Here is a 230,686-nt window from a genome sequence, read left to right as displayed (position 1 = left end):
ATGGATAGAGCCTCGACCTGATCCGCCGTAAGCCCCGATACGGCAGCGGAATCGATCGCCGCAATCTGGTCGGTGCTGAAGCCTGACAACCCTTCGGCGGTAAACGCACCCATCTGGGTGGCAGAAAGCGCCTCAATCTGGTCGGCGGTCAGCGCCTCGATCTGGCTGGCCGATAGGGCCGCGATATGGGTGGCTTTCAGTGCCGCGACCTGCTTGGTGGTCAACGCTTCGACCTGCTCGCCGGTCAGCGATTGCAGCTGATCGGTGGACATCCCCGCAAGCGATGCGGCCTTGATGGACGAAATTGTCTCAGGCGATAGCGCCGCGAGGCTCTCACCGCTCAAGGCCGCGACCTGCGTGGCGCTGATGGCCGCAAGCTGACTGCTGGTCAGCGCCTTGACCTGCGTCTCGTTCAGCCCCTCGATCTGGTCCGCCGTGAAACCGGCGATCGCCGAGGCGCTGATCGCGGCAATCTGGTCTGCCGAAAGCGCCTGCACCACATCCTCGTCCAGCGCGGCGATCTGACCAGAGGTCAGGGCACCGATCTGGTCTTCCGACAGCGCGGCGATCTGGGCGGTGCTGAGTGCCGCGATCTGGGTGGTTTTCAACCCTTTGATCTGGGTCGTGCTCAGGGCGCCAAGCTGGGTCTCATCAAGGCTCGCGATCGCTTCGGTGGACAGACCCGAAATCCCGGCCGCGCTGATCGACGAGAGCGCATCGGCGCCAAGGGATTGCACTGCCTCTGTCGAGAGAGCCGCGGTCTGGGTCGCAGTCAGCTTCGAGAGCTGCGTCTCGGTAAAGGCCGCCAGCTGGTCGGTAGACAGCGCCTCGATCTGCTCCACGCTAAGCCCAGCAATTCCTTTTGCCGACAAAGCCGCGATCTGGGTTCCGCTCAGCTGGCCGATCATTTCCGCCGAAAGCGCCCCGACCTGCGTGCCGGTCAACGCCGCGACCTGGGTCTCGCCCAGTGCCGCGACCTGATCACCGGTGAGCGCGGCGATCTGGGTCGATTTCATCGCCGCCGTCTGCGCCGCGGTCAACGCGGAGATGTGATCAGTGCTGAGGGCCGCAACCTGATCGGTGCTGAGGCCCGCAATCGCGACATTGGACAGAGCGGCGAAGCTGTCGGTGGACAGCGCTGCAAGGGTGTCCGTCGAGATATTGGCGACCTGCGCCGACGTCAGTTTCTTTAACTGCGAGTTGCTAAGTGATTCGAGTTGATCCGTGCTCACGACCTGCATCTGGGCGCTGGTCAGGCCGCTGATCGCCCCCAGAGCGACGCCGGAGAACTGTTCCGCGCTCAGAGCGGAGACGGCCTCTGTCGAGAGTGCTGCCACCTGCTTTGCCCCCAGCGCCGCGATCTGCGAACTGCCGAGCGCGCCGATCTGCTCGGTCGCGAGGCTCGAGATCTGCGTCGTGTGCAGAGCTGCGATCTGCTTCGAGGTCAGGGACTGGATCTGGTCGGTGGTCAGGGACTGGAGCTGGTCCTCGGAAAGGCTCGTCAGCGAGGTCGATTTGATCGACGCGATGGCGCTCGTGGAGAGCGCGGACAGGGTCTCGGAGGGGATGGCCGCAACCTGAGAGGCGCTCAGCTTCGAGATCTGCGTGATCGTCAGCGACTGGATCTGCTCCGTGCTCATGACCCCGATCTGTGAGGTCTTCAGGCCGGAAATCGAGCCGCTCGCAATGGAGGCGACCTGACTTGTGGACATCACGGCGATGCTGTCTTGCGGCAAAGCGCTGATCTGCTTGCTCGACAGGCTCTTGATGAAGCTCGTGGGCATCGAGGCCACCTGATCGGTGGTGAAGGACGCGACCTGCGTGGTGCTCATGGCCGCGATCTGGGCGGATTTGAAGCTGCCCATCTGCTCGGCGGTCAGCGCCGAGACCGCATCCGTTTTCAACCCCGAGATGGAGGTAGTCTTGATTGCTTTCAGCGCGTTGGTCGACAGCGACGTCGCGTTGACGCCAAGCGCGCCGATCTGTGTACTGCTGAGGGTGGCCACCTGCCCTGCGGTCAGCGCGCCGATCTGGTCGGTCGTCAGATTGGAAAACTGGTCACTGCTCAGGCCGGTGATTGCGCTGGCGGAGATATTGGCGATCTGGTCGGTGCTGAAGCCTGCAAGGATTTCTGTCGAGACGGAGCGCAGCTGTGATGCGGTCAGCGCGCTCATCCGGGCCGGATCCATCGCGGCCCATTGCTCGGCACTGAGGGCCGCGATCTGCGCGGGTTTCATCGCACGGAGTTGGGTCGCGCCGAAAGAGGCGACCTGATCGGTCGACAGGCTCTCGATCGCATCAGTGCTGATCCCGCTGACCGAGGCGTAATTCAGCGCCGCGATATCCTCGGTCGAGAACGAGGCGATGGCCTCTGCGGACATCGCGGAGAGCTGCTTGGCGGTGGCACCCGCCAGCTGCGTGGGTGTCAGGGCCTCGATCTGGTCGGTGGTCATGCCGGCGATCTGGTCGCTCGACATGGCGGCGAATTGCGAGCGGGTGAAACCCGTCATCTGCTCGTCCGAGAGACTCGAGATCTGGGCAAGCGTCATACCCGACATGGCCGTCGAGGAGATATAGGAGAGCTGCTGGGTGCTGAGATTGGACACGACCTCCTCGCTCAACGCCGAGAGCTGGGTCGCCGAGAACGCGCTTAGTTGCGATTTCGTCAGGCTGGAGGCTACCGAACTGTCCCACGTCTTCAGGGTATCACTCGACAGAGAGCGGATCTGCGTTGCGGTCAGGGTGGAAGAATATCCGATAGCGGCCATACTGGTCTCCTCTTTTTCACGGAGACTATCGCGCAACGTACTTAAGGAGTGGTGAACCGCCGCCTTCAAATATCCTTTAGGTTTTAGAGATTTCCGATGTCTTCTTCTGATGGGATTCGCGACGGAAAGAGGCCGGACAAACGATACAAGTCCCTTGGGGCACAACCTTAACGAGATAAATCTTGGTGAACGGGGGTGTCTGTGCGACCCTGACTGCGGGGGTGGACAGCCCGAACGGGAGGTTCTCGCAATGCACACCGCGTTTCTTGCCACGATTGCGCTCTGTCTGACGACACTCTGTCTCGCGAAACCTGCGGGCGCGGGCCCGTGGATGCGCGAGAAAGGCACCGCTTTTCTGTCCTTCGGACATGAATTCGCAGGGCGGGAGGCACAATGGACCAGCCTTTATGCCGAATATGGGCTAAGCGCGCGCAATACGCTCGTGCTCGAGTACGGGCGTGGCGAGAAATCCGAGGAGATCTGGCTGGGATGGCAGATCCCGCTCCTGCCGCCCGAGAGGCATCAGAAGCTGTCTCTTGGCACATGGATCGGCGAGCGAAAGCTCGATGGCGAGGGCGTTCAGATGTATGGGGTCGGGCTCAACTGGGGGATGGGCTTCACCGATCCGCTCTGGCGCAAGAATGGCTGGCTGGCCGCCGAGTTCCGCCATATGCGCGCGCCCGAGACTGTCACCTATGACCCCGCTGCCGAAGGGATCGACCCGATGACGCTCCCCGACCCGAGCCACCTGCACTCGCAGAGCTTCTCCAAGCTTGATCTGACGGTCGGGTGGCATCTACGGCAGGACTGGATGGGGTTCGGGCAACTCCTGCTTTACAAGCCCGATAATGACGATCTCTCGAGCAGCCTTGCCGTGTCTCTGGTGAAAGACTTCCGGCGCGCCCAGTTGCAGATCGGCATGGTGGCGCCGCTGGCTGATGGGCAGGAGCCAAGATTGAAACTTGCGCTCTGGTCCACATTCTAGGTGCTGGACGTTTTGCGTCTGTGTGCCTAGATCCGTCCTATGGGCGATACGGTTATTCTCATTCTCGGTGCCGCGGTCTGGGATGGCGGACAGGCCTCTCCCGCGCTGCGCAGGCGGGTGCTGCACGGACTGGCGCTCTGGCGGGAGGATCCCGCGCGCCGGATCATCTGCTGCGGCGGCCTCGGGCGCCATGCTCCGAGCGAGGCCGATGTCATGGCGCAGATCCTGCGCGCCCATGGCGTGCCGCGCGGGCGCATCACGCTCGAGGCGCGCTCGACCGATACGATCAGCAATATCGGCAACGCGCTGGCGCTCGATCCCGATCTCGCGCAGGCGCGTGTAATCGTGGTGAGCGACCGCTACCACTGCCTGCGGGCGGGGCTGATCGCACGTGGTTACGGGCTGGATGTCACCACCAGCAGCCCCGACCCTTCCGCCATCAGCCGCCGCAGCTATGCGCGGGCCTGGGCGCGCGACCGCTTCGCGCTGCTGAAAACCGGCTGGTGGTTGCTCGGGCGCCTCAGGAAGCGATGCTGAGCTCTTCCAGCAGAGCCGTAATTTCGTCCCATGCAGGGCTACGCTTGACCTCCACCACCGACAGCCCCTGCCCCAGGGTCTCGGCATAGACCACACGGTTGGCCAGCGTCGCGCCCATCAGTTGCGCCTCCAGTTCGGAGGCGGCCTGTGCGACCTCCAGCCCCAGCCGGGTGTTGCTTTTCACGCGGTTGAGCAGGATACGGGGGCTTTTCCCGCAGCGGCGTGCAAGATCAAGCACACCCTCTGTAGCCCAGAGATCGACATGGCTGCCCGCCACCGGCACGAGGATCTCGTCCGCCTCGCGCAACGCCGGACGCAGGTCGCTATCGACCTTGGGCGGCGTGTCGACGATCACCACGTCATATTCGCGTTTCAGCTTCTCGCATTCATAGCTGACACCCCAAGAGGACGAGGTTCCGAACCCCACCTGCGGGTCCTCCAACGCCTCGCGCCGTGTCATGAACCAGCGACCAAGCGAGCCTTGCGGATCGGTATCCAGAAGGGCCACACGATACCCAGCACGCACCAGTCCGATCGCCAGATTGACCGCAACGGTCGTCTTGCCTGCCCCGCCTTTTTGTTGCGCGACCGTAATCACCTTACCCAAAACGAACCTCCCCCTTGGCATCGTTCAGGCCCCATGGCCATGATGCGCCTCACAGCCTCAGGTTAAGTCCGCAGCAATCCCGGTTGCAATCGCGAAAGCAAAGGATGGCCCCTAGAACACTGCGCCAAAATGAAAAACGCCGGAAAGCTGAGCTTTCCGGCGTTTTCCATGAAATCAGTCGAACTGATTAGTCAGCCGCAGCAACTGCGATACCGACCAGCAGCAGAACCGGGATCAGGATCGCGGCGTTGGACGACGAACCTTTTTCAACAACAACCGGCTCCGGCTCAACGACCGGTGCGGTGTAGCCGCCTGCAAAAGCGGTGGAAGCCGAGAGACCGGCGACGAGTGCGAGGGTAGCGATTTTTTTCATAGTAATCTCCGTCATTACCGTAGAGAGCCGCCAAAAATGCAGCATCGTTGGCGACGATTGCACAGGCTCACGAAATTGCAAAGGGGGAATCTCAAGCCCTCCACGCGCGACTGTGATATGTGTTGCACTTTAGCACGGTTTTTTAAGGTTTTCGGCCACACCAGCCTTACCACATTGGGTATAAGGCGCGCAGTATGTTGTTTAGGCTCGAAAAACTGAAGTTTTTCACGAGAATCAGGGAACCCGATCTCTCACGGTGACGTTCATGCGATCACGCCGAGCTCCGACAGGCTGCAAATGTCTGGCATTTACCCGACTCGGCGCGAAAAACGACTCAGTCGCGGCGTCCGAAGAGCAGAATCACCACGAAAAACAGCGCCCCGCTGACTACGATCGAGGGCCCCGCAGGGGTGTCCCAAGTCATCGAGCCCCAGATACCGCCCCCGACAGAAGCCATGCCGATGCCGGTCGCGAAGAGCGCCATCGACTCGGGACTGCGCGAAATCCGCCGCCCGGCGGCGGCCGGAATGATCAGGAGCGCAGCAATCAGGAGTGCCCCTACAATCTTGATCGCCACTGCCACCGTCAGCGCCAGCGCGACCGTCAGGACCAGTTGTTCCTTACGGGCATCGATACCGGTGGATTTGGCCAGAGCCTCGCTGACAGTGGCGGTCAGCAGGTTCTGCCAGCGCCAGACCAGAAGCCCCAGCACCACGAGGCTGCCGCCCCAGATGACCGCCAGATCCATGCGCGAGACGGCGAGGATATCGCCAAAGAGCCATGCCGACAGATCGACGCGCAGCCCGCTGATAAAGGACGCCGCCACCAGACCTATGGCCAGTGCCGCGTGGGCCAGCACGCCCAGAATGGTATCGGCGGCATAGCCACGCCCCGAGAGCCGCGCCACGGTCAGCGCCATCAAGAGCGCCATGCCCAAAGTGCCGGCATAGACCGAAATACCGAAACCCAGACTGATCGCCACACCAAGGATCGCCGCATGCGATGTCGCATCGCCGAAATAGGCCATACGCCGCCAGACGACGAATGCGCCCAGAGGGCCTGTGGCAAGACAGAGCCCCACCCCTGCCAGCACCGAGCGCAGCAGGAAATCATCAAAAATCGCCATCATCTTATGTGCTGCTCTCTGTCAGGTGGTCATGCGCGGGATGGGCCATGCAATGCCCATCCGCATCATGGTCGTGATCGTGATGGTGCTGGTAGAGCGCGAAGGCCCCGCCGGTGCCCAATCCGAACAATGCGCGGTATTCGGGCGCCTCGGAGACAATCGCGGGTGTGCCCTGACAGCAGATATGCCCGTTCAGGCAGATCACCCGATCAGAGGCGGACATCACCACATGCAGATCATGGCTGACGAGCAATACGGCACAGCCGGTCTCTCGGCGCACCTCCTCGATCAGCCTGTAGAAGGCCGCGGTCCCCGGCTGGTCGAGCCCCTGGGTCGGCTCGTCAAGGATCAGCACATCGGGCTTGGCCAGAAGCGCCCGCGCCAGAAGAACGCGCTGCAGCTGCCCGCCCGAGAGCCCCGAAAGCGGGCGCTTGCCGATATCCTCGACACCCACGCGGGCCAGAGCGGCCTGCGCGCGCGCGTTGCTGATCCGTTTGGGCAACGACAGGAAACGGCGCACAGTCAGCGGCAGGGTCGCATCGATATGCAGCTTCTGCGGCACATAGCCGATCACCAGATCCGCGGCCTTTACCACCTGCCCTGTGGCCAGCGGTGCCAGCCCGATCAGCGCTTTCACCAATGTGGATTTTCCCGAGCCGTTCGGCCCGACCACCGTGACGATCTCGCCGCGTTGAATTGTGAAATCAACCGCTTGCAGGACAAACTCATCCCCGTGCCGCACGCCCACATTCTCGGCGCGGATCAGACTGTCAGGCCGCATCGTCGGGCGCTTTCTGGGCACAGCGCGGGCACAGCCCCACCGCCTCGAGAGAGGCGCGCTCGACCTTGAAGCCGATCCCCGCCGCCGCCCTGTCCAGCTCCGCACGCACCGCCATGCCCGGAGCCTCGGCTACGGCATCGCAGCTCTCGCAGATCAGGAACACCGGCGCATGCTCCTCGCCCGCATGCAGGCAGGCGATGAAGGCATTGAGCCTGCGTATCCGGTGCACCAACCCGCTGTCACATAGGAAATCGAGCGCCCGATAGGCCACGGGCGGCTGTTTGCCATAGCCCTCATCCGCCAGACGCTCGAGCACCTCATAGGCGCCCATTGCGCGATGTTCCTCGAGCAGGATCTCCAGAACCCGCCGCCGCACGGGGGTCAGGCGCAGCTTCTGCTCGCTGACCAGCGCCTCGGCGCGCGACATCGCATGGCCGGCGCAATGGTGGTGGTCATGGGCCTCGAAAGCATTGGCGGTCTCGTTGTGCGGATGGGGCATGTTATAGCATCACATTCCTGCTTGACTTGTTAGGCTATTACATAAACAACACGGCCCGTGAAAACAAGTTTGTCCGGAAGGAACCACCCATGACCCGTATGACGCTTCGCTTGGCCGCGACCCTTGGTGCCGTGACGGTCCTGCCCGCATTGGCGCAGGCCGATGTCCCTGCCGTCGTGACCGGCACACCGGTCGTCCAATCGCTTGTGGCGCAGGTCATGGGAGATCTGGGCGCGCCGGATGTGCTGCTCGACAAGGGCGCCGATCCGCATAGCTTCCAGCTGCGCCCGAGTCAGGCCCGCAGCCTGCAGAATGCCGATCTGGTGTTCTGGATCGGGCCGGAGCTGACCCCGTGGCTGGACCGCGCCATCGACACTCTGGGCAGCGCGACCGCAATTTCGCTCCTACATGCCGACGGCACGATCCAGCAGCAATTCGCAACCCCGGAACTGGTGCCGGATGAGGACGCGCATGATCACGACGCGGAGCATGGCGACGAGGCGCACGATCACGAAGACCATGACCACGACCATGATGCGGCCCATGCAGAGCATGAGCATGCGGACGAACACGGGGAAGAGCATCACCATCATTCCGGCCTCGATCCCCATGCGTGGCTGAACCCCGATAATGCCGAGATCTGGCTGGATATCATCGCCAAGGACCTGTCTGAACAGGACCCCGAAAACGCCCAGACCTATGCCGCCAATGCCAAGGCGGCGATCGCAAGGCTCAAAGAGCTTGATGCGGATCTGGCCAACCAGCTTGCGCCCGCCAAAGACAAACCCTTTGTCGTTTTTCATGCCGCTTATGGCTATCTGGCCCAGCATTACGGGCTCGAAATCGCGGGCAGCGTCAATGCGGGTGATGCCGCAACCTCGGGGGCCGCGCATCTGCAGGAGTTGCACGACGCCTTTGCCGCAGGTCATATCACCTGCGCCTTCCCCGAAGCGCAGCATGACCCCAAGCAGATCCAGATCCTGCTTGATGGCACGGATGTGAAGCTTGGTGGTGCGCTCGACCCGTCGGGCAGCTCGCTCAATTACGGTCCGGATCTCTATGCCACCCTGATGTCGGATCTGGCGGATAAGCTGAGCGATTGCCTCGTGGCGGAGTAAGGCCTTGCCCCCGCGTCCTGCCCATGTTTTCTAGGGCAGGATCAAGGAGGACGGTATGACGGCATGGCTGGCGGGCGCATTGGATGGCGCCCGACTACATCTTTGGGACGATCAGGCCCAGACACCGCGGATCAGGGCGCTCGACGGTGCCGATGCGCAAACGGTGATCGCGCAGGAAATGGACCGGCTCGGGGCCGAGCGGGCGGCGCTTGCGGGCGCGGAGGGGGCGGTGCTGCGCATCCCGTGCAAACCCGCGCGGCCCGAGGGACCGGCCCATCAGTTGCGGCTCCTCCCCAAGCTGGTGCAGGACCATCCCGCCTGCGAGGTCACGCCGCGCGAGGTCGCGCTGATTGCTGGCCTTCTGAAAGCGCGTCCGCAATTCGACGGGGTTGTCGCCATCACCGGAGAGACCACGCTCTGGGCGCAGATCTCGGCGGAAGAGGTGGTTTCGATCACCCGCACCGCGACGGGACGGCTTTTCGCGGCGCTTGGCGGGGGCCACCCCCTGCCCCCCGATGCCGCGTTCGAGACCGCACTCTCCGAGACCCGTGCCCGCCCCGAGCGACTGATGCGCGAGCTGGCGCAGCCCATGCCCAAGGCGCAAAGCCTGCTGGGCGCGCTGATCGGCGCCGAGCTGTGCGATACCAAACCATGGTGGCTCGGGCAGCAGGTTCTGGCCTTCGGGCCTTTCGCAACCGCGCTGAGTCATGCATTGTCGCTACAGGGTGTCGCCGCCACCGAAGGAGCCGCCGAACAGGCGGTTCTGGCAGGGCTGCGTAGCTATCTGGAATGAACGGATCCCCGAAATGACAACCTTGCCGCCGCTGGCGCGTATCCTGTCCGAGAATGCCGCCCAGTTGGGGCTCAGCCGTCCTGCGGCGCTCTGTCTGGGCGCAATCTGGCGCGCGGCGCAGAACCCTTCGGCGGAGGATCTGGTGACCATGCTCGGGATCTCGCGCTCCAATGTCTCGACCGCGCTGAAGGAGCTGCGCGAGATCGGGCTGGTTCAGCAGGCCCGTAGCCCCGGTTCGCGCAGGGATTTCTATGTGGCCGATGCTGATCCTTGGGCGCTTCTGCGCAAGATGATGATCGAGCGCCAGCGCAAGACCTTCGAGCCGCTGGCCGAAGCACTGACTGCCGCTTCAGGCGAGGATATGCGCCTGCCGGAACTTGCCGGGGTTGCTGCACAGATGAACGCCTGGCTGCGCAAGCTGACCGCACTCGACCCCGAGATGCTGTCCAAAGTCACAGCAGCCGATCCCGAAAAGGCGCTGAAGAAAAAGAAGAAATCTTGATCGGCTCAGCCATTTAATAGGTGCCGAAATCATTATAGGGAGTGTCAAGCGCGATACAGGCATAAGCCTCGAGAAGCGCCTGACGCGTCTGGTCCGTTTCTTCGACAAAGCGGAAGTCCATTGCCCGTATACGGGCCTTCGCCGCGCTGAAGGCCTCTGCATAATCGGGCCGCAAGATCAGATCCGCACGACCTTCGCCTTTGCGGTAGCTGGCTTTGTGCCCGACCGATTCAGCCATCAATTTCCATGCAAAAGAAGCTTGGTTATGGCGTGCAGCTGGCCCGCAATGAAGACGATATCGATACGATATACGGTTCGAGCGCCCAACATATAGCGGACGATCGGCTTCGCTGAATAGGTAAACACCACTGCGCGGCGTACCCTGATGAGACGGGGCGACACCCCGCAGGGGCTGCATCGCCATCAGTCGTTCAAAAGACGGATGCAGTTCCTCGATAGCAGAAGAAAATCGTGGATGCATCGCTATCTCCTCCGCGCTTTACATAAAGCGACGGGGCCACGCGGGCCCCGTCTTGATCAGCGGTCGGTCTGGATATCGAAGCCCAGATGTTTCGCCACGGCGAAGATGTCCTTATCGCCACGCCCGCACATATTCATCACGATGATATGGTCCTTGGGCAGGGTCGGTGCGAGCTTGATCACATGACCCAAAGCGTGGCTGGGCTCAAGTGCGGGGATGATCCCTTCGGTCCGGCAGGAGAACTGGAACGCCTCGAGCGCCTCCTTGTCGGTGATCGAGACATATTTCGCGCGGCCGATATCATGCAGCCAGGCATGTTCCGGACCGATGCCCGGATAGTCCAGCCCTGCCGAGATCGAATGGCCCTCGAGGATCTGGCCATCATCATCCTGCAAAAGATAGGTGCGGTTGCCATGCAGCACGCCCGGACGTCCGCCGGTGAGCGAGGCGCAATGCTCCATCTTCTCGTCAACGCCATGGCCACCGGCCTCGACGCCGATGATATTGACCGATGCGTCATCAAGGAAGGGGTAGAACAGGCCCATCGCGTTCGAGCCACCGCCAATGGCCGCGATCACGGTATCGGGCAGACGGCCCTCGCCCTCCTGCTCGGGCAGTTGCCAACGCACTTCCTTACCGATGATGGACTGGAAATCGCGTACCATCGCGGGATAGGGATGCGGGCCAGCGACGGTGCCAATGCAATAGAACGTGTCGCGCACATTGGTCACCCAGTCGCGCAGTGCATCGTTCATCGCGTCTTTCAGCGTGCCGCGGCCCGAGGTGACGGGGACCACTTCGGCCCCCAGAAGACGCATACGGAAGACGTTGGGTGCCTGACGCTCGACATCGGTCGCGCCCATGTAAACGACGCATTTCAGGCCGAATTTGGCGCAGACCGTGGCCGTTGCCACACCATGCTGACCGGCACCCGTTTCCGCAATAATACGGGTCTTGCCCATGCGGCGCGCCAGAAGGATCTGGCCCAGCACGTTGTTGATCTTATGCGCGCCGGTATGGTTCAGCTCGTCGCGTTTGAGGTAGATCTTCGCGCCGCCCAGCTCTTCGGTCATGCGGGGCGCGAAATAGAGAGGCGACGGGCGGCCAACGTAATTCTTCCACAGATCGTCCATCTCGGCCCAGAAGGTCGGGTCCACCTTGGCACGCTCGTATTCGGCCTCGAGATCGAGGATCAGCGGCATCAGCGTCTCGGACACGAAGCGCCCGCCGAAAATTCCGAACCGGCCATTGTCATCCGGCACATTCATGAAGCTGTTGATCAGATCGTCGGCCATGGACCTCTCCCTTATGTTTGCTCCCGTTTAGCGCCGGATGGCGCGAAGATAAAGCGCCGCGTGACATGGGCAATAAAAACGGCGCGAGGTTGCCCCCGCGCCGCTTGTTTGTGGATGCTGTCGGATCACTTCTGATCGGGCAGCGCGTAGGCGATCACATAATCCCCGCGGTCAGGCGACTGGCGTGCGCCACCGGCCGAGATGAGGATATATTGCTTGCCGGTCTCGGGCGAGACATAGGAGATCGGGGTTCCCTGGCTGCCAACGGGCATACGGGCTTTCCAGATTTCCTTACCCGTCGCGCTGTCAAATGCGCGCAGATAGTAATCCTGCGTGGCGGCAAAGAACACGAGGCCGCCTTGGGTCGTCAGTGAGCCACCGATGGTCGGCATGCCGATGGGCATGGGCATGCCCATCTTCATCCCGAAGAGCACGGTGTCCTTGACGGTGCCCAGCGGCACTTCCCAGTTCACTTTCTGGGTCTTCATATCGACCGAGGTGAGCGAACCGAAGGGCGGCTCCTGACACGGAATCCCCAGAGGCGAGAGGAAGCGGTTCTTCATCACCGAATAGGGAGTGCCCTTGAGCGGCACGGCACCCATGCCCGCATTCACGGCTTCCGAGCCGTTCGACGCCGCCGCCTGACGTTCCTGCGGCTCCATATGGACCCAGAGACCCAGACGCATGTCGTTGATATACATAGTGTCTGCGGTCGGATCATAGGAGACGCCGCCCCAGTTCATGCCACCCAGCGATCCCGGGAAAGACAGCGAATAATCGGTGCCCGGCGCGGTAAAGAGACCCTCGTAGCGATAGCCCTTAAAGATATAGCGGCACATCAGCTGGTCGAAGGGGGTAGCGCCCCACATATCGGCCTCGGTCAGGGTCTGCGCCCCGATCTGCGGCATGCCCGAAGACACTGGCTGTTCCAGCGCATAGGGCTCGTCGGGGATGCCTGCGCCCTTCACGGTTTTGGTGGTGACATCGGTCAGCGGCTTGCCGGTTGCACGGTCAAGCACCCAGATCTGGCCCGCTTTGGTCCCGAAGGTCAGCGCGGGCGTGCCCTTGAAGTCGATCAGCGTCGGCTGCATCGGCACGTCGAAATCCCACAGGTCGTGATGGACGGTCTGATAGACCCATTTCTCGGCACCGGTGGTCGCATCGAGCGCCAGCATGGAGGCGCCGTATTTCTCGTCTTCCGGCGTGCGTTCCACACCCCAGAGGTCGATTGCGGCATTGCCCACCGGCATAAAGACGGTGTTCGAGGACGCATCATAGGTCATCGGCGCCCAGACGTTGGGGGTCGAACGGGTGAAGGCGGTTTCATCCGTCATCGGCCCTTCGATGGTCTGTCCCTTGGCACCCGGGTCAAAGGCCCAACGCATCGCACCCGTCATGACGTCGAAGCCACGCATCACACCGCCCGGCATGTCGATGGCGACGTTATCGGCCACACGGCCCCCGACCACGATGGTCGTGCCCGCGATCACCGGCGGCGAGGTCAGCGAGTAGAGCGGGCCCTGTGCCGCGCCCAGACCCTGCTTCAGATCGACCTTACCCTCGGTGCCGAAGCCCTCGCAGAGCGCGCCCGTATCGGCATCAAGCGCCACCAGAACCGCGTCGATCGTGTTCATCACGATGCGGCGCTGGCAGTTGGTGGCCCCCTCCGGCAGAACGGCCGGCAGAATCTGCGTCGCGTTCGGTGCGGTCGGCTGCTGGATCGGCGCGGTGGCGTCGAAATAGCCCAGGCCACGGCAGCGCACCCAGGTGCGGGTATCGGTCGGGAATTCGTGGCGCCAGTTTTCCTCACCCGTATCGACATTGACCGAAATCACGGTATTGGAGGCGGTGCACAGATAGATCTGGTCCCCGATCTGCAAGGGCGTGTTCTGGTCTTCCAGACCACCACCATTGGGGCTATTGGGGATTTCACCGGTACGGAAGGTCCACGCAACCTGCAGGTCTTTCACGTTGTCGCGGTTGATCTGGTCGAGTGACGCGAAGCGGTCCTCGTTGCCATCCGAACCATAGCTGGACCAGTCGAGCTGACGGGTAGCATCTGTCACCGGCACCTGACCGGTCGCGGCCACCGAATTATGGATGCCATGCGGCTGGAACATGCCCCAGACCAGACCGATGATCGCGATCAGCGCGACCACGGCCACACCCAGATTGGGCGCGGTCAGCGGTTTGCGGCCCGCGCGTTTCAGCGCCAGCGGTTGCACCAGCATCAGCACGAAGAAGGCGCAGAGGAAGGTGAAGATACGCGCATGCAGCGCCCAGAAATCAACGCCGGCTTCCCAGAAAGCCCAGAGGATGGTCAGGGCGAAGGCGATGGTATAGACCAGTGCGCCTTTCGAGCCGCCACGCGCCAGTTCGATACCGGTAACGAGGACGGCCAGACCCATGAGGAGATAGTACCAGCTGCCGCCGCGCGAGATCAGCATGCCGCCACCGATGGCAAGGCCAAGGCCCGCGACGGCGAATGCAACCCCGAGAACGATCAGTAGGGCCTTGGCCCAAGCCGATACGGAGGTGTTCGAGTCAGTCATTGATCAGGTTTCCCTTAGGAGGAGGTCGGAACCCGCGCGCCCTTCCCGTCTTCCCACCAGCCCCGATGAAAGCTGTGACAAAATGCCATCGTGCAAATCCGCGAAAGATCACGCTGTGTAACAATGGCGCTAGTTAACAGCTTTGTGCATCCGGTCCAGATTTGTTATCCGATGAAACAATTCGGATAATCCGATCAATCTGTCAGCGCCTTGACACCTTCATAGAGCAGATCACTCAGCGCCTTGGCCTCGACGGGCGGGTGGTCGACATTGCCCAGCATCAGATCGAGCCGCACATAGCGGCGGTGATCGACCTCTGTTTCGAGCGCGATCAGGCGCTTGGCCGCCAGTTCCTCTTGCACCTTGTGCAGCGGCAACCAGCCGAAACAGACCCCCTGCCGCACCGCCTCGATCGCACTTTCCACCCCCGAGACATACCAGATCCGGCCTTCGGTCACTGGAGGCTCGGGGCGTTCGTTATCGCGTTCACGCACGATCACCCGCAAATAGCGCACAAGATCGTTGTGGCGCAGGGCACCTTTAGCCTGCGCCAGAGGATGGTCTGGCCGGGCCACGGGTGCCATCAGCACCTCGTAGAGCGGGCGCCCTTCCATGCGGCGCGGATCGGGCAGACAGATCGCCAGATCGAACCTCTGATCCTCGAGCGCCGAGGCATAGGTCCGCTCGACCTCGCGCAGATCGATCCGCGTTTCGGGATAGCGCGCGATCACCTGCGAGATGGCCTGCATCAGGAGCGGCTTTGGGAAAAGGCTATCGACAACGATGCGCAGATCACGCTCCGCTTTGCCCGCGATCTCGGCCGCGCGGGCCTCGATCCGGCGCATATCCTCCAGCACCGGCAGGATCTCGGCCAGCAGCACCTTGCCGGTCTGTGTCAGCACGGCCCGCCTGCCCTGCACCTCCATGATTGTCACGCCCAGATTGTCCTGCAGCTTCGAGATGGCATAGCTGACCGAAGACTGGCTGCGTGACAGGATATGCGCGGCATCGGCAAAATTCCCGCATTTCACAACGGTTTGGAGAACGCTCCATTGCTCGAGCGTTGAACGCGGGATGGAATAGCTCATGCGGGGCCTGCTGGTTGCGCGGTCGACATGCCGCCGGACTGTCGCGACGGCAATCTAGCGTCCTCTGGCCGGATCGCAAGACCGGTTTCAGCACGCATGACGCCCATCAAAAAGCCCCCGCTTTCTGGAAAGCGGGGGCGGGATGACGTGCGGGCGGTTAGCGCAGGATGCGGCCGATCCGCGCGATGCCCTCGTCGATCTGTTCGTCGCTGGCACAGGAATAGCTCAGCCGCAGCGTGTTCTGGCCTGAACCATCGGCATGGAACGCCCCGCCCGGAACAAAGGCCACCTTCTCGTCGCGCACGGCTTTCGCCAGAAGCTCGGCGCCGTTCAGCTTGGGGTCGAATGTCAGCCAGATGAACATACCGCCCTCGGGGCGGGTGAAGCTGACCGAAGCCGGCATCTCGCGCTCGAGCGCGGCAATCATCCGGTCGCGGCGGGAGGCATAGACTGCTTTGATCTTGGCCACATGCTCGTGGAAGATCGCGCGGGCAACATGGTTGGTCACGATCTGGTTGAGGGTCGGCGAATGCAGATCGGCGGCCTGTTTCATCAGCACCAACCGGTCGATCACGGGCTTGGCCGCCACGACCCAGCCCACCCGCAGGCCCGGTGCCAGGGTCTTCGAGAAGGAACCGCAATAGATCGTACGGGTATTCTCGATGCCGCCTTTACGCTCGATATCGAGTGCGAGAATCGGAGGGATCGCCTCGCCATCGAAGCGCAGGTTCTGATAAGCGCCATCCTCGATGATCGCGCAATCGAGCGCCTCGGCCTGATCGAGCACACGCTCGCGGCCCTCGCGCGGGATGGTCTCGCCAGTGGGGTTGGCGAAATCGGCCGAGAGATAGGCGAACTTCACCTCGCCGCCGGCGGCTTTGGCCTCGGCTTTCAGCGTCTCGGGGTCGATATTCGACATCGGATCGAGCGGGATGTAGCGCGGCTCATAGGCATTGAACGCACCCAGAGCACCCAGATAGGTCGGGCGCATCACGGCGGCAGTATCGTTCTCGGTCAGCATCAGCTTGCCAAGATAGTCGAGCGCCTGCTGCGAGCCGGAGGTGATCATGATATTATCGACCGCGCAAGGCACGCCGATCTTTTCCATCTCGCCCACCAGCCATTCGCGTAGCGGACGGTAACCTTCGGAGACCGAATATTGCAGCGCCGCATGGCCGTTATTATCGGCCATCGTCGCGGCAAAGGCGTCGGAATAGGCCGTGCTCGGGAACAGGGTCGGGTCGGGAATGCCGCCCGCGAAGGAAATGATATCGGGCTGGTCGAGAAGTTTCAGCAGCTCCCGGATCTCCGAGGCTTTCATCCGGCCCGCGCGGCGTGCGAGCACTTTCGTCCAGTCCATTTTACGTCTCCTGCGTCTCGTCCGGGCGCGCACTGCCCTTACAGGCCGCCCTTTTTCACTTAATACCCTTCGGGTCCGTGCAGCGTTAGCGCCTAACGTAACCCTTCGCAAGACGGGCAAAGGTGAGATGATGCACAGAAAACCTACGCATCGGTCATAAAAACGAGAGCAATATTACAAACAGGGCGCCACGGACGCAAAATAATTTCCACGTCCGCAGCTTTGGGTTGATCAGGCCTCGCTTGGCTCGGGGATATAGAGCGCCCCGCCCTCGCGGAATTTCTCGGCCATTTTGTCCATGCCCTCCTGCCGCTGCGCCTCGGCGCGGATGTCATGGCTGATCTTCATCGAACAGAATTTCGGCCCGCACATCGAGCAGAAATGCGCGACCTTATGGGCCTCGGCCGGCATGGTCTCGTCATGCATGGACCGCGCGGTATCGGGATCGAGCCCGATATTGAACTGGTCCTCCCAGCGGAACTCGAAGCGCGCACGGCTGATCGCGTCATCGCGCCGCTGCGCACCCGGATGGCCCTTGGCAAGGTCCGCCGCATGAGCGGCCAGCTTATAGGTGATCACGCCCGTTTTCACATCGTCACGGTCGGGCAGGCCCAGATGCTCTTTCGGCGTCACATAGCACAGCATCGCGGTGCCGAACCAACCGATCATCGCCGCACCAATCGCCGAGGTGATATGGTCATATCCCGGCGCGATATCGGTAGTCAGCGGTCCGAGCGTGTAGAAAGGCGCCTCGTGGCAGTGCTTGAGCTGCTCGTCCATATTTGCCTTGATCTTGTGCATGGCCACATGGCCCGGCCCCTCGATCATCACCTGACAGTCCTTGGCCCATGCGATCTTGGTGAGTTCCCCCAGCGTGCGCAGCTCGGCGAATTGCGCCTCGTCATTGGCATCGGCAATCGAGCCTGGGCGCAGGCCGTCCCCCAGCGAGAAACTCACATCATAGCGGCGGCAGATATCGCAGATCTCGTCGAAATGCTCGTAGAGGAAGCTCTCGCGGTGATGGTGCAGACACCATTTCGCCATGATCGAGCCGCCGCGCGAGACGATGCCGGTAACGCGTTTGGCGGTCATCGGGATCATATGCAGACGCACGCCCGCATGGATGGTGAAGTAGTCCACCCCCTGCTCGGCCTGCTCGATCAGCGTGTCGCGGAAGATCTCCCAAGTGAGATCCTCGGCCACGCCGCCCACCTTTTCCAGCGCCTGATAGAGCGGCACCGTGCCGATCGGCACCGGAGAGTTGCGGATGATCCAGTCGCGGATATTGTGGATATTGCGGCCCGTCGAGAGGTCCATCACCGTGTCCCCGCCCCAGCGGATCGCCCAGACCATCTTCTCGACCTCTTCCTCCATCGAGGAGGTCACCGCCGAATTGCCGATATTGGCGTTGATCTTCACCTTGAAGTTACGCCCGATGATCATCGGTTCCAGCTCGCGGTGGTTAATATTGGCGGGGATAATCGCGCGGCCCTCGGCAATCTCGGTCCGCACGAATTCGGGCGTCACCAGATCGGGGAGGGTCGCGCCCATCGGGTCACCGTCGCGCGTATAAGCGGCCATACGGCCCTCGTTCTCGCGGATCGCCACAAACTCCATCTCGGGAGTGATGATCCCTGCGCGCGCATATGCCAGCTGCGTCACCGCGCGGTCACCCACGGCCCGCAGCGGCGGGCGCTGCACGGGGAACGGCGCTACCAGACGGTCGCCCTTGGCGAAACCGTTATCGGCATCGGTAATGGCGCGGCCCTCGTATTCCTCGATCTCGCCGCGTGCCTGCAGCCAGCCGCCACGGGTCTCGGGCAGGCCTTTGGCGATGTCGATCCGGGCGGCCGGATCGGTATAGGGCCCCGAACTGTCATAGACACAGAGCGCCTCTTCATTCGAGATCTCGATCTCGCGCATGGGCACGCGCAGCGCGTGGATATTACCTTCCTTATGCACCTTGCGCGAACCAATCAACGCGCCTGTGGTGATGGTCGGGATGATGTCTTTCATGTCGGTCTCCTCTTACGAAAAGACCCAACCAAAAACTGCGAGGGAATAGGCCACAGCTGACCCGGAAATGGGCCGGAGCGGCCCGAAAGGACCGCCCATGAGACATGGATGCGGAATTGCCCTTCGGTCTTCCTACGCCAGCATCAACTGGGTCAGGTTCAAAGGGTCGCGTCACCGGAATTACTTCCAATCAGCCTCTCAGTCCCTTGGGCGGGACTCCCCTGACGTGGGTGCAGACTTGCCGAAAATCGAGGCGGCGTCAATGGGCCTCTGCGGGGACCTTGCGGGTTTCCCCGCCGCGAAATGGACCAGTGCGGCGGGGAAAGGGGTCAGACCTGTGCCAGAGGGCGCGCGGTCCGCGGACTGTTCTGTCCGAAATGTTCGGCCAGGGCATCGACAACATAATCGGCCATCGCCTGACGGGTCTCCTCGGTGCCCGAGCCCAGATGCGGGGTCAGGATCAGGCGCGGATCATCGATAAAGGCCTGCGGCACCTGCGGCTCGTGCTCGAACACATCAAGTGCGGCCCCCGCCAGCCCGTCGCGGGCCATGGCCTCCAGAAGGGCCGCCTCATCGACCACCGGCCCCCGCGCCACATTGACGAGGAACCCGCGCGGCCCCAGCGCCGCGATCTCCGCGGCCCCGAAAGAATGGCGGGTGGCCTCGGTCAGCGGGCAGGTCAGGATCACCAGATCGCAGGCCTCGGCCAGCGACACCGCGCTTGTGTGATAGGTATACTCCACAGGCTTGCGGTTCGGGCCCTGGTAATGGATCCGTGCGCCCATGGCCTCCAGCCTGCGCGCTAGCGCCTTGCCGATCGTGCCGAGCCCGACAATTCCTACATCCATTTGCGAGATCGAACGTCCGAGTTTGTATTGCGGCTGCTCGGGCCATTTTCCTGTCCGCACGAAGCCATCCGCCTGCACCAGATCACGGGTGACCGCCAGCGCCAGCCCGAGCGCGGCATTGGCCACATCTTCGGCCAGAATATGCGAGGTATTCAGGAGTTTGATGCCACGCGCCTTGACGGCCGGCACATCGACATTGTCGAGCCCCGCGCTATAGCTTGCGATGACCTCCAGATCGGGCAGCGCATCGAGAAGCGCCTGATCTACGATGGTCTTACGCAGCGCAAGCCCCCGCACGCCCTTGCCGTTTTGCGCAAGCCATGCCGCAGGATCACTCTCCGGCAGAATGCGCAGATCGAACAGCTCTTCCAGCTCGGCGCCGGTGGTCTGTGGCAGTTTGGCAGCTTTCAACACAACAGGTTTGGTCATCATAATCTCCATGGACGAAGGGGCCCGCAGCATCCCGCAGGCCCTTTTGTAAATGCTCTCAGCCCTGCGCGCCGCTCTCGACACGTTTGATCGGGCCCATCACGAAGGCAAAGAGGATCGCTGCCACAAGGCAATGCGCGGCCACGAAATAGAGCCCCACGGTATAGCCGCCCGTCACCTGCACGGTGTAACCGAAGACGATGGGGGTGATAATGCCTCCCACATTGCCGATGCAGTTGAAGATCGCACCGGCCAGACCCACAGCCTCACGCGGCGCAGTATCCGAGATCACGGCCCATGTGCCCGAGCCTGCGGCCATGCCCTTGCCGAAGAAGGCAAGCCCCATCAGCGCCACGATCATGATGTTGGAGTTGCTGAACGCCGCCAGAACGATAGAACACCCGATCAGCATACCCAGCACATAGGGCGTCTTGCGGCCCCGCGACACGCTCCAGCCATTGCGGATCAGCGCATCCGATACCGAGCCGCCCGTGATGCCGCCGATAAAGCCCGCGATGGCCGGAAGCATGGTGGCAAAGCCCGCCTCCATGATGTTCATGCCCCGCGCCTGCACCAGATAGATCGGGAACCATGTGATGAAGAAATAGCTCAATGCGATGGTGCAATATTGCCCGATATAGGCGCACCAGAGCATGCGGTTGCTCAGCAGCAGCCCGAACATCTTGGCCGAGGCCTTGGGGCGGTTGGTCAGCTCGCGCTGGCTGTCGATATCGACCATCGCGCCGCCCGCTTCCATCAGCTCCAGCTCGGCGGCATTCACGCCCCGATGCTCGCGCGGCGGCTTCATGAATTTGAACCACACGACCGCGGCCAGAAGACCCACCACACCCAGCGTGAAGAAGGGCACAGGCCAGCCGAAGCTCTGCACCAGCCAGCCCGAGATCGGCGAATAGATCGCGACCGCGAAATAGGAGGCCGAGGCAAAGAGCGAGGTGGCAAGCCCCCGCTCCCCGCGCGGAAACCACATCACCGCGACACGGGCATTCGCCGGAAAACTCGGCGCCTCGATCAATCCCAAGGCGAAGCGCAGCACGAAAAGGAGCCCCAGCGCAACCGATAGTTCGGTGGTCACCTCGCCGACCAACCCCACAAGGAAGGTGGCGATGGACCACAGGACCAGTGCTACGCCATAGATCATCTTGGTGCCGAATTTATCCAGCAGCATCCCGCCCGGGATCTGACCGATCACATAGGCCCAGCTGAAGGCCGATAACACATAACCCAGTTGCATCGGGCTGAGACCGAACTCCGCCTTGATGCCCGAGCCCGCGATCGACAGGATTGAGCGGTCGGCATAGGCGGTCGTCGCCAGAAACAGGATCAACCCCAGCATGTAGTAACGGGTATGCGTCGGGCGCGCGGCGTCTACGGCCACGTGCTCCGTAGAGCTCGAATACGTCATTGATGTCCTCCCGTGCGGCCCCGCAATGTGACCGCTCTCCAAACCGGCCGCAGGGTGTAGCGTAAAAGCTACGGGAAGCAGGCATCCTCATACCTGCGTCCCATCCTGCGGACCATCCTCCGAACCGGGCGTCCCCTCCTGCCCGTTCATTGCAGATAAACTGCGCCCTTGCCAAGCATGGGTCAACATTGATTAATATCGTCAATATGAAAAACTGGATGACACAAGAGGAAGCCAGCAACGCGCTGGGGGTCCGGCGGCAGACGCTTTACGCCTATGTCAGCCGCGGCCAGATCACGGTCCGCCCTGACCCTGAGACATCGGGGCGAAACCTTTATAATGGCGAGGATATTTCGGCTCTTCTCAACCGTCGGAGCCGCGGGCGCGGGCGGGCAAGTATCGCCACAAGTACCATGTCATGGGGCGAACCTATCATCTCGACGATGATCTCGACCACCGCGCAGGGCCGATTGTATTACCGTGGGGTCAATGTCGGAACATTGGCCGAGTCGGCGTCTCTGGAGGAGACGGCGCGGCTCCTCTGGGCGATGGACCGGCTGCCCGAATTCCCCGCAATACCCTCATATCCGGGCAATGCCGGTCGTGCGCGGGTTTTTCAGGCATTGGCGGCAGAGGCGGCCCATGCCATCCCCTCGGGCAGTCTTTCGCGCGATGCGCGGCACCGGACCATGGCACGGATCGTCGGGCTGGTGGCCGGAAACTTCGCCGATCTTCCGCAGGGCCCCGCGCCCCTGCACCTGCGGCTGGCTCAGGCATGGAACTGTGCCGACAAGGCCGACCTGATCCGGCGCACGCTGGTTTCGCTTGCCGATCAGGAGCTGACCAGCTCCGCCTTTGCCGCCCGCGTGACCGCCTCGACAGGGGCCTCCTTCGAGGCAGCGGCACTCTCGGGGCTGGCCGCGCTTTCAGGCCCGTTGCATGGGGATATGACATTGCGGGTGAAAGCCGTGCTCGAAGATGCCCTGCATCTGGGGATCGTCCCTGCCGTGAACCGCTGGATGAGCACCGGCGAGCCGCTGCCCGGGTTTGGTCACAAGCTCTATCCCCAAGGCGATCCGCGTGCGCGCGCCCTTCTGGGCTGTTTCCGTCCCAGCCCCGCGATCACCGGCCTGATCGCTCATGTGCGCGAGCGAACCGGTCAGGAGCCCACAATCGATGTGGCGCTCGCAGCACTTGCCGATCATTGCGCGTTGCCCGGTGATGCGCCTTTTGCGCTATTCGCGATTGCGCGGTCACTGGGCTGGCTCGCCCACGCGCTGGAACAGATCGAGACGGGCAGCCTGATCCGGCCGCGGGCGCATTATACAGGCCCCGCCCTGCCGATAGAAAAAGGCGCGCCGTAGCGCGCCTTTGGAAGGTCAGGCCTTATGCGAGGCCACATCGTCCGGTACAGGCTCCGTTTTGGCGACGATGTCGCTGCCCATCACGCGGGTCGAGGCCAGAGCCAGTGCCCCGAGGAAGCCCACCAGCGCAAAAGCATAGAAGCCCCACGGGTAACCGATCCCCATCGAAACCAGCATCCCGCCCGCCAGCGGTCCGAGGATCGCGCCGATCCGGCCTACACCTGCAGACATACCGATCGCCGTGGCCCGGATGCCCGGCGGGTGATTGGCGGCGGTGAAGGCATAAACCAGCACCTGCGCCGAAAACACGAAACAGCCGGTAACAAAGACAACCGGATAAAGCAGCACACCCGGCATCTTGACCGACAGCAGTGCCAGAAGCACCGCGCCACAGATGAACCATGTGAAGGCCGCGGTTTTCAGGCCAATCCGGTCGCCTACCTGCCCGGCCAGCAACAGCCCGCACACGGCGCCGGCATTCAGCAGCAGCAGCAGCCACAGGCCACCCGTCAGGCTGTAGCCCGCCGAGACCATCAGCTTGGGCAACCATGTATTCAGGCCGTAGACAAGGATCAGCCCCATGAAGGACGTGACCCAGATCGCAATGGAATTGCGCAGGAAGGGCGCGCGGAAAAGCGTGCCGATGGACGCCTTCTCGACCGGCGCCTCTGCTTTGGGAGCCGCAAGCGTCAGCCCATAGCGATCGGCAATCTCGCGCGCCTCGGTCATGCGGCCCTGCGACATCAGATAGGCCGGAGATTCGGGGAGGTTTTTCCACATCAGCGGCAGCAGGATAAGCCCCGGAACGGCGCCCAGCACGAACATCGCATGCCAGCTGAGATAGGGCAGGATCACCAGACCCAGAAGCGCGGTGGAGACCGCGCCCACATGATAGCCGGTCATCACGGTCGTAGAGGCCTTGCCCGCCCGGCCGCGCGAGAATTCGGTGACCATGGCGATGGCAGTGGGCAAACACCCGCCAAGCCCGACCCCCGCGAGAAAGCGGAAGAGCCCCATCTGCCAGTAGCTCCCCGAAACCGCGCAAAGCAGCGTCATCACCGAGAAGCTGCCGACCGCCCAGAGCATCGCCTTGCGCCGACCCAGCGTGTCGGTGACCACCCCGATCAGGAGCGCGCCGATGGTCATGCCGACGAGGCTGATGGTCGAGACGAACGTGGCCTGCTCCGTTGTCATCCACGGGGTCTCGCCGCCCGTCAATGTGGGGATCAACGCCCCCAGTACCACAAGATCGAACCCGTCGAGAATGACGGCGATCCAGCACAGAATGGCCACAGTGCGGATGGATGTTCCCGCAACCTTGTTTGACATGATGTCCTCCCTTATCCCCGCCTTTGGCCGAAGCCAAAGCCGGACAGGACCCTTGCCACCTCACAAGAGCCTGAAATACATGAAATAAGCCCCATGAGGGCAATCTGTTCGAAGCTATGGATGTGATCGACGCGGCAGGCCGCATGGGCCGTTCCTGCGTCGGAGCCTCCCTCTCCTCGGAATGGAGTGTTTCAGAGAAACGGGGAAAAGAAAAATAGTAAACCAGCTTATATCTATAGCTGCAGGGTTATGAATGAGCCGCCGCAGCGACGAAAGCCCGCACGAGGGCATCGTCTTTCTGTCCCGGGGCGGCCTCCACACCCGAGGACACATCCACCTGAGTGGCACCGGTTTTCTCGATGGCCAGCGCGACGTTCTCGGGGGTCAGACCACCCGCAAGCATCCACGGCTTGGACCATTTCCGATCCGCAATCAGCGTCCAGTCGAAGGAAAGCCCATTTCCACCCGGAAGATCGGCACCTTTAGGCGCCTTGGCATCCACGAGGATCTGGTCGGCGACGGCCTCAAAGGCGGCGAGCTGGTCCAGATCAGCAGCGTCGGCCACACCCACGGCCTTCATGACCGGCAGGCCATAGCGCGCGCGGATCTCGGCCACGCGCGCGGGGCTTTCCTTACCGTGGAGCTGGAGCATATCGAGAGGCACTTCGGCCAGAATGGCGTCCAGCTCGTCATTGGTGGCATTCACCACCAACCCGACCTTCGCCACACCCGGCTTGAGAGTAAGCGCCAGATCGCGCGCCTGCGCGATGGAAACGTTGCGGGGCGATTTGGCAAAGAACACGAAACCCGCATAGGCCGCGCCGCTCTCGGCAACGGCCTGCACATGCGCGGGCCGGGTCAGCCCGCAAATTTTAACGCGCGCGGTCATAAGTTCTCAGCGCGACGCGGGAGCGCGTTCCAGAACGGCCAGGACATCATCCTGCGGACCTTCATGGCGGGTCTTCAGATGCCCCAGTTCGCGTTCAAGAGCCTTGGCCTTGCGCGCCTGCTGTGCACCGCGTGCACGGATGCGGTATTCGCGCGTCCATTCCCAGATGAAGCCGATCAGGAGACCCAGCAGAACGAAGGCGATGAGCGCCACAAAGAGCGGCACCTGAATCGACCAGTCAAAACCCAACAGCCCCGCCGTCTCTTGCGGCAACAGTCGCAACGTCACCATCTGGGTGTTCGACAGCGCCAGCACGATCAACACGATCGCGATAATGGCAAGGACGGCATAGCGTAGGGCTCGGATCATTCTTCGGTTCCTTCCAGACCGTTCAACCGGTCGCGTAACAACTTACCGGTTTTGAAGAACGGAACATGTTTCTCGTCCACATCAACGGAATCCCCCGTGCGCGGGTTCCGTCCGGTTCGCGCATCGCGCTTCTTGACGGAGAACGCGCCGAAACCACGTAGCTCGACCCGATCACCGCGGGCCATGGCTTCGATGATTTCCTCGAAGATCGTATTCACGATCTTCTCCACGTCACGCTGGAACAAATGCGGATTTTCTTCGGCAATCTTTGCGATCAGCTCGGACCGGATCATAGGTGAATTCCCCCCTGCGAGAATTGGCGGTGCTGAACCGACTATAGGCAGAAATTCCGGCATGACAAACAGCAAAGCACTGTAATAACTACCGGATTACGATTGACGGGGGGACTTACGCGAAAAATCACCTCTCTCCATACCGTCAAATGCCTCTTCATTGTGCAAAATCACGTTTTATTAAGCCTGCTCAATAGAAAACCCCGCCCGGAGAAACCGGACGGGGCTGATGTTTTCAAAGCGCCTGAGGCGTGACGATTACTCGTCGCCCTTCAGAGCTGCGCTGAGGATGTCGCCCAGCGATGCGCCCGAATCGGACGAACCGTATTGTTCGACAGCTTCTTTTTCTTCTGCGATCTCGCGGGCTTTGATCGAGACGCCCAGACGGCGCGACTTCGAGTCCACATTGGTCACACGCACATCGACGTGGTCACCAACTTGGAAACGCTCGGGGCGCTGGTCTGCGCGGTCGCGTGCGAGGTCCGAACGGCGGATGAAGGACTTCATGCCGTTGTATTCGCACTCGATGCCGCCATCTTCGATCGCGGTGACGGTCACGGTGATGACCGAGCCACGCTTCACGCCGTCAACGGCGTCGGAGAAGGTGTCTGCGTCCAGAGCTTTGATCGAGAGCGAGATACGCTCTTTCTCGATGTCCACTTCGGTGACAACGGCCGAAACCATGTCGCCTTTGCGGTAGTTCTGGATCGCGTCTTCGCCGCGCTGTTCCCAGCTGAGGTCGGAGAGGTGAACCATGCCGTCGATGTCGTTGTCGAGGCCGATGAACAGACCGAATTCGGTGATGTTCTTGACTTCGCCTTCGATCTGGGTGCCGACCGGATGGGTCTCAGCGAAGACTTCCCACGGGTTACGCATGGTTTGCTTGAGGCCAAGCGAAACGCGGCGCTTCTGGGTGTCGATTTCCAGAACCATGACGTCGACTTCCTGGCTCGTCGAAACGATTTTGCCGGGGTGGACGTTTTTCTTGGTCCAGGACATCTCGGAGACGTGGACCAGACCTTCGACGCCTGCTTCCAGCTCGACGAATGCACCGTAATCGGTGATGTTGGTCACGCGGCCAGCATGGACCGAACCCAGCGGGAACTTCGACTCGACCGAATCCCACGGATCGGCTTGAAGCTGCTTCATGCCGAGCGAGATGCGGTGGGTGTCTTTGTTGATCTTGACGACTTGGACCTTAACGGTCTCGCCAATCGTCAGGATCTCCGACGGGTGGTTCACACGGCGCCATGCCATGTCGGTGACGTGCAGCAGGCCGTCAACGCCGCCCAGATCAACGAACGCACCGTATTCGGTGATGTTCTTGACCACGCCTTCGACAACCTGACCTTCGGTGAGGTTCGCGATGACTTCGGCACGCTGTTCAGCACGCGATTCTTCGAGGATCGCACGGCGCGACACAACGATGTTGCCACGACGACGGTCCATTTTCAGGATTTGGAAGGGCTGCTTCAGGCCCATCAGCGGGCCGGCATCGCGCACGGGGCGCACATCGACCTGAGAGCCCGGAAGGAACGCAACTGCGCCGCCCAGATCCACGGTGAAACCGCCTTTGACGCGACCGAAGATAGCGCCTTCGACGCGCTCTTCTTTTGCGTAGGCTGCTTCGAGACGATCCCAAGCTGCTTCGCGGCGAGCCTTGTCGCGCGAGATAACAGCTTCACCACGCGCGTTTTCAACGCGATCGAGGAAGACTTCGACTTCGTCGCCGACTTCGATCTGCGGAGCTTCGCCCGGGTTTGCGAATTCTTTAAGATCAACGCGGCCTTCCATTTTGTAGCCGACGTCGATGATGGCTTGGCCCGCTTCGATTGCGATGACCTTACCTTTAACAACCGAACCTTCGTTCGGGGTGTCGATTTCGAGGCTTTCGTTAAGAAGCGCTTCGAATTCGTCCATGGATGCGTTTTGCGACATGCGTTTAGAGTTTCCTTTACATCTACTATTCAGGCCTGGTGGTTGGCTCCACCGGTCTTGTCGTTGGATAGTCAAAAAGGGGCGCGATAGACTCGCCCCCCATCTCGGACGCGCTCATATAAGCGCATTTTCCCTATTAGACAAGCCTGAATACGCCCGCGCAGCGCCCGGAGGCCTTCCCGCTCAGCCGCGCAACGCCCGTTCGATATCGTGGCGCATAGTATCCGACATTGGCGCATCGGATGACCGGTAGGTATGCAGCACCGCGCCACCGCGGCCCAGAAGCACCTTGTTGAAATTCCAGTCCGGCTCGAAATCATAGCTATCACGGAGCCATGCGTAAAACGGATGCGCGCGCTCGCCGGTCACATCGGTGATCTCGGCCATCGGCATATCCTCGATCCCGAACGCCATCACGCAATAACGCCTCACCTCGGCGTTGGTGGGAAGTTCCTGCCGGAAATTATCCGAAGGGACCGCCAGAACGATCAATCCCTCGTCATAATAGCGGTCAAGCAGGTCCTGCATTTCCTCGAACTGTCCCGCATAGCCGCAAAGCGAGGCCGTGTTGACCACCAGCACGACCTTGTCGGACCAGTCCGCCAGCCGGAACCGCTCGCCCTCGATCCCGTCGAAGGTCACATCCGGCATGGAGCTGCGGCTACTGGCCAGCACTGTCGTGACAAGCCCGACCATGATCATAAGGGCAATCACACCGGAAACAAACTTGCGCATCTAACGATCTCCTTCGACGGTTAACGCAAAAGCTCACGTTTGGTTCACTCTAATGTGATAATATTTTCACTCGCAGATATGTTTGTAACTCTTCAATTTCGGCCATGGGCCGTCATCGGCGGCATTCCGCCTATTTAGGTTGTGATTTATACCCGCCGATCCCCCTGAGGTTGCGCCTGCCCCCGCGAATGGCGGGCGCGGCGCATAGGGCCTGGTTTGCAGCACATAGCTCTGGCAGATCGCCACCGAACGGCTGGTCTCGGGATTGGCCAGATCGACGATCCAGCCTTCCTTTCGGGCATAGCCCTCGACGCTGAATTCCAGCGCGCCGGACAGGTCAGTCTCCGTCGTCTCCTTGCCGAAGAGCTTGTCCTCGCCCTGCCAGTCCTGCCCGCTAAACGCCCGGATATGGTAGGATCCGGGGGGCACCAGAACGCGGAAGGGCTGGCCTGCGCGGGCATAGGCGGTCAGGACCGGATGATCGCCCCCCTCTGCCCAGAGTTCCAGATAGGCATCGCGATCGGCCGCCGTCTTGACGATCAGCGGAAAGGTGCGGGGCAGCGTGCTGTGATACTGCACCAACCCTTCGGGGCGCTGCAGATCCGCGGCCCATGAAGGGCTCACCATCAGTAAGAAAAGAAGGAATGCACGCATGACACAAGGATGGGCCATGACAGCCCATCCGGCAAGGGGGCTCAGCCGCGCTTTGCCGCGATCAGGTCAATGGCCTGCGCGACCGCCTCGTCGATGCTCAGCTCGGACGTGTCCAGAAGATGCGCGTCAGGGGCCGGGCGCAAAGGCGCATCGGCGCGGTTCATGTCGCGCTCGTCGCGCTCGCGGACCTCGGCCAACACCTGCGCCTCGTCCCCGCCCACTTCCAGCCAGCGGCGATGGGCGCGCACCTCGGCTGACGCCGTCACGAACAGCTTCACCTCGGCCTGCGGACAGATCACCGTGCCGATATCGCGCCCATCGAGCACCGCCCCTTCGGGGGCCAGTGCGAAGCGGCGCTGGAAATCGACCAGAGCCACCCGCACGCTCGGCAGAGCCGCTACGCGCGAGGCCGCCTGCCCTGCGCCCAGCGTGCGCAGGTCGGGGCGCAACAGGTCCTCGGGCACCAGCTCCTCGGCGGCGCGGAACGGGTCCTGCCCCTCCGCGACCTTAGCGCCCACGGCACGATAGAGAAGTCCGGTATCCAGATGGGCAAAGCCGAAATGTTTGGACACGGCCTTGGACAACGTGCCTTTGCCGGCGGCGGCGGGGCCATCAATGGCAACGGTAAAGCTCATCTGTCAGTCCCGCGTGATCTTGGCGCCAAGGCCGTTGAGCAGAGGCTCGAAGATCGGGAAAGAGGTCGCAATAGGCGAGCCGTCATCGACCGAGACCGGCTTTTGCGCCGCAAGCCCCATGATCATGAAGCTCATCGCGATCCGGTGGTCGAGATGGGTCGCAGCCACACCGCCCCCCGGCACGCCGTCCTGCCCCATGCCATGCACGATCAGCGTATCTTCATCTTCCTCGATGCTCACGCCATTGGCCTCGAGCCCGCGCGCCATCGCATCGATCCGGTCGCTTTCCTTCACGCGCAGCTCATGCACACCCTTCATCACCGTGGTGCCGGTGGCAAAGGCCGCCACCACCGAGAGCACGGGATATTCGTCGATCATCGAGGCCGCGCGCTCTTCGGGCACCTCGATGCCATGCAGCGCCGAATGGCGCACACGCAGATCGGCCACCGGCTCGCCACCCTCCTCGCGCTCGTTGAGGAACTCGATATCGCCGCCCATCTCCTTGAGCGTGGTGAACAGCCCGTTGCGAGTCGGGTTCTGGCTGACGCCCGGCACCATGATATCGGAGCCCGGCACGATGAGCGCCGCACAGACCGGAAACGCTGCCGAGGACGGATCGCGCGGCACGGCCACGGTCTGCGCCACAAGCTCTGGGCGGCCCTGCAGGGTGATCTTGTGGCCTTCGGGCGTATCCTCGACGGTCACGTCCGCGCCAAAGCCGCGCAGCATGCGCTCGGTATGATCGCGGGTTGCGACCTTCTCGATCACCACGGTCTGGCCGGGCGCATTGAGCCCTGCCAAGAGCACCGCCGATTTCACCTGCGCCGAGGCCATCGGCGTTGTGTAGGTCACAGGGGCCGGATCGGCCGCGCCCACCACCGTCATCGGCAGACGCCCGCCCTGACGGCCATAGGATTGCGCGCCAAACAGCGCGATCGGGTCGGTCACACGGCCCATCGGACGTTTGCGCAAGCTTCCATCGCCCGTGAAGGTCGCCGTGATGTCCGAAGTCGCCATACACCCCATGATGAGGCGCACACCAGTGCCCGAGTTACCGCAATCAATCACTTGCTCGGGCTCGGCAAAACCGCCAACCCCCACGCCCTGCACCGACCATTCACCGGCCCCATGCTGGGTCACGGTCGCGCCGAATGCGCGCATCGCCTTGGCGGTATCCAGAACGTCCTCGCCTTCCAGAAGACCTGTGATCTTCGTCTCGCCGACCGAAAGCGCGCCAAGGATCAGCGCGCGATGGCTGATCGACTTGTCGCCGGGCACCTCGGCCACACCAGAAAGCGGCCCGCATTTCTGCGAGCTCATACGGATCGGATCACCATGGCCGGACATACGGACCTCCCTTATTCTGTCGCCCCTCTGCTAGCGCATGACAGGGCGGCAGGCAACGGGTTTGGCCCCAATGTCCGCAGGCTTATTCGGCGGGCCCTAGGCGGCAGGTTTGCGATAGGTCAGGTAATGCGGCTTGCGGCCCTCGCGCAGCGCCTTCTGCTCGTAGCGCGTCGAGAGCCAGTCCTCCCAGGGCGTATCCCAATCGCCCGAGACTTCCTGCGGATCGTCATAATCGAAGGCCGCAGGCACCTCGAACTCGGCCACGAAGCCCGCTTTCGGGACTTCCTGCACCGCCTGACGGACATAATCGCAGATATCAGTGGCGATACGGAACTCGGAGCCCGGCTTCAGCGCGCGGAAGAGCGGCACCAGATGCTCCTGCGTGACAAAGCGGCGGCGGTGATGGCGGGTCTTGGGCCACGGATCGGGATAGTTGAGGAAGGCTTTCGACAGGCTCGCCTCGGGCAGGATATCCATCAGATCGCGCGCATCGCCCGGATGGACGGCCACGTTTTGCGAGCCCAGGCGGCGGATCTTGCCCAGGAGCATCGCCACGCCGTTGATATAGGGCTCGCAGCCGATGATCTCGACCTGCGGGTAGCGCTCGGCCATATGGATCATATGCTCGCCACCGCCAAAGCCCACCTCGAGCCAGACCGGCTTGCCCTTGAAACGGGCTGCCATATCGATTGGCGTGCGGTCGGGATTGCTGTCCCAATCCACGGCGCCCGGCGACAGCGCGTCGAGATCCTCGTCCAGATAATCCTTCTGGGCCTTGTTCAGCGTGGGACCGTGGCGGCGACCATAAAAGTTGCGCCAGCCGCGTTCGGGGTGATCCGGGGTTTTAATATCATCGCTCATGGGCGTGGCGAATAGCGCCACTTTGCCCGAGCGGTCAAGATGGAATGAGAAAGGGGGCGCAAGCGCCCCCTCTCCGGTTGTCTGCCTGCTCCGATCAAACGGCTTTTTTCAGCGCGTCGACAAGGTCGGTCTTCTCCCAGGAGAAGCCGCCATCGGCCTCCGGCGCACGGCCGAAATGGCCATAGGCGGAGGTGCGGGCATAGATCGGCTTGCACAGATCCAGATGGGTGCGGATGCCCAGAGGCGTCAGATCCATACATTGTGCAACCGCGCGCTCGATGGCCTCGTCATCAACCTGACCGGTGCCGAAAGTATCGACATAGACCGAAAGCGGCTTGGCCACACCGATCGCATAGCTGAGCTGGATCGTGCATTTCCGCGCAAGCCCCGCAGCCACCACGTTTTTCGCCAGATAGCGCGCGGCATAGGCGGCCGAACGGTCCACCTTGGTCGGATCTTTCCCCGAGAAGGCACCGCCGCCATGGGGTGCGGCACCGCCATAGGTATCGACGATGATCTTGCGGCCCGTCAGACCCGCATCCCCGTCGGGACCGCCGATCACGAAGGTGCCGGTCGGGTTGACCCACCATTCGGTCTCGGGCGTGATCCAGCCCGAGGGCAGGACTTCGCGGATATAGGGCTCGACGATGGCGCGGATGTCATCCGAGGTCTGGCTCTCGCTCTCGTGCTGGGTCGAGAGCACGATCGATGTCACGCCCACCGGCTTGCCATTCTCATAGCGCACCGAAAGCTGCGATTTGGCATCGGGACGCAGGGTGGGCTCGGCGCCCGATTTGCGCGCCTCGGCCAGACGGCGCAGGATCGCGTGGCTGTAATGGATCGGCGCGGGCATCAGCTCGGGGGTCTCGTCGACCGCATGGCCGAACATGATCCCCTGATCGCCGGCCCCGTCCTTATCCACGCCCTGCGCGATATGCGCCGATTGCGGATGCAGGAAATTGGCGACTTTCAGAGTGGCCCAGTGGAACTCGTCCTGTTCATAGCCGATGTCTTTCACGCAATCGCGCACGAGACCATCGACCTTTTCCATATAGAGCGCCAGTTTGGCTTTGTCGGTCAGACCGACCTCGCCGCCAACCACGATCTGGTTGGTGGTTGCGAAGGTTTCGCAGGCGACCCGGGCGTTTTTCTCTTCGGAAAGGAAAGCGTCGAGGATGGCATCGGAAATGCGATCGCAGACTTTATCCGGGTGGCCTTCGGAGACCGACTCGGACGTGAAAATATAGTTCTTACGTGTCATGAAAGACGTGCTCCGTTGGTTATATCCCCGTCACGCCAGGAAGCCGTTGTGACGGTTCGATACTTGTTGCCTAGACCTCCACACGAGGCCGGTCAACGGTATTTAGGGCAAAAAGGCTTAAGACCAGTAAAGATATGAGCATAGCTGCTATGACGGGCCAGTCTCCGGTCCGGGCATAAAGGGTTTCCGGCAGGGCCTGCGGCACCGGAAGATCCAGATGGCCTTGCGTGTTCATCCCGATCCTTGCCACCAAACGGCCGTATGGGTCGATTATCCCCGAAATGCCGGTATTGGCGGCGCGGGCCAGTGGCAGGCCGAATTCGATGGCGCGCATCTGCGACAGGCTCAGGTGCTGGCGCGGGCCGGAGAGCTGGCCGAACCAAGCGTCATTGGTCACTTGCATGATCCAGTCGGGGCGCGAGGGCGCGCGGCGGATATCTTGCGGGAAGACCGCCTCGTAGCAGATCAGCGGCTGGACCTTGCCTGCCGTCCCCAGATCGAGCACCGTCTCGGCCTTGCCTGCCGAGTAGCCATTGCCTTGCTGTGCGGCAAAGGCGCCGATCCCAATCTTGCCCAAAGCGTCTCCGAAGGGGATATATTCCCCGAAAGGCACCAGATGGACCTTGTCATAAAGCGCCGTGACCTGCGCGTTTTTATCGAGCACTGCCAGAGAGTTGTAATAGCGATCGCCCTCGCTGCGCTGGATGCCCAGAGCAATCGGCACGCCCTGCCCCGATTGCGCGATCACATTGAGCCCATCGCCCGCCCAGTTGAGCAGGAAAGGCACCGAGGTTTCGGGCCAGATAATGAGATCGAGCGGCGTTTTGACGGGGGCGGAGGACTGGTCCAGCAGGCGTTTGAAGAACATATCGCGATATTGCGGCAGCCATTTCAGCTTCTGCTCGGCATTGGGCTGGACGATGCGGATCTCGACAGGTTTGGCCGGATAGGCCACGGGCGCGGCCAGACGCGTCTGCCCCCAAAGCCAGACCCCCGCGCCCCCTGCCCACAGGACCACCCCCGCCACAAGGGCGCGTTTGCCGGTAAAGGCCAGAGTGACCGCCAGAAGCAGGGTCAGACAGCTGAGCCCGAGCTGGCCGGTGACCGAGGCCAGCTGCGCCACCGGTGTACCGATCCAGATATGACCGAAAAGCACCCAGGGGAAACCGGTAAAGGCATAGCTGCGGATGGCATCGGTCAGAACGAGCCCCAGCGCGATACCGAGCGCACGCGTTACAGGCCCGCGCCCCAGACGCGCGCCAAGCCCCGCCCCCGCGGCCCAGAACGCGCCAAAGCCCGCGCCCATCAGCAGGAGCGCAAAAGGCGCCATCCAGCCGTAGATCTCGGGTTCGACAAAGAACGGCTCGGTGATCCAGTACATCGACACAAAGGTATGCCCCATACCCGCCATGAAGGAGCACCATGAGATATGGGCGGGACGCAGAGCCGAAGTGAAGCGGATGAAGAGCCCCAGCGCGAGGATCGCCACGGGCCAGAGGCTCACTGGCACCTGTCCCAGACCGATTGCGCCCCCCGCCAGAAGCGAGAGGCCCAAAACTTTCCAGACCGGTCGGGTCGGAGATTTCAAGAAACCGGGAATACGCAAGAAATCCTGACCTTACCTGACGCTCTTAACGTAGTCTTACTCTGCCGGAGCGACCCCGGGCAAGCGTACTCGCAGACGTTTGATCCGCCGAGGATCGGCATCGAGCACCTCGAATTCGATCCCGTTCTCGGCCACGATCACCTCGCCGCGCGCGGGGACACGTCCGATCTGCATAAAGACCACCCCCCCCACAGAGTCGATCTCGTGTTCCTCTTCGGGATCTGCGAGCATGTGCCCGATCTCGGCTTCGAAATCGCTCAGCGGTGCACGGGCCAGCACGACCCACTGGCCGGGCTTTTCCTGCCGCCAAAGACCACCCTCGACCTCGTCATGCTCGTCCTCGATCTCGCCGATGACCTGCTCGATGAGGTCTTCCAACGTCAGAAGACCATCGACCCCGCCATATTCATCAATGACGAGAGCCATGTGGATGCGCTGCACCTGCATCTTCTGCAAGAGCACGCCGATCGGCATCGATGGCGGCACATAAAGCAGCGGACGCATGAGATCCTGCATCACGAGCTGGTCCGGCTTGTGGTCGTTGAACCCGTATTGTAGCGCAAGATCCTTGAGGTGGATCAGGCCGAGCGGCTGATCCAGAGTCTCGTGGAAAACCGGCAAACGGGAATATCCGTGTTCACGGAAGACATCGACCAGTTCAGCGGGCGAGATATCGTCCGGAACCGCCACGATTTCCACCTTCGGAATGGAAATCTCGCCCACTCGCATGCGGCGGAGATTGCCCAAGCCCGGTGGGGCGTTCGGCGAGCTCGGCTCGGGGTCTTCGTTGGCCGGGTCTTCCACCCCGCCATTGGTCCCGAATAAGCGTCCAAGAAATCCCCGCGATCGGGGTTCGGAATTGTCTCCCGCTTCCTCTTCGGAAGCCGGGCTCTCGGCGGAGAGAGCTCCGTCAGCAGCCTGTCCCATTTGTCCTTTCCAGCGTTACACCGCGCAAGGCGGCCTCAATAGTCATATGGGTTCGCGATACCCTGCTTTTCAAGGATGCGGATTTCCAACGCCTCCATCAAGCCTGCATCGCCGTCCCTCACGTGATCGTAGCCCAAAAGATGCAAGATCCCGTGAATAATTAAATGGAGAATATGATCCTTGGCGGATTTTTGCTGTTCTGTGGCCTCGCGGATGCAGGTTTCGTAGGCAAGGGCCAGATCGCCAAGCGTGATCGCCCCGAACATATCGGGCTCGGGCAGCGCGGGCACCTCGCCATCTTCCTCCGCGCCACGCTCCTCGGCAGGCCAGCTGAGCACGTTGGTGGCCTTGTCCTTCTCGCGGAATTCGGCGTTCAGTTCCCGGATCCGCGCATCATCACAGCCCAACACCGACAGCTCGCACAGATCGGCCTCCAGTCCCAATGCCTCGCAGACCAGCGCCCCTGCCGTCTCGCACAGCGCCTCAAGCTCCAGGTCCGCCCAGCGGGAATCGTCAATATCAATATCGATCTGCATGTTCGATCGCTACAATGCGGCCTGCCCAGCGGCAAGGGATTTCGGCAGTGACCGCAGTTCCGGCCGATATGGCGGGCGCCAGACAGCCGGGCTCAGGCACTTTCACGCCGCACGATCCGGAATCCCAGATCGTTACAGGGCGCAGCGACCTCCTCGTCGCGTAGCCGCGCCAGAAGCGCATCCGCAGCGACCCGCCCCAATGCAGGCCGATCCACACGCACTGTCGTAAGTGAAGGCACGAGATGTTCTGCGAAATCCTGATCGCCAAAGCCCATCACAGCCAGATCCTCGGGAACTTTCAATCCACGCTTGCGTGCCTCGATCATAACCCCATGCGCCAGCATGTCAGACGAACAGGCGATGAGCCCGCCTTCGAAGCCATGCTCGTCGATCAGCCTGCGCAGGGAATCCCGCCCGCCGGCCAAGGATGCGGTGGCGGCCCATGTGACCGAGGGCACGTCCTGTCCGGTCAACTCGGCATAGCGCTTGGAAAAGGCCGCGCGACGGCGTTGGGCGCGCTCGTCATTGGCAGAGACCGTCGCGACCCTGTCATAGCCTTCCTGCACCGCGAATTCGGCCATAGCCCGTCCGGCCTCGCTATGGCTGAAGCCCACGCAGAGATCGATCGGCGTATCGGTCAGATCCCAGACCTCCACCACCGGAATATCGGCGCTCAGGAGCATTTTGCGGGTCTGGGGGGTATGATGTATGCCGGTCAGATAGATAGCATCGGGACGGCGCGAAAGGTGGGTGGCCACCAGCTTCTCCTCGTCCTGAGCCGAGAAACCGGTCTCGGACAGAAGGATCTCGTATCCCTGTTCGCGCATGATCTGGCTGAAACCCTGCACCATCGCGGCATGCACGACATTGGTGATCGAGGGCACGATGGCCGAGATCAGATGCGATTTTTGCGAGGCCAGCGCACCAGCGACGGCATTGGGCACAAAGCCCGTCATCTCGATCGCCTCGCGGATGCGTGCCATCGTCTCGGGCGACACTTTCGACGGGTCCGAGAGTGCACGCGACACGGTCACTTGCGAGACCCCCGCCAGCTTGCCGATCGTGGTCATGGTCACGCGCGCCCCGGATTTCCGACCCGCGGCGCGCTTTTTTACTGTGTCAGGCTCTTTATCCATACCGGCTATATTCCTACGCGGAGAAGAGCGCTGCAATGGGGATCAGTGATCCTTGTTCTCGAGTTCGGCTTTCTTCTTGGATGCGGAGCGGTTGAGCCACACCGAGCCTGCAATCGAGCCGATAATCATCAACCAGAGCACAACCGCAATCGGGCTTTTGGTGAAGAAGATCGTCACATCGCCAAAGCTCTCGAGCGTCTTGACGAAATAGACCTCTGCCGACGGACCGAGGATGAAGCCGATGATGAACGGAGCCACCTCCAGTTTGAGCCGGGACATCAGCCAGCCGAAGATGCCGAAGATCAGCAGCGTCCAGACGTCGAACATGATGCCGTAATTGATGGTATAGGCGCCCACCACGCACATCATCAGGATGATCGGGAACAGGATATGTTTCGGGATCATCACGACTTTTGCGAAATAGCGGATCGCGAAATACATCATCACGAACATCGCGATATTGGCAATGAGCATTGCCCAGATGATCGCATCCCATGTCTGGGGGTTGTTGCCGATAAAGAGCGGCCCGACCTGAATGCCCTGAAGCGTGAAGGCACCGATCAGCAGCGCGGTCGTGCTGTCACCGGGGATCCCGAGCGACAGGAGCGGCACCAGAGCCCCGCCGGTGAGGCCGTTATTACCCGATTCGGAAGCGATCACGCCCGCAGGCTCGCCCTTGCCGAAACGCTCTGGATGCTTCGAGAAGGTCTTGGCGTTGGAATAACTCAGGATCGAGGCCGCAGATCCGCCGACACCGGGAAGAATGCCAACGAAAGTCCCGATACATCCCGACCGGATCAGATTGACCCACTGACCATTGAACACCTTGAGCGAGAACCGCTCGCGCTTGCCTACATCGACATTGCTGCCCTTGAGGCCCGGCGGCACACCGATCTGCGCCTCCTCGAGGATCGCTGCCAGACCGAACAGCCCGATCAGCACGGGCAGGAGCGAGAAACCGTCCTGAAGCCAGTATTCTGTGCCCGGCGGGATCAGGCGCCAGTGGCCATTGCCACCATTGGTCACGTCATAGGTGCCGATCAACGAGATGAAGATGCCCAGAACGCCCGAGAAAATGCCCATCAGCATATCCGAGCTGAGCGCGGCCATCACGGTCAGCGCGAAGAAGATGATCAGGAACTTCTCGACATAGGAGAATTTAATCGCGAAATTCGCAAGTGTCGGGGCGAAGAAGTTGAGGATCACAAGAGAGACGAGACCGCCCACCAGCGAAGCGCAGATCCCGATCTTCAGCGCTTTTTCCGCATGTCCCTGCTGGGCCATCGGATAACCGTCGAGCGTTGTCGTAATCGAGGAAGGTGTGCCGGGGATGCCAAGTAGGATGGCAGGCACCAGACCGCCCGAAATACCCCCCACATAGAGCCCCAGAAGGAGCGCCATACCGTTATTGAGGCCGAGCGAATAGGTGATCGGCAGGCAGACGGCCACCGCCATGGTTGCCGTCATACCGGGGATGGACCCGAAGATGATCCCCACAAACACGCCGCCCAAGATCAGCAGGACGAAGAGCGGGGTAAGAAACTGGAATATATCCGACATTTATGCCTCCAGAACTCAGGGCAGCGTCAGGAAGAAGAGATTGGTGAAAAGCCACCAGACGATGGTCGGGGCCAGCACGGCCACGATCAGCACGGGGATCATGGGGCGCAGCGAACGGTCATGCATGAACAACAGACCGGTAAGCGCGACATAGGGGATCGAACAGAGCAGGAAGCCAAGCCCCGTATTCGGCCACAGATTTCCCACCGGAACCATGGTCGAAAAATAGATCACCGTCAGGACAATCGTGCCCAAAAAGCGGAACTTGTCCATCGAGCAGGCGATCCGGCGCCAGTAGGTTCCCGACGCCAGAATGGCCTTGTGATCACGGATCACGATCGCCAGCCCCAGAAGGCCGAGAATGATCCCGATGAGCGTCGGAAAGATCAGATGCGATGTTTCGAAGTTGATTTTGACATGTGTCAGGTCGCCCATGAGAACCTCCTAATCCCGATAGCCTGTCGCCTGCGCGACCAGTGCCCAAGCGACACGAAAGGAACCGGACCCCTCCATGAAGGATCCGGTCGATGCAGCACGGAAAGGCTCAGTTCGAGATGTCGTTGATGACTTTACCGTAAAGCTCGCGCTTCTTCTCGAGCTCTTCACGCGCTTGCGCGGAGGGCTTGAAATCGGGGATGAAGAAGGCTTCGGTTTCTTTCTTCTGCAGCTCGCCCTCGTCGTAGATCTCCTTGAGCGCCGCATCGATGGCATCGATCATCGCCGGATCGGTGTCTTTGTTGTAAATGAAGAAGAACTCCTTGTCGAAGATGAAGTCCTCGTTCTCGTTGAGCGGCACATGCGTCTGGGGCGAGGCATATTTGAGCATGTCGTCACGGGTCAGCTTGCCCATCCCTTCTTCGGGCGCCTGCGCCAGCGTGTCGGGCGCGGAGGTCAGCCAGATGAAGCGCATGGCTTTCTGGTCATCGGCGGGCAGCTGGGTGAACTGCTCGTTCGACTGGATCGAGCCATTGATCACATCCGCAAGACCATCCCACATTGCCTGATTCTTGTCCGACTGCGAACCCGTGTTGACCGCGACGATATTATCGCCCGCGCCCGCCTTCATCACATTGGCTGCGTTCTTCATAGCCGAGAAGCCCAGCTCGGATACACCACCCGGCTGGATCGCCACACGGATACGGGTGCCATCGACGGCCGCTTTCAGGATATCATCCATGCTCTGATAGGGCGAATTCTTCGCCACGAGATAGGCGTTGGCGGGGTTGATCGCCACGGTCGGGCCGATAGCGAAGTGGGTGAAGGGATTGACGAACCCCTGACCTTTATAAAGCTCTCCCAGATAGGCGAAGTCGTGGAACATCATGATGGTGGTGCCACGCTTGTCGCGCTCCAGCGCCTTGAAGGCCGCCGTTGCGCCCACGGCGTCAACCTTGACGTTCACACCCAGCTTTTCTGACAGGGCATCCGCGACCATCGCCGAGATCTGATAGGTATCGCCGCCCGTCGATTTCGAGCCGATCACCATGCGGATATTCTTCGGCAGGTTCTGCGCCGATGCGATGATCGGCTGGGTCAGCAGGGCCGTCGCGCTCAGCGCGCCGATCATCAGTCTGCGTGTCAGTTTCATATAATCCTCCCAGACCGCGTCATGGCGGCCCTCTCCGGTTTGATCTTTTCCAGTTGGGCGACCTGCCGGTCTCCTCAGGCGGCAGGTTCGAGCGTATGTATACGCATACATATAGCTTCATCATATTTTCCCCCATCCTGTCAAGCATCAGAATCCAGCAATCTATCTGTGAATAAATTATCGCCCAAATTGATTGACATCGTCAAATGTATGCGCATACATAACCTCAAATAGGAGGATTGGAGGATACTCATGTCGACTCGTAAGAAGTCACCGGATGACCTACGTTCGTCGCGCTGGTTCGGGCCGGACGATCTGCGCAGCTTTGGCCACCGTTCGCGGATGATGCAGCTGGGCTACTCGGAGGAGGAGTTTCGCGGCAAGCCCATCATCGGCATTCTGAACACCTGGTCCGAGCTGAATTCCTGCCACTCGCATTTCAAGGAACGCGTGGTGGATGTGAAACGCGGCGTGCTGCAGGCGGGCGGGTTCCCCGTCGAGATGCCCTCGCTCTCGGTGGACGAATCGTTCAACAAACCGACCTCGATGCTCTATCGCAACCTTCTGGCTATCGAGACCGAGGAGCAGATCCGCGCGCATCCGCTTGATGGCGTCGTGCTGATGGGCGGCTGCGATAAAACCACGCCCGGCCTCGTGATGGGCGCCATCACCGCAGGTGTGCCGATGATCTATCTGCCCGCCGGCCCCATGCTGCGCGGCAATTACGCGGGCAAGATCCTGGGCTCCGGTTCGGATGCATGGAAATACTGGGACGAGCGCCGCGCCGGCAATATCTCGGATCAGGAATGGCTCGGCATTCAGGGTGGCATTGCGCGCTCGGCCGGGACCTGCATGACCATGGGCACCGCCTCGACCATGACGGCGATCACCGATGCGATGGGCCTCACCCTGCCCGGCGCCTCGTCCATTCCGGCGGTCGATTCCAATCACCAGCGCATGGGGGCCGATTGTGGGCGCCGCATCGTGGACATGGTCTGGGAAGACCTGACGCCCGACCAGATCATCACCGAAGGGTCCGTGCGCAACGCAGCCATCATCGCAATGGCCACCGGCTGCTCGACCAATGCCGTGGTGCACCTGATCGCGATGGCGCGCCGCGCGGGCGTCGATCTGACGCTCGACGATCTGGATGCGCTGGGGCGCAACACGCCGCTCATCGCCAATGTCCGCCCCTCGGGCAAGGACTATCTGATGGAAGATTTCTTCTATGCCGGCGGTCTGCGCGCCTTGATGAAACAGATGGAGGACCGTCTCGACTGCTCGGCCATGACCGTCACCGGCAAGACGATGGGCGAGAATCTCGAGGGCGCGCAGGTCTATAATGACGATGTGATCCGTCCGCTGTCGAACCCCGTCTACAAAGAAGGCTCGCTGGCCGTCCTGCGCGGCAATCTCTGCCCGGATGGTGCGGTGATCAAGCCCGCGGCCTGCGATCCGAAATATTATCACCATGAAGGTCCGGCGCTGGTCTTCGACAGCTATCCCGAAATGAAGAAAGCCGTCGATGACGAGAACCTCGAGGTGACCCCCGACACGGTCATGGTGCTGCGCAATGCAGGCCCTCTGGGCGGACCGGGCTTCCCCGAATGGGGCATGCTGCCGATCCCCAAGGCGCTGATCAAACAGGGCCACCGCGATATGCTGCGGATCTCGGATGCGCGGATGTCGGGCACCTCCTATGGCGCCTGCGTGCTGCATGTGGCGCCCGAATCCTATGTCGGCGGTCCATTGGCGCTTCTGAAGACCGGCGATATCGTGCGGATGGACCTGGAGAACCGCCGCCTCGATATGCTGGTGGACGAGGAAGAGATCGCCCGCCGCCGTGCCGAATGGACCCCGCCCGCTCCCCGCTACGAGCGCGGTTATGGCTATATGTTCTCCAAACATGTGACCCAGGCCGATAAGGGCTGCGATTTCGACTATCTGCAACGCGATTTCGGTGCCACCGCGCCCGAGCCGGATATCTTCTGAGGAGTCACCCATGAAACACGATCTGGACAAAGCTCTGGGCGGGATCTCGGGGATTCTCGTGACCCCCTACGATGACAAGGGCGACATCGCGCCCGCCAAACTTGAACCGATACTCGATCGGGCGCTGGAGGCAGGTGTGCACATGCCGGTCGTCAACGGCAATACCGGCGAGTTCTACGCGCTGACCACCGACGAGGCCTGCACCATGGTGGCCGAGGTATCCCAGCTGATCGGCGACCGCGCACCGCTTCTGGCGGGCGTGGGGCGCGGGATCAAGGATGCCTGCCGTCTGGCCGAAGCCTCCGCCAAGGCAGGCGCCTCGGCGCTGATGGTGCACCAGCCGCCAGACCCGTTTGTCTCGCCACGCGGCACGGTGGACTATGTGCGTCAGGTTTCGGAGGCCTCGGGCGGGCTTCCCCTGATGCTCTATCTGCGCAATGATGCGATCGGCACCGATGGCATCAAGGCGCTGTGCGACCTGCCGGGCGTGAAGGGTGTGAAATGGGCCACGCCCAACCCGATGAAGATGGCTGCGGCCATCGAGGCCTGCGATCCGTCGATCACATGGGTCTGCGGTTTGGCCGAAGTCTGGGCACCGCCGCTCTATGCGCTCGGGGCCCGCGGCTTCACCTCCGGGCTCATCAATATCTGGCCCGAGCGCTCGATGGCGATCCATGCCGCTTTGGAGGCAGGCGATTACCCCAAGGCCAATGCGCTGATCAACGAGATGAAGCCCTTCGAGGACATCCGTGCCGAAGAACTGAACGGGACCAATGTCACGGGCGTGAAGGCGGCGCTGCAGGCTCTGGGGCGCGATTGCGGCCCGACCCGCGCGCCCTCCGCATGGCCCCTGACCGAGACACAACAGGCCAAGATGCGTGGCTTCCTCAGCGCCAACGGCCTTCTTTAACTCTAGCCACCAAAGGAGAATTCCAATGGACGGACAAGCAGTCTTCAAACCCCATGGCCGCCACCTGATCGCGGGCGAGTGGGTCGCCACCGAAAACACTTTTACTTCCGAGCCGGCCCACGGCCCCGCGCATGAGTTCAGCACCGGCACCGTCGAGCTGGTCGGTCAGGCCTGCAAAGCCGCCGAAGAGGCGTTCTGGACCTATGCCTATCTGACCCGCGAGGAACGCGCCAAGTTCCTCGACACCATCGCCGACGAGATCAATGCCCGCGGCGATGCGGTCACCGAGATCGGCACGCAGGAAACCGGCCTGCCCGCAGGCCGCCTCGAGGGCGAGCGGGGCCGGACCACTGGCCAGCTGAAGATGTTTGCCGAGCATATCCGCAAGGGCGACTATCTCGATATCCGCCACGATAAGGCCCTGCCCGACCGCCAGCCGCTGCCGCGCCCCGATCTGCGCCTGATCCAGCGTCCGATCGGTCCGGTGGCCGTGTTCGGCGCCTCGAACTTCCCGCTGGCCTTCTCGACCGCAGGCGGGGATACCGCCGCGGCACTGGCCGCAGGCTGCCCCGTCGTGGTCAAGGGCCACTCGGCGCATCCGGGCACCGGCGAGATCATCGCAGAGGCGATCCTAGCCGCCGTCGAGAAATGTGGCCTGCCCAAGGGCGTCTTCAGCCTGATCCAGGGCGGCAACCGTCAGGTGGGCTCGGCGCTGGTGCAGCATCCCGACATCAAGGCCGTGGGCTTCACCGGCTCGCTTGGTGGGGGCCGTGCGCTCTTCGACCTCTGCGCCCAACGTCCCGAGCCGATCCCCTTCTTCGGCGAGCTGGGCTCGGTCAACCCGATGTTCGTCCTGCCCGAGGCCGCAAAAGCCCGTGGCGAGGCGATCGGCACCGGCTGGGCGGGCTCGCTCACCATGGGCGCGGGCCAGTTCTGCACCAATCCCGGTATTGCCGTGGTGGAAAAGGGTGCTGATGGCGATGCGTTTGTCGCCGCTGCCGTCAAGGCGCTGAAGGAAGTCGGCCCGCAGATCATGCTGACCGAAGGCATCGCCAAAGCCTATCGCGATGGCCAGTCGCGCTTCGAGGGCCGCAATGCCGTGCGTCCGCTGGTCGAGAACGAGAATGCGGGCCGCGAAGCCAAGCCCCTTCTCTTCGAGACCGATGCCGAGACCTATCTGCAGGATCACGCGCTTGGCGAAGAGGTCTTCGGGCCGCTGGGTCTGGTGGTGCGCGTGGATAGCGCCGAGGAGATGCTGGGCCTTGCCCGCGGCTTCGAGGGGCAACTGACCGCGACCATGCAGCTTGATGCGGGCGATGCCGCCCTTGGCCGCCGTCTGCTGCCGATCCTCGAGCGCAAGGCGGGCCGTGTCATGGCGAACGGCTTCCCGACCGGCGTCGAGGTCTGCGATGCGATGGTCCATGGCGGCCCCTATCCGGCCTCGACCAATTTCGGCGCAACCTCGGTGGGCACGATGTCGATCCGTCGCTTCCTGCGCCCTGTCTGCTTCCAGAACATCCCCGAGGGCGTCCTGCCCGAAGATCTGGACCTCTGAGATCTCTTGCGGGGCGGCGTAGAGGAGGAGCCACGCCGCCCCGCACCATCATCCGAACCTGAGGAGGAGCAAGGATGACCCACCCTACCCGTAGAACGGCCCTGACCGGAGGCCTGAGCCTTGCGGCAACGCTGATGACAAGCCGCGCATTTGCCGGCGACTGGAGCCCGTCGCTGCGTTATCCGGATCCGGCAGTCGAGATCCTCGACCCCGAATTTTCCAAATACCGTATTTTCAATTCGTCCGTCGAACGTCTGGCGACCGGCTTCGGCTGGATGGAAGGCCCCGTCTGGGTGGCTGACGGGCGCTATCTTCTGGTCAGCGATATTCCCAATAACCGACTGATCCGCTGGGACGAGGTCACCGGGCAGGCCTCGACATTCCGTCAGCCTTCCGGCTGGTCGAATGGCAATGCGCGCGATCTCGAAGGACGGCTGATCACCTGCGAAGGCGGTATGCGTCGCGTGACCCGCACCGAGCATGACGGCACGATCACTGTTCTGGCAGACAGTTACGAGGGCAAGAAACTCAATTCGCCCAATGATCTGGCCGTGAGCGCCGATGGCAGTGTCTGGTTTACCGACCCGCCGTTCCAGATCTCGAATTACTACGAGGGCGAGAAGGCCGAGCAGGAACAACCCCATCACGGCGTCTACCGGATTGCGCCCGACGGCTCCCTCAGCCTCGCACTCTCCGATCTGCAGGGCCCCAACGGCATCACCTTCGCGCCGGGAGGCACGGTTGTCTATATCGTCGAGGGCCGTGCCAAGCCGGATCGTCTTGTCTGGGCCTATGACCTTCAGGACGGAACGCTTGCAAACAAGCGGCTCCATATCACCGCACTCACCGCAGGGGCGCTGGATGGCATCGCCTGTGACGAGGATGGAAACCTGTGGTGCGGCTGGGGCAGCACCGGAGGCGAGGGTGGCAATTCGGAAGCACAGGACGGGGTGATGGTCTTCAACCCCTCAGGCAAGCCCATCGGCCATATCCATCTGCCCGAACGCTGCGCCAATCTCTGTTTCGGCGGCACATACGGCAACCGCCTGTTCATGGCCTCGAGCCATTCGATCTACGCCGTCTACGTGAATACACGGTCGGCCCAACCGCTTTAAGCATCTTCCGGAAAGGAACCCAATCATGAAAGAAGAAACCCGTGAGAAACTGATGGGCGTCTCGGTGGCCACCCTTGCCACGGCGCTTTTCAAGCGCGGCCTGCGCAATCAGGTCATCCAGGGCGTGCATCCGGTCGGCTGGAAGGGCAAGAACATGGTGGGGCCCGCCTTCACCCTGCGCTACATGCCCGCGCGCGAGGACCGCAACCCGATCACCTGCTTCCGCAACGCCGATCACCCGCAGCGCGTCGCCATCGAAAGCTGCCCTCCCGGATCGGTTCTGGTGATGGACAGCCGCAAGCAGGCCGCTGCAGCCTCGGCCGGTGACATCCTGATCACCCGCCTGATGATGCGCGGTGGCGTCGGCGTAGTCACCGATGGCGGCTTCCGTGACGCGGCCACGATCGCGGATCTCGAGATCGCGGCCTATCACACCCGCCCCTCGAGCCCGACCAACCTCACCAATAACGAGGCAATCGGCATCAACGAGCCGATCGGCTGCGGCGATGCGCCGGTCTTCCCGGGCGACATCATCGTGGGTGATGCGGATTGCGTCATCGTGATCCCCGCAGATATCGCCGACGAGATTGCCGATGAGGCCGTCGAGATGACCGCCTATGAGGATTTCGTGGTCGAGCGTGTGAAAGAGGGCGAGACGATCATCGGTCTCTATCCCTGCACCAAGGATCAGCATCAGGCCGATTTCAAGGTCTGGCGCGAGAAGAACGGTCGCTAAAACGCCCCTTACGTTTTAGTGCCTTAGCCCCCCTGCATCTCCTTGGATGTAGGGGGGTGTCTTTGTTTTACAGGGTAAAATCGCGGACATGGTCGGGCAGTTCCACGCCCTCGCAGTTGCGCGGATCGGGGATCGGCGCGCCCACCTGCATATGGACCGGAATGACACCCGCCCAGATCGGCAGATCGTAATCGGCCTCCTCGTCGACCGGAGCGCCGGTGCGGATCTTGGCGCTGGCCTCGGTAATCTCCATCCCCAGAACCATGGTGGCTTTCAGATCCTGCGCATGGTCGGGGCGCAGGATGTCATAGCGTCCGGGGAAGAGGCTGTTGACGAAATTGCCCAGCTTGCGGTGTTTCTCGGCATCATCCTCGACCTTGAAGGCGCGGCCATAAAGCGTGACCGAGCGCGAGTTGACCGAATGGTGCATGCCCGAGCGCGCCATCACGAACCCGTCCAGAATGGCCACATTGAGACAGACCTCCATATCGCGTGAATTTTTCAGCGCCCGCGAAGCCGCAGAGCCGTGCCAATAGATATGGTTGCCCTCGCGCCATTGTAGCGTGGGCGTCACAAACGGCTTGCCGTCGATCACATAGCCCACCGAACACATCGGCTGCGCATCGAGGATGGCATTGACCGTCTCGCGGTCGAAATGCCCGCGGGTATGGCTGCGCCGCAGGCGGGTGCGGTCGGTGACGGGGAGGGTCTCTGACATGGTATCGGTCCAATCTGCTACTTGCACCAGTCCTTCTCGCCGCCTATTGGTTATAGATAAATGACCAATTCAGACAATTCACACCAGTCCAATTTGCAGCGCGACCTGTTCGGGCTGAGCCTTGATGCCGCCGCCCGCGACACGCTTCAGAGCCAGCTTATGGACGGGCTGCGACGCAAGGTGTTGGGCTCTGCGCAATATTGCGGGCTCAGGCTGCCTGCCAGCCGTGTGCTGGCGGCCGAGCTGTCGGTCTCGCGGATGACGGTGCAGATGGTCTATGACCAGCTGGTGGCCGAAGGCTATCTGGTGACACGGCGCGGTGCGGGAACCTTTGTGGCGCAGGATCTGCCGCATCTGGCGCGCGTCGAGGTGCCCGCGCCGCTACAGCCTCCCGCACCCCGTGCATGGCCTCCTTTCCAGACCTCGCTCCCCGATCTGTCGCTGATGCCCCATGCGCAATGGGCGCGCCATCTGGACCAATCCTGGCGCAACCCCGAGCCCGCCCTTCTGGCGCGGCCCGATCCGTTCGGCTGGTATCCCCTGCGCGCGGCGATTGCCGATCATCTGGGCGCATGGCGCCAGCTCGCCTGCCGCCCCGAACAGGTGGTGATCACCTCGGGCGCGCGCGAGGCTTTCGAGATCATCTTCTGCGGGCTCCTGCCCGAGGAAACCTGCGCCGCCATAGAAGACCCCGGTTGGCCGCGGATGCGCCATGCGCTCATCGCCGCCGGCAGCCGCCCCCTGCCCTGCCGCATTGATGCCGAGGGCTTCGACAGCCGCCTGATCCCGCCGCAGGCCCGCGCGGTGATCGTGACCCCCTCGCGCCATTACCCGACGGGGCGCAGCCTCGGGCTGCCGCGCCGGATGGCCCTTCTGGACTGGGCTCAGCGCAGCGGCGGGCTGGTCATTGAGGATGATTACGACAGCGAGTTCCGCTATCGGGGCCAGCCCCTGCCCACGCTGGCGGGGCTGGATGGCAAGAGGGTGGTCTATCTGGGTAGCTTCTCGAAACTCCTCAACGCGCAGATGCGGCTGGGCTATATGGTCCTGCCGGAGGCGCGGGTGCCCGAGGCCCGCGCCCATCTGGGCCGTCTTGGCGCACAGGCCTCGCTCACGCCGCAACCCGCGCTGGCACGGCTGATGCAATCGGGCGAGTTCGGTGCCCATCTGCGGCGGATGCGCAGGGTCTATGCCCGTAGGCAGGCGCATCTTCTGGCCGCGCTGGCTCCGGTGGCTGATCTTGTAGAACTGGCCCCCCATATGGGTGGAATGCATCTATGTGTGCCCCTGAAACCGGCATTGGCCAAGGTCGTAACCGACCGCGCGATCTGCGCCGAGGCCACCGGCCAAGGCCTGGCAATCGGCGCGCTGTCCACGCATTGCCAGCTGCCTGATCCTCTTTCAGGATTGCTTCTGGGCTATGCCGGCTTCGATGAGGACACCCTGTCGGAGGCCGCAATCCGTCTGGGCCATATCCTTCGGGCAGCCTCTCTCAACGGCTTGTGACCTGCACGTCCTTTCCGTGCGCGCCCACACCCTTATCTACTCTCCCGAACATGAAGAAGGGGTTCAGGATGGATCTGCACGGATATACCCGAGGCGCGGAAGTGATCAAGGTCGCAGGCGATAGCCCGAGGATCGAAATGACTTCGGGCATACACTATGCGCAGATCAAACATGCCAGAGGCTTCCGCCAGTTGCGGATGTCGGTCATCCGCGAGGCTGAGGCCCGAAACCGCCCCGCCATTCTCTATTTTCCGGGCGGTGGCTTCACCAGCGCCGATCACGACAAATATTTGCAGATGCGTACGGCGCTGGCGCAGGCTGGCTTCGTGGTGGCAGCGGCAGAATACCGCACTGTGCCCGATGTTTTTCCGGCTCAGGCCGAGGATGCGAAAGCCGCGATCCGCTTCCTGCGCGCCCATGCCGAGACGTTCGGGATCGATCCCTCCCGCATCGGCGTGATGGGCGACAGTGCGGGCGGCTATATGGCGCAGCTGGCCGCGACCGTGACCGGCGCGGAATATGAACGCGGCGACTATCTCGACCAGCCCTCGGACGTGCAGGCTGCCGTCACGCTTTACGGCATTTCGGACCTGTCGGATATCGGCGCCGGACTGCCGCGAGAGGCGGCCGCAAGCCATGCCTCGCCCGCGGTGACGGAGGCGCTGATCGTCAATGGCCCCGCTTTCGGCCCGTCACTCGGTGCCACCGTGCACGACACCCCCGAAAAGACCCGCGCGGCCAGCCCCATCGGTCATGTCGGCCCCCATTCTCCGCCCTTCCTGATCCTGCATGGAAGCGCCGACAGGCTGGTCTCGCCCGAACAGAGCGCCAAGCTCTACCGTGCGCTCGGATCGCACGGGGTCGCGGCACGCTATTTTCTGGTCGAAGGTGCGGGGCATGGCGACAGCCCCTGGTATCAGCCGGACATCATCGCCCGCGTCACGCGGTTCTTCTACGAGACATTGCGGCGCGGCGATTAATCCCTGAGGTGGCTGGTTGGCAGGGCCGTGGTGTATTTCACCTGATCGAGCGCGAAGCTCGACCGGATATTCGCGACACCGGGGATCTGGGTGAGGAAATTCATCACCAGATCCTGATAGCGGAAGAGATCCTCCACCACGACCCGAAGCATGAAATCCTCCGAGCCGGTCATCAGGTAGCACTCCATGATCTCGGGCCGGTCGCGGATCGCATCGGTGAAGGTCTTCAGCGTCTTCTTCTCCTGCTTCTCCAGCGTCACATGCACGAAGACATTGACCATCAGCCCGAGGCTGACCGGATCGACCAGAGCCACCGAGCCACGGATCACGCCTTTCTCGCGCATCTCCGCCACCCGCCGCCAGCAGGGCGAGGCCGATAGATGGGCGCGCTCGGCCAGCTCGGCATTGCTGAGTTCGCTATCTTGCTGCAGCGCATCTAGAATGCGCAGGCTGGCCTGGTCCAGATCGGCGGGTTTTCGGTTCAACTTTTCTCTCACTGGCGCAATTTGGGTCAGATTTACCGATAGCATCGCAAAATCCGAAAACAAAGACGCATTTCACCGCGCGGGTTCCGCAAGAATGGGGGCAGACAGATCCATTCGAGACACAGCATGCTTACCCTCGCCGCTCCCCGGTTTTTCCACACCCATCCGATGGCCCGCACCGGCACCGTTCTGTCGGTGATGGTGCTTTTATGGGGGCTCAGCTGGCCCGCCACCCAGATCGCGCTGATGCAGATTCCGCCGCTCTGGCTGGCCGCGTTCCGGTTCGGCTCGGCGGCATTGTGCCTGTTTGCCTTCGTCGCGCTGAAAGGCGGGCTGAAACTGCCCGCACGCGCCGATCTTCCGATCGTGCTCAGCATGGGGCTCTTACAGATGACCACCTTCACCGGTCTGGGCATGATCGCGATGACGGTCACCGACACAAGCCATGCGGTGCTTCTGGCCTATACAACCCCGCTCTGGACCCTGCTTCTGGGTTGGGCAGCCTTTGGCCAGCGTCCCGACCGCCAACAGATGCTGGCACTTGGACTGGGGCTTTTCGGGATCGCGCTGGTCTGCTCGCCACTCGAGACCGACTGGAGCCAGCCCGGTGCCTTTATGGGCGCGGGCTTCCTGCTGGTCGGAGCCGTCGCATGGTCGGTGGTCATCTTGCATGTGAAACGCCACAGATGGCAGGGCTCTGCCCTGTCGCTCGCGCCATGGCAGATGGCACTTGCCACGCTGTGCCTCGGCGGGGCGGCCCTCATGATCGAAGGTCCTTCCTCCCGCATCCGCTGGAGCGGCGAACTGGCTGCTATGCTGGTCCTCATCGGCCCTGTCGCCACCTCGCTCTGCTTTGTGCTCGCCGCCGAATATGGGCGCCGGATCTCGGCGTTCGCGATGTCGAATTTCACGCTGGGCGTGCCGCTGATCGGGATCGCGGCATCGGTGCTCCTTCTGTCAAACCATCTGTCGGGCATCTTCCTCGCGGGGCTTACGATGGTTTTTTGCGGCATGGCGCTGGCCGCCCGCACCGCAGGACGCAGCGGCCCTTCTCACCCCCCTGTGATGGACCGATGCAAAAGCTAGGTGACAATGTCACCGTCTCCGGTCATGCCTTTGCCTATTGAGGAGAAAACGCCATAGCCGGAGCGAGTTACCCATGTATGACCTATTCCATTATGCGCTTGGAGGGCTGTCGGGCGCGCTGGTCGGACTTGTGCTGGGCCTTGTAGGCGGCGGCGGCTCGATCCTTGCCGTGCCATTGATGGTCTATGTGGTGGGCGTCGCGAACCCGCATGTGGCGATCGGCACCTCGGCATTGGCGGTGGCGGTGAGCTCCGCAGCCAATCTGGCTCTCCATGCCCGTGCCCATACCGTCAAATGGCGCTGCGGTATGATCTATGCAGGCGCGGGGATTCTGGGCGCGTTCGGCGGATCGAGTTTCGGCAAATCCGTCAACGGCCACCAGCTTCTTTTTCTCTTCGCGCTGGTCATGATCGTGGTGGGTGTGTTGATGCTGAAAAACCGCAAGGCCGAGGGCCTGGCCGGTGCCCAATGCGGGCGACACAACGTGGCCAAGGTCGCGGGATACGGTCTGGGCACCGGCGCGTTTTCCGGCATTTTCGGGATCGGCGGCGGCTTTCTGATCGTTCCGGGGCTGATGGCCGCAACCCAGATGCCGGTGATCAATGCGGTCGGCACGAGCCTCGTGGCGGTGACCGCCTTCGGTCTGACCACGGCGCTCAATTACGCGGCATCCGGACTTGTTGCATGGGGGATCGCAGCCACCTTCATCGCGGGCGGCGTCATCGGGGGGCTGGCAGGCACCGGCCTTGCGCGCCGGTTATCGGGCAAGGGCGCGCTGACATCGGTCTTCGCGGCCCTGATTTTCGTGGTGGCAGCCTATATGCTTTACGAAAGCTGGAGCTCGTTCTGAGCCAAAAGCGCAAACAATTTACTGCCGTCCTGAAGCCGCCCCTTAGGCGTTGCCGGGTCCGGTCTTGATGTGGCCGGTATCTGGATCACGATGCAGCGGTGCGCGCCGCCCCCTCAATAAGCGGGACGTTTGGCAACCCAGCCTGCCATCTGCTCATAAGCATGGCCGATCCGCAGGAGCATCGCCTCGTCGAAAGGCCGCCCCACGAATTGGGCCGAAAGCGGCAATCTGTTTGCACCAAAGCCCGCAGGCAGCACAAGCGCGGGATGGCCCGTACCGTTGAAAGCACTGGTCAGCGGAGCCTGTTTGCGCCACGGCAGGTCATCGACCTCCGCGACAAGAGGCGCAGGCCCGCCCATCGGCGAACACAGGATCGCATCCGCGCCGGTGAGCACCTTGGTCACCTCGGCGCTCAGGATCGGGCGCAGCCGCTGGGCGGTGACATAGTGACCGCCGGTGGCAAAGGCGCCCATCATCAACCGCTCGCGGGTGGTGCGGCCATACTCCTCGGGACGCTCGCGCAGATCCTTGCCGTGGATCGACACGCCTTCGGCCTGAATGATCGCCCATGTCATCGCATCCAGAAGCTCGCGTTCGGGCAGGCTGACCTCGATGATCCGCGCGCCAAGTGCCTCGAGCACGGCCTCCACCGCGTCAAGCGCCGCCATCTGTTCCGGTCCCACACCGGCCAGCGCGTCGAATTCGCGGGCACGACCGATGGTCAGCCCTTTCAGATCGCCCGACAGACCGGCGCTGTAATCGGGCACCGGCTGGCGGCTCGAGGCCGCATCATTTGCGTCGTGGCCCGCAAGCGCCTGCATTGCAAGCGCGCAATCGGCCACGGTGCGGGTCAGCGGGCCGGCATGGTCCATACTGAACGACAGCGGCACGATCCCGCGGCGCGAGACGCGGCCATAGGTGGGCTTCAGCCCCACGATCCCGTTGCAGGCCGCAGGCAGCCGGATCGAGCCGCCGGTATCGGTGCCCATCGCGAGGCCCACCATGCCCGAGGCCACCGCAACCCCCGAGCCCGAGGACGAGCCACCCGCAAAATGCCCGGTATTCCACGCGTTCTTCGCATTGGGGAAGGGCAGCAGATCGGTCGGACCGCCACGCGCGAATTCATGGGTCGAGAGCTTGCCCAGAAACACCATACCTGCCGCATCAAGCCGGTCGGCGGCATCACTATTCTCTTCCGCCATATGATCGAGACGCAGTTTGGAATGTGCGGTCGTGCGCATCCCCGCCACATCGTAGATATCCTTGAGCGCATAGGGGATGCCGGTCAGCGGCCCCGCCTCGCCCCGCGCGATCCGCAGATCGGCATTGAGAGCTGCGGCCCGGGCGCGCGGCTCGGCCAGCGCGATGAAGGCATGCAGCTTGGAGTCCAGCGCCCCGATCCGGCCAAGCGCTTGCTCCAGCAGCTCGACCGCCGAGATCCGGCGCGCCTGCAGATCGGCCGAGGCCTGCGTGAGATCGGGCATCGCCTCGGGAAGCCGCGTCAGGGTGGTGTTGGTCATTATGCCTTCTCCACGGATGCGACCACAGGTGCAGGCGTCCAGACGGGGCCCGGTTCGAGGTGCTGCGGAAGGGCGGCATCGAGGCGGGCCATCAGCGCGCGATAGGCTTTGAAGCTTTCGAACATCACGGCGTCCCGCTCGGGCTCGATGACAAACTTATGGAGCGCGAGGGCTGTTTCATACTCACGCCGCAGAGCCTCATCTCGGGACATATCTTCGGGTGGGGGAGCGGCAGTCTGGGGCATTGTCTATCCTTCTGGGAGCCTGACAGACTGGGGGACTGACAGGAAAGCGCATCTGCGCCCCCCACCCTCTCGTGGTGAACCTGCTGATACAAATGAGAAAATCTCATCCTTGCAAGAACCCTGATTGTAGCGGTGCCAGATGTCGAGCGCAAAGTGGATTCGCGCTTTTCCCGCATGATGATGACTTAAAATTAATCGTTTGATCAAATCCATGCGTAAGCAACAGGCAGCTGAAGGCTATCCCGCGTTTTGGCCGCTCCATCCCTTCCCGCCCGATCACAAGCCCGCTTAGCGTGCTTGCAGAAGGTCAGCCCAATTGACCCGCCCCATCCGGTCCGCGCCGCGCGCATCCGGCAATCAAAGAAGCCACGCTTCGATCGGGCACTATCGGCCCGTCAACAGAGAGGAAGATTCCCTTGCTTAAACGTCGTTCCCTTTTGAAACTCGCCGGTTCCGCGCTGGCGCTTTCTGCCGTGGCGCCCTGGACCGGAGCCGTTATGGCCCAGACGGCAGGCGGTGGCGGGACGCTGCGCATCGGGATGACGGCGGCGGATATTCCGCTGACCACCGGCCAGACCGATCAGGGCGGCGAAGGCATGCGCTTCATGGGCTATACGGTCTATGATGCACTGATCAACTGGGACCTGACCTCGGCCGACAAGCCCTCGGGCCTGATCCCGGGTCTGGCGACCGAATGGACGACCGACGATACCGACAAGACCAAATGGACCTTCAAGCTGCGCGAGGGCGTGAAATTCCATGACGGGTCCGAGTTCAACGCCGATGCGGTCGTGTGGAACCTCGACAAGCTTCTGGATAGCGAGTGCGCGCAATATGATCCGCGCCAATCGGCACAGGGCAAATCGCGGATTCCGGCTGTTGCGAGCTATAAGGTCATCGACCCGATGACGGTGGAGATCACCACCAAGGAACCCGACGCGACCCTGCCCTACCAGCTGGCATGGATCGTCTATTCGTCGCCCGCAAACTGGGAAGCGCAGGGCAAGGACTGGGAAAAGGTCGCCTATCAGCCCTCGGGCACGGGCCCGTGGAAGCTGGCAAGTTTCGCGCCCCGCGAACGCGCCGAGCTGGTGCCGAACCCCGATTACTGGGACAATACCCGCATGGCCCAGCTCGATAAGATGATCCTGATCCCGCTGCCCGAGCCGAATGCCCGCTCGGCGGCGCTGATGTCGGGGCAGGTCGACTGGATCGAGGCGCCCTCGCCCGACACCATCCCTGCGATGCAGGCCAATGGCTTCACCATTTCCTCGAACGCCTACCCGCATAACTGGACATGGCACCTCTCGCGCCTCGAGAACAGCCCGTGGAACGATATCCGTGTGCGCAAGGCCGCCAACCTCGCCATCGACCGCGCAGGGCTGAAGCAGCTTCTGGGTGGGCTTATGATCGAGGCCAAGGGCTTCCTGCCGCCCTCCTCGCAATGGTTCGGCAACCCGACCTTCGAGGTGAAATACGACCCCGAGGCGGCCAAGGCGCTCCTTAAAGAGGCGGGCTTCGATGACACCAACCGCGTGAAGCTGAAGGCGCTGATCTCGCCCTCGGGCTCGGGCCAGATGCTGCCCTTGCCGATGAACGAATATATGCAGCAGAACCTCGCGGATGTGGGGATCGATGTCGAGTTTGTCGTGGTCGAGTGGAACCAGATGATCAACCTGTGGCGGGCGGGTGCTGCCGATCCGGGCTGTCAGGGAGCGCAGTCGATCAATTTCAGCTATTTCACCCAAGACCCCTTCACCGGTCTGATCCGTCACCTGTCCTCGGCACTGATCGCGCCCAACGGCACCAATTGGGGCCATTATAGCGACCCCGAGATGGATGCGCTCTTCTCGGAGATCCGCACCACCTTCGACAGTGCCGCGCAGGATGATGTGCTGCGCAAGACACATGAGAAATTCGTCAACGAGGCACTGTTCCTGATGGTGGCCCATGATGTGGCCCCCCGCGCGATGAAACCCACGGTGACGGGCTTCGTGCAGGCGCAGAACTGGTTCCAGAACTTCTCCAGCATCACCATGAAATCGGCCTGACCGATGCTGCGCTCCTGCGGGGGCGCGGCCCAGCCTTTGCGTGTTGTGCCAAGGCTTTCCTAATGAAAGACCCCAGCCATGTTCAGCTATATCCTCCGCAGGCTTTTGCTTGTGATCCCCGTGGCCTTCGGTGTGTCGGTGATCTGTTTCCTTCTGGTGCAGATCGCGCCGGGTGACCCGCTGACCTCGATTATGCCGGCGGAGGCCACAGCCGAGGAGCAGGCCGCGATGCGCGCCGCCTATGGGCTCGATAAGCCGCTTCCGGTGCAATATGCGATCTGGGCGGCGAAGCTGGTGCATGGTGATATGGGCAATTCCATCGCCTCCGGACGGCCCGTGGCCTCCGAGGTCTTCGGCGCGGTGAAGAACTCGCTCCTGCTGGCGGTTGCGGCGGCGATCATCGCCTTTCCCATCGGCACAATTCTGGGCTTCACGGCGGGTTATTTCCGCGACACTTGGGTGGACCGGCTGGTGACGGGGGTCGCGATTGCCGGTGTCTCGGTGCCCAATTACTGGCTGGGGATCGTGCTGGTGATCATCTTCTCGGTCACGCTGGGCTGGCTGCCGGCAATTGGCGCAGGCCCCGGGGGCTCGCAGCACTGGGCGTGGGATTTCGAGCATATCCGCTATCTTATCCTGCCCGCCATCACGCTCTCGGTGGTGCCGATCGGGATCATCGCACGCACCATCCGTGCGCTTGCCGGTGACATCCTGTCGATGGAATTCGTGCAGGCGCTCTATGCCAAGGGGATGAGCCGTGGCGATGTGCTCTGCCATGTGGCGCGCAATGCCGCCGCCACCGCGCTCTCGGTGATGGGCCTGCAGATCGCGCAGCTCTTGGGCGGCTCGATCCTGATCGAGACTGTCTTCAACTGGCCGGGCTCGGGGTTCCTTCTGTCAAACGCGATCTTCCAGCAGGACCTTCCGCTGTTGCAGGGCACCATCCTTGTACTGGCGATGTTCTTCGTGATCTCCAACCTTGTGGTGGATGTGGCGCAGGCCGCCATCGACCCGCGTATCAAAAGGGGCTGATGCATGAGCCTTGCCGAAAGCGCCTCCGATATCTCCCCCGTCTCCACCAAGGGCAATGGCTACTGGGCGGGCGTGCTGCGCCGCCTGCGCCGTGACCCCGTCTCCGTCGTCTGCCTTGCCGTCATTCTGGCGCTGATCCTCGCGGCAGTGCTTGCGCCGTGGCTGGGGCTGCAGGATCCCTATAAGGGTTCGATGATCGCACGCCTCAAACCCATCGGCACCGAGGGCCATCTGCTTGGCACCGACGAACAGGGCCGCGATATGCTGGCACGCCTGATCTATGGCGGACGGCTCTCGCTGTTCATGGGGCTGGTGCCGGTGGTGCTGGCCTTCTTCATAGGCGGCGCTCTGGGGGTGACCGCAGGCTATGCGGGCGGGCGCGTGAACACTGCCATCATGCGGGTGGTCGATGTGTTCTTTGCCTTCCCCTCGGTGCTCTTGGCCATCGCCATCTCGGGCTCGCTGGGCGCGGGCGTGACAAACAGCCTCGTCTCGCTCACCATCGTTTTCATCCCGCCGATCACCCGTGTGGCCGAAGCGGTGACCTCCGGTGTGCGCTCGCTCGACTATATCGATGCGGCCCGCGCCACGGGCGCCAGCGCGCTCACCGTGATCCGCGTGCATGTGCTGGGCAATGTGCTCTCGCCGATCTTCGTCTATGCAACCTCGCTGACCAGCGTCTGCATGATCCTCGCGGCGGGGCTGTCGTTCCTCGGGATCGGGGTAAAGCCGCCGCAGGCCGAATGGGGGCTGATGCTGAACACGCTCCGCTCGGCTATCTATATCAACCCGTGGCTCTCGGCCCTGCCCGGCGTCATGATCTTTGTGACCTCGCTCTGCCTGAACCTGCTGAGCGACGGGCTAAGGAGTGCGATGAATGTCCGTGATTGATTTCGTAGAAAACACGGGCACCGACCCGCATGCCCTACCCGACCGTGGCGGTCCGCAACAGGCGCTGATGACGGTCAAGGACCTGCGCAAGCATTTCCCGATCAAGGGCGGGGTCCTGGGCCGGACGCAGGCGCATGTGCAGGCCGTCGATGGCGTCTCCTTCGAGGTCCGCAAGGGCGAGACGCTGGGCATCGTGGGCGAATCCGGTTGCGGCAAATCCACCACTGCGCGGCTCCTGATCGGCCTCACGCCCAAGGACGCGGGCGAGATCATCTTCGATGGCGATGGCCTTGGCGAAGGGCTATCGCTGCGCGATCTGCGGCGTGGGGTGCAGATGGTGTTTCAGGACAGCTATGCCTCGCTCAATCCGCGCATGACGATTGCCGATAGCGTGGCTTTCGGTGCGCGTCAGGCGGGGATCAAGGACCCGATGTCCAAGGCGCAGGCGATGATGCGCCGTGTGGGGCTCGACCCTGCGCGCTTTGCCGGTCGCTATCCGCATGAACTGTCCGGCGGACAGCGCCAGCGGGTGAATATTGCGCGGGCCTTGGCGATGGCCCCGCGGCTGGTGATCCTCGACGAGGCGGTCTCGGCGCTCGACAAATCGGTCGAGGCGCAGGTGCTCAACCTCCTTTCGGATCTGCGGCGCGATCTGGGCCTGACCTATATTTTCATCAGCCATGACCTCAATGTGGTGCGCTATATCTCGGACCGCGTCCTGGTGATGTATCTGGGCGAGGTGGTCGAGGTGGCGCCGGTGGACCGGCTCTATGCCAATCAGGCCCATCCCTATACGCGCTCGCTGTTTTCCGCGATGCCCTCGATGGATCCCGAGAACCGCACCGAGGCCCCGCCCCTTGCGGGCGATCCGCCCAATCCGATCAACCCGCCCTCGGGCTGCCGCTTCCATACGCGCTGCGCCTTTGCCGAGACGATTTGCGCGAAAAAGGTGCCCGCGCTGGCACCGATGAAGGACGCGCCCGACCATCTGGCCGCCTGCCATCTGCTGGATGCGCATTCGGGCCATTCGAAAGCCGGCACATGGGAGGCTGCGGAATGAAGGATCTTGCGGACAAGACCGCGCTTGTGGATATCGAGGCGCTGAATGTGCGCTTCAGGACCGACAGGACCATCCATGCGATCACCGATCTCAGCTTACGGCTCGAACAGGGGGAGACGCTGGCGCTTTTAGGGGAATCCGGATCGGGAAAATCGGTGACGCTGCGCACCCTCTTGCAGCTTCTGCCGCCCAAGCGGACCCAGATCGAGGGCGGGATCTCGGTCAACGGGCAGGATGTGGGCGCGTTAAAGGGCCGTGCGCTACAAGCCTTCCGCGGGCAGGATGTGTCGATGATCTTCCAGGACCCCGGCCTGGCGCTGGACCCCGTTTACACAGTGGGCGCGCAGATCGCCGAGGCCGTGCGCCGCCACAAGAAAGTGTCCAAACCCGAGGCGCGCGAGATCGCGCTCGATATGCTCAAGCGCGTGCGCATCCCCTCGCCCGAGCGGCGGATGTCGAACTACCCTCATGAGCTGTCAGGGGGTATGCGCCAGCGGGTGATGATCGCGCTCGCACTGGCCTGCCGCCCCAAACTGCTTCTGGCCGACGAGCCCACCACGGCGCTCGATGCCACGGTGCAGATCCAGATCCTGCTGCTGTTGCGCGAATTGCAGCGGGATTTCGATATGGGCGTGATTTTCGTGACCCACGATATCGGCGTGGCGGTCGAGGTCAGCGAGCGGATCGCGGTGATGTATGCGGGCGAGATCGTCGAGGAAGGTACGACGCTCGAGGTCATCAAGAACCCGCGCCATCCCTATACCCAAGGTCTGCTGGCGGCCAATCTGCATGATGTGGAAAAGGGCACGCGCCTCCATGCCATTCCGGGGGCACCGCCCGCACTCGAGGCGCGGCCCTCGGCCTGCTCCTTCGCGCCGCGCTGTCCGCATGCGCGCGCCGAATGCCATGCCGCGCGTCCGCCGGTCGTGGAGCTCGGCCCCCGCAGACGCGTGGCCTGTGTGCTGGCAGACGGCGGTCTAGCCGCCTGCTAGCAGGCGGACCATATGGCGGATGGCAGCGGGGATCGGGGCAATGATCGGCAGCCCTGTCTCGGCCTCCAGCCGCTGCGCCACCTGCGCCAAGGGTCCGCCGCCGATGATGACCGCCTCCGCGCCCTTTGCCGCCTCCGCCTCGGCCGCGCGTTTGAGGGCCTCAAAAAGCGCCTGCGGATCGGCGGTCAGAACAAAGGGATCGCCTCCGGTATAGCTGATCCCGCTCAGCTGCGCGGCCCTTCCCGAGGCGGCAACCCGCGCACGGATGGCCGCATCGAGCGCGGGCGTTGTGGTGGCAATCCCGAAACGCCGTCCGTCACGCCCCGCCTCCAGAAAACTCGCCTCGCCGATCCCCGTAACGGGGCCATCATGCTGCGCGCGGAGCCTGTCCATTGCCGGATCACCAAAGGCCGAGACGATGATCCCCGCACGGGGCGGCAACGCCTCGGCCATCGCCAGAACCTGTGCCTCGCAGGCGGTGAGGGTCTCCGGCGTGGTCAGCATCGCGGGGCCGGTGCTGGCCGTGCGTCCCTCGAGGGCAATCGCCCGATCCCCGAGCATCTCCTGCCCGATATGAACCATCCGGGCCGTTGTGACAGTCGAGCTGTTGGGGTTGATCATCACAACAAGCGGCTTGTCCATGAGGGCGCTCCGGCAGGGGTTTCGGCCAGCAGCCTAGCTGCCCGAAACCCCGCATGCCAGATCACATGAGGTCGCTTGCAGCAATAATCTCGGCGTCGAGATCCGTAGCCAGCGCGGCTACGGTCTCGGGCCCAGCATCGCGCCCCTTACTATCGAGGATCGTGCAGATCACGCCCAAGGGCGCGAGCCCCGCATCACCCAGAAGACGGAGCGCGATATCGGCCTGCCCGTCCGCGCAGCCATTGGGCACCTGCGGGAAGACATGGCCCGGGCTGACCACCGCATCGGGCGCGCCGGTTGTGGCCGCCGCAATCGTGCAGGCACGGTCCTTGGCCGAGATGCCCGTGGAGATCCCGATAGTCGCCTCGATCGACTGGGTATAGAGCGGCGCGTTGCGGCCCCCGCGTTGGGGCTGCAGCTCCAGCCCCAGACCCTGCGCATGCTCGAGCGGCATCACCATACCCACAAGGCCACGCGCATCGCGGGCCATGATGTTGATCCAGTTTGCATCGGCGTCACGCGCGGCGATCAGCACGAAAGCGCCGCCCTGACAGCCGGTGACGATCACGGGGCGCGAGGCGGCCAAGGCGCGGGTGGCGGCGAGCCCTGCAGGGGCGGGAGGTGCGATGATAATCATGCGCTCAACTCGTGGAATTTGCGCCCGAAATAGGCGGAAGCGGGAGAGGTTGCATCCGAGCGCGCCTCGACGACCTGACAGAAGATCACCTCATGGGTGCCCACAACCTGCCGCGCGGAGACCTTGCAATCGAAGGTCGCGACTGTCTCGTCGAGCACCGGTGCGCCGGTTCTGGCACTCTTGCGCCATGCGACATCGGCAAAGCGCTCCTGCATCGGGGTCTTGCCACCGAAGAGCATGGCGATCTCGGCATGTTTCGGGCCGACCGTGTTGACGCAGATACTGTCGTTTTGCAGGAAGGCGGGGGCGGCCGAGCTGGAGCGGTTCACGCAGACCAGAAGCGTCGGCGGCTCGTCGGTCACCGAACAGACGGCGGTCGCGGTGAAGCCTGCGCGCCCTCCGGGACCATCGGTGGTGACGATATTGACCGCCCCCACAAGGCAGGACATCCCGTCACGGAAGGATTGCTTGTCGGCCAGCTCGATGATCGGCAGGTCGGTTGCGGCTGGACTATCGGCCAAATCGGACATTACGGTTCTTTCTGTCTTATGTCTTCGGGAGGGGTTTAGGAAAAGGCGAGATCGGCCTGGAACACTTCGGTCGCCAGTCTGGCGATGTTCAGCAGACGGCGGTCGGTATAGCGCTGGCCGATGAAGGAGATGCCAAGTGGCAGGCCGGCGGGAGATTGCAGACCGGGCACCGACACGACCGGCACATGCAGGAGCGTCCAGAAGGAATTCATGATGGCATCACCGGTATGCGCCTGCCCGAGGGGCGGCTCGCCGGTGGCGGAGGGTGCGATGACCGCATCGAATCCGTCCATGATCTCGTCAAAGACGGCGCGGGCGGTATCGGCCTCGGTATAGGCGCGGCGCAGCTCGGCGGCAGTCAGCCCGCCACGGGTCGCGACCATCGTGCGGAACTGCTCGTGCAGCGCCTCGCCCTGCGCCATCGCCTCGTTGAGGAAAGACGTGCTGCCCTCGCGCGCGAGAATCTTGCCATGGGTCGCGGGGAGCGTGTCGAAACTGCGCGGCAGCTCGAAGGAGATCACCTCCGCCCCTTCCAGCCGTAACCGCTTGGCCGCCTCGTCCAATGCCTCGCGCATGGGCGCGTCGACCCTATCCCAGACGGGTGTCCTGCACAGGCCGATCCGTAGTCCGCTGAGGCTGGAGACGGGCGGTGCGGGGTCGAGGCGGTAAACCTTGGCCAGCGCCTCCAGATCCTCGGCATGGCGGGCGTAGAAACCGACCGTGTCGAGCGTGACCGAGAACTGCTTCAGCCCCTCGCGGGAGATGGCATGCCACGAGGGCTTCCAGCCCCAGACCCCGCAATAGGAGGCGGGCCGGATGGTCGAGCCGCCGGTCTGTGTGCCGATGGCCACCGAACAGAACCCTGCCGCAACCGCCGCGGCCGACCCCGAGGACGAGCCACCCGGAGAACGCGCGGGATCGCGCGGATTACGGGTCTTGCCGCCACGGGCGGTGGCGGCGAATTCGGTGGTGACCGTCTTGCCGAGAATCAGCGCGCCCGCCTGCCGGAGCACATCGACGCAAGGCGCATCCCACCCCATCCGCACCCCTTCGTAGCGGGCATTGGCAAAGCCCGTGGGCATATCTTTCGTGGCAATCACATCCTTCACAGCGACCGTCAGGCCGCTCAACGGACCTTTGGGCGCGCCATCCAGCCGGTCCGCCTCGCGCCGGATATCGGCGGGTGACAGATGCGAGAATGCTCCGATCCGCGACTCGCCCAGCGAGATCAGATCAAGACAATCCTCGGCGATATCGCGGATCAGACGCGATCCGCTTGCCACATCTTCGGTTACGGTCATCAGGCTCAACGGGTCTCGGGACATGGGACATTTCCTCCAAAGCGTGGAGCCAGTGAACCACGTCGGGCACGGTATGCGGGAACGACCATTTGTCAGCGCTGGCCTGAAATATTCTTCAACACGTCCCTCTCCCTCGAGCTGGGTGATCAGAGCGCATGCACCATCCGGCTGCTGGACACCGCCTCGACGATCCAGTCGCGAAACTGGCGCATGGCGTCGTTCTGCGTGGTCTTCCACGAGGAGAGCAGATAATAGGGACTGCGCTCGGGATAGCATTCCGCCGCCATGACCAGCTCGCCATTATCGATGAACTGCTCGACCAGAAGCGAGCGGCCCAGCAACAATCCCACACCCGCGCGGGCCGCCTCGATCGCGGTGCCTGCCTGATTGAAGCGGGGGCCATTCATCACATCGGGTCGCTGGATGCCGTATTCCTCGAGATAGCGCGACCAGTCGGGATAGTTCCCCTCATACCCCAGATGCGAGCGGTCCACATGGATCAGCGGTGCATTGGCCAGAAGCTTTGCCGGATCATTGCCATAGTGGCGCGCCAATTCGGGCGTGCAGACAGGCAGGTTCTCTTCTTCCATCAGCGGCTCGATCTTCCAGTCGAGATGGCTCTGCCAGTTGCAGATCCGCAGGTCCGAGTCCTGCGTCTCGGCTTCCTTGCGGCTGATGAAGGTATGCAGGCACAAATCGATCTCGGGAACACTTTCAATGAACTTGCGCAACCGTGGCATCAGCCAGAAGGAGGCAAACGAGGTCGAGGCCCCCACTGTCAACCGCGCATGGAGGTTTTCCTGCGTTCCCCCGAGGGTGCGCACGGAATCGTCGATCAGATCCAGCGCCTGCGAGATCTTGGACAATGTCGCGCTCGACTCGCTCGTGAGATAGATCCGGCTATTTCTGCGCAAGAACAGTTCGGTCTGTAGGAAATCCTCCAGCAGCTTGATCTGGTGACTGACCGCAGTGGGGGTTACGCAAAGTTCCTCGGCCGCCTTAGCCACCGATGCATGACGCGCAACGGCTTCGAAGGCACGGATCGCATTGAGTGGAACTCTTTTGCGCATGATCGGATCCTTTAATGAGCATCGGTTTCAAATCTTTTCCCATCAAATATCTGTGCATATGTCCGCACAATAAGAACAACCGTATATTGTCGACAAAATATAGTTGGCCGCGTAATTACGCAGTTTTTCAGGTGTAGCGGCTCAATTCAGGGCAGAGTCAGCTTTGCCTACACGCGGTTTCCATCGGCCGCAGCATGTTTCGGGGGTCTGTTGCATCGGGTCATATCGGCACTCTTGAACCCGAGGCCTGAAAGCGCCGCTACATCGCTTTTTCCGGTCAAGCCCGACACTCACGGCGACACTCTTCCTAGCCTCCGCCCCCCGCGCGCCGCATAGAAGTTCTCGCATCGATGGACGGAAGGGTCCATGACCAGAGATCGGCAGGAGCAAAATACGATGGCCCCGCGAGAGACGGTCTGCGGGGCCATCAGAGACACTCTGTATTATGCGCGCACTGTTTCTACCTGCTGACCAAGATCGGCGATCAGATCCTCGGACCATGCAGGTCCTACGATCTGCACCGAATAAGGGAGGCCCTCGGCCTCATGGCCCGGCAGGCTGAGCGCGGGCAGCCCCAGAAGATTGAGCGGGCGGGTGTATTTTCCCATAGACCCGATCAGCGAGGCCATTTTCGGATCGGCGCTGATATTGACCGCATCGGCCATGGGCGGCAGGCCGATAAGTGTCGGCAGAATGAACAGATCAACCTTACCGAATACCTCTTGGTTCACCTGCTGCTGCGCCTTCAGCCGGATCTGCATCGCCCGGACATAGGCATAGCCCGGCATCGCCTCGGCCTGCAGAAGCCGCGAGCGGACTTGCGGGCCGTAGCGCTCCGCGGCGACGGCCAGACGGTCGGCATGGACGGCGGCTGCCTCCGACATCGCAATCACATTGGACGCCTCCCCCAGCGTATCAAGGAGTGAGAGATCGAGGTCCACGATCCCATGCCCAAGATCCTGCAGGAGCGCTTTCAACCGGCGCAAGCCCTCGGCCATCTCCGGTGCGATCCCCGCCGTATAGGCACTGGCATCAAACCCGATCCGCAGCTTTTGCGGGCTGCGGGCATAGGCGCGGGGCGCGGGCCGGTCCGCGCAGACCGGATCGATCCCGTCGGCGCCCGAAATGATTGACAGCACAAGACGCGCCTCGGCGACACTTGCGGCCAGTGGTCCCACGCAATCGAGCGTATAGCTGAGCGGCATCACCCCGGTCACCGGCACGCGGCCCTTGGTGGGTTTGAAGCCCACCACCCCGCAACAAGCCGCAGGCAGACGGATCGAGCCGCCCGTATCGGAGCCCAAAGCCGCGCGCACGAGGCCCGCGGCAATCGCCGCTCCCGACCCCGAGGACGAGCCGCCCGGCACGGCCCCCGGAATACGCGGGTTGCGCGCCACACCCCAATGAGCGTTCTGCCCCGTGGGCGACATGGCGAATTCCGACATCGTGAGCCGTCCCAGATCGACTTGGCCCGCCGCATCGAGCCGCGCCAGAACGGTCGAAGTGCCTGTCGCCGCACGCGCCGCATCGGGATGGGCGCCAAAGCCTGTCACCTGCCCCGCACGGTCGAACATATCCTTATGCGCCAGCGTCACACCATGCAGCGGCCCCATGGCCTGCCCCCTTGCCGCGAGCACATCACAGGTCCGCGCCTGCGCGAGGGCGGCCTCGGGCTCGGTGCGCACGAAGATTGTGTCTTCGGTCTGCGCGAGTTTCAGGGCGGCTCGGGTAACCGCTTCCGCATCACCGGCCTCGAGCCGTGCGCCCATCTGCTGCGCGATTGTCTGCGCGGTCATAGCGCCCCCCCTTGCGGATCCACCGCGACCAGAGCGGTCTGAGCACCCTCGGGCTGCTGGCGGATCAGCGGGTGGTCCATAACCCCCTGCCGGAGCCTTTCGCGCTCGATATCCTGAAGCGCCTGCTCCTCTGGCGAGGCTGGGCGGCCGATCAATTGCAGATTTGGGGATGGCATGAAAGCTCCGCTTATATGACACTGGTCCGACAGAAGAGGATGGCAGGTCTATTGACCCTGCCGATTGTCCGTACTTATGAAGATTATTTTTGGCATCGGGGTCAAGGGGAAGAGATGGCGCTGAAATTCGAGGAAACCGCACCGCTCTATCAGCAGCTCGCACGGCATCTGCACGGCGAAATCAGCGCCGGCACCTATCCGGTGGGCTCGCTCCTGCCGACAGAAACCGAACTGGCGGCAGGTTTCGGGGTGTCGCGCCAGACCGTACGTCAGGCGATCGGCGAGCTACGCCAGCGCGGGCTTCTATCGGCGCGCAAGGGCGTGGGCACCCGGGTCGAGGAGCCGCCCTCCGACTGGCGCGCACGATTCTCTGCGAACTCGCGTGCCGAGCTCTTCGACTTTGCGCGCGAAACGATCTGGCAGATTTCCGAACGCGCCGAGGTCACCGCGCGCGGAGCCTTAGCCACCGAGATGGGGGTGCGTTCGGGGAAGAGGTTCTATCATATTGCAGGCAAAAGATATAATCAGGGCGAGGAGACGGTCCTGTGCTATAACGAGGCCTATATCTCGCCCAGCCACAAACCGGTCCTCGACGGTCATGACAGCCTCAATATCGCGCTTTTCACCCTGATCGAGGCTGCGGGTGGCGACCGTGTAAAAGAGATCCGGCAGGATATCCGCGCGGTGCCTATGAGCGAGGAGATCGCCACCCATCTGGGTTATCCGGCGGGCAGCTATTGCGTGAAGATGACGCGGCGCTATTACGGCTCGGGGCGCAGGCTTCTGGAATATGCGGTGCAATATTATCCGGCCGAGAAATTCTCCTATTCCTCGACGCTGTCCTCGACCTGAACGGGGCGCATGGGGGCCGGCCTGCGCTCCATCGCAGGCCTGTTATCCGGGTGGCTGAGTTTTTTGAACCGAGCCCCTCAAAATTATGCTTTAGTCAAGAGCGCCTCCTCCTGCCAAGGTACGGACAAAGTCATACCAACAGGAGAATTTCCATGGACATCGGCGTCTTCACCCCGATCAACAACAATGGCTGGCTCATCTCGAAGACCTCGCCGCAATACATGCCCAGCTTCGAGCTGAACAAGCAGATCGTGCAGAAGGCCGAAAGCTATGGCTTCGATTTTGCCCTGTCGATGATCAAGCTGCGCGGGTTCGGCGGCGAGAGCGAGTTCTGGGATCACGGTCTGGAAAGCTTCACGCTGATGGCGGGGCTCGCCGCCGTCACCACGAAGATCAAGCTCTTCGCGTCTTCCGCCATCCTGACCCTGCCGCCAGCGATCGTGGCGCGCATGGCCAGCACCGTCGATTCCATCGCGCCGGGCCGGTTCGGGATCAATATCGTGACCGGCTGGGCGCCGTCGGAATATACCCAGATGGGGATCTGGCCGGGCAACGAGTATTTCGGCTACCGCTATGACTATGCGACCGAATATGTGAGGGTCCTGAAAGAGCTGTGGGAAACCGGCTCCTCCGATTTCAAGGGCGAGTATTTCACCATGGACGATTGTAAGATGTCGCCGGCCCCCTCGGCCCCGATAGAGATTGTAGCCGCAGGCCAGTCGCCGCGCGGGATGGAGTTCTCGTCGAACTACACCAACTATTCCTTCGTGAACGGCCTTGGCATCAATACGCCCAAAGCCTTTGCCCCCACCTGCGAGCGCCTGTTGGAAGCCGCCGAGAAGACCGGCCGCGATGTCGGAGCCTATATCCTGATGATGGTGATTTCGGACGAGACCGACGAGAAGGCCATGGCCAAATGGAAGCTTTATCATGACGGCGCCGATATGGAAGCACTGGCCTATATGGGCGTCGAGGGGGCCAAGGACAGCTTTGCCGGCGAGAACTCGACCGCCGCGCATATCAACCTTCCCGAGGGCGCGGTGAATTTCAATATGGGCACGATCGTAGGCTCTTACGAAAGCTGTGCGCGGATGCTCGACGAGGCGGCCTCGGTGCCGGGTGTGAAAGGGCTGATGCTGACCTTCGATGATTTCCTCGAAGGGCTCGATATGTTCGGCCAGAAGATCCAGCCGTTGATGGAATGCCGACAGGACGTTCTGGAAGCTGCTGAGTAAAGCGCTGATGTAAATACATTTTCCCTATTGGGCTGTCGTATTCGCCATGGCGGGATATCATCACGCAGGCGATTGACCAAAATCGGACCGGACCAAAACGACCGCATATATTTCTATGCGGTCGTTTTCATATTTGCGCTCGGTTTCGTTGTATAGATTTTTCGAAATATCATTATGGGACTGCATCAGCGTGGTGACGTGTAATCTAAAAAACAACGCTGGTGGAAGGAACTCGAGCAGACGGATGCAGGAGCGTAATAGACCATCCTGCCGCTATCAGGCTACGGAACCAGAACGGTGCGGTCGCGCCAAATCGGCCTGTATCGCCCTGAGTGAACGGATATGTGGAGAGCGTCAACGCCAGATCATGTAGGGAATTGCACGATAGAAAGGTCTGCTAGTCGCGCTTAGGAAGGTTCAGATCCCGAGCTGAACGCTGACGCCAGCATTGCAATACGGTCCACTTGCGCAGTTCTCCGCGATACCGTGCTCCAGCGCCGGAAAGCATCGTGCCCTTAGACCAACGACCGCCATGCACTGACTTTCAAACCGGACCACTCAAGTGAGACGGATCACGACCGCGACCCCAACCTCGCCCCTAAGGGTCGGGATCGCGCGGTGCTGGAAGCACGCTTGCCGCTTCCGACAAAAATCTCTGTCCGAACCGCCTTTCGGAAAACGATATCTTCAGGGTTTTTGTGGAATTTACGAAGGTAACCTTGAGGTGTTCCATGGCGCAGTCAAAAATTTCCAACCAACTCAAGTTGGGCTTCGGTGTTTTTCTCGGCATTACCCTTTTAAGTGGTGCCTTCACAATATGGCAGGTCGACCATATGTCGACCGTCGGCGATCAGATCGGCGAGCGACTTGCGCAGGAAATCGAGGCTGCAATGCTGCTCGAACAGACGATCGCCCAAGCCAATCTGGACCTCGAGGAGTATATTTCTAACGGGGACGATACCTTCAGATCCGAAATGGAAACAATGTTCGCTCATGCGGATAAACTCCTTCATGCCCTGATAAACGGAGGCGAGATCGACGGATTGTCGCTGCCCGCTCCCAATGCGCCCGAACTCCTTTCAGACATGTCATCGATGGAAGGCAGCCTGAAGGTCCTGCAGGCAAAGGCTCTGGAACGCATCGAGGGAGCAGCCCAACGGCAAGGGGCCGGATCGGGGGCTGATGAAACATTCGACGCCCTCTTCGACGGGATTACCGAGAAATTCTCCACTCTGGCCAGTTCTCCCGCAACCCAGTCCACCGAGATGCAGAACACACTCGGTCAGGCACTGTTTCTTGTCACGCTTGGCCACCTGAAGGTAGAAGAAATTCTCGGCGGAGATACCGGAGAGGATTTTTCGCTCGCCGTCGCCAACATATCCCGTGCCGCGCAGCTCGTCGACGATCTGCCTTTGTCTGGCAGCAAGGCGGACCTCGTGTCGGAACTGACGGCCTTCGCGCAGATAGCCGAAGAACGCTATGATAGCGCAACGAAGGTCGCCGCCGAAAGTCTTGCCGACTACCAAGATTTCGATCAGGCCTTCCGCGCGTTCCAGACAAGCGCCGATGCGCTCGTGGAAAACCTGAATATCGAAATGTCGCGCGGATTGTCCCAATTCTCCTCCGTCAAATCGACCTCGTTTACGGTCGTTCTCTGCGCGGCCCTTCTGCAGCTGGCCTTTGCGCTTGCCGCCTTTACGCTGGTGAAACGCCGTTTCGTCAACCGGTTGGAAGATGTCACGGGCAGCATCCAGAAGCTCTCCGGCGGGGATCTCGAGGCCCCTCTCCCCGAATGGCATAGCCGCAACGAACTGGGTGAATTGCGCGACGCATTGAGCGAGTTCCGCGATATTCTCGAACGTCAGAAACAAACGGAAGCCAATGCGCGCGCCGCCGAGTTGCGCGAACTCGAACAGCGCGAGCAATTGGCCCGTCAGGAGCGGGACCGGATTTCACAGGACGCCCAAAAGGCGCGCGCCCAGCAGCTCGAGGCCGAGGAACAGGCGAGATCGGACAAGATCGTTGCGGAAGAGATCGGGCGGGTGGTCGAGGCCTGTGCCGCTGGCGATTTCTCGCATCGCATCGATCTTTCGGGAAAAGACGGACTTCTGGCCGAGATCTGCAACGGCCTGAACCGCGTCGGTCAGGCTGCGGGGGAAGGTCTCGGAGCGGTCTCGGCAGCCCTCGAACATCTCGCAGAGCGGGATCTGAGTTACCGGATGCCCGATAATTTCAAAGGGATCTTCAAGGATATCGCCACGGCCGTCGATAGAACGAATGACACATTGCGCGACGCCCTGTCCGGTATCGCCATGGCCTCGGGTTCCGTCGACACCGCAGCGCGCGAAATCGCCTCGACCGCGGATGATCTTGCCCGCCGTACCGAGCGTAGTGCGGCCATGCTGGAGCAGACCTCTGCGGCGCTGGAAGAGATGTCGGCCACCGTCAAGCAATCAGCCTCCTCGACCTCCGAGGCTGGCCGCACGATCGGGACCATCTCCGATAAGGCGCAGCATGGAAGCCGCGTCGTCACCAAGACGGTCGAGGCGATGGGCGAGATCCAGAAATCGTCCTCCCAAATCGCCCGTGTGCTTCAGGTGATAGACGATATCGCCTTCCAGACAAATCTTCTGGCTCTGAATGCCGGGGTCGAAGCCGCGCGCGCGGGGGATGCCGGCCGTGGTTTTGCGGTGGTCGCGTCAGAAGTACGGGGCCTGGCCCAACGGTCTTCCGACGCTGCACGCGAGATCGCGGAGATTGTCGAACTGTCGGATAGCAATGTCCGTCAGGGCGTGCAGATGGTTGACGCCTCCGGAAATGCTCTGTCCGAGATCGTCGAAGGTATTATGACCGTCGCGGAAATGATCCGCACGATAGCCCAGTCGGCCTCGGAATTGGCGAGCGGCATTCAGGAAATTACAACCGCCACGTCCGAACTGGACCGGACCACACAACAAAATGCAGCCCTCTTCGAGGAGACCAATGCCGCAGTCGCGTCACTTCAGATCGAAGCGCAAGGTCTCGCCGAGGCGATGTCATCCTTCAACGTATCCGTCGAACCGTCGCGCCAGAACGCTCCAAGCAGACTGGCCAGTTAACGCAGCTGATCGGTTCGATCTGAGTTTGAGCACGAAACCTGTCAGTTTCTTCTTTTCGAGGCTGCAAGGTGGGCATGGGTGTCCTCTAGCGCCTGCAGGTAGGCGGCGTGCGAGAGGTGCGGACGATAGTCGCTGATGCGGGTGTCGGCCTCGGCACAGCTTTGGAGGTGGCGGGCGGCGTGACCGTAGCGGCCCTTGCGCTGCTGGGTGAGTGCAAAATCGATCAGGGCGCGCCAGAGGAGCGCCGCCTGAAGCGGGTGGTTTGGAGCCAGTTCCTCTGCCAGCGGCGTCAGGATCTCGTAGACATTTCCATTCAGTTCAGCGTAGCGGGCGTCGATCAGCTGGCGGGCCAGCTGTAGATCCTGCGTGGTATGGCAAAACCACAGCGCCTTGGTCATCGAAGGATAGGCCAGCACGATTGCGCGGGCAGTATCCTCCGCATCGATATCCTCGAAATCCGGCAGCAGTTTCAGATGATGGCGCAGCGCATCAGGACAGAGCCGCGCTTCGAACCGCGCCCAAAGAGCCTCACGCAGCTCCGCCTTGCGCCCGAGCGCCGAGAGGCAGGCGAAATGCGCATCATCGAGCTCGCGCGGGTCGTGCCAGTCGGACCGCTGATCAGGTTTCTGCGCGGCGAGGGCAGTGCGGATCAGCGCGAGGGCCTCCTCGGCGCGGCCTGCATCCAAGAGACGGGTCGCGGCATCGGGGGCAATGGTGTGGTAGGCCAACTGTTCGGGCGTGTATTTGGCCATCCAGCCATCGACATCGCCCTGCTGATCGGCCACGTCCTGCAGGATGCGTTCCAGCGTGCTGCTACGATACTGACGGGCGCGGCTTTCGCGTTCGGACGGGCGGCCATAATCATAGCGGGCAAGGTCGCTGGCGGCGATCGGCGCTTCAAAAGCGGCAGTGGCTTTGTCCTTCAGCGCGGCCAGCCCCTCTGGGCCAAGTGCGGGCGCGAGGACCTCGATCGCGCGATCAAAAGCGCCGTAACCATCTGCAAGCGTGGCCTCAAGGATCTGCTCGGCCAGCGTGTCGGAGGTAAGCGTCAGGTGCGGGGCGATCTCACCAATCGCCTGCATCGCCGCGCGCATCGTGTCGCCGATGGTCCCCCAGCTGTCATCGGTGCGCTCATGGATGCCTTCGGCCAGATGAAGTTGCGTCCAGAGCAGGTCAAAAGCCAAGCCAGGCGCTGTGGGCGCGATGCGGGTCTCGATCAGCTGAATGGCCTCGGTCAACTCCTGCGCCAGCTTTTTCTGCGAGGGGCGGTTCAGGAAGCCTTTCGCCCGCCGGATCGCGGCAAAGCGCTTGCGGATATCGGCGGAAACCGTCTCGGGCCCCTCATCGGCCGCTAAGGCCATCCGCACCCTGCGCTGCCGCGCGGCATCCCCCTTCACCGCCTCAAGGAGTAGATCGGCCAGCACCTCGGCCCCGAGCGCGGTCAGATTGGCTTTATTGAGGGGCTTGCTGGCCATGAAATACGCCCTTGGGTCTAAGAGATCGGCTTAGCCTAGCCGACAGCGAAGGGAAATCAACATATAGAAAAGGCGCCCATTGGGCGCCCTATATATAGATCTCGGGAAAACTTAGCCTGCTTCGGGAAAAACTCAGGTTAGTTTTACACCCTCTGTAGAACTACTTTGAGTTTTTCCCAAATCCCAAATTCGCCTCTAATTACTTAGCATATTCAATAGCATAAAAACACCCATTTAAATCGCCAAGCTGAGTTTTTCCCATAGACAGGGTAAGTTTTTCCCAGAGTACCCATCATTCGTCCGACGCGCGCATGAAAAAAGGCCCGCAAGGCGGGCCGTGAATTAGAGCATTCAGGGAGGAGACTTTGCGCCGGTCACACCGTCCGACAAGCCAGAGCTTCGGATGGCGACAAAACCACCGCGGCGAGCCCATGTTTCCCGGGTTTGCGAAATGCAGGCAGCTTCCCGGCCAAGATTGCGCTCAAGACTTCAATCGTGGTACCCGCGCCTCTTTGGCAAACATAACTGATCGGATGAAGGTCAAGACCATTCTCGCTCTCTGCCAGTGGCAATTCCGAAAGCTTTGCGAGAAATGCGTCAAGAGAACGCCGTGCGAAGACGACTTGGCGCACGGCGCCACGGGCTTTGCGGGGTACGATAGGAAAAATCATTCCTTCTGCGTATAGCGTCTGCATCTGAAACAATGATGCCCCTATGTAATCCGCGACCTCAACCATCGGAATGGCAGTTTCGAAATCCATCAGAAGAGTAGTGATTTCGTTGGCCTCAAAACGCAGCAACCCAGCCTCTGCATCCGACGCTCCTACCGGCACCTTTCCCAATTTCTGAAGCAGGCGGGACATACGTCGTCTTTCAACCCGGAGAGCTTCAGAGAGGCTCTGGACGCTGTGAAAGCGGCGTTCCGTCGCTTCTTGACCGAGAACGACCTGGCCAACGTCTATCACGTCATGTTTAATAATGTGATCGCGCAGCAGATCGCGAATGGGCCCGGGGTCACGGTCGTTACATTGCCGATCAAGCCATTCGAAGAGGCGACCGTAGTAAGCGAGTGGTCCTGCCTGAACAGCACGAGCCTTTGAAGTGGCGCGAATGGTGTCGAAAGCGGCAGTCACGTGCTCAGCGCCGCGAGAATAAATAATGAATCCATGCTCGATAGCCGCTTCTTGTTCCTCTGCGGTCAAGGTTTTGGCCCTAACGTTCAAGGCATATGTTAAAGCGGTTCCAAGCATCAGACTGGCGTCCAATACTTGCTGTATACTCTGGGATGCTAACCAAGGCGTATCCACAGCAGAACCGCAATCGAGGCGCGATTGCAGCCACGAAAGATAGCGCGGTAGAAATTTCGTGGCAGCGTCATCAGAGGGCAAGTTAAGGTGTGATAGGCCTTCTTGTAAGGTCCGCGCTGGTGCAGCCAGTCGGGCAAGCCGGATTCCGTGACGCGGACATTGATGAACCGGCGCGAAACACCAGAGCAGCCGCTGACGCCAATCTTGGCGATCGCCATCTTCTGCAAGACAACAAGGGCAGAACTTATCTGTCGCACGGGACAGGAAGGCCCCGTGAAAGCGCTCGCTCCTGAACTCGACGCCGCCCAGGATACCGCGCATTGTTGCGTTCAAGAGTTCGTCTGCCCCCACTCCGGCAATCTCGGCAAAAGCCGAAATTGCGTCAGGACGCCCAAGCACGAAATGCTCGGTGTTGATCCTCATGTCCGCGAGCAGCCGGGTAAGGGACTGACCGGTATGGGCTGCCGCGAGACGCCCCGCAAAGGACAGCGTGGTCTCGTTCGAGTGGAGCGGGATGAAGGGCTGCAGGCGCATCAGCGGGTCCATCCGATTTCGACGAGAGAGGCACGCAACGTGCTCCATTCAGCGTTTGCGAAGGGGCTGATTGGCAATTCACCGTATTCGGCGGAAAAAACACGATAGGCGTCCTGTAGAGAAACATGGCTGTGGCCTGCTTCGAGGCAAGCCACGAGGATCAGCTTCGCAAGGTTGATGGCGCGACCGGGTTGTCCATCCTCGGCGAATAGAACGCGCTCAGGGAGCGTAGTCTCGGTAAGCGTCAAGCCGATATTCTCGGCGCAAAGCTGCATGCTACGCGCAAAAGTATGAGCGTCGCGGCTTCCGAGAGTAACACGGGTCAGCTGAAACTTAGGGAACCTCCTGTCCGTTTCCGGATCCGTCATCACGCCATCGCGCAGCTTATCCACGCCCGCGATAATGACGGCCAAGGGCCAATCGCTTTGAAGAAGGCTTTTGAGCCTCTGGATAGCGCCCTCAACATCGCGTCCCGGCCCTTTACGTAGCAGGTGGTGGGTCTCATCAATCACAAGCAGGGTAATGCCCATTTTGCTCATTCTGTGGAATACGATAGCCCAGGCTTCATCCGAAGTTGCACGCGGATTGATGTCGATATAGCCGAGCTCCTTCGCAATCCGTGAGGCCAGACTCTTCATCGTTGCTTCGGGCGGCACTGTGACATAAAGCGCGTTGCCCATATTATCACGATCGGCAATCTTGAAGATGTCAAGCTTGCGCAGGGTCCGCTTCAATAAAGCGGATTTCCCTGCCCCAGAGGCCCCAATCACCATCAGGCCACGGGTTTCTCCCGTCAGCGGATCCTGCTTGGGAACGGAAGTGAGTTGCCCTGCGTCGTCGCTGGCAAAGAGGCGCGAGAGCTTATCCTTCAACTCCACGTCGCGATCGAGGAGGAAATAGCGATCGCCGATCCAATTGATTTTTTCGTGTGTCGTAGCGTCTGTTTTCAGCGGTAATTTGGTGGCGTGAGACATGTTATGATCCTCATTTTTGAACATAAGTATCCGGCCCCTAAAACGGGGTGACGGCAGATCGATGGAAGGTTTCGGGCTAGTGCAGTCTTACTCCATCAGGTCATCATCCTGTGGGAGCTTCTTCTCATCGGAGGGCGATGATGCCTGTGGTGGCTCCTGCGCAGACGCGGCAGGAATCACCTCATCCTCGAACAGGTCCCGATAGGGCCCCGCAAGATAACGCCGTTCGGCCGTGTCCATGTGATCGGCAAAATGGGCTTCGGTCAGTTCAACACCCTGCGCCGTGCGCGGACGTGCGAAGAGCCCCTTGGCGAGTTTCAGTGCCTTGGAACGTTCGTTGGTGTGATGGATCTGCCAAAGGCGAGCTTCTTCTGCTTCAGGATCTTTATAGCGACGTTGCTGCAACCAATCGCGTAGCTCGAACTCGTCTTTCCCGATCCATCGTTCATCTGCTGCAGTCGCGGTGACCCATTCACCGTTATCAGCGCGGATTTCAATCGCGCCGACATCGCCACCCCAATAGCAGATTTCATATTTCTGGTTACCTGCATGCAGGAAACGGGAAGACAGACCTTTGGTTTGATAGTCCACATACATTACGGTAAGCCCATGGCGGCCGAGCTTTCGCTTGATGCGAGTGCCAAATGCCAGGCGCATTTCTTTACTGCTCAACTTACGAACTTTCTGGAACTCGGTCGCTTCGTCCCAAGCCTGAAGCGGCGTCATGCCCAACCCGTCGTGAGGCCGGTTATGGTAGCCATCCACTGTCCAGTACACGAGCCAGCTCAGAAACTCTCCGAGCGTCATCGTGGCCCGAGCCGCAGGGTCGTTCTCGCCGCGCTTTGTCGTGTTCTCGAAATTACGGCCGGAAAACCGTTGTAGAAACAGGTTGTGCATCGACCTGAACACGCGCTCGATAAAGGGCTTCAACCATGGCTTTCCAGCTGGCGCGCCGATGTTGCTGATCCCAAGAGATGCGAGAATGTGGTAGGCTTCATCTGAAATGTACGGGCCGCCGCGATCCAGGACGATCTCTTCTGGGGCGCCATGTTGTTTCCACTCGTAGCGACATCCCACCGCATCAGATAGCGGCGTCTTGTCAGTGTAAACCATCTCCAGGGTTTGGCGCAGCGTATCCGTCGTATCGGCAGGCACGATCTGGAGCGCAAGCAGACAGCGGGTATGAACGTCAATCGCGGCAGAGATTTTAACCCGCTTTGCAGAACCGTCCAAACCAAGCGCTTTGATTTCATGCGGAGCCAAAAGTTTGAAGATCCCCGTCAAGCGCATCAGGAGTGTCAGATCGATCGTGTATTCATCGATTTCCACGCGCTCCAGAGCGCGATAAGTCGTCACACCGATGCCAAGCGCATGCATATCGCGATACGCAGCATCGAAACCGCGAGACCGGATGGCATAGGCCGCATGCCCGAGCCTTTCGGCTTGTGCCTTAACATATGCCTTACTGACCCGGTTTGATAAGGACGGCAGGGGAACCTCAGCACCATGCCGCAGTGCATTTTCTGCCTGAATCGCGGCCAAGACGCTGTCATGCAACGAGCTGAGCGTTGGGCGTTCCATATCCAACAGGGCGTCGAGGACGCCCGTCACAAAATCAGCGAGCTCTTCGGCATGGCCGGATTTGCCGCCGCATCGGCGGTAGGCGTCAAAAAGTCCTTTTTCGCCGGAGGTCTTGAAAGCCTTTAGCCAGTCATAAAGCGACTTGCCCTTGCGCGCCGGATTGCCCTTGATCGATAGGATAAACTTATAGGGCCGTCGAGTGGAATCTGCCCCATAGATCTGGCGGTTTCCAGAGCGCCGCGTCGGCCGACCCATATTTTCCACCAGGCTAGCATGGACGGCTCTGGCCCGTGCAATGATCAGTTCCGCATGATCTTCGAAATCTTTACGGCGCGCGCTCATCCGATTTTCGTCAATTAACTGTTCCGCGGCGACGGCGCAGGATTTCCGCACCAGCATACGTTTAACTTCTTCATGCGTGCGGATATGCCGCTGTATATCATCACTGGAAGTGTTCAGAGCGCGAGGCCGGGAGAGAACGGCCAACTGCCCATAGCGGTTGTCTGCTTCGACCTGATCATATGGCAGGAGTTGATGCGAACGCTCCCTGACGATGCCTTCGGCGTCATGCCATTCGTCCCAGACGACCAAATAACCCTCGGGGCGGGTCTCGATGACCTTACCCTGGCGCGGCCCGATGCGGAACGTACAATCCACTTCGAGTAGATAATGGCGAGGTTTGAGCGAAACAGCCATCACACATCTCCTGGCAAGCTGATGACCGACCGGTCTGTGATGGCTTCGTGAGCCGCCACGTTGATAACGCCGGCGCGGATCGCACGCACCACACTCCACCATCCCTCGCCGCCAAGTGAGGTTTTTGCCAGAAATATTTTGATAGATTGCGGGCGTTCAAGCCCGATAAGCTCTGACCGGACATACATATCAAGCTGCGGATCTGGAAAGCGCGCAGCATGAAACAGTTTTGCTCGTGCCAGTCGGACCGGATCAATATTACGCTCGCTGATAATATGGACATGATCTGCAATTTCAGGAACGGCAATATTCCTGATTGCTTCCATCTTCTGACGGAATGCGTAGGTCGAGCTCTCTCGTTCGGGTTTAACCGCGATGGCAATGCGCTTACCGGATGTCAGCGTCAGCCTGAAATCGAACCAATATGGTGTAGCGCATACGCCCGCTGTCCGAACCATGATCCGGCTCAATTGTTCTTCCATGTCACGAAATTCGGGGCGGTAGATGCAACAAAGCGCGACTTTGTGTTCAAGCAGGCTTGCACATCCTAGGGCCTGGGACTTGCCCGAATGATTGATGAAGGTCAGCTGTGTGACAAAATGAAACGGCGATTTTCGAGTGATCGACCGCGAGGCACGCGAATGCAGGTAGGTGTCATCAAATGCGCCAGAAACTGGCCCATCCGGCTGTTTGAAGAGATTTGCCGGATGAAGGGCAATATGATCGTCAGGCAACAGGCATGTCTCCATCGGTCCGCGCCGGCAGAGCCGAGCAGAAATATTTCGTAACGAAGGGCGAGGTCCAAAGTTGCCGTCATGCTCTTTGGCATTTATGTTCGGCATATATCCAAGGGCGGACCCGCCCCAACTTATAGCGCGCGCCCGAAATGGCGCGCGTTTTTTATTCGATGTGTCTTGTCGTTCCGGCCCTTTCCTCCGAGTTGAGACGCGGACATGATTTCAGGGTCGGCGAAATCACATATTTCCGCAGTACGGTCAATCAAATATTTGTTTTGTAATGGTTTTTTAGAAGTGCGAACTGTACATCGTTTTTTCGCAAACTCTGTCTGAGCCGCCTTGTCCCTTTCTGTCGGCCGCCGTTCCTCCTTATCTGAAGACTACACTAGCAAGCGTCTGCGACACCGCCTAGCCCCGTAGGGCGTGCAAATGGGGAGAACCTGTATCGATAACTCAACACGCGATCGCGCGTATGGGTCGGAGTGACAGAAGCCTATCTAAGGACATTGCGCCGCCGCGTTGATCGCATGCTGTTTAAGAACTGGTCCAGTTCGTCGAGGTCATGGTCGTCAAGCCAGTCACCGCTGTCATCGGGCATTAAGATGCACTCCCCGATGATACCGCCATGCGGCAGTAGTAATTCCGCAATGATCTTACGCTTGAGTTTATGCGCGGCTACATAGGAAATTCCGAGCTTGTCTTTCAAATCATGACCGGTTGGGCCGGCTGAGTGCCAACCGCTTACATGGTCTTGAATGATGATCTCGGCTGCCGAGAACCATAACTGCAACGTGACACGGCTGTGATGGAAAAGGCTTCCGGATTGCACCGTGAAATGATGCCGGCAGGCCTTGCAATGAAAGGTCTGCCGCTTCTCGAGGACACCTATATTCGCGCTTGTACAACGTGGACATTGGACACCGTCAGGCCATCTTATCTCGGCAAGCCGGGCTCGACAGGCATCCTCCGTTGGCCAAGCGCTTGTGACGCCGTTGGGGGGCAAACGTCGATGCAAACCCTGCCAATATCTTTTCCGTTCAGTTTGCGAATTTTGATGCTCCATATTGGACGGCGTAGCAACGATGATACGGAGAATGCAATATTTCTTGGGAAGATGCAGGTCTCATGGACGTAGAAGAGCAAAGCATCTCACAAACATTCATCTGCTCAGGAGCCTTAAAGCTTTGTGGCCCTCTGCCACTCCAAGCATGTCAGAAGATACGAACGCGCATCCGCCGACAGTCTAGCGATTCCCGCGTAGCGGGCGAGATCGAGCACCGGATCTTCGCTTCGGCTCAACTCAGATGCGTGGCGTTCATAGAGCTCGGCGATCTCGGCACGGGAAATATCCCGGATGGAACGATCGGTCCCCGCGCGGAATCCGAGCCTGTCGGCCTTCGTTCCGGATGCCCAAAGGAAGTCAACGCCCTCTTCGCGATATATTTCGACATGGCCAAGCGCCTTGGACACTTGCTCGGAGATCCGCCGTCCAGTCCGTTGCCAGCCATGTAGCCCTGAAACGCGTTTGCCGAGCAAGGCGATTGGCATAGGTCCCTCTTGCTCGACAATTTCCGCGATCAGCTTTTCGAGAACGGGAATGTAGTCTGCTTCATAGAACCTGTCGGGATTGGCAGTGATTTCTTTCACCTCATCGGGCTCCGCGATTTCTGCCTGCGCGCTGCTGGCAAATTGTGGCGTCTGGCGGACGGGCGTGGAGGTTGACATGACATCCTGCGGTTTCGTCGTTTCGGCGGAGACCATTTCGTCACTCTCGTCAGTACCGACGCCAGTGTCTTCTTCCTCCATCGTGTACGCAAGCTTGGCCTCACGTTCGGCCTCGTCCTCCGCACGCTTGGCGCGATCCGCCTCGAGATGGGCGGTCAATGCGATATGAATGCGCTCGGCCACAGCGGCAGGGTTGCGGAACCAGTCGGTCGACCAAATCCGGAAGATCGTCCAACCAAGGTTCTCCAGCACAGCCTGCCGTACCTTGTCACGGTCTCGCGCTGTTGCCGAGCCGTGATAGGTCGCGCCATCGCATTCGATCCCCGCAAGATAGACGCCGGCGTGATCGGGATGCACAACGCCAAGGTCAATCCGGAAGCCCGAGACGCCGATCTGCGGTCGTAACTCCCATCCCTTGGCCTCAATCGCCGCTTTAATCGCGGCTTCGAAAACATTCTCGACCGGCCCCAGTGAACCATCGTCCTGCGCCGGAAGTGCCACCGGACCGCGGGCTGCGAAATCGAGGAAGCCTTTGAGATGTTTCACACCAATGGCTTTCGTTCGGGTCAGGTCGATCTGGTCAGCACGGATCGAGGCGAAGACATGCAGCTCGGCTCGGGCGCGCGTGACGGCAACGTTCAGACGCTTTTCGCCGCCATCGCCGTTGAGCGCACCGAAAGCCATCGAGAGCTTACCCGCATGATCGGGGCCGAAGGTGATGGAGAACAGCATGACATCACGCTCGTCGCCTTGGATGTTCTCGAGGTTCTTCACGATAACCGGCTCTTCGCGCGCATCCTCAAAGAACCATTCCAGATCGGGGTTCTTGCGGCGCTCCTCGTCGAGAAGATCAAGGATCAGGCCCTGTTGCTCGGCATTGAAGGTGATGACCCCGAGCGTCAGCCTCTCTTCTTCCGGCCAAGTCAGCCATTCGTTGAGACGGCGCACCGTCATGCGGACGATAGCGCGGGCTTCGGCCTCATTGGTCCGCCCCATGCCCCGCCCGTAGGCACCATCGACCTGATGCAACTGTACTGCTTCCGACACCGTAGCCGGAGAGGGAAATGTCACCAGTCGACCGCCATAATAATGCCAGTTGGAAAAGGCGATCAGCGCCTCGTCCCGGCTGCGATAGTGCCAGTCAAGCTGCTGCGTCGGAATCCCTGCTGCTGCAACCTCGTCCAGAATGGAGGCCAGATCGCGCTCTGTTTCCGGCAGATCCTCCTCTCCGGCATCGCTGCGTCCGAAGAAATTCGTGGGCGGCAACTGTTTCGGGTCTCCGACAATGATCGCCTGCTTGCCCCGTGCAATCGCACCGATCGCGTCCCAAGTGGTGATCTGGGAGGCTTCATCGAAAATCACCACATCGAAGGCGGCCTGTCCCGCAGGCAGATATTGCGCTACGGAAAGCGGCGACATCAGCACGCAGGGCGCCAACTTGGTAAAGGCATCGGGCATTTCCGAGATCAGCTCTCGGATCGGCATGCTGGGCCGCTGTAGCCCCAGCTGATGGCGTAATGTGCCAAGTTCCGAGCGGCGCGCGACGGTGTCTTGCATAGGCAGCCCGTGCTGGATGCGGGAGAGAACCTGAGCCGCCGCCATGGAGGTCGCCCGATCATCCAGCTCTCTGAAACGCTTGATCGCATCCTCATGCGACCAATGAGAGAAGCCGCGAAGCTCGGCCTGCGCATCCATAGCCTGCGGCAACCACCAGGCTGCATAGGCAGAGGTGAAGGCCGCCTCAATGTCGTCCTCGATCAGCCCCTCTTCCACAGCCAGAACCAGCGCCTCAAGCCCCGCGCCCGTCGCCTGCGCCCGTATTTCGACCCAACGGGTCCAGTCTTGCAGATGCTCCTTGTTGTCCTGAATGACCTGCAAGGCTCTCAGCAGCTCTGACAGCGCCATGCCGGCAGGCGATACCCGCGAGATCCGTGCGAAGGCATCGGCCGTTTCCTTCCACGCATCATACTTGTGCCGGAAGAGCGTGATCGCGTCTCTCAGGCCGCCGCTTTCTTTCGCAAGGCTCTGGCAGGCCAGATCCCAACGAACGGGATCGGTGACCATAGGCGTGACTTGGGCAATGGCTGCGTGCAGCGCGCACGCTTGAGACACCCACGCGTTCAGCTGTGCGGTATCTGTTTGTATGCCTTTGACCACAGGACACCCATTGAGTGGCGTGGCTTCAACCTCGGCCCTCATGCGTTTGGCATCGGCCAAAGCGACGATATCGGACTGCGGATCGGCACTGCCGCTCTCGGCATAGGTCTGCAATAGCTTGCGAAGCGAAGACTTGGCAAAGATCGAGAACGGCCACATTTTAGTCTGCGCGAACCGCCAGTTGGCATCAAGCTGATCCAGCGGGATACTGTCCAGCCGATCCATCGGATACCGACCAGACGTCCGCGCGGCGGCGGCCCTGTAACCGGCAAGGCTCTGCGTAAGCGCCTCTGACTGAGCCTGTAACTCGCTGACATCGCGCTTGAGCGACCAGCTCACATCCCCATCGCTTTCGGGGATCGACGACAGAAGCACAAGCGGTTGAAGCTCTGACGTATCGCCCGTAGCTGTCCACGCCAGCCCCGCTTGATGCGCAAGCGCCTTTGCCGCCTCGGCCAGCTCTTGGGTCGCGACGCTCAGTTTCGCGCTACGATCCAGAAGATCGGCCTGCCAGCCGAAAGACCACTCCGCCGCCTCGATCAGCGGCAACGGCGCACGGCCTGCGATGATGCCATGGCAGCGGCCAAGCGCCTCGGCCAGCTTTCGCAAATGCATGTAGCTCTGAGCGTCATGCGCATCCTTATTTGCGAAGGACAGGCTGAACAGTTGTGCCGGACCAGCGGCTTTTCCGATTGCCTGAAAAACGCTGAAGCCTTGCGTACCTTTTGCATGCAAGGCCGCGACATAGGCGTTCAGCTGTTCGCGGGTGACCGTCAGGTCATCTGTCACCCTGATCCACTCGGCCTCAGAAGCACTGGTCGCCCGCGCCCAGCTGCGGCCCAGTTGCGCCAATACCGATTTCCGGTCGGCCTTACTGGAGTGCAACTCCAGCACCGCATCTCCCAGCCCGTGCGAAGCAAGACGCCGCTGCACCACATCCAGCGCGGCCGATTTCTCCGCCACGAAGAGAACGGTTTTCTGCATAGCAAGGCATTGAGAAATGATATTGGCAATCGTCTGGCTCTTGCCCGTTCCCGGCGGACCGATCAGGACAAAATCATGCCCCTCCTGTGCGGCAAGAACCGCTGCAAGCTGTGAGGAATCCGCAGGGAGCGGCGTGAACAGGTCACGGGGCGCAAGCCTGCGGTCCACATCAACCGCGACCGGCAACCCGGGCGCCCCTTCGGCCAGAAACGGCTCTGTCGGGTTGTCGACGAGGTGCTTGACCAAGGCGCTTTCACGCAGGCCGTCCGTGCGCTCGACCAGATCCTTCCACATCAGGAACTTTGCAAAAGAGAAGGTCGAGAGTGCCAGATCCTCGACCACCTCGAACCCCGCAACATCGCGAACCTTGCGGCGCATGATCTCGAAGATGCGCGGCAGGTCGAAACCACTCTCGTCGCGCGGCAGGTCGCCCTCCAGTTCGGGCACCTTGAGGTCGAAGTCCCGCTTGAGAAATTCCAGCAGCGTGGTGTTGAAGCGCACGTCATCTTCGTGATGCTCGATCACGAATTCCGACTGGGCAGACTTGCGAGAGATTTTCACCGGCACCAGAAGGAGCGGCGCCCGATAGCTGCGGGTATCCCCTTCGGTTTTTTTCCAGCGCAAGAAGCCTGCTGCAAGGAACAGCGTGTTCGTACCGCCCTCCTGCAGGTCGCTCTTGGCACGGCGGTGGAGTTCAAGAAGCCGACGCTCGCTTTCCTTGCCCGTCAGTGGCACCGCAATCTGGCCCTTGGCAAACGCGTCCTTCGCCACTCCTTCAAGGAGCTTGGGCTCGTCTTTTGCCAGAAGGTCGCGCGAGCCGATCGGATCCTCATCCTTGAGCGCAAGCGCACGGAATTTCCTGCCCTCTGCCAGCTGATCCTCGAGCGCCGAGACATCCGGACAGAGTAAGGGAAGCGTCTGCTTGCCGTCTTTGAAGTTCAACAAGCGGTTACGCAAGGACAGATCCAGCAGCTTACGTTGCCAGCGCGAGATCCGGTCCGCAGGGGTCGATGCTTCCTCCTCGATCAGTTCGCCCGGCAGGAGCCCCAGATCAAGCGGTCGTGGCAAAGCCGCCGGACTTGCAACGACCTCCGCGGCTTCGGCCTCCGGTGCAGAACGATGGCTGGCAAGCGGGCGGATGCGCGCCGCCCGCGCCCGCCGGATATCGATCGCCATGACAAATTTATGCTCATTGCGTTCCGAGACAAGATCTCGAGCCATATCAACCGCTTGCTCGAATCCAATGCTGGGCCGATGCGTCAACAAGGTGGTTTCCATAACCACGAATTCACGCGCCTCGATGGCTTTGCGGACTGTCATCACATCAGGCTCGCTGATGCTCCCGAAGTCGCGCTCGGTCAGCCAGACACCGGTCCAGGCGTGGCCTTCGGAGAAAAGAACAACCGGATTCAGGCCCGCTGCCTCGAAACAGCCCGCCAGTAGGAGGGCAGTGTCGAGGCAAGTCGCCAGACCCTCAGATTTGATCCGTCCGGGATCGCGGATTTTCTGGCCGTTCAGTTCGAAACTTGCAGGCGGCACCGCATAAGTCAGCCCCATACCCGTGACCGCCGACCAGATCGCACCCGCCAGCATCCATGATCGTGATGGATCGCCAGATTGATAACCATTCATGGCGCCACTCTGCCCGACACTTTCCAGCAGCCGGCCGGCGTCTTTCAAGACAGCTGCGACGACGGCGTCGTTCGGAGAAACGAAGGCTGCCAGGAGATGTGCCATATCGCCGACACCGCCCCATTCGTCACGCGCCAGCATCTCGATCGGATGGCGCTCGTCGAGCAGTTCTGCCCCATCCTGCTTGATGACAAATTGTAGCTCTCCCCATTCTGCCTCGTTGAGCCCCCCAAGGATCTGTATATCAAGCGGCGTTTCAAGGTCGGGCAACTGCTGATTTTGGCCGGGCATCAACCGGTCCACCGTCCAGATTTTCGGGCGGATCAATCCGGGGCTGCAGGACAGCTCGAGGGTAAGCTTCTCCAGGGGCACATCTGTCAGGTTCTGCAAAACGACGTTCTTAAGCACTGAAACGCCATTCTGGGAGGATGCAAAATTCACCTTTTGCGCGACATCAAGCTCCAACGCGACTTGGCCGCGCGTGTGTTCCTCAACCGTATCAAATGACATTTTGCGCTACCCAGTCCTCAAAATCATAAAGCAGTCAGACATAGAGCATATGAACTGTCAATTGGCGCATCTGAAGCAATTTTCTTGATTTTGGAAGGACTACAAGCTCTTTTACAGGAGGAGGCGCGGGTGAGGCTTTTACTGACACGCGCGGCTGTAATATTGATTCGAGAAATTCGGCGCTTTCTCCGGTCGAAAGCCGGTGAAATGTGCCGATCCGCCGTGCTGACGGCCAAAAAATTGCGAAAAACTTCGAGAAGCCACCTCAGGAGAGTTTGCGAAAAATATTTTTTCAAGCCGGTTGCCGCCAGCGGATTCTGGAGATCGGCCGCACTGCGGTCTTTGCGAAAAAATGGGGCGCTTCGCGAGGGGGTTGCACCGCCGAAAAGACTGGCACAGACCTATAGAAATTCCGCGCGGATCAATCGCTTAATTGATTCGTCGGACATAACCGCGCCAGCACTTTCGCTGCCCGCGCGTAGGTCGTCAAGGAGGCGAAGTTGCCAGGCCCCTCTGTGCTTGAAATCCCGGATAACGGCGGGCCCGTTGCGGTACTGGCCGACCTTCATCTCAAGTCCTACTTTTGGCTTGGAGGCAATCCTCTCAAATTCCACGGGCTGGAGGATCGCCTGTTTCAGCATGACCTCGATGCCCTGATCATTGCCGGAGATCTGTCAGATACTCTCGGTCCGTCCCTGCAGGACGCGCTTGCCTATCTGGCCCGTTACGTGCCCGCGGATCGTATCTGCATCCTTCTGGGGAACCACGACTATTACAGGAGCAGGCTCGACGATGACAGACGGCTGCGCGACATGGTCCGTGACTGCGGGAGCTGGTTTGCTCAGAAGACCGAACTCCGCCATCGCCGCGACCGCTACTTCTGTGCCACTCTCTGGACCGACTTCGACCTCATGGGCGACAGAAACGCGGCCATGCAATTCGCGCGCCGGTTCATGCGCGACTTTGATATGATTTCCATCAAAGCCCCAGATCATGAGAAGTACGATCCAGACGCGGTACGACCGCTTCACCTTGTCCCGATCACGCCCGGAGATACCATCCGGCTGCATGGCGAGCATCGCGCCTGGCTGGAGGAGCGCTTGGCGACCCCTCATTTCGCAGGCGAAGGCCGGACCTTCGTTGTCACCCATCATGGCCCGCACCCGTCCGCCGCGGGCCCGCTGGATCTCCTGACACCAGCTTTCCATTCGGATCTGACCGATGTGATAGAACAGGCCGATATCGACATATGGTTCTTCGGACATTCGCATCGACGGCTGTCCTCCACGGTTGCTGGTACACGCATTCAGAATGTTTCGATCGGATACCCCGACGAGGATCATGGCCAAAACGAGGATGATCTGGCGGAGATTTGCATCGTCAGCGAAGCTCCGGCCTTGCAGTCTCTGAATGAGCCGTGGGAGCAGCACGACATCCATCCGGCTCTTGAATGGGATTACGCATATGCGCTGCGGTGCCACGAAACTTACACGCCCGTTCTGCTGGATAAACTGTCACCCGAAACATGCGCCATCCTGCGCTGTGAACTGGCGGGATGCGCCAGTCCCATCGTGCCGGAAGGAGACGCGTATTATGCAGCCGATGTCATTCTCGCGCTCGGTCGGAGACTGGCAGGGTCACGATGATGTCGGCTGAAGCGTTCTTCTCGATCTCGGGGATGCTGATCTGCCTGGTCGGTTTAGTCCATGTGATCATCGCCTATCGGGGGACAACGCGATCGGCTGAACCGGATCCAGAGCGGGTGAGGAGATTTGTCGAAAGCGCGCCCCCGCTCCCCAACCACTTACCTCGCACCCTAAGCGATCCCGACAACGAGGGGCACAATCCTAGTAAAGATGAAGACAAGGCTGGAGCGGACACCGCAAGAGCCCATGAGGCACCGCGTTGACCACCGCACTCGTGGCCGATCCGCAAAGATTTCCTGATTTCCGCTGCTGGGCTTCCGGACAACATGGGGGTCGCTTCGTCGAGCCATGATGGCGGGTTTGAAATCCTGACAGGACGTTAGCGCAATAAAGTTTCTGATCTCAACAAGGTAAATGGAGGCCTATCATGAGTGAACATCCTGACGCATGGATCATTCTGCGCGTCACAATCATCCAGCGCGGCGAGCCTGTCGAAGAATTACGAGTACTGGCAGGCTGGTTCGGCGGCTATACGCAGTCCGACCGGTGGCGGATCAACTCCGGTATTGTCAGCGTCGAGGCAGATGAACGTGAGTATCGCTTCCGTGGCCATTCAGGCTCTGTATATGTCTGCCAGCGACACGCCTATGGCCTCTCGTCGATCATGCAGTCCGGGCTCAGATTAGCCGAACGGTTGCCGCAATTCCGCAGCATCGAACCCCTTGAGGATCAGGATTGGACAGCAATCCAGCTTTAGGGCGGGTGAGGCTTTTAGCACTCAACTTACAGGGAGCATTTCAGCAGCCCGCGGGGTTAAGCCCGTCGCCCGAATCCTGTCCTAAGCGCGATTGAGACGCTTGGCCCTTGCGGAAGTCGATGGGCTTCGTGGCCAACATGATCCATACTCGGCTCCGGGAAGTTGGCAAGTTTCCAGTAGTCGGAGCGAATGGTGGCTGTGGGCCAGTCCTTCCATATCAAATGGCAGCAATGCGGACACACCTGCCATTCTTCCAACGTCGGCTTTCCTGCGTGGAGGTTTATATCAAGGCTCCCAGAACCGCTTCGCCACCTCTGCCTCGGCCTCTGCCCGTTTGAGGCCCATGTCTTCGATCAGGTGTGGGTTGGTTGAGAGACGTTCCTTCAGGTCTTTGCGGTGGTGTGTTCTCTCTTTCCATTTGCGGAACATCAGCAAGTCAACCGATCGCGGCAGATCAGCTTGTTCGCCGATACTCACCGCACTTAGGACGGAAGCCGTCAGCGCGAAAACCGAGGTGAGCGCGAACATGACTTGCCAAGACCTACCTGCCGCAACCCCGGCCAAGACAGCGCCAAACGCTCCGACCCCATCCAATAGAACGAAAGCCAGACCCAGCGTCGTACCTTCGCTTCTTTCTGAGTGATCGACCGCGCTCGCCAGCATCGACGCCCGGATCGCATCGAGCGATGCAACGCCGATAGCCAAGGTCGGGATAACAAACCAAAAGGGTGGATTAAGGGCCAATAGAGCTAAGCACAGCGCGGCGACCCCGTTGCCAATAACAAGAACTGGACTGCGCCCGATACGGTCGGACAACGCACCCACCCACGGCTGTGCGATTGCTCCTGTAGTCAGTAGAGCGGCGAAAATGACGCCGATTTTGGCTGGTGCGAGATAGTGGACCGCTGCGAGGTAGAGTGGGATCATGCTCAGAAGCGCGATCAACGCCATGTTGTAAAGGCAGATCATCGCGACGACGCGCGGGCCACGACCTGTCAGCCACGCGCGGATCAAGTCTTTAAGCTCGTTCCGGTTGGCCTTCTTGGCTTCGGCTGCCGGCATAGAGCGCGCCACCGACAGAAAACACAGTCCACACAGGATAGTGGGAATAACCGAAATTGCCAAAGCACCGCGCCAGTTAATGATCGAGAGAAGAAAACCGACCGATAAGGGGGCCAGCACCTCGGCGAAAGACCCACCTATGGCGTGAACCCCCAAAGCTCTGGCGCGACCCTCCTTGTTGTCGCGGGTCAGCACGCCGGTCGCAATCGGATGCCAGGCCGCATTACCCATTCCAGCAATGGCAAGAAGCACGGCGAGGCTCCAGAACTCTGGTGCAAGGGCGGCCAACCCGTACCCGATGGCCACCCACCAGAAGGTGAGAACCAGCAGACGCCCTCGGTTCGAAACATGATCCGCAAGATACCCAGCTGGGATGTACGCGAGCGCGCCGCCTAGGTTGCACAAAGTGAAGAGCAGGCCGACAGTGGCGGGCGACAAGCCCATGGAAAACCCGGCGGCAGGCGCGATTAGCCAAAGCGCAGCAATTGGCCAGTCATTGGCGAGATGGCCGAAGGCGAACCATGTCATGAATGCGCTCTTGTTCATCTATTGCTTCCAAACGATGCGAGGAGCCGGACCTGTTGCCCGGTCTGGTGGACCCTACCCTTTCTTGGTATGTCTTTCTGTCGAGTGTTGGACAAATAATGTCGAGAGTTCGTCATCTATGAGCATCAGGCAATGTAGAACAAAGCGTCCACGTTACCTTGGGGACACCGAAACCCAGGAGGCGGGAGAAAATCCCTACTGGCATTCGCACGAGTTCGGCCAGCTCATCTCGGCCGATTCAGGTTCGATGTATGTCGGAACGCTCGATCGCGTTTTGCTCTTGAGCCCGGCTATGGCAGTCTGGATTCCGCCAGACGTGCAGCACTGGTTGCGCTTCGGGTCCGACAACGTGATGCGCTACGTTGATGTCAACCGGGATGAAGCAGAACGGCTTGGGAGCAGCTGCCGTATCTTTGCAATGACGCCGCTATTGGGCTCGCTGTTCAAAGCGACCATGCCCGACAGGATCGCGGTCAGAACGACCAGACACGTCAGCGCTCTCTATGCGCTCCTTCGACACGAGATCCAATCGGCGCGAGATGTCCCGCTGTCCTTGGTAATGCCGCAAGACAAACGCATTCGGGGCTCCGCCGAAGCAGCGCTAAATGATCCGGGTAATGTTCGCTCAGTCGAGGCATGGCTCGCTAACGCCTCCGCAAGCCGCAAGACAATCGAACGACTGTTTGTCTCCGAAACAGGAATGCCCCCGTCAAGATGGCTGCGTCATGCCCGAGTCCTTCATGCGGTATCGCTGTTGGCGAGCGGTCAGAAGGTGACGACCGTGGCCTTAGATATGGGGTACGAATCGTCCAGTGCGTTCAGTTATATGTTTCGGCGAACTATCGGCGTGAGCCCACGCGAGTTCATTGGTCTGCCCCACTTGAGTGGTCCGGTTTAAAAATTAGTGCATCGTGGGCCTTTGGTCTATGGGCACGATGCTTTCCGGAGCGGGTGGGCGATAGCCCAAGGCACTATGCGGGCGCACCGTGTTGTAATGCTGGCGCCAGCGTTCGATCAGGATCTGGGCTTCTCTAAGCGAATAAAACACCTCCCCATCAAGAAACTCGTCGCGAAGTCTGGCATTGAAGCTCTCCACATATCCGTTCTCCCAAGGCGAGCCCGGCTCGATATAGGCTGTTTTGGCGCCCACGGCTTCGATCCAGTTCCGCAGCTTGGTGGCAATGAATTCAGGGCCGTTATCGGACCGAATGAACTCGGGCGGCCCACGGAGGATGAACAGATCTGTCAGCGCGTCGATGACATCGACCGAATTCAGCTTGCGTTTGACACAGATCACCAGCACCTCCCGGGTGTATTCATCGACGATATTGAGCATGCGATAGGCGCGCCCGTCCGCGGTCTTGTCCTGGACGAAATCGTATGACCAGACATGGTTCTGCCTTTCGGCCCGCAGTCGGACGCAGGAGCCATCCGCCAGCCAGAGCCGCCCGCGTTTCTTCTGTTTTTGCGGGACGTTAAGCCCTTCGCGTCGCCAAATCCGTTCGACCCGTTTGTGGTTGACGCACCATCCCGCCTGGTTCAACAAGCCGGCGATCTGACGATAACCATACCGTCCATATTTGCGCGCCAGTTCGGTGATGTCGGCCGTCAAAAGCGCTTCGTCCTGACGACCGGACGGGATCTTGCGTTGGGTCGACCGGTGCTGTCCCAAAGCCCGACAAGCGCGGCGTTCAGAAATGCCAAGTTCCTGCCTGACATGGTCAATGCACTGACGGCGACGCGAAGGGCTTAGAAGTTTCCCCGAGCCGCCTCCGTCAGGATCAGCTTGTCGAGCGTCAGATCCGACACGGCCCGACGGAGCCGCGTATTCTCTTTCTCGAGTTCCTTCAGCCGCTTGAGCTGATCGCGGTTCATCCCGCCAAACTCGCGGCGCCAGCGGTAAAAGGTCTGTTGGGTCACGCCAATCTGGCGCACCGCATCCGCCTTGACCCTGCAAGACCTCAACCTGACGCAGCTTCATGACAATGTCTTCCGGCTTCTCGCGTTTACCTGCCATCTAAGTAGTCCTCCATCATACGGGATAAACTATCCCAAAAGGTGGACCACTCCAGTGGGGCAAGACCATCATCGCGAAGCAGCCATTCGCCGCACTCTGACGTAAGAGTAACATGGGCTCGAAGCTGCCTTTGGCCTTCAAACGGGTTTTATGTCGCGCCGAACCTGCGCGACACATCCGCTGCAAACGTCAGAAATGCGGAGATATTGTTGATAAAGTCGACGTTCGAAGCGTTTTGCGTACGATCCTAAAAGATCGGATTGCCGGCTCCGCTCATGCGGGGGCTGGCCCGGGCACCAACTTGGCCAGTTTGCGGAGGTTCTGGGCGGTTGCGGCGAGTTGGAATTGCTCGGTTGCACCCTTGGGTCCGCGCAGACGCATCATGCGCAGGCCGATGTAACGCTTCAGATGGGCAAAGAGCATCTCGACCTTTCGCCTTTGCATGAACGAGGTCATGTAGGCGTCGGTTTTGCGAATTTCGCGAGCGATGTCTCGGGCCGCTTCGTGAACCGAGCGGAGCACTTTTCGGGCGGGTTGGGTCGGACAGCATTGCGCTTTCAAGGGGCAAATGTCGCAATCCTGCTTGCGCGCGCGGTAGCGGATCAATCCGTCCTTGCTGACATTCGTGGTGCGCGGCGTAGAGAATTTCCGGCGGGACGTCTCGAGCGTATTTCCGGCAGGGCACGTATACCGATTGGTGGGCGTATCGTAAACAAAGTCGTCCCGCGAGAAGGTGCCGTCGGTGCGTTTCGATTTGTCCCAGACGGGGATGTGAGGGGCAATCTTGCGCTCCTCCACCAGCCAGCCCAACATTTCGGCCGATCCGTAGCCTGTATCGCCGACCAACTTTCCGGGTTTGATGCCAAAGCGTTGCTGAACGCGGTCGATCATGTCCCGTGCGGCGCGCGCCTCCGCTGGCCGTATCGGAGCTGTTGGCTCGACATCGACGATCACAGCATTATCCAAGTCCACCAGATAATTGGTAGAATAAGCGAAGTATGCGGCACCGCCGTCGGCTCCCGTCCAGCGGGCAGCCGGGTCTACTGGCGAGATGTACTTGGGAACGACTGCGGTTGCGGCGCCGAAAGCTGCATCGTCGAGTGTTTCAATATATTCGTTCACGGCTCGAGACAGCAGGTCTGGCGACAGGCCTTCCTTGCTGTCGACGCCTCGCGTCTGATTGGCATTCGCCGGGATCAAGCTGGCATCGACGCCGAAGCTGTGACCGCCGACCAAACCTTCATTGATGCATCGTTGCAGAACGGTCTCGAACAGATGCCGGAACAGCCCGCTCTCACGGAAACGCCCGTGCCGGTTCTTGGAAAATGTCGAATGATCCGGCACCGCGTCGGTCAGATCGAACCGGCAAAACCAACGATATGCCAGATTAACATGAACCTCGTCGCAAAGCCGCCGCTCGGACTGAATGCCCATGCAATAGCCCAGCAGAAGCATGCGGATCATCAGCTCGGGATCGATCGAGGGGCGCCCGCCAGAACTGTAGAACGGTGCCAGCATTGGCCGTACATCCGAAAGGTCGAGGAACCGGTCGATACCCCGCACCGGGTGATCCAACGGCACGAAACTCTCAATAGAGAAATCGTAAAACAAAGCGCCCTGCGCAACTTGCCTTGGCCCCATCATTGCAATGCCCTCCACTCTCAGAACGAGTGAATCAAAGCCTCGGGCGTCAAGCAACAGACTTTTTCAACAATATCCGGACGAAGCGGTCATTCACGTAAATGGCGCAATCCACTGTCCCTCTACTCGTAAATCTCTCCTTCATCACCCACGATCTGGGCACCTAGCTGCGCAGCCAAAGCCCGCATTGCTGATCTTTGCTGACTATTGAACGTTTGAAAATCAGGGGAAGGACGAGTTGAAATCCGTCCATTGAACCATCTGAACATTCTGATCCAAGTTTGACTAGTAGGGTCAAACAGTGCAGCTGTTCCATGCGTTACAGAATTCGATATCTTTTCTCCAGTAACGGGATTCGTCACTATCGTGGTCGCTGTATCTGCTAACCTAACGTATTCAACACTGCTTACGGCGTTCATCCATTCATTTAGGCTGATTGGCCGACCACTGTCTCGTTCTATATTGATTTCATAAGCCATGCCATTCGCTCTCCTATTCCTACTTTCGGTCAGTTGCTAAGGAATAAAGCGGACCCGCCAAGCAAACAATGTAGTTTAGGGCTCAAACCGGTCATGCGGCGGTACGGCAGCCTGATACGAGGGCTAAGCTACCCAGTCGACGTGTTCGGCCCTATCCGGACATTCATCGGGCCGATCTACGCGGTGATGTAGTTCACTGAACCAGCCATTCGTGGCACTGTGCAGCACGACTCGGTTGCTCGACGTCAGAAATGCGGACAAACCGTGCTTTTGCTGCGCTTACACCAACGGCCGCTGTCATCTTCTCATTCCAGCCCTCAACACCAATGGCGCGACGTGATTTTTTGCAGAAGCTGACGCAGAAGTATTTGTGGTGGTTTCGAACGTCAGCCGATATGTCGTGCGATGTCACTGGCAATGCCCAGAATGTGCGCGACCCGGGCCGGAAGCGCGGGCCCTTTGCGGTGGATCGACCACAGTTCATGGTGGCACCGATTGGGTAGGCTCGCGACGATCAGCAGATCACGCCTTGGAAAGGCCTCGATTCCGCTGCGGGGCAAAAGGGTGTATCCGATGCCTTCCGCGACCGGTACCGGGATCTGGCCGATCTGGTTCACGAAGGTCCGGACGCGCAACCGATCCGCGCCGGTGAATGTCTTGGGAAAGTTCAGGGACAGAAGCTCGTTGGCGTAGGCATGGCCATCCGGATGCGCGACGAACCCGCGATTTTCGAGGTTCTCGAATGTCACCGGCTGTCCGCCCGCATCGGCAGGCAGGATCAGACACAGTTCCTCACGCCCGATCGACCAAGCGTCAAGGCGCGGGTGTCCGGGGTCCTGCCCGACGACACCCAGATCGAAGCGCCCGTCCAGAACGCCCGAGAGAACGCTGTCTTGCGGCGCCGCCTCCAGATGGATCGTCAGCCGTGGCGCATCCTGCATGACAGCAAGAAGCCGCGGATAGAGTAGCTGGGCGAAACTGCCCGAGCAGGCGATCCGCACCTCGCCGATATCCGGATCGTCGGCGGTGATCGCTGCGCGCAGCTGACGCTCCTCGACCCTGCGCGCAAGACCCAGATCCCGAACCGCCTCGCCCGCCGCGGTCAGCGCAAAGCTTTTGCCCTCCTGCGCGATCAGCTTTTGCCCGACTTGCCGCTCCAACTTGCGCAAGTGCTGCGAAACGCCCGGCTGCGTCATGTTCAGCCGCTCCGCAGCGCGGGTGAAATGACCCGTCTCGGCAAGGGTAACGAAGGTTTCGAGCCAGGTCGCGTTCAGCATCAAACCATCATGATTCGTTTTCAAAAATATTTCAAATGATAATTTCACGAAATAGGACAGCGTGTCTATCTGTCTCTCAAGCAAACTTGGAAAGGATACAACAATGACCGTCACGCCACGCACGTTTTCCCATATCGGCATCTCTGTCCCCGACGTGGACGCCGCTGTGAAATTCTACTCGGAGGTCATGGGCTTTTACGTGATCATGCAGGCAAGCGAGGTGACCGAGGACGACAGCGCCATCGGCGTGATGTGTACCGACGTCTTTGGTCCCGGCTGGGACCGGATCCGGATCGCGCATCTATCGACGGCCGACGGGATCGGGTTCGAGCTTTTCGAATTCAAGGGCAACGAAGAACCCGACGACAACTTCTCCTATCGCCGACACGGGACCTTCCACTTCGCGGTGCAGGATCCGAACTTGGAAGAGCTGCTGGAAAAGATCGTCGCCGCCGGTGGCAAGCAGCGGATGCCCGTGCGTGAGTACTTCCCCGACGAAAAACCGTTCCGCATGGTCTACGTGGAGGATCCGTTCGGCGTCGTTTTCGAACTCTACAGCCACAGCTACGAGCTGACCTATTCGGCCGGTGCCTATTCCTGAGCGCGGCGCACATGACGTGGCGTGACCGGCCGGACCTTTGCCCTACCGGTCACGTTCTGATCGGCACACCAAGTTTCAAGGACCAAAGTCATGACCCTGGCACAAACCGAAAACCGCCGGTTCGTCCTCGCCGAACGCCCCGAGGGAGAGCCCGACGCCAACACTCTGCGCCTCGAAACGTCCGAGGTACCAAAAGCGGGCAAAGGTGAGAGACTGTTACAGAACGAATACCTGTCGCTCGATCCCTACATGCGCGGCAGGATGAGCGACGCGCCGTCCTACGCAGACCCGGTCGCCCTGGGCGAGGTCATGATCGGAGGAACCGTTGCCCGTGTGATCACGTCAGATGTCGACGGGTTCGCGGCTGGCGACTGGGTGCAGGCTTTTGGGGGCTGGCAGGACTATGCCGTGTCGGACGGATCGAGCGTCATCAACATGGGGCAAAATCCCGAGAACCCGTCGTGGGCTCTTGGCGTTCTGGGCATGCCCGGACTGACCGCGTGGGCTGGCCTGACGCAGATCGGGCAGCCCAAGGCGGGCGAGACCATCGTCGTCGCGGGGGCAAGCGGTCCCGTCGGCGCCACGGTCGGGCAAATCGGTAAGATATTGGGATGCCGCGTCATCGGAATTTCCGGTGGGGACGAGAAGTGCGCCCATGTGGTGGATACACTGGGCTTCGATGGCTGCATCGACTATAAAGCCGATGGTTTCCCCGATGCCCTGATGGACGCGACGCCCAAGGGGATCGACATCTACTGGGAGAACGTGGGCGGCGCGGTCTTCGACGCGGTCCTGCCGCTCCTCAACCCGCTGGCGCGCATCCCGGTCTGCGGTCTCATCTCGCAGTACAACGCAACATCCCTGCCGGACGGACCGGACCGCCTGGGCTTGTTGATGGGAACCATTCTGAAAAAACGGATGACCATGCGCGGGTTCATCGTTTTCGACGATTTTGGGCATCTCTATCCCGACTTCGCCAACCAGATGGGCGAATGGGTCCGCGACGGCAAGATCCAGTACAAAGAAGAAATGATCGCGGGCCTAGAACAGGCTCCCGACGCGTTTATCGGGCTTCTGAGAGGCGACGCCTTCGGCAAACGCGTCGTAAAGCTGAACGACTGAACTCCAATTTCGAAGGAACATTACCATGAAGATCCTGATGGTTCTCACGTCCCACGACCAACTGGGCGACACTGGCAACAAGACCGGCTTCTGGCTCGAGGAGTTTGCCGCCCCTTACTACGTCTTTAAAGATGCCGGTGCGGACATCACGTTGGCGTCGCCCAAGGGCGGGCAGCCGCCGCTCGACCCGTCCAGCGATACCGACGATGCCCAGACCGAGGCGACTAAGCGCTTCAAGTCAGACGAGGCGGCTCAGAAGGATCTGGCGAACACCAGTGAACTGTCGGCCGTGTCGGCTGATGGCTTCGATGCGATCTTCTACCCGGGCGGCCACGGTCCTCTTTGGGATCTGGCGGAAAGCACCGACAGCCAGACGCTGATCGAAACCTTCGCCAAAAGTGACCGCCCGATCGGTGCCGTTTGCCACGCGCCCGCCGTGTTCCGCTACACGCAAGGGGCCGATGGCAAGCCGCTGGTTTCCGGCAAGACCGTCACCGGGTTCACCAACACCGAGGAAGAAGGAGTCGGCCTTACCGACGTCGTGCCGTTCCTCGTGGAGGACATGCTGAAGTCGAGTGGCGGAAATTATAAAAAGGGCGTCGACTGGGCCTCCTTCGTCGTGACAGACGGAAAGCTTGTTACCGGTCAGAATCCTGCCTCGTCGGCAGAGGCAGCCAAGACGCTGCTGGCGCTGCTCTAGTCCAGCGTCAAGTGCGCTCGCCACCTTCGGACGTTCAAGTTTGGGCTATCCGACCAATACCCGGCGAGCGCACGAACGCCGCCTTCCAAATGAAAGCGATCCGCCTGCCATGATTACTCTTCACGCGCTGCAATACTCCCGCGCCACTCGAATCCTGTGGTTGCTGGCCGATCTGGGCCAGCCGTGCAACAGAATCGACTACCCTCGAACGAAAGCGTTCCGCGCGCCGGAGGCGCTGTCGAAGATCCATCCCTTGGGCAAGTCGCCGATGATCGACGACGAGGGCGAGATGATTGCCGAATCCGCGACGATCCTGCGGTATCTGACTGCAAAGTTCGACGACGACAGCCACATTCCGCCCCGCAGCACGATGGACTACTGGCGGCACGAGATGCTGTTCGACTACGTAGAGGCCTCCTTCGCAGACGTCGCCATACGGGCGATCATGCCCGCGTTTCGTGGAGAACCAGTGCCCGACGATGCGAAAGCGGTGCTCGACACACACCTTGCGTATATCGGAGCGATGATCAGAGACGGGCCACTGCTGTTTGGCAAAATGGCAATGCTAGCAGACATCCAGATCTCCTACATCGTCGCGTTGCTGGCGCGCTTGGGCCTGTTGGCCGATCATCCCAAGATCGCGGCCTATTGGGACGCGCTGCAGGAACAGCCCGGCTACATCGCGGCAACCCAAGCGGCGGGCCCAATGGCACCGCCTGCGCAAATTCAACGATAGGACCCTCTCATGCCTAGCAACTGTATCTCCAGAGAAAAGGGAGGACGAGGCACGTTATCCACGCCATAGCGCCTCGTCCAAAAGGGCGAGGCCGAGGCTGGCAATCAACGTGGTCAGGTCGCGCGATTGTCTTCCCGGCATCCCGCCAAGGGGATACCGGCCGACCGGGCGACTATGTGGATGTCCTTCTTAACCATGCCGGATTTTTCGTCCGTGAGGCGAGAAAAGTTAATTCGACCGCCATCGCGAAGGGCCGGAATGTCCGCTTTGTTCGCGGAGCTGACCTTGGCGTGCCAGACCTTGCTGCACGATGCCACGGATGGCCGGTTTGGGGAAGCTGTGCTGCAGCATAGGCAACTTGGCGAATGGCCGGTCAGGGCCGAAATTGCAGGTGCGGTCTTTCTGCAGCAGCGAAATGCAGCGTTAGCTATTTATGAATAGTCTGGGCTCGAAGTGAACATTCAATAAGCGGCCTTACTCACTCAGGATTGTGGACGGCTCGGCAAGCTAGCGCGCGAACATAGTCCTGCGACACCATAAGAATGGTAATCGCCTCAGTCGGCGGCGTTTTCTCGGTTTCATTGAGAACATGGCGGTAGACGTGGCATGCAGCAGTCCAATCGTCAGCAGTGCGTCGATCACACGGTGTTGGTGTAGTTCCAAGGCAGTAACTCATGATGCGCGATTGTCTGTGCCTTGCGGCGGTGGCGGTGGCGGTGAGAACACCTGTCAGATAGCTACGCGGTTCGATCCCGTTGAGTTTGCAGGTTTCGACTGCACGACAGGACGGGCCCAAGCAAATCGGCTCGGGCCCGAGCCGATTTCGGCTCACGCGCGCAGAAGAATCGCCTCGTCCCGCTCGGGGGACAGAGCGTCAGCGCAGCGGTAGGCGTGGCGCGCATTGATTTCGAGCGCCGACGTGAAGAAGTTTTGCCCCACCGTCAGCTCGCCCACCGCATAAATTTCACGAGACGTTCCGGGATCGCCGAGAAGCCGATAGGAAATCGGGCAGACGCGGATTCCTCCCATCGGGTGGCAATGGCAGACCTCTTGCTCGATCAGCTTGCGCAGGAGAGGCGAGTCGAGCTTCGCTGCCTCCCTTGGTGCTCCGATGGCGTAAATGACGCGGTCATACTCGTAGGAGTTGCCAGCCTCCGTCGCGATCGTGACGAACCCTTCCGGCAGTAGGTCAGGAGCCGCGAACGGACCCGCGAGGAACTCGAGCTGTCCAGTGCTCAGGTATCCGAGGATCTTGCGCGCATTCTCGATCGGGATGGAGACGCGATAGGCCATGAACATGCTGAAATAGTTATTCATGAATCGCAGCTGAGCGTCCTCGCTGAGTGCCGCCCAGAGCACTTCGATGAATCCGTTCGTTGCGTAGAGAATAGCCTGCCAGAGGCGCGGCTCCTGCGACGCCCGGATCTCCTCGCCCAAGAAGGCGGCGAGATCTGCGGGCGGAGACGGAAGGTCCATCGCAGCCGCCTCTCCCACCGGGTCTTGCGCCAATCTTTCCTCGTGGAAGAGCGCGACAACATCTCTAATATCGAGTTTGCCTTTTGCTTCGCAGAGAGCGCGTATCCGGTCCGGCGTCAGGCGCTGAAGCGAGATTCTGCTCTGCGTGCCCCGCACGACCGGAAAGTATCCGCTACGCGAGTGCATTCTGATCTTGCCACGATGGCCACCTTCGATAAGTGCAATCACCGCGTCAATCGCACTGAGCCTGGCCCCGAGGATCGCGACCCTGTCATTCCGCTCAATCTTCTCGCCCAAGCATGACACTGGGTAGGGCGCGTCGAGAATCCGACCGTCATGTGCATCGGTGGATGCCTGCTTTCCAAGCGTTCCGCAGAACAGGAAAACCTTGTCCGCGCGCAGTACTAATCCACACGACGTCTTCAGGATTTCCGATCTGTCGTGATGATCTAGCTCTGACACCTCCGCTTGGATAAGAACTATGCGACACCCGAGGGAAGCACCGCGGTTGACCAGGCGCCGAACTTGCGCCCGAAGGTAGAGTCCGAAGAGCGGTCGAGGCGCATAGCCATGCGGGTCCGTATCGAAAAACGGGAACGCACTGCGCCATTCCTTGGGGTTTTCCTCCAGCCAAGCATGGAAATGGCCGGGTTGGTTCGGGAAGGGAGTGATGAAACCGGTTTTTGTATTCAGAATATTGCTGGGCATATCCGGCTCGTAGGCTGCACCGCAGCCGAATTCCAAACGCTTTTCGAAAATAAAAATATTGCCCGGCTCGACGCCGTCCGCCTCAACGCGGGTTAGATGGCGATCGAGGAATGAAATGGCAGTGGCACCGCAGCCGACAATCGCGAACGTCTTTTCCATAAGGAGAGTCTCCAGAGTCAATTCAGGGGAGAGGCATAAGCGAAGGCGCTTTTCGCGCCGGTCGCCGACAAGACGGAACCGATTTCGATTCCGGGGTAGCACTCGATGAGCTCGAGCCCGTCGATGCCGAGGCGAAAAACCGCCCTTTCGGTTATGTAGAGGACCTCCTGGCCGAGTTGCCGCGCACGCTCAGCGCTAAAGGTTCGCTGCGTCACGTTGGGCACAAGTTTTCGGACACCGCCTTCGCGGCGGATAATGACACGCCCATCGAGGCGATCGACGTCCAGCCCCTTTGCGGTGAAGGTCCCGCAAAAGATCACAGCGCGGGCACTCTGGGAAATGTTGATGAACCCACCGGCGCCCGGCATGCGGTCACCAAATCGACTAACATTGACATTTCCGTAGAAGTCGATCTCCCCAAAGCCGAGAAACGCCGCAGCGATGCCTCCGCCGTGGTAGAAGTCGAACAGCGCGGGCTGCGAGATTATCGCATCGGGATGAACTGATGCGCCAAAGGCCAGCCCTTCCTCGGGAACCCCGCCGACGACCCCGGATTCGATGGTGGCCCAGATATTGTCGATCCCGCGCCGGCGTGCAGCTGCGCCGATGAGCGCCGGGACCCCGATTCCGAAATTGACGTGCTCGCCGCGGAACCTTTGAAGCTCCTCTAGCGCCCGCTCTACGATGATGCTCTTCGCACCGGACATCTCCGCGCCCCGCCCTTCGCCATTGCATGAGCCCGGACTGATGAACCGAGGATCTGAAGGAACACCATAGCTCGCGGGGTGAGCCTCGTCCGTCTTGACCACGTAGTCGACAAGCATTCCCGGGATCTGGATTTCAGGCAAACTGTCATGGCGCGCGACGATCTCCTCGACCTGGACAATGACGATCCCGCCGCTATTTCGCACGGCAATCGCCTGTGCCAGCGCATCCATGTATGATGTCTCGCGTTTCATGGAGATGTTGCCACGTGCATCGGCTGCAGTCGCCCGGAGAAGGCAGCAGTTCGGCGTGAGGGCCGGATAAACCAGCGCCTCGTCCCGGCCTTCCCCGCGCAGCTCGATCAGCGGGCTTGTGTGGGGACTGACAACACCACCCTCTAGGCGCGGATCTATGAAAGTCCCGAGGCCGATAGGCGAGGACATTTCTCGCTCTCCCGCACCGATTGCGCTGAACATCTTGGACACGACCCCTTGAGGCCAGTTGTGCGCCGAGATCTCGCCCGAACACGCCATTGCCGTCAGCGAAGGACAGAACCCCCAGAAGCCACCCACGGCCTCCTTGATGAGACCGGGAAGAGCCAGCGCATCCAGCCCCGCCCCTCTCTTGTCGCCGCCACCCGACGCGAAGAACAACCTGAGATCCCGAGGGTGACCCGTCTCCTGGAAGCGGCGTCGAAGGGCCTGGGTAAGGGAGTCTGGGTGCCCGCAGCATCCGAACCCTCCTGATATCACTCGCCAGCCGTCTTCAATCAGGAGCACGGCTTCATCTGGTGTAAGGATCCTCATGAGACACGGTCACGTCAGCTGCTGGACGGGGATGTCGCGCATCGCGAGTATCGTGCAGCCGACATCCGAGCGCATCTCGTGCGTCGATCCTGGAGCGCGGATGATCAGCGAGCCCGGCTTGTAGAGGATGTCATTCTCCACGTATTCCCCCTGAAGCACGAAGACCATTTCGTAACCCGGGTGAAGGTGGCGCGGCACATAGGCGCCGGGCTTGTAGCGGATCAACGCCGCGTCCGACCCGTTCGGATCATCCTTGGTGTTGTCGAATAGCAGGTGAATGAGAACATTTTCACGCAATCCGGGCTGGTAGGGCTCGAACGAGATATCCTCGGGGATCGACACCTCGCCGATCAACAGCTTCAGGACCTTATCCTTCGCCTCGTCGACACCTTCGAAGTTGACGAGATCCTCTCGTGGCGTTGCGGGGGCATAGGTCTTCATTTGGGAAGCTCCTTCCTTGAAGTTTGCGAAAGTCCGTTGAAACCCCAGTCAGCGCCCGGGATTTCGTGGATCGTGATGTAGTTGGGAACGTCGCTCTGCTTGATCTCGAGCAGTGAGGCGACCTCGCTTAGCCAGGACGTCTTTTCCTCCACCGTGTTTGATCCGGCAGTAATCTGGATCGAGAGCGTGCAGATGGTCGGCCCGGCGGTCGCTGCGTCGACGTAGAGTCGGCTCTCATGAAGGGGGGCGTCGATGCGGACCACGGTCACCTTGGGATCCTTGCCAAGTACATCCCGGGTGATCCCGGTGAGTCTTTCGGCGATGGCATCGGCCATCTCGGCGGAGAGACCCTCGGAGCGCTGCAGATGGATCAGCGGCATCGCACCCTCCTCACGCCTGGCTCCAAGGCCACTTGTGACCATGCCAGTATTTCGGCCACTTGGAGTTCCGTTCGACGTTGTTCACGATCAGCGCAATCAGGACGAGAATAACGGACCCGGCGAGGACCGGTGTGAGCAGGAAGGTCCACGGCACGGCTTTTCCCATCAGCATGATGACAAGCGGGTCAGCGCCCGCCGGAGCATGCAGCGTTCGGGTCACCTGCATCAGCGCGATCGCCAGACCGACCGCGACACCGAGCTCGAGGGGGCCAATCACGGGAAGGTAATGTGCGGCGATAAGACCGATGAGTGAGGCGAAGAAGTGTCCACCGATCACGTTGCGCGGCTGCGCCAGCGGAACGTCAGGTGTCGCGAAGAGTAACACACAGCTCGCACCGAAGGGTGCCATGAGAAGGTGAGCGTTATACTGACTGGTCAACAACGCCAGCGCACCGATGCCGATCGTGCCGCCAGTAAACGCCGCGAGAACCTTCGCTACACTCGGACGCGGCGGCATCGGAGCTCGCCCCCCGAACTTGCCCATCACTTTGTCCATCACTTTGTCCATCACCTCGGATCTCCTTAAACTCTGCCAAAGAGACCTTACAGACCTGTCAGTATATTTCAATAAGCCAGATATCACTGATTCGTGATCCCGATGGCTCCGCGCCAAACTTCAGAACTGTGTGACAGCTTGCTTGAACGCCGGTGCGGCGCGCGCCGCACCGGCCAGCTCAGTGCTTGGGAAGGTGCGCCGACACTAAGATTTCGATTATCGGCCAGCTTACCTCAGCACGCGTATCGACACCGAACATGTGAGTGTTTACGATCATTCCTTCGAGAATGACGAAAAGCAGATCGGTGACGGGTTCGGTATGGACCATACCCGCCCTGGCGAGGCAGTCGCGGAGCAGGTTGCGAACGAGCACCTTATGTGCTCGCGATATCGCGATGGCATCCGTCTCACGTTCGGCGAATTCTTCCGACGCCCGGATGAACATGCATCCATGAAAGCTCGGCGAATTGAACCAGTCCCGATGCCAATCGAACAGTGCCTTGAGGCGATCCATGCCTCCGGCGCGAGCCTCCAAGGCCATCATAAGAGACGAAATAAACTCGTCATCACGGCACTTCAAGACCTCGGCGATGAGGTTCTCCTTCGTGCCGAAATGACTGTAAAGCGTCATCTTTGATGCCCCCGATTCAGCCGTGATGCGATCAACACCTACGGCGTGGTAACCGTTTTCGGAGAAAAGGCGTTGAGCTGTTTTGAGGATGTCTTCCTTCTTTCCCAAGGGGTGCCTCCCAGATTCTAGCGGTGCATGGGGAGTGGCGGCCGACCTGTCACTGAAATGGCATTAAATGCCGCACACTTTACTGACCCTTATGTATATCCCGCGCGGGCAATAACCAACCGGCGTTGTTGCAGATATTGGCGAGAAGGATTCCGTACGTGCGTTTTGAGGGTTAGTATGCTGGCATGCCTAAGCCTGTCCACACCCGCTACCGCACGACAAACTGGTCCAAGTATAACGCGTCTCTCAAGCAGCGCGGATCATTGTCGATTTGGTTTGATCCGACCACAGGTTGGCGGGCGGACCGAAGTGGTAAACGAGGCCATCCCGAGACCTTCTCCGATAGCGTGATCCAGACCTGCGTGACGTTGAAAGTGCTGTTTGGTCTACCACTTCGCCAAACTGTTGGCCTTGTCGCAAGCCTGATCAAGATGGCGGGTTTGGACTGGCCGGTGCCGGATTATTCGACGCTGTGCCGCCGCCAAGCTCGGATCAAAGTGCAGATCCCCTATCGACCGTCCGGTAAGCCCCTGAACCTATTGATCGACAGCACAGGCATCCGTTTCCGCGGTGATGGCGAATGGCTCACGCGCAAGCATGGTGCGACCCGTAGGCGGGAGTGGCGCAAGGTCCATTTGGCCATGGATACGACGACGGGCGATATCCGCGCAGTCGAGTTTACCTCAAGCAGGCAGGGCGATAGCCCGATCCTGCCAGAACTTCTGTCACAAATTCCGGCAACAGAGAGCATCGAGACGATCACTGCCGATGGGGCTTATGACACGCGTCGGTGCCACGCCGCGATCCTTGGGCACGGCGCGGAACCGATCATTCCGATCCGCAAAAATGGTCGAGTTTGGAAAGCGGATTGCCCTGCCGCGATCTCGCGAAACGAGATCCTGAAGGCAACCCGTCGATTAGGGCGCTCAATCTGGAAGAAATGGGCCGGATATCACGCCCGAAATCGCGTTGAAGCTCAGATGAACCGACTGAAACTGATCGGTGACAGGATCATGTCACGAGACCCCGAGCGTCAGACCGCCGAAATCCAGATCCGCATCGCCATCATGAACCGCTGCTCGGCCCTTGGACGGGCCGAGATCGAAGCCGTCGCCTGAAGCCGGCGGGGAAAGGGACATATCGTTCTATCCCGCGAATAGCTCAACAACGCCTCCAAACACCGCCATCGGCGTGGAAAGCATGAAAGGGCTGATCCCATCATAGGCAATAATTGCGATCTTCATTGGCCCGATATATACGAAATATGCCCATCGGGCCACTGAATCTATATTTCATTTCAGTTTAATTTCTTTGAGCATATACCTCAAAGGAACCTTATTCATGGCTAGAGCACTAATCGTCATCGACGTTCAAAAGGACTATTTCGAAGGTGGCAGCCTACCACTGTGGAACGTCAACGAAATCGAGCAACGCATTGCAGATACCATCAAGCGCTCACGTGATCGAGGTGACAAAATCATCCTAGTAAGGCATATTTCCAAATCTCCCACAGGGCTATTTGCACAAGGCTCCGTCGGCTCAGAAATCAGCCCCTTGATCCTGAGCGTTGCCGAGGACGCGCCCGTGGTCGTCAAACATGTTGCAGATGCGCTTCAAGACACTGACTTGCTGTCTCACTTGGGGGAATGTGATGAACTTCTGCTTTGTGGGATGATGACACAGAATTGCGTAGCGTTCACCGCATTATCACGTTCGGCCGATCGCTTCCGTATACTGGTGGCAAGTGAGCTATGCACAGCCCCCTCGGAGATCGTCCACAAAATTGCGTTGAACGCTTTGGCGTCAAAGGTCGAGCTTGTCGAGCAACCATGACATCTGCCTCCGCCAGGCAACACGAATTATACCTCTCTGACCGAGACTGAACTGATTGGGACAGCACCGCCCAAGCGGTGCTTCCGAAATATGCACAAAAGTTAGTGACGCTTGACCAGGCGGTGTCTTGAAATTGGCGGAGGCCGTTTGCGGAGCTCAACCCCGCTGATGACCTCTGGCAAGCGGTTCTGGCCGTCGAGCTTTCGCCATTTCTTCTGCGCGGACATCATAAGCCTGAAAGCCGTAGAGCAAAGGTCGGCTTCGTCCGCATTTCGACTTACGAGAAGTGGCAAGCCCGTGGCTCTGCCGTGCCATCGGAAACGCTGTGCCGCCCTGCGCATCGCGTCATTCATCGAAAAATCGTGTTAGCAACTCTGCAACCGGCTTCGGTGTTTCCATCAAAGCCAAATGTGGCCCGTCAATCCAGTCGAGCGTGGCGCAGTCGATGCCATCCGCCAGAGTGATCGAGGCTTTGGGGTCAACCATCTGATCCTGCTGATTGCCCAGTATCAACGCAGGGGCGTAAATATTCTTTAGATCGAATGAGACGTCGACTAGTAGGTCGAGTTCTGCTTGCCGCGCGATACCTTGCCAGTTGCTGCTCGCCACCATTTCCTCAACGACCGCCTCCATATCACCCATTCCGGCGAGGAAATCTCGGCTGAAGCCTGTCAACAGCATGAGCCGTGCCAGCGATGGCGGATCCCGCCGTGCCAGATCCGCCCAGTGCCGGAACTGAAACTGCGAGCGAGGATCAGCTCCTGACACAAAGCCACCTACCAAGACCAGCCGTTCAACTCTGGCTGGCTGGCGGGCCGCAAGCCGCGTTGCGACTGCCGCCCCCAGCGAGAAGCCCAGCAGATCGAAACTTTCGACGCCAGCATGGTCCACCGTAGCCAACACCTGTCCGGCCAGACGGTCCAGCGTCAGGGCCTCTGCGGGATCATCAGTTAATCCAGCCCCTGCGTAATCTGGCCGGATCACCCTTCGGCCGGACAGAAACGGCATGAGGCCGGAAAAGTTCGCCTCACCGTCCCCTCCTGTCCCATGCACCAGCACTAGAGGCCGCCCCTCACCGTCGTCACGATAGCCAACGCTGGCACCGTCATGCTGGAAATAATCGATTTTCGACATGATTCTGTTCTCCGACTTGATGTGTCGGCTCTCGTCATGCACCCTGACAGCGCTGTTAGGGTCAAATGAGAAATGGAGGTATCTCAATGCAAATCGGCGAAATTTCCCAGCGTAGTGGTATCACCGTCCGGATGCTACGTTTCTACGAGGCCGAAGGTTTGCTTCGCCCGCACCGAACCGACAGCGGTTATCGCGACTATTCTGAAGCCGATGTTGAAGAGGCGAAACGGATAAAACAGCTGGCGGATGCCGGCCTTACGGTAGAGGCGATTCACGACCTTTTGCCCTGCATCATTAGCCCCAAACCGACATTCCACCCTTGTGATCGCTTGCGCGCCCGGCTTGAAGGTGAAGTGGCGAAACTTGAGAAGAGACTGGCGGATATGGAGCGATCCCGGTCCCAGATTGCAGGCTACTTAGCTGATTTGCCGGTAGAAGGCTCAGCAGTCACGTCTCAGGAATAAGGTATTTGCACCCTAGCCGACCAGCCATTCGCGAGAACGGCTCAATCTGTGCTGAGATTGCGAGGAGTTCCGCCGGAAGAACGAGTCCCGAGCTTTCCCTATAATCACGCTTGGGGCTTCTTGGGATTAAAGTAGCTGGCGTTCCATCTCGAACACCCGCGCTTGAGAAAATTTGAGAGCCTTGACCTTCAAATCCGCAGCATCAATCGCAGATTTCAATCGATCGCTGAAAAAGTATGTTCTTCCAAGAGTCGGATCTCACCAAATATCCGCCCCTTCACCAGCAGATGCCGAAACTGCCGGTACATCAAGATCGTTTATAGGTTTCCACTTAGCGTCCGGCCGTGGCTCAGTTTCGCGGCGCAAAATAGGCTTTTCTATATTCTCTGACAACCCAGGTATCAAAGCGTCTTTGGTCCCATAGACATTCAGGGCAAAGTGGTTGGGCAGCCCCGAGGGCGCGCCGTTCAAATCTGCAAGGATCGGCACCTCGAACAGTTGCACGCCAGTCATATCAAACTGCACAAGGATATCCCGCAGCGCCGAAGAAATAACTTGAAGGCCGTCGATTGTTTTAAAAGCATCTCGCGCGCTCGATGGCACGTTTCTTTGGCCATCGAAGTAGAGAAATCGCGGCTTGGCTTTGCCATCTACTTTTTTGTGTAAATACTGAAAAGCATCGAGGAATTCGATCTTATTTTCGCTATGGCAGGACCAGCCAAATGAAACGATATCCAGAAACCTTGGAAAACGAGAGATCCAAATTTTGGGGTCTTCTACCTGGTGCCAGTCGGTCATTCCTGCAGGTCCTTCGGGATTATCAAACTGATTTTATCAAACTTGCGGACTTACCGTCGGCAGCGGTGAAGATTAGGCGGTCATCATGACAATGTCATCTGGGATGCCGCGCGTGAAGGGTTATCGTCCCCTTCGTGAAGTCGTGACCTGTACGGTATGAGCCTATCATCGCTCTGATGTCTTTTTTCAAGAGACGAGCCACGCGATTTTTTTACGCCCGGGCGTTTGTCGTGGTCTGGACGCCCAAGGGTGGGCACGAGGTCTGAAGACGTCGGTGAACAAGCTCTGATGCGCGGGCTGGATACCGCATGACCGATTGTGCGTCTCGGGGCTATTCCTGTCTTACAACGGGCGTCAGCGCGAAGCTGGCCACAAAGCGAGTGTCGGATATTCCCCTGCCGTCGACCTCGCGCCCGCCATTGGGCGCGTCGGGATCGCGAGCTCAGTGCGCGGGCATGGTGCGGCGGGCGATGTCCCACATGAACGCTGCCATCTCTCGCGCGATCGCCGCGGTGACGACAGTCGGCTTCTTGCCGCGCTGGATGAGCTGACGATACCGGGTAGTCAGGCGAGATTGCGCCTTCCACGCAATGTCTTGGACTTCCGGTGACTGCTCTCTGAGGATGTAAAGCTTCCGCTCGCCCGGCCGTGCCTGCAGGCGGTAAGTCCAGGCCCCCTCGATCAGCTTGTGCCGCACGCGGGCGTTACCCGCACGCGTGATGCCGCCGCGCCTGGTCGTCTTGCCCGTCGAGTATTCACTGGGCACGAGCCCGAGATAGGCCATCAGTTTCACAGGTGTCTCGAACCGCCGTACGTCGCCGACCTCGGCCATGAAGGTGACGGCGCTGATCAGCGCAACACCCCGCAGCGCCTGAAGCGCGTTCACTGCGGGCGCGAGTGTCCAGTCCGGCACCAAGGCCTCGATGTGCCCGGTCAGTCGGTCCAGCCGCTCCGAGGCATTTCGTTCCGCCTGCAACATCTCCTGCAGCGCGATCTGATGCGCAGGGTGATCGAACGTCAGGGTCTGTAGCCAGCGCCGATACCGCATTGTCCATGGCTTGGAGCGTTGATAGACCCGCCCATGGCGCAGAAGGAAGGCTGAGACGAGCTGACGCTTGTGGCGTTGATCCTCTGCGGCACTTTCCCGGGCTCGGACCAGATCGCGCATCGCCTCGTGCGTCTCGTCGGGGACCCAGACTGGGGTCAATTCTCCGGCACGCAGAAGGCGTGCAAGACGCAGAGCATCAAGTCGATCAGTCTTGACCCGCTCTCCGGCTCTGACCGGGATCAGGGACGGCGCGACCACGCAACATTCGCAGCCGGCCGCGCGTATCTGCCGGTAGAGGCCGTAGCCCGTCGGTCCGGCCTCGTAGCAAGCCGAGATGTCACCTCGCCCGGAAATCTTCTTCAGCAACTTGCCAACGCTGGCGGGCGTGTTCTCGAACGTTCCAAGGCTGAGGACCTCATCACCACGCTCTCCACCCGCGATCGCGACCGCAAGTTTGTCTTTCGACACATCAATTCCGACGTAGATCGTTCCATGGGATTTCCGCATGTCTTCCTCCATCGCAAACAGACGGCACCCGCCGCCCCGCGATCAACATACAGGCTGATCCATCGATGCCGGGCGGATGAAAAAGACATGCGGTCTTTCTATTCTGCACGGCGGATTTCGAAGCCCCCCACGTACCCAATGTCACTTAGGGCTCAAACCAGACATGCGGCAGCACCATCACAAGGGCCGCACCACTGTATCGACGTCTTCGGCCCATTGTGTTGAAAAACTCGGGCGGCTCCAACACAGCACGGAACTCCGGAACGCCCGTTCTAACTTGGAGCTAAGAAGCCGCGCCAGAGAGAAAGATCTTACCTCTACCAGAACGAAATTCTCGTCGGAGCCCTGTGATTGCTCGGTGAGGGAGTTTTTCAACACAATCCGGACATTGCTGCCATTCGTCAGACGTGCCTTTCAGTAGCCATCCGGCTCGCCCTCAATCATAAATAGTTTTGGTCTAAACAGCCCTTTTAGAGCGGCACGGCGGCGAGAAAATAGCCCGAAATCACTGGCAACCTCGCCGAGCTGTGCCGTAAGTTGCACAAAATATCCCGACCCGATCTTTTCGACCGGAAACCCTGCCGATCGGAGTGCCGCGATATCGACCTCCTGCGCATAGGGTCCTCCAAACCAGGAAGCCCAGCCTGGATTGGTGAGCCCAGAATACTGGGAGTTCAAATCTCCCGCGCGAAACTCGGTGAAGAAGCTTCCGCACAGAAAGCGGGACCATGCCTTTTGTTGCAGCTCATCTACACCGCGCCAAACCTCACTGCGCGGCGCGCCTACGTTCGGACCATCGTGCAACACAAGCGGATGCAACATCGCCGCATAGGGCTGTGTCTGCCGGCACCATTCACGAAACAACCCTGCCCAGTCGACGTCAGGTCGGTACTGCGCCCAAAAGTTGATGCGGCTGAACTGTGGGAGTGCTAGCAGCTTGGTCGCGCTCGCAAAGGTGATGGCCCCCTGCGACTTGGCCACCTGTTTGCGCAGCCAATGAAAGTCCTGCGTGAACTCTGACTTAGCGCCCTTGGCCTCTATCGTGGCCTTGAGCGCACAATGCGCACGACAGTCGGCGAGCGCGCTGACATCGCTGCCGTTGCGGCTTGAGACCTCGCTAAAGGTGGCAACACGTTGGGGGACGAGTTTAGGTTCGGAAAACACCGCAGACAGCAACCTCTCGCCATCCTCCCAAGAGGTAAGGTCTTTCTGGGTTTTTATCGCAATGACGAGGTCGGTTTTCATCGATAGCTCCGGAAAGGCAGTATAAGAGCAAGGCCGTTTTGAATACCCTATACCACGAGCCTAGGCTGCAACATGGCACTGCCGCGCAAAGATGGGACAAAGGGCTCGAAGCTGACTTGCGGCAATGCGGCAGCTGGATACGAGCGCCGCGCTACCCCGCGACATATTCGGCCCTAAACGGTCATTCACTAGGCTGGCTCGGCTGCATCGCAGCTTCCCCAAACTGGCCATCCGTGGCATCGTGCAGAAAGGTCTGACACGCCAAGGTCGGCAGTGCGAACAAAGTGAGCTTTCGCTGCGACTGCATGAGTGGCAGTTTTCGGAACTTTCACAACATGGTGGCCCCCTCGACAGTTCTGCGAACTATCTGAAAGACCTCCTCTAGCTGATTTTTCGGTACACCGCCAAAAGCAAGCCTAAGTGCCTGTGGCACTGCGACCACCGTTGAAAAAGGTTCTGCACCGGATACGGAAATACCGTGATCTTTCAAACGTGTGACGATGGGTTCTGCCCGAACGCCCTTCTCAAGCGGCAGCCAAGCGAAGCCTGCGTTTCGATGTGAAAGAATGGACGTCCCAGCAAAAACGGTCTGGCATAGCTGCTGGCGCTCTGCCCCATCCCGCCGCCGGGTCACTTCGGAGTTGGCAAGTGTGCCGTCCTCTACCCAGCCCGTAACCAGACCGGAAATCAGCGCGGGGGCGTTCCAAGTCGTCGCCCTGATCGCTTCAAGCAATCTATCTGTTTGGGTCTCAGGGGCGATCAAGTAGCCCAGACGCAATCCTGTCGCGAGGCTTTTGGAAAAGCCTCCTACATGAACAGTTCGCTCAGGCGCGAGGGCGATGAAGCTTGCCGGCGGATCCGGTTCAAGAAACGCGTAGGCCGCGTCTTCGATCAGCAACAAGTCATGTGCGCGGGCCACCTCAATCAGGTGTAGGCGTGTTGCCTTATCCATAACCGAACCCAAGGGGTTATGAACCGTTGGCATCAGATATACCGCCCGCACCTTGCGCGCGCGACATTGTCGTTCCAGATCATCCGGGTCCATCACGCCATGTCGTCCCTCGACGGGAACAAGATCAAGGCCCTGCAACGCCGCGATGGATTTGAAACCGGGGTAAGTCAGGGTGTCGGTTGCAATCCTGTCCCCACGACGAAAAAGCCCGAGCGCGATGGTTGCCAGCCCATGCTGACCACCGGATGTGATTAGAAGGCGTTCTGGGTCTATGGGGCCATGAATCGGGGCAAGGCTTTCAGCAATAATCCGACGCTCATGCGCTCGCCCGCCATGGGGCTGATAGCGCAGCATTGCTTCAAGATCGCCCGCCGCGGCAAGTCGGCGCAGTCCAACGCGCAGCATATCCGCATCGCCTGCGTCACCCGGCATGTTGAAAACCAGATCTATGAGGCCATCACTGGCTGTCTGTCGGACCCCAAGCGTAGGGGGCAATCCGAGGTCGCGGACGAAGGTGCCGCGTCCCGCTTCGCCGACGATCATCCCTCTGCGCTCAAGTTCTCCATAGGCACGAGTCGCCGTGGCAAGAGCTACGCTGAATTGTTCAGCGAACGCGCGATGTGTGGGCAGCTTCGTGCCCGGAGCCAGCTTACCTTGTTGAATCGCCGTCGAGAGCATATCGGCAAGGCGGATGTAACGGGCCTTCATCATGTCCTCACTGTATCTAGTACAATAGAAAAATTGTCATGTTTTATATCTCGTGGCATTCCGATCTCAAGTCAATCTTCGAGGTTCGCGCCCCATGCCCAAACTGATCCCAGTTTCACTGCTCTCCCTAGGTCTCTTCACGGTGACGTTTGCCGTGAACCTTCAGGCTCCGCTCTACGATGCTTATGCGGCGGAAAGCGATGTCGGGGCGACGGGGGTAACGGTTGCCTTCGCGGCCTATGTCGGAGGTCTCATGCCGACTCTGTTGCTGCTCGGCGGGCTTTCGGACCGCATCGGGCGACGGGGTCCGATTGCGCTGGCGCTGATCTTGGGTACCGCGGCTACCGCACTTCTCGTTCAGCTGCCCAGCTGGACGAGCCTGATCGTCGCGCGCTTCCTGCTTGGGATCGGAACCGGTCTGGCGACGACTGCTGGGACGGCTTACATGACGGAAATTCTCGGATCGGATCGCGCCAAGAACGCTGCCCTCATCGTCACCTCTGCCACGTCGCTCGGCTTTGGCGGCGGCGCGCTGGCGACCGGTATAAGCCTCGGGGTGCAGGGGCCGACGTTCTTGCCCGCCAGCTACATCGGTCTGTTCGTGGCGGCTCCGGTCCTCGCCATGATCGCCCTCGGACTTCCCCGGGTCGACAAGCCTCGGAACGTTTCCCTTCTGCGACTGCCGGTCTTCCCTTCCTGCACATGGAGGTTTGGGGCCGCAATGGCTCTGGCTTGGTCCACGAGCGGCATGACCATCGCTGTCATTCCGCTGGAGCTTGCGGCGAACGACCTCGGTGGATGGACGGGCCTTGTTATCTTTCTGGCAATCTGCGTGGGCTTTCTCTGCCAACCGATTGCTAGGCGTATGACCAACGACCGCGCGCTCGCCCTCGGGTTCGTCTTGATCCCGCTCGGCTTCGTCGTTCTTCTCGCTGGTGTCTGGCTGAAGGTTCTAGCCTTTGTTCTCCTCGGCACCTGCATCACCAGCGCGGCTAGCTACGGCTTCACCTACCTCGCGTCATTGGCGGAAGTTTCGTTGCGTGCGCCGGACGATCGGGCGCGAGCGACGGCGGGCCTGCTCGTCTATGCGTACTTCGGGTTCTCGCTTCCCGTAATCGTTAGCGGTGCATTGGCAGATATGTTCGGCCTATTGTCGGCGATGTTGATGTTCGGAGCGGTCCAGATCATTGTCACGACGATTATTGTGATGACGGGGAAGCGAGCGTCTGTTTCGCCCGTTGCCACTCTCGATGCAGGGATAGGAACCAGATGACAGATAAGGAAAGCAAAAAGCGGCTGCGGATCATGGTGCTGTTCGGTGGCCGGTCGGACGAGCATGAGGTTTCAGTGCTCTCCGCGACGAACATCCTCTCCGCGATGGATCGCGAGAAGTATGAACCGGTGCCGGTATATGTCGGGCGGGACGGCCGTTGGAGACCCAGCGATTTTACAGCGGGCTCACTCTCAAGACCCGCATATGGGTCATGTGTCTTCCCTATTCCTGGTGAACGGGGGCATCTGATTTACCTTTCGGAAGCTGGACACGCCGAGAAGTTGCCGCCCGTCGATGCTATTTTTCCGGTGTTGCACGGCCAGTGGGGCGAAGACGGTTCGATACAGGGGGCAGTCATCACCGCGTGTGTCCCTCTGGTCGGATGCGGCATTCCGGGTTCGGCAAATGCGCTGGACAAAGAGATCGCGAAACGGCTCCTGAGAGAGGCAGGGTTGCCGGTGGCTCGATCGGTGACGCTCCGCCGGGAAGACCCGGCACCTTTCGAGGTGGTGAAGAGGAAGCTGGGCGCGCCGTTCTTCCTAAAACCCGTCACGCAAGGGTCGTCAGTCGGTGTCGGGAAGGTTGCAACCGACGAGGAATATCGAACTGTACTGGCAAATGGCTTTGAACTCGACCAACGGGTGCTTGCGGAGGAACATATCACAGGCCGCGAAATTGAATGCGCGGTCTTGGAAGAGGCGGACGGGTCTCTGTTCGTCTCTAAGCCGGGTGAGATTATTCCTTCCACCACGCATGGGTTCTACACCTACGATGCGAAATATACTGATCCGGATGGGGCCAAATTGCACGTCCCAGCCGATCTCTCCGACGACGATGAAGCGTCAATCCGCTCGATGGCCGCCCAAGCGTTTCGTGCGGTTGGTTGCGATGGAATGGCTCGCGTTGATTTTTTCCTAAGGGCCGATGGTGGGCTGGTCGTAAACGAACTAAACACCATGCCTGGGTTCACGGATATCAGCATGTATCCGAAGGCGATGGCTGCAAGCGGGATCAACGGACGGGAGTTGATCGAGAGATTGATCTCTCACGGGTTGGCGCGTTTTCGGACCGAGGATTCTAACCGGTAAACACGGCTTCTTTCAGCGGAAGAATAGCAGAGCTGCCGTTCGCACGAGGCGCAGCATCGGTCAAAAAGGGCTCGAAGCGGTCATGCGGCGGTGCGGCGGCCCCATCACGAGGGCCGCGCCACACTATCGACGCGATCGGCCCTATCGGGACATTCAACGGGCCGATCTACGCGGTGATGTAGTTCACTGAACCAGCCATTCGTGGCACTGTGCAGCACGACTCGGTTGCTCGACGTCAGCAATGCGGACATTACTGCCATTCGCCATAGGTGCCTTTCAGCAGCCATCCGGCTCGCCCTCAATCATAAATAGTTTTGGTCTAAACAGCCCTTTTAGAGCGGCACGGCGGCGAGAAAACAGCCCGAAATCACTGGCAACCTCACCGAGCTGCGCCGTAAGTTGCACAAGATATCCCGACCCGATCTTTTCGACCGGAAACCCTGCCGATCGGAGTGCCGCGATATCGACCTCCTGCGCGTAGGGTCCTCCAAACCACGAAGCCCAGCCTGGATTGGTGAGCCCAGAATACTGGGAGTTCAAATCTCCCGCGCGAAACTCGGTGAAGAAGCTTCCGCCCAGAAAGCGGGACCATGCCTTTTGTTGCACCTCGTCGACGCCGCTCCATAACTCACCGCGCGGCGCGCCTGCGTTCGGGCCATCCTGCGACACAAGCGGATGTAAAATTGCCGCATAGGGTTGTGTCTGCAGACACCATTCACGAAACACACCCGCCCAGTTCACTTCCGGCCGATACTGCGCCCACAAGTTGATGCGGCTAAACTGCGGGCGCTCCCGCGATTTGGTCGCGCTCGCAAAGGTGATTGCCCCTTGTGACTTGGTCATCTTTTTGCGCACCCAGTGGAAGTCCAGCGTGAAATCTGATGTGGTGCCGTTGGCTACTGTCGTCCCCTTGGGCGCCCAATGCGCACGACAGTCGTCGAGCGCGTCGACATTGCTGCCGTTGCGGCTGGAGACCTCGCCAAAGGTGGCAACACGTTGGGGGGCGAGTTTAGGTTCGGAAAACACCGCAGACAGCAACCTCTCGCCATCCTCCCACGAGGTAAGGTCTTTCTGAGTTTTTATCGCAATGACGAGGTCGGCTTTCATCGATAACTCCGGAAAGGCGATATAAGAACACGGCCGTTTTGAATACCCTATACCACGAGCCGAGGCTGCAACATGGTACTGCCGCGCAAAGACGGGACAACGGGCTCTAAGCTACCTTTGGCCTTGAAACGGGTACTTGGGACGTGGACGGAACGGAGACGAAATCAGGCTAGGGTTGCGCTCATTATACGTCACGAACGGCCTTAGATGACCAGTTCCTCTACCCCGTCAAGCGCCACACGGCCACGATGCAGGACATGAGGAACACCCACAAAAAGCAGCGGCCTGCGGTCAGTCGCTTTCATCTCCCGAAGGTAGTCTCTCGTTCGGTCAGGAAGAACGGAAAAGCGCGCAACGCGATCCGCTGAATAGGGCACGACATCTTTCTTTGCCGCCGCCAAATCTGCGTTCGGCCCTGCATTTTCATAGAGCCAGATCACGGTGTCATCCGTGCTAAATCCCGCATGGTCTGCATTAATGCCAAGGAAGGTGACACCCTCCTTAGGCCAAGTGTGGCCTGCCTCAACGAACGCGGCCCGAATTGCTTCAGGATGGACCGGTGAAAACAGCACACAATCCCCCCAGCGACACATCAGCTCGGGCAACGGCCGATCCGGGATAGAAAAGCGCCCTTGATATTTCGCCATTGCCTTGGCGGCGAGACTGGGATCGACCCCCTGTAGCTCGAAAAATGGTACGAGGCTTGTACCAATCAGGTTTCGAGGACGTAAGTGATACAGCATGGTCTTAGGCAAAGGTTGTAGGTCCCTTGATGCATGAACGGCCGCCCACCATAGCCCGCGCAACGCTCCCGCTGCAAACGTCAGCAATGCGGACAGAGCTTGAGTTCGCTGCATTTTGAACGCGGGTCTGCTTCAGTGGATTGGACCGATCAGTGCTGGATGTGTATTAAGGCGTTATGACATGGACCATCCACATTGCGAATTCCTCGGGTCACCTCGACGGCCTTGTGTCTCCGATCCGTGCTGTGATTGATTGTGCGCAGGCGCGCGCAGAGACCGTTACCGAAGCCGTAGATCTTGACGTAGTGGTACAGGCTTGGCCGGGCCGCGTCATTCCGCATCTGGGGCACGTGGGCTTTGCTCCGACCGCCGATATGATCCAGCTAACCTTCGATCCGGCCAACTCGAACTGTGTAAGAAATCTGGGCGAACCGCTTGAGCGAACGGTTGTTCACGAATTGCACCATGTGCTTCGGTGGCGCGGACCGGGTTACGGCCGCACGCTGGGCGAGGCCCTCGTCTCCGAAGGGTTGGCAGGTTATTTTGCGCAACAGCTCTATGGGGGGCCGCCTGAAAAGTGGGAGTCATCACTCGATGACGAAGCCCTTGCGCAAGCCGCAATTGACGCAGCCGTTGCTTGGGACGATGCAGCCTACGACCACGCCGCATGGTTTTTTGGAACGGACCCCGCGTGGCGGGGCTACGCCCTTGGATATGCCCTAGTTGGGAGGCATCTCATGGCGCACCCGAGCGAAACGCCAGCCACGCTGATCCACGCCGAAGCGGCCAGCTTTCGCGGCAACCTTGAAATTGGCTCTTGATAGAACAGCGCAGAAGATCATCGACATTCGATAGCCGCCGTTTGTATCGATTACAGCATATTGCAAGAAGGGCTCGAAGTTGTCTTTGGCCTTCAACAGATGTGTCGCGCCTAGTCTGCGCGACACATCCGCTGCAAACCTCCGCAATGCGGGATAAACCGGTAGTTCGCTGCGGGATACACGAAGGTCGGTTTTTCAGCATGGCAAGGTTCTCATCATCAGCTACCTCTATAGGCCTTTTTCATGATCGAACTTACAGACCTAAATCGCTGGCCGTCATTGGCTAACCAGCTTTCAGTTGCAGAGCAACTGTTCGGCACGCAAGGTCAATCCTTCGTCCACGACTGGCTCGCAGGAGAAGTCGGACGCATTAACGATCCAGCCTTCGCCAAGCTGTTTACAGATCAGGTCAGTCTGCCCGGTGTCGCCGATGCTGATTACGCCCACAGGCACGTCCGATCCGCAGCGGGGGAGTTGATTGGTGGAATTCGTTTCTACGCCCAAGATACGAGCCGCCCGTTCGTGGAGATCGTTGCGCATTCCTTCGCGGGCGCGGCTCTCGCGGATGAAGAATTGGACAGGCTTCGTGACTGCGTACGATCAGAATGGTCGATGTTCGCGCCCCTCGACCTGCGACTACGCGTTGCACCCGGCGGAGTCGGTCACCCGGCGGCGCGGACGGATGTGACGATTCACGCCGCTCGCCATCGGGATATGACGCAGCCGGACGGTCGTGTGCAGATGCCGCGCTTCGCAAACGTCGAGGAGGCAATAGAGATCGTTCGAGATCGCCATGCGCAGATCGCTGCCCATGCGCCGGACCTGGCCAAGAATCTTTCCCCCGCTGATCCAGATAACATGCGCGCGTGGCACGACGCTAATCAGCTCCGATCGATCCTCGCGGGGGCTGCCACCGTTGGGCTTCTCGCTATCGCGCCGGGGAGCGTGGCTTGGATCGAAGGGGATGTAGTCAACGAAGAGGTGGTCGTGGCCGCACATGGCGGTCAGGGATATGCTGCGTCAGCACAGGTTGCTTGGGCTGCGACGGTGGCGCAGGACCGCAACCGAGTCTTAGTTGGGACAATCGACCGCCTGAACCTAGCTTCTCGGCGATCCGCAGAACGCGCTGGCAGACCGGCCATTCTGGAGGAGATTTTCCTTCCTCTTGTCTAACGCTTGCCGGTGCGCATCTGGTTTAAAAGAATAGAGGAAAGCCGATCCTCGTGCGCTCCCTAGTATCGATCAAAAAGGGCTCGAAGCTGCCTTTGGCTTTCAAACGGGTGTTATGTCGCGCCGAACCTGCGCGACACATCCGCTGCAAACGTCAGAAATGCGGACTTTTCTGCCGGTAGCAATTCGCCAGTGCGATGGCAAACGCACCGGCGAATTTAGTCAGATTAGGCTTTGAAGACGAACCTCGCCCGCGTTCAAGAAGCAAGCTTTGGAGAAGGCTCTCGGTGGAATAGGGTTCGGAAGGCGAAGGTCGGCAAGACCAGGTATCGAAGCTGCCTTCGGCTCATAGGAACGGTCAATTTGTGAAATTGCAGCCAGAATGACGCCAGTTTTGCGAGCGAATGTTTTCAACACCTCCACTTGCTCTGAAAGCGGCGGCGTTGACCTCCGCTGGTCAAGAATTTGCAGGTAGTCAATCACGGCTACCGTCCCCTCCGGTGAACCAGCCAAATAGTTAGTGATGTAGTCGGCACAGATATCATCCGTGGCAATGATCTCTGGCGTGGGCTCCGGCAACGGGTCCGCAAGAGCACAAAAGCGCTCCATTGCCTCTCGCTCCGTATATTCAAGTGAAAACAACACGCTCCGCCGCCCTTCACTCGCTGCATCAAGCAAAAGCCTTAGCCCGAGCCGGGTTTTACCGTGTCCTGGTCGTGCCGCAATCAAGAGCATGTCGCCGTTTGAAAGCTGTGGGAGCAACGTCCCGAAATCTGCCTTTTTCGATGCATGCACGGCCAACAAGCTCCATGCCGAGAACCCTTCATTCACAGCGATACGGGCCTGCGCTTGATGCAGCGGTATATTTTGCTCTCGCGCCAGCAGCTTGGCGCGGCGTTTTAATTGATAGATCGGTGCGGATAGTCGCATCACGGAACCTCCATTCCGAGCCAGAAACGCAACCCCTCCTTATGCGAACGCTCGAACAGATGGCTCGATGATCTCTGACACCCTGTATGTGCGATACTTCCCCAGTTGGAGGGAGGAGGCGCGGGTCAAGCCTGACACTGAAGCTACTCTAGCTTCGCAGTTCGTACAAGGCAACGGAGCGCAAAGGGCTCAAACCGGTCATGCAGCGGCGCGGCGGCCCCATCACGAGGGTCGCGCCCATTCTATCGACGCCATCGGCCTTCTCCGGACATTTGCCAAGCTGGCTCCGCTGCAGCGCAGCTTCCTCATACCGGCGATCCAGGGCATGCTATAGCAAGGTCTGGCACGCCAAGGTCCGCTCCACGGACTTAGATCTTCAGGCTGACTGGCAGGGGCAGGATAAGGATCGTCTCTTTTTCCAGCCAATATAGGCGTAGAAGCAGTTCAGAACTGTAGAGAATGCAAATAAGATTGCCAGTTCGGTGTTTCCGTCATGGACGTACATCACTGTAAGGCCAGCCATCAGACAGGCGGCAAAAACACTCCACCACGGCCTTGGGTTTCTGGCACGCCGCCTTTCTTTATTCAGAGCTTCTTTACGGTTCGCCTCACGCACAAAGCGATACGAAGAGTCGTTAGTGCTAATTTTCATTCGCTACCTCCGGCGCGGCGACTTGGTAATTCTTGATCCATCGCGAAAATCTAGTTCAGCACATGCCCCATTCAATCGCAACGGCTCAAAGCTGCCATGCGGTGAAATGGGCTCAAACCGGTCATTTGTCCTCAGCGCCATCTACGCGGGCAACATAAACTTTTCAGTCCTCCCACGAGATACCAAGTTCATCGGTCCCGGTGAAACCCAGCTTTTGATAAAGGCGCTGCCCGGCGTCAGAACTGTGCAAGATAACGCTAGTACAGCCGATATGCCTAAGATGATCTAGGCAATGGCCCATAAGGGCGCTGCCTAGGCCCTGCTTCTGGTGATCTGCGCTGATATAGACACTCCACACATAACCGATCTTTCGGTGTGGCTCCTTCAGTATTTCCGGATATGGCGACCGGCGAACTTGGCAACACGCGGATGCAATAGGGATGCCCTTATACTCGCATACGAACGCGCCCAGCTCGAATTGTGCGGCGGCTTCAGCCAAAAAGTTTCGGATAATATGACCTGCGTCTGACCGATGGTGTTCACGGGGCACATCGTAGCTGTCCCATAAGGACAGGTAGTCTTCAACGAGAAGGTCAAAATCCTCTGGTTTAGCGGGACGAATTTTATAGGCGGTAGGCATGTCGAACAGTTTCCCTTCGAATAGCAAGTAGCCCGTAGTTCGCTAAAGGCTTGCTTGCTGCCCGCATACGCGTCACCACTCCATGCCATGCCCACGGGTAGCGGCACGCTCGAAGCTGCCATTGGCCTTCAAGCGGGTGTTATGGAACGGAAGACAAAACCAGCGTCGCAGGAAGGTTGCGAATGTAAACTAAAATAGGCGCGATTTCCGATAAAAAATGTTGACTAAAACGATCAACAATAAGATCATCTCTCTATGATTATGATTAGAGATTTTCGAGCCCCATACGATGCGTAAGTGCGTAAAAATTGGCACAGGAGTAATCGCTGCGGCGATTGTGATCGCTGTAGGAAGCATTGTCGCATTTACAACAAAGAACCCCTCAATTGGGGTGTTCCTGTGTTCACCTTGCTATGGCTTCAAGCAAACAGCATCAAATTTTTACGTCGAACGAGAAACACCAGAAGAAAAAATTATTTCATTTAAAGAAGCGCTTGATAACGCCACGGTACAAGTGAAAGATGTGTTTGGCGGGATTAAAGCGCCGACCCCGAAAATTTTCGTGTGCGCAACAAAGTACTGCGCAAAACGAATAGGCATGAATCCAAACGGTGAAAAAGCGTCCGTCATCTTAGCAGGCCGTATGATGCGAGTGGCACCGGGGGGACAAAGTAATACTATCCTGTCCCATGAACTAACCCATGCTGAACTTCATCACCGAGTTGGCATTAGTATAATGGCTCAGGGATTAATTCCAGCTTGGTTTGATGAAGGTGTCGCCGTCGCTGTATCTCAAGACAGTCGATACCTAACGCTGAGCAAAAATGGTGCGCTGCATTGCTTATTAGAACCCGGTCAGAATTTGCCATCTGACCGTGATGAATGGAATAAACGTGCGGCAGATGGTGAGCACGACTTGTATGCGCGAGCCGCCTGTAGGGTCATCCGTGATCTTGGAGTGGAAGATCAACCACCACGCGTTCTTGGTGACAAACTACTCAGATCGCTTGTGAATATAACCTCTGGTCAAAGTCTTCAAATGCCGTGACGACTGTAGTGTAGACCGCAAGAATTTAATCTTTACCACTCCAAGCCATGACCACGCCCACGGGTAGCGGCACGCTCATTGTCCCGCTCGCTATCCGTCTCGCGCTGATGGTCCTTGCGGGTGCGCTGCGCCTCGGCCTTCTGCTCCTGACGATACTCGGCCATGCGCTCGCTGAACGCCTGCCGGTCGATCCCGGAAAGCGCCGCGCGGAGGCGCTGGGTGAAGTTCGGGGCGGGGCCTTGATCCCTTTTCAGCTCGGTCGCCCGCTCCGTGCGTTCAAACAGCGCCTCACGCAGCCGTAGAGCGCGAGCCGCGCAACCTCCGCCTTCACCTCGTGCCAGGCACTAACGGCCCCGACCTCATGGCCACGTTCCTCCATCTGCCACACCCCTGCGGAAACTTGCGGCAGGGGCGCTCGGTCCAGCGACACCGCCCGCACAGTCTCGCGCAGCTCCTCGGCCTCGTCGCCGCGTTCACGCGCATCAACGGCCAGCTCAAGGGCCTCGTCCCGTAGCGCCTCTAGAGTGCGGTGGGCCGATAGGCTCAAAAGCAACACCATTTGACGCCATGCGCGCAATCGAAACGCTTGCTCTGAACCTGCGGCGCACGCCACCTTTCGACCTCGATCCCTTCACGCATATGCGTGTCGAACTCACAGAAAAGGGCAAGATGAATATTAACTTCGCCCATATCCCGGAATGGGACAGCTGGACGGGCCTTTTCATGCGTGGAGTGAGCGAGCTTTCAGAAGAGGAAGCGCGTAACCCGGAGCTGAGCAACACATGGGGGATCGACGTCGAGCATTGGCAAAAATGCCGTGCCCGGCGAGCACAGGAGCCTTACGAGAAGTGAGCGGTACGGCGATCATTGCAAACGTCAGCAATGCGGACATTTCTGCCGTTAGCTGCGACGGCTCAATCTGTGTTGAGATTGTGAGGGGTTCCGCCGGAAGAACGAGTTCCGAGCTTTCCCTATAATCTGGCTTCAGGCTTCTTGGGGTTAAAGTAGCTGGCGTTCCGCGTCGAATACTCGTGCTTGAGAAAATTTGAGAGCTTTAACCTTCAAATCCGCAGCATCAATCGCAGATTTCAATCGATCGCTGAAAAAGTAAGTGCTCGTAAGGTTCGGATCGCACCAAATATCCGCCCCCTCACCAGAAGATGCCGACACTGCCGGCACATAATGTTCGTATTTAGGTGCCCACCTTGCGTTCGGTCGTGGCTCAGTTTCTCCGTGATAAATGGGCTTTTCGATATTCTCTGATAACTCCGGTATCAAAGCGTCTTTGGTCCCATAGACGTTCATCACAAAGTGGTTGGGCAGACCCGACGGCGCACCTTTCAAATCGGCAAGGATCGGCACCTCGAATAATTGCACGCCAGTCATATCAAACTGCACGAGGACATCATGCAGCGCCTGAGAAATAACCTGAAGGCCGTCTATTGTTTTAAACGCATCTCGAGCGGTCGATGGCACCTTCCTTTGGCCATCGAAGTAGAGAAAACGCGGTCTGGCCTTGGCATCTACCTTTTTGTGACGGTACTTGAAAGTACGAATAAATTCGAGCTTGTCTTCGCCATGACAGGACCAGTTAAACGAAACGATATCCAGAAATCTTGGAAAGCGAGAGATCCAAATTTTTGGGTTTTCTACTTGGTGCCAGTCGGTCATTCCTGCACGTCCTTTGGGATTGTCAAAACAGATTTTATCGCAATTGCCATCTTACCGTCGGCGGCGGTGACGATTAGGCGGTCACCACGACAATGTCATCTGAGATGCGGCGCGTGAAGGGCTATCGTCCCGCTCGTGAAGTCGTAACCTGTACGGTATGAACCTATCATCGCTTTGTATTCTGTACGGCGGATTTCGAAGATTCCCCACGTACTCAATGTAACTTAGGGCTCGAAGCGGTCATGCGGCGGCGCGACGGCCCTATCACGAGGGCCGCGCTACCCTATCGACGCGATCGGCCCAAACCTGCCGTTCATCGTGCCGATCTACGCGGTGATGTAGTTCACTGAACCAGCCATTCGTGGCACTGTGCTGCACGATCCGGTTGCTCGACGTCCGCAAAGCGGACATTGCAGACACAGCCATTACCTGAAAAGGTTCGTGGCATGGAATTGCCCGACCTCCCTCCTGATATGAAATTCCCTCGGCTAGGCAGCGAACCCCGCGATCTTGCCTTTGCTTTCGAGGTTAAACGAGCGGCCATGGGACCGCACATAATCAAGCGCTGGCCTTGGGATGAAGCTTTCCAACGGGACCTGCATGAGCGTCATTACAGCGAGAAGCCATTTTTCGAGATAAGACGCTCGGAGCAGAGGCTCGGAACGCTATCGCTTCAGCGGCAGTCGGATCACGTGCGTTTCGGAGAGTTTTATTTATTCCCAGAGCATCAAGGCCAGGGAGCCGGTTCGACTATTCTCGCGCACTGTCTCGCAGTGGCAGACAGTCTGCAGTTACCTGTTAGGTTGGAGTACTTGCACTGGAACCCGGTAGGCTCGCTCTACCGGCGGTATGGCTTCAAAGAGATCAGTCGTTCCGAGATCCACTGCTTCATGCAGCGAGAAGCTGTCGACTTGTAGGTGCGCTACGGTCTCGGAAGCGGACCTTCGGCAGCGCAGATTCCCCAAACCGGCCATCCTTGGCATCGCGCAGTAAGGTCTGGCACGCCAAGGTCCGCTGTAATCATTTTCGCAATTGTGCTATTTCTGTTACTCGAAATGTATAAACCATAAGATTTAGCGATGAACACCCGACTTATTGAAGATTTAGCCAGTCGAATTGTTGACCTCCCGGATAGGGCAATTGTGGCAGTTGACGGTATTGATGGCGCAGGAAAATCCACATTTTCTGATCTGCTGGCTGATCGCACTAAGAATTATGGGCGACCTGTCATCCGAGCGACCGTCGACAACTTTCATAACCCAGCAAGATTTCGGTACGCTCGTGGAAGGAACGACCCTACAGGATTTTTCCTCGACTCGTACGACTATGTTAGACTGCGTAAATATCTAATTGAACCGTTCCGCAATGGAAAAACAGAGATTCTCACATCGGTTTTCGACCATCAGACGGACAAACCAAATCCCGTTAAGCAAAGAGTTCCGCCTAAAGCGTTGCTTGTGTTCGACGGCATTTTTCTGCACAGGCAAGAGCTACTAGATGAATGGGACTTCAGTATTTTTATATCAGTTCCCTTTTCAGTTTCTTATGCGAGGATGGCGCAGCGTGATGGTTCCAATCCCGATCCACTCGCACCGGAAAATACTCGATACTATGAGGGTCAGCTTCGTTACCTTCGTGAAGCTAAACCCGAGAAATCGGCCCGCTTAGTTGTGACTGAATGGTAGGCATAAACGCCTAGCTCAGAAGTTGTGAGACTGAGTGCGGGCTTAAGCTGCAACCTACTAGGCAGCCATTCGTTCAGCCAGCAGCATCGGTTACGATGGGCTCGAAGCAGTCATGCGGCGGTGCGACGGCCCCATCACGAGGGCCGCGCCACCCTAACTACGCGATCGGCCCTATCCGGACATTCATCGGGCTACTCTATCCAGCGGTGCAGTTCGCTGAACCCGCCATTGTGGCACTATGCGGCACGACCCAGCTGCTCGACGTCAGCATTGCGGACACAGCTGCTAATCGGTCCCGCTTGCAAACGAGGGTCTGGCGCTATTCGACGCCCCCGCTGAAAATTTTCTTGAATTGACCAGAAAGACTGTAACCTATAAATAGGAAACGAATGATTCCTAAATAAGGTAACTCTATGGGTCTCGCACCAGAAACACGCCCTCGTGGCAGACCTCGAGCCTTCGACGAAGACCGCTTCCTCGATGCATCAATCGCATTGTTCAGCGCTGCAGGCTTTGCCGGGGTCAGCATGTCCGATCTGAAGACGGCGTCCGGGCTGACGACCGGCAGCATTTACAAAGCCTATAACGGGAAGGAGGGCGTCTTCGCCTCCGCGCTGGCCCGCTACATCGCCCTGCGCGAAGCCGAAATCGACGCACGCCTGAGTGCCGAGTCAGATGCACGGCAGAAGGTTGCCGCCCTGCTACGGATCTTTGCCGCGTTGAGCCAGGGCCGGGATGGGCGTCTAGGCTGCATGGTCGTTTCCGGAGTGGCTGATCTGGACCTTGTCGGCGATGCAGCGACGATACTGCGCAATCAGCTGGCGACGCGACGGGACCGGCTGGAGCAGCTGATCAACGAGGGGCACAGCGACGGCTCGATTTCAAAAGAAGTCGACCCTGCCACGACCGCCGCCTTGCTGCTTGCCATGCAACAGGGTATGCGCATCTTGGGAAAGGTCGAGCTCATGAAAATGGACAGCGGGACCCTTGTCGCTGGCGCGCTCCGGCTTCTCGGGCAAGCCTGATGCCGTTTCTCATCCTCTCTGCCCTGCTGGCAGGTGCCATGTTACCACTGCAGGGCGCCTTCAATGCCAAGCTCGCGCGCGCTCTGGGATCGGCCTTCTGGGCGGCCGGCATCTCTGCGCTACTCTCGGCTTTCCTGTTGTTCGGGGCAGGCATTTACCTGACACGCGGATTGCCCCGAACGGTTGACCTCGTTGCGCTGCCACTCTGGGCCTGGGCGGGCGGGATCTGTGGCGTCATCACGCTGGCGGGGATAGCCTTTGCGACGCCGCGCCTTGGTGCCGCTGGCATGGTCGCGCTCGTGATCACCGGGCAAGTCGTGTTTTCGCTTCTGCTTGACCGCCTTGGAATGTTCGACATGCCGCAACATCCGCTGACCCTTCAACGATTTCTGGCCGCCAGCATGTTGCTCGGTGGTGCGGTTCTCATTCGATAGGACTTCCCATGACATCGATAACACTTTCCCCCGCTCCCGAAGGCTTTGCGCACCGTTTCAAGCGTGTCGATGGGCTGCGCTTCCACTACGTCGATGGTGGGCGCAAAGATGCGCCCGCGTTGGTCTTGCTGGCGGGGTACCCTCAAAGCAGCTTTGCCTGGCGTGGAGTCATGACAGAGCTGCGGGACGAGTATCGCATCGTGGCCATCGACCTGCCCGGACAGGGAGACAGCGACAAGCCGCTGGATGGCTATGACACGCAGACCGTTGCACAGCGCCTGCACGGGCTGATCCAAACGCTGGATCTTGGGCAATATTTCCTAGCGGCACATGACGTTGGGGCTTGGGTCGCCTTTCCCTATGCGCATCAGTTCGAGCCCGAGATCAGGGCCCTTGTCCTCATGGATGCCGGTATTCCTGGCGTGACCCTACCAGAACATTTGCCCTCGGATCCCGATAAGTCATGGAAAACCTGGCATTTCCCCTTCCATGCCGTGCCCGACCTGCCCGAGATCCTTCTGGAAGGCCGCGAACTGCCGTATCTCGAGTGGTTCCTGCGGGAGAAGACCGCACATCCTGGTGCCTTTGACGAAGCGGCACTCAAGGAATACTTGCGGATCTTCACTGCACCAGGAGCACTTCGCGCCGGGTTGGCTTTCTATCGCTCGGCGGCTATTTCTGCCAGACAGAACAAACGCTTGGGCCAGGCGCAACGCCTTTCCCTACCGGTTCTTGCCCTTGGCGCAGATCAGGGCTCAATCCCCGATCTCTCCGGAGCGCTTGCACCGTTCTGTGCAGATGTCCATTCGAACATCATTGAGGAGTGCGGCCATTTCCAGCCAGAGGAGCAGCCAAAAGCGGTTGCCTCCGCTCTTCTGGATTTCTTTGGCCGAAGAGGCTGAGACGACAGCGGGCACGGGGCAGGAGGCCGCACACAGGTGCTTCCAGGTGCGCCGTGGCTCCTGAGATATAGATCTGGGACGTGGAAAGGCGGGCTCCTACTTGTGACGGGCTTTGAAGGGGGCAGCCCTTGCTGCTGCACCGTTCCACCCAACCATTCGCGTGAACCGTGATTCACACGCTTCATTCAGGAGTCCGAAATCTGTTCGATACGAAGTCGACGAAGGCCCTGACCTTGGGCGAGGTCAGGCGGCGGGCAGTGTGCAGGACCCAGATCTGTGTGGCGCTGCCCTCAACTGTCCCCATGTTGAGCAGCTTTCCACGGCGCAGATCCGCATCCACAAGGGAATGGGGCAGCGCCGCGGCGCCCGCACCTTCAAGCACGGCTGTCCGGACCAGTACATAGCTTGGAAGCTTCAGCACGACCGACCCAGCGATCTGACGCCCACCTGCGTTTGATTGCACGGTCCAATGCCCCTGTGTCTTTTGCGAGGACAGGATGACGGCGGGGACCTTCCCAGCGGCCCGCGCTGCAATTGCGGGCGTGGCGACCAAGGTCAGCCAGTCTTCCATGAAACATCGCCCGACCAGGCCATGAGTATCGGGCGGGTTCACGCGGATGACGACGTCGAAACCTTCGTCAACAAGATCAACCTGACGGTCGTCGGCCTGAACGTCCAAGACTACGCCGGGGTGGCGGGCCCGGAATTGGGCCGCGAGCGTGGCCATATGCATATGGCAAAAGAGTAAGGGCGCGCTGATCCGTAGTTGTCCATGAGGGTCATCACGGCGGCCTTGTATAGCCTCGCGCAGCTCCGCGAACTCGATGAGCAACTCCCTTGATCTGGCATGAAGCGCGCGGCCCTCATCGGTCAGCCGCAGGGTGTTGGCACCACGCTCTACCAGCCGTACGCCCAGATCATCTTCGAGACCTGCAAGATGGCGCGAAAGCGTTGCCTTGGAGCGCCCCGAGGCGCGGCTGGCGGCGCCAATGCCGCCGTGTTGTGCAACCAGCAAGAAGTTCTTAAGGGCAAGCAGATCCATGGGTATTCCATTTATGAAACGATAGAGACCGTTTTTAGCATCTACCCTATCACTATTGAAGCGCCATATGCGTGTCAGCCAAAAAGGAGATCCTGATCATGACACGTATTAACCACCCGCTGAGCCCTGTAGATCGCATCACCATGGGCGCGATGCGGGCCTATCTGAAACTTCAGCCGGAGATGGTTCTGACGCCCGCCGGCCGTGAGGCCTATGACGCCTTTATCGGCGCAGTACCCACGGCCGACGGGGTGATGTTCGAGGAGGCGCAAATCGCCGGTGTCAATGGGTGGTGGTGCCGCCCTGCCGACCGGCAGCCGGGCGTTGCCATCCTCTACATTCACGGCGGGGCTTTCACGCTCGGCTCCGCTCGGAGCTACCGCCATTTCGCCAGCCACCTGGCCCGTGCGGCGGGTGCCGTGACCTTTGTGCCGGACTACGCGCTGGCGCCCGAGCATCCATACCCCGCAGCGTTGACCGATATTCGCTCGGTTCTGCGCGGGCTGCGAGCCACGGGTGTCGGACGGGTTGGAGTGGTCGGGGACTCGGCTGGCGGCGGCTTGGCGCTTGCCATCGTACAGATGACTGATCCCGGGGTGGAAGCCAGCCTTCCCGTTATCGACACCGTCGTTGCCCTGTCCCCTTGGACGGATCTGAGCCTTGCAGCGCCCGGTATCGCCGAACGGACGGCCGCCGATCCCCTCCTGTCGCGGGCGCAGCTGAAGACGGCGGCCAGTCTTTATGCGGGCCATATGCAGGATCTGCGTACGCCGGATCTGTCGCCGTGCTTCGGGCTGAAGGGCAAGATGCCGCCCACGATGATCCATGTTGGCACGGACGAGATCCTGCTTGACGACGCATTGGCCTATGAAGGCGTGGCGGAGGTTCACGTATGGAGTGGTATGACCCACGTGTTCCCCGCCAGTCTGCAATCTCTGGAGGCCGCGCCCAAGGCCATTGCGCTCTCGGGGGCCTTCCTGAGAGCACAGCTGGGGCGTGGGGCATGAAGATCCTGGTTCTTGGCGGCACCGGCGGCACCGGCCGAGCCATTGTCCGCGAAGCTCATACGAATGGCCACGAGGTGGTCGTCCTTGCTCGGTCTTCGAAAAAGGCGGCACCGCTCCGCGATACGGCGACCATCGTTCCAGGGGACGCGCTTGATCCCGTGACGGTCACCATAGCACTATCAGGATGCGACGGGGTAATCAGCGCACTCGGGCCTACCAGGCTAAGCCCATTGAAGGAGGTGACCTTGCTCTCCGGATCCACGCGTGTACTGGTCGAGGCAATGCAGGCGCAGGGCGTTCGGCGGCTGGTGGCCATCACCGGAATGGGCGCCGGTGACAGCCGCGGCCATGGCGGGTTCCTGTACGACCGGCTATTCCAGCCGCTGCTGCTTGGTCCGATCTACAAGGATAAGGACCGACAGGAGGCACTCATCCGCGCCAGCGGTCTGGACTGGACAATCCTGCGTCCCTCGGTGCTTACAGATGGCCCTGCAACCCGGACGGTCCGGGCGCTAACCGATCTGCATAGCTTCCACGGCGGGAAAGTTTCGCGGGCAGATGTCGCCCGTTTCGCCGTCATCGAATTGGAACGCATGGATTGGAAAGGAAAAGCGCCGATCATTTCGCAGTAGACGCCGTAACTGCCCATCGCAGGTGTTTTGCGCCGGTGCTCATGTGGCGAAATCAGGTGCCGACCTCGACTGACCGCAATGACTTATCGCTGCCGTTCGCCCAAGGTGCAGCGAAGGTCCGGAATCCGCCGATGCTGTTGAAAAAGTCTTTGTTGCGCTGCGGCAAGTCTTTCGATTCACTCGACTATGAGGGGATTGGAGGATTTCGGCATGATGGGCAGGCGAGAAGCACCGGCGCAGCTGTTTTACGATTTCGATCTGGAGCGGCATGTCCCCGCCCATCACATGCTGCGCGAGATTGACCTGTTCCTGAATGGCGGCTCCCTGCGCGAGGCACTGCGTCCCTTCTACAGCCACCTTGGCCGGCCTTCGATCGACCCCGAACTGATTATCCGGATGCTGGTGATCGGATATGTCATGGGGATCCGTTCGGAGCGCCGGCTCTGTGACGAGGTTCATCTGAACTTGGCCTACCGCTGGTTCTGTCGGTTGGGTCTGGAAGGCAATGTCCCCGACCACTCGACTTTCTCCCGCTATCGCCATGGCAAGTTCAGGGAAAGCGGTCTGCTGCGTCAGGTCTTCGAGACAACCGTTGAACGCTGCCTGAAAGAAAATCTGGTGTCGGGCGAAGGTTTCGCGGTCGATGCGAGCCTGATCTCGGCAGATGCCAACAAGATCCGCTCCATCGCGGCGGAAGACTGGAGCCCCGAGGCCGCGCGGGACGCTGGCAACAGGGCGGCACGGGAATATCTGGAGACACTGGATGACGCCGCTTCGGGGCCGCATCGCCTGTCCAGCCCAAGTTCGTGGCCAAGTCCGATCCGGCAGCACAATGGACCCGCGCCGAGGAAAGTCGCCCCTATTTTGCCTATGCCACCAACTACCTGATCGACACCAAGAGTTCGGTGATCATGGATGTTGAAGCGACAAGAGCCATCCGCCAAGTCGAAGTTGGAGCTGCGCGCACGATGCTGGACAGGACCGAAAAACGCTTTGGCATCAAGCCGGACTGGCTGGCCGCCGATACGGCCTATGGCAATGCCGAGAACCTGGGCTGGCTGGTCGAGAAGCGCAGCATCATTCCCTTCATCCCGGTGATCGACAAGTCGGAACGGACCGACGGAACGTTCTCCCGCTCAGACTTCCAGTGGGACGAGACGAATGATCAGTATATCTGCCCCGAAGGCCATGCCCTCAAACAGTTCAGACGCAACTATTCCGATCCGAACCGAGGCCAGGATAGTGGTGGGCGAAAGAAATACCGCTGCTTGAAGGCAACCTGCCAAGCCTGTCCATCCAAGGAGATCTGCTGCCCGAAAGCCGATGCCCGGTATGTCACGCGTGAGCCCCATGAAGAGGCGCGCGAGTTCGCCAGAGAGTGCCGCAAGACCAAGGCCTACAAAGTGTCGCGCGACAAACGGAAGAAGGTCGAGATGCTCTTCGCGCACCTCAAGCGTATTCTTGGCCTAACACGGTTGCGGCTCCGTGGTCCAAACGGCGCCAAGGACGAATTTCTGCTCGCTGCCATCGCACAGAATCTCCGAAAACTCGCGAAGCTCCGCCCGCGAAGCGTCCGACAGGAGGCCGCAGCATGAGCTGAGCGGCCATATTACCGCTTTGAGGCGGAGCGACGGGCGATCGCCCGAACGCAATAGCCTTGCCCGGCGGCGGCGAGCCTCAAAATCGGCGATTTCGGCCGACTTTTTCAACAACATCCGCCCAATCTTAGTCGTATGCTGCGCTGCATTGATTATCTTACGACCTCTGCCCAGAAGGAGGACTTCCGGGCATGAGTGTCCTCCAGCGCCTTTAGATAGGCGGCGTGTGATGGGTGGGGGCCGTAGTCGCTGAGACGGGTGTCGGCCTCGGCGCAGCTTTGGAGGTGGCGGGCGGCGTGGCCGTAGCGGCCCTTGCGCTGATGGGTCAGCGCGAAATCGATCAGGGCGCGCCAGAGGAGCGCCGCCTGAAGCGGGTGGTTTGGAGCCAGTTCCTCTGCCAGCGGCGTCAGGATCTCGTAGACATTTCCATTCAGTTCAGCGTAGCGGGCGTCGATCAGCTGGCGGGCCAGCTGTAGATCCTGCGTGGTATGGCAAAACCACAGCGCCTTGGTCATCGAAGGATAGGCCAGCACGATTGCGCGGGCAGTATCCTCCGCATCGATATCCTCGAAATCCGGCAGCAGTTTCAGATGATGGCGCAGCGCATCGGGACAGAGCCGCGCTTCGAACCGTGCCCAAAGCGCATCGCGCAGCTCCGCCTTGCGCCCGAGCGCCGAGAGGCAGGCGAAATGCGCATCATCGAGCTCGCGCGGGTCGTGCCAGTCGGACCGCCGGTCAGGTTTCTGCGCGGCGAGGGCAGTGCGGATCAGCGCGAGGGCCTCCTCGGCGCGGCCTGCATCCAAGAGACGGGTCGCGGCATCGGGGGCAATGGTGTAGTAGGCCAACTGTTCGGGCGTGTATTTGGCCATCCAGCCATCGACATCGCCCTGCTGATCGGCCACGTCCTGCAGGATGCGTTCCAGCGTGCTGCTACGATACTGACGGGCGCGGCTTTCGCGTTCGGACGGGCGGCCATAATCATAGCGGGCAAGGTCGCTGGCGGCGATCGGCGCATCAAAGGCGGCAGTGGCTTTGTCCTTCAGCGCGGCCAGCCCCTCTGGGCCAAGTGCGGGCGCGAGGACCTCGATCGCGCGATCAAAAGCGCCGTAACCATCTGCAAGCGTGGCCTCAAGGATCTGCTCGGCCAGCGTGTCGGGGGTGAGCTTCAGACGCGAGGCGATCTCACCAATCGCCGCCATCGCCGCGCGCATCGTGTCGCCGATGGTCCCCCAGCTGTCATCGGTGCGCTCATGGATGCCTTCGGCCAGATGAAGTTGCGTCCAGAGCAGGTCAAAAGCCAAGCCAGGCGCTGTGGGCGCGATGCGGGTCTCGATCAGCTGAATGGCCTCGGTCAACTCCTGCGCCAGCTTTTTCTGCGAGGGGCGGTTCAGAAAGCCTTTCGCCCGCCGGATCGCGGCAAAGCGCTTGCGGATATCGGCGGCAACCGTCTCGGGCCCCTCATCGGCCGCTAAGGCCATCCGCACCCTGCGCTGCCGCGCGGCATCCCCCTTCACTGCCTCAAGAAGCAGATCGGCCAGCACCTCTGCCCCGAGCGCGGTCAGATTGGCTTTATTGAGGGGCTTGCTGGCCATGAAATACGCCCTTGGGTCTAAGAGATCGGCCTAGCCGACAGCGAAGGGAAATCAACATATAGAAAAGGCGCCCAGTGGGCGCCCTATATGTAGATCTCGGGAAAAACTTAGCCTGCTTCGGGAAAAACTCAGGTTAGTTTTACACCCTCAATGCGTCCAGTTCCCGCGGCGATCCGAGGAGAAATTGTCGCCATAGCCACGGGCGCGGACGTTGGCGGCGCGTTTGTGGGGCTCGGTCACGGTGTAATCCAGCCCCTTCTCCTTGGCATAAGCCTCGGCTTCCTCACGGGTGCCAAAGCGGAGGCGGACCTGCGATTGCGTGTCCGAAGAGCTCGTCCAGCCCATCAGCGGATCGATATCGCGCGCGCCCTCATGGGTGAAATCCAGATACCACTGCTTGGTTTTGGCCACACCCGATTGCATCGCCGTCTTAGCGGGTTGGTAGATACGTGCGCGCATGAACGTCCTCCGATTAGCTCTGTCTCGTCTTAGACCATCACCACGAAATCGCAAGAGATTCCGGTCAGAAATTGCGACATTCCGTCACAGCGCCGCTCAGCGGAAATCACTGCTGCGGATGCCATGTTTTGCCAGTTTATCGTAAAATGTCTTACGGGGAAGTTGCAAACGCGCCATGGCGGCGGTGGCATTGCCACTTTCCGCGCGCAAGGCATTGCGTAGCAACGCCGCCTCGTAGCGCGTCACCATATCCGAAAGCGAGGCCTGTGGCGCGGTCCGGGCATCGGGACGACCATCGAGCCCCAGACTGAAGGTTTCGGCGAATTGTTCCAGCTCGCGCAGGTTTCCGGGCCAGTCATGGGCATCGAGATGGGCCTGATCGACCTCGGTCAGGGGCGGCACCACCCCGCCCCGCCGCGCGGCTGCCCGCGCCACGAAATGCCTGAAGAGCGGGCCGATATCCTCGCGCCGCGCGCGCAAAGGCGGCAGGGTTAGGCTCAGGCCACCCAAGCGGTAATAGAGATCGTCGCGGAACCGCCCCGCCGCCACCTCGGCTCCCAGATCGATGCGGGTGCCCGCGATCACCCAGAGATCGACGGGACGCGGCGAGGTCGCCCCCACCGGCCAGAGCTGCCCCGTCTCAATGACCTCCAGCACCCGCGCCTGCATCTCGGGGCTCAGCGCCTCGATCCCGCCCAGATAGAGAAGCCCGCGCGAGGCGCTCTCGATGCGGCCCGTGGCACGGATATGCGATCCCGATCCGCCGACAGAGCCGAAGAATTCGGCATCGAACCGCTCGGGCGAGAGGGCCGCACAATTCACCGCCACAAAGGGCCGCGTGCGGCGCGCGCTGGCGGCATGGATATGGCGCGCCAGCCGTTCCTTGCCGACACCCGCCTCCCCCAGAAACAGCGCGTTCATCCCCGATGCCGCGATATGCTGGGCAGTCTCGCGCAGATGGCGCATCGCGGGACTGTCACCGATCAGACCGGGGGCAAGACCACTTTCATCGCGCGCCGCCCGCAGCTCGCGGTTCTCCAGCACCAGTCGGCGCGCCGCCAGCGCACGGTGCAATGTCGCCTCGAGTGTCGCGCGGCTCACCGGTTTGGTCAGGAAATCATAGACCCCGTCGCGCAGCGCCCCCACGGCCATCTCCACATCGCCATGGCCGGTGATCAGGATCACCGGCAGCTCGGGGTCGATCCCGCGCATCCGGCGCGCCAGCGTGATCCCGTCCATGTTGGGCATGCGTACATCCGACAGGATCACACCAGGCCAGTCGGCCGTGATTCCCTCGATGCCCGCAAGAGGGTCATCGAAGGCCTCCACATCGAAGCCCGCCATGCGCAGACCTTGTGCCTGTGCCGCCAGAAGGGCTGTATCATCCTCGATCAAGCGGATGGAACCGTGGCTCATAGGGCCTCCCATAGATTGAGATCGATCCGCCAGCGCGCGCCTGTCTGGCCCGCGCGCGGATCATAGGTCAACTCGCCCCCGAAATCGCGCAGGATGGACTGGCAGATCACCAGTCCCAGCCCCAACCCTTTGGGTTTGGTGGTCTGGAATGGCGTGAAGGGCGCACGGGCCACATCAGGGTCCAACCCCGGTCCGTTATCGGCGATATAGAGCGAGATCGATCGGCCATGTGGCACAAGCTCGAGCCAGATCCGTCCATCGGACTGGCCCGAAAGTGCCTCCTGCGCGTTCTGCAACAGGTTCACCAAAACCTGCTCGAGCCGCACCGCCTCGGCGTCGATCATCAGTGTTTCGGGGATCGGCGGCGCATGGATTTCGGCCGCCTCGGAGGCGCGACGGCTGGCCGCGAGGCGCAGCGAGGCCTGCCACGCCTGCGCCAGCGAGACCGGTTCGCGGTTTCCGCGCGCCTTGCGCGCAAAGCCCCGCAGATCCGAGGTGATCGTGCCGATCCGCTGCGACATCTCCACGATCTGGCCCAGATTGCTGCGCAAAAGATCATGGTCCGCGCCTTCGAGGACCGCGTCCTGCCCGTATTCGGCGAGAAGGCGGATCGTCGAGAGCGGCTGATTGATCTCGTGGGCCACGCCCGCCGAGATCTGCCCCAGCGACGCCAGCTTATTGGCCTGCACCAGCGCCGATTGCATGCCCGCCAGCTGCGCCTCGGCTTCCTCGCGCTCCCTGATCTGGCGGGTCAGCGCCAGTGTCCGCGCCTCGACATCACGCTCGAGCCGGTCGCGATAGAGCGCGGCCTCGACCTGACGGCGCCGGAGCGAGCGCCATGCCAGCCAGAGCGTGACCATCCCCAGTGCCGCAGCGCCGGTGACCGCCGCCGCCACACTGCGAACGGGCCAGATCGGCAGATGCAGCCAGAGCACCCAGTCCGAGCCCGGCACCGGCTCGGAGACCGTCACCGGCTGCGGCTCGGGCGAGGGCTGGAAGCGCAACGCGGGATCGGAGGTGACCGTCACGATCCCCTGACGGTTGCTGACCCATGCGGCATTCTCGCTACTGCGCCAGCCCGTCTCGAGCGTCTCGAAGGTCAGTTTGACCACCACCACCCCCAGCGGCCCTTCCGGCCCGTCGATGCGCCGCGACAGATAGAGCCCCGGCTGGTGCGAGACCGACCCCAGCGCATATTCGCGCCCCTCTCCCGTCTCCAGCGCCTCGCGGATATAGCTGCGATAGCCGTAGGACGTGCCCACGAAGGATTCCTCCTCGCGCCAGTTCGAGGCAGCAATCGCGCGGCCCTTGGCATCGGTCACATAGAGAACGGAGGCCCTGATATCGGCATTCAGCGCCTCGAGCCGCTGCGACAGGGCCTGCCAGTCGCCCGCATCGGCCCTCTCCTGCGTGGTGATGATCTCGGGATCGCTTGCCAGCACCGCCCCCACCGATTGCTGGCGCGCCAGCTCCGAGGCGATCGCCAGAACGCGCATATGGGCATCAACCTGCGCATCCGCCCTCAGCCGCCTCGACAGTTCGTAATCGCAGACCAGATAGACCAGCACGAGCCCGAGCACCACCGCCAGTGCCGGCAGCAACGCGCGACGCGAGGATTTGGGACGGGAAGCGGTCTGGGTCATGGGACGAGTCTGATCCGGAGGGGCTTGGGTTCAAGCTGTTTCACTTTCCGCATTATCGTAAATCAACCTGTGTGGAAAGCGAAACATATTTTCCCCGAGACTTTTACAAATATGACGGAAATATAGACAGTTAGCGAATTTTCAGCGAAATCGAGACTTCAATTTCGATCTAACTATGCTCATCCGCAGATCTCAAAGCATGTGGAGGAGCAGATGCAGTTCGAGACCGGCGGCACGACCGCCCATCGGCATATCCCGTTCTATCGTCACCTATATTTCCAGGTTCTCGTTGCCATCATCCTTGGCGCGGCACTTGGCCATTTCTACCCCAGCATCGGTGAAGCGATGAAACCGCTGGGCGATGCCTTCATCAAATTGGTGAAGATGATCATCGCTCCGGTCATCTTCCTGACCATCGTGACGGGTCTTGCGGGCATGGGCTCGCTCAAACATGTGGGGTCGGTTGCGGCCAAGGCCTTCGGCTACTTCCTGTTCTTCTCGACGCTCGCCCTGATCGTCGGGATGGTCGTGGCCAATGTCGTCCATCCGGGCTCTGGCATGAACATCGACCCCGCCTCGCTTGATGCCTCGAAAGTATCGAGCTACGCGGAAAAAGCGCATGAGACCTCGCTTCAGGGCTTCCTCATGGGTATCATCCCGACCACGCTGGTCTCGGCCTTTGTCGATGGCAACATCCTGCAGGTCCTGCTGGTTGCGATCCTCTTCGGCGTCGCCTGCATCATGGTCGGTGAACCCGCCCAGCCCGTCGTGAAATTCTGCGAGAAACTCTCGCTGGTGATCTTCCGTCTGGTGGCGGTCCTGATGAAAGCCGCGCCCATCGGTGCCTTCGGGGCCTTCGCCTTCACTATCGGGAAATACGGTATCGGCTCGATCGCGAACCTCGCGATGCTGGTCGGCACCTTCTACCTGACGGCGGCGATTTTCATCTTCGGCGTGCTCGGCATTGTCGGCAAGCTCTGCGGCTTCTCGATCTTCAAGCTGGTCGCCTATCTGAAGGCCGAACTGCTGCTGGTTCTGGGCACCTCGTCCTCGGAATCCGCGCTGCCCGCGCTGATGGAGAAGATGGAACGCGCAGGCTGTGCCCGCCCCGTGGTGGGTCTCGTGGTCCCGACCGGCTATTCCTTCAACCTCGACGGCACCAATATCTACATGACGCTGGCCGCGCTCTTCATCGCCCAATCGATGAATATCGACATCAGCCTCGGTGACCAGATCCTGCTTCTGCTCGTGGCGATGCTCTCGTCCAAAGGCGCTGCAGGTGTGACGGGTGCAGGTTTCATCACGCTGGCCGCAACCCTCTCGGTGGTGCCCACCGTGCCGGTCGCCGGGATGGCCCTGATCCTCGGTGTCGACCGGTTCATGTCGGAATGCCGCTCGCTGACCAACTTCATCGGTAACGCGGTCGCTACGATCGTCGTCAGCCGCTGGGAAGGCAAGCTCGACAAGGAACAGCTCAACCGCGCCCTGAATGGCGAGCTGCCCCCGATCCAGCACTCCACCGTCCATACGAGCGACGTGGCAGAGCCCCACCAGGCCTGATCCCCTTCCTCCCCAAGTCCGGTCCTCCCTCCGGCAAAGCACGAAAAACCGGAGCACCCCTGGTGCTCCGGTTTTTTCTTGTCCAGTCCGATTGGATTGCTTCCGGTGCGAGACTTACACGATCCGCGTCTCGATCCGGCCAAGACCGTCGATCTCGACGGCAACCAGATCGCCTTTCTCGAGGCGTCCGACACCCGCCGGTGTGCCGGTGAAGACCAGATCGCCCGCCGCCAGAGTGACCGAGGCGGAAAGCGCCGAGATCACTTCGGGGATCGTCCATATCATCTGCGCCAGATCGCCGGACTGGCGCTCCTCACCATTCACGAAGCTGCGGATCGCACCGGCGGCAAGCACATCGGCGCGGTCCTGCACAAGATGGCGATGCACCGGGCCCACGACCGCTCCGCCATCGAAGCCCTTGGACAGATCCCACGGGCGTTTCAGCGATTTGGCAAGCGCCTGCATGTCGCGCCGCGTCAGATCATTGCCCACGGCATAACCGAAGATAGTGCGCGATGCGGCCTCCAGATCCAGATCGCGCCCGCCCGAGCCAAGGCAGACCACCAGCTCGCCCTCGTAATGTAGGTCTTCGGTCTGCGGCGGGAAGGGCAGATCCTGCCCGCCCTCGGTGATGCTATCGGCCGGTTTCGAGAAGAAGAATGGCGGCTCGCGATCGGGATCATGTCCCATCTCGCGGGCATGCTCGGCATAGTTACGCCCGACGCAATAGATCCGCCGGATCGGGAAGCGCGCGGTTTCACCCTCGACCGGCAACGAGGGCACGGGCGGCGGCGTGAAGACATACTCGCTCATTTCGCGAAAAGCCCGTCGAAATCGGCAAAGCCCTTGATCTCGATCGGGTTACCCGACGGGTCGAAGAAGAACATGGTGCGTTGCTCGCCCGGTTGACCCTCGAAACGGATGACCGGCGGAATGTCGAAGGCGATGCCTTTCGACTGCAGACGGTCGGCCAGAGCCTTCCAGTCATCCAGCGCCAGAACCGCACCCATATGCGGCATCATCACCATATGATCGCCGACTTTACCGGTGCGGGTGGTCTCGAAGGGTTTGCCCAGATGGAAGGACAGCTGATGACCGAAGAAGTCGAAATCGACCCAGGTATCGGTCGAACGGCCTTCCTCGCAGCCCAGAACATCGCCGTAGAAATGGCGCGTCTCGTTGAGGTCGGTAACGTGGATGGCAAGGTGGAACAGGGATTTCATAAAGGCTCTCCAATTGCGTATTGGCCTTTTGGGTAGAGAAACCGTAGAGAAAGAAAAAGCTGGAAATTCTTTGTCTGAGAGATAGAAAAACCGATGGATATCCGGTTTCTTGAAAGCCTGATCGCGGTCAGCGAGTTGGGATCGATCGTGGCCACGGCGCGCGCTCAGGGGCTGACCCCTGCGGCCGTGAGCCAGCGGATTCAGGTGCTCGAACGCGATCTGGGCCTGCGCCTGCTGGACCGGCAGGCCAATGCGGCGCTCCCTACCCCTGCCTGCCGCGACCTGCTACCCGCCATGCGCCAGCTGGTAACGCAGGCGCGCGCCCTCGAGCAGGCGGCCAGGCCCTCCGAGGCGGCTGGCCCGCTGAAGCTGGGCGCGATCTCGACGGTGCTGACAGCCCTTCTGCCCGATATTCTGGAACATATGCCCAAGCGCGCGCCAAAGGTGGAGTTGCGCATCACACCGGGCAGCTCGGCCCAGCTTTACGAGGCGCTTCTGGCGGGCGACTTGGATGCGGCGCTGCTGGTCGAGCCGCCCTTCGATCTGCCCGATAGCCTCGAGGCGCAGGTGCTACGGCGCGAGCCGCTCTGCCTGTTGGCACCGCCCGCCTGTCGGGAAAAGGCCCTTGCGCGGATCTTCGAGGACCTGCCACTGCTGGCCTATGACCCGCAGTCCTGGGGCGGGGCCATCGCGCAGCGCTATCTGCGGGATCACGGGCTGAGGCCGGTGGTCTTGTGCGAACTGGACGCATTGGAGGCGATATCGGCCCTTGTCGCGCGGGGAGCAGGGGCCGCGCTGGTGCCGGACTGGCCGGAACTGCAAGGCGCCTCCCCCCTGCCCGACGGGGCGCAATATGGCAGGACCGTCTCGCTGGTCACACCGCGCACCTCGCCGCGCGCCGCCAACCTGCAGGCGCTGCGCGATGTGATCGAGGGATGCCGTCGCGCGGGCTGCACCTTCCTGTCGGGCGCGCCGCGCTAGGCGCGGAGTTACATCCCCGTATACCAGCGCAGGAACCGCTCACGGACTCGATGGGCATGCTCGGCCATCGCCGCGCGCGCCCGATCCGCATCGCGGTCCGAAATCGCCTCGAGCACCGTGAGATGCTCCTTCGCCTGATCCGAGAAATTACGCTCCATCCGCGCCACGTTACACATACGCACGCGGTCGCGATTCTCGCGGATCATCTTGGCCAGCAACGGCATGCCGCTCGCATTGGCCACGAAATTATGGAAGCGGTCATCATAGGCCCAGAAGGTCTCGAGCTCGGTCTGTGGCGTGGACATGATCTCGCGGGTCTCGTCGATCAGCGCGGACAGCTCGGCCGTGTCGGCGCGCAATGCCGTCTGTGCCGCCGCTTCACTTTCCAGCTGGCGGCGGATGACCATGATCTGCAACAGCTCGTCAAGCGGCACCTCGCGGATGACCAGTGTCCCGTTCGAGAGCCGTTCGGCAAGCCCCTCACCGATCAGCCGCGTGATCGCCGTGCGGAAGGGCGTGCGGGAGAACTCCAGTTGGGCTGCCAGCTTTCTTTCGGTAAACACCGCGCCGGGCTGCAACTCGCCCGTGAGGATCAGGCTGCGGACATATTGATAGGCCTGTTCCGATAGGCTGCTGGCTTTTTCCAGCTCCAGATTTTCGCCATCGCCCATATTTTCAGCAATCCCTATGACAAAATTTCTTATCTGTCCGACATTGGCAAATCTCTCTTGCCAGCGCAATATCCAGATGGCATCTCACTGGTATCCCACCGGGATACGAATAGTAATAAAGGACGTTTCGAAGTGTCTCTGCCAGCCTCTCTCCCTTCCCTGACCGAGGAAGCCTTTGCTCCCTACGGCAAGGTCATCCGCCATAAGGGACAGGAACGTCGCGCCTATTTCAGTTCCGATATCGGCGATGATGTCACGGGAACCTCTGTCACAAGCTGGGTCTCGCGCATTGCCGCGCCGCTCGCCGAGGACATGGCCCTCACCAGCTTCGAACGCCATCCCCATACCGACCAGCTCTTCGTGCCACTCAGCGGCCAACGCTTTCTGGTGGTGGTCTGTGACGACGCGAACGGCAAACCCGCAGCAGACACCGCGCGCGCTTTCATGGCCGAGCCGGGCACGGGCGTGCTGTTCCACCGCAATATCTGGCATGCCGGCATGCAGACATTCGATGCCCCCGCCGAGTTCGTCGTGATGATGCGCAAGGGGCTGCCTGACGACGATGTGTTCGTGGATCTCGATGCGCCCCTGCCGCTCGCCACGATCGCCTCTTGTGCGACGGAGCGCGCGCTATGACCGATAACAGCCATCTCGAACGCGATTTTCGCGGCTATGCCGGTGCCCTGCCGCAAGCGCAATGGCCCAATGGCGCCCGTCTCGCGCTGAACTTCGTGATCAATATCGAGGAAGGCTCCGAGCCTTCGGTCCCCGACGGGGATGAAGCGACCGAACAGGGGCTGACCGAGGCCGGGGGCGACCCGATGCCGGGGCGCAATCTGGCCGCCGAGACCATGTTCGAATATGGCAGCCGGATCGGATTCTGGCGCATCGCCAAGATGTTTGCCGAGCGCGGCCTGCCTGCCACCGCCATGGCCTGCGGGCTGGCCCTCGAGCGTAATCCCGAGATCACCGAATGGATCAGGCAGTCGGAGTTCGATGTCTGCGCCCATGGCTGGCGCTGGGAACATCACCGCAAGCTCAGCCGCGAGGACGAGGCCTCCCGCATCGCCCGCACCGTGGACTGCTTCAAGCGCCTCCTTGGTGCGCCGCCCGAGGGCTGGTATTGCCGCTACGGGCCGAGCCTGAACACCCGCGCGCTGCTGGTCGAGCATGGCGGCTTCCTCTATGACAGCGACGCCTATAATGACGAGCTACCCTACTGGACGCGCGTCGATGGCAAGGACCATCTGGTCCTGCCCTATTCGCTGGCCACCAATGACGCCAAATTCATGCGCGGCGGCATCGCTACGGCGCAGGATTTCTTCGAATATCTGCGCGACAGCGTCGAGTTTCTCTGTGCCGAGGAGGAGCCGCGCATGCTCTCGGTCGGGCTGCATCTGCGGGTCGCGGGCCATCCGGGCCGCGCTCTGGGGCTGCGCCGCTTCCTCGACTGGGTCAAGGAGCGCGACGATGTCTGGATCTGCCGCCGCAGCGATATCGCGCATCACTGGGCCAAGACCCATCCGCCTGCACAGGCGTAACCCGATAGCCGGAAGCCCTGCTTCCGTCTCTGGCCCCGCTCCCCGCAGGGCCCAAAAGCAAGAACCTTCTCTCCAATCCAACCCAACAGGGAAATCATGAAAAAATCTCTCTATGCTCTCGCCCTCGCCTCGGTCATGGCTGTGCCCTCCTTCGCATTGGCCGATGAACACCCCGCAGACCAGCCGCTGCTCGTGGGCTCCGATTTCGGCGTGGCCCCGTGGATGATGCGCTCCGTCGACGGCCCCGAGGGCTTCGGCTATGACATGATCCAGGATATCGCCAAGCGCATCGGTCGCCCCGAGGCCAAGGTCGATGACATCGCCTTCTCGGGTCTTTTCGCCGCGCTGCTGTCGGGCCGTATCGAGATGACGGCGAACCCGCTCAACATCACCGCCGAGCGTGCCAAGACCATGCTCTATACCGAGCCCTTCATGGCCACCGGTAACGGCTTCATCACCGCCAAGGGCGAGAAGATCGCAAGCCTCGAGGACCTCAAGGGCAAGGTTCTGGCCGTGAACCGCGGCACCACGCAGGACAAATGGGGCACCGAGAATGCCGAGAAATACGGCTTCACCGTGCAGCGTTTCGACAGCTTCCCCGATTCCGTTCAGGCCGTGATCACCCATCGGGCCTTTGCCGCCGCCAACGAGATCCCGACCGCCTCCTATGCGGCCTCCAAGAACCCCGCCATCGAGCTGGCCTATTCCGATTATGACGGGCGGATGTTCGGCTATGCCTTCCGCAAGGAAGACGTTGCCTATCGCGACAAGGTCGAGACCGCGCTCGAATGCATGAAAGAGGATGGCACGCTCAAGAAGCTCTATGACAAATGGTATGGCGGCGAGCTGCCCGCAGACAGCCCGCTCCTGACCGTCTATCCGGGCTTCGGTGCACCGGGCTTCGAGGGCTATGACGAGAAAACCCACGAGCTGGACTGCAAGTAATCGCGCAGACCTTATGGCCAGAGCCCGTCAGGCTCTGGCCCTCCCCCCACAAGACTGGCGACGACTGAAAACCAATGGATAAACTCGCGCAAAATTTCTTCAATACCGAGGTGATGCTCGCGGCGCTGCCATCGGTCTTCCAGGGCTTCCTCATCACGATCGAGGTTTCTTTCGCCATCATCGCCATCGGGCTTGTGCTCGGCATGGCGCTGGCCCTGTTACGTCTGACCGGATCGCGGCTGCTGAGCGCGCTGGTTACGGCGTGGATCGAGATCTTCCGCACCCTGCCGCAGCTCGTGATCCTGATCTTCCTCTTCTTCGCGCTGCCCTATGCGGGGATCGCGCTCTCGCCCTTCGTGGCTACGGCCTTTGCGCTCGGCTTCGTGCTCTCGGCCTTTTGCGCCGAGATCTTCACCGCCTCCATCATGGCGCTGCCCAAAGGCCAGTGGGAGGCCGCCCATGCCTTGGGCTTCGGCACCTTCCGCACGCTCTGGCTGATCATCCTGCCGCAATCGGTGCGGCTTGCCACGCCGCTTGTGACGAACCGCGTGATCGCCGTCACCAAAGGCTCGGCGCTCGGCACGGCGGTCTCGCTCAATGACACGCTGGGCTCGGCCGAGAGCATCATGTCGATCACCGCGAACCCCTCCCCGCTGATGCTGGCCGCCGCCTTCTATCTGGCGTTCTATATACCGCTCGTCGCCTGTTCCCGCTGGCTCGAACGCCGCGCCAGCTCGCACAAAGGAGCCTGATATGGAACTCTTCCTCGCGAATTTCGCCAATATCGACTCCCTGAAACAGACATGGCCGCTTCTGGCCCAGGGCCTTGTGGTGACCATGCAGCTGGTGCTTGTCTGCCTGCCGCTTGCCGCGCTATCGGGTCTTCTGGTGGGGGTGCTCTATTCCTTCGCCCCGCCTGCCGCCCGCCGTATTCTGGTGATCGTGATCGACCTTCTGCGCTCGTTTCCCGTGCTGGTCCTGCTGATCGTCATCTATTACAGCCTGCCCTCGGTCGGCATCAAGATCTCGGCCTTCTCTGCCGTGGTGCTGGCACTTGTGCTCAACAATACCGGCTATTTCGGCGAGATCTTCCGCGCGGGGCTTGTCTCACTCGACAAGGGCCAGACCGAGGCCGCGCAGGCGCTCGGTTTCGGTCCGATCCGCATGATGATCTGGATCCTGTTGCCGCAGGCCCTACGCCGGGTGGCTGCCCCTTGTGCCTCCAACGCGCTCGAGCTGGCCAAAGGCACCTCGATCGCCTCGATCGTGGCGCTGCCGGAACTCCTGCGCTCGGCCAATGTGGCCCAGCAACAGGTCTATAACCCGACGCCGCTCACCGCGACCGCGATCATCTTTTTCGTGCTCCTATGGCCCTTCTCGCGCTGGGTCTCGGTGCTCGAACGCCGCGCGATCATCCGTCGGGGCTGAGCGATGTCTATGCCGATAACGCCCCGGACACCGGCCATTGCCATCATCGGCGGCGCAGGCTTCATCGGCCTCGCCTGTGCCGAGGCGGCACGCGCCATGGGCTGCCGCGTGGCCCTGCTGGATCTGGCGCCGCCTCCCGCCGGATGGCTGGCCCATCCCACGCTGGCGGGTGCCAGCTTCCATCCCTGCGATCTGCACGACCCGGCCTCCGTGCAGACGGCGCTGGCCGAGGCACAGCCCGATCTGGTGCTCCATCTCGCGGCCCTCACCCCCGATGCGGCCCAGATCCGCCAGAGCGCGGACCGGATCGTGGCGCTCAATGTCGCGGGTATCGCCACCGCGATGACGGCGGCCGCCGATCTCGGGATCCCCCGCTTCGCAATGACCTCCTCCGTCGCGCTTTACGGCACCAAAGGCCCCTGGCCCGAACAGAGCACCCTCACGGAAGACGGCCCGCTCTGCCCCGACAGCCTTTACGGGCTGACCCGCGGTGCCGCCGAGGATCTGGCCCGCCTTCTGGCGCCTGAATTCGGCCTCTCGCTGCAGATCCTGCGGCTCGGTCCGGTCTTCGGGCCTTGGGAACGGGCGGGGGCCACGCGCCCCAATCTCTCGCCCCATGCCCAAATCGAGGCGCTGGCACAGGACGGCCTCCCCGCCACGCTGCCCCACGAGATGCGCGCCGACTGGCTCTATTCGCGCGATGCGGGCGAGATCATTGCCGGCCTCCTGTGCCTCTGGCCCGAAACCGGAACGGACGGGACCGTCTTCAATATCGGCGCGGGCCAGCTCTCGAGCCCTGCCGACTGGGCGGCGCTCACCGGCCTGCCGCCCGTGCGGATCGATGCGCATGCGCCCAGCGTGACCGCGCGCATGGCCCAAGGCCGCCCGCCCCTCGACACCGCCCGCAGCCTGCGCGCCCTCCAGCGCCCCGCCGCGAGCCGCTCCCTTGCCGCCGCCGCCGAGGATTACCTCCGCTGGCGCGCGGACTTCCCCGACACCGACACTCCGGAGACCGTATATGCCCGCTTCTGATACCGCGACAGACCCGCTCATCAAGGTTCAGGGCCTCTCGAAGTTCTATGACAAGTTCCAGGCCCTCAAAGAGATCACCCTCGACGTCCCGAAAGGCCGCAAGGTCGTCATCTGTGGCCCCTCGGGCTCCGGTAAATCGACACTGATCCGCTGTATCAACGGGCTCGAGAAATTTCAGGACGGGCTCATCCGCGTCGGCGATAACGAGCTGACATCTTCGGGGCGCGGCGTCGACAAGGTGCGCCGCCGCGTGGGCATGGTGTTCCAGCATTTCAACCTCTTCCCGCATCTGAGTGTGCTCGACAATCTCACCGTCGCCCCGCGCCGGATCGGCAAGGTGCCCAAAGCCGAGGCCGAGGACCGCGCGATGTATTATCTCGAACGCGTCCGCATCGCCGATCACGCGTATAAGGTTCCGAACCAGCTTTCGGGCGGCCAGCAGCAGCGTGTGGCCATCGCCCGCGCCCTGTGCATGGAGCCCGAGGCGATGCTGTTCGACGAGCCGACTTCGGCGCTCGACCCCGAGATGATCGGCGAGGTGCTCGATGTGATCACCGATCTGGCCGCGGGCGGGATGACCATGATCTGCGTCACCCACGAGATGGGCTTTGCCCGCAAGGTCGCCGACGAGATTGTCTTCATGGATCAGGGCGCCATTCTCGAACGCCGTCCGCCCGAGGATTTCTTCACCGCCCCGCGCCATCCCCGCGCGAAGGCCTTCCTCGAACGGATCATCCGGTGAGCCGCCTGAACGGGCTGACCGCCCTTGTGACCGGTGCCTCATCGGGGATCGGTCGCGCCATCGCGCTGCGTCTGGCCTCCGAAGGCGCCACCACCATCGCCGCCGATGTGACCGAGCATGTGGTCGAGGGCGGCGATCCCGTGCGCGCGCCCCTGCGCGCCCTGTCACCGGCCAATGAGTTCGCACGCCTCGATGTGCGCGATCCCCTGGCCACACAGGATCTGATCCGCGGGATTGCCGCGCGTCACGGACGGCTCGATATCGTGGTGACCTCGGCCATGGTGCCGGGGGGACGGGCGCTGCCCGATACCGATCTGGCCGAGTGGGAGCGGGTCACCTCGGTCAATCTGACGGGTGTCTATGTCACGCTGCAGGCCAGCCTGTGCCAGATGCTGGCGCAGGATCCGCGTGGCCCCGAGGGCGAGCGTGGACGGATCATCAATATCGGCTCGCAGCACGGGATGATCGCCTCGCCGCGCTCCTTCGCCTATGGCGTCTCGAAAGCGGCCGTGCTGCAGATGACCCGCCAGATCGCGGCAGATCATGCCACCGACGGCATCGTGTGCAACGCCGTCTCGCCGGGCAAGATCCTGACCGGCAAGAGCGGGCCTGCGGTCAGCGAGGAGGCGATGGCCTATTCGCGCGCCCGCACGCCCTCGCCCCGTCTGGGCCAGCCGCGCGATGTGGCCGAGGCCGTGGCCTTCCTCGCGGCGCCCGAGACGCAATTCATCAACGGGCATAACCTTCTGGTCGATGGCGGCTGGATGGCCGCCTGACCCCCAACGGTTTCTCCGTCATCCACTACGCCCGCCGCACGGGCGGGCGTAGGGGCGTTTCCTGTGCGCTCAGAGCGCGGCATGCGCCTCGTCGAGCGCGGCCTTGAGACGGGTAAACATCTCGCCCACCTCGGCTTCGGTGATGATCTGCGGCGGGGCGAGTGCGATCCGGTTGCCGATCAGGCGGGTGATCAGCCCGTGTTTGCGGGTCAGCCGGTCGAGCATCGGCATCACAGCCAGCGCCGGATCATGTATCGCACGGGTCTTCTTGTCGGCCACCACCTCGAGCGCACCGATCAGGCCGACACCATCGATATTACCGACCAACGGATGGTCTTCCAGCGCCTTGAACCCGCCAAGGAAGGCGGGCTCGAGCGATTTCACATGGGCCACCAGATCCATTTCCTCGTAGATCGTCAGCACCTCATGGGCCACGGCGCAGGCCACCGGATGTCCGCTATAGGTATAGCCATGGGTGAAGCTGCCACGCTTGTCGGACTGGGCCATCATCCCCTCGAACACGCGCTCGCCCACGATCACCGCCGAGATCGGGATTACCGCCGCCGAAAGCGCCTTGGCGCAGCAGATCAGGTCAGGCTTGATCCCGTAGGTCTGGCTCCCCCACATCTCGCCTGTGCGGGCAAAGCCGCAGATGACCTCATCGGCCACGAAAAGCACTCCATATTTGTCGAGAACCGCCTGAACCTTCTCGAAATATCCGGCGGGCGGGGTGATGGCGCCGCCCGAGCCCATGACCGGCTCCGCCCAGAAGGCCGCTACCGTCTCGGGGCCCTCGCGCAGGATCAGCTCCTCGATCTCGTTGGCAAGGCGGGTGGAAAACTCCTGCTCGCTCTCGCCCTCTTCGGCCTTGCGGTAGTAATAGGGTTGGGTGACATAGTGGAACTCGCTGAAGGGCAGCCCGTAGCCCTCATGGAACTTCACCTTGCCAGTCAGGCAGGAGGTCAGCGTGCCAGTGCCGTGATAGCCCTCGTGACGCGAGATGATCTTGCGGCGCTGCGGGGCGCCCATCGCATCCCAGTAATACCACACGAGCTTGAGTGCGGTGTCATTGGCCTCCGTGCCCGAGGATTGCAGCAGGATCTTGTCCATGCCGTCGGGCGCGATATCGGCCAGTTTCGAGCAAAGCTGGGCCGCCTGCGGCGTGCCTGAGCCGCGGAAGTTGTGGTAATAGCCCAGATCGGTGATCGCCTGCTTGGCCACCTCGGCCAGACGCGCGTTGCCAAAGCCCAGCGACGAACACCAGAGCGCCGCGGCCCCTTCGATATAGCCCTTGCCCGTCTCATCAAAAACCTGAATGCCCTCGCCACGCACCAGCAACTCGTTCGGGCCGGTTTCCAGATGTTTACGCAGGTTGGTATGCGGGTGGATCTGATGGGCCGCATCCATCGCGGCCACGGAATTCAGCAGGGGTTTATTCATCAAGACAGCCTTTCAACACTGTGCCGGAATCGGGGGCGACGCGTCAGGATATGGCGCGAAAACGTTTAGTATTATTCTATTCGGCAGAACACTATTTCCATAAATAGAACATCGCCCTTTTCGTTCGTCAAGCAGCATGGCGCCTTTCCGGTGCAGGATATTCGTCACTGCCTCGAAGTTAGGCTCTTGTCAGCCCAAGGGAATATTGTTCTATTTAACATAACTAAGTTCCATCTAGTAGAATATTTCCGATAACGACGCCCGCGCGGCGCAGGAGACGCTTCGTGGTGACATTCTGGAAGATCCTTCTGGTTCTGACGGCTGCAGGTGGCGGCGGCGCATTGGCGACCGCCGCCCATATCCCGCTCGGCTGGCTGATCGGCGCCTTGCTTGTCAGCACGGGATTCACGCTGGCGGGGATGACGATCCGCATCGACCGTATCCGCGCCTACGGGCTGGTGGTGCTGGGGCTCTCGCTGGGTCAAAGCTTCACTCCCGAGATCATGGCCCAACTGATTGCCTATCTGCCGCTGATCCTCGCCTGTGGCCTCTTCACGCTGCTCTCCGGCCTGCTGTTCACGGGCCTGTTCACAAAGGGCGCGGAGCTTGATGCTTCGACGGCGTTTTTCTGCACCATACCGGGGGGCGTCGTGCTGATGGCCGTGCAGGCACAGCGGGCGGGCGCATCGGAGGCGCATGTGGTGCTTGCACAGACCGTACGGCTCGGCGTGGTCGTGCTCAGCTATCCGGTGCTGCTGCATGTTTTCCTGCCCGATCACACCCGCGACGCGGTTGCGGCCGCGGTGGGCGGAACACAGGCCTACACACCGGCCGACCTCCTCTGGGTCGCACTCCTGCTAGCAGGCGGGGTGGGCGTGGCGCATCTGGCGCGCCGGAGTTTCCTGCCCAACCCGTGGATGATTGCGCCCTGCCTCTTCGCCATCGCGCTGCAGCAGACGGATCTCGATCCGGTGACCCTGCCGCATTGGATCGTGACCGTCTGCCAGATCATCCTCGGTGTCTCGCTGGGCGCGCGGATGATCCCCGATTTTCTGCGCCGCTCCTTGCGGCTGGTGGTGGTCTCGGCGGTCTCCACCCTCTGTCTTACCATGCTTCTGGTCCTGGCCGCGCTGGCGATGGCGCGGATAAGCACCATGGACGAGGCCGCGCTGCTCTTCGGCATGTCCCCAGGCGGCATGCCGGAAATGACGGTGGCCGCGCGCGCCATGGGGGTCTCGGTGCCACTGGTGCTGAGCTTCCACCTCACCCGCATCCTGCTGGCCAATCTCATGCTCGAACCGTTCTGGCACATACTGAGCCGCCTTCTGGCACGTTGTGGCGCTAAGCCCTGACCCCGTTTGACATTCCGCTCTTGCACGGAGCCTCACATTCCTGCCCCATAGGGCACATGAAGGACGATGACATGACCCTGCTGACCGTTGAGAACTTTATCGATGGCGCATCCTGCCCCGCGCAATCTGGCGCGTGGCTCGCATGCGACAATCCCTATGAAGCCGCGCCTTGGGGTCGCATTCCGCGCTCGGATGCGGCGGATGTGGAACTGGCCGTGGCCGCCGCGCACCGAGCGTTCAAAGACCCCGCATGGGGCGGGCTGACCGCCACGAAGCGCGCGGCACTCATGAACCGTATGGCCGATGTGATCACCGCCCATGCCGAGGAACTGGCGCGCATCGAGACCCGCGACAACGGCAAGACCTACAAGGAGATGCTGGCGCAGCTCAGGCGCATCCCCGAATGGTATCGCTTCTATGCGGGGCTCTGCGACAAGATCAACGGCGCGGTCCTGCCCACCGAGAACCCCGATATGATGAACTATACCCGCCACGAGCCGCTGGGGGTCATCGCGATGATCACGCCGTGGAATTCGCCGCTGATGCTACTCAGCTGGAAGCTGGCACCGGCGCTGGCGGCGGGCAATGTGGCAGTGGTGAAACCGTCGGAATATACCTCTGCCTCTGCCGTGCGCTTTGCCCAGATCGTGACCGAGGAGGCCGGGCTTCCGGCGGGCGTGCTGAATATCGTGACGGGTCTCGGGGCCGAGGCCGGTGCCGCGCTGACTCGCCATCCCGGGATCGCCAAGGTGGCCTTTACCGGCGGCATTGGCGGCGGGCGTCAGGCCTATATGGCCGCCGCCCATAACCTGCGCCCCGCAACGCTGGAACTGGGCGGGAAATCCCCCAACATCGTCTTCGCCGATGCCGATCTCGAGCAGGCCGCCCGCGGCGTGGTGCAGGGCATCTTCGGCTCGGGCGGGCAAAGCTGTGTGGCGGGCTCGCGGGCACTGGTGCATGTGTCGGTCTATGACCGCGTCCTGACACGCATCACGGAGTTGGCGGACAAGATCCGCCTCGGCGATCCGATGTCGCCTGACACCGATATCGGCCCTGTCGCCAACAGGGCGCAATTTGACCGCATCATGACCTGTATCTCTTGGGCAAAGGAAGATGGCGCCCGCCTTCTGTGCGGGGGCGGGGCGGTGGCCGACCCGAAGGGCGGTGCGGCGCTGTTTGTCGCCCCCACCATTTTCGCCGATGTCGATCCCGCCTCGCGCATCGCGCAGGAAGAGGTCTTCGGCCCCGTCCTGTCGGTGATCCCCTTCGAGACCGAGGCGCAGGCGGTCGAGATCGCCAATGGCACGGCCTTCGGTCTGGGCGCCGGCCTCTGGACCCGTGATATCGCCCGCGTCCACAAGATCGCCGCCCGGATCGAGGCTGGCACCATCTGGGTCAACAGCTATAAAGGCGGCTCGCATATCTCGCCCTTCGGCGGCTTTAAAGCCTCCGGCATCGGTCGCGAAGGCGGTGTCGAGATGATCCATGACTATCTCCAGACCAAGAGCGTCTGGATCAATCTCGCCGATGAGGCGCCCTACCCTTTCCCACTCTGAACCCTTGAAAGAAAATCCATGACAGCCGATCGCCACCCCGTTATCGCCAACCAGATCGATGCCGAATTCGGCCGCTTTCTGGCCGCTCTGCCGCAAGCACCACAGGTGATCGATTGTCTGGATGCCGACCGCCCCTTCGATGTGCCCACCGAGGCGGAAATCCTCGTCACGCGCAATATCCCGGGCTGGAAACAGGCCCCCGCCCACCTGGACCTGCCCGCACTGAAATGGGTGCAGACCTTCTCGGCGGGGGTCGAGGTCTATCCCGACTGGTTGAAAAAGGACCGGATCGTCAGCTGCGGGCGCGGGCTGACCGCACCCCAGATCGCCGAATATGTAATGGCGGCGATGCTCCTGATGGTGAAGGATCTGGCCGGTGCGGTGGTGCATGGCCCATCCGACTGGGGACCGCGCAATCTTGGCACACTCGAGGGCGGCAGTGTCGGTATCATCGGCTACGGCGCCATCGGCTCGGAGATCGCGCGACGCGCGCTGGCCTTCGGCATGGAGGTGCGCGCCTGCCGCCGTGGCCCGTGGGACAGCCCCGAGGAAGGGGTTATCGCCTGCGCCTCGCCACAAGAGGTGGCGCAAGCCTCCGATCATATCGTGCTGGCCGCGCCACTGACACCCGAGACGGAAGGCATGGTCAACGAAGCCTTTCTGGCAGGGGCCAAGAGAGGCTGTCATATCATCAATATCGCACGCGGCGGGCTCGTCGATGACGCAGCCCTTCTGGCCGCGCTCGGGGATGGCACGGTTGCGCGTGCCACGCTGGATGTGACCACGCCCGAGCCCCTGACGGATGGCCACCCCTATTACGGCCATCCCAATGTGCTGCTGACCCCGCATCAATCCTTCAGGGGCGGGTCCGAGCGGGCGCGGTTCGAGCGCAAGATGGCCTTCAATCTGGCGGCCTATCTGTCAGGAAACCCGATGAGGGATGTGGTGGATCTGGTGCGCGGCTATTAGAGCCGCCCTTCCCAGAGTTCATAGAACCGCGCGCCGAGCGAGGCGCAGGCCGTGGCGGCCCCCGCCATGAGGATCGGCTGGATCTCGTCGATCTTCGCCTCGGTCAGCCGCGCGGCGGGCCCCGAGACCGTCATCGCCCCGAGCATCGCCCCGTCCGCCCCGAAGATCGGCACCGAGAGCCCCGCGATCCCCGGCCCGCGCTCGCCCACCGAAACGGCAGGCAGCTCGTTGAGGATATCCAGAGGCGCGGGCTCGTCGCCGCGCATCATGTCATAGTCGATGAAAACATGGCTGGGAGCGCCCTTGCCGATATCCACTGCATCGCCCTCCGCGACATGTTCGCGCAGCAGTTCATTGCAGTCCTCGCGGAACAGACAGACCCGCTTCTGCCCCTCGCGCCGGAAGAAGGAGGCGCTCTCTCCTGTCACTGCCACGAGCTTTTGCAGGACCGGACGGATCTCACCCTCGAGGCTAAAGGTCGACTGGTAGATCCGCCCGACGCGGAAGGCCTCGGGACCGATGACATAGGTCTTGTCGGCGCTGATACGCAGATAGCCCGCCGATTGCAGCGACACCAGAAGCCGCAGAACCGAGCTTTTCACCAGCCCCGTGCGAGCGCTGATATCGCCCAGAGACAGGCGCTTTGTCGTCGAGTCGAAGAGGCTGAGGATACGCAGCGCCTTGTCCACCGCCTCCACGCCTTTCGTCTTCAGCTTGGCGGGTGCCTGATAGCCACTTTTTTGATCCCCTGACACTTCCGATCCTCCGACATGAGAGAAATTGCCGATTTCGCTTCCGGCAAACTTGACGTGCTCACTTCCATTTTTCATCATTCTATTAAGCAGCAAGACATTTCACCAGATAGAATATTATAATACCGCAAAATAATCGCCCTCAACGGCTCCGGTGCTTGCTGTTCCAACATGGAGATATTGATGACCAAGACGCACACTCCCACCAGCACCTCCCTCACCGCCGCCGCCGCGCGCAGTTTCAACCGCCGGACCCTCCTGAGCACGGCGCTTGCCGCAGGTGCCGCCACGATAGCCGCGCCGCTTTACGTCAAACGTGCCTTTGCCGCCAGTGGCGAGCTGAACCTTCTGTGCTGGTCCGACGAGCTGCCCGAGGAGGTGATGTCGGGCTTCACGGAAGCCACCGGCATCAAGGTGAACAAGACCCCCTTCTCCTCGAACGAGGAAGCCATCAACAAGATGCAATCGACCTTCGGCGAAGGGTTCGATCTTGTGATGCCGTCGTTCAACCGTGCTTCGGAGTTCAAGTATATCGAAGCGCTTCAAGCCTTTGATGAAGATCGCATAGATCTGTCGGCCTATCAGCCGTCGATCCTGAAAGCCTCGACCGGTCTGTGGACGTGGGACGATGGGCTTTATCACATCCCCCATGTCTGGGGCACCGAGGGGCTGTCCTTCAACACTTCGACCGGCATCGATTACGCGCAAGCGAGCTATGGTCTGCTGTGGGAGCCCGACTATGCGGGCAAGGCGCAGGTTCGCCCGACCTCGGCGCTTCTCGGTCTGGGCCTGTGGCTTGATGCGACAGGCCAGGTGCCCTCGAACCGCATGCTCGATTGCTACAAAGATCAGGAGACGATGCGCAAGATCTACGACCAGATCTTCGCCTATGCGGTCGAGCGCAAGGGGAATTTCAAGCAGTTCTGGGACAGCGCGGACAGCATTCGTTCGGGATTTGCGCAAAATGGCTGCGTGATTGGCCAGACATGGGATGGTCCGGTGAAATCCATGGCCAAGGATGGCGAGCCGGTGGTATTCATGGCGCCACAGGAAGGCGCACTGACATGGATGGACGGCTTCGCGATGTCGGCTGCGGCCCGCAATATCGACGAGGTCTATGCCTTCTTCGACTATATCCTGAAACCCGAGACTGCAGGCAAGATCGCCTCTGATGGCGGCTACAGCCCCTCGGTGGCGGGTGCGGATGAATATATGACCGCCGAGGACAAGAAGCTGTTCCAGGCCGCCTATCCCGAGGACGCACTCGACAAGCTCTGGTGGTATCCGGCCAGCCCCGAATGGTTCAACCCGATCCGCAACGACTATGCGGAACGCTTCAAGGTCTCCTGAGCCACTCCCCGTCCCCAGACTGGCCGATCCGTCGCAGCCCCTGCGGCGGGCCGGCATCTTTTTCCTCAAAGAGAGCAGACCCCATGACGAGTGCAATCGAACTCGAGCAGGTGGAGATCACCTTCGGCAGCTTCACCGCCGTCCATAAAACCGACCTCCAGATCCATGATGGCGAGTTCTTTTCCTTCCTTGGTCCGTCGGGCTGCGGCAAGACCACCCTGTTGCGCACGATCTCCGGTTTCGTGCAGCCGACCTCCGGTCAGGTGCGGATCGGCGGCAAGGATATGGCCGGGATCGGCCCCAACAAACGCCCGACCGCGCTGATCTTCCAGAACCTCGCGCTCTTCCCGATGATGACCGTGGCCGAGAATGTGGCCTATGGCCTGCGGGTGCGCGGTATGGGCAGATCCGAACGCGAGGCGCGGGCGCTGAAGCTTCTGGATCAGGTCGCCCTTTCGCCCCACGCGCATAAGAAGGTCAGCGCGCTTTCGGGCGGGCAGAAACAGCGTGTGGCGATCGCGCGTGCGCTTGCGGTCGAGCCGAAGGTGCTGCTGCTGGACGAGCCGCTTTCGGCGCTGGACCTGAAGCTGCGCCAGCATATGCGCCGCGAGCTGCGCGAGATCCAGCAGCGCGTGGGCATCACCTTCATCTATATCACCCATGATCAGGGCGAGGCGCTAAACATGTCCGACCGGATCGCGGTGATGAATGCAGGCCGGATCGAGCAGGTCGGCTCGGGCCGCGAGATCTATGCCAATCCGCGCAGCGCTTTTGTTGCTTCCTTCGTGGGCGAGAGCAATATGATCCCCGGCCGCGTGGCCGCGGTCTCCGATGGGCTCGTGCATGTCGATACGCAGGTGGGCCAGCTGACGGGCCGCATCGGTCTGGGCATGGATGGCGTGACCCCGATTGCGCTGGATGTGGGCGATCAGGCCTCGCTTTTCGTCCGCCCCGAACAGCTGAGACTGGTGCCCGCAGGGGCCGCGCGGCCCAATTGCGGTTTCGGCGCCAGGGTGCGCGATCTGTCCTTCGAGGGCTCGATGACCCATCTGGAACTCGATGCGGGTCTGCCCCGCAAATGCGATGCCACCATCATGACCTCGAATGCAGGCACCCTGCCCGAGATCGGCACCGAATTAACGTTGCAATTCGATCCGCTCGATGCCGTGGTGCTCAAGTATGAAGAGGTGGCCGCGTGAACAACCTGCCGATCACCTTCATCGTAACAGCGCTGATGCTGGCGCTGTTTTTCTTCCTGATCCGCTATGATCGCCTGCGCGCAACAACCGGTCATATCGGCTTTTTCAAGCGCAATGGCGGCATGGTCGGAACCTATCTGATTGTCGGCGTGGGCTTCTGGATGCTGATGACATTCCTGATGCCGATGGTGTTCATGGTGGATCTGTCCTTCCACCACAAGCTGCCGCCCTCCAAGATCGGCGGGCCGGAAGATGTCTACACACTCGACAATTACCGGACGTTCCTCTTCGGCTCGAAGACCAGCATGGACAGCCTCAACTGGCTGCATCTGCGCAGCTTCTTCATGACCATCGGGATCTCGATCCTGCTGACGCTGCTGACCTTCGCCATCAGCTACCCGCTGGCCTATTACATGGCGCAGGCGGCAAGGATGCAGGTGCTGCGCCTTTTGCTGCTGCTTCTGATCATCCCCTACTGGGTCAATGACATCCTGCGCGCATTTGCCTTCCGCATCGTGATGGCCGAGAACGGATTTCTCAATACGCTGCTGCAGGGGCTGGGACTGACGGGCGGGCCGATCGACTTCCTCGGCCAGAATATCGCACTCTATGTGGCGCTGTGCTATTCGCATCTGCTGATCATGATCTTCCCGCTTTATAACGCGATCGAGGCGCAGGATCACAACCAGATCGAGGCCGCGCGCGACCTCGGTGCGCCATGGTGGCATATCCATCTCTTCGTGGTCATGCCCCATGCCAAACCGGGCATCGCCTCGGGGATGACGCTGACCTTCATGCTGACGGCGGGTGCTGTTGCCACGCCCATGGTGCTTGGCGGGCCCAATTCGCTCTGGTTCACGCCCATCGTCTATGACCGTTTCTACCAGCTCTTCGACTGGCCGCAGGGGGCCGCCTACGCCATCGTCCTGCTGATCGCCTGTATGACCTTCGTCTTCGGTGTGTTGAAGATTTCCGGTCTCAAACTCGGGGAGATCACCAAATGAACCAGCAGAAAATCAATTCCGCTCTGGTCGGCATCTATCTTGTGGTGTTCTTCATCTTCCTGCTCGGGCCGCTTCTGGTGATGGCTGTCTCGGCCTTCAACACCCCGAACTACCCGCAGGTCTGGCCGATAGAAGGCGTCACACTGGACTGGTTCAGGGAGCTACTCCACGATCAGGAGATGCTCGAGGGCCTGCGCACCTCGGTGATCATCGGGATCAGCGTCTCGATCCTGTCGGTGGCAATGGGGCTGGCCGGCGCGCTGGTAATGACCCAGCTCTTCGGCACATCGCGCGCCTATTACTATTTCTTCGTTGTGGCACCGGTGCTTATTCCGGGGATCGTGCTGGGGATCGCAACGGTCGTCTTCTGGCGCGATTTTACGGGGCTTCTGGGGCTGCGCAGCCTGCTTTACAACGGGACAGTTCTGACCATTCTCGCGCAATCGAGCTTTGTGTCTTCCTATTGCATGCTGATCATTCTCGCGCGGCTCCAGCGGTTCGATATGTCGCAGGAGGAAGCGGCGCTCGATCTGGGGGCCAGCTATCCGCAGGTCTTCCGGGATGTGCTCCTCCCCTATCTGCGGCCTGCGATCCTGTCCTCGATGATGCTGGGGTTCCTCACCTCGTTCGAGAACTATAACGCGACCACTTTCGCCATCCTCGCCGACAAGACCCTGACCACCGTGCTGGCCTCGCGCGTGCGGATGGGCTCCTCGCCTACCATCTCGGCGCTGGCAACCGTCATCGTCGTTCTGACGATCATCGCGGCGCTGATGTTCGAATGGGTCAAACGCCGCGAGCAGACGCGCCAGTGGAAGTTGCAAAAGGACGCACAGGCCAGTGACCAGCTGGAAACGGCCTGAAGCCTCTTCACAAGGAATGGAAGGAACGGGACATGTCTCCCAAGGTAGATCGCGTCACCACCTCTGACGTGCTTCCCGAGAGCGCCGATGTGGTGGTTGTCGGTGCAGGGATTGTCGGCGTCACAAGCGCGCTGTTTCTGGCAGAGCGCGGCCTGAAGGTCGTGGTGCTCGAGAAGGGCCGCGTGGCGGGCGAACAGTCGGGCCGCAACTGGGGCTGGGTGCGCGAGCAACTGCGCTCGCCGGTCGAACAGGAGCTGGCGATCCTGTCGCTGCGGCTCTGGCGCTCGATGGACCAGCGGATCGGACAGGATGCGGGCTTCCGCAAGACCGGCATGATGGTTGTGTCGAAAGACCCAGGGGAACGCCAGCGCTGGGAGGCATGGGCGCGCAGCATGGCCCATCACAACCTCCCCGGCGGTATTCTGGAGGCCGATGAGGTCAAAGCCGCCCTGCCCGACACGGCCGAGGACTGGCATCATGCCATCCACTCTCCCGAGGATGGCTGGGCCGAGCCACAGATCGCCGTGCCCGCGATGGCGCGTGGCGCGCAGGCCAAAGGCGCCATCATCGTGCAGAATTGCGCGGTGCGCGGCTGGGAAACCTCTGCGGGCCGGATCTCGGAGGTCGTCACCGAGCGCGGCACGATCCGCTGCGCGAAGGTGCTGGTTGCGGGCGGGGCATGGTCGTCGATGCTCCTGCGCCATCAGGGTATCCGGTTCCGCCAGTCGGGTGTCTTCGGCACCGCCTTCCGCACCAATGCAGGGGCCGAGGTCTATGCAGGCGGGGTGGGCAGCCCGCTCTTTTCCTATCGCCGCCGCGATGATGGCGGCTATACGGTGGGGCTGCGTGGACGTGGTCGGATCGAGCTGTCCCCGATGGGGGTGCGCGATGCATGGGCCTTCCGCAACCTCTTCTTCCTGCGCCGCGACCAGCTGACCTTCGCGCTGACGGCATCGGCGCTGAACGGGCCTTTCGCCTTCCGGTCATGGAAAAATTCCGGCCCCTCACCCTTCGAGGAAGACCATGCCCGCATCTATGATCCCCCCGCCGATCCCAAGCTGGTCGAGGGCGGAATGGCGGCGTTCGAGGCGGCCTATCCGGTGCTCAAGGGCGTGGGCGTGGCCGAAAGCTGGGGCGGTGTGATCGATGCCACCCCCGATATGGTGCCGGTGATCGGCCCCGTGCCGCAGCAGGCGGGCCTGTTCGTGGCCAGCGGTTTCTCGGGGCATGGCTTTGCCATCGGTTTGGGCGCGGGCTATCTGATGGCGCAGATGATTGCGGGCGAGCCCCCCGAGATCGACATAACAGGCTTCCGCTTCGAGCGCTTCGATCAGGGCCGCGCGCATCCGGTGCATCACTGGATCTGACACCGTCGCGATCTGCGGCCCCTGACACCCCCTCGGGCCACAGATCGGGTCTTACCATTGCGCGCCCGAGCTGGCATCCTGCGCCGACAAACAGACAGTTTTACCGGATACTGATCGCGCATGGCTTCCTCTCTCGCACCCTGCCCTGACACAAACGGCCCCAAGAGGCCGCACCCATGAGCCCCACAGCCATTGTCCTCGGGGCCGGAATGGTCGGCACCGCCACGGCGCTGGCGCTTCAGGCACGCGGTTGGGAGGTCACGCTGATCGACCGGCGGCCTGCAGGACAGGAGACCAGCTTCGGTAATGCAGGCATCATCGAGGCCGAGGCCGCCGAGCCGTTCGCCATGCCGCGCGATCCGGCCAGCCTCTGGGCCATCGCCACCGGCCGCAATAACGAGGTGGCATGGGATCTGCGCGGGGTTCTGGCGCAGGCGCCCGCGCTCTGGCGGTATTTCCGCGCCTCTGCCCCCGCACGCCATCTTGCGCTCTCGCGCCATTACGCCGCCCTGACGCGCCGCGCCACGTCAGATCACGCGCCCCTGATCGCCGCTGCAGGCGCTGACCCCCTGATCCGACGCGACGGGTTCTATATGGTGATGCGCGATCCGCGCGCGCTCGAAACCGCCTGGACGGAGGCGCAGCGCCTGCGCGAGAGCTACGGGGTCGCCTCGGACATTCTCGACAGCACGGCCCTGCGCGCCGCCGAGCCGGTTTCCGCGCGGGCCGCAGGGGCGATCCTGTGGACGGAGGCGTGGTCCTGCCGTGATCCGGGAGCACTGGTGAGCGCCTATGCCGCTCTCTTCACCGCGCGGGGCGGGCGCATGATGCACGCGGATGCGACACAGCTGCAGCGCAAAGGATCGGGCTGGGAGCTTGGCGGGGCTGAAGCCCAGCATGTGGTGCTGGCCCTCGGCCCGTTCAGCAATGCCCTTCTTGCGCCCCTGATCGGGCTGTCCCTGCCGATGGTGCTCAAACGCGGCTATCATTGCCATATGGAGGGGGCGGCGCTCCCCTCGCGTCCGGTGCTGGATGCCGATTACGGTGTGGTTGCCGCACCAATGGTCCGCGGCCTGCGGCTCCTGACCGGTGCCGATCTCTGCGCGCATCCCGCCCGCGCGCCGCGCCAGCTGGCCCGAGGCGAGGCGGCGCTGCGGCAGCTGCTCGATCTCGGGCAGCGCAGCACGGATCCCGTCTGGACCGGTCAGAGGCCCTGTATGGCCGATATGCTACCGGTTCTGGGGCCGGTCACCGGCCAGCGGGGAATGTGGATCCATACCGGCCACGGGCATCAGGGCTTCACGCTGGGGCCGACCACCGCCGCATTGCTCGCCGATGCCATGACCGAGGGGCGCCCCCTGCCCGACGCGCTCTTGCTCTCACGCGCGCGGGGCCATCGGTGGCACGGTGCCCGCTGAGCGCCCCTCAGCCCGCGATAACAGAACGGGCCACAGCGCTCCGGCGCAGGCTCATCAGCCCGCCCGCAATCGCGGCAATGGCGGCAAAGGCCAGCCCGAGCTGCGGCACCTCTCCCTCGGGCAGCAGCGCGAACATGATCGACAGTGCCAGCCCGCCAACCGTCTGGCCGAGCAGCCGCGCCGTGCTCTGGCAGCCCCCCGCCGCCCCTGCCCGCACCCGCGGCGCCGTCATCAGCATATTGCGGTTATTGGGCACCTGCACGAAGCCGAAGGCCGCCCCCGAGATCACCATGCCGAGGATCAGCGGCACCAGCGATGTCGACCAGACCGAGGCGATCGCGAACCCGAGCGCCATGACGAGCGCCCCGATAGCACAGAGCCGCGCGCCATCGATCCGGTCGGCCATCCGCCCCGCCCATGCGCCGGTCGTCGCCAGAGCCAGCGGCCATGCGCTCATCGCGAGCCCCATTTCCAGAGGCGACATCGAGAACCCGCGCATCAGCAGGAAAGGCAGCGCCACGAACCCCGCCATCTGGCCCGCGAAGATCGTCACGGAGACGATGATCGATAGCCGGAATGCGGGACGGCGCACTAGATCGAGCGGGATGACGGGGGTCTCCTTGTGCCATTCGCGCCGGATCAGCGCGGCAAAGACCAGCACGCTCGCCGCCAGCATCGCCCAGCCCTGCCACGGCACGACCGCCACCCGCCCTGCCCCGAGGATCAGCGCGGCAAACCCCAGCGCATTCATCACCATCGCCGGAATATCGGCGCGGCGCCCCGTGCCCCGCGGCCCGATCAGCGCCACCGATGCCACAAGCGCCACGATCCCCACCGGCACGTTGAGCGCGAAGAGCCACGGCCAGCCGGTCACCGACAGGACCGCCGCGCCAAGCGCGGGCCCCGCCGCCGTCGCCAGCGCCACCACCATCGAGTTGAACCCGATCACCCGCCCCAGCATTCCCGCAGGCAGGCTGTAGCGCAAAAGCGCGATGGTCAGCGACATGATGGGCGCCGCGCCTATCCCCTGCAGCACCCGCGCCGCAATCAGCCAGTCGATGCTGGGCGCCAGCGCACAGAGCCCCGAGGAGAGCGTGAACAGGATGACCCCACCGGTAAACAGCCGTTTGGGACCGATGGCCTCGCCCAGAAACGCCATCGGCAGGAGCCCCATGACGAGGGTCAGCTGATAGGCGGTGACCACCCAAACCGTTTTCGAGGTCGAGGCATTCAGGCTCTCGTGGATCGCCGGAAGCGCGACATTGGCGATGGCCCCGTCGAGCACCACCAGCGTCAGCGTTACCAGCAGGGCAAAGAGCGCGAAATAGCGGCGCGGCGCGGGCAGGCCGTCCTCGTAAACGGTGGTTTGCGTGGCCGCAGGATCGGCATGGGTCATCGGGATCATCCTTTCGTCATGCCGCCAGATCTATCATCTCTGGCGAAATGCAGAAGACGCAGCCATTGCATTTAATAGTTGCACCAAACGCCATGCCACGGCTGGCGCGTGCGCGGCAGGTGCCTTAGGCTGGACCGATGGATATGCGTGATCTCAACCTGCTGCGGGCGCTCGATGCGCTGCTGGCCGAGGGGAGTGTGGCCGCGGCCGCACGGCGGCTGGGGCTGTCGACCTCGGCCATGAGCCGGACGCTTGCGCGTCTGCGCGAGGCCACGGGCGACCCGCTTCTGGTGCGGGCGGGGCGCGGTATGGTGCTGACGCCGCATGCCGAGGCCCTCAAGGAGCGCGTGCCGCATCTGGCCGCCGAGGTCGAGACCGTACTGAGGCCGGCCGAGACCCTCTTGGACCCCGCCCATCTGCAGCGTGATTTCGTCATCCGTGCCAATGACGGGTTCATCGCCGCCTATGGCGCGACATTACTGGGGCTGGTGCGCGAACGCGCCCCCGGTGTGCGGCTGCTCTTCGCGCAGAAAGAACCCAACCCCGCGCGGGCGCTGCGCGACGGGCTGTGCGATCTGGAGCTGGGTATCCTGCGCGACACCGCGCCCGAGCTGAAAGTCCAGCGCCTGACCCGTGATTATTTTGTGGGGGTGACACGGCCCGGACACCCTCTGGCCGCGCGACCGATCACCGCGCGCGATTTTGCCGAGAGCGACAGCATCGTCTCCACCCTGCACCAGCCGGTGAATTTCACGCATGTGGTGGATCGGGCACTTGCCGAGATCGGGCTGAAGCGCCGCCGGACCTTTCAGGTGCCATCCTTTCTGGTGGCGCTCTCCATTTCCCAGCAGAGCGATCTGGTGGCGATCCTGCCCCATTCCTATGCCATGATGGAAAAGCGCCGCCTGATGGCGCTCGGCCTTGAGGGGCCGGAGATCTTCGATCTGCCCTTCGAGACGGGCGAGATCGTGATCTCGCTGATCTGGCACCCGCGGATGGACCGTGATCCGGCCAACCGCTGGCTACGCGAACTGGTGCGCGAATGCACGCGGATGGTGGGCGCGGGTTGAGCGCTCAGAAGGTCGGCGGCGTGCAGGCGCTGAACACCACACAGGGCTCGGCGCCCACCTGACGGAACCGGTGCGGCAGTCGGCTGTCGAAGTAGTAGGCATCGCCCGGGCCGAGCACCTTGCGCTCCTCGCCCACGGTGATCTCCACCCGCCCCGAGAGGACGATCCCGCCCTCCTCGCCCTCATGGCCATACATCACGCGGCCCGTATCGGCGCCCGGCTCGTAGGTTTCCTGCAGGATCATCATCGCGCGGCCAAAGAGCGTGCCGCCGATCTGGCGCAGCGACAGCTTCCCCTTGCCGATCTCGGTCAGCTCGTCCGCGGCATAGAAAATCTGGCGCTCGGCATCGGGCTGGAACTCGAAGAAAGCCGAGAGACTGATCGGGATACCATCGAGGATCTTGCGCAGCGCCCCCACCGAGGGGTTCATCTTGCCCGATTCAATCAGCGAGATCGTCGAATTGGGCACGCCCACCTTCTTGGCCAGTGCGCGCTGCGACAGCCCCGCCCGCTCGCGAATCACGCGCAGTCGGTGGCCCAGCTCCTTGTCCTGGGAGGTCGTGTTATGAGTGTTCACCATAGATCAAACACCTCCATTCCATGACGCTTATACAACGACTTACAGCCAATAAGAAACAGACTATTTAACTTTCCAAATCCCGCTAGACTTCTCTCAAATCAGCTCTTCAGGGATACTCCTCATGGCAAATGCAGATATCGAAACCCGCCGCAAAGCAGCCCTCGCCCGTGGCGTCGGCGTCCTCACCTCGCATTACGCAGTCCGCGCCGAGAACTCGGAAATCTGGGATGCCGATGGCAACCGCCTTCTTGATTTCGGCTCGGGCATCGCCGTGCTGAACACCGGTCACCGCCATCCGAAAGTGGTCGAGGCGGTCAAGGCGCAGCTCGACGCCTTCACCCATACCTGCCATCAGGTCGTGCCCTATGAAAACTATGTCCGTCTGGCCGAGCGTATCAACGAACTGGCGCCCGGCGATTTCGCCAAGAAGTGCCTCTTTGTCACCACCGGTGCCGAAGCGCTTGAAAACGCGGTCAAGATTGCCCGTGCGCATACCAACCGCTCGGCTGTGATCACCTTCCAGGGCGGCTTCCACGGCCGGACCTTCATGACCATGGCGATGACCGGCAAGGTTGCGCCCTACAAGATCGGCTTCGGCCCGCTGATGAATGACGTCTTCCACGCGCCATACCCCTATGAAGCGCATGGTGTTTCGGTCGATGACAGCCTGAATGCGATCGAGAAGCTGTTCAAAGCGGATGTCGATCCGGCCCGCGTCGCGGCCATCGTGCTCGAGCCCGTGCAGGGCGAAGGCGGCTTCGTGCCCGCGCCGAAAGAGTTCACCGCCCGTATCCGTGCGCTCTGCGACAAACATGGCATCGTGATGATCGCCGATGAAGTCCAGACCGGCTTCGCCCGCACCGGCACCGTTTTCGCGATGGAGCAACATGACGCCCATGCCGATCTGATCACCATGGCGAAATCGCTGGGGGGTGGTTTCCCGATCGCGGGTGTCGTTGGCCGCGCCGAGATCATGGATGCGGCAGGCCCGGGTGGTCTGGGCGGCACCTATGGCGGCAACCCGCTGGCGATTGCCGCGGCCAATGCCGTGCTCGATGTGATCGAGGAAGAAAAGCTCTGCGCGCGCGCCAACACGCTGGGAGCCAAGCTGAACACCAAGCTCGAAGAGCTGAAAACCCTCGTGCCGGAACTGGCCGAGATCCGTGGTCCGGGCTTCATGGTCGCGGCTGAATTCATGAATGCCGATGGCACCCCCGCGACCGAGCTGACCAACAAGATCCGTCTGGCAGCGCTGGAGCGTGGCCTGCTGCTGCTGACCTGTGGCGTCTATGGCAATGTGATCCGCTTCCTCGCGCCGATCACCATTCCGGAGGCACAATTCGATGAGGCGATGGACATCCTGACCGCCGCCATCAAAGAGGTCAAAGGCATCAAGGAACTGGCCGATGCTTGATCGCTCGGATCTGGCAGCCAAACTCAAGGACGCGTCTCTGCTGGAGACGCGCGCCTATATCAATGGTGAATGGGTGGGGTCGGAGACGCGTTTCGCGGTCGAGAACCCCTCGACCGGCGAGACGCTGGCCGAGGTGCCGGACCTGACCGTTACCGATACCAATCGCGCGATCGACGCGGCCTATGCGGCCAAAGCCGCTTGGGCTGCCAAGACCGGCAAGGAGCGCGGCGCGATCCTGCGCAAGCTCTATGATCTGATGGTTGCCAATGCCGATGATCTGGCCACTATCCTCACCGCCGAGATGGGCAAGCCTTGGGCCGAGGCCCGTGGCGAGGTGCTTTACGGCGCCTCCTATGTCGAGTGGTTCTCGGAAGAGGCCAAGCGTCTTTATGGCGATTTCATCCCCGGTCATGCGACCGACATCCGCATGGTTGTCGTCAAACAGCCGGTGGGTGTGGTGGGTGCCATCACTCCGTGGAACTTCCCCAATGCGATGATCGCGCGCAAGCTTGCGCCCGCGCTCGCGGCAGGCTGCACGATGGTGGCACGCCCGTCCGAGTTCACGCCCCTTTCGGCACTGGCGCTGACCGTGCTGATCGAGCGTGCCGGCGTGCCGGCAGGTGTGTTCAACATCGTGACCGGCCTCGATGCCGCAGGGATCGGCAAGGCGCTATGCGATAGTCCCAAGGTCGCCAAGATGACCTTCACCGGTTCGACCCGCGTGGGCAAGATCCTGATGCGTCAGGGCGCCGATACGGTGAAGAAGATCTCGCTCGAACTGGGTGGCAATGCGCCCTTTATCGTGTTCGACGATGCCGATGTGGATGCGGCGGTCCAGGGCGCGATGATCGCCAAGTTCCGCAATAATGGTCAGACCTGTGTCTGTGCCAACCGCATCTATGTGCAGGCCGGTGTCTATGACGCCTTTGCCGAGAAACTGGCCAAAGCCATGGGCGCATTGACCTTGGGCGATGGGTTTGCGGAAGGCACGACCACCGGCCCGCTGATCAACGCGGCAGCGCTGGCCAAGGTCGAGGACCATATCGCGGATGCTGTGGCGAAGGGCGCGACCGTTCTGACAGGCGGTAAACGCTCGGCTCTGGGCGGAACCTTCCACGAGCCCACCCTGCTGACCGGCGTTACGCAAGAGATGAAGGTGGCCTCCGAAGAGACGTTTGGCCCGCTGGCGCCTCTGGTAAAGTTCGAGACCGAGGCCGAGGCGATCGCCTTTGCCAATGACACCGAATTCGGGCTGGCGAGCTATTTCTACACGGGCGATCTCAAGCGCGCATGGCGCGTGGGCGAGGCGCTCGAGACGGGGATGGTCGGCATCAATACCGGTGCCATCTCCTCGGAAATCGCGCCGTTCGGCGGGATCAAGCAATCGGGACAGGGGCGCGAGGGCTCCAAATACGGCTGCGACGACTATCTCGAGATCAAGAATCTCTGCTTCGGCGGGATAAGATAATGCCAGATGCCTCCGGTTAGGCCGGAGGCATTTCCCTTTATACGGCTTTCCCGATTTACCCTAGATTTTACGCTAAATTTCGGTGCATCGCGGATAATCGGAATTTGCCCCAATATTTCATAAGGATGCGGCTGCAGAAATAATTTCTGCATATGAAAATACACGCCTTGAGGGAAAGTAGCTCTTAATAAATCACGCTTAAGACTATGCTCACTGTCAATAAGGTGAGCCGCACAATGTCCGCACCCTCGCGTCCTGTCTTCCTGCATCAGAAGGTCTCGCGCCTGATCATGGTTCCGCTTTTCGCCGTGGTCGTGTTCTCAGCCGCAATGATCACACAGCGGATCTCCAACGCGCTCGATGCGCAGACCCTGACCCATCTCATGCGATTTGCCTCCTCTCTCTCCAATCTGGTGCATGAGCAGCAAAAAGAACGGGGCGCGACAAGCATCTATCTCAGCAGCAAGGGCGCGACCTTTGCCGAGGAACTGGCCGCACAACGCGCCTTGACGGATGAGCGGGTGCGCGAGGTCGCACAGGTCGGGTCCGCCGTGGCAGATGGCCTGCCGCCCGAGCTGGCCAGCTCCTATGCCGAGATCCAGGCGCAGATCGCGAAGCATGATGCGGTGCGGGCGCAGGTCGATGATCTCGCCATTCCGGTGCCCGACGCTTTGGGACATTATACCAAGATCAACGGCGACACGATCGCGATGCTGGGCCAGCTCACGGAAATGGGGCTGAACGCAGATATGGCCAAACGTCTGAGCGCGTTCACCTCCTTCATGGCGGCCAAGGAACGCGCGGGTATCGAGCGGGCTATCGGCTCGGGCGGCTTCGCGCTCGGGCGCTTCGATACGGCACGGCTGGGGACATTGCACCGGCTGATCTCCCAACAGGATATGGGGTTTGCTTTTTTCCGCCAGTTCGCAACACCGGAACAGGTGGCGGCCTTCGCGACGCTGGAAAATGGCTCTGCATTTACCCGCGTGAACGAGCTACGCGCGATCGCCTTCGCCTATCCGGATACGGGTTCGGTAGAGGGCATCACTCCCAAGGAGTTTTTTGACGCGACCACGACCCGCATCGGCCAACTCAAGACCTTCGAGGACAGTCTGGGGAGCAATATCAACGAGGTCGCCACGGCATATCGCAACCATCAGCTATGGCTGCTGCTGCTCAACACGCTCGCCATGTTTGCCGCGACAGCTGTGATCCTCGTTATTGCCCGGCGCATAACGAGAAGTATGGTTCAGGAGGTTACCAACATATCGCAGCGGGCGGCAAAAATGGCGACCGGCGATCTCGAGAGTGACATGCCGATGACAACCATCGTCGAATTCGACCGCATCAACGAAGCGATCGAGGCCTTCCGGAGCAGTATCCTCACGGCACGGGCCAAGGAAGAGACCCATGCCAAGGAAGAGCTCGCCCGCGAACATGCCGAGCGCGAGAGATCCGAGGTCCTGCGCCTTGAAGAGCGCCGCGCCTCAGAACAGGCTTTGGCCGAAACGACCGCCAAACGTGCGGCCGATGAGGCGATTGCCAAGGACGTTAGGGATGTCGTCAATGCCTGTGCCAGCGGAGATTTCACCAAACGCATCCCGCTCGAGGGTAAGGACGGCATCATGGCCGATCTGTGTCAGGGCCTGAACGAGATCGGCGCCAGCGTCGAACAGGGTCTGGGCGAGGTCGAGAGGTCGATGCAGACTTTCGCACGCGGCGATTTTACCTATCGTATGCCCGAAACCCTTCGCGGCAGCTTCCGCCGCATCGCCCAGTCAAGCAATCAGGCGGCAGAGGCCCTCTCGGCGACAATGCAGAGCATCGCAGCCTCGTCGCAGCGCATCGAAAGCTCGACCCGCGAGATTTCCGACGCCTCGGCAGATCTGGCCCGCCGGTCCGAGAAGAATGCCGCCGTGCTGGAAGAAACCACCTCGGCGCTGACCGAAATGTCGGCCTCCGTCAGCAGTTCGTCACGGGAGCTGGACGAGACCCAGAAAACCGTCACCGATATCAACGAACGGGCCGAGCGCGGGCACGAGGTCGTGGTCGATGCGATCGCCGCCATGAGCAGCATCGAGAACTCCTCGGCCAAGATCGAACGTGTGCTGCAGGTGATCGATGATATCGCCTTCCAGACCAACCTTCTGGCGCTCAATGCCGGCGTCGAGGCCGCGCGGGCGGGGGAAGCGGGCCGTGGGTTTGCGGTTGTGGCCTCCGAGGTGCGGGCTCTGGCGCAGCGCTCCGCCGACGCCTCGCAGGAAATAGGCACCATGATCTCGACATCCAGCGCCGATGTGCAACGTGGGGTCTCGATGGTCAATTCCACCGGCAGGGCACTCGAGGAAATCGTGCAAGGCGTGCGTGACATACGCAGCCGGATCGAGGGGATTGTGGGCGCCACCCGAGAAACCACAATCGGCATCAAGGAAATCTCGAACGCCACGCTGGAACTGGATCAGACCACCCAGAAGAATGCCGCGATGTTCGAAGAGACAAATGCCGCGATCACGACCCTGCGCAACGAGACACAGGCGCTTTCCGCCGAGCTCGGAACCTTCAAGATCGATACGGGAGACGTCGAGCTTTTCGACGAACCGAACCGGATGGCGAGCTAGGGGAGAGGCGGCAACAACGCGCCGCCTCTGCTGTCATTTCAGCGCGACATAGGTCGCGGCATCGAGATGCGAGATCCGCACGGCGACCTTTGGTCCGGTCACCTCCTCGATCCGCGCCTTCAGCACTTCCGCCAGTTCCGTAAGCTTTTCGCGCGTCCGCTCGGGCTTCGGCAGAATCGCCAGTTCGCAATTGACCACCGGCTGGTCCGGAAGGCCCGTGACCGGCAGCCATGCCAGCTGGCAGGCCGCCTCTGCCGAGGACAGTCTCTCGCAAAGGATTGCACGCAGATCGACAAGCAGGGTCCGGACCCCCTCCGGATCGATGCGCGCGTCACATGTCCTGTCGACATGGAGTTTCAGAATGGGCATATGTTCCTCCCCGACTTACAGAATACATTGAATGACCGTGCAAGCGGCCCCGAATTCGAGTGGCCCGATCACTGCTGCAGACGATGGCAGATCCCCGCCCCCGCCTCAATCCCGATCCTTGTGCACATCGCCTGCGCCTGAGGGAACAGCCCGCGCCCTTGCAGCCCCCCTGTCCGCACTCCTAGATGCGAAGGAACTGAAAGGATCACTTGTATGAAAAAGATCGGCTTTCTCTCTTTCGGCCACTGGGCGGATGACCGTGGCTCGCAGGTGCGTTCGGCCTCGGATGTTCTGCTTCAATCCATCGACCTCGCTGTTGCGGCGGAGCAGATGGGCGTCGATGGCGCCTATTACCGTGTGCACCATTATGCCCGCCAGCTGGCCTCGCCTTTCCCGCTTCTGGCTGCGGTGGGCGCACGCACGACAAGTATCGAGATCGGCACCGGTGTCATCGATATGCGCTACGAGAACCCGCTCTATATGGTCGAGGATGCCGGCAGCGCCGATCTGATCTCGGGCGGGCGGCTGCAGCTCGGTATCTCGCGCGGATCGCCCGAACAGGTGATCGACGGCTGGAAGCATTTCGGATACCAGCCCGCCGAGGGCGAAAGCCCTTCCGATATGGCACGCCGCCATACGGAGGTTTTCCTCAGGATGCTCGACGGTGAGGGCTTTGCCCAACCCAATCCGCGCCCGATGTTCCCCAACCCGCCCGGCCTGCTGCGGCTCGAGCCCCAGAGCCCGGGCCTGAAGGAACGCATCTGGTGGGGCGCGGGCTCGAACGCGACGGCGATCTGGGCCGCGCAGCTCGGGATGAACCTACAAAGCTCGACCCTGAAAGATGACGAGACCGGCGAGCCCTTCCATATCCAGCAGGCCAAACAGATCCGTGCCTATCGCGAGGCCTGGAAAGAGGCGGGTCACGCGCGCAGCCCGCGGGTTTCGGTGTCGCGCTCGATCTTTGCGCTGACCAATGATCAGGACCGGATGTATTTCGGCAACGGCTCCAAGGATCAGGACCAGATCGGTTTCATAGACCAGACCCGTTCGGTTTTCGGGCGGGGCTATGCTGACGAACCCGATCGCCTGATCGAACAGTTGCGTCGGGACGAGGCGATTGCCGAGGCCGATACGCTACTGCTGACCGTGCCGAATATGCTGGGCGTCGATTATAACGTCCATGTGCTGGAAAGCATCCTGACCCATGTGGCTCCCGCTCTGGGCTGGCGCTAACTAAATCCCTGAAACCACGCCTTGCACCGGCGTGGTTTTCTTGCTCTGATCCGGCAAAATTATACTACAGGGATCATCATGAGCATCGTCGTTTACCTCCCCAATCCGAAAACCTCCGCCAAATGGGTCACCCGCCTGCAGGGCGTGCTGCCCGAGGCCGAGATCGTTTCCGCTCATGAGCCCTTCGATGCGCAGGCCGTGACCTATGCCGCGGTCTGGCAACCCGCGACGGGCTTTCTGGCAGGGCTGCCCAATCTGAAGGCCATCATCTCGCTCGCGGCAGGGGTAGACCATATCGCTGCGGATGCAGAACTCCCGCGCCATATCCCGGTGATCCGCACGGTGGGCACCGATCTGACCCAGCGGATGCGCGAATATGTGGCGGTGCAGGTGCTGAACCTGCACCGCTACATGCCCGAGATGCAGCTCGCGGCGGCAAAAGCCGAATGGAAGGCGCTGGTCGCGCCGGTTGCAGGGCAGCGCACGGTCGGTGTGCTGGGTCTGGGCAATCTGGGGGCGGCGTCGGCGGCCCTGCTGGCGCAGATCGGCTTTGAGACGCGCGGCTGGGCGCGAAGCCCCAAAACCATCGACGGCGTCACCTGCCATCATGGCCCCGAGGGTCTGAAGGCGTTTCTGGAGGGCTGCGAGATCGTGGTGAACCTCTTACCGCTGACCCCCGAGACCCATCATATCCTGAATGCCGACTTTTTCGCGCAATTGCCCAAAGGTGCCCGCCTGTTGAACGCCGCCCGCGGCGACCATCTCGACGAGGCGGCCCTGCTGGAGGCGCTGGAGAGCGGCCAGATCGCCCATGCCATCCTCGATGCTTTCCCGCTGGAGCCCCTGGCCAAGGACCATCCGTTCTGGACGCATGAAGGGGTGACGGTAACCCCGCATATTGCCTCACAGGTCGACCCCGAGACCGGCAGCCACATCATGGCCGCCAATATCGCGGAATTCGAGGCGAAGGGCCATTGCAAGGATCAGGCCGATATGCAGCGGGGCTACTGATCCAGCCCGATATCGCTCTGATGCCGCAACCCTAATGTCGCAAGGCGTTGAACGCCTTGCGATATTGCGAGGGCGAGGTATTTTCCCAGCGTCGGAAAGCGCGAACGAAGGCGCTGGGTTCGGAATAGCCCAACTCTTCCGCAATCAGCGAGATCGACAGGCCCGAGCCTTCAAGATAGCGGCAGGCCTGCTCGCGGCGGGTCTCCTCGACAAGCCGTGCGAAGCTGGTGCCACAATCCTGAAGGCGGCGCTGGAGCGTCCAGCGCGGCATCCCCATCCGGTCCGATAGAAGGTCGAGATCCAGCGTGGTATCTTTCAGATGCAGCCGGATCACCTCGGCGGCCGCCTCGGTCACGCAAGGCCCCGTCTCGCGCAGGCTGAGCGCCTGAAGATTACAACGCAACAGCTGCTGGAGCGTACCATCGGCCTTGGGCATAGCAAGTCCCTGATCGGCTGACCGGAAGACCAGCGCATTGGTCGGGCGGCCGAAACGCACAGGCGCCCCGAAGGCGGCCTCGATCTCGGCGCGGGTGCCGTTATCGGCTTGCTCCAGCTCGATCAGTTCGGGCGCCCACTCCTCGCCGCCCGCATGGCGCAGGACATTGCGGAACATCCCCAATGTCACCAGCGCGTCCTGATCACGCATCCGCACACGATCCGGGGCCACACGGTAGCTGATCCAGCTCAGATCGTCCTGTGCGCGGAAGCCGGTCGCAGTGCCCTGCTGGTGCCACGGGAAATAGGCCGCCAGATTTTGCGCGGCATCGCCCAGACTGGCCGAGTTGATCGCGATATAGCCGATCAGCCCCAACATCTCTGGTGTAAAGGCCTGCCCGTAGGCCAGCCCGAAATTCACATCGCCCGAACGCTCGGCGCCCAGTTCCATCATCCGGCAATACAGGTCGAGATCCATCCGGCTCATCGGCTGGGCCGCGGTCTCGGGCGCAAAGCCAAGGCTGCCGAAGAAACTGTCAGGGCACAGCCTGTAACGGCGGATGAATCCGTCGATACCGGTCGCGGCTGCGGCGAGAACCTGCGGTGTCTGGGCCTGCATGGGAATCCCTCCATCTCTGGGAGATGGAGATGAACGCAACCATCGCTTATAGCAATTCGCGCCGCCTCCGGTTGCCTTGTTTACAAGGGCGGAACAAGGAATGTGATTAAAAAATAAACCACCCGCCCAATTAAGAGGCGGGTGGAAAATCAGATATGAAGAGGCGTGTTTACTCGCCCGGCGTTGCGGTCGCGTCGACCTTGCGGCGCAGCAAGGCGGCCACACCCACACCGAGGATCATCAGGATCGCGAAGATCACGAAGATCTCGAAATTGTAGATGATCATCGCCAGCATCGCGAGGCAGGCAAGCCCCAGCGCGATTGCCGGAAGGACCGGGAACAGGGGCGCCTTCCACGGGCGGTCCAGATCAGGCTCGGACTTGCGCAGACGGAAGAGCGAGGCCATCGACATGATATACATCACCAGCGCGCCGAACACGGCCATCGTCACGATAGTGGCGGTCAGCGACATGCCGGCGACCGAGATCAGGCTATCCGAATAGATCGCGATGATGCCTACGACACCACCCGCGATGGTGGCCACATGCGGCGTGTGGAAGCGCGGATGCACCTTCGAGAAGACTTCCGGTAGAAGACCTGCGCGCGACAGGGCGAACATCTGGCGGGCATAGCCCATGATAATGCCGTGGAACGACGCCACCAGACCGAAGAGACCGAGCCAGACAAGCATATGGGTCCAGCCGCTGCCTTCACCCACCACACGGATCATCGCCTGCGGCAGCGGGTCATTGAGGTTCGACAGCTGCGTCCAGTCGCCCGAGCCACCTGCCATGATCATCACCCCGAAGGCGAGGAACACGAGCGTCAGGATACCGGCGATATAGGCTTTCGGAATGGTGCGGCGCGGGTCCTTGGCCTCTTCTGCGGCCATAGCGACGCCCTCAATGGCGAGGAAGAACCAGATGGCAAAGGGGATCGCGGCAAAGATACCGCCGATGGCCACGGGCGAGAACTCGCTGGCGCCAGCCCAGCCATTGGCCGCGAAATTGGTCACCGAGAAGGCAGGGGCGACAACACCCATGAAGACCAAGAGCTCGAAGACCGCAAGCAGCGTCACCAGCAATTCGAAGGTCGCCGCGATTTTCACACCCGCGATATTGAGTGCGATGAAGATGATATAGGCGCCTACCGCCGCCAGTTTCGGGTCAAGCCCGGGGAACTGGACGTTGAGATAGGAGCCGATCGCCAGCGCGATGGCGGGCGGGGCAAACAGGAACTCGATCAGCGTGGCAAAGCCCGCGATGGCGCCGCCCGTCGGGCCGAAGGCGCGGCTGGCATAGGCAAACGGCCCGCCTGCGCGCGGAATGGCGGTGGTCAGTTCGGTGAAGCTGAAGATAAAGGCGGTATACATGGCCGCCACGATGATCGTGGTGATCAGGAAGCCCAGCGTGCCCGCGCTTTCCCAGCCATAGCTCCAACCGAAATATTCACCCGAGATCACGAGGCCGACTGCGAGACCCCAGAGATGGAAGGCGTTGAGGCTTTTTGACAGCCCCGCTTTGCCAGTTGACATGATGTTTTCCCCGTTTTGTTTTTCGATGCCCCTTAGGGCCTATTCCTTTGGAATTGCGGTTGTTTCCGAGGCCGCCAGCGTGGGAGCCTCTTCTTTCAGCTTGGTGCCGGTCAGACCCAGCTTGCGCGCCTCGCGCACCAGCCATGCCAGTTTGCTTGCCGCCTGAGCGGGCGTCTGACCGCCACTGAGGTGAATATTGGACAGGCAGTTCCGGTCGCTATCGGGGCAACCGGACCGCGGGTTATAGGTAAGGTAGATGCCAAGGCTGTCAGCCACGGTCAGGCCCGGACGCTCGCCGATCAGCACGGCCACCATGCGGGCCCCCAAGCCCTGCCCGACCTCGTCGCCCACAGCCACGCGGCCTTGGGTGACAATCGCCACCGGCGCGATGGACAGATCCGGCAGCGCCTCATGCGCCGCGCGCAGGGTCGCGCCCGCATGTGCCGCAACAGCCGCCGAGGACAGCCCGTCACAGATGACAAAGGCCAGATCATAATCGCCCTTTGCCAGCCCCGCGCGATCCTCTTCGGCCAGTTTGCGCCCCAGATCGGGGCGGCGGAGATAGATGGAGCGGTCGGCCGCAGCCGAACGGAGCGCCAGCGTCTCGAACTCGGAAAGCTCGGCCTGCAAGGCCGCCACATCCAGCGGCGCATGGACCGCATCGCGCGCCCGCGCGGCATCGAGCCGGAAGGACGCGAGCGCCGGCGTGGGCAGCCCCGCGCCCGAACGCCCGAGCCCGATACGGGCGCGGGTGGCTTGACGCAGGCGGGCGAAGGGGTCGCGGGTCAGATCATCGCTCATGGTATCCCCTCACGCGCTCAGGGCCGGGCGGGTCATCGCCGCCAGCAGCCGGTCCGGCGCAGGCGCGATACGCCCGCCCTCATCCACAATCCCCTGTGCCGAAAGCCAGCTCTCGAATTCGGGCGCGGCCCGCAGCCCGAAGCTTTCGCGCAGATAGAGAATGTCGTGATAGGAGAGCGACTGATAATTGAGCATGATGTCATCCGCGCCCGGCACGCCGATGAAATACCGGCAGCCCGCATCCGACAGAAGCGTCAGCAGACCGTCCATATCATCCTGATCAGCATGGGAGTGGTTGGTGTAGCACACATCGCAGCCCATCGGCACGCCCATCAGCTTGGCGCAGAAATGGTCCTCGAGGCCCGCGCGGGTGATCTGCTTGCCATCAAACAGATATTCCGGCCCGATAAAGCCCACGACCGTGTTCACCAGAAGCGGGTCGAAAGCGCGCGCCACCGCATAGGCGCGGGTCTCGACGGTCTGCTGGTCCATCCCGAAATGCGCATCGGCTGACAGAGCCGCGCCCTGCCCCGTCTCGAAATACATCACATTCTGGCCCACGGTGCCGCGCTTGAGCGACAGCGCCGCGTCCTGCGCCTCGGCCAGAATCGCCAGATCCACCCCGAAGCCCCGATTGGCCTTCTCGGTGCCCGCAATCGACTGGAACACCAGATCGAGCGGCGCACCACGATTGATGATCTCGATGGAATTGGTCACATGGGTCAGCACGCAGCTTTGCGTGGGGATCGCGTGACGCTCGCGGAGTTCATCCAGCAGATGGATCAGGGCCATTGCCTGCGGCACGTTATCGGTGGCGGGGTTGATGCCGATCATCGCATCGCCAATGCCGTAAAGGAGCCCGTCGATGATGCTCGCGGCCACGCCTGCCGGATCATCGGTCGGATGGTTGGGCTGGAGCCGGCTCGAGACGGTGCCCGACAGGCCCATCGTGGTGCGGAAGGCGGTGATGATCTCGATTTTGCGGGCCACCGCGATCAGGTCGCGGTTGCGCATCAGCTTGGAGACGGCGGCGACCATCTCGGGCGTCAGCCCCGGCGCCAACGCCTTGAGCGAGGACGCGTTGGCCTCGTTCGACAACAGCCAGTCGCGGAACTGGCCCACCGTCATATGCGCCACGGGCGCGAAGGCCGCGCGATCATGGCTATCACAGATCAGGCGCGTGACCTCGTCGTCCTCATAGGGCACAAGCTGTTCTGCCAGAAATTCGGTGAGCGGCAGATCGGCCAGCGCCATCTGGGCGGCCACTCTTGCGATCTCGCTCTCGGCGGCAATGCCTGCCAGCTCGTCTCCCGAGCGCTGCGGGCTCGCCGCCGCCAGCAATGCGGTCAGGCTGTCGAAACGGAAGATTTCGGAACCGATCATATGGCGATAGCTGGGCATGGGGCCTCCGATAGATGTCTGTAGCAAGGATAGCGCATCCTGCCCCGCCAAGACTTGACCGCATATGACAATCGCACCGGCGCCACTGTCATGATCTGTCAAGTTTGGCGATCTCCCCCGAAACCGGCAGCCCTGCCTGAAGGACGGGCATCCGGCGAAACCGCCCCATCGCGCTGCATGCCTTGCGGCGGTCAGGGCCCTGTCGGAAATCTTTCATAAAAGCTAAGCCTGATTGTTACCTTGCCGCTGCATCTGGAGCCCGAACAGATGCGAAGGAAACTGACATGACCTCCCAATCCGTGACACTTGCCGGTATCGGCAAGGGGTTCGGCACGACGACCGTGCTCAAGGGGATCGATCTCGAGATCCATGCGGGCGAATTCCTGTCGCTGGTAGGGATGTCGGGCTGTGGGAAATCGACGCTGTTGCGGATCATCGCAGGGCTCGAGACTGCCGATACCGGCTCCGTGCGGATCGATGGCGAGGATGTTACCGGCACCGATCCGACAGACCGCAATCTGGCGATGGTCTTCCAGTCCTATGCGCTCTATCCGCATATGAGCGTGCGCCAGAATATCGCGACGCCTCTGCGCATGCGCCGTCTGCGGCTGATCGACCGGCTGCCGCTGCTGGGGCGGCTGACCGCGCCGCGCGATACCCTGCGCGAGATCGAGATCGCCGTCGAACATGCCGCCGAGCTGCTGCAGATCTCGGCGCTTCTGGACCGCAAACCGGCGCAGCTCTCGGGCGGACAGCGCCAGCGGGTGGCGCTCGCGCGGGCCTTGGTGCGCAATCCGGCAGCCTTCCTGATGGACGAGCCGCTCTCCAATCTCGACGCCAAACTGCGCGCCCATATGCGCGACGAGCTGGCCGCCCTGCACAAACGCCTTGGCGCGACCTTCATCTATGTCACCCATGATCAGGTCGAGGCGATGACCATGTCCGACCGGATCGCGCTGATGTCGGAGGGCCGGATCGAACAGCTGGGAACACCCGAAGAGCTCTATCGCCGCCCCGCCAACCTGACGGTGGCACGGTTTATCGGCGCGCCCACGATCAACCTTCTGCCCGCCGAAAGCATGGCCGATGGCCGGCTGCGCCTGATGGGCGAGGTGCTGGATCTGCGGGTGCGGCAAGCGGGGCCGCTGACGCTCGGTCTGCGCGCCGAGGATCTGCATCTGGCGGCAACAGGGCTTCCTGCGCGGGTCACCCGTATCGAGACCCATGGCGCCGACCGCTATGTGAGCTGTGCGCTTCTGGCCGATGAGACGCTCTCGCTGACCCTGCGCCAGAGCGCCTCGGGCCCCGCCCCAGCCGGGATCATCCATCTGGGCTTTGCACAGGACGCGCTGCATGTGTTCGGCCCCGATGGGCAGCGCCTGACCGCGCGCCTCCTACAAAAGGTGGTGGCATGAGCGCGCTCGATTTGCCCCATGCCCCCACCCGCGCGCGCGCCCGCACAGGTGCCAAAATCAGCAAGGGTATGCTTTTTGCCGCCCCCGCCGTGGTGCTGCTGCTGGCGATCTATATCCTGCCACTCCTCACGCTGGCGGGGTTCTCGCTGACCGACTACCAGCTTGGGGCGATCCGCTGGAACTTCGTGGGGCTCCAGAATTTCACCAAGGCGTTCCATGACGTGGTCTTCCTGCGCGCCTTCTGGAACACGGTGCTCTATGCCGCCATCGTCATCCCCTGCGGCATCTTTCTGGCGCTCGGCGTGGCACTTCTGGTGCATGGGCGGAGCCGCACGCGGGGCCTGTGGGAAGTGGCCTATTTCCTGCCCGTCACCGCCACGCTGGTCGCCATGGCGACCGTCTGGCAGTTCCTGCTGCACCCCACCCTCGGGCCGGTGAATGCCGTGATCACTTGGGCGGGCTTTGATGCGGTGCAGTTCTTGGGCACACCGTGGCTTCTGATCCCGACCATGGCGCTGATCGGCGTCTGGCAGGTCGTGGGGTTCAATATGGTGCTGTTTCTTGCAGGGCTGACTGCCATCCCGCAGGACCTGCACGAGGCCGCACAGCTGGACGGCGCGAAATCCCCGATTGACCGTTTCCTGACCGTGACATGGCCGATGCTGGGGCCGACGACGATGTTTGTCACGGTGACCACCTCGATCTCCGCCTTCAAGGTGTTCGAGACCGTGGCTGTGCTGACCAAGGGCCGCGCAGGCTCCGAGACACTGCTCTACGCGCTCTATCTCGAGGGCTTCGATTACTCGAACACGGGCTATGCGGCGGCGCTGACGCTGATCTTCCTCGGCCTCGTTCTGGTGCTCTCGATCGGCCAGACGCTCCATCTCGAAAAGAAGGTCCATTACTGATGCGCGCCTCGAAATACCTCCCCCATCTCGTGCTGGGCCTTGGCGCTGTGGTGATGCTTTTGCCCTTCTACTGGATGGTGCTGACCGCGATCCGCTCGCCTTCCGAAATTTTCGACATCTCGCTCTGGCCGATCCCGAAAGACTTCGCGGGCGGTGAGAATTTCCATCAGGCGGCGACCTCGGTGCCGATGGCGCGGTTCATGCTCAACGGGGTGATCGTCTGCGCGGGCATCCTGATCGTGCAGGTCCTGACGGCGGTGCCCTGTGCCTATGCGCTGGCCAAGCTGCGGTTCCGTGGCCGCAAGATATTGCTATCGGTGATTGTGGCCGCGCTTTGCGTGCCGATGCAGGCGCTGGCGCTGCCTTTGTTCGTGGGGCTTGCGAAGGCGCAGATGCTCAACACCTATTTCGCGATGATGGCGCCCTTCTTCCTGTCGGTCTTCGCGATCTTCCTCTTCCACCAGTCCTTCCGCTCCTATCCCGACGAGATCATCGAGGCCGCGCGTCTGGACGGGTTTTCGGAAATGGAGATCTGCTGGCGGCTGGTCCTGCGCGCCTCGCTGCCCTCGCTTGCGGCCTTCGCGGTATTTTCCGTGGTCGCCCATTGGAACGACCTCTATTGGCCGATGATCGTCGTCAACCGCACCGAACTGGCACCGCCGCCGCTTGGCATGCTGTTCTTTGCCGATGCCGAGACCGGCACCAATTACGGCGCGCTCATGGCGGGGGCCTGCCTGATCACCGCCCCCATGGTCGCCTGTTTCCTCCTTGCCCGCCGCCAGTTCATCGCGGGCATCACCATGACGGGCGTCAAATGACCCGTCCGCCTTCCTCCCAACCGAACCGGAGTTTTCCCATGTATCCCACCCGCCGCACCGTTCTGACGGGGCTTACCACCTCTGCCGCTTTGCTGATGGCGCTTCCCGCCATGGCGCAAGAGGTCACGCTGAATGTGCTCTACAACATGCCGGGCTTTACGAAATTCCATCAGCCGCTGGCCGAGGAATTCGAGAAGAACAATCCGGGTGTGAAGATCAACTTCCTAGCACCCGCCGCCAATTATACCGACGGTCAGGCGCAGGTGCTGCGCTCGGCGGTGACGGGCGATCTGCCGGATGTCTATTTCTCGGGCTATAACCTGACCGCCGAGCTGGTCCATACGCTGGAGCCGCGCGGCCAGATCACCGACCTGGGGCCCTTCATCGAAGCCGAGGGCGGTCAGTCCTTCCTCAACAAGAACTACTCGCCCAATATGGCGGCGCTTGGCCAGATCGATGGCAAGCAATATGGCCTGCCGGTCAATGCGTCTTCGCCGATCCTCTATATCAATTCCGAGCTGGTGAAAGAGGCGGGCGCCGATCCGGCGCATATGCCCGACACCATGCCCGAGCTGATCGCGCTTGGCGCCAAGATCCACCAGATGCACCCCGATATGGCGGGCATGGCCTATGATATCGCGGGCTGGCCGGATGACTGGCTCTGGCAGGCGCTGATCTTCGAGCAGGGCGGCAAGCTGGTCGATGAGACCACCGGCAAGGTGGCTTTCGATAACGAGATCGGGCTGAACGCGCTGAAGATGATCCGCCAGATGGCCGCCGAGGCCGGTGCGCCGACCTTCGACTGGGATCAGGCGCGCCAGCAGTTTGGCGCAGGCAAGACGGGCTTCATGGTCTCGACGCCTGCCCATGTGCAGACGATCGAGGGCCTTGTGGGCGACCGGTTCGATCTGGCCACCGCGACCTTCCCGCTGGATGACAAGACCAATGGCGGCGTGCCCACGGGTGGCAACTCGGCCGTCATCCTCACGCAGGACAAGGCCAAGCAACAGGCCGCGTGGAACTATCTCAAATGGATCACCGGCCCCGAGGCGCAGAACGTGATCGTGCGCATCACGGGCTATCTGCCCACCAACAAGAACGCCACCGGCGAGGCCTATCTGGCGCCTTATTACGCCGAGCATCCCAACGTAAAAACCGCCTCGCTGCAGGCCGACAAATCGCTGCCTTGGGCGGGTTATCCGGGTGGCGACTCGGTCCGTATCTGGCGCACCCAGCGTGACATCATCGGCACGGTCATGCGCGGCGAGGTCTCGCCCGAGGACGGGCTGAAGCAGATCGTGGAACAGACCAACGCCCTGATGGAATGACCCAAACCATGCGGGGGGCTCTGGCCTCCCGCATGACCTTTGAAAGCAGAGCCATGAAGATCATCCAGCTGACCGACACCCATCTGATGCCCGCGGGCCAACTGGCCAACACGGTGGACCCCGAGGCGCAGATGCGCGCGGCCATCGACGATATCCTGAACCGCCATAGAGACGCCGATCTGATGGTGATCACCGGCGATCTGTGCAACCACGGCGACCCCGAGGCCTATGACCTTCTTCGCGAGATCCTGGCGCCTGTGCCCTTCCCCGTGCGGCTGATGCTGGGCAATCATGACGACCGGCCCAATTTTATCGCCGCCTTCCCCGAGCATCCGCTCGACGCCAATGGCTATGTGCAGGGGGTTCAGGACACAGATTTCGGACGGCTGATCTTTCTTGATACCCATGAGGCGGGCGTGATCGGCGGCATTTTCGGGCCCGACCGGATGGAATTTCTGGACAAGGCCCTGCAAGGCGCAGGCCCGCTGCCGCCCACGATCTTCATCCACCACCCGCCGATGGATGACGGGATCGGCCATTTTACCAATATCAGCCTGCATGACGAGGGCCGCGTGATGGCGCGGTTGGCCGCCCATCCGCAGGGCATTCGCCATATCGTCTTCGGCCATATCCATATGCCGCTCACGGGCACCTCGCCCGAAGGCATCGCCTACAGCGCGGGTCAGGCCTGCGCGCATCGCTTCATCACCGAGATCGATCGCCCCGATCCGTGGTGGACCAAGGGCCACGCCCATTACCGCGTGATCTTCCTCGACGGGCTGGGGTTCCGCGCCTTCATGGCCGAGGCTGGGCAGGTGCCCACGGTGCAGGCCCCTGTCTGCGTCGGTCCCTGACTTTGGTCAGGGACTTCCCGCCCCGCCTCAGGCCATTGCGGCAACCGCCTCTTTATGCGCCTGCGCCAGTTCCGCCATCGAGTTGAAGCGGAAATCATAGCTCGGCATCTCGCCCGGATTCATCGTGGCACCAAAGCCTTCCTTGTCGTGGCGGCGATAGATCCACGCATTGGCCAGCCCGTGACGGTTTGCGGGCTGGTGGTCATGGAACATGCTCTCGGCCGTATGCAGGATCTGGTCCTTGGCTATCCCGACCCGCGCCAGATGCCCGATCATATAGTCGAAATTCCGGTCCGAGGGCTTGTAGCTGCCGATATCCTCGGCGGTGTAGACATGATCGAAGGTCACGCCCAGCTTCGCATTGGAATGTTTGAACGAAGCCGCATCCACATTGGAGAGCACGCAGAGCTTGTAATGCTGCTGTAGGTAACGCAGCGCCTCGGCGCTATCGGGGAAGGCGGGCCAATGTTCGACCGACCGGCCATAGGTCTCGCATTCTTCCCATGTCACGGGGATCTGCCATTCCTCTGCCAGACGGCGATAGACGGTGGCCAGAAGCCGGGTATAGGGCATGGCCGGAGTCCAGGCCTGCTGGGTGCTTTCGTGATAGGCATGCGCCTCGAGGACCTGATCGCGGCTCAACGGGGTTTTCAGCTGCGAGGTCAGTGGCTTGAGCCCCTCGAACATGCCGCTCTCCCAGTCGATCAGCGTGCCATAGACGTCAAACGTCAGGATCTTGAAATCGGTCAAATTCATCGGGCCACCTTTACGCGATATCTGTCGGTTCGCCCTATTGCTAAAGATCATGACCGCGCGGACAAGCGCAATCGCCCGCGCGAGAGGCGCAGAAAGATGACGGGTCAATTTTTAGGCAGACGCCTGCGCCAGAACCCGCATCCGGCCCGCCTGCGCCTCCCATGCCAGACGCCATGTGCCAAGCGGGCCGGATTTGTTCTTGCTCAGATGCCAGTCCACCACCATGCCCTGCCCCAACGGGTCGAAGACCGGCTCCGCCCGCCAGCGGGTCTCGGCGGCGTTTGAGCCCATACCTTCGGGAATGATGCACAGCCCCAGACTGTTTCCGGCCTTGGCCGCCAGCTGCAAACGACGGCCTTCGCGCAGGTTCAGCGGGCGCGTGACCTCCAGCACCACAAAAGGCAGCGCACCATCCTTCAGCGCCTCTTCGGCCACGGCCAACGCATCGGTCTGGTCGGACGGACGCGCAAGCAAAAGCCCCTCGGGCGGGCGGAAGGGGATCAATCCCTGCGGGTCCAGCCCCTCGGCCCGCCATGCCTCGCGGATCCATAACACAGCAGCACTACGTGTCGTGATCAGGGCAAAGGCCATGGCTCCGGCGCCATGGACCTCATGCACCCGCCCGCGGCGCAACGCGATAGATGTGTGGAAATCGGCGACCATGTCAGGAACATATCAAGAACAGACGGATTCGCCAATGGGTTATGGCAGGGGCGCCTCGACCAGATGGCTTCCCGGTCGCAACCCGTTCGAGAGCATCAGCCGCACCTCTTCGGGGATCAGGCTGTCATCTGGCGCATAAAGCCCCGAGCGCCGCATCATCGCCCGCAGATCGACCGATTTGCCCAGATATTCCATGACCATCTGCGTGGCCGAAGGCGGACGCGGCGCACGGGCCGCCACCCCCGAAACCACCCCACTCAGATAGCGGATGCGATTGTTATAACTGGGATAGAGGATGATCTGCATCACCTCGTTACGGGTCAGCGTCTCCATCACCGTCATGAACAGACGATCGCCCAGCAGAAAACAGGCGCCCTCGTATTTGCAGGTAAACTTGCGCGCCCCAACACGGCCCACGCTCTCGACGCTTTTGACATTCACCCCGAAAGGGGTCTCGTAGAGCCTGGTCAGCGCGCAAAGCACCTGCCCCGGATGGGACATGGAATTATACCATGTGAGGTAGTGACCCAGATAAGGCATCAACGCCTTGGCCGAACCCGCCCGCAAATCGGTGGCTGTGCGGGCCACAGTATCAAGCTCGGTGCGCAATCCGGTGCTTTGCGGGCGCAGCCGGACGATCTCGGCGAATTGCGCATGCGACAGCAGCAGCTCGGCCTCTTCCACCCCGAAGAAGTCGCAGATCCGCCGCATGGAGCGCAGCGAGGGAAAGGTCTCCCCCGTCAGGTAGCGATTGAACTGCGAACGATTCACCCCCAACTGCTGGCAGACCGATACGATCGAGCTATGATAACTACATAGTAGTCGTAGATTTCGTGGCAGATCCTGGGACACCCGCCCACCTCTTGATGCTAGTTGACGCTACTTATGTATCCGGTCGCGTCTGCCTGATGCAAGATAGACCATGGTATTCCGTAACTGCATCCCTAGTTTGCACCGAATTCGCGACAACAAAACCAAACGCGACAATAATGGGGGATATCATGGATTTTCTGGAGCTGATCTTTAGCAAGATCGGCGATCTGACTTGGGGTTGGTCGCTGATCCCGATTCTCGTCGTCTTCGGCGTGTTCATCACTCTGGCAACCGGCTTTGTGCAGTTCCGCTTTTTCGGACGGATGTTCCGCGTTCTGCGCAAATCGAACAACGCGGCCGATAATGACAAGATCTCGGCGCGCGAGGCGCTTCTGGTCTCGGTCGGCGGACGCGTAGGCGGCGGCAATATCGCAGGCGTTGCCGTGGCGATCACGCTGGGCGGTCCGGGGGCCGTATTCTGGATGTGGGCCGTGGCGCTTGTTGGCATGGCCACCAGCCTTGTCGAATGCTCGATCGCACAGCTGTTCAAGCGCCGCACGGGCGAACACAGTTTCCGTGGTGGTCCCGCCTATGCGATCATCCATGGTCTGGGCCCCGAATACAAATGGCTTGCAGGGCTCTACGCGGTCTGCCTCATCGCGGCCTTCGGCTTCGGCTTCAATGCGTTCCAGGGCAATACCGTGGCCGGCGCGATGCAGGACAGCTTCCATATCGACCGTCTCTGGACGGCAATCGGCCTGTCGATCATTTCCGCCATCATCATCTTTGGCGGTATCCACCGCATCGCGAAAGCCTCTGACGTGATCGTGCCGATCATGGCTGTGGGGTATCTGCTGATGGCGCTCGTGGTCATTGCGCTCAACATCACCGAAGTGCCGCAGGTCTTCTCGATGATCGTCAAGAACGCTTTCGGCATCGAACAGGCCGTCGGCGGCGGTATGGGCGCGGCCATCATGCAGGGCATGCGTCGCGGTCTCTTCTCGAACGAGGCAGGTCTGGGCTCCGCGCCCAACGTGGCCGCCACCGCAGAGGTGCGCCACCCGATCAGCCAGGGCATCACGCAGTCCTTCTCGGTCTTCATCGACACAATCGTCATCTGCTCGTGCACGGCTTTCGTGATCCTCTTGAGCGATGTCTATGTCCCCGGTGCCGAAGGCATTGACGGTGTGGTCCTCACGCAGCAATCGGTCACCAGCGAGCTGGGCAACTGGGCGCAATACTACCTGTCCATCGCGGTGCTGCTCTTTGCCTTCTCGTCCATCATCTACAACTACTATCTGGGCGAGAACGCACTTTCGGTCTTTAGCGAAAGCCCCGCCGCAATCCTGATCCTGCGCATCGCGATCGTCGCTATTGTCTTCATCGGTGCGCTCGCACCCGGGGCAACCGCAGTGTTCTTCTTCTCCGACCCGCTGATGGGCGTGCTGGCGCTGGTGAACCTGTTGGCGATCATGATGCTGTTCCCCGTGGCGATGCGCCTCTTGCGCGATTTCCGCGCCCAGCTGAAGGCGGGCGTGGAGCGTCCGGTGCTCGACCCCGATATGTATGCGGATCTCGATATCGACCGCAGCGCATGGGACAAGAAACTCTGAGCGACAACCGATCCATAGGGCGCATAAGAACGCCCGAGGAGACCACTCGATGGGCTGCCGCAAGGCGGCCCTTTTTTCATGCCGCCAAACTGTGATGGGCGGGCCGTGAAAAATCCCTTGCCCGTTAACATTAGTGAACATATGATGAACACCATGGTCAAACGCACAATATCAGACAAGCTGGCAATCCTCGCCGATGCCGCCAAATATGATGCCTCCTGCGCCTCTTCGGGCGGGCAGAAACGGTCGTCGAAAGACGGCAAGGGCCTTGGCTCCTCGGGCGGGTCGGGCATCTGCCATGCTTATGCGCCGGACGGGCGTTGCATCAGCCTCCTGAAGATCCTGATGACCAATTTCTGCATCTATGACTGCGCCTACTGCATTAACCGTGCCTCCAGCCATGTCGAACGCGCCCGTTTCAGCGTCGAGGAAGTCGTCAGTCTGACGGTCGAGTTCTACCGCCGCAACTATATCGAGGGGCTGTTCCTTTCGTCGGGCATCATCCGCAGCCCCGATGATACGATGGCCGATATGGTGCGCATCGCACGCACGCTGCGGCAACAGGAGAACTTCCGCGGCTATATCCATCTCAAGACCATCCCCGATGCCGCCCCCGAGCTGATCGACGAGGCGGGCAAATGGGCGGACCGCCTGTCGATCAATGTCGAGCTGCCCACCGATAAGGGGCTCTCGGATTACGCCCCCGAGAAAAGCGCCCAGCAGATCCGCACCGCGATGGCCGAGGTCCGCAATCGCCGCGAGGCCGCGAAGGAGCGCAGCCATAAAGGCCGCCGTGCGGGCCGCTTTGCACCTGCGGGCCAGTCCACGCAGATGATCGTGGGGGCGGATGCGGCGCATGACGGCGATATCCTGCATTCGGCCTCGCGGCTTTATTCGGGCTATCACCTGTCGCGGGTCTATTATTCGGCCTTCTCGCCGATCCCCGATGCCTCGAAGCTGCTGCCCCTCAAACGCCCGCCCCTGATGCGCGAGCACCGGCTCTATCAGGCCGACTGGCTGATGCGGTTTTACGGATTCGAGGCGGGCGAGATCGCGCCACCCTCGGGGATGCTGGACCTTGAGGTGGATCCCAAAATGGCATGGGCGCTGGCCCATCGCGAGCAGTTTCCGGTGGATGTGAACCGCGCGCCCAAGGAGCTGCTCCTGCGGGTGCCCGGCTTTGGCACCCGCTCGGTCGAACGCATTCTGGCGGCGCGCAAACATGGCATGCTGCGCTATGAGACGCTGGTGAAGATCGGCTGCGTGATGAAACATGCCCGCCCCTTTATCACCTTACCGGGCTGGACGGCGCGCAGCCTCGATGCGCAAGATTTGCGGGCCCGCTTTGCCCCACCCCCCGAACAGCTGAGCCTCTTCTGATGGAAGAGATCGCCCTGCCCCGCATCGGCACGGTGGCCGCATGGCGCGAGACGGCGCGAGGGCTGGCCGCGCGCGGTGTGCCTGCCGAGGCCGTCCTCTGGCGGGTGGGAGAGGCGGCCCCCGATCTGTTCGGCGGCAATGCCGCGCCCAAGGGTGCCCCCGTCACCCTGACCCTTCCCCGCGCAGCCCTTTCGGAGATCGAATGCGCGCTCCACCATTCCGACCCCGAGCGCTTTGCCCGCGCCTATGGCCTCGTGCTGCGCCTGTCGCGCGGGGCCCTACGCTGGGGCGACCGCAGTGATCCGGCGCTACACAAGCTCCTCGCACAGGCCAAGCATGTGCGGCGCGATATCCACAAGATGCATGCTTTTGTCCGCTTCCGCGAGATCACCGCCCAAGGCGCCAACCGCCGCGCCTTTGCTGCGTGGTTCGAGCCGGACCACCCTATCGTCGAGCCTGCGACCCCCTTCTTTGCCAAACGTTTCGGCGATATGGATTGGGTGATCGCCACACCCTCGCTGACCGCGCGGTTCGAGGGCGGCCGGTTGAGTTACACCGAAACCGAAGATCGCACTCCACCCCCCGAGGATGCCACCGAAGAGCTGTGGCGGACCTATTTCACCCATATTTTCAACCCCGCGCGGCTGATGGTGAAGGCGATGACCTCCGAGATGCCGCGCAAATACTGGAAGAACCTGCCGGAGGCGCGGCTGATCCCCGAGATGATCCGGCAAGCGCCCGAACGCGCCCGCGCCATGCAGGAGGCCATGCCCCTGCCCGCCGCCGCCATCGCCGAGAAGCTGCGGCCCGCGCCGAAAGACCTGCCCGAGGATGTGACGCTTGCAACGATGAAACCGGCGCTCGATGCCTGCCGCCGCTGCGCCATCGGCCCCTGCGCGACCCAAGGGGTGGCGGGCGAAGGTGCAACCGGGGCCCGCGTGATGGTGGTGGGTGAACAGCCGGGGGAGCAGGAAGACCTGAAGGGCCGTCCCTTTGTAGGGCCAGCCGGCCAACTATTTGACCGCTGCGCGCAGGCAGCAGGACTTAGGCGTGAAAAGATCTGGCTGACCAACGCGGTGAAACATTTCAAATTCGCGCCACGCGGCAAGCAGCGGCTGCATCGGGCCCCGAATGCGGGAGAGGTGCAGGCCTGCCGCTGGTGGCTGGATCTCGAACGCAAGCTGGTCCGTCCCGATCTGGTAGTGGCGATGGGGGCCACCGCTGCCGCGTCATTGACCGGCACGGGCAAGGAGTTGGTCGAGCGCGCGGGACAGGTCGAGACCCTGCCCGATGGCACGCCCTGCCTGATCACCTATCACCCCGCCTACCTTCTGCGCCTGCCCGACCGCGCGCTAGCCGAGGCGCGGCAGGCAGAGTTCACCAGAAGCCTCGGCCTCGCCGCAGGCTGGCAGTCATCAGGCGCTGGCTCTGGGCGCCAGTGACAGGGTTGGCACGCAGCTGGCCAGCCGCGCAAGATAGCGATCCGTCCAGACCGAGATCCGGCTGTCGCGCACCACCTGCAGGCAATCCTCGAAACGGCATTTGCGCTCGGCCAGCGGCATCGCTAAGGCCAGCTCTACCGCGCCCGCCGTCTCGTCCAGATCATGCGGATTGATCAGGAGCGCACCTTTCATATCCTCCGCCGCCCCCGCAAAGCGCGACAGCACCAATACTCCCGGATCTTCGGGGTCCTGAGCCGCGACGAATTCCTTGGCCACAAGGTTCATCCCGTCGGCAAGAGGCGTGACCAGTCCCACCTCGGCACGGCGCATGAGCCCGATCAGCCGCTCGCGATCGACCGAGCGATGCACGAAGCGCAAGGGCTGCCAATCCAGCTCGGAATACCGTCCGTTGATACGGCCCGAAATCGCCTGCAATTCGCTGGTGATCTGCTGATAAGCCGCGACATCGGCGCGACTGGGCGAGGCGATCTGCAAGAGCGTGGGCCGCGCCTGCGGATCGATGCGCCCCTGCAGGAGACGCCCGAAGGCCTCGAATTTCTGCGGCAGGCCTTTGCTGTAATCCAGCCGGTCGGCACCGATGATCAGCTCGCGCGGATCGGCCGCCCCGAAAGGTCCCGTGTCGGCGCGCGCGGCAATTCCCTCGATTTGCTCGCTGTCGATCCCGATCGGGAACGACGCCACAGAGACGATATTCTCCTCGAATTTCACCGTCCCGTCGCGCAGGAACTCGGCCCGCGGATCGGCGCGGAACATCTCGAACGCACGCGCTACATCACGGCGCGTCTGCAGCCCGACGAGATTATAGCCCGAAAGCCAGCGCGCGAAATCCTCGGGGCGCGGCAACACATCGAGATCGGTGATGTTGGGGAAAGGAATATGCAGGAAGAAACCGATCCGGTTGGTCACCCCGAGCGAGCGCAGCATCGTGGCCAGCGGCAGAAAATGGTAATCATGCACCCAGATCACATCCTGTGGGCCAAGCTCCTTGGCGATAAGCCGCGCCAGACGCAGGTTCACCGCCAGATAATCGGCGCGGTATTCGGAGCGGATTTCGACCAGATCGGTGCGGCGATGGCAGACAGGCCAGAGCACCGAATTGGCGTAGCCGCTGTAATAATTGGCGCGCTCGGCGGCACTCAGACGGAAGGCACGCTTCTGGTAGGGCACATTGCCCAGATCGTGAAGCCTGTCGCGCCCTTCCTCGGACGGGTCGGGATCGGCGCCGATCCATGTGCCGCCGCGCGCCAGAAGCGCGTCATGCAGCGCCACAACCAGCCCTCCGGAAGGATCGCCCGTGGGGATCCTGTTTGAAACAACGATCAGCCGCCCTGCCATTATAGCCTCCTCAAAACCCGCACATGGGCGGGCCCGCCATTTCCATGAAGTCTACGCGGTAACGCAGCGGCGGAGGCGCTGTTCCTTGATATGAGATCAATTTCTGCTTTGGGCTCTCTCTCGTCGCGTCATGCCCCGCCCTCACACTCTTGTGCGCGCACGACAGGATCCGAGCTGCCCGCCAAAACGTTGCAGGGACAGACGTAAAAACTCAGATTTCCACTCCGAAAGGCTGCGATATGTCCAAATCCGTTGCAAAGATCATTACCGAGACCCTTCAGGCCGCAGGGGCCAAGCGCTGTTACGGTGTGGTCGGCGATACAATCAACCATTTCACCGACGCATTGCGCAAATCCGAGATCGACTGGGTGCATGTGCGCCACGAGGAGGCGGGCGGATTTGCTGCCGGCGGCGAGGCGTATATGACGGGCGAGCTGACGCTATGTGCGGGCACCTGCGGGCCGGGATCGCTGCATTTCGTGAATGGCCTGTTCGAGAGCCACCGCAACGGCGCGCCGGTCGTGCTGATTGCCTCAAATGTGGCGCGTAACGAGGAAGGTCTGGGCTTTCCGCAAGAGGTCGACCAGAAAGCGATCTACGAACAGGCATCGGTGTTTTGCGAGCGGATTTCCCACCCCGATCAGGCGCGCCGGATCACCACCCTTGCCGCACAGGCCGCGCTGACCAAGAAGGGGCTCGCGGTCATCATCGTCAATGGCGACATGTTCACCGAGAAAACCGATGACGCGCTGGCATGGTCGGTGCACCGGCCTGCGCCCGTTGTGACCCCCGCACCTACCGAACTGGCGCGACTGGCGCAGATGGTGGATCAGGCGCAGCGCCCCGTGATCTATGCAGGGATCGGTGCCCGCGATGCCCGCCCCGAATTGATCGCGCTGGCCGAGAAGATCCGCGCGCCTATCGTGCACTCGACCCGCGCGAAGGAGTTCATCGAGCCCGACAATCCGTGGCAGGTCGGCATGACCGGCATTCTGGGCAATCGCGCGGGCATGGAGGCCGTGGCGAATTGCGACCTCATGCTCTGTCTAGGCACCGATTTCGCCTATACGCAGTTCTATCCCGAGAAAGCCAAAATCGTGCAGGTGGATATCGACCCGATGGCGATCGGGCGGCGTTCCCCTGTGGATCTGGGGCTAATCGGCGATGTGACGGCCACCGTTCAGGCGCTCCTGCCCCAGCTCGCACCGCATTCCGATACCCGCTGGCTGAAAAAGGCCGTGGAGCAATATCACAGGGATCTCGAAGGCTATGGCCGCGAGGCGCGCGAGCCCGACCCGAGCCTGATCCATCCGCAGGCACTGACCATGGCGATCAACCACCATGCAATGGATGATGCGGTCTTCACCGCGGATGGCGGCTCTCCCATGGTATGGATGCTGCGCCATATCCGCGCGAAGGGCCAGCGCCGCTTCCTGACCTCGCTCCTGCATGGCACGATGGCCAATGCCTATCCGCAGGCGATGGGGATCGCCAAGGCCTATCCCGACCGTCAGGTGATCGCGCTTTGCGGCGATGGCGGGCTGTCGATGCTGATGGGGGATCTACTGACGCTGAAGCAGGAAGACATCCCTGTAAAGATCGTCATCTATAACAACGAGACTCTGGGCTTTGTGGAGATGGAACAGCGTGTCGAGGGGCTGCTTGACGCCTTCACCGGCCTGAAGAACCCCGATTTCGGCGAGGTTGCCCGCGCGATGGGCCTCTGGGGGCGCAGGGTCGAGACCGCAAGCGACCTGCAGGCGGCGGTGGCCGACTGGCTGGCCCAGCCCGGCCCTGCAGTGCTCGATGTGCGCACGAGCCGGATGGAATTGGTCATGCCCCCCAAAATCGCGGCCTCGCAGGTCGCCTCCACCGCGCTTTTCGGCGCCAAGGCGGTGGCGAAGGGGCGCAGCAAGGAGGTCGTCGATCTCTTGGCCGATAACTTCCTGCGTTAAACGGGTGACAGGTCGCGCCGGAACGTCGTGGGACTGCAAAGACAGGTGCATATACCCGATTTGCGATATACACTGGGGCTTGCCCGATAGGGCGTTACAGACATCCGTGCAGGCCAGCCCATGACGATGAAGAAGCGACCCAAGATGAAGGATGTGGCCGAGGCGGCAGGCGTCAGCCTTTCGACCGTGGACCGCATCCTCAACCGCCGTGGCACCGTGAGCGCGGCCACGGTGGCCCATGTGCTGCGCGCAGCGGAACGTATCGGCTATCACGGGGTGCCGACCATTCTGGGCCGGTTGACCGAAGGTGCGCCGGAAGCGAAATTCGGCTTCATTCTCAACTCGCGGTCGCGGGAATTCTACGCGGAACTCGCGCATAACCTGCAGATACGCTGCGACGGCTCCACACAACTCGACATCACACACGAGATCATCCATCTCGACAAGCCCGACGATCGCGAGACGGCGGAGGCGCTGCGCGCCCTGAGCCGGACCTGCAGCGCCATTGCGATCGTGGCGATTGACGGCCCGGCGACGCGACAGGCCATTGCCGAGGCAAATATGCCGGTCTTTGCACTCCTCAGCCCGCTTCGTTGTCCCGAGATCGCGGGGTTCATCGGCGCGAATGGAGAGAAGATGGGCCGTGGCACCGGCTGGCTGATGCGGCAGCTATGCCGCAAGCAAGGCGTGGTGGCGATTCTGCTGGGCTCGATCGACTATGACATCCACCGCGCCTATGATGTGGGCCTGCGCGACTATCTGGCCGAGAGCGAGACGCTGACCGTCCTGCCCTATATGGAGACGCGGGAATCCGACCAGATCGCCTACGAGATCGTCTCGAAGCTGCTGGCAACCGAACCCGATCTGGCGGGGCTCGCGGTTCTGGGGGGCGGGCTGCGCGGCGCGGCCGATGCGCTCGCCAATTTTGCGGGGCCGCGCGTGCCTCTGGTCGGCACCGAACATTGCGATGCGGGCGATGCCGAACTCCGGTCGGGCCGTGTCGATGCTATTATCAGCCACTCGATTTACGAAATCGCCGAAAAGGTTGTCCGGCAGATGGAAGAAGCCACGCTCTATCCGGAGGCGCGCCTCCTCGATACGCTCGACATCCGCATCGATATCCGGATTGCAGAGACAATCTAACCAAAAGCAGGCTCATAACCTTGCCGGAATATCTCATAATGAGAAAATATGGCTATCTGGGATGAAACATTTCCCATAATATCTCTCATTTACCAATATTTTTGGCACTCAAGAGAGATGGTTGCTTTGATACGTCAAATCAGATGGTTAGCACAGCCGTCGGGAACGCGCTCTGGCAAGAAAGCATCCCCCTGGCCCGTATCATGGCAAGTTTAACAATCATTTCTTCCAGAAAAAACATGATGATATCAGATCGAACCCTGCGCTAGGATATGCCTGCCCGGGAGGGGATGACTTAATTTAATCTGGAGGGGATTATCTTTGTCGCATATTCAAACCAACAATGATGGTGATGCAGGCTCGTCAGACGCTGCCGGATCACATACCAAGCGCTTGGGGTCGATCATCATCGTCTCGACCCTGGGCGGTCTGCTCTTCGGATATGACACGGGCGTCATCAACGGCGCGCTCGAGCCGCTCCGCCATGATCTCGGCCTGTCGGCGGCGCGCGAAGGATTCGTCGTGTCGATTCTGGTTTTCGGTGCGGCGATCGGCGCGATGATCGGCGGCAATCTGGCCGACCGTTTTGGCCGCCGCAGCTGTATTCTGGCGCTGTCGGCCCTGTTCATCATTGGCACGATCGGAGCGGCGACTGCGCCCAACTGGGAGATGCTTGCGCTTTTCCGCTTTGTGCTGGGCACCGCCGTGGGGGGCGCATCGGCCATCGTCCCGATCTACATCGCCGAAGTGGCGCCGCATGACCAGCGCGGCAGCCTCGTGACCCGCAACGAGCTGATGATTATCATCGGTCAGGTCGCGGCCTTCGTGATCAACGCGATCATCTATAATTTCTGGGGTCATCATGCCTCTGTCTGGCGCTATATGCTGATCATCGCAGTGCTTCCGGCCTTCGCGCTGATGATCGGAATGCTGCGCATGCCCTCCAGCCCGCGCTGGCTGTCGTCGCAGGACCGCCATGACGAGGCGCTCGATGTGCTGCGCCAGATCCGCCCCGAGCATCAGGCCCGCGCCGAAGTGCGCGAGTTGAAGGAGCTGGGAAATGACGAGGCCGATGTCACCAGCATGTGGCGCGAGCCCTGGGTCCGCCGGCTGATCGTGATCGGGGTCGTGCTGGGGGTATGCCAGCAATTCACCGGCATCAACGCGATCATGTATTACGGCACACAATTGCTTCAGGATTCGGGCTTCTCGGCACAGGCCGCGATCATCGCCAATATCCTCAACGGGCTCATGAGCCTTGCAGGGATCATCGTGGGCCTGATCATCATGAACAAGATCGACCGCCGGACCATGCTGCTGGGGGGCTTCGGGCTGATCGCCGTCTTCCATCTTCTGGTGGGTCTAGCCGCCCTGTGGATGCCCGAAACCGCGTTCAAACCCTATGCAATCATGGTGCTCGTCGCCGCCTTCGTCTTCTTCATGCAGGGCACGATCGGACCGCTGGTCTGGCTGCTTCTGGCCGAGATGTTCCCGCTGCGCATCCGCAGTTTCGCGATGGGCATATGCGTATTCTGCCTATGGATCGCCAACGCGATACTGACCTTCGTCTTCCCGCCCTTCGTGGCAGCCTTCGGCATCGCTCCGGCCTTCTTCATCTTCGCGATCATCGCGGTGGGATCGTTCCTCTTCGTGCATCGCTGGGTCCCCGAGACACGCGGCCTATCGCTCGAGGCCTTCGAGGAGAAGATCCGCGCCGGCACCCTGTAAGGCCCGCCCCGGTTCCCGGACGAGCGTGCGCACCTGCCTTCGGGCGGGTGCATTTTTATGGCGAACATGGTCAGAAAGAAACAGGCAGAGATGTTGCCGGCCGACTGGGGGCAAGGGTGTGGGGTGGTGCGCCGGCCGGCAACGAATGCTGCTTGCGAGGAACAATATGCGAACAAAAACCGCCGCTTTCAACCGATTCCATGCGCACCCGGGTCGGCAAATATCTAAAATGCCGCGAGAATAATTAATGCTTTCATAGGAGCTAACCCTTGTGAGTATTGGCGGGCGGGGTTTCATTGGCCATCAGCCAGGCAATCAGCCGTTCGCCCTCGGACTGGTCATGCGCCCATGCGGCATCGGCAGCGGCCTTGGCGTCGCGGGCACGGAAGGCCACAATGAGCGGTTCATGCTGGGCGATAATATCCTCGGGGCCGGTCGCGACATGCAGGTTGCTGGTTGCGATGAACACCCGCACCTGCTGCTCGACCACACGGTATTGCGCCGCCAGCCGCGCATTATCGGCCCCGTCGATGATCACCTGATGCAGCGCGAAATCGGCGGCGCTGATGGCACGCATGTTTCCCCGCGCACAGGCCGCCTCCAGCTCGGCATAGGCTTCTTCGATCGCGGCAAACACCGCCTCATCCCTACGGCTGACCGCCAACCGCGAGGCAAGGCTTTCCAGCGCCCCGCGCAAGGTCCAGATTTCCCAGATATCCTTTGTCGACAGCCGCGCCACCTGCCAGCCGGTATAGGGGATCTGCTCGATCAACCCTTCCCCCGCCAACCGGTGCAGCGCCATCCGCAATGTGGCGCGCGACACGCCCAGCTGTTCGGACATGGCCGCCTCGGTCAGCCGGTCGCCCGGGCCGATCTCGCCCGACAGAATGAAAGAGCGCAGATTGTCGATCACGATCGCTTCGGTCGATTGCCGCGTAACGGGGCGCAGGTTCTTCAGTGTCATACCGTCTCTCTCCAAACACGGTCTGCGCCCTTATAGACCGACCTCTCTTAAGGAAGCGCCACCCTCACCTGCGGGCCGCGCGCCTCGATGGCCTCGGCGCAGCCAAGCGCCACATCCTCGCGGAATTTCGGCGCCACGATCTGCACCCCCACCGGCGTGCCATCCTCCAGAAGTCCGGTATTCAGCGTCAGCGCCGGAAGCCCCGTAACAGGCAGGCCGATCATCGACATCTGGGCCGTCCAGACCCGCCTATACGAGGCCTCATCGGCCAGATCAAGATTGTCGGCAAAGGGCAGCTCTGCCGAGGGCGGCAGCAGCACCACCGGATAGCGCGCCATGAACAGCCCCCAATCGCGCGCAATCGCCATCCGTTCGGTCAGGGCTTTGGCAATCGCATCGGGACCCAGACCTTTTACAAACTCCGCCTGCCCGCGCAGCGCGGCCAATGCACCCGGATCGCCCTCGGCCTCGGCGCTGGCCAGAAGCGCCTCATAGCCATCCCCCATCCACAGCGTAAGCTGCAACGGCACGGCGCTTGCCAATGCAGGAAGTTCAACCTCATCCACCTGCCAGCCCGCCTCGCGCAGCCGTTCGGCTGCCGCATGAAGCGCGGCCACCAGCTCGGGCGCGGTCTCGGACCCGTCGGGATGGGTGCACAGCGCCGCGCGTTTGGGCAGATCCGCCCCGTGGAACGGCGCAGGCACCGCCCAGGGGTCACAGGCATCGGGTCGCAGCATCGCCTGAAACGCCAGCCGCAAATCCCCTACCGTCCGCGCCAGAGGGCCGGAGACCGCCATGATCTGCCCGCCAATCGTGCGGTCGGGGCCGGAGGCGTTCCACGCGGCCACCCGCCCGACCGAAGGACGCAGCCCGTGCACCCCGCAGGCATAGGCCGGATAGCGCACCGAGCCCGCGATATCGGTGCCATGGCCGATCGCGCCCAGACCGGCGGCCACCGCCGCCCCCGCACCGCCCGAGGACCCGCCCGGCGTCAGCCCCCTCTTGCGCGGGTTATGGGTGGCCCCATGCAGCAGGTTATTGGTGAACCAGCGATAGCTGAAGGCAGGCGTATTGGTGCGCCCCAAAGGCACGGCATCAGCTGCCAGAAAGCTCTCGACCACCGGATTATTGCTTCGGGCGATCAGGTCTTTCTGTGCCTTCAGGCCATTGGTCGTGGCATAGCCCGTCTGGTCGACATTGACCTTGATCGTGACCGGCACACCGGCCAGAGCCCCCACCGCCGCGCCGCGCGCACGTCTGGCATCCACCGCATCGGCGGCGGCCAAGGTCTTTTCGGGCTGGAAATCGACAATGGCATTGATCGCGGGGTTCGTGGCCTCCACCCGTGCGATATGGGCCAAAGCCACCTCGCGTGCGCTCAGATCGCCCGACTTGATTGCCGCGGCCAGACGGGTCGCGGGCCATGCCCAGAGGGCATCCGGCGTTTGGGTATCCTTCATGTCAGATCTCCTTGCATCGGCATCAGCGCCTCACCTTCGACCACCGCATCGGCCCAGAGGTGCCACGGCTCCACCATGCCCTCGTTGACGGGGCCCTCCTTCATGGGGTTTTCCACCCGCCGCACGGCCCCCAGAGTGGTGAAACTGTTGGGCTGGATCTCGCGGTCGGTCATCACCACGTCAAACTCCCCGGACAGCGTGGTGATCACCTCCTGCCCCAGCCGCGCATCCGCCACCAGAACGGGCGGTGCCGACAGATCATAGCGCGGCGCGGCAATCGCCTCCTCGAGCGACATGCCGCGATCTACCAGATGGATCAGCGCCTGATAGATTGCGGGCAGGATCTTGCGACCGCCCGAACCGCCAATGGCCACCGTCTCGCCAGCGCCGGTCATCATCATCGGCGCGTAATTGGCCAGCGCCTTGGTGGCGGGCGCGATGCAGTTGATCCGTCCCTGTCGCGGGTCGAACCAGTTCACCCCGTTATTGAGGAGGATCCCCGTCGAGGGCGACACCACTGCCGAGCCAAACAGTGACAGAAGCGTCTGGGTCATCGACACGCACATGCCCTCGGCATCGACCACCGAGAAATGGGTGGTGCAGCTGGGCAAGGACCGCTCGGCCCCGTCGCCCATCCGAGTAAAGCGATGCTCCCACGCCTTGGCCAGAGCGCGGGCGCTGGTCAGGCAATCGGCTGCGGGCGTTTTATTGAGATGGCGCAGCGCCAGGGCCACTGTCACGCCGCCATTGAGCACAGGAACAAAGTGCAAAGCGCGGTCACGATAGGGTTCGGAGGCGGCGGGCGTGACCTCGGCTTTGAACCCTGCCAGATCATGGCTGCTCAGATAGCCGCCCAGAGCCTGAATGTCGTGGGCAAGCCCCTCGGCAATCGCGCCGTGATAGAGCGCATCGGCCCCATCGCGGGCAATCACCGCAAGCGTTTCGGCCAAGGCAGGATTTGCCAGCCGCGCGACCTTGCCCGCCACGGCGGCAGGCGCCACGGGCGGCAGACCATCGGGCAGAAACCACGCGGCCATCGCCTCGTTGCGGCGGATCCGCCCCATCTCCTGCGCCGCCCAAGCGGTGACATGGGCATCCACCATCAGCCCCTCGCGGGCAAGCGCCACGGCAGGCGCCACCAGATCGGCCCAAGGCAGGCGGCCAAAGCGGGCATGTGCGGCCTCGAGCCCCCGCAAAAGCCCCGGAATACAGACCGATTTCGCGCCGATCACATTGCGGTCCTCAAGCACATTGGGCCAGCCGAAGAGATCGCCATCCTTGCCCTCGACCACCGGAAAATCATCCGGGTCCAGTGCGGCGGGCGAGACCGCCCCCGCATCGATCGCCGTAACCTCGCCTCCTTCGGGGCGCACAAGGATCGCCCCCACCCCGCCGATCCCGCTCATCCATGGCTCGAGAACCCCCAGCGCGAAGGAGGTCGCCACCGCGGCATCCACAGCCGAGCCGCCCTGGGCCAGAATATCCGCGCCGATCTGGGCGGCATGTCGGTTCTGGGCGGTCACGATGCCACGCGGGCTTCGGGCTGCAGGTTTGGTCAGGGACAGGTTGCGCGACACATGGGTCGAGCGGATATCGGTCAGGGTCATTTCAGGTCCGTATCGGAAAACAGGTTACATAAAATCAGGGGTGATCGGCGCGGCAGGCACTCCGCGCGCCTCGATCGCCTCGCCCGCCTGCAGGCAGGTTTCCTCGCCCCCCCGGGTCGAGAGGATCTGCACGCCAACGGGGATATTGTCCCCCACGACACCGGTCGAGACCATCAGCGCGGGCATCCCGATAGCGGGCAGGCCCGCCATGAAATACTGGTTCTCGGTCAGTGACTTGAAGCCACCTTTCAGGTCTTCGTCCACGGGGAAAGGCAGCCGCGACGAGGGCGGCAGCAACAGCACCGACCACTGCTCGAGAAAGGCCAGCCACTCACGCACAAGCGCCGCACGGCGGGTCAGCGCATCGGCAAACTCGCTCAGGCCGACGGGACCGACCCAGTCTATGGCACCCTGCATGGCAAAGATCCCGCCCGGATCACCCTCGTCGATGGCCGCCTGCAGGATACGCTCGGGCGCATCCGCCACCCAGAGCATATGCATGATGCGGCTCGCCTCCTTGAGCGGCGGGATCGCGTCCAGCTCGGTCACATCCCAGCCCGCATCGCGCAGACGGTCTGCGGCATCGCGCAGCGCGGTTTCTACCTCGGGGTCGGTCCCGATCCCCTCGGGATGGGCACAGAAGGCCGCGCGTTTGGGGTTGGGCTGCGGGGCCTCGCCCCCGAACCACCACGGATCGCGCAGATCCCGCCCCGCCATCGCCCCGAAGCCCAGACGCACATCATGGACCGTGCGTGCCAGAGGCCCCTGCACCGACATCAGCTGGAAGCCGATGCTCCGGTCGGGCCCGCTGGCATTATAGGTCGCCACCCGCCCCAGACCGGGGCGCAGCCCGTGGACCCCGCAGGCATAGGCCGGATAGCGCACCGAACCGCCGATATCATTGCCATGCGCAATCGCACCAATCCCCGCCGTCACCGCAGCGGCCGCCCCGCCCGAGGACCCTCCCGGCGTGAGCGCGGGGTTGCGCGGGTTGCGGGTCGCGCCGAACAGCTGGTTATCGGTGAAATAACGCGCCGAGAAGGCAGGCGTATTGGTCCGCCCCAGCAGCACCGCACCGGCCTTGAGGAACCCATCGACCACCGGGTTATTCTCGGTGGCAATCAGGTCCTTCTTGGAGCGCAAGCCGTTCGAGGTAGCGTAACCCTTCTGGTCGAGATTGATCTTGATGGTCACCGGCACACCAGCCAGCGGCGGCAGATCTGCGCCACGCCCGCGCAGCTGATCGATCCGGTCCGCTTGGGCCAGCACATCGTCGGGCCGGTGATCGACTACGGCATTGAGCGCGGGATTCACCGCCCCGATCCGGTCCAGATGCGCCTGCGCCACCTCCCGCGCCGAAACGCGCCCCAGCCGGATGGCGCTTGCGGTCTGCGCCGCCGACATCTGCCACAGCGCGGTGCTTGTATTATCTTTCATGGATCAGGCTTCCTCATGGGTGGCGGCATGGTGTTCGGCCTGCGTCGGGCCGTCGGGCATCAGCCGCAGATCATCGCGCAGATGCGCCCAGACCCAGTCGGTGGCGCGCATCATCATCGCTCCGGGAGCGGTGGCGGTGATGATCTCACCCGCAATCGGGGCAAAATCGGCTCGGAAATGGATGGCGCTTTTAGCGACGAGGATCGGGGTCGTCTCGGGGATGACGCCGGCAAAGCGGAACATCTCACGATCGGCCATCTGCGCCTTCTGGCTGGCCACGACAATACGCACACCGCCAAGACGCAGGCAGGCGGCGGGGCCAAGATGCATATCGCGGGTGCCATAATAGGGACCAAGCGTGCGCAGATGCCCGTCCGAGAGCCGCTCGACCGTAAAGACCGCCTCGAGGGGGCTATCGCCCTCCACATCGCTATGGCCACCAAGGGAAAGAGGGAGCTGCGCCCCCTCGCCCGCGCGCTGCGCCAGCGCCACAGCCTGCGGATCCCACAAGACACCGACCGCGGCATTGGGAACATTGGCGGCCACCAGCGCCTTGATCAGGCCGGTGGTATCCGAACTGCCGCCCGCACCGGGATTGTCCTGCGCATCGGCGATCACGACAGGCGCGCAGCCTTCCGCATTGCGCGCAAGTGCATGGGCCACGGCCTCATCGGGAGTGTAGAGCTTGCCCCGGAAGGCGCTCTCGGCGTCATTGATCTTCGATAGGAGCGCTGTCACGGCAGCCTCGGCCTCGGGTGTGGCCTCGCCATAGGCCCAGATGAGCTGGCCGCATTCGTCGAAATCGGCAGCCGGAAAGCCCATCGCATAGGAGAGGCTGATCGCGCCGGTCTGGGCCTCAATCTGCGGCAAGGCGGCATAAAGCCCGTCGGCGGGCGCGTTCATCGTGGATTGCCAGCAGATCGGGATCATGTAATTGACCCGCGCCATTGCCCGTGCAAAAGGCCGCCCCAAGGCCAGCCGCTTTTGCAAGAGATCGAAGGCCGCCGCCCCCGTCTCGGCGCTATCGACATGCGGATAGGTCCGGTAGGCCACCAGCGCATCGGTCAGATCCACCATCCGGCGGGTCACATTGGCATGCAGATCGAGGCTCACCACCAGCGGCAGATCCGGCCCGATGATCTGGCGGATCCGCTCGATCAACTCGCCCTCGCCATCAGGGAGATGCTCGGCACACATCGCACCATGCAGGTCCAGATAGACCGCATCGGCCGGCAGCCCCGCCCTGACGAGATCACAGATCTCGCCCGCGATGCTCTCGTAGCAAGCTTCGCTCACCGGCCCCGAGGGCACTGCCATCGCCCAGAGGAGAGGGTCCACCTCTACCCCCGCCGCTTTAGCCGCGCGCAGGAAGCCCGCCGCGGGGAGGTTGACCGTGGGCGTCATTACCTCGGCAATCGCGGCCCCACGACACAGCGCGGGGAAGCCGCCGCCATGTTCGAACGCCGCCATATCGGCGCGATCCTTGGCGAATGTATTGGTCTCATGTTGGAAACCGGCAAGCAGCACACGCATGTCTTCTCCTCTCACACGGCCCGCAAGAGCGGGCGGAAGTTTTGGAAATCCCACTCGGGCGCGGGGGCGGCATCGATCAGCGCGCGGGTATAGGGATGCGAGGGGTTCATCAGCACATCGCGCGTGGCACCCTGTTCAACGATCTGCCCCTTCTGCATCACAACGAGCGCGTTGCAGATCTGCGCGGCCACCCGCAGGTCATGGGTAATGAACAGCACCGACACACCGGTGCGGTCGCGGATATCCTCCAGCAGATCGAGCACCTGCGCCTGCACCGACACATCGAGCGCCGAGACGGCCTCATCCGCGATCAGCAGATCGGGCTCCATCACGATCGCCCGTGCGATGGCGATCCGCTGGCGCTGGCCGCCCGAGAACTGGTGCGGATAGCGGTCCATCACCGAGGCCGGAAGGTTCACCAGCTCCAGCGTCTCGGCAGCTTTCCGGCGGGCCTGCGCCTCCGGCATGCCATAATTCAAAAGCCCCTCCATCAGCGATTGCGCGATGGTCCGGCGCGGATTGAGCGAGCGGTAGGGGTCCTGGAAGATATATTGCACCTGTTTGCGCATCTCGCGCAGGTCGCGCATCGGCACGATATCTTTGCCCTGCAGACGCACCGCACCGTCACTCGGGTCGGTCAGCCGCATCACACAGCGCGCCACGGTGGATTTACCCGAGCCGCTTTCACCGATGATCCCCGTGATCTCGCCCTTCCGGACGGTGAAGGTGATGTCTCGCGCGGCTTTGACCTCGTTCCTGCCTTTGCCATAGGTCTTGGCGAGGCCGATCACATCGAGCACCTTGGGCTCGGCAGGCAGCGGCGCAAAACGCGGCAGCATCGAGGGCACCGAGGAAATCAGCATCCTCGTATAGTCCTGTTTCGGGCGGGCGAGGATTTCATCGCGTGTGCCGGTTTCCACCAGATCGCCGCGGTTCATCACCACGATCCGGTCGGCAATATCCGAGACCACCCCGAAATCATGGGTGACGAACACCACCGCTGTGCCTTCCTCTTCCTGCAACTCCTTGATCAGCTTGAGGATCTGCTTCTGCGTGGTCACATCGAGCGCGGTGGTAGGTTCGTCGGCCAGCAGGAGACGCGGACGCAAGATCAGCGCCATGGCGATCACGATCCGCTGGCGCTGCCCTCCCGACAGCTGGTGCGGATAGCTGGCATAGATGCGTTCCACATCGGGCAGATGCACCCGCTCCATCATCTGCAAGACCGATTTGCGGCGCGCAGGTTTGGAGAGCTTCGTATGGATGCGCAGAACCTCGTCGATCTGCTCCCCCACCGTCTTCACCGGATTGAGTGCGGTCATCGGCTCTTGGAACACCATCGACACCTTGGAAGCCCTGAGAGCGCGCATCCGTGCGGGCGAAGCTTGCAGCACATCCTCGCCATCCAGAAGGATACGCCCCGTGGTGACCTGCAGCGCGTCTTTCGGCAACAGACCCATCACCGCCATCGAGGTGATCGACTTGCCCGAGCCGCTCTCGCCCACCACACAGACCGTCTCTCCGGCCTTCACGGTAAAGCTGATATTGCGGGTGATGGGGCGGGCGCCCTTGGGACGGGTGTCGATGCTGACATCCTCGACCGAGAGCACGACCTCTGCATCATCTTTCATAGCATGTTCCTTTCAGAGGCGTTTCGCCATGCGCGGGTCCAGCTGGTCGCGCAGCACATCACCCAGCATGTTCACGCTCAGCACCGTCAGCGACACCATGACACCGGGGAAGAAGATCAGTTCGGGCTTGAGCAGGAAGAACTTGCGCCCATCGGCCATCATATTGCCCCATGAGGGAATTTCGGGCGGCACACCGGCGCCGAGGAAGGACAGGATCGACTCTGTCATGATGGCGGCGGCGAAGATATAGGTGCCCTGCACCAGTAATGGCGCGACCGTATTGGGCAGCATATGCCGCCAGACCATCTTGCCCATGGAGGTGCCCAGAACAGAGGCCGCCTCGACATAGGGTTCGTTGCGCACGCCCATGATGACGCCACGCACCATCCGCGCCACCCGCGGGATCTCGGGGATGGAGATCGCGATCAGCACCGTGGTCAGCGTGCCCCCCGAGATGGCCACGAGCGCCACCGCCAGAAGCACACCCGGAATGGCCATCAGCCCGTCCATCACGCGGCTAAGGATCGCATCGACCCATTTGAAATAGCCGGTCAGCACCCCGATGAGCATCCCGAAGAGGATCGAGATCACCACCGTGCCCGCTCCCACCAGAAGCGAGATCCGCGAGCCGTAGACGATGCGCGAGAACATGTCGCGGCCATAGCTGTCGGTGCCGAGGATATGATCACCCGAGGGCGGCTGGAGCCGCACCGAGGGGTCTAGCTGGATCGGGTCATGCGCGGTGATCAGAGGCGCAAAGACCGACATCAATACGATGATCAGCAGCACCGCGCCGGAGATCCGCGCAGGCCAGCTGGAGAAGATGCCGCCGATCAGCGCGAAAAGACCGGATTTCGAGCGGTTTCCCTCCATCTCCGGCAGGGTGACAGACGCATCATCAAGGGCGGACGTATCGGATTTCATGAAAGATCTCCTGAGCTTGGGTCAGTGACGGATGCGCGGATCAAACACGCCATAGAGCAGGTCGACGCAGAGATTGATCACCACATAAATGGCCGAAAACAGAAGGATCACGGCTTGGATGACGGTGTAATCCCGCGCCAGAACGGAATCGAGGACGAGCCGCCCGAGACCGGGGATGTTGAAGACCGATTCCGTCACCACCACACCGCCGATCAGCATGGCGATCGAGACGCCGATGATGGTGATGATCGGCACAGCCGCATTCCCGAGTGCATGGCCCATCAGCACCGAGCGTTCGCGCAGGCCCTTGGCACGGGCGGTGCGGATGTAATCCTCGTTCATCACCTCGATGACATTGGTGCGCACGATGCGGGCAATGAGCGCGATATAAGGGAAACTGAGCGCGACGGAGGGCAGCACGAGCCGCTCGATAAACCCGCCGAAGCCATTGGCAAGCGGTTGGTAGCCCTGCACCGGAAACCAGTGGAGGATGCGGGCGAAGACAAGGATCAGCACATAGCCGATGATGAAGACCGGCACCGAGAAGCCCAGAACCGAGCCCGCCATCACAAGCCGGTCAAGCCATTTGCCCTGTTGCCATGCCGCGATCACGCCCAGCGGGATCGAGACGGCAATCGCCAGCACCACGGTGCACAGGCTCAGCGCCAGCGTGGGCCCGAACCGGTCCATGATGAGCGCGGTCGCGGGCTGGCCGGAAATAAGCGAAGTGCCCATATCGCCATGGGCCATATTGCCCAGCCAGATCACGAGTTGCTCGAGCAGGGGCTTTGTCAGCCCCATGCTCTCGCGTAGTTGCTCAAGCTGCTCGGGGGTCGCATTGGGCCCCGCAATCATCACCGCCGGATCCCCCGGCGACATGCGCAAAACAAGAAACACGATGATCGCGACCATAAACAGCACAGGGATGGCCGACAGGATTCGTTTGGTGATGAAAAGCAGCATGTCAGGATCACTCCGACTTGGTCACGTTCCAGAAGACGGGGGCTTCAGCCTCGGGCATGCCCTTCAGCTTGGAGGAGACCACGTTGATATTGGCGAATTCCCCCATCGGGATCATCACGACATTATCGATGGCCAGCTGGTCGATTTCCTTGGCGATCTTGACCTGGGAGGCGGTATCGGGCGCCTCGGCAAAGGCCGAGCGCAGCTTCTCGATCTCGGGCACATCCGGCCAGCCGAACCAGGCGCTATCGCCGCCTGCAGCCGTGCCGATGAAGCCCACCGGATCGCCCACATCGGGCAGCACATTGGTGGTGGAGAAGATGTTCCAGCCGCCCTCGGCCACCGGTGCCTTGGACGAGCGGCGTGCCACGACGCTGGCCCAGTCCATCGCGACCACATCAACCTTGAAGCCGCCATCGCGCAGCTGCTGGGCGATCACCGGGCCCTGCGGCGCAAGCGAGGCCAGATCGGTGGCCTGCATCAGCATGATGGGCGAGCCGTCATAGCCTGCCTCTTTCAGCAGTTCCTTCGACTTCTCGGGATGGGCGTCGATGACCTCATCGGCCTTGTAATCGGTGGCATAGGGGCCGGAGCAGCCGAACACGGCGGCACAGGTGCTCGAGCTGTCCTCGCCCGTGCCCACCTGCGCGTTCAGCATCGGCTTCTGACCAAGGGCTTCCATCGCCGCCTGACGGTATTTCAGGTTGTCGAAGGGCGGCTGGGTCCAGTTGAGGCGCACGAGGTTCTGGCTGCCCTGTTTGGCAAAGGCCTGCGTGTAGAAATCGGGATTGCCATCGACCAACGGCAGAAGATCCTGCTGCACCTGCTCGATAAAATCGACCTCGCCCGACATCATCGCGCTCATGGCCGTCATCGGGTCGGGCATCGTGGTCCAGACGACCTTGTCCACATTCACGACCTTGCCACCGGCCATGCCGCTGGAGGGCTCGTCACGCGGAACGTAATCGGTGTTTTTCAGGAAGACGGCCTTCACGCCCGGCTGATAGGCATCCGCGTCGAACTTGAACGGGCCAGAGCCGATGGTCGAGGTGATCGGCGTCGAGACAGGCGTCTCGGCCACGGCTTTCTGCATCATGAAGGGCGCGATGCCGGACGGTTTCGACAGCGCCAGAAGCGCGATACCGGTCGGCTCGCCAAAGGTCAGGGTGAAGGATTTATCATCCACAACGTCCATGGATTTCATCAGCTTGGCCATCACCTGACCGGTCTTGTCGACCTGATCCCAACGCGCAATCGAGGCCACGCAATCCGCCGCCGTCACCGGCGTGCCATCATGCCATTTCAACCCGTCGCGCAGCGTGAAGGTGTAGGTCAACCCGTCATCGGAGACTTTCCAGCTGGCCATCTGCGGCTGGACCTTGCCCGCCTCGTCACGCGCCAGCAGCGTATCGTAGATCATATAGCCGTAATTGCGCAGGATATAGGCCGTGCTGATCGCCGGATCGAGCGCCCTGAGCGGCGCGTTCATGACGGCGGTAATCGTGGTTTCGGCATGGGCCGCGGTCAGGGAGCTGGCGCCAAGAAGGGCTGAGAGCAGCGCACCTTTGAGCAGCCCCGAAGAGGACTTCGGAAGAAACATGATGATCTCCTGTTGGACGTCGTGCTTTGGATTGTTGGTGATTGTCGACAATCACTCATCCAGCCTAAGGGCAGATCTTCCGCGCAGGCAAGCTTGTGTTCCGCAAAGCCCGTAATTTGCCCCGATCACGCGCTGGTTGCAGACTTTTGACGGAAAAATTCCGGAATGATATAAGAGGCTTACTATCCTAATGATGATTTTTTGATCGTCTGAAATTTATATGGATTTCGTCATTCGTGCAGAAAATTCCGTCTATAACGGGCAGCTATTGATCTCTAAAATCAGTGGCTTGCCGCCAGCACCGGCGCTTGGCCCATTTTGCAGGACGGAGCGTATTCCTTCTCGTAAACGTCAAAAAAATTCAGCATTGATAATTGTCGACAATCCAGTAGCGTTGACCCGAAAGCAGGAGTTTTCACGGCGTCATCCGCCTGCGTGATCAAAGCCCGCCCAGATGTTCCGGCGGGATCCTCCTGTATCCCACGCCACTGGCGCATCCTCTCCCGACCGGACAGGCGGGACCGGCGCGCCGAACAGGAGACACCGCATGACCGACACTCTGGATAAGCCGCAGGTAATGAGCTGGGATGAATGGTTCGCCCATGACGGGCTGGGCCTTGCCGCGCGCATCAAGGCGGGCGAGATCACCGCCGAGGAGGTCGCATCGCAAGCCGCCCGTGCCATAAATGGTGTCAATTCCGAGATCTCGGGGGTGATCGAGGTCTTCGAGGATGCGGTCGCCGACAGCACCGTCAACGGGGCCAATCCACAGGGCGCCTTCGCGGGCCTGCCCTTCCTGATGAAGGACCTTGGCCCCACCGTGGCGGGCCGCCTGCAAGAACAGGGCTCGTTCTATCTGCAAGGCAACCGCCCGCAGAGTGATGCCTTCCTGACCACAAGGATCAAGGAGGCCGGTCTCAACATCATCGGACGCACCACAACGCCCGAATTCGGCTGCTGCAGCTCGGCCGAGAACCCCGCGATGTATGTCACCCGCAACCCGTGGGATACGGGCTTTACGAGCTGCGGCTCCTCGGCGGGCTCGTCGGTGATGGTGGGCGCGGGCGTGCTGCCGCTTGCGCATGGCACCGATGGCGGCGGCTCGATCCGTATCCCTGCGGGCTGCTGCGGGGCGATCGGGCTAAAATCCTCGCGCGGGACCTTCTCCATCGCGCCGGTCAATTCCGATTTCACCTCTGTCGTGTCGACCCAGGGCTGTATCTCGCGCACGGTGCGCGACACGGCGGCCTTTGTCGATAATTGCCGCGGCGGTGCGCCGGGCGAATTCATGCCCTTCTGGCATCCCGAAAAGCCCTTCCTCGAGCAGATCAAGGCCGACCCGAAACCGCTGAAGATCGCCGTCTCGCATGAATGGGGTCCCTATGCGGCCACGCCCCATATTGCCGCCGAGCTGACCCGCGTGGCGGAATTTTTCGAGAGCCTCGGCCATCATGTGGAATTCGTCACGCCAGAGGTCGATTTCGAGAAAGCCTATGCCGCGCAGACCACCTGCTATATCTCGAATTTCGCGCAAGTGGTGAATAACCTGTTGCGGATGAAGGGCTTGGAGACGCCGCCCGAGGATCTCTTCGAGCCGATGAATATCCGCATCTGGGAACAGGGCAAGGATATCAGCTACACCACCCGCGCCGATATGCAGCTCGATTTCAACACCACCGCCCGTGCCTTTGGCGCGGTCTATCAGGACTGGGACATCCTGCTGACGCCCACCACCGCACGCGAGACCCCCGCGATCGGCACCACCGAATATCTGACGATCACCGAGACCCCCTCGGCGCTCGACTGGTTCCAGAACCTTTGGGGCTTCTTCGCCTATACGCCGCTCAACAATCTTTGCGGCACGCCGGGCATGTCGCTGCCGCTGGCCGCCCATGCCAATGGCCTGCCACTGGGGATGCAGGTCCATGCCGCCATCGGCAATGACGGGCTGCTGCTGCAACTGGCGGCACAGGTCGAGCGCGCCATCGACGGCAAATGGAACCAAGGGCATCTGCCCAAGGTCCATGTGACCAAGCTCGGATAAGGCCCTGCCATGTGTGATACGATGCTGGTGCTGGGCTCCCTGACCCGAGACGGGCGCAGCTATTTTGCCAAGAACTCGGACCGCGAGCCGAACGAGGCGCAATATCTGACGAGGGTCGAGGCCGCGACCCATGCACCAGATGCCCGAGTGCGCGCGACCTATATCGACCTGCCGCAGGTGGGCCGCACCCATGCCTGCCTCGGCTCGCGCCCGTGGTGGATCTGGGGCTTCGAGCATGGAGTGAACGAGCACGGACTGACTATCGGCAACGAGGCGGTCTGGTCGCGCCTGCCTGCCGGTGCCGGCCCGAACCTGCTGGGGATGGATCTGTTACGCCTGACGCTCGAACGCGCCTGTGATGCCGATGAGGGGCTGGAGGTGCTGACCGGCCTGATCGAGGCGCATGGTCAGGGCGGGGCTGCCGCGCTGACCCGCGAGATGGTCTATCACAATGCCTTCCTTCTGGCCGATAGCCGCACCGGCTGGGTCGTGGAAAGCGCAGGCCGCCACTGGGTTGCCAAGCGGGTGACGGGGTGGGCCACCATCTCCAATGTCTATTCCATAGGGTCCGATTATGATCTGATCTCGGATCGGGCCGAAGCCTTTGCCACAGCGCAAGGCTGGCACGAGGCTGGCACGCCCTTTGACTGGGCGCGCGCCTATACCGACACCACCCGCGCCAATCTGCCCAGCTGCCGCGCGCGGCTGGCCATGTCACGCGCGAAAGTGGCGGGCCTGCCCCAAGGCAAAATCGGGCTGGGCGAGATGATCGAGGTGCTGCGCGATCATGGCGGCGCCCCCGACTGGTCTCCGGGTGCCGATGGTCAGGCCTGTGTCTGCATGCACGGGGTAAAACCCGATTTCGGCTCGGAAACCGCCGCCTCGATGATCGTGGCGCTGCCTGCGCAACCTGATGCCCCGCGCGAGATCTGGGCAAGCCTCGCCTCGCCTTGCCTGTCGGGCTTCATTCCGCTCTGGCTTGATTGCGAGCTGCCGCATGACTGGACCCAACCCGAGGAGATCACCGATCCCGATCAATGGTGGGATATCGAGCGTCTGCAACGTCTGATCGAGCCCGATTACATCTCCCATGCCAGCGCCTTGCGCGCCCAGTTCAACGGTATGATCCACAAGGCGAGGGCCGAGCTGGCTCTGGCACAGAACGCCGATAGCGCCACGCGTAACGTCATCACCCAGCGCACCGCCCGCGCCTATCGCGAGATCGTCGATGCGGCACTGCAGGACCACGCCGACCGCCCGCAAAGCCCCGATGCGCGGGGGCCTTATCTGGCGGATCTCAACCGCGCAATCCCGCGCACCACCCGAAGCGCGCGCGAGGCACTCGCTTTGCACCCCTCCCATTCCTAACCCAGAACGGAGACCCGTTTGCCCCCCGCCACCGACACCCGCATCACCGAGCAACCGCAGATCGACCTCGGCGCGCTCTCCGCCGCCTGCACGCGGATCGAAGCTTCGAAGGCCGCCAAACTGGCGCAGGAGATCTGGGGGATCGAGGGCCAGCTGACGCGGCTCGATACCGAGAAGGATGACACTTTCGCGCTTATCTCCTCGGGCACCAAGCTGATCTTCAAGATCGCCAATCCTGCGGAAAGTGCGCAGGAGCTGGATCTTCAGGTGAAAACGCTCCTGCATCTGAAGGCCCGTGCCCCCGATCTTCCGGTGCCGCAGGTGCTGCCCGCGCGTGATGGCCGTGCCTTGGTGGCACTGCCCGGCCCCGATGGGCCACGCCTTGCACGGATGATGAGCTATCTCGAGGGCGATGTGCTCGATACCCTCCCCCCCGTGGCCGCCGAGCAATACCGGATCGGCGAGATCAACGCGCGGCTGCGGTTGGCCATGGCCGATTTCCGCCACCCCTTTGCCGCCCGCCAGATCGCATGGGATGTGCGCCACCTGCCGGCGCTTGCGGGGCTCCTGGACCATGTGGACGACCCGCGCCAGCGCAAACCGCTCACCATGGCCTTCGACCAGATCACCGCGATGGCAGACCGGATCAACGCCCTGCCCCGCCAGATCCTGCATAATGATTTCAGCCGCTCCAATCTCCTTGTGGACCGCACCCGGGCGCAATCGCTGACCGGCATCATCGATTTCGGCGATGTGGTGGAAACAGCCGTGGCCATTGACCTCTCGACCGCGATGCTCAACCAGCTGCCGCGCGACGAGACAGAACTGGGCCATGAGGAGATGTTCACCGGAGCCACGCGGCTCTTCGAGGGCCATATCGCCCATGCGCCCCTCGGCCCCACCGAGCGCCGGCTGCTGCCGCATCTGGTCTTTGCCCGCGTGGTCACCCGCGCGCTGCTGACCCTCTGGCGGGCCAAGAAATTCCCCGAGAACCGCACCTATATCCTGCGCAATACCAATCAGGGCTGGGCCCAGCTCGACTGGTATCTGTGTCAGGACCCCGCCAAACTCTCCACCCGCCTTCTGTAAAGCCACTCCAAGGACCTTCCCATGAATGTCGTCTCCCCCCTGCCCGCACAGACGGGCGGCAAAATGGTCAATGCCTTCGACCCGAACAGCCTCGACCATCTCGACCCCGCGCTCCGCCACGCGATCGAGCGGCGCTCGCGGCTGCTCGGCCCCGCCTACCGGCTCTTCTATCAGGAGCCGGTCGAGGTCTGCCGTGGTCAGGGCACGCGGCTCTGGGACAGTCAGGGGCGCGAATATCTCGACGCCTATAACAACGTGGTCTCGGTCGGCCATTGCCATCCGCATGTGGTGGAGGCGGTGCATCGCCAGATGTCCACGCTTTGCACCCATACCCGCTATATACAGGAGGGTATCCTGAGCTATGCCGAGGCGATGCTGCCCAGTTTCGGCGGGCGGATCGGGGCGGAAGGGCATATGATGTTCACCTGCACGGGATCAGAGGCCAATGATCTGGCGCTGCGCATCGCCAAACACCATACGGGGCGGCGGGGGATCATCGTCACCGAAGAGGCCTATCACGGCAATTCGGAACTGACGGCGGGCTTCTCGCCCTCGCTGGGCGAGAATGCACCCTTGGGCACATGGGTGCGCCGCATCCCCGCCCCCGACAGCTACCGCCACGACCCCGCAACACTGGGCCGGATGATGGCCGAGGCGATCACCCGCGAGGCGCATCTTCTCAAACGCCATGGCGACGGGCTGGCGGCCTTTGTCGCCGATAGCCTGTTTTCCTCCGACGGCGTCTATGCCACCCCCGAGGTGCTCAAGCCGGTGATCGAGGCGGTCCATGCTGCGGGCGGGCTGTTCATTGCGGATGAGGTGCAATCGGGCTTTGGCCGCTCGGGCGAGGCGTTCTGGGGCTTCCAGCGCCACGGGATCGACCCCGATATCATCTCGATGGGCAAACCGATGGGCAACGGCTTCCCCGTGGCGGCCATTGCGGTGGCCCCCGAGGTGGTGGCCGAGTTTGGCCGTGATATGCGCTATTTCAATACGTTCGGCGGCAATGGCGTGGCGATGGCTGCGGCCAATGCCACCCGCGAGGTGCTGATTGGCGAGGGGCTGCAAGAGAATGCGCGCAAGATCGGCGCGGTGCTGCGCGAGGGGATCGCGGCTATGGCCAAGACCCATGACAGCATCGGGGATGTGCGCGGCGCAGGCCTCTATATCGGGGTGGAGATGGTCAGCGACCGCGCGGCAAAGACCCCCGATGCGACGAAAGCGGCGACCATCGTCAACGAGATGCGCAAACGCCGCGTGCTGATCTCGGCCACCGGCCCCGCGGCCAATGTGCTCAAGATCCGCCCGCCACTGGTCTTCTCGCAAGCCGATGCCGACTGGCTTCTGGACACGCTGGAAGAGGTTCTGGCCCTGTAACGGCTGCTCCTATGCGCAAGAAAGGTCCGGTTCGCGCGATCCGGACCTTTTGGCATTGACCCGCGCGAGAAAATATCGTGAACATCCGCCCAGACGGCAAGCAGCACCTCTTGAAAGCCGCCCCCCTCGGGCCACATCTAAGGCGCAGCCCCGATAGGTAGAGGTTCATGCCCCATAACAACACCAATCTCCCCACCGAACGCCCCGATGTGCTGACCAAGCCCAAGCTGGAAGGCGGGCGGCGTTTCGTGATGCATTCGGAATTCTCGCCCGCAGGCGACCAGCCAACGGCAATTGCCGAGCTGAGCCAGGGCGTGCGCGACGACGAGCGCGATCAGGTGCTTCTGGGGGCAACGGGGACCGGCAAGACCTTCACCATGGCCAAGATCATCGAGGAGACGCAGCGCCCCGCGATCATCCTTGCGCCCAACAAGACGCTGGCCGCCCAGCTTTACGGCGAGTTCAAGGGCTTCTTCCCAGAGAATGCCGTCGAGTATTTCGTATCCTATTACGATTACTACCAGCCCGAGGCCTATGTCGCCCGCTCGGACACCTATATCGAGAAGGAATCCCAGATCAACGAACAGATCGACCGGATGCGCCACTCGGCCACCCGCGCCCTTCTGGAGCGGGACGATGTGATCATCGTGGCCTCGGTCTCGTGCATCTACGGTATCGGTTCGGTCGAGACCTATTCGGCCATGACCCAGGATCTGAAGGTGGGCGAGCTTTACGAGCAGCGCAAGTTCCTCGCCGATCTGGTGGCGCAGCAATATAAGCGCCTTGATGCAGCCTTCGTGCGCGGATCGTTCCGCGTGAAGGGGGATACGGTGGATCTCTGGCCGGCCCACTTGGAAGACCGTGCATGGCGGTTCTCCTTCTTTGGCGAGGAGCTGGAAGCGATTACCGAATTCGATCCGCTGACCGGTGCCAAAGCCGACAGTTTCGAGCAGATCAGGATCTATGCCAACAGCCACTATGTGACGCCCCGGCCCACCCTCAATCAGGCCACCAAAGGCATCCGCAAGGAGCTGGGGCTCCGGCTCAAGCAGCTCAATGACGAGGGCAAGCTCCTCGAGGCCCAACGGCTGGAGCAGCGCACCAATTTCGACCTCGAGATGCTCGAGGCCACAGGCGTGTGCAACGGGATCGAGAACTATTCGCGCTATCTCACGGGCCGTGCACCGGGCGAGCCGCCGCCCACGCTGTTCGAGTTCATCCCCGATAATGCCATCGTGTTTGCCGATGAATCCCACGTCACCGTGCCGCAGATCGGCGGCATGTATCGCGGCGACTACCGGCGCAAGTTTACACTGGCCGAACACGGGTTCCGCCTGCCATCCTGCATGGATAACCGCCCCCTCAAATTCGAGGAATGGGACGCGATGCGTCCGCAGTCGATCTTCGTCTCGGCCACGCCCTCGAAATGGGAGATGGAGCAGACCGGCGGGATCTTTGCCGAACAGGTGATCCGCCCCACCGGCCTTCTGGATCCGGTAATCGAGATCCGGCCCGTCGACACCCAGGTCGATGATGTGCTTGACGAGATCCGCAAGGTTTCGGCCAAGGGGTTGCGCACGCTGGTCACCACGCTGACCAAACGCATGGCCGAGGATCTGACCGAATATCTTCATGAACAGGGCGTGCGGGTGCGCTATATGCATAGCGATATCGACACGATCGAGCGGATCGAGATCCTGCGCGATCTGCGGCTCGGGGCGTTCGACGTGCTGATCGGCATCAACCTCCTGCGCGAGGGGCTCGATATCCCCGAATGCGGGTTGGTCGCGATCCTCGATGCCGACAAGGAAGGCTTCCTGCGTTCGACCACCTCGCTGATCCAGACCATCGGGCGCGCCGCGCGGAACTCCGATGGCCGTGTCATCATGTATGCCGACAAGATCACCGGCTCCATGCAGGCCGCTATGGACGAGACCGAGCGCCGCCGTGCCAAACAGATCGCCTATAACGAGGCGCATGGCATCACGCCGCAGACCGTGCGCAAGAATGTCGAGGATGTGCTGGCGGGGCTCTATCAGGGCGACACCGACATGTCGCGCGTTACCGCCAAGGTCGACAAGGTCAAGCCGGGTGCCAACCTGCAGGCGCATCTCGACAGTCTGCGCATCGAGATGCGCAAGGCCGCCGAGAACCTCGAATTCGAGGAAGCTGCCCGCCTGCGCGACGAGGTCAAGCGGCTGGAGGCTGTGGAGCTTGCCGTCTCGGATGATCCGATGGCACGGCAATCGGCGGTGGAGGAAGCCTCCGATGCCGCCACCAATGCCCGTGGCCGTTCGACCGCCGGTCGCCCCGGCCAGCGCGGCGGCAATGTGCAGCGCCGCAAGAAGCGCTGAGCCCGCAGCCACACGGCGGCTAGCGCCGGCCCGCCACCGCCGGCCCGCATCCGCCGCGCATCCGGTTAGGCCGGTGGATTTCGCGGGGCCCTCTCTGGAGTGGCGCGCATCAGTGCTTATATAACCACAATGAGCATAACTCCGATCACTGGCCCCATTCTCTTTCTGGACGAGATCACCGAGACCTCGTGCAAGATCGCGGCCCTCTTCATCGCGCCCGAGGGCGTTACCGTCCCCGATATCTATGTCGGAGACACCGCCATAAAGGCGACGCCCTTGGCGCATTTCGCCAAGGCGGTGGTCTGGCGGGCGCGGTTCGGCCTGCCTTTGGGAAGCCGAACCGGCTATGAGTGGAACGGCACCCGATATCCCGTCTCATGCGAGTATTCGGATGCGCCCCGCATCGGTTATGTGTCCTGCAATGGCGAAGAGATCGGCGATCTGCTGCGGGAAGGCTCCGAACGCAATGCCATGTGGGCCCGTCTGCGGGAGGATCATCGTGCACGCCCCTTCGTGCTTTTGCTGCATGGCGGCGATCAGGTCTACGCGGACGAGGTTACCGATGGCCATGCCCTGACCGAGCGCTGGCCGGAGGAGGTGCCCGAAGATCCGTCAGAGCCCGAGCTGGCGGGCCTGCGGGACCATCTTAAAGAGGCGTTCTTCGAACGCTATTCCACGCTCTATGCCGCGCCGGAATTCGCCTGGATCGCGGCCCGCGTGCCCTCTCTCATGCAATGGGATGACCACGATATCTGCGATGGCTGGGGCTCGCTTCCTGCGGCCAAAACACATTCGGCAATTGGCCAGACACTGTTCTCGGCCGCCCGCGAGAGCTTCCTGATCTTCCAGCAGGCTGCCGCGGACGGCGATCTGCCGCGCCGCTTTAGCGACCCCCTCGGGCAGCATCTCGGCTGGCGCGTCGAGACCGGAGGACTACGCATCATCGCACCGGATTTGCGCTCCGAGCGCAGCCGCCGCGCGATCATGGGGCAAGGCGGCTGGGCCATGATGGAGGAGGAAGCCGCCCGCAAGATGCGCGGACACACGTTCCTGATGTCGAGCGTCCCGCTTCTGGGGCCGAGGCTTTCGGTCCTCGAGGCGCTGATGGTTCTGACGCCCAGCATGCAGAAATACGAGGATGATCTGCGCGACCAGTGGCAGAGCCGCGCCCATCGCGCCGAGTGGCAGCGGATGCTCCGGCTCGCGCGGTCGATGGTGCTCGAGGACGGGCATCGCCTGACGGTGCTTTCAGGCGAGATCCATCTGGCCACGAGAGGCCGCATCGATTTCGCGGCGGGGAGATCACTGCAACAGCTGGTAGCCTCGGGGATCGCCCATCGTGCCCCGCCCCGCGCCTGGGCCAACCTGCTGGGTGCGCTCGCATGGCTGGGCGAGGCCCCGCTGGAGGGCCACCCGATCCGCATAGCGCCACCGCCCGGACAGGCGCGCCGCTATGTCGCGCAGCGGAACTATCTCCGGCTGGAGGGGCGGGAGGAGACGTGGTCTGCCTCGTGGGAATTCGAGGAGAGCGGCCCAACCGAGCCTCTGGCGCTCTGATCCGTCCGGCAGGGCCGGAAGGCTTGGCCCCCCGCACGCGGTTTGCTGCTCTGCCCATATCTCGCCGACCGGCAGCGCCAACCGGTCCGCTCCCTCCAAAAGGCCGCTGCTGCCTCTCCGCTTATCACTCGGGCTTTCGGCTTATACCGAAAGACGCACACCGCTCTCACGAGCGATGTGAGGCGCGCTATCGATAAGCTGACTTAAGGTAAATCAAGCGTTGCGGCCTGTCATGACCGCCCGAGCCGTCATCCGGCCAACTCGGACGCGCTGCCGGAAGAGGCACCACCGGGAGCCCGATGAAGGGCCAGCCCTCCATCGGTCGCATCGCGGGTTTTCACGTCAGCTCGGCACGATCCGTCTGCGCGCGACATAGGCCACGAGTTCGACCGCCACGAGCACCAGCATCGACAGCCCCACCAGCGGAAAGAAGATCCCAGCAGCAAGCGCCATCACCAGCAGCACGCGCGGGATGCGCCCGTCATCCGGCAAAGCGGGCACACCGAGCCCACCGACCGGACGGCGCTTCCACCACATGACTGCGCCCGAAAGACACAGCCCGATCATCGCAAGACAGGCGAGCGCCAGCACGATCTGGTTGGCCAGCCCCCATTCCTGCCCCATATGCACGCTGATCCCCCATTCGGCCCAACGCCCCAGCCCCCCGAGATCCGCGAAACCGGCATCATAGAGCACAGCGCCCGAATACTGGTCGAGATGGATCACCCGCTCGTCCTGGATGGTATCGGGATAGACCGAGGCCGAGAAGACACCTGTCGGTCCTTCCGGCATCGAGAGCGAATAGCCCGGCACGAGCCCGAGCGCCTCGACCTCGGCCACCACCTGATCAAGGCGCATCGGCACGCCAACGGGGCCCTGCGCCGCCACTCCGGCATGGTGACCCGCATGGGCACCCATTGCCTCGGGCAGCGGTGATTGCGGGATCGGCTGGCGCTCCATGATCCAGGGCGCGCGCTCGACAGCCTCTCCGGTAGGGACCGTCGAGCGGGGCAGATCGGACCAGTAGCCATCAGGCATACCCAGCCCGAGGGCATAAGCGAACTCGTAGAACTTGCCGCCCCAGACGTCCGACCACGGCAGGCCGGTCAGGGCCAGAAACACAATGAAGATACCGGTATAGATCCCCGTCACCGCGTGCAGATCCCGCCACCACGGACGACCACGGCGGGCCTTGATCCGCACGGTCCCCAGATGCTGCCGTCCGCGCGGCAGCCAGAGATAGATGCCCGAGCCCACGAGAAGGATCATCCAGCCTGCCGCCGCCTCGATCAGCCGGTTCCCGAACCAGCCGACATAGTCGAGCGAATGCAGCCTGCGCACGAGCGACATCGCGGGGCTGCCCGAAGCCCCCCCATCCCAGAGCGTGCCCAGCACGGCCCCGTCATGGGGGTTGACATAGACCGTGTCGCGCAGCCCGTCCGCGCCCATTATATCCACCTCGGCGCTACGGTCGGCGGCAGGGGCAGGCGCATAGGCCTTGAGCGTGCCCGGATGGGCATCGAGCGCCGCCGCCACGATCCGCGAGGGCGACAGTGCATCTTCGGCCGGTGCCACAAAGCGCAGCTTGTGATAGGCCGCGTTGTTGATCTCGTCCTTGAAGAGATAGATCCCGCCCGTCACCGCGAGGATCAGCACGAAGGGCAGGACGACGAGCCCCGCGACGAAATGCCAGCGCCACACGGCGCGATAGAGTGCGGAGCTACCCGCACGCGAAGAGAGTTCGGTCATCTGGAATATCCATAGGGTCCGCCGGACGCCACGACCGGGCAGTCCTGTTCTGCGGACATGCAAAAGGGCACCCCGCACGGGCCGCGCGGGGGAGAGACATCTGGTCAGTCAGACGCTCCCGGGGGGTGCCCTGATGCCATGGGCGGACCTCTGTGCCGAACCGGTCCCGCGCAGCCCCTCACCCGCCCGCCACCTGTCCTGCGCCACGAACCGGCCTTCGACCGTTACGAATTCGGGGCGCGGGGCATCGGGCAAACTGTGGCAGAACGGGCAGTGATATCCCGCCCCATGCGGGGTCTCGCCGCAGATGCCGCCCGCGAGCGGATCGTGGAGAAGCACATGGGCCTCCCGCGCGAGACTGTCTTGCGTGGGCGCCATCATTGCCGCCGAAAGAACGCTCGCCCATGCAAGGCACAGGCCAAGGATCAGCGCGGCGAATGTCGGCATACGAACGGTCATGTCCCCCTCTGCCACGGTTTTATTCACATGAAAAGCATGACTCCGCTTCAAATGCGTGCCGCTACGACGACGCACAGGTGACGACCTCGTGCACAAGCCTGAAGATCGGTGGCAGACCGCCTTTGGGCGCACCGCCAACGGCGCCCCGCAGTGCCTGAGGCAGCAGCGGCCAGAATGTCCTTCTCTTCGAGGGAGGCGACAAGCGGCCGCGGCAACAAGACCTGAACGATGAAACATGCCTTACTGGCGTTGCGCCGCGCGAATGGAGCGGCTCGAACCGTTCTTTCCGAAGAGCCGCCGAAAGGCCCGCACCGCTGATCGACGCGCCCTAGCGGCACAAACTTCCTCAACCACGATGGTGTGCGCACGATGGTGTGCGATGGTGCGGATCGAGCCGCCATTGATGATGAGGCAGGCCCCACAACGGCATCGCATTGTGCCAAGGTGTGTCTGGTTACAGCCATCCGGGAGGCGCCATCCATGGGACGGCCTATTATGATCGACCTCGATCTGGCCAGGAATGTCTTTCAGGTTCGCGGCCTCGATGCGGAGGGCAAGGTTCTCTGTCGCCGCCAACTGCGGCGGACATAATTGCCGCTTTGCTTCTCGCGCTTGGAGCCGTGTCTCGTCGGAATGGAAGCCTGCGGTAGGGCGCATCATCTAGGGGCGGGAAATTGCTGACCCGAGGACATGAGGTCCGGCTCATACCACCGGCTTACGTGAAGCCCTACGCGAAGAAAGGAAAGACGGAAGCGGTCGATGCCGAAGCAATCTGCGAAGCGGTGACGCGTCCGATCAGGCGCTTCGTTCCGGTGAAGCCGGCGACGCGCTGGCGCGGCGGTTGGCGACGCTACCTGGGCCGGGCCCTATCTCGTCCGGTGCGTTTGCCGCAACGACGCCCGACATGAGCGCATTCGGGAGCGGGAGCCTCTGATGCAGGATCTGACTGGCTGGTCAGAATGCTTGAGCGCAAACCGGTAAAGCTGGTCGCGATCCGTGCTGGCCAACCGCATGGCCCGGACGATCCAAGCGCTGATCCGAAGCGGCGAGAACTACTCGGCCGCGCAGGCATGAAAACAGAGAACCGTCGTCGGCGTCAGGTCGGCAGGCTCAGAGACGGTGAGGCGCAATGTGAGGTGATGGCACAGGGAAGGTAATACGCCGCCGTTCGGCGGCATGCTCGAACACATGGCGCATCCCCGCCTCACCCCAGTTCGGACCGAGACGCTTTTGAACGCGTGCCATTGATCGGGACCGGTCTGCCGGCTGACTTCATCAAGACGGGCAGCCACAATGCAGCAGATTGACGCCGTATACATCGCCGCGACCGACCAGACTGCCAAACCCAAACAAAGCTCTAGCCAAGGGGCCATCCATACAAGGTCCGAGGCCGGTCCGAACACAAGACGGGCCGGATTGAAAGGAGTAGGCCAATACCAGGCGTTCGAGAGAGCCTGCGCTAGTATTTCAGGATACACCACACGGCATAGAGCCCGAAGGTCAAGACGGGGCCGCGCATGCCAGATCGGCGCTGTGATGCCCGATGAATCTGGAACTCACGTTACGGGGGAGCCCGCCACGGAACAGGCGTCGCCATTCCGTGACAAAAGATCAGGCTCCTCGACGGCTCGCCCTGTCCGGACGGCCCGTATCAACCCGCCGAGACAGCTGTCGTCCCTGCCACTTATGCAGGTGTCGGGGCGTCCGGATGGATGAGCCCCGCGGACCGCAAATCGCTCCAGAAGGCTGGCGGAATCGGCGTATCCATAGCCACCAGATCGTTGATCGCCTCATCGGGACGCGCCATCCCGACGACCACGGCCTGCGCCACATCGGGCGCATGGGCAAACTGGAGAGCTGCCGCCAGAAGATCGATCCCGTGATCATAGCCAATTTCGGCGAGACGGCGGCGCTTGTCGAGCCGCTCCTTCGCGATCACGCCGCTTTCGGGGCCATAATGATAGCGATGGACCCCCGCCAAGAAGCCCGCATTCAGTGCCGAGCCGATAACGAAGCTATTGCCTCGCTCGCGCGCCTTGGGAAACACCGTCTCGACCGGATAGTCATGCTCGATCAAGGAATACTGGCTCGCCATCAGATGCAGATCGGGGTCGCTATCCTCCATTGCTTTCAGGATCGGTTCGGGGCTGTTGACCCCCATGCCCCAGGCCTTGATCACGCCCTGATCACGCAGGTCACATAGTGTGGCGAAACATCCCTCCACCGCTTCGGGCCAAAGCTCGAGCCACGGTTTAGGCAGGGCGGACTCGTTGTCGGGAGAGAGATCATGCACGAAAACCACATCGATACAGTCAAGCCCCGTGCGCTGGAGCGTATCCTCGATCGAACGCAGCGTCCCGTCACGGCTGTAGTCGTAGATCTCGATATTGGGCGACGGCGAGTAGGGCATCAGAGTCTGGTTGCGATATGCCGGACCCGCCTTCAACAGCCGTCCCACCTTGGAACTAAGCACAAAACTGTCGCGCGGCTGATGATGCAGGAACTGACCATAGCGTCGTTCCGCGACACCCAGACCGTAATGCGGCGCGACATCGAAATAGCGGATACCGGCTTCCCACGCCGTGCTCAGCGTGTCTGCCGCCTGCCGGTCGGTCGTGACGCGGAACTCGTTACCAATGGGCACACCGCCCATACCGATGCGATGCGGGAGAGTATATCTTTGGGTCAAGAGAGCACCTGTTCTGTTACATGCCAATGCAACGATGCCCATAAAACGAAGTTCCACCCGCGGCGCCCGCTCGGGGAAAACATGTCAGGATGCAACGGAAAGAGGCTCAAGCCCGAAACTCGTGGCGTCGTGGCCCGCCCTGTGCGCCGCCCCGGTGGCCCGCAGCAGATCACAGCGCCGCCCAAGTTCTCGGGGGGCTGTGACCAAAGGCGGCCTGCCCTACCCGCAGGATGTGGTCCGTCATGGGCCGGCTTTATTCCGGGACGCGATTACTCGAGGGTCTGCCGGCTCGAGCGCAAAACGTAGCGGGTGCCTTCGGGCGCGTAGGTTACGCTTGCCTTGCCGATGAAACTCGCCGGAACGATGCGTTCGAGAAGTTTCGAACCGAAGCCTGATCGCTCTGGAGCCGCCACGGGCGGACCATCGCGCTCGCCCCATGCAAACACGAACTCTTCGCCCTCGATGCCCCAATCGACAGAAACCTTTCCGTTCTCGACCGAGAGTGCCCCATATTTCATGGCATTGGTGATCAGCTCATTGACCGCCAGCGACAGCGCAGTGGCCTGACGGCTGCCGATGACGACCGGAGGGCCGCTCATGACCAGAGCATCGGCAGTCACCACACGACCGTCGCAGATGCGTTTCACCAGCGCCTCGACGGTGGTCGCATTTTTGGCCCCATGCGCCAAAAGACTCTGCGCCTCGCTCAGCGCCGCCAGCCGCTCGCAGAAGGCGCGCGACATCGCCTCGATTTCGGGGCTGCCGCGCAAGCTGTGGCGGGCCATACTACTTATAATGGTGATCATATTGCGCATGCGGTGGCCAAGCTCGGCATTGGCGACCTCGGCTTGTGCCATCGCATCAACGGATTTCGAGGTCTCGACAACCGTATCCAGCATACCCAGCACCTGTCCGTTCTCGGCGCGGATCGGGCTATAGCAGAAGGTGAAATGCGCGTCCTCGGGATACCCGTTGCGTTCGATCCGCAGCTTGAAATCCTCGATGAACGTCGCCTCGCCCGCCATCGCGCGTTCCCAGATCGGCCCGATCTCGGCCCAGGCTTCCGACCATATCTCGTGAAACCCCCGCCCGATGCCCAGCCCCTTCTCGCCGAGGATCGGCGTGAAAGCGGAATTGTGAATGGTTATCCTCTCCGGCCCCCAGACGATCGCTTTGGGGAAATTCGATGCGAGCATCATGGATACGGCGGTGCGCAATTCGGGCTGCCATTGATGTATCGGTCCCAAAGGGGTCGATGTCCAGTCGAACGCAGCAATGACATCCGACATGGGATCGTCAGGTTGCAGAAATTGTGCCCTTGGATACATTGCGATGAACCTGCTCCTTTTACACCGTCGGACAATTACAGGGATCAGGGGACGATACAATCGCTGATCCGATCTTGCGGATAGTTTCCGGCAGAAAATAGGTCCGCTTAACTTACGGTCAATCGAAGGGCTCGAGAAGCTCCGGCCCGTCCGCCTCCAGCGCGAAGGGCGCGACCGGACGGTACCGGAAGCGGGGCGCCGCCCCAAGATCCGGATCACCAGCGCCCGAAAGCCAGAGCTCGCGCTCTCTGGCATCAAGCATCAACGGCATCCGGTGATGGATGGGCGCCATTGCGGCATTGGCCGCGCGGGTCATGACGGTGCAGGTCAGAAGATCGCCCCAGCGGCTCGCGAGCCCCGCTAGGTAGAAATTCTCCTCATTACCGGAGGGCAGGACAACAGTCGGCCGTCGCGCCCCTTTGGGCCCGCTCCATTCGTAGAACCCGCCCACGGGGATCAGACAGCGGCCATGGCGCCAGACCTGCCGGAAGCTCGGCTTGTCCCGCGCCTCCTCGATCCGCGCATTGAAAGTCGTGGCTTTCCAGTCCTCCAAGACACCCCTGTGCCACGAAGGCACCAGCCACCACCGCGCCTGCATCGCCACAAGCGGGTCTTTCCCCAAAATCACAACGTCCTGCGTCGGCTTGACGTTGTAGCGACGCTGGATCGGGTCGATCTTGAGCTGGGTGAAATCGGCTTCCGTATTACGGAGATTGGGGTCGATGATCCGTCCGCACATGGGCGTCACCCCGCCTCCTGAGCGGTTGCCGGCTTGCCCTTGGACTGTCTCCGGCAGCGCTCCGAGCAATAGAGCACATGCTCCCAGTCACGCTCCCATTTCTTCCGCCAGACAAAGGGGCGCTGGCAGACAGGGCAGATCTTGCTCGGCAGATCCGTCTTTTTCTTCATCCGCATATGCGCGCCCTCAGATCGAACCTGAGTCAGACATAGCGCGGCCGTGTAGAAATCCATCTCCCACCCGTTTGGTCTTTTGCACCTTATGCGTCTTTCCCTGATCTTTCCGCCCTCACCTCCCGAGCGATGGAGATGTCCCGCAAGGAAAGCAGCACATATCATCCGAACCGAGACTGCATCTCGATCACGGCAACCACACAGCCGGCTCCGCCACAGCGAAATCAACTTCTGGCACCAGAACAGATCGAAACCCGGATGGGAAGCGCAGACAATCTTCTGTCAGGATACGTTCGGGCCTGATGTGTTTTCGGCTCTTTTCAGGAGCTTGCAGGCGCTTTTGTTTTTTTGTCCAAATTCTAAAACTTGCTCTTGTATGTCCGTTAGTTGGTCGGCTATACGGGTCGACGGAGACGTGGCCGAGTGGTCGAAGGCGCTCCCCTGCTAAGGGAGTATACCGGGAACGGTATCGAGGGTTCGAATCCCTTCGTCTCCGCCACATACCATTTTGATTAAATGGCCTTGGGGCGCCCACCTGTGTACAAGTCATAGGGCTTGCACACTCCGTGGCGACAGTATGTCCGATGCTCGGCATCCCCATACGAGCCGACTTCATATCCACCGCCCGATTATGCTCCCGATAGAGAAGGATGACATGCTGGCCCCTGCACAAACCTGAAGTGAGGCCGCTTATCGTGATCCCGACCCTTGCTCCGGAGCGGGGCCCCTCTGCCGCGAGCGAACCCGAAACATATCCATACCTGGTTTCCCGCCCTCTCCCCAAAAGCAGCTACCTGCCTGGACGGGAGAACGAAAAGCCATGGCAGAGAACGGATATTATACACGGCTGCATTAATTACGCTTCCGATGTATTTCCAATTCCGATGTAGAATTTATCAAACGCGCTTCCTTCCCCTATCTCTCCGGGTATCCGCCCGCCTTGCCGCGGGCTTCCAATCTATTCGGAGTTACTCATGCCTATCGGAGTCTGGGCTCTTACGGCTGCGGCGCTGGCTATCGGGATGGCGGAATTCGTCATTGTCGGGATCCTGCCGCAGATCGCCCGCGATACAGATGTCAGCCTTGCCACCGCAGGTCTGACCGTCAGCATCTATGCCCTTGCCGTGGCGGTTGCAGCACCGCTACTGACCGCCCTGACGGGGCGGTTCGACCGCAAGAAGCTGGTGCTTGGCCTTATGGGGCTGTTCATCATCGCCAATACGCTCTCGGCCCTTGCGCCGAGCTTCAACATGCTCCTTCTGGGCCGCATCCTTTCGGGTGTCGTACAGGGGGTGTTCTATTCGGTGGCCACTGTGGTTGCCGCCCAGCTGGTGCCCAAAGAAAAAGCCGGGCAGGCGATTGCCACCATGTTCACCGGCATTACGCTCGCGCTGATCTCGGGTGTGCCGCTGGGCACGTTCATCGCCAATTTCTTCGGCTGGCGCGCAACCTTCATCGCGGTGACCGCCATCGGGGTCATCTCGATCCTCGCCCTGGCGCGTCTTTTGCCGAATAATATCGAGCGTCCGGCACCTGCCTCGTTCCTTGAACAGATGTCGGTGGTGCTCAAGCCGCGCTTGGCGCTTCTCTTTGCGATCACACTGGTGGGTTATGGCGGCTCGTTCGTGGCCTTCACCTATCTTTCGCCGATCCTCGAGACATTTACCGGCATGACGCCCAATGGGATCGGCACGCTCCTGTTCTTCTACGGGGTGGCCGTGGCGATCGGTAACCTGATCTGTGCGCGCCTTGCCGACAGGACCGGCGCGATGCCGGTTCTTCTGGGGATCTATGGCGTGATGGCGGTGGCGCTTTTGCTGCTGATTCCGTTCTCGGGCAGCCTCTGGACAATGGTGCCTCTGGTGATGGTCTGGGGGATCGTGGCGTTCGGGTCGGTCTCCATCCTGCAGCTCTACGCCGTCAATCAGGCCAGCATGATCGCGCCGCGTGCGGTCAATGCGACCTCGAGCATGAATATCTCGGCCTTCAATCTCGGGATTGCCCTCGGTGCGGGGGGCGGCGGCTGGGTTGTCGACCATCTGGGGCTCGGCATGACGGGGCCGGTTGCGGGCATCGTGGTGCTGGTAGGGCTCGCGCTGGCTGTTGTCAGCGCAGGGATCGACCGCCGCCATTGTGCCAGCCTGCGCGCAGGAAATGGCGGGGAGTGCCCCGAAGCCGCCTGAATGCCCGAAGACGAATAATAAAACAGGAGGCGGTCAGACGACCGCCTCTTCCAGTGCCAGATCGCGGATCACCTGCAACAGCGCCGAAGGGTCATCCTTGCGCCATGCCAGAGCCACGCAAAGCGAGGGAGCCGGATCTTCCAGATCGACGATCCGCATATCATCGCTTGCCGCACAATCGATGCGGTTGGTCACAAAACTGACCCCCATTCCCGCTTCCACCAGACATAGGCAGCTCTGGCCCTCGGTGCAGTCCTTGACCTTGGGCCGGAAGCCCGCGACCGAGCAGGCACGGATGATCTCGTCATGCACGCCCGGATTCTGTGCGCGCGGCGGAATGATAAAGGTCTCGCCCGCAAAAGCCGAGAGCGGCAGCGGCGCATTGCCGAGCGTTTTCAGATGGGGATGGCTCTTGGGAACAGCCAGACGCATCTGCTCGGTATGGATCTCCTGCACCTCCAGCGCCGGATCAGCGGCGGGCAACAGCAGAAAGGCCGCGTCGATCTCGGCAGCCAGAAGCTGTCTGACCTGCGCATCGCTGGGCATCTCGTGGATCTGGAGGTCGATCTCGGGATGGCGCGCGCGGAAGCCGCGCATCACCGCAGGAAACACCGTCTGCATCGCCAGGGGCGTCACGCCGATGGCAAAGCGTCCGCTTTCCTCGGCAATCGCATGGCGGACCGAGCGCTGCACCTGATCGAGATGGGCCAAGAGCCCGTCCGCCTCACGCCTGAGCACAACCCCCGCCGCCGTCAGCGCCACACGCCGCGTGGTGCGCTCGAAGAGCTTCACCCCCAGCTTGTGCTCAAGCTGCGCCACGGTCTTCGTGACCACCGGCTGGCTCATATTCAGCATCTCCGCGGCACGGTTGAAATTGAGCGTCTCCGCCACGCGCAGGAAACAGCGCAGTTCCTTAATTTCCATTCGATACTCCATTTATTTCTATTTAGAATATATAATGATGCCGAATAAAAAATTAAACTCCCGCATTAAAAGCATATATGCTGAAAACAACCGAGAATGCAAGTAAAGGGGCACACTAGGAATGCACCGAAAGCTTACCACCTCAGGGTCGGTGCCCGGGTATAGGGCATCGATCCATATGGCCCATGCAGGGCTGCCAGGCGGCGCCACATGCGGGCCGCCATCCGATGCGGCGTCCCATTAAGGCGTCCCACCCGTTTGTCACACATCAGAAGGAGACAGAAATGTCGAAGGATGTAACCAGCCTCAATATCGCTAATTTTGCCGAGTTCATGGACACCCCCGGCCGTGTGAAAGTCCTGCGCTTCTGGGCCACATGGTGCCGCCCCTGTATCGCACTCGAGCCGGTCTTTAACGAGGTCGCCGCCGAGATGAAGGACAGCGCCGGCTTCGCCGAGATCGATATCGACAAAGCGCCCGAGATCGCAGGCACCTTCGGCATCCGCTCGGTGCCGACCGTCGTGATCATGAAGGACGGCCAGCCCGTCGATATGGTTGTCGGGCTGAACCCCAAAGCAAAATATGTCAAGGCCGTGAACGCGGCCTGATTACCCAACCCGCATATAGATAAGGAAATAGACCATGAGCGACATCACCCTGAGCGCCACCTGGCAAGGCGGCTTTGACGGCGAAGGCAAGATCACCGGCAAGAACCTCGAAGCGGGCATCGGCATCCCGACCGAATACGGCGGTTCGGGCGCGGGCACCGATCCCAAGACGCTGTTCACCTCGTCCACGCAGGCCTGTTTCACCCTGACCCTGCGTGCAATCACCGCCAAGCAGAACATCCCCGTCCAGACCCTTGCGGTTGACACGCAAGCCAAGGCATCGGGCGAGGAATTCGCGATCCATCACACTGCCAAGCTGGTTTTGAGCGCCAATGCGACCGAGGATGACCGCAGCGCAGCGGAAGCCGCGATCGCCCGTGCCGACAAGGTCTGCATGATCGGCAATCTGGCCAAGAAGGCGGGTGTCACCATTGACGTTACGCCCGAGATCACCGTCGACGCGACGGTCTGACAGCGTGGGGGCAAATGCCCCCACATCCAGCAAGAGGGCTGCGTGATGGCCAAAGTCGAAATCTACACCACTCCCTATTGCGGCTATTGCTCGCGGGCGAAGTCAATCCTGAAGAGCAGGAAGGTCGCCTATACCGAGATTGATGCGGTTTCCCGCAGCAAACGGCAGAAGATGATCTCGCGCGCAGGCGGTGCGCATACCGTGCCGCAGATCTTCATCAACGGCATCCATATCGGCGGCTGTTCGGAGCTGATGACTCTCGAGCGCAATGGCAAGCTGACCCAGTTGCTCAAACTGGAGTAATCGGCCTCTTCCCCTTTGGCAGAGGGTCGGGTTTCCCAGTGGATCGGGCGGGCATGTCTATCGCCTGTTCCAGAGGCCATAGTACCAGAGAACGTGCGACAGAAACAATCTTTTCCCGCAGCCCCGACCGGGCATATGGTCCGAAGACGCGCACCGGCCAGACCCTGACGGCACCGTTATACGCTCGTCAGGGTCGGCGGTCGCGCCTCAAGGCCGGACCGGAATGACGATCCGGCCGCGCACCCCGCCATCGAGGAACTTCGAGGCCGTGGCAATGACCTCCTCAAAAGGAAGCTCGGTGGTCATCTCCTCGAGCTTGCCCAGATCGAGATCCTGGGCCAACCCCGCCCATGCCGCAAGACGGCGGGCTTTGGGGCACATCACGCTATCGACCCCCGCAAGTGTCACACCACGCAGGATGAAGGGGGCGACAGATGCCGGCAGATCCATGCCCGCCGCCAGCCCGCAAGCCGCCACCACCCCGCCGTAGTTGATCATCGACAGCATATTGGCCAGCACCGTACTGCCCGCAACATCGATACCCCCAGCCCAACGTTCCTGTCCCAAAGGCCGCGGCTTGCCCGTCAGCTCCGCACGGTCGATCACCCTGCTTGCCCCGAGACCGCGCAAATATCCGGCCTCCGAGGCACGGCCCGTCACTGCCGCGACCTCGAACCCCTTCGCCGCCAGAAGCGCGGTTGCCACGCTACCGACCCCGCCGGCTGCCCCGCTGACCACCACCTCGCCCTGCGCGGGCGTCAGGCCATGACGTTCCAGCGCCTGCACACAGAGCATGGCCGTGTAGCCCGCCGTGCCGATGGCCGCCGCCTGGCGCAGATCGATCCCCTCGGGCAAGGGCACCAGCCAGTCCCCGCTGACCTGTGCGCGTTCGGCCAGACCGCCCCAGTGTTTCTCGCCCACACCCCAGCCATTCAGGATCACGCGGTCGCCCGGCTTGAAACCGGCATGTCCGCTTTGCACGACGGTGCCTGTAAAATCGATGCCGGGCACCATCGGGAAGCGGCGCACGACCGGTGCCGTACCGGTAATCGCCAAGG

General features: G+C 61.5%; 205 protein-coding genes, 1 tRNA gene, 3 pseudogenes and 2 riboswitches (2 of these 211 only partly in view). Of the genes and pseudogenes, 96 read left to right on the top strand and 113 right to left on the bottom strand.

Annotation, left to right across the window (positions count from 1 at the left end):
- Positions 1-2,768, bottom strand: partial view of a hypothetical protein gene (locus ABEB22_RS14845; RefSeq protein WP_349295735.1) — the 5' portion only. 1,894 nt of this gene lie to the left of the window's left edge; only the first 2,768 of its 4,662 coding nucleotides appear in the window; it begins with the start codon at positions 2,766-2,768; its stop codon lies beyond the left edge, outside the window.
- A gap of 250 nt (positions 2,769-3,018) precedes the next feature.
- Here ABEB22_RS14845 and ABEB22_RS14840 point away from each other — a divergent pair, with 250 nt between their 5' ends.
- Together ABEB22_RS14840 and ABEB22_RS14835 are read left to right on the top strand one after the other, a co-directional pair.
- On the top strand, positions 3,019-3,753 hold the full coding sequence (locus ABEB22_RS14840; protein ID WP_349295734.1) for a hypothetical protein: 735 nt from the start codon (positions 3,019-3,021) through the stop codon (positions 3,751-3,753).
- A gap of 39 nt (positions 3,754-3,792) precedes the next feature.
- The gene (locus ABEB22_RS14835) at positions 3,793-4,290 is read left to right on the top strand and encodes a YdcF family protein (RefSeq protein WP_339115023.1); all 498 of its coding nucleotides are present in this window, start codon (positions 3,793-3,795) and stop codon (positions 4,288-4,290) included.
- Here ABEB22_RS14835 and parA read toward each other — a convergent pair.
- From parA to ABEB22_RS14810, 5 genes are all read right to left on the bottom strand, one after another.
- Positions 4,274-4,897, bottom strand: a complete 624-nt coding sequence (parA, locus tag ABEB22_RS14830; RefSeq protein ID WP_339115022.1) for a ParA family partition ATPase — start codon at positions 4,895-4,897, stop codon at positions 4,274-4,276. The two genes, ABEB22_RS14835 and parA, sit on opposite strands and share 17 nt — an antisense overlap.
- A gap of 187 nt (positions 4,898-5,084) precedes the next feature.
- Positions 5,085-5,270 (bottom strand): hypothetical protein, encoded by a 186-nt coding sequence (locus tag ABEB22_RS14825; RefSeq protein WP_339115021.1) that lies wholly within the window; start codon positions 5,268-5,270, stop codon positions 5,085-5,087.
- 334 nt (positions 5,271-5,604) lie between these two features.
- A complete protein-coding gene (locus tag ABEB22_RS14820; protein ID WP_339115105.1) occupies positions 5,605-6,390 on the bottom strand; it encodes a metal ABC transporter permease in 786 nt (261 codons plus the stop codon).
- A gap of 10 nt (positions 6,391-6,400) precedes the next feature.
- On the bottom strand, positions 6,401-7,177 hold the full coding sequence (locus tag ABEB22_RS14815) for a metal ABC transporter ATP-binding protein (RefSeq protein WP_339115020.1): 777 nt from the start codon (positions 7,175-7,177) through the stop codon (positions 6,401-6,403).
- Positions 7,167-7,676 (bottom strand): Fur family transcriptional regulator, encoded by a 510-nt coding sequence (locus ABEB22_RS14810; protein ID WP_339115019.1) that lies wholly within the window; start codon positions 7,674-7,676, stop codon positions 7,167-7,169. The genes ABEB22_RS14815 and ABEB22_RS14810 overlap by 11 nt, the downstream gene beginning before the upstream one ends.
- An 89-nt stretch (positions 7,677-7,765) precedes the next feature.
- Between ABEB22_RS14810 and ABEB22_RS14805 the strand changes: the two genes are divergently transcribed.
- The 3 genes from ABEB22_RS14805 to ABEB22_RS14795 are packed head-to-tail and all read left to right on the top strand — an operon-like array spanning position 7,766 to position 10,089.
- The gene (locus ABEB22_RS14805) at positions 7,766-8,794 is read left to right on the top strand and encodes a metal ABC transporter solute-binding protein, Zn/Mn family (RefSeq protein ID WP_349295733.1); all 1,029 of its coding nucleotides are present in this window, start codon (positions 7,766-7,768) and stop codon (positions 8,792-8,794) included.
- A gap of 55 nt (positions 8,795-8,849) precedes the next feature.
- A complete protein-coding gene (locus ABEB22_RS14800) occupies positions 8,850-9,587 on the top strand; it encodes a 2-dehydro-3-deoxygalactonokinase (RefSeq protein WP_339115017.1) in 738 nt (245 codons plus the stop codon).
- Between the two features lie 13 nt (positions 9,588-9,600).
- Positions 9,601-10,089 (top strand): MarR family transcriptional regulator, encoded by a 489-nt coding sequence (locus ABEB22_RS14795; protein WP_339115016.1) that lies wholly within the window; start codon positions 9,601-9,603, stop codon positions 10,087-10,089.
- A 13-nt stretch (positions 10,090-10,102) separates the two neighbouring features.
- Here ABEB22_RS14795 and ABEB22_RS14790 read toward each other — a convergent pair whose 3' ends face one another.
- From ABEB22_RS14790 to ABEB22_RS14755, 8 genes are all read right to left on the bottom strand, one after another.
- The gene (locus tag ABEB22_RS14790) at positions 10,103-10,327 is read right to left on the bottom strand and encodes a hypothetical protein (protein ID WP_339115015.1); all 225 of its coding nucleotides are present in this window, start codon (positions 10,325-10,327) and stop codon (positions 10,103-10,105) included.
- Positions 10,328-10,626: 299 nt separating this feature from the next.
- Positions 10,627-11,865, bottom strand: coding sequence for a tryptophan synthase subunit beta (gene trpB, locus ABEB22_RS14785; RefSeq protein WP_339115014.1), 1,239 nt, complete (start codon positions 11,863-11,865; stop codon positions 10,627-10,629).
- 125 nt (positions 11,866-11,990) lie between these two features.
- A complete protein-coding gene (locus tag ABEB22_RS14780; RefSeq protein WP_349295732.1) occupies positions 11,991-14,417 on the bottom strand; it encodes a membrane-bound PQQ-dependent dehydrogenase, glucose/quinate/shikimate family in 2,427 nt (808 codons plus the stop codon).
- A gap of 194 nt (positions 14,418-14,611) precedes the next feature.
- On the bottom strand, positions 14,612-15,505 hold the full coding sequence (locus tag ABEB22_RS14775) for a LysR family transcriptional regulator (protein ID WP_339115012.1): 894 nt from the start codon (positions 15,503-15,505) through the stop codon (positions 14,612-14,614).
- A 157-nt stretch (positions 15,506-15,662) separates the two neighbouring features.
- Entirely contained in the window at positions 15,663-16,865 is a 1,203-nt protein-coding gene (locus ABEB22_RS14770; RefSeq protein WP_349295731.1) for a PLP-dependent aminotransferase family protein, read from the bottom strand.
- A 231-nt stretch (positions 16,866-17,096) separates the two neighbouring features.
- The gene (gene thiC / locus ABEB22_RS14765; RefSeq protein WP_349295730.1) at positions 17,097-18,881 is read right to left on the bottom strand and encodes a phosphomethylpyrimidine synthase ThiC; all 1,785 of its coding nucleotides are present in this window, start codon (positions 18,879-18,881) and stop codon (positions 17,097-17,099) included.
- 112 nt (positions 18,882-18,993) lie between these two features.
- A riboswitch (TPP riboswitch) is annotated at positions 18,994-19,114 on the bottom strand.
- A 96-nt stretch (positions 19,115-19,210) separates the two neighbouring features.
- Positions 19,211-20,161: a 2-hydroxyacid dehydrogenase gene (locus tag ABEB22_RS14760; RefSeq protein WP_406871190.1), complete on the bottom strand. Its 951-nt coding sequence runs from the start codon at positions 20,159-20,161 to the stop codon at positions 19,211-19,213.
- 55 nt (positions 20,162-20,216) lie between these two features.
- Complete coding sequence (locus tag ABEB22_RS14755) at positions 20,217-21,581, bottom strand: MFS transporter (protein ID WP_349295728.1); 1,365 nt, start codon at positions 21,579-21,581, stop codon at positions 20,217-20,219.
- 218 nt (positions 21,582-21,799) lie between these two features.
- On the opposite strand from ABEB22_RS14755, the gene ABEB22_RS14750 reads away from it, so the two are divergent.
- Complete coding sequence (locus ABEB22_RS14750; RefSeq protein WP_349295727.1) at positions 21,800-22,945, top strand: citrate/2-methylcitrate synthase; 1,146 nt, start codon at positions 21,800-21,802, stop codon at positions 22,943-22,945.
- Between the two features lie 15 nt (positions 22,946-22,960).
- On the opposite strand, the gene ABEB22_RS14745 is transcribed toward ABEB22_RS14750, so the two are convergent.
- From ABEB22_RS14745 to ABEB22_RS14660, 18 genes are all read right to left on the bottom strand, one after another.
- The gene (locus ABEB22_RS14745; RefSeq protein WP_339115007.1) at positions 22,961-24,274 is read right to left on the bottom strand and encodes an aromatic acid/H+ symport family MFS transporter; all 1,314 of its coding nucleotides are present in this window, start codon (positions 24,272-24,274) and stop codon (positions 22,961-22,963) included.
- Between the two features lie 247 nt (positions 24,275-24,521).
- Positions 24,522-25,163, bottom strand: coding sequence for a phosphoribosylanthranilate isomerase (locus tag ABEB22_RS14740; RefSeq protein ID WP_349295726.1), 642 nt, complete (start codon positions 25,161-25,163; stop codon positions 24,522-24,524).
- 6 nt (positions 25,164-25,169) lie between these two features.
- A complete protein-coding gene (locus ABEB22_RS14735) occupies positions 25,170-25,532 on the bottom strand; it encodes a LapA family protein (protein WP_339115005.1) in 363 nt (120 codons plus the stop codon).
- Entirely contained in the window at positions 25,529-25,825 is a 297-nt protein-coding gene (gene ihfB / locus ABEB22_RS14730) for an integration host factor subunit beta (RefSeq protein ID WP_339115004.1), read from the bottom strand. Before ihfB ends, ABEB22_RS14735 begins: the two co-directional genes overlap by 4 nt.
- A 258-nt stretch (positions 25,826-26,083) precedes the next feature.
- Positions 26,084-27,745, bottom strand: coding sequence for a 30S ribosomal protein S1 (gene rpsA, locus ABEB22_RS14725; protein WP_406871189.1), 1,662 nt, complete (start codon positions 27,743-27,745; stop codon positions 26,084-26,086).
- Between the two features lie 201 nt (positions 27,746-27,946).
- Positions 27,947-28,498, bottom strand: coding sequence for a glutathione peroxidase (locus ABEB22_RS14720; RefSeq protein WP_349295725.1), 552 nt, complete (start codon positions 28,496-28,498; stop codon positions 27,947-27,949).
- A 66-nt stretch (positions 28,499-28,564) separates the two neighbouring features.
- The gene (locus ABEB22_RS14715; RefSeq protein ID WP_349295724.1) at positions 28,565-29,170 is read right to left on the bottom strand and encodes a hypothetical protein; all 606 of its coding nucleotides are present in this window, start codon (positions 29,168-29,170) and stop codon (positions 28,565-28,567) included.
- A gap of 23 nt (positions 29,171-29,193) precedes the next feature.
- Complete coding sequence (locus ABEB22_RS14710) at positions 29,194-29,787, bottom strand: d(CMP) kinase (protein ID WP_349295723.1); 594 nt, start codon at positions 29,785-29,787, stop codon at positions 29,194-29,196.
- A 3-nt stretch (positions 29,788-29,790) separates the two neighbouring features.
- On the bottom strand, positions 29,791-31,134 hold the full coding sequence (aroA, locus tag ABEB22_RS14705; RefSeq protein WP_349295722.1) for a 3-phosphoshikimate 1-carboxyvinyltransferase: 1,344 nt from the start codon (positions 31,132-31,134) through the stop codon (positions 29,791-29,793).
- Positions 31,135-31,230: 96 nt separating this feature from the next.
- Positions 31,231-31,995 carry a tRNA (guanine(46)-N(7))-methyltransferase TrmB gene (locus ABEB22_RS14700; RefSeq protein WP_349295721.1) on the bottom strand — a complete coding sequence of 255 codons (765 nt, stop codon included), beginning with the start codon at positions 31,993-31,995 and terminating at the stop codon, positions 31,231-31,233.
- Between the two features lie 94 nt (positions 31,996-32,089).
- A complete protein-coding gene (gene metK / locus ABEB22_RS14695) occupies positions 32,090-33,256 on the bottom strand; it encodes a methionine adenosyltransferase (protein WP_339114997.1) in 1,167 nt (388 codons plus the stop codon).
- Between the two features lie 8 nt (positions 33,257-33,264).
- Positions 33,265-33,314, bottom strand: a riboswitch (SAM-SAH riboswitch).
- Positions 33,315-33,326: 12 nt separating this feature from the next.
- Positions 33,327-34,862: an apolipoprotein N-acyltransferase gene (gene lnt / locus ABEB22_RS14690; protein ID WP_349295720.1), complete on the bottom strand. Its 1,536-nt coding sequence runs from the start codon at positions 34,860-34,862 to the stop codon at positions 33,327-33,329.
- Between the two features lie 36 nt (positions 34,863-34,898).
- Positions 34,899-35,789, bottom strand: a complete 891-nt coding sequence (locus ABEB22_RS14685) for a hemolysin family protein (protein ID WP_339114995.1) — start codon at positions 35,787-35,789, stop codon at positions 34,899-34,901.
- A 35-nt stretch (positions 35,790-35,824) separates the two neighbouring features.
- A complete protein-coding gene (gene ybeY, locus ABEB22_RS14680) occupies positions 35,825-36,325 on the bottom strand; it encodes an rRNA maturation RNase YbeY (protein WP_349295719.1) in 501 nt (166 codons plus the stop codon).
- A 92-nt stretch (positions 36,326-36,417) separates the two neighbouring features.
- Positions 36,418-37,461: a LacI family DNA-binding transcriptional regulator gene (locus ABEB22_RS14675; protein WP_339114993.1), complete on the bottom strand. Its 1,044-nt coding sequence runs from the start codon at positions 37,459-37,461 to the stop codon at positions 36,418-36,420.
- Between the two features lie 42 nt (positions 37,462-37,503).
- Positions 37,504-39,021 (bottom strand): tripartite tricarboxylate transporter permease, encoded by a 1,518-nt coding sequence (locus tag ABEB22_RS14670; protein WP_349295718.1) that lies wholly within the window; start codon positions 39,019-39,021, stop codon positions 37,504-37,506.
- Between the two features lie 15 nt (positions 39,022-39,036).
- Positions 39,037-39,456 (bottom strand): tripartite tricarboxylate transporter TctB family protein, encoded by a 420-nt coding sequence (locus ABEB22_RS14665; protein ID WP_339114991.1) that lies wholly within the window; start codon positions 39,454-39,456, stop codon positions 39,037-39,039.
- Between the two features lie 109 nt (positions 39,457-39,565).
- Complete coding sequence (locus ABEB22_RS14660) at positions 39,566-40,609, bottom strand: hypothetical protein (RefSeq protein ID WP_339114990.1); 1,044 nt, start codon at positions 40,607-40,609, stop codon at positions 39,566-39,568.
- Between the two features lie 252 nt (positions 40,610-40,861).
- Here ABEB22_RS14660 and araD point away from each other — a divergent pair, with 252 nt between their 5' ends.
- From araD to ABEB22_RS14635, 5 genes are all read left to right on the top strand, one after another.
- On the top strand, positions 40,862-42,601 hold the full coding sequence (gene araD, locus ABEB22_RS14655) for an L-arabinonate dehydratase (protein ID WP_339114989.1): 1,740 nt from the start codon (positions 40,862-40,864) through the stop codon (positions 42,599-42,601).
- Positions 42,602-42,611: 10 nt separating this feature from the next.
- Positions 42,612-43,511, top strand: coding sequence for a dihydrodipicolinate synthase family protein (locus ABEB22_RS14650; protein WP_349295717.1), 900 nt, complete (start codon positions 42,612-42,614; stop codon positions 43,509-43,511).
- Between the two features lie 25 nt (positions 43,512-43,536).
- Complete coding sequence (locus tag ABEB22_RS14645) at positions 43,537-45,066, top strand: aldehyde dehydrogenase (NADP(+)) (protein ID WP_349295716.1); 1,530 nt, start codon at positions 43,537-43,539, stop codon at positions 45,064-45,066.
- Between the two features lie 74 nt (positions 45,067-45,140).
- Positions 45,141-46,181, top strand: a complete 1,041-nt coding sequence (locus tag ABEB22_RS14640) for an SMP-30/gluconolactonase/LRE family protein (RefSeq protein ID WP_349295715.1) — start codon at positions 45,141-45,143, stop codon at positions 46,179-46,181.
- A gap of 25 nt (positions 46,182-46,206) precedes the next feature.
- Entirely contained in the window at positions 46,207-46,917 is a 711-nt protein-coding gene (locus ABEB22_RS14635) for a ribonuclease activity regulator RraA (protein ID WP_339114985.1), read from the top strand.
- A gap of 67 nt (positions 46,918-46,984) precedes the next feature.
- On the opposite strand, the gene ABEB22_RS14630 is transcribed toward ABEB22_RS14635, so the two are convergent.
- On the bottom strand, positions 46,985-47,635 hold the full coding sequence (locus tag ABEB22_RS14630; protein WP_349295714.1) for a pyridoxamine 5'-phosphate oxidase family protein: 651 nt from the start codon (positions 47,633-47,635) through the stop codon (positions 46,985-46,987).
- A 60-nt stretch (positions 47,636-47,695) separates the two neighbouring features.
- Here ABEB22_RS14630 and ABEB22_RS14625 point away from each other — a divergent pair, with 60 nt between their 5' ends.
- Entirely contained in the window at positions 47,696-49,141 is a 1,446-nt protein-coding gene (locus tag ABEB22_RS14625; RefSeq protein WP_349295713.1) for a PLP-dependent aminotransferase family protein, read from the top strand.
- A 68-nt stretch (positions 49,142-49,209) separates the two neighbouring features.
- The gene (locus ABEB22_RS14620; RefSeq protein WP_349295712.1) at positions 49,210-50,121 is read left to right on the top strand and encodes an alpha/beta hydrolase; all 912 of its coding nucleotides are present in this window, start codon (positions 49,210-49,212) and stop codon (positions 50,119-50,121) included.
- Here the strand turns inward: ABEB22_RS14620 and ABEB22_RS14615 are convergent.
- On the bottom strand, positions 50,118-50,606 hold the full coding sequence (locus ABEB22_RS14615) for an Lrp/AsnC family transcriptional regulator (protein ID WP_339114981.1): 489 nt from the start codon (positions 50,604-50,606) through the stop codon (positions 50,118-50,120). The two genes, ABEB22_RS14620 and ABEB22_RS14615, sit on opposite strands and share 4 nt — an antisense overlap.
- Positions 50,607-50,732: 126 nt before the next feature.
- Here ABEB22_RS14615 and ABEB22_RS14610 point away from each other — a divergent pair, with 126 nt between their 5' ends.
- Together ABEB22_RS14610 and ABEB22_RS14605 are read left to right on the top strand one after the other, a co-directional pair.
- Positions 50,733-51,692, top strand: coding sequence for a DMT family transporter (locus ABEB22_RS14610; protein ID WP_349295711.1), 960 nt, complete (start codon positions 50,733-50,735; stop codon positions 51,690-51,692).
- Between the two features lie 73 nt (positions 51,693-51,765).
- Complete coding sequence (locus ABEB22_RS14605; protein WP_349295710.1) at positions 51,766-52,542, top strand: sulfite exporter TauE/SafE family protein; 777 nt, start codon at positions 51,766-51,768, stop codon at positions 52,540-52,542.
- 113 nt (positions 52,543-52,655) lie between these two features.
- Here ABEB22_RS14605 and ABEB22_RS14600 read toward each other — a convergent pair whose 3' ends face one another.
- Together ABEB22_RS14600 and ABEB22_RS14595 are read right to left on the bottom strand one after the other, a co-directional pair.
- Entirely contained in the window at positions 52,656-54,062 is a 1,407-nt protein-coding gene (locus ABEB22_RS14600) for an amidase (protein WP_349295709.1), read from the bottom strand.
- The gene (locus ABEB22_RS14595) at positions 54,062-54,307 is read right to left on the bottom strand and encodes a hypothetical protein (protein WP_339114977.1); all 246 of its coding nucleotides are present in this window, start codon (positions 54,305-54,307) and stop codon (positions 54,062-54,064) included. Before ABEB22_RS14595 ends, ABEB22_RS14600 begins: the two co-directional genes overlap by 1 nt.
- Before the next feature lie 497 nt (positions 54,308-54,804).
- Here ABEB22_RS14595 and ABEB22_RS14590 point away from each other — a divergent pair, with 497 nt between their 5' ends.
- The 5 genes from ABEB22_RS14590 to ABEB22_RS14570 all read left to right on the top strand — a co-directional run bounded on the left by ABEB22_RS14590 (position 54,805) and on the right by ABEB22_RS14570 (position 60,333).
- Complete coding sequence (locus tag ABEB22_RS14590) at positions 54,805-56,358, top strand: ABC transporter substrate-binding protein (RefSeq protein WP_349295838.1); 1,554 nt, start codon at positions 54,805-54,807, stop codon at positions 56,356-56,358.
- Between the two features lie 78 nt (positions 56,359-56,436).
- A complete protein-coding gene (locus ABEB22_RS14585; RefSeq protein ID WP_339114976.1) occupies positions 56,437-57,390 on the top strand; it encodes an ABC transporter permease in 954 nt (317 codons plus the stop codon).
- 3 nt (positions 57,391-57,393) lie between these two features.
- On the top strand, positions 57,394-58,281 hold the full coding sequence (locus ABEB22_RS14580) for an ABC transporter permease (RefSeq protein ID WP_349295708.1): 888 nt from the start codon (positions 57,394-57,396) through the stop codon (positions 58,279-58,281).
- On the top strand, positions 58,268-59,341 hold the full coding sequence (locus ABEB22_RS14575; protein WP_349295707.1) for an ABC transporter ATP-binding protein: 1,074 nt from the start codon (positions 58,268-58,270) through the stop codon (positions 59,339-59,341). Before ABEB22_RS14580 ends, ABEB22_RS14575 begins: the two co-directional genes overlap by 14 nt.
- A complete protein-coding gene (locus ABEB22_RS14570) occupies positions 59,338-60,333 on the top strand; it encodes an ABC transporter ATP-binding protein (RefSeq protein ID WP_349295706.1) in 996 nt (331 codons plus the stop codon). Before ABEB22_RS14575 ends, ABEB22_RS14570 begins: the two co-directional genes overlap by 4 nt.
- Here the strand turns inward: ABEB22_RS14570 and ABEB22_RS14565 are convergent.
- The 7 genes from ABEB22_RS14565 to ABEB22_RS14535 form a co-directional block, all read right to left on the bottom strand.
- On the bottom strand, positions 60,319-60,975 hold the full coding sequence (locus ABEB22_RS14565; RefSeq protein ID WP_349295705.1) for an aspartate/glutamate racemase family protein: 657 nt from the start codon (positions 60,973-60,975) through the stop codon (positions 60,319-60,321). The genes ABEB22_RS14570 and ABEB22_RS14565 overlap by 15 nt on opposite strands.
- A gap of 61 nt (positions 60,976-61,036) precedes the next feature.
- Positions 61,037-61,612, bottom strand: a complete 576-nt coding sequence (locus tag ABEB22_RS14560) for a 3,4-dihydroxy-2-butanone-4-phosphate synthase (protein WP_349295704.1) — start codon at positions 61,610-61,612, stop codon at positions 61,037-61,039.
- Positions 61,609-62,142: a flavin reductase gene (locus ABEB22_RS14555; protein WP_339114970.1), complete on the bottom strand. Its 534-nt coding sequence runs from the start codon at positions 62,140-62,142 to the stop codon at positions 61,609-61,611. The genes ABEB22_RS14560 and ABEB22_RS14555 overlap by 4 nt, the downstream gene beginning before the upstream one ends.
- A 35-nt stretch (positions 62,143-62,177) precedes the next feature.
- The gene (locus ABEB22_RS14550; RefSeq protein WP_349295703.1) at positions 62,178-63,467 is read right to left on the bottom strand and encodes an amidase; all 1,290 of its coding nucleotides are present in this window, start codon (positions 63,465-63,467) and stop codon (positions 62,178-62,180) included.
- Positions 63,468-63,589: 122 nt separating this feature from the next.
- Positions 63,590-64,513, bottom strand: coding sequence for a LysR substrate-binding domain-containing protein (locus ABEB22_RS14545; RefSeq protein WP_349295702.1), 924 nt, complete (start codon positions 64,511-64,513; stop codon positions 63,590-63,592).
- 443 nt (positions 64,514-64,956) lie between these two features.
- Entirely contained in the window at positions 64,957-66,309 is a 1,353-nt protein-coding gene (locus tag ABEB22_RS14540; RefSeq protein WP_339114967.1) for an amidase, read from the bottom strand.
- Positions 66,306-66,485 carry a hypothetical protein gene (locus ABEB22_RS14535; protein WP_339114966.1) on the bottom strand — a complete coding sequence of 60 codons (180 nt, stop codon included), beginning with the start codon at positions 66,483-66,485 and terminating at the stop codon, positions 66,306-66,308. The genes ABEB22_RS14540 and ABEB22_RS14535 overlap by 4 nt, the downstream gene beginning before the upstream one ends.
- 114 nt (positions 66,486-66,599) lie before the next feature.
- On the opposite strand from ABEB22_RS14535, the gene ABEB22_RS14530 reads away from it, so the two are divergent.
- The 3 genes from ABEB22_RS14530 to ABEB22_RS14520 all read left to right on the top strand — a co-directional run bounded on the left by ABEB22_RS14530 (position 66,600) and on the right by ABEB22_RS14520 (position 71,670).
- On the top strand, positions 66,600-67,337 hold the full coding sequence (locus tag ABEB22_RS14530) for a GntR family transcriptional regulator (protein WP_339114965.1): 738 nt from the start codon (positions 66,600-66,602) through the stop codon (positions 67,335-67,337).
- A gap of 152 nt (positions 67,338-67,489) precedes the next feature.
- On the top strand, positions 67,490-68,572 hold the full coding sequence (gene rutA / locus ABEB22_RS14525) for a pyrimidine utilization protein A (RefSeq protein WP_349295700.1): 1,083 nt from the start codon (positions 67,490-67,492) through the stop codon (positions 68,570-68,572).
- Between the two features lie 833 nt (positions 68,573-69,405).
- The gene (locus tag ABEB22_RS14520) at positions 69,406-71,670 is read left to right on the top strand and encodes a methyl-accepting chemotaxis protein (protein ID WP_406871188.1); all 2,265 of its coding nucleotides are present in this window, start codon (positions 69,406-69,408) and stop codon (positions 71,668-71,670) included.
- A 41-nt stretch (positions 71,671-71,711) separates the two neighbouring features.
- Here the strand turns inward: ABEB22_RS14520 and ABEB22_RS14515 are convergent, their stop codons facing one another.
- The 7 genes from ABEB22_RS14515 to ABEB22_RS14485 all read right to left on the bottom strand — a co-directional run bounded on the left by ABEB22_RS14515 (position 71,712) and on the right by ABEB22_RS14485 (position 85,862).
- On the bottom strand, positions 71,712-73,145 hold the full coding sequence (locus ABEB22_RS14515; RefSeq protein WP_349295698.1) for a DUF6880 family protein: 1,434 nt from the start codon (positions 73,143-73,145) through the stop codon (positions 71,712-71,714).
- A gap of 374 nt (positions 73,146-73,519) precedes the next feature.
- A complete protein-coding gene (locus tag ABEB22_RS14510; RefSeq protein ID WP_349295697.1) occupies positions 73,520-74,998 on the bottom strand; it encodes a TniQ family protein in 1,479 nt (492 codons plus the stop codon).
- Positions 74,986-75,960, bottom strand: coding sequence for a TniB family NTP-binding protein (locus tag ABEB22_RS14505; protein WP_349295696.1), 975 nt, complete (start codon positions 75,958-75,960; stop codon positions 74,986-74,988). Before ABEB22_RS14505 ends, ABEB22_RS14510 begins: the two co-directional genes overlap by 13 nt.
- Positions 75,961-76,047: 87 nt before the next feature.
- Positions 76,048-78,237: a hypothetical protein gene (locus tag ABEB22_RS14500; RefSeq protein ID WP_349295695.1), complete on the bottom strand. Its 2,190-nt coding sequence runs from the start codon at positions 78,235-78,237 to the stop codon at positions 76,048-76,050.
- The gene (locus tag ABEB22_RS14495; RefSeq protein WP_349295694.1) at positions 78,237-78,971 is read right to left on the bottom strand and encodes a hypothetical protein; all 735 of its coding nucleotides are present in this window, start codon (positions 78,969-78,971) and stop codon (positions 78,237-78,239) included. Before ABEB22_RS14495 ends, ABEB22_RS14500 begins: the two co-directional genes overlap by 1 nt.
- Positions 78,972-79,467: 496 nt before the next feature.
- On the bottom strand, positions 79,468-80,037 hold the full coding sequence (locus ABEB22_RS14490; RefSeq protein WP_406871187.1) for a transposase: 570 nt from the start codon (positions 80,035-80,037) through the stop codon (positions 79,468-79,470).
- 113 nt (positions 80,038-80,150) lie between these two features.
- Positions 80,151-85,862 carry a DUF3320 domain-containing protein gene (locus tag ABEB22_RS14485; RefSeq protein WP_349295692.1) on the bottom strand — a complete coding sequence of 1,904 codons (5,712 nt, stop codon included), beginning with the start codon at positions 85,860-85,862 and terminating at the stop codon, positions 80,151-80,153.
- 620 nt (positions 85,863-86,482) lie between these two features.
- Between ABEB22_RS14485 and ABEB22_RS14480 the strand changes: the two genes are divergently transcribed.
- Both ABEB22_RS14480 and ABEB22_RS14475 read left to right on the top strand, forming a co-directional pair.
- Positions 86,483-87,628, top strand: coding sequence for a metallophosphoesterase (locus tag ABEB22_RS14480; RefSeq protein ID WP_349295691.1), 1,146 nt, complete (start codon positions 86,483-86,485; stop codon positions 87,626-87,628).
- A 427-nt stretch (positions 87,629-88,055) separates the two neighbouring features.
- Positions 88,056-88,385: a hypothetical protein gene (locus ABEB22_RS14475; RefSeq protein WP_349295690.1), complete on the top strand. Its 330-nt coding sequence runs from the start codon at positions 88,056-88,058 to the stop codon at positions 88,383-88,385.
- 285 nt (positions 88,386-88,670) lie between these two features.
- On the opposite strand, the gene ABEB22_RS14470 is transcribed toward ABEB22_RS14475, so the two are convergent.
- Positions 88,671-89,993 (bottom strand): MFS transporter, encoded by a 1,323-nt coding sequence (locus ABEB22_RS14470; protein ID WP_349295689.1) that lies wholly within the window; start codon positions 89,991-89,993, stop codon positions 88,671-88,673.
- A 118-nt stretch (positions 89,994-90,111) separates the two neighbouring features.
- Here ABEB22_RS14470 and ABEB22_RS14465 point away from each other — a divergent pair, with 118 nt between their 5' ends.
- Positions 90,112-90,891, top strand: a complete 780-nt coding sequence (locus ABEB22_RS14465; RefSeq protein ID WP_349295688.1) for a helix-turn-helix transcriptional regulator — start codon at positions 90,112-90,114, stop codon at positions 90,889-90,891.
- 3 nt (positions 90,892-90,894) lie between these two features.
- On the opposite strand, the pseudogene ABEB22_RS14460 reads toward ABEB22_RS14465, so the two are convergent.
- The 4 genes and pseudogenes from ABEB22_RS14460 to ABEB22_RS14445 form a co-directional block, all read right to left on the bottom strand.
- Positions 90,895-92,010: pseudogene (locus ABEB22_RS14460) on the bottom strand (IS3 family transposase).
- A 273-nt stretch (positions 92,011-92,283) separates the two neighbouring features.
- Positions 92,284-93,654, bottom strand: coding sequence for an IS1182 family transposase (locus tag ABEB22_RS14455; RefSeq protein ID WP_349295837.1), 1,371 nt, complete (start codon positions 93,652-93,654; stop codon positions 92,284-92,286).
- Between the two features lie 119 nt (positions 93,655-93,773).
- Positions 93,774-94,130, bottom strand: coding sequence for a hypothetical protein (locus ABEB22_RS14450; RefSeq protein ID WP_349295687.1), 357 nt, complete (start codon positions 94,128-94,130; stop codon positions 93,774-93,776).
- Between the two features lie 386 nt (positions 94,131-94,516).
- The gene (locus tag ABEB22_RS14445; RefSeq protein WP_349295686.1) at positions 94,517-95,407 is read right to left on the bottom strand and encodes a LysR family transcriptional regulator; all 891 of its coding nucleotides are present in this window, start codon (positions 95,405-95,407) and stop codon (positions 94,517-94,519) included.
- Between the two features lie 103 nt (positions 95,408-95,510).
- Here ABEB22_RS14445 and ABEB22_RS14440 point away from each other — a divergent pair, with 103 nt between their 5' ends.
- From ABEB22_RS14440 to ABEB22_RS14425, 4 genes are all read left to right on the top strand, one after another.
- Entirely contained in the window at positions 95,511-96,008 is a 498-nt protein-coding gene (locus ABEB22_RS14440) for a lactoylglutathione lyase family protein (protein ID WP_349295685.1), read from the top strand.
- A 90-nt stretch (positions 96,009-96,098) separates the two neighbouring features.
- Positions 96,099-97,130 (top strand): NADP-dependent oxidoreductase, encoded by a 1,032-nt coding sequence (locus tag ABEB22_RS14435; protein WP_349295684.1) that lies wholly within the window; start codon positions 96,099-96,101, stop codon positions 97,128-97,130.
- Between the two features lie 25 nt (positions 97,131-97,155).
- A complete protein-coding gene (locus ABEB22_RS14430; protein ID WP_349295683.1) occupies positions 97,156-97,830 on the top strand; it encodes a type 1 glutamine amidotransferase domain-containing protein in 675 nt (224 codons plus the stop codon).
- 40 nt (positions 97,831-97,870) lie between these two features.
- Positions 97,871-98,566: a glutathione S-transferase gene (locus ABEB22_RS14425; RefSeq protein ID WP_349295682.1), complete on the top strand. Its 696-nt coding sequence runs from the start codon at positions 97,871-97,873 to the stop codon at positions 98,564-98,566.
- 478 nt (positions 98,567-99,044) lie between these two features.
- Here the strand turns inward: ABEB22_RS14425 and ABEB22_RS14420 are convergent, their stop codons facing one another.
- From ABEB22_RS14420 to ABEB22_RS14390, 7 genes are all read right to left on the bottom strand, one after another.
- Positions 99,045-99,398 carry a transposase domain-containing protein gene (locus tag ABEB22_RS14420; RefSeq protein ID WP_349295681.1) on the bottom strand — a complete coding sequence of 118 codons (354 nt, stop codon included), beginning with the start codon at positions 99,396-99,398 and terminating at the stop codon, positions 99,045-99,047.
- A complete protein-coding gene (locus ABEB22_RS14415; RefSeq protein WP_349295680.1) occupies positions 99,395-100,909 on the bottom strand; it encodes an FAD/NAD(P)-binding protein in 1,515 nt (504 codons plus the stop codon). The genes ABEB22_RS14420 and ABEB22_RS14415 overlap by 4 nt, the downstream gene beginning before the upstream one ends.
- Positions 100,910-100,926: 17 nt before the next feature.
- Positions 100,927-102,420: a malonate decarboxylase subunit alpha gene (locus ABEB22_RS14410; protein ID WP_349295679.1), complete on the bottom strand. Its 1,494-nt coding sequence runs from the start codon at positions 102,418-102,420 to the stop codon at positions 100,927-100,929.
- Positions 102,421-102,429: 9 nt separating this feature from the next.
- On the bottom strand, positions 102,430-102,861 hold the full coding sequence (locus ABEB22_RS14405) for a cupin domain-containing protein (protein ID WP_349295678.1): 432 nt from the start codon (positions 102,859-102,861) through the stop codon (positions 102,430-102,432).
- Positions 102,858-103,241: a hypothetical protein gene (locus ABEB22_RS14400; protein ID WP_349295677.1), complete on the bottom strand. Its 384-nt coding sequence runs from the start codon at positions 103,239-103,241 to the stop codon at positions 102,858-102,860. The genes ABEB22_RS14405 and ABEB22_RS14400 overlap by 4 nt, the downstream gene beginning before the upstream one ends.
- A gap of 10 nt (positions 103,242-103,251) precedes the next feature.
- Complete coding sequence (locus ABEB22_RS14395) at positions 103,252-103,788, bottom strand: HPP family protein (RefSeq protein WP_406871196.1); 537 nt, start codon at positions 103,786-103,788, stop codon at positions 103,252-103,254.
- A 187-nt stretch (positions 103,789-103,975) separates the two neighbouring features.
- The gene (locus ABEB22_RS14390) at positions 103,976-104,536 is read right to left on the bottom strand and encodes a TetR/AcrR family transcriptional regulator (protein WP_349295675.1); all 561 of its coding nucleotides are present in this window, start codon (positions 104,534-104,536) and stop codon (positions 103,976-103,978) included.
- Positions 104,537-104,721: 185 nt separating this feature from the next.
- On the opposite strand from ABEB22_RS14390, the gene ABEB22_RS14385 reads away from it, so the two are divergent.
- Both ABEB22_RS14385 and ABEB22_RS14380 read left to right on the top strand, forming a co-directional pair.
- Positions 104,722-105,654: an IS5 family transposase gene (locus ABEB22_RS14385; protein ID WP_349295674.1), complete on the top strand. Its 933-nt coding sequence runs from the start codon at positions 104,722-104,724 to the stop codon at positions 105,652-105,654.
- A gap of 223 nt (positions 105,655-105,877) precedes the next feature.
- Positions 105,878-106,369, top strand: coding sequence for an isochorismatase family protein (locus tag ABEB22_RS14380; RefSeq protein WP_349295673.1), 492 nt, complete (start codon positions 105,878-105,880; stop codon positions 106,367-106,369).
- Between the two features lie 345 nt (positions 106,370-106,714).
- On the opposite strand, the gene ABEB22_RS14375 is transcribed toward ABEB22_RS14380, so the two are convergent.
- The gene (locus ABEB22_RS14375; RefSeq protein ID WP_349295672.1) at positions 106,715-107,503 is read right to left on the bottom strand and encodes an alpha/beta fold hydrolase; all 789 of its coding nucleotides are present in this window, start codon (positions 107,501-107,503) and stop codon (positions 106,715-106,717) included.
- Positions 107,504-107,589: 86 nt separating this feature from the next.
- Between ABEB22_RS14375 and ABEB22_RS14370 the strand changes: the two genes are divergently transcribed.
- On the top strand, positions 107,590-107,967 hold the full coding sequence (locus ABEB22_RS14370; RefSeq protein WP_349295671.1) for a MerR family transcriptional regulator: 378 nt from the start codon (positions 107,590-107,592) through the stop codon (positions 107,965-107,967).
- Between the two features lie 258 nt (positions 107,968-108,225).
- On the opposite strand, the gene ABEB22_RS14365 is transcribed toward ABEB22_RS14370, so the two are convergent.
- From ABEB22_RS14365 to ABEB22_RS14350, 4 genes are all read right to left on the bottom strand, one after another.
- Positions 108,226-108,765 (bottom strand): hypothetical protein, encoded by a 540-nt coding sequence (locus ABEB22_RS14365; RefSeq protein ID WP_349295670.1) that lies wholly within the window; start codon positions 108,763-108,765, stop codon positions 108,226-108,228.
- A 442-nt stretch (positions 108,766-109,207) separates the two neighbouring features.
- A complete protein-coding gene (locus tag ABEB22_RS14360; protein ID WP_349295669.1) occupies positions 109,208-110,320 on the bottom strand; it encodes an IS110 family transposase in 1,113 nt (370 codons plus the stop codon).
- Between the two features lie 414 nt (positions 110,321-110,734).
- On the bottom strand, positions 110,735-111,565 hold the full coding sequence (locus ABEB22_RS14355; RefSeq protein WP_349295668.1) for a hypothetical protein: 831 nt from the start codon (positions 111,563-111,565) through the stop codon (positions 110,735-110,737).
- 328 nt (positions 111,566-111,893) lie between these two features.
- Positions 111,894-113,228: a PLP-dependent aminotransferase family protein gene (locus ABEB22_RS14350; RefSeq protein WP_349295667.1), complete on the bottom strand. Its 1,335-nt coding sequence runs from the start codon at positions 113,226-113,228 to the stop codon at positions 111,894-111,896.
- Between the two features lie 91 nt (positions 113,229-113,319).
- On the opposite strand from ABEB22_RS14350, the gene ABEB22_RS14345 reads away from it, so the two are divergent.
- The gene (locus tag ABEB22_RS14345; protein ID WP_349295666.1) at positions 113,320-114,498 is read left to right on the top strand and encodes an MFS transporter; all 1,179 of its coding nucleotides are present in this window, start codon (positions 113,320-113,322) and stop codon (positions 114,496-114,498) included.
- Entirely contained in the window at positions 114,495-115,586 is a 1,092-nt protein-coding gene (locus tag ABEB22_RS14340; protein WP_349295665.1) for a D-alanine--D-alanine ligase family protein, read from the top strand. Before ABEB22_RS14345 ends, ABEB22_RS14340 begins: the two co-directional genes overlap by 4 nt.
- Before the next feature lie 276 nt (positions 115,587-115,862).
- Here the strand turns inward: ABEB22_RS14340 and ABEB22_RS14335 are convergent, their stop codons facing one another.
- Together ABEB22_RS14335 and ABEB22_RS14330 are read right to left on the bottom strand one after the other, a co-directional pair.
- Positions 115,863-116,693: a hypothetical protein gene (locus tag ABEB22_RS14335; RefSeq protein WP_349295664.1), complete on the bottom strand. Its 831-nt coding sequence runs from the start codon at positions 116,691-116,693 to the stop codon at positions 115,863-115,865.
- A 203-nt stretch (positions 116,694-116,896) separates the two neighbouring features.
- Positions 116,897-117,448 carry a hypothetical protein gene (locus ABEB22_RS14330; protein WP_349295663.1) on the bottom strand — a complete coding sequence of 184 codons (552 nt, stop codon included), beginning with the start codon at positions 117,446-117,448 and terminating at the stop codon, positions 116,897-116,899.
- Positions 117,449-117,612: 164 nt separating this feature from the next.
- On the opposite strand from ABEB22_RS14330, the gene ABEB22_RS14325 reads away from it, so the two are divergent.
- Positions 117,613-118,257 carry a DUF2268 domain-containing putative Zn-dependent protease gene (locus ABEB22_RS14325; protein ID WP_349295662.1) on the top strand — a complete coding sequence of 215 codons (645 nt, stop codon included), beginning with the start codon at positions 117,613-117,615 and terminating at the stop codon, positions 118,255-118,257.
- 243 nt (positions 118,258-118,500) lie between these two features.
- Positions 118,501-119,430 (top strand): hypothetical protein, encoded by a 930-nt coding sequence (locus tag ABEB22_RS14320; RefSeq protein ID WP_349295661.1) that lies wholly within the window; start codon positions 118,501-118,503, stop codon positions 119,428-119,430.
- A gap of 219 nt (positions 119,431-119,649) precedes the next feature.
- On the opposite strand, the gene ABEB22_RS14315 is transcribed toward ABEB22_RS14320, so the two are convergent.
- The 3 genes from ABEB22_RS14315 to ABEB22_RS14305 all read right to left on the bottom strand — a co-directional run bounded on the left by ABEB22_RS14315 (position 119,650) and on the right by ABEB22_RS14305 (position 121,649).
- Positions 119,650-120,357: a DNA helicase gene (locus ABEB22_RS14315; RefSeq protein WP_349295660.1), complete on the bottom strand. Its 708-nt coding sequence runs from the start codon at positions 120,355-120,357 to the stop codon at positions 119,650-119,652.
- A gap of 376 nt (positions 120,358-120,733) precedes the next feature.
- On the bottom strand, positions 120,734-121,009 hold the full coding sequence (locus ABEB22_RS14310) for a hypothetical protein (RefSeq protein ID WP_349295659.1): 276 nt from the start codon (positions 121,007-121,009) through the stop codon (positions 120,734-120,736).
- A 163-nt stretch (positions 121,010-121,172) separates the two neighbouring features.
- Entirely contained in the window at positions 121,173-121,649 is a 477-nt protein-coding gene (locus tag ABEB22_RS14305; protein WP_349295658.1) for a GNAT family N-acetyltransferase, read from the bottom strand.
- 289 nt (positions 121,650-121,938) lie between these two features.
- Between ABEB22_RS14305 and ABEB22_RS14300 the strand changes: the two genes are divergently transcribed.
- The gene (locus tag ABEB22_RS14300) at positions 121,939-122,697 is read left to right on the top strand and encodes a hypothetical protein (protein WP_349295657.1); all 759 of its coding nucleotides are present in this window, start codon (positions 121,939-121,941) and stop codon (positions 122,695-122,697) included.
- A gap of 32 nt (positions 122,698-122,729) precedes the next feature.
- On the opposite strand, the gene ABEB22_RS14295 is transcribed toward ABEB22_RS14300, so the two are convergent.
- Positions 122,730-122,861, bottom strand: coding sequence for a hypothetical protein (locus tag ABEB22_RS14295; protein WP_349295656.1), 132 nt, complete (start codon positions 122,859-122,861; stop codon positions 122,730-122,732).
- An 86-nt stretch (positions 122,862-122,947) separates the two neighbouring features.
- Complete coding sequence (locus tag ABEB22_RS14290; protein ID WP_406871186.1) at positions 122,948-123,244, bottom strand: hypothetical protein; 297 nt, start codon at positions 123,242-123,244, stop codon at positions 122,948-122,950.
- Between the two features lie 20 nt (positions 123,245-123,264).
- Between ABEB22_RS14290 and ABEB22_RS14285 the strand changes: the two genes are divergently transcribed.
- Positions 123,265-123,549 carry a hypothetical protein gene (locus ABEB22_RS14285; protein WP_349295654.1) on the top strand — a complete coding sequence of 95 codons (285 nt, stop codon included), beginning with the start codon at positions 123,265-123,267 and terminating at the stop codon, positions 123,547-123,549.
- 147 nt (positions 123,550-123,696) lie between these two features.
- Here ABEB22_RS14285 and ABEB22_RS14280 read toward each other — a convergent pair whose 3' ends face one another.
- The gene (locus ABEB22_RS14280) at positions 123,697-124,368 is read right to left on the bottom strand and encodes an imm11 family protein (protein ID WP_349295653.1); all 672 of its coding nucleotides are present in this window, start codon (positions 124,366-124,368) and stop codon (positions 123,697-123,699) included.
- Positions 124,369-124,814: 446 nt separating this feature from the next.
- On the opposite strand from ABEB22_RS14280, the gene ABEB22_RS14275 reads away from it, so the two are divergent.
- From ABEB22_RS14275 to ABEB22_RS14255, 5 genes are all read left to right on the top strand, one after another.
- On the top strand, positions 124,815-125,285 hold the full coding sequence (locus ABEB22_RS14275; protein WP_349295652.1) for a GNAT family N-acetyltransferase: 471 nt from the start codon (positions 124,815-124,817) through the stop codon (positions 125,283-125,285).
- A gap of 162 nt (positions 125,286-125,447) precedes the next feature.
- Positions 125,448-126,053 (top strand): hypothetical protein, encoded by a 606-nt coding sequence (locus ABEB22_RS14270; protein ID WP_349295651.1) that lies wholly within the window; start codon positions 125,448-125,450, stop codon positions 126,051-126,053.
- A 527-nt stretch (positions 126,054-126,580) separates the two neighbouring features.
- Entirely contained in the window at positions 126,581-127,078 is a 498-nt protein-coding gene (locus ABEB22_RS14265; protein ID WP_406871185.1) for a TetR/AcrR family transcriptional regulator, read from the top strand.
- The gene (locus ABEB22_RS14260) at positions 127,078-127,512 is read left to right on the top strand and encodes a DMT family transporter (protein ID WP_349295649.1); all 435 of its coding nucleotides are present in this window, start codon (positions 127,078-127,080) and stop codon (positions 127,510-127,512) included. The genes ABEB22_RS14265 and ABEB22_RS14260 overlap by 1 nt, the downstream gene beginning before the upstream one ends.
- A gap of 8 nt (positions 127,513-127,520) precedes the next feature.
- Positions 127,521-128,414 (top strand): alpha/beta hydrolase, encoded by an 894-nt coding sequence (locus ABEB22_RS14255; protein WP_349295648.1) that lies wholly within the window; start codon positions 127,521-127,523, stop codon positions 128,412-128,414.
- Positions 128,415-128,595: 181 nt separating this feature from the next.
- Here ABEB22_RS14255 and ABEB22_RS14250 read toward each other — a convergent pair whose 3' ends face one another.
- Positions 128,596-129,456 carry a LysR family transcriptional regulator gene (locus tag ABEB22_RS14250; protein ID WP_349295647.1) on the bottom strand — a complete coding sequence of 287 codons (861 nt, stop codon included), beginning with the start codon at positions 129,454-129,456 and terminating at the stop codon, positions 128,596-128,598.
- 98 nt (positions 129,457-129,554) lie between these two features.
- On the opposite strand from ABEB22_RS14250, the gene ABEB22_RS14245 reads away from it, so the two are divergent.
- From ABEB22_RS14245 to ABEB22_RS14235, 3 genes and pseudogenes are all read left to right on the top strand, one after another.
- The gene (locus tag ABEB22_RS14245; protein ID WP_349295646.1) at positions 129,555-130,463 is read left to right on the top strand and encodes an alpha/beta hydrolase fold domain-containing protein; all 909 of its coding nucleotides are present in this window, start codon (positions 129,555-129,557) and stop codon (positions 130,461-130,463) included.
- Complete coding sequence (locus ABEB22_RS14240; protein ID WP_349295645.1) at positions 130,460-131,095, top strand: SDR family oxidoreductase; 636 nt, start codon at positions 130,460-130,462, stop codon at positions 131,093-131,095. Before ABEB22_RS14245 ends, ABEB22_RS14240 begins: the two co-directional genes overlap by 4 nt.
- A 210-nt stretch (positions 131,096-131,305) precedes the next feature.
- Positions 131,306-132,690 (top strand): annotated as a pseudogene (locus tag ABEB22_RS14235) (IS1182 family transposase).
- A 155-nt stretch (positions 132,691-132,845) separates the two neighbouring features.
- Here the strand turns inward: ABEB22_RS14235 and ABEB22_RS14230 are convergent.
- The 4 genes from ABEB22_RS14230 to ABEB22_RS14215 all read right to left on the bottom strand — a co-directional run bounded on the left by ABEB22_RS14230 (position 132,846) and on the right by ABEB22_RS14215 (position 137,803).
- The gene (locus tag ABEB22_RS14230; RefSeq protein WP_349295644.1) at positions 132,846-134,285 is read right to left on the bottom strand and encodes a DUF6880 family protein; all 1,440 of its coding nucleotides are present in this window, start codon (positions 134,283-134,285) and stop codon (positions 132,846-132,848) included.
- 147 nt (positions 134,286-134,432) lie between these two features.
- Complete coding sequence (locus ABEB22_RS14225; protein WP_349295643.1) at positions 134,433-134,744, bottom strand: ETC complex I subunit; 312 nt, start codon at positions 134,742-134,744, stop codon at positions 134,433-134,435.
- 96 nt (positions 134,745-134,840) lie between these two features.
- Positions 134,841-136,160: a sigma-54 dependent transcriptional regulator gene (locus ABEB22_RS14220; RefSeq protein WP_339114960.1), complete on the bottom strand. Its 1,320-nt coding sequence runs from the start codon at positions 136,158-136,160 to the stop codon at positions 134,841-134,843.
- Positions 136,157-137,803 carry an ATP-binding protein gene (locus ABEB22_RS14215; protein WP_349295642.1) on the bottom strand — a complete coding sequence of 549 codons (1,647 nt, stop codon included), beginning with the start codon at positions 137,801-137,803 and terminating at the stop codon, positions 136,157-136,159. The genes ABEB22_RS14220 and ABEB22_RS14215 overlap by 4 nt, the downstream gene beginning before the upstream one ends.
- 213 nt (positions 137,804-138,016) lie before the next feature.
- Here ABEB22_RS14215 and ABEB22_RS14210 point away from each other — a divergent pair, with 213 nt between their 5' ends.
- The gene (locus tag ABEB22_RS14210) at positions 138,017-139,363 is read left to right on the top strand and encodes a dicarboxylate/amino acid:cation symporter (RefSeq protein WP_349295641.1); all 1,347 of its coding nucleotides are present in this window, start codon (positions 138,017-138,019) and stop codon (positions 139,361-139,363) included.
- 114 nt (positions 139,364-139,477) lie between these two features.
- Here the strand turns inward: ABEB22_RS14210 and ABEB22_RS14205 are convergent, their stop codons facing one another.
- A complete protein-coding gene (locus ABEB22_RS14205) occupies positions 139,478-140,176 on the bottom strand; it encodes a fumarylacetoacetate hydrolase family protein (RefSeq protein WP_349295640.1) in 699 nt (232 codons plus the stop codon).
- The gene (locus ABEB22_RS14200; protein WP_339114956.1) at positions 140,173-140,586 is read right to left on the bottom strand and encodes a VOC family protein; all 414 of its coding nucleotides are present in this window, start codon (positions 140,584-140,586) and stop codon (positions 140,173-140,175) included. Before ABEB22_RS14200 ends, ABEB22_RS14205 begins: the two co-directional genes overlap by 4 nt.
- 93 nt (positions 140,587-140,679) lie before the next feature.
- On the opposite strand from ABEB22_RS14200, the gene ABEB22_RS14195 reads away from it, so the two are divergent.
- Positions 140,680-141,567 carry a LysR family transcriptional regulator gene (locus ABEB22_RS14195; protein WP_349295639.1) on the top strand — a complete coding sequence of 296 codons (888 nt, stop codon included), beginning with the start codon at positions 140,680-140,682 and terminating at the stop codon, positions 141,565-141,567.
- Between the two features lie 8 nt (positions 141,568-141,575).
- On the opposite strand, the gene ABEB22_RS14190 is transcribed toward ABEB22_RS14195, so the two are convergent.
- On the bottom strand, positions 141,576-142,238 hold the full coding sequence (locus tag ABEB22_RS14190; protein ID WP_349295638.1) for a GntR family transcriptional regulator: 663 nt from the start codon (positions 142,236-142,238) through the stop codon (positions 141,576-141,578).
- Between the two features lie 132 nt (positions 142,239-142,370).
- Here ABEB22_RS14190 and ABEB22_RS14185 point away from each other — a divergent pair, with 132 nt between their 5' ends.
- From ABEB22_RS14185 to ABEB22_RS14150, 8 genes are all read left to right on the top strand, one after another.
- Positions 142,371-142,874, top strand: coding sequence for an ureidoglycolate lyase (locus tag ABEB22_RS14185; protein WP_339114953.1), 504 nt, complete (start codon positions 142,371-142,373; stop codon positions 142,872-142,874).
- On the top strand, positions 142,871-143,779 hold the full coding sequence (locus tag ABEB22_RS14180) for a polysaccharide deacetylase family protein (RefSeq protein WP_349295637.1): 909 nt from the start codon (positions 142,871-142,873) through the stop codon (positions 143,777-143,779). Before ABEB22_RS14185 ends, ABEB22_RS14180 begins: the two co-directional genes overlap by 4 nt.
- A gap of 96 nt (positions 143,780-143,875) precedes the next feature.
- Complete coding sequence (locus ABEB22_RS14175; RefSeq protein WP_349295636.1) at positions 143,876-144,724, top strand: transporter substrate-binding domain-containing protein; 849 nt, start codon at positions 143,876-143,878, stop codon at positions 144,722-144,724.
- Positions 144,725-144,798: 74 nt separating this feature from the next.
- Positions 144,799-145,476: an amino acid ABC transporter permease gene (locus ABEB22_RS14170; RefSeq protein WP_339114950.1), complete on the top strand. Its 678-nt coding sequence runs from the start codon at positions 144,799-144,801 to the stop codon at positions 145,474-145,476.
- Between the two features lies 1 nt (position 145,477).
- Positions 145,478-146,152, top strand: coding sequence for an amino acid ABC transporter permease (locus ABEB22_RS14165; protein WP_339114949.1), 675 nt, complete (start codon positions 145,478-145,480; stop codon positions 146,150-146,152).
- Positions 146,153-146,161: 9 nt separating this feature from the next.
- Positions 146,162-147,184, top strand: coding sequence for an NAD(P)-dependent oxidoreductase (locus tag ABEB22_RS14160; RefSeq protein ID WP_349295635.1), 1,023 nt, complete (start codon positions 146,162-146,164; stop codon positions 147,182-147,184).
- Positions 147,171-147,926, top strand: coding sequence for an amino acid ABC transporter ATP-binding protein (locus ABEB22_RS14155; protein WP_349295634.1), 756 nt, complete (start codon positions 147,171-147,173; stop codon positions 147,924-147,926). Before ABEB22_RS14160 ends, ABEB22_RS14155 begins: the two co-directional genes overlap by 14 nt.
- Positions 147,923-148,702 (top strand): SDR family oxidoreductase, encoded by a 780-nt coding sequence (locus tag ABEB22_RS14150; RefSeq protein ID WP_339114946.1) that lies wholly within the window; start codon positions 147,923-147,925, stop codon positions 148,700-148,702. The genes ABEB22_RS14155 and ABEB22_RS14150 overlap by 4 nt, the downstream gene beginning before the upstream one ends.
- A gap of 69 nt (positions 148,703-148,771) precedes the next feature.
- On the opposite strand, the gene ABEB22_RS14145 is transcribed toward ABEB22_RS14150, so the two are convergent.
- Positions 148,772-150,142, bottom strand: coding sequence for an aminotransferase (locus ABEB22_RS14145; protein ID WP_339114945.1), 1,371 nt, complete (start codon positions 150,140-150,142; stop codon positions 148,772-148,774).
- A 284-nt stretch (positions 150,143-150,426) separates the two neighbouring features.
- Here ABEB22_RS14145 and ABEB22_RS14140 point away from each other — a divergent pair, with 284 nt between their 5' ends.
- From ABEB22_RS14140 to ABEB22_RS14130, 3 genes are all read left to right on the top strand, one after another.
- Positions 150,427-151,494, top strand: coding sequence for an AbrB family transcriptional regulator (locus tag ABEB22_RS14140; RefSeq protein ID WP_349295633.1), 1,068 nt, complete (start codon positions 150,427-150,429; stop codon positions 151,492-151,494).
- 71 nt (positions 151,495-151,565) lie between these two features.
- Entirely contained in the window at positions 151,566-153,050 is a 1,485-nt protein-coding gene (locus ABEB22_RS14135) for an aldehyde dehydrogenase (protein ID WP_349295632.1), read from the top strand.
- Positions 153,051-153,068: 18 nt separating this feature from the next.
- A complete protein-coding gene (locus tag ABEB22_RS14130; RefSeq protein WP_339114942.1) occupies positions 153,069-154,019 on the top strand; it encodes an NAD(P)-dependent oxidoreductase in 951 nt (316 codons plus the stop codon).
- On the opposite strand, the gene ABEB22_RS14125 is transcribed toward ABEB22_RS14130, so the two are convergent.
- The gene (locus ABEB22_RS14125) at positions 154,016-154,774 is read right to left on the bottom strand and encodes an IclR family transcriptional regulator (protein ID WP_339114941.1); all 759 of its coding nucleotides are present in this window, start codon (positions 154,772-154,774) and stop codon (positions 154,016-154,018) included. The genes ABEB22_RS14130 and ABEB22_RS14125 overlap by 4 nt on opposite strands.
- A 180-nt stretch (positions 154,775-154,954) precedes the next feature.
- Here ABEB22_RS14125 and ABEB22_RS14120 point away from each other — a divergent pair, with 180 nt between their 5' ends.
- The 6 genes from ABEB22_RS14120 (at position 154,955) to ABEB22_RS14095 (ending at position 161,972) form a co-directional block, all read left to right on the top strand.
- Complete coding sequence (locus ABEB22_RS14120) at positions 154,955-156,121, top strand: extracellular solute-binding protein (RefSeq protein ID WP_349295631.1); 1,167 nt, start codon at positions 154,955-154,957, stop codon at positions 156,119-156,121.
- Between the two features lie 83 nt (positions 156,122-156,204).
- The gene (locus ABEB22_RS14115; protein WP_349295630.1) at positions 156,205-157,320 is read left to right on the top strand and encodes an ABC transporter ATP-binding protein; all 1,116 of its coding nucleotides are present in this window, start codon (positions 156,205-156,207) and stop codon (positions 157,318-157,320) included.
- Positions 157,317-158,324 (top strand): ABC transporter permease, encoded by a 1,008-nt coding sequence (locus ABEB22_RS14110; protein WP_349295629.1) that lies wholly within the window; start codon positions 157,317-157,319, stop codon positions 158,322-158,324. The genes ABEB22_RS14115 and ABEB22_RS14110 overlap by 4 nt, the downstream gene beginning before the upstream one ends.
- Positions 158,321-159,187: an ABC transporter permease gene (locus ABEB22_RS14105; protein ID WP_349295628.1), complete on the top strand. Its 867-nt coding sequence runs from the start codon at positions 158,321-158,323 to the stop codon at positions 159,185-159,187. The genes ABEB22_RS14110 and ABEB22_RS14105 overlap by 4 nt, the downstream gene beginning before the upstream one ends.
- A 32-nt stretch (positions 159,188-159,219) precedes the next feature.
- The gene (locus ABEB22_RS14100; protein ID WP_349295627.1) at positions 159,220-160,554 is read left to right on the top strand and encodes an FAD-binding oxidoreductase; all 1,335 of its coding nucleotides are present in this window, start codon (positions 159,220-159,222) and stop codon (positions 160,552-160,554) included.
- Between the two features lie 176 nt (positions 160,555-160,730).
- Entirely contained in the window at positions 160,731-161,972 is a 1,242-nt protein-coding gene (locus tag ABEB22_RS14095) for an FAD-dependent oxidoreductase (RefSeq protein ID WP_349295626.1), read from the top strand.
- Between the two features lie 7 nt (positions 161,973-161,979).
- Here ABEB22_RS14095 and ABEB22_RS14090 read toward each other — a convergent pair whose 3' ends face one another.
- A complete protein-coding gene (locus ABEB22_RS14090) occupies positions 161,980-163,368 on the bottom strand; it encodes an MFS transporter (RefSeq protein ID WP_349295625.1) in 1,389 nt (462 codons plus the stop codon).
- A gap of 137 nt (positions 163,369-163,505) precedes the next feature.
- Between ABEB22_RS14090 and ABEB22_RS14085 the strand changes: the two genes are divergently transcribed.
- A complete protein-coding gene (locus ABEB22_RS14085; RefSeq protein ID WP_339114932.1) occupies positions 163,506-164,438 on the top strand; it encodes a LysR family transcriptional regulator in 933 nt (310 codons plus the stop codon).
- Positions 164,439-164,442: 4 nt separating this feature from the next.
- On the opposite strand, the gene ABEB22_RS14080 is transcribed toward ABEB22_RS14085, so the two are convergent.
- Positions 164,443-165,018, bottom strand: coding sequence for a cupin domain-containing protein (locus ABEB22_RS14080; RefSeq protein ID WP_349295624.1), 576 nt, complete (start codon positions 165,016-165,018; stop codon positions 164,443-164,445).
- Between the two features lie 121 nt (positions 165,019-165,139).
- Here ABEB22_RS14080 and ABEB22_RS14075 point away from each other — a divergent pair, with 121 nt between their 5' ends.
- The 3 genes from ABEB22_RS14075 (at position 165,140) to ABEB22_RS14065 (ending at position 170,518) form a co-directional block, all read left to right on the top strand.
- The gene (locus tag ABEB22_RS14075) at positions 165,140-166,432 is read left to right on the top strand and encodes a 4-aminobutyrate--2-oxoglutarate transaminase (protein WP_349295623.1); all 1,293 of its coding nucleotides are present in this window, start codon (positions 165,140-165,142) and stop codon (positions 166,430-166,432) included.
- A complete protein-coding gene (locus ABEB22_RS14070) occupies positions 166,425-167,900 on the top strand; it encodes an NAD-dependent succinate-semialdehyde dehydrogenase (protein ID WP_349295622.1) in 1,476 nt (491 codons plus the stop codon). The genes ABEB22_RS14075 and ABEB22_RS14070 overlap by 8 nt, the downstream gene beginning before the upstream one ends.
- 236 nt (positions 167,901-168,136) lie before the next feature.
- Positions 168,137-170,518, top strand: a complete 2,382-nt coding sequence (locus ABEB22_RS14065; protein WP_349295621.1) for a nitrate- and nitrite sensing domain-containing protein — start codon at positions 168,137-168,139, stop codon at positions 170,516-170,518.
- A gap of 33 nt (positions 170,519-170,551) precedes the next feature.
- On the opposite strand, the gene ABEB22_RS14060 is transcribed toward ABEB22_RS14065, so the two are convergent.
- Complete coding sequence (locus ABEB22_RS14060) at positions 170,552-170,887, bottom strand: hypothetical protein (RefSeq protein ID WP_339114927.1); 336 nt, start codon at positions 170,885-170,887, stop codon at positions 170,552-170,554.
- Between the two features lie 213 nt (positions 170,888-171,100).
- Between ABEB22_RS14060 and ABEB22_RS14055 the strand changes: the two genes are divergently transcribed.
- Both ABEB22_RS14055 and ABEB22_RS14050 read left to right on the top strand, forming a co-directional pair.
- On the top strand, positions 171,101-172,120 hold the full coding sequence (locus ABEB22_RS14055) for an LLM class flavin-dependent oxidoreductase (protein WP_349295620.1): 1,020 nt from the start codon (positions 171,101-171,103) through the stop codon (positions 172,118-172,120).
- A 78-nt stretch (positions 172,121-172,198) separates the two neighbouring features.
- Positions 172,199-173,131, top strand: a complete 933-nt coding sequence (locus ABEB22_RS14050; RefSeq protein WP_349295619.1) for a glyoxylate/hydroxypyruvate reductase A — start codon at positions 172,199-172,201, stop codon at positions 173,129-173,131.
- A 31-nt stretch (positions 173,132-173,162) separates the two neighbouring features.
- On the opposite strand, the gene ABEB22_RS14045 is transcribed toward ABEB22_RS14050, so the two are convergent.
- From ABEB22_RS14045 to ABEB22_RS14030, 4 genes are all read right to left on the bottom strand, one after another.
- Positions 173,163-174,185: an AraC family transcriptional regulator gene (locus ABEB22_RS14045; RefSeq protein ID WP_349295618.1), complete on the bottom strand. Its 1,023-nt coding sequence runs from the start codon at positions 174,183-174,185 to the stop codon at positions 173,163-173,165.
- A 169-nt stretch (positions 174,186-174,354) separates the two neighbouring features.
- Positions 174,355-175,719, bottom strand: coding sequence for an ethanolamine permease (gene eat, locus ABEB22_RS14040; RefSeq protein ID WP_339114923.1), 1,365 nt, complete (start codon positions 175,717-175,719; stop codon positions 174,355-174,357).
- Between the two features lie 39 nt (positions 175,720-175,758).
- Entirely contained in the window at positions 175,759-176,520 is a 762-nt protein-coding gene (gene eutC, locus ABEB22_RS14035) for an ethanolamine ammonia-lyase subunit EutC (protein ID WP_349295617.1), read from the bottom strand.
- 9 nt (positions 176,521-176,529) lie between these two features.
- On the bottom strand, positions 176,530-177,921 hold the full coding sequence (locus tag ABEB22_RS14030; RefSeq protein WP_349295616.1) for an ethanolamine ammonia-lyase subunit EutB: 1,392 nt from the start codon (positions 177,919-177,921) through the stop codon (positions 176,530-176,532).
- Between the two features lie 284 nt (positions 177,922-178,205).
- On the opposite strand from ABEB22_RS14030, the gene ABEB22_RS14025 reads away from it, so the two are divergent.
- The 5 genes from ABEB22_RS14025 to ABEB22_RS14005 are packed head-to-tail and all read left to right on the top strand — an operon-like array spanning position 178,206 to position 183,244.
- A complete protein-coding gene (locus ABEB22_RS14025) occupies positions 178,206-179,336 on the top strand; it encodes an ABC transporter ATP-binding protein (protein ID WP_349295615.1) in 1,131 nt (376 codons plus the stop codon).
- The gene (locus ABEB22_RS14020) at positions 179,333-180,244 is read left to right on the top strand and encodes a sugar ABC transporter permease (RefSeq protein WP_349295614.1); all 912 of its coding nucleotides are present in this window, start codon (positions 179,333-179,335) and stop codon (positions 180,242-180,244) included. The genes ABEB22_RS14025 and ABEB22_RS14020 overlap by 4 nt, the downstream gene beginning before the upstream one ends.
- Positions 180,244-181,062 (top strand): carbohydrate ABC transporter permease, encoded by an 819-nt coding sequence (locus ABEB22_RS14015; protein WP_339114918.1) that lies wholly within the window; start codon positions 180,244-180,246, stop codon positions 181,060-181,062. Before ABEB22_RS14020 ends, ABEB22_RS14015 begins: the two co-directional genes overlap by 1 nt.
- Positions 181,063-181,100: 38 nt before the next feature.
- Entirely contained in the window at positions 181,101-182,390 is a 1,290-nt protein-coding gene (locus ABEB22_RS14010) for an ABC transporter substrate-binding protein (protein WP_339114917.1), read from the top strand.
- Between the two features lie 53 nt (positions 182,391-182,443).
- Positions 182,444-183,244 (top strand): phosphodiesterase, encoded by an 801-nt coding sequence (locus ABEB22_RS14005; protein WP_339114916.1) that lies wholly within the window; start codon positions 182,444-182,446, stop codon positions 183,242-183,244.
- Between the two features lie 27 nt (positions 183,245-183,271).
- Here the strand turns inward: ABEB22_RS14005 and ABEB22_RS14000 are convergent, their stop codons facing one another.
- The 3 genes from ABEB22_RS14000 to ABEB22_RS13990 all read right to left on the bottom strand — a co-directional run bounded on the left by ABEB22_RS14000 (position 183,272) and on the right by ABEB22_RS13990 (position 185,434).
- On the bottom strand, positions 183,272-184,000 hold the full coding sequence (locus ABEB22_RS14000) for a haloacid dehalogenase type II (protein WP_339114915.1): 729 nt from the start codon (positions 183,998-184,000) through the stop codon (positions 183,272-183,274).
- A 111-nt stretch (positions 184,001-184,111) separates the two neighbouring features.
- Positions 184,112-184,663 (bottom strand): hypothetical protein, encoded by a 552-nt coding sequence (locus tag ABEB22_RS13995; protein ID WP_349295613.1) that lies wholly within the window; start codon positions 184,661-184,663, stop codon positions 184,112-184,114.
- Between the two features lie 39 nt (positions 184,664-184,702).
- Positions 184,703-185,434: a helix-turn-helix transcriptional regulator gene (locus ABEB22_RS13990; RefSeq protein WP_349295612.1), complete on the bottom strand. Its 732-nt coding sequence runs from the start codon at positions 185,432-185,434 to the stop codon at positions 184,703-184,705.
- A gap of 230 nt (positions 185,435-185,664) precedes the next feature.
- On the opposite strand from ABEB22_RS13990, the gene ABEB22_RS13985 reads away from it, so the two are divergent.
- The 3 genes from ABEB22_RS13985 (at position 185,665) to ABEB22_RS13975 (ending at position 189,911) form a co-directional block, all read left to right on the top strand.
- The gene (locus tag ABEB22_RS13985; protein WP_349295611.1) at positions 185,665-187,089 is read left to right on the top strand and encodes an alanine/glycine:cation symporter family protein; all 1,425 of its coding nucleotides are present in this window, start codon (positions 185,665-185,667) and stop codon (positions 187,087-187,089) included.
- 153 nt (positions 187,090-187,242) lie between these two features.
- On the top strand, positions 187,243-188,469 hold the full coding sequence (locus ABEB22_RS13980) for a putative DNA modification/repair radical SAM protein (RefSeq protein ID WP_349295610.1): 1,227 nt from the start codon (positions 187,243-187,245) through the stop codon (positions 188,467-188,469).
- Positions 188,469-189,911, top strand: a complete 1,443-nt coding sequence (locus ABEB22_RS13975) for a UdgX family uracil-DNA binding protein (protein WP_349295609.1) — start codon at positions 188,469-188,471, stop codon at positions 189,909-189,911. Before ABEB22_RS13980 ends, ABEB22_RS13975 begins: the two co-directional genes overlap by 1 nt.
- Here ABEB22_RS13975 and ABEB22_RS13970 read toward each other — a convergent pair.
- A complete protein-coding gene (locus ABEB22_RS13970; RefSeq protein ID WP_349295608.1) occupies positions 189,885-191,267 on the bottom strand; it encodes a trehalose-6-phosphate synthase in 1,383 nt (460 codons plus the stop codon). The two genes, ABEB22_RS13975 and ABEB22_RS13970, sit on opposite strands and share 27 nt — an antisense overlap.
- Before the next feature lie 239 nt (positions 191,268-191,506).
- On the opposite strand from ABEB22_RS13970, the gene ABEB22_RS13965 reads away from it, so the two are divergent.
- The 3 genes from ABEB22_RS13965 (at position 191,507) to ABEB22_RS13955 (ending at position 196,093) form a co-directional block, all read left to right on the top strand.
- A complete protein-coding gene (locus tag ABEB22_RS13965; protein ID WP_339114908.1) occupies positions 191,507-193,222 on the top strand; it encodes a thiamine pyrophosphate-dependent enzyme in 1,716 nt (571 codons plus the stop codon).
- Between the two features lie 120 nt (positions 193,223-193,342).
- Positions 193,343-194,365, top strand: a complete 1,023-nt coding sequence (locus ABEB22_RS13960) for a LacI family DNA-binding transcriptional regulator (protein WP_349295607.1) — start codon at positions 193,343-193,345, stop codon at positions 194,363-194,365.
- Between the two features lie 321 nt (positions 194,366-194,686).
- Positions 194,687-196,093, top strand: coding sequence for a sugar porter family MFS transporter (locus ABEB22_RS13955; protein WP_349295606.1), 1,407 nt, complete (start codon positions 194,687-194,689; stop codon positions 196,091-196,093).
- 262 nt (positions 196,094-196,355) lie between these two features.
- Here ABEB22_RS13955 and ABEB22_RS13950 read toward each other — a convergent pair whose 3' ends face one another.
- From ABEB22_RS13950 to ABEB22_RS13910, 9 genes are read right to left on the bottom strand one after another with little or no spacing between them, the layout of a single operon-like run.
- Complete coding sequence (locus ABEB22_RS13950; RefSeq protein WP_349295605.1) at positions 196,356-197,057, bottom strand: GntR family transcriptional regulator; 702 nt, start codon at positions 197,055-197,057, stop codon at positions 196,356-196,358.
- Positions 197,058-197,104: 47 nt separating this feature from the next.
- Complete coding sequence (locus ABEB22_RS13945) at positions 197,105-198,517, bottom strand: amidase family protein (RefSeq protein WP_349295604.1); 1,413 nt, start codon at positions 198,515-198,517, stop codon at positions 197,105-197,107.
- Positions 198,514-200,124 carry a gamma-glutamyltransferase gene (locus tag ABEB22_RS13940; protein ID WP_339114903.1) on the bottom strand — a complete coding sequence of 537 codons (1,611 nt, stop codon included), beginning with the start codon at positions 200,122-200,124 and terminating at the stop codon, positions 198,514-198,516. The genes ABEB22_RS13945 and ABEB22_RS13940 overlap by 4 nt, the downstream gene beginning before the upstream one ends.
- Positions 200,125-200,148: 24 nt before the next feature.
- Positions 200,149-201,561: an amidase family protein gene (locus ABEB22_RS13935; RefSeq protein ID WP_349295603.1), complete on the bottom strand. Its 1,413-nt coding sequence runs from the start codon at positions 201,559-201,561 to the stop codon at positions 200,149-200,151.
- 3 nt (positions 201,562-201,564) lie between these two features.
- Positions 201,565-203,094, bottom strand: coding sequence for a M81 family metallopeptidase (locus ABEB22_RS13930; protein WP_349295602.1), 1,530 nt, complete (start codon positions 203,092-203,094; stop codon positions 201,565-201,567).
- 11 nt (positions 203,095-203,105) lie between these two features.
- Positions 203,106-204,725: an ABC transporter ATP-binding protein gene (locus ABEB22_RS13925; protein ID WP_349295601.1), complete on the bottom strand. Its 1,620-nt coding sequence runs from the start codon at positions 204,723-204,725 to the stop codon at positions 203,106-203,108.
- 12 nt (positions 204,726-204,737) lie between these two features.
- Positions 204,738-205,649: an ABC transporter permease gene (locus tag ABEB22_RS13920; RefSeq protein WP_349295600.1), complete on the bottom strand. Its 912-nt coding sequence runs from the start codon at positions 205,647-205,649 to the stop codon at positions 204,738-204,740.
- A 21-nt stretch (positions 205,650-205,670) separates the two neighbouring features.
- Complete coding sequence (locus ABEB22_RS13915) at positions 205,671-206,612, bottom strand: ABC transporter permease (RefSeq protein ID WP_339114898.1); 942 nt, start codon at positions 206,610-206,612, stop codon at positions 205,671-205,673.
- Positions 206,613-206,619: 7 nt separating this feature from the next.
- On the bottom strand, positions 206,620-208,185 hold the full coding sequence (locus tag ABEB22_RS13910; RefSeq protein ID WP_406871195.1) for an ABC transporter substrate-binding protein: 1,566 nt from the start codon (positions 208,183-208,185) through the stop codon (positions 206,620-206,622).
- A 247-nt stretch (positions 208,186-208,432) separates the two neighbouring features.
- Here ABEB22_RS13910 and ABEB22_RS13905 point away from each other — a divergent pair, with 247 nt between their 5' ends.
- From ABEB22_RS13905 to ABEB22_RS13875, 7 genes are all read left to right on the top strand, one after another.
- Complete coding sequence (locus ABEB22_RS13905; protein WP_349295598.1) at positions 208,433-208,651, top strand: hypothetical protein; 219 nt, start codon at positions 208,433-208,435, stop codon at positions 208,649-208,651.
- 108 nt (positions 208,652-208,759) lie between these two features.
- On the top strand, positions 208,760-210,256 hold the full coding sequence (locus ABEB22_RS13900) for an amidase (RefSeq protein WP_349295597.1): 1,497 nt from the start codon (positions 208,760-208,762) through the stop codon (positions 210,254-210,256).
- 9 nt (positions 210,257-210,265) lie between these two features.
- Positions 210,266-211,624 carry a hypothetical protein gene (locus tag ABEB22_RS13895; RefSeq protein ID WP_349295596.1) on the top strand — a complete coding sequence of 453 codons (1,359 nt, stop codon included), beginning with the start codon at positions 210,266-210,268 and terminating at the stop codon, positions 211,622-211,624.
- Positions 211,625-211,642: 18 nt separating this feature from the next.
- On the top strand, positions 211,643-212,713 hold the full coding sequence (locus ABEB22_RS13890; RefSeq protein ID WP_349295595.1) for a phosphotransferase: 1,071 nt from the start codon (positions 211,643-211,645) through the stop codon (positions 212,711-212,713).
- Between the two features lie 21 nt (positions 212,714-212,734).
- Positions 212,735-214,090, top strand: coding sequence for an aspartate aminotransferase family protein (locus ABEB22_RS13885; RefSeq protein WP_349295594.1), 1,356 nt, complete (start codon positions 212,735-212,737; stop codon positions 214,088-214,090).
- 167 nt (positions 214,091-214,257) lie between these two features.
- Positions 214,258-216,444, top strand: coding sequence for an excinuclease ABC subunit UvrB (gene uvrB, locus ABEB22_RS13880; RefSeq protein ID WP_339114891.1), 2,187 nt, complete (start codon positions 214,258-214,260; stop codon positions 216,442-216,444).
- 129 nt (positions 216,445-216,573) lie between these two features.
- The gene (locus tag ABEB22_RS13875) at positions 216,574-218,001 is read left to right on the top strand and encodes an alkaline phosphatase D family protein (RefSeq protein ID WP_349295593.1); all 1,428 of its coding nucleotides are present in this window, start codon (positions 216,574-216,576) and stop codon (positions 217,999-218,001) included.
- A gap of 342 nt (positions 218,002-218,343) precedes the next feature.
- Here the strand turns inward: ABEB22_RS13875 and ABEB22_RS13870 are convergent, their stop codons facing one another.
- A complete protein-coding gene (locus ABEB22_RS13870; RefSeq protein WP_349295592.1) occupies positions 218,344-219,750 on the bottom strand; it encodes a PepSY domain-containing protein in 1,407 nt (468 codons plus the stop codon).
- A gap of 108 nt (positions 219,751-219,858) precedes the next feature.
- Positions 219,859-220,209: a hypothetical protein gene (locus ABEB22_RS13865; protein ID WP_349295591.1), complete on the bottom strand. Its 351-nt coding sequence runs from the start codon at positions 220,207-220,209 to the stop codon at positions 219,859-219,861.
- 480 nt (positions 220,210-220,689) lie between these two features.
- Here ABEB22_RS13865 and ABEB22_RS13860 point away from each other — a divergent pair.
- A pseudogene (locus ABEB22_RS13860) lies at positions 220,690-221,027 on the top strand (IS110 family transposase); the annotation flags it as partial.
- Positions 221,028-221,893: 866 nt separating this feature from the next.
- On the opposite strand, the gene ABEB22_RS13855 reads toward ABEB22_RS13860, so the two are convergent.
- The 4 genes from ABEB22_RS13855 to ABEB22_RS13840 all read right to left on the bottom strand — a co-directional run bounded on the left by ABEB22_RS13855 (position 221,894) and on the right by ABEB22_RS13840 (position 225,141).
- A complete protein-coding gene (locus ABEB22_RS13855; protein WP_339114887.1) occupies positions 221,894-222,898 on the bottom strand; it encodes an aldo/keto reductase in 1,005 nt (334 codons plus the stop codon).
- Between the two features lie 269 nt (positions 222,899-223,167).
- Positions 223,168-224,187, bottom strand: a complete 1,020-nt coding sequence (locus tag ABEB22_RS13850) for an HWE histidine kinase domain-containing protein (RefSeq protein WP_339114886.1) — start codon at positions 224,185-224,187, stop codon at positions 223,168-223,170.
- 157 nt (positions 224,188-224,344) lie between these two features.
- Positions 224,345-224,965: an SOS response-associated peptidase gene (locus tag ABEB22_RS13845; protein WP_349295836.1), complete on the bottom strand. Its 621-nt coding sequence runs from the start codon at positions 224,963-224,965 to the stop codon at positions 224,345-224,347.
- Between the two features lie 5 nt (positions 224,966-224,970).
- Positions 224,971-225,141 carry a DUF2256 domain-containing protein gene (locus ABEB22_RS13840; protein WP_339114884.1) on the bottom strand — a complete coding sequence of 57 codons (171 nt, stop codon included), beginning with the start codon at positions 225,139-225,141 and terminating at the stop codon, positions 224,971-224,973.
- Positions 225,142-225,547: 406 nt separating this feature from the next.
- Between ABEB22_RS13840 and ABEB22_RS13835 the strand changes: the two genes are divergently transcribed.
- Positions 225,548-225,637: transfer RNA gene (locus ABEB22_RS13835), tRNA-Ser, on the top strand.
- 475 nt (positions 225,638-226,112) lie between these two features.
- Positions 226,113-227,321, top strand: a complete 1,209-nt coding sequence (locus tag ABEB22_RS13830; protein WP_339114883.1) for an MFS transporter — start codon at positions 226,113-226,115, stop codon at positions 227,319-227,321.
- A 33-nt stretch (positions 227,322-227,354) separates the two neighbouring features.
- Here ABEB22_RS13830 and ABEB22_RS13825 read toward each other — a convergent pair whose 3' ends face one another.
- Complete coding sequence (locus ABEB22_RS13825) at positions 227,355-228,245, bottom strand: LysR family transcriptional regulator (RefSeq protein WP_349295589.1); 891 nt, start codon at positions 228,243-228,245, stop codon at positions 227,355-227,357.
- A 284-nt stretch (positions 228,246-228,529) separates the two neighbouring features.
- Here ABEB22_RS13825 and ABEB22_RS13820 point away from each other — a divergent pair, with 284 nt between their 5' ends.
- Genes ABEB22_RS13820 through grxC form a run of 3 tightly spaced genes read left to right on the top strand, consistent with a single transcriptional unit; the run spans position 228,530 to position 229,628 of the window.
- Positions 228,530-228,853, top strand: a complete 324-nt coding sequence (locus tag ABEB22_RS13820; protein WP_339114881.1) for a thioredoxin domain-containing protein — start codon at positions 228,530-228,532, stop codon at positions 228,851-228,853.
- 34 nt (positions 228,854-228,887) lie between these two features.
- The gene (locus ABEB22_RS13815; protein WP_349295588.1) at positions 228,888-229,325 is read left to right on the top strand and encodes an OsmC family protein; all 438 of its coding nucleotides are present in this window, start codon (positions 228,888-228,890) and stop codon (positions 229,323-229,325) included.
- 45 nt (positions 229,326-229,370) lie between these two features.
- Complete coding sequence (gene grxC / locus ABEB22_RS13810) at positions 229,371-229,628, top strand: glutaredoxin 3 (protein WP_339114879.1); 258 nt, start codon at positions 229,371-229,373, stop codon at positions 229,626-229,628.
- A 207-nt stretch (positions 229,629-229,835) separates the two neighbouring features.
- Here the strand turns inward: grxC and ABEB22_RS13805 are convergent, their stop codons facing one another.
- Positions 229,836-230,686, bottom strand: the 3' portion of a protein-coding gene (locus tag ABEB22_RS13805; RefSeq protein WP_349295587.1) for an MDR family oxidoreductase. The gene runs 130 nt beyond the window's last position; 851 of the gene's 981 nt are visible here — the last part of the coding sequence; its start codon lies beyond the right edge, outside the window; it ends in the stop codon at positions 229,836-229,838.

Source organism: Thioclava sp. 'Guangxiensis', assembly GCF_045348365.1.
Lineage (GTDB): Bacteria > Pseudomonadota > Alphaproteobacteria > Rhodobacterales > Rhodobacteraceae > Thioclava > Thioclava kandeliae.
The sequence above is the reverse complement of the archived record's forward strand: the minus strand, read 5'-3'. Positions and strand labels throughout refer to the sequence as shown.

Bases quoted from the DNA above. Each gene is read 5' to 3' on its own strand.
- ABEB22_RS13945 (WP_349295604.1), bottom strand. From the start codon at position 198,517: ATGAAGGATACCCAAACGCCGGATGCCCTCTGGGCATGGCCCGCGACC.
- ABEB22_RS14500 (WP_349295695.1), bottom strand. From the start codon at position 78,237: ATGGCTGTTTCGCTCAAACCTCGCCATTATCTACTCGAAGTGGATTGT.
- ABEB22_RS14505 (WP_349295696.1), bottom strand. From the start codon at position 75,960: ATGTCTCACGCCACCAAATTACCGCTGAAAACAGACGCTACGACACAC.
- ABEB22_RS14490 (WP_406871187.1), bottom strand. From the start codon at position 80,037: ATGGAGCATCAAAATTCGCAAACTGAACGGAAAAGATATTGGCAGGGT.
- ABEB22_RS14210 (WP_349295641.1), top strand. From the start codon at position 138,017: ATGCAGTTCGAGACCGGCGGCACGACCGCCCATCGGCATATCCCGTTC.
- ABEB22_RS14000 (WP_339114915.1), bottom strand. From the start codon at position 184,000: ATGAATTTGACCGATTTCAAGATCCTGACGTTTGACGTCTATGGCACG.
- ABEB22_RS14240 (WP_349295645.1), top strand. From the start codon at position 130,460: ATGAAGATCCTGGTTCTTGGCGGCACCGGCGGCACCGGCCGAGCCATT.
- ABEB22_RS14610 (WP_349295711.1), top strand. From the start codon at position 50,733: ATGCTTACCCTCGCCGCTCCCCGGTTTTTCCACACCCATCCGATGGCC.
- ABEB22_RS14310 (WP_349295659.1), bottom strand. From the start codon at position 121,009: ATGAAAATTAGCACTAACGACTCTTCGTATCGCTTTGTGCGTGAGGCG.
- ABEB22_RS14070 (WP_349295622.1), top strand. From the start codon at position 166,425: ATGCTTGATCGCTCGGATCTGGCAGCCAAACTCAAGGACGCGTCTCTG.
- ABEB22_RS14230 (WP_349295644.1), bottom strand. From the start codon at position 134,285: ATGGCCAGCAAGCCCCTCAATAAAGCCAATCTGACCGCGCTCGGGGCA.
- ABEB22_RS14315 (WP_349295660.1), bottom strand. From the start codon at position 120,357: ATGCGACTATCCGCACCGATCTATCAATTAAAACGCCGCGCCAAGCTG.
- ABEB22_RS14275 (WP_349295652.1), top strand. From the start codon at position 124,815: ATGGAATTGCCCGACCTCCCTCCTGATATGAAATTCCCTCGGCTAGGC.
- ABEB22_RS14415 (WP_349295680.1), bottom strand. From the start codon at position 100,909: ATGGAAAAGACGTTCGCGATTGTCGGCTGCGGTGCCACTGCCATTTCA.
- ABEB22_RS14045 (WP_349295618.1), bottom strand. From the start codon at position 174,185: ATGCAGGCCCAGACACCGCAGGTTCTCGCCGCAGCCGCGACCGGTATC.
- ABEB22_RS13870 (WP_349295592.1), bottom strand. From the start codon at position 219,750: ATGACCGAACTCTCTTCGCGTGCGGGTAGCTCCGCACTCTATCGCGCC.
- ABEB22_RS13935 (WP_349295603.1), bottom strand. From the start codon at position 201,561: ATGAAAGATAATACAAGCACCGCGCTGTGGCAGATGTCGGCGGCGCAG.
- ABEB22_RS13970 (WP_349295608.1), bottom strand. From the start codon at position 191,267: ATGGCAGGGCGGCTGATCGTTGTTTCAAACAGGATCCCCACGGGCGAT.
- ABEB22_RS14825 (WP_339115021.1), bottom strand. From the start codon at position 5,270: ATGAAAAAAATCGCTACCCTCGCACTCGTCGCCGGTCTCTCGGCTTCC.
- ABEB22_RS14025 (WP_349295615.1), top strand. From the start codon at position 178,206: ATGACCTCCCAATCCGTGACACTTGCCGGTATCGGCAAGGGGTTCGGC.
- ABEB22_RS14715 (WP_349295724.1), bottom strand. From the start codon at position 29,170: ATGGCCCATCCTTGTGTCATGCGTGCATTCCTTCTTTTCTTACTGATG.
- ABEB22_RS14520 (WP_406871188.1), top strand. From the start codon at position 69,406: ATGTCGACCGTCGGCGATCAGATCGGCGAGCGACTTGCGCAGGAAATC.
- ABEB22_RS14720 (WP_349295725.1), bottom strand. From the start codon at position 28,498: ATGCGCAAGTTTGTTTCCGGTGTGATTGCCCTTATGATCATGGTCGGG.
- ABEB22_RS14630 (WP_349295714.1), bottom strand. From the start codon at position 47,635: ATGTCAGAGACCCTCCCCGTCACCGACCGCACCCGCCTGCGGCGCAGC.
- ABEB22_RS14015 (WP_339114918.1), top strand. From the start codon at position 180,244: ATGCGCGCCTCGAAATACCTCCCCCATCTCGTGCTGGGCCTTGGCGCT.
- eutC (WP_349295617.1), bottom strand. From the start codon at position 176,520: ATGAGCGATGATCTGACCCGCGACCCCTTCGCCCGCCTGCGTCAAGCC.
- ABEB22_RS14135 (WP_349295632.1), top strand. From the start codon at position 151,566: ATGACCCTGCTGACCGTTGAGAACTTTATCGATGGCGCATCCTGCCCC.
- ABEB22_RS14530 (WP_339114965.1), top strand. From the start codon at position 66,600: ATGGCGCTGAAATTCGAGGAAACCGCACCGCTCTATCAGCAGCTCGCA.
- ABEB22_RS14760 (WP_406871190.1), bottom strand. From the start codon at position 20,161: ATGATGACCAAACCTGTTGTGTTGAAAGCTGCCAAACTGCCACAGACC.
- ABEB22_RS14815 (WP_339115020.1), bottom strand. From the start codon at position 7,177: ATGCGGCCTGACAGTCTGATCCGCGCCGAGAATGTGGGCGTGCGGCAC.
- ABEB22_RS14515 (WP_349295698.1), bottom strand. From the start codon at position 73,145: ATGGCCAGCAAGCCCCTCAATAAAGCCAATCTGACCGCGCTCGGGGCC.
- ABEB22_RS13875 (WP_349295593.1), top strand. From the start codon at position 216,574: ATGAGCATAACTCCGATCACTGGCCCCATTCTCTTTCTGGACGAGATC.
- ABEB22_RS14365 (WP_349295670.1), bottom strand. From the start codon at position 108,765: ATGACCGACTGGCACCAGGTAGAAGACCCCAAAATTTGGATCTCTCGT.
- ABEB22_RS14805 (WP_349295733.1), top strand. From the start codon at position 7,766: ATGACCCGTATGACGCTTCGCTTGGCCGCGACCCTTGGTGCCGTGACG.
- ABEB22_RS13940 (WP_339114903.1), bottom strand. From the start codon at position 200,124: ATGACCCTGACCGATATCCGCTCGACCCATGTGTCGCGCAACCTGTCC.
- ABEB22_RS14835 (WP_339115023.1), top strand. From the start codon at position 3,793: ATGGGCGATACGGTTATTCTCATTCTCGGTGCCGCGGTCTGGGATGGC.
- ABEB22_RS14670 (WP_349295718.1), bottom strand. From the start codon at position 39,021: ATGTCGGATATATTCCAGTTTCTTACCCCGCTCTTCGTCCTGCTGATC.
- ABEB22_RS14580 (WP_349295708.1), top strand. From the start codon at position 57,394: ATGAGCCTTGCCGAAAGCGCCTCCGATATCTCCCCCGTCTCCACCAAG.
- grxC (WP_339114879.1), top strand. From the start codon at position 229,371: ATGGCCAAAGTCGAAATCTACACCACTCCCTATTGCGGCTATTGCTCG.
- ABEB22_RS14625 (WP_349295713.1), top strand. From the start codon at position 47,696: ATGACCAATTCAGACAATTCACACCAGTCCAATTTGCAGCGCGACCTG.
- ABEB22_RS14020 (WP_349295614.1), top strand. From the start codon at position 179,333: ATGAGCGCGCTCGATTTGCCCCATGCCCCCACCCGCGCGCGCGCCCGC.
- ABEB22_RS14225 (WP_349295643.1), bottom strand. From the start codon at position 134,744: ATGCGCGCACGTATCTACCAACCCGCTAAGACGGCGATGCAATCGGGT.
- ABEB22_RS14620 (WP_349295712.1), top strand. From the start codon at position 49,210: ATGGATCTGCACGGATATACCCGAGGCGCGGAAGTGATCAAGGTCGCA.
- ABEB22_RS14735 (WP_339115005.1), bottom strand. From the start codon at position 25,532: ATGATCCGAGCCCTACGCTATGCCGTCCTTGCCATTATCGCGATCGTG.
- ABEB22_RS13965 (WP_339114908.1), top strand. From the start codon at position 191,507: ATGTCCAAATCCGTTGCAAAGATCATTACCGAGACCCTTCAGGCCGCA.
- ABEB22_RS13820 (WP_339114881.1), top strand. From the start codon at position 228,530: ATGTCGAAGGATGTAACCAGCCTCAATATCGCTAATTTTGCCGAGTTC.
- ABEB22_RS14355 (WP_349295668.1), bottom strand. From the start codon at position 111,565: ATGAAAACCGACCTCGTCATTGCGATAAAAACCCAGAAAGACCTTACC.
- ABEB22_RS14350 (WP_349295667.1), bottom strand. From the start codon at position 113,228: ATGATGAAGGCCCGTTACATCCGCCTTGCCGATATGCTCTCGACGGCG.
- ABEB22_RS14295 (WP_349295656.1), bottom strand. From the start codon at position 122,861: ATGGCCGAGTATCGTCAGGAGCAGAAGGCCGAGGCGCAGCGCACCCGC.
- ABEB22_RS14650 (WP_349295717.1), top strand. From the start codon at position 42,612: ATGAAACACGATCTGGACAAAGCTCTGGGCGGGATCTCGGGGATTCTC.
- ABEB22_RS13830 (WP_339114883.1), top strand. From the start codon at position 226,113: ATGCCTATCGGAGTCTGGGCTCTTACGGCTGCGGCGCTGGCTATCGGG.
- ABEB22_RS14255 (WP_349295648.1), top strand. From the start codon at position 127,521: ATGACATCGATAACACTTTCCCCCGCTCCCGAAGGCTTTGCGCACCGT.
- ABEB22_RS14545 (WP_349295702.1), bottom strand. From the start codon at position 64,513: ATGCGCAAAAGAGTTCCACTCAATGCGATCCGTGCCTTCGAAGCCGTT.
- ABEB22_RS14305 (WP_349295658.1), bottom strand. From the start codon at position 121,649: ATGCCTACCGCCTATAAAATTCGTCCCGCTAAACCAGAGGATTTTGAC.
- ABEB22_RS14220 (WP_339114960.1), bottom strand. From the start codon at position 136,160: ATGAGCCACGGTTCCATCCGCTTGATCGAGGATGATACAGCCCTTCTG.
- ABEB22_RS14120 (WP_349295631.1), top strand. From the start codon at position 154,955: ATGACCAAGACGCACACTCCCACCAGCACCTCCCTCACCGCCGCCGCC.
- ABEB22_RS14115 (WP_349295630.1), top strand. From the start codon at position 156,205: ATGACGAGTGCAATCGAACTCGAGCAGGTGGAGATCACCTTCGGCAGC.
- thiC (WP_349295730.1), bottom strand. From the start codon at position 18,881: ATGAAAGACATCATCCCGACCATCACCACAGGCGCGTTGATTGGTTCG.
- ABEB22_RS14595 (WP_339114977.1), bottom strand. From the start codon at position 54,307: ATGCCCCAGACTGCCGCTCCCCCACCCGAAGATATGTCCCGAGATGAG.
- ABEB22_RS14555 (WP_339114970.1), bottom strand. From the start codon at position 62,142: ATGTCCGATTTGGCCGATAGTCCAGCCGCAACCGACCTGCCGATCATC.
- ABEB22_RS14770 (WP_349295731.1), bottom strand. From the start codon at position 16,865: ATGGACTGGACGAAAGTGCTCGCACGCCGCGCGGGCCGGATGAAAGCC.
- ABEB22_RS14010 (WP_339114917.1), top strand. From the start codon at position 181,101: ATGTATCCCACCCGCCGCACCGTTCTGACGGGGCTTACCACCTCTGCC.
- ABEB22_RS14400 (WP_349295677.1), bottom strand. From the start codon at position 103,241: ATGCCGCTGATCCATCTGCAGCGCTCCGAGGGTCTCTCCGCCGAGATG.
- ABEB22_RS14565 (WP_349295705.1), bottom strand. From the start codon at position 60,975: ATGGACAAGCCGCTTGTTGTGATGATCAACCCCAACAGCTCGACTGTC.
- ABEB22_RS13885 (WP_349295594.1), top strand. From the start codon at position 212,735: ATGAATGTCGTCTCCCCCCTGCCCGCACAGACGGGCGGCAAAATGGTC.
- ABEB22_RS14465 (WP_349295688.1), top strand. From the start codon at position 90,112: ATGAGCATCAGGCAATGTAGAACAAAGCGTCCACGTTACCTTGGGGAC.
- ABEB22_RS14750 (WP_349295727.1), top strand. From the start codon at position 21,800: ATGACACAAGAGGAAGCCAGCAACGCGCTGGGGGTCCGGCGGCAGACG.
- ABEB22_RS14085 (WP_339114932.1), top strand. From the start codon at position 163,506: ATGGATATGCGTGATCTCAACCTGCTGCGGGCGCTCGATGCGCTGCTG.
- ABEB22_RS14510 (WP_349295697.1), bottom strand. From the start codon at position 74,998: ATGGACCCGCTGATGCGCCTGCAGCCCTTCATCCCGCTCCACTCGAAC.
- ABEB22_RS14165 (WP_339114949.1), top strand. From the start codon at position 145,478: ATGGAACTCTTCCTCGCGAATTTCGCCAATATCGACTCCCTGAAACAG.
- ABEB22_RS14840 (WP_349295734.1), top strand. From the start codon at position 3,019: ATGCACACCGCGTTTCTTGCCACGATTGCGCTCTGTCTGACGACACTC.
- ABEB22_RS14005 (WP_339114916.1), top strand. From the start codon at position 182,444: ATGAAGATCATCCAGCTGACCGACACCCATCTGATGCCCGCGGGCCAA.
- ABEB22_RS14205 (WP_349295640.1), bottom strand. From the start codon at position 140,176: ATGAGCGAGTATGTCTTCACGCCGCCGCCCGTGCCCTCGTTGCCGGTC.
- ABEB22_RS14380 (WP_349295673.1), top strand. From the start codon at position 105,878: ATGGCTAGAGCACTAATCGTCATCGACGTTCAAAAGGACTATTTCGAA.
- rpsA (WP_406871189.1), bottom strand. From the start codon at position 27,745: ATGGACGAATTCGAAGCGCTTCTTAACGAAAGCCTCGAAATCGACACC.
- ABEB22_RS14640 (WP_349295715.1), top strand. From the start codon at position 45,141: ATGACCCACCCTACCCGTAGAACGGCCCTGACCGGAGGCCTGAGCCTT.
- ABEB22_RS14660 (WP_339114990.1), bottom strand. From the start codon at position 40,609: ATGAAACTGACACGCAGACTGATGATCGGCGCGCTGAGCGCGACGGCC.
- uvrB (WP_339114891.1), top strand. From the start codon at position 214,258: ATGCCCCATAACAACACCAATCTCCCCACCGAACGCCCCGATGTGCTG.
- ABEB22_RS13925 (WP_349295601.1), bottom strand. From the start codon at position 204,725: ATGAAAGATGATGCAGAGGTCGTGCTCTCGGTCGAGGATGTCAGCATC.
- ABEB22_RS14280 (WP_349295653.1), bottom strand. From the start codon at position 124,368: ATGACCGACTGGCACCAAGTAGAAAACCCAAAAATTTGGATCTCTCGC.
- ABEB22_RS14745 (WP_339115007.1), bottom strand. From the start codon at position 24,274: ATGTCAAACAAGGTTGCGGGAACATCCATCCGCACTGTGGCCATTCTG.
- ABEB22_RS14245 (WP_349295646.1), top strand. From the start codon at position 129,555: ATGACACGTATTAACCACCCGCTGAGCCCTGTAGATCGCATCACCATG.
- ABEB22_RS14810 (WP_339115019.1), bottom strand. From the start codon at position 7,676: ATGCCCCATCCGCACAACGAGACCGCCAATGCTTTCGAGGCCCATGAC.
- ABEB22_RS13900 (WP_349295597.1), top strand. From the start codon at position 208,760: ATGACCGACACTCTGGATAAGCCGCAGGTAATGAGCTGGGATGAATGG.
- ABEB22_RS14645 (WP_349295716.1), top strand. From the start codon at position 43,537: ATGGACGGACAAGCAGTCTTCAAACCCCATGGCCGCCACCTGATCGCG.
- ABEB22_RS13895 (WP_349295596.1), top strand. From the start codon at position 210,266: ATGTGTGATACGATGCTGGTGCTGGGCTCCCTGACCCGAGACGGGCGC.
- ABEB22_RS13815 (WP_349295588.1), top strand. From the start codon at position 228,888: ATGAGCGACATCACCCTGAGCGCCACCTGGCAAGGCGGCTTTGACGGC.
- ihfB (WP_339115004.1), bottom strand. From the start codon at position 25,825: ATGATCCGGTCCGAGCTGATCGCAAAGATTGCCGAAGAAAATCCGCAT.
- ABEB22_RS13980 (WP_349295610.1), top strand. From the start codon at position 187,243: ATGGTCAAACGCACAATATCAGACAAGCTGGCAATCCTCGCCGATGCC.
- ABEB22_RS13840 (WP_339114884.1), bottom strand. From the start codon at position 225,141: ATGCGGATGAAGAAAAAGACGGATCTGCCGAGCAAGATCTGCCCTGTC.
- ABEB22_RS13995 (WP_349295613.1), bottom strand. From the start codon at position 184,663: ATGGTCGCCGATTTCCACACATCTATCGCGTTGCGCCGCGGGCGGGTG.
- ABEB22_RS14535 (WP_339114966.1), bottom strand. From the start codon at position 66,485: ATGCCATCCCCAAATCTGCAATTGATCGGCCGCCCAGCCTCGCCAGAG.
- ABEB22_RS14370 (WP_349295671.1), top strand. From the start codon at position 107,590: ATGCAAATCGGCGAAATTTCCCAGCGTAGTGGTATCACCGTCCGGATG.
- ABEB22_RS14090 (WP_349295625.1), bottom strand. From the start codon at position 163,368: ATGACCCATGCCGATCCTGCGGCCACGCAAACCACCGTTTACGAGGAC.
- ABEB22_RS14775 (WP_339115012.1), bottom strand. From the start codon at position 15,505: ATGAGCTATTCCATCCCGCGTTCAACGCTCGAGCAATGGAGCGTTCTC.
- ABEB22_RS14470 (WP_349295689.1), bottom strand. From the start codon at position 89,993: ATGAACAAGAGCGCATTCATGACATGGTTCGCCTTCGGCCATCTCGCC.
- ABEB22_RS14800 (WP_339115017.1), top strand. From the start codon at position 8,850: ATGACGGCATGGCTGGCGGGCGCATTGGATGGCGCCCGACTACATCTT.
- ABEB22_RS14195 (WP_349295639.1), top strand. From the start codon at position 140,680: ATGGATATCCGGTTTCTTGAAAGCCTGATCGCGGTCAGCGAGTTGGGA.
- ABEB22_RS14075 (WP_349295623.1), top strand. From the start codon at position 165,140: ATGGCAAATGCAGATATCGAAACCCGCCGCAAAGCAGCCCTCGCCCGT.
- ABEB22_RS14250 (WP_349295647.1), bottom strand. From the start codon at position 129,456: ATGGATCTGCTTGCCCTTAAGAACTTCTTGCTGGTTGCACAACACGGC.
- ABEB22_RS13930 (WP_349295602.1), bottom strand. From the start codon at position 203,094: ATGCGTGTGCTGCTTGCCGGTTTCCAACATGAGACCAATACATTCGCC.
- ABEB22_RS14270 (WP_349295651.1), top strand. From the start codon at position 125,448: ATGAACACCCGACTTATTGAAGATTTAGCCAGTCGAATTGTTGACCTC.
- ABEB22_RS14455 (WP_349295837.1), bottom strand. From the start codon at position 93,654: ATGATGGGGCCAAGGCAAGTTGCGCAGGGCGCTTTGTTTTACGATTTC.
- ABEB22_RS14360 (WP_349295669.1), bottom strand. From the start codon at position 110,320: ATGCGGAAATCCCATGGAACGATCTACGTCGGAATTGATGTGTCGAAA.
- ABEB22_RS14050 (WP_349295619.1), top strand. From the start codon at position 172,199: ATGAGCATCGTCGTTTACCTCCCCAATCCGAAAACCTCCGCCAAATGG.
- ABEB22_RS14755 (WP_349295728.1), bottom strand. From the start codon at position 21,581: ATGACGTATTCGAGCTCTACGGAGCACGTGGCCGTAGACGCCGCGCGC.
- ABEB22_RS14410 (WP_349295679.1), bottom strand. From the start codon at position 102,420: ATGAGGATCCTTACACCAGATGAAGCCGTGCTCCTGATTGAAGACGGC.
- ABEB22_RS14060 (WP_339114927.1), bottom strand. From the start codon at position 170,887: ATGCCCATTCTGAAACTCCATGTCGACAGGACATGTGACGCGCGCATC.
- ABEB22_RS14130 (WP_339114942.1), top strand. From the start codon at position 153,069: ATGACAGCCGATCGCCACCCCGTTATCGCCAACCAGATCGATGCCGAA.
- ABEB22_RS14475 (WP_349295690.1), top strand. From the start codon at position 88,056: ATGAGTGAACATCCTGACGCATGGATCATTCTGCGCGTCACAATCATC.
- ABEB22_RS14700 (WP_349295721.1), bottom strand. From the start codon at position 31,995: ATGAGCGATGATATTAAAACCCCGGATCACCCCGAACGCGGCTGGCGC.
- ABEB22_RS14570 (WP_349295706.1), top strand. From the start codon at position 59,338: ATGAAGGATCTTGCGGACAAGACCGCGCTTGTGGATATCGAGGCGCTG.
- aroA (WP_349295722.1), bottom strand. From the start codon at position 31,134: ATGTCCGGCCATGGTGATCCGATCCGTATGAGCTCGCAGAAATGCGGG.
- ABEB22_RS14685 (WP_339114995.1), bottom strand. From the start codon at position 35,789: ATGGGACAGGCTGCTGACGGAGCTCTCTCCGCCGAGAGCCCGGCTTCC.
- ABEB22_RS14200 (WP_339114956.1), bottom strand. From the start codon at position 140,586: ATGAAATCCCTGTTCCACCTTGCCATCCACGTTACCGACCTCAACGAG.
- ABEB22_RS13850 (WP_339114886.1), bottom strand. From the start codon at position 224,187: ATGTCGGATGTCATTGCTGCGTTCGACTGGACATCGACCCCTTTGGGA.
- ABEB22_RS14560 (WP_349295704.1), bottom strand. From the start codon at position 61,612: ATGATTATCATCGCACCTCCCGCCCCTGCAGGGCTCGCCGCCACCCGC.
- ABEB22_RS14100 (WP_349295627.1), top strand. From the start codon at position 159,220: ATGTCTCCCAAGGTAGATCGCGTCACCACCTCTGACGTGCTTCCCGAG.
- ABEB22_RS14105 (WP_349295628.1), top strand. From the start codon at position 158,321: ATGAACCAGCAGAAAATCAATTCCGCTCTGGTCGGCATCTATCTTGTG.
- ABEB22_RS13920 (WP_349295600.1), bottom strand. From the start codon at position 205,649: ATGAAATCCGATACGTCCGCCCTTGATGATGCGTCTGTCACCCTGCCG.
- ABEB22_RS14190 (WP_349295638.1), bottom strand. From the start codon at position 142,238: ATGGGCGATGGCGAAAATCTGGAGCTGGAAAAAGCCAGCAGCCTATCG.
- ABEB22_RS14405 (WP_349295678.1), bottom strand. From the start codon at position 102,861: ATGAAGACCTATGCCCCCGCAACGCCACGAGAGGATCTCGTCAACTTC.
- ABEB22_RS14710 (WP_349295723.1), bottom strand. From the start codon at position 29,787: ATGAGCTTTACCGTTGCCATTGATGGCCCCGCCGCCGCCGGCAAAGGC.
- ABEB22_RS14675 (WP_339114993.1), bottom strand. From the start codon at position 37,461: ATGGATAAAGAGCCTGACACAGTAAAAAAGCGCGCCGCGGGTCGGAAA.
- ABEB22_RS14605 (WP_349295710.1), top strand. From the start codon at position 51,766: ATGTATGACCTATTCCATTATGCGCTTGGAGGGCTGTCGGGCGCGCTG.
- ABEB22_RS14030 (WP_349295616.1), bottom strand. From the start codon at position 177,921: ATGCCCAGCTATCGCCATATGATCGGTTCCGAAATCTTCCGTTTCGAC.
- ABEB22_RS14065 (WP_349295621.1), top strand. From the start codon at position 168,137: ATGTCCGCACCCTCGCGTCCTGTCTTCCTGCATCAGAAGGTCTCGCGC.
- ABEB22_RS14435 (WP_349295684.1), top strand. From the start codon at position 96,099: ATGACCCTGGCACAAACCGAAAACCGCCGGTTCGTCCTCGCCGAACGC.
- ABEB22_RS13865 (WP_349295591.1), bottom strand. From the start codon at position 220,209: ATGACCGTTCGTATGCCGACATTCGCCGCGCTGATCCTTGGCCTGTGC.
- ABEB22_RS14260 (WP_349295649.1), top strand. From the start codon at position 127,078: ATGCCGTTTCTCATCCTCTCTGCCCTGCTGGCAGGTGCCATGTTACCA.
- eat (WP_339114923.1), bottom strand. From the start codon at position 175,719: ATGTCAACTGGCAAAGCGGGGCTGTCAAAAAGCCTCAACGCCTTCCAT.
- ABEB22_RS14160 (WP_349295635.1), top strand. From the start codon at position 146,162: ATGCCGATAACGCCCCGGACACCGGCCATTGCCATCATCGGCGGCGCA.
- ABEB22_RS14095 (WP_349295626.1), top strand. From the start codon at position 160,731: ATGAGCCCCACAGCCATTGTCCTCGGGGCCGGAATGGTCGGCACCGCC.
- ABEB22_RS14320 (WP_349295661.1), top strand. From the start codon at position 118,501: ATGATCGAACTTACAGACCTAAATCGCTGGCCGTCATTGGCTAACCAG.
- ABEB22_RS14665 (WP_339114991.1), bottom strand. From the start codon at position 39,456: ATGGGCGACCTGACACATGTCAAAATCAACTTCGAAACATCGCATCTG.
- ABEB22_RS14300 (WP_349295657.1), top strand. From the start codon at position 121,939: ATGCGTAAGTGCGTAAAAATTGGCACAGGAGTAATCGCTGCGGCGATT.
- ABEB22_RS14155 (WP_349295634.1), top strand. From the start codon at position 147,171: ATGCCCGCTTCTGATACCGCGACAGACCCGCTCATCAAGGTTCAGGGC.
- araD (WP_339114989.1), top strand. From the start codon at position 40,862: ATGTCGACTCGTAAGAAGTCACCGGATGACCTACGTTCGTCGCGCTGG.
- ABEB22_RS13845 (WP_349295836.1), bottom strand. From the start codon at position 224,965: ATGTGCGGACGGATCATCGACCCCAATCTCCGTAATACGGAAGCCGAT.
- ABEB22_RS14635 (WP_339114985.1), top strand. From the start codon at position 46,207: ATGAAAGAAGAAACCCGTGAGAAACTGATGGGCGTCTCGGTGGCCACC.
- ABEB22_RS14600 (WP_349295709.1), bottom strand. From the start codon at position 54,062: ATGACCAACACCACCCTGACGCGGCTTCCCGAGGCGATGCCCGATCTC.
- ABEB22_RS13960 (WP_349295607.1), top strand. From the start codon at position 193,343: ATGACGATGAAGAAGCGACCCAAGATGAAGGATGTGGCCGAGGCGGCA.
- ABEB22_RS14285 (WP_349295654.1), top strand. From the start codon at position 123,265: ATGCGCGCAATCGAAACGCTTGCTCTGAACCTGCGGCGCACGCCACCT.
- ABEB22_RS14450 (WP_349295687.1), bottom strand. From the start codon at position 94,130: ATGGCTTATGAAATCAATATAGAACGAGACAGTGGTCGGCCAATCAGC.
- ABEB22_RS14445 (WP_349295686.1), bottom strand. From the start codon at position 95,407: ATGCTGAACGCGACCTGGCTCGAAACCTTCGTTACCCTTGCCGAGACG.
- ABEB22_RS14795 (WP_339115016.1), top strand. From the start codon at position 9,601: ATGACAACCTTGCCGCCGCTGGCGCGTATCCTGTCCGAGAATGCCGCC.
- rutA (WP_349295700.1), top strand. From the start codon at position 67,490: ATGGACATCGGCGTCTTCACCCCGATCAACAACAATGGCTGGCTCATC.
- ABEB22_RS14325 (WP_349295662.1), top strand. From the start codon at position 117,613: ATGACATGGACCATCCACATTGCGAATTCCTCGGGTCACCTCGACGGC.
- ABEB22_RS14215 (WP_349295642.1), bottom strand. From the start codon at position 137,803: ATGACCCAGACCGCTTCCCGTCCCAAATCCTCGCGTCGCGCGTTGCTG.
- ABEB22_RS14145 (WP_339114945.1), bottom strand. From the start codon at position 150,142: ATGAATAAACCCCTGCTGAATTCCGTGGCCGCGATGGATGCGGCCCAT.
- ABEB22_RS14175 (WP_349295636.1), top strand. From the start codon at position 143,876: ATGAAAAAATCTCTCTATGCTCTCGCCCTCGCCTCGGTCATGGCTGTG.
- ABEB22_RS14540 (WP_339114967.1), bottom strand. From the start codon at position 66,309: ATGACCGCGCAGACAATCGCGCAGCAGATGGGCGCACGGCTCGAGGCC.
- ABEB22_RS14080 (WP_349295624.1), bottom strand. From the start codon at position 165,018: ATGGTGAACACTCATAACACGACCTCCCAGGACAAGGAGCTGGGCCAC.
- ABEB22_RS13825 (WP_349295589.1), bottom strand. From the start codon at position 228,245: ATGGAAATTAAGGAACTGCGCTGTTTCCTGCGCGTGGCGGAGACGCTC.
- ABEB22_RS14790 (WP_339115015.1), bottom strand. From the start codon at position 10,327: ATGGCTGAATCGGTCGGGCACAAAGCCAGCTACCGCAAAGGCGAAGGT.
- ABEB22_RS14385 (WP_349295674.1), top strand. From the start codon at position 104,722: ATGCCTAAGCCTGTCCACACCCGCTACCGCACGACAAACTGGTCCAAG.
- ABEB22_RS14345 (WP_349295666.1), top strand. From the start codon at position 113,320: ATGCCCAAACTGATCCCAGTTTCACTGCTCTCCCTAGGTCTCTTCACG.
- ABEB22_RS14265 (WP_406871185.1), top strand. From the start codon at position 126,581: ATGTCCGATCTGAAGACGGCGTCCGGGCTGACGACCGGCAGCATTTAC.
- ABEB22_RS14590 (WP_349295838.1), top strand. From the start codon at position 54,805: ATGGCCCAGACGGCAGGCGGTGGCGGGACGCTGCGCATCGGGATGACG.
- ABEB22_RS13905 (WP_349295598.1), top strand. From the start codon at position 208,433: ATGGATTTCGTCATTCGTGCAGAAAATTCCGTCTATAACGGGCAGCTA.
- ABEB22_RS13915 (WP_339114898.1), bottom strand. From the start codon at position 206,612: ATGCTGCTTTTCATCACCAAACGAATCCTGTCGGCCATCCCTGTGCTG.
- ABEB22_RS14335 (WP_349295664.1), bottom strand. From the start codon at position 116,693: ATGAAAGCCGACCTCGTCATTGCGATAAAAACTCAGAAAGACCTTACC.
- metK (WP_339114997.1), bottom strand. From the start codon at position 33,256: ATGACACGTAAGAACTATATTTTCACGTCCGAGTCGGTCTCCGAAGGC.
- ABEB22_RS14430 (WP_349295683.1), top strand. From the start codon at position 97,156: ATGAAGATCCTGATGGTTCTCACGTCCCACGACCAACTGGGCGACACT.
- ABEB22_RS14780 (WP_349295732.1), bottom strand. From the start codon at position 14,417: ATGACTGACTCGAACACCTCCGTATCGGCTTGGGCCAAGGCCCTACTG.
- ABEB22_RS13975 (WP_349295609.1), top strand. From the start codon at position 188,469: ATGGAAGAGATCGCCCTGCCCCGCATCGGCACGGTGGCCGCATGGCGC.
- ABEB22_RS13950 (WP_349295605.1), bottom strand. From the start codon at position 197,057: ATGACACTGAAGAACCTGCGCCCCGTTACGCGGCAATCGACCGAAGCG.
- ABEB22_RS14340 (WP_349295665.1), top strand. From the start codon at position 114,495: ATGACAGATAAGGAAAGCAAAAAGCGGCTGCGGATCATGGTGCTGTTC.
- trpB (WP_339115014.1), bottom strand. From the start codon at position 11,865: ATGGCCGACGATCTGATCAACAGCTTCATGAATGTGCCGGATGACAAT.
- ABEB22_RS14170 (WP_339114950.1), top strand. From the start codon at position 144,799: ATGGATAAACTCGCGCAAAATTTCTTCAATACCGAGGTGATGCTCGCG.
- ABEB22_RS14585 (WP_339114976.1), top strand. From the start codon at position 56,437: ATGTTCAGCTATATCCTCCGCAGGCTTTTGCTTGTGATCCCCGTGGCC.
- ABEB22_RS13985 (WP_349295611.1), top strand. From the start codon at position 185,665: ATGGATTTTCTGGAGCTGATCTTTAGCAAGATCGGCGATCTGACTTGG.
- ABEB22_RS14180 (WP_349295637.1), top strand. From the start codon at position 142,871: ATGACCGATAACAGCCATCTCGAACGCGATTTTCGCGGCTATGCCGGT.
- ABEB22_RS14375 (WP_349295672.1), bottom strand. From the start codon at position 107,503: ATGTCGAAAATCGATTATTTCCAGCATGACGGTGCCAGCGTTGGCTAT.
- ABEB22_RS14055 (WP_349295620.1), top strand. From the start codon at position 171,101: ATGAAAAAGATCGGCTTTCTCTCTTTCGGCCACTGGGCGGATGACCGT.
- ABEB22_RS14550 (WP_349295703.1), bottom strand. From the start codon at position 63,467: ATGTCCCGAGACCCGTTGAGCCTGATGACCGTAACCGAAGATGTGGCA.
- ABEB22_RS14575 (WP_349295707.1), top strand. From the start codon at position 58,268: ATGTCCGTGATTGATTTCGTAGAAAACACGGGCACCGACCCGCATGCC.
- ABEB22_RS14740 (WP_349295726.1), bottom strand. From the start codon at position 25,163: ATGACCGCGCGCGTTAAAATTTGCGGGCTGACCCGGCCCGCGCATGTG.
- ABEB22_RS14440 (WP_349295685.1), top strand. From the start codon at position 95,511: ATGACCGTCACGCCACGCACGTTTTCCCATATCGGCATCTCTGTCCCC.
- ybeY (WP_349295719.1), bottom strand. From the start codon at position 36,325: ATGCAGATCGATATTGATATTGACGATTCCCGCTGGGCGGACCTGGAG.